At 62.0% G+C, this 226905-nt stretch carries 211 protein-coding genes, 2 tRNA genes and 3 pseudogenes (2 of these 216 cut by a window edge); 116 read left to right on the top strand and 100 right to left on the bottom strand.

What is annotated here, in order from left to right; all coding sequences use genetic code 11:
- The 5 genes from truB to AC1DXN_RS16000 form a co-directional block, all read left to right on the top strand.
- Positions 1 to 892, top strand: partial view of a tRNA pseudouridine(55) synthase TruB gene (gene truB, locus AC1DXN_RS15980; protein WP_477241618.1) — the 3' portion only. 86 nt of this gene lie to the left of the window's left edge; only the last 892 of its 978 coding nucleotides appear in the window; its start codon lies beyond the left edge, outside the window; the stop codon is at positions 890 to 892.
- Between the two features lie 43 nt (positions 893 to 935).
- Entirely contained in the window at positions 936 to 2030 is a 1095-nt protein-coding gene (gene corA, locus AC1DXN_RS15985) for a magnesium/cobalt transporter CorA (RefSeq protein ID WP_477241620.1), read from the top strand.
- Positions 2031 to 2182: 152 nt separating this feature from the next.
- A complete protein-coding gene (gene rpsO, locus AC1DXN_RS15990; protein ID WP_269470859.1) occupies positions 2183 to 2494 on the top strand; it encodes a 30S ribosomal protein S15 in 312 nt (103 codons plus the stop codon).
- Between the two features lie 279 nt (positions 2495 to 2773).
- Entirely contained in the window at positions 2774 to 4921 is a 2148-nt protein-coding gene (gene pnp, locus AC1DXN_RS15995) for a polyribonucleotide nucleotidyltransferase (RefSeq protein WP_477274875.1), read from the top strand.
- Positions 4922 to 4997: 76 nt separating this feature from the next.
- Positions 4998 to 6011, top strand: coding sequence for a class I SAM-dependent methyltransferase (locus AC1DXN_RS16000; protein WP_477274873.1), 1014 nt, complete (start codon positions 4998 to 5000; stop codon positions 6009 to 6011).
- 21 nt (positions 6012 to 6032) lie between these two features.
- On the opposite strand, the gene AC1DXN_RS16005 is transcribed toward AC1DXN_RS16000, so the two are convergent.
- The 4 genes from AC1DXN_RS16005 to fabA form a co-directional block, all read right to left on the bottom strand.
- The gene (locus tag AC1DXN_RS16005; protein ID WP_477274871.1) at positions 6033 to 7583 is read right to left on the bottom strand and encodes a putative bifunctional diguanylate cyclase/phosphodiesterase; all 1551 of its coding nucleotides are present in this window, start codon (positions 7581 to 7583) and stop codon (positions 6033 to 6035) included.
- A 91-nt stretch (positions 7584 to 7674) separates the two neighbouring features.
- Positions 7675 to 8487, bottom strand: a complete 813-nt coding sequence (fabI, locus tag AC1DXN_RS16010; RefSeq protein ID WP_477274869.1) for an enoyl-ACP reductase FabI — start codon at positions 8485 to 8487, stop codon at positions 7675 to 7677.
- 31 nt (positions 8488 to 8518) lie between these two features.
- Entirely contained in the window at positions 8519 to 9739 is a 1221-nt protein-coding gene (fabB, locus tag AC1DXN_RS16015; RefSeq protein ID WP_477274867.1) for a beta-ketoacyl-ACP synthase I, read from the bottom strand.
- A gap of 31 nt (positions 9740 to 9770) precedes the next feature.
- The gene (gene fabA / locus AC1DXN_RS16020) at positions 9771 to 10289 is read right to left on the bottom strand and encodes a 3-hydroxyacyl-[acyl-carrier-protein] dehydratase FabA (RefSeq protein ID WP_477241632.1); all 519 of its coding nucleotides are present in this window, start codon (positions 10287 to 10289) and stop codon (positions 9771 to 9773) included.
- Positions 10290 to 10532: 243 nt separating this feature from the next.
- Between fabA and irrA the strand changes: the two genes are divergently transcribed.
- Positions 10533 to 10964, top strand: a complete 432-nt coding sequence (gene irrA / locus AC1DXN_RS16025) for an iron response transcriptional regulator IrrA (protein WP_006337949.1) — start codon at positions 10533 to 10535, stop codon at positions 10962 to 10964.
- A gap of 10 nt (positions 10965 to 10974) precedes the next feature.
- Positions 10975 to 11346 carry a DUF4260 domain-containing protein gene (locus AC1DXN_RS16030; protein WP_477274865.1) on the top strand — a complete coding sequence of 124 codons (372 nt, stop codon included), beginning with the start codon at positions 10975 to 10977 and terminating at the stop codon, positions 11344 to 11346.
- Here AC1DXN_RS16030 and AC1DXN_RS16035 read toward each other — a convergent pair whose 3' ends face one another.
- Complete coding sequence (locus tag AC1DXN_RS16035; protein ID WP_477274863.1) at positions 11347 to 11904, bottom strand: SH3 domain-containing protein; 558 nt, start codon at positions 11902 to 11904, stop codon at positions 11347 to 11349. It abuts the gene before it with no gap.
- Positions 11905 to 12061: 157 nt separating this feature from the next.
- On the opposite strand from AC1DXN_RS16035, the gene AC1DXN_RS16040 reads away from it, so the two are divergent.
- A complete protein-coding gene (locus AC1DXN_RS16040) occupies positions 12062 to 13063 on the top strand; it encodes a 2-hydroxyacid dehydrogenase (RefSeq protein ID WP_477241639.1) in 1002 nt (333 codons plus the stop codon).
- 4 nt (positions 13064 to 13067) lie between these two features.
- On the opposite strand, the gene AC1DXN_RS16045 is transcribed toward AC1DXN_RS16040, so the two are convergent.
- From AC1DXN_RS16045 to AC1DXN_RS16095, 11 genes are all read right to left on the bottom strand, one after another.
- Entirely contained in the window at positions 13068 to 13481 is a 414-nt protein-coding gene (locus AC1DXN_RS16045) for an aconitase X swivel domain-containing protein (RefSeq protein ID WP_477241641.1), read from the bottom strand.
- Complete coding sequence (locus AC1DXN_RS16050; protein WP_477274861.1) at positions 13478 to 14731, bottom strand: aconitase X; 1254 nt, start codon at positions 14729 to 14731, stop codon at positions 13478 to 13480. The genes AC1DXN_RS16045 and AC1DXN_RS16050 overlap by 4 nt, the downstream gene beginning before the upstream one ends.
- Positions 14728 to 15216, bottom strand: a complete 489-nt coding sequence (locus AC1DXN_RS16055; RefSeq protein ID WP_477274859.1) for a GNAT family N-acetyltransferase — start codon at positions 15214 to 15216, stop codon at positions 14728 to 14730. The genes AC1DXN_RS16050 and AC1DXN_RS16055 overlap by 4 nt, the downstream gene beginning before the upstream one ends.
- A 4-nt stretch (positions 15217 to 15220) precedes the next feature.
- Positions 15221 to 15976 (bottom strand): molybdopterin-synthase adenylyltransferase MoeB, encoded by a 756-nt coding sequence (locus AC1DXN_RS16060; protein ID WP_477241647.1) that lies wholly within the window; start codon positions 15974 to 15976, stop codon positions 15221 to 15223.
- 31 nt (positions 15977 to 16007) lie between these two features.
- On the bottom strand, positions 16008 to 17153 hold the full coding sequence (gene recF / locus AC1DXN_RS16065; protein ID WP_477274857.1) for a DNA replication/repair protein RecF: 1146 nt from the start codon (positions 17151 to 17153) through the stop codon (positions 16008 to 16010).
- Positions 17154 to 17236: 83 nt separating this feature from the next.
- Positions 17237 to 18355, bottom strand: a complete 1119-nt coding sequence (dnaN, locus tag AC1DXN_RS16070; protein ID WP_477241651.1) for a DNA polymerase III subunit beta — start codon at positions 18353 to 18355, stop codon at positions 17237 to 17239.
- Between the two features lie 190 nt (positions 18356 to 18545).
- Complete coding sequence (gene dnaA / locus AC1DXN_RS16075; RefSeq protein ID WP_477274855.1) at positions 18546 to 20090, bottom strand: chromosomal replication initiator protein DnaA; 1545 nt, start codon at positions 20088 to 20090, stop codon at positions 18546 to 18548.
- A gap of 850 nt (positions 20091 to 20940) precedes the next feature.
- The gene (gene rpsT / locus AC1DXN_RS16080; protein ID WP_477241655.1) at positions 20941 to 21207 is read right to left on the bottom strand and encodes a 30S ribosomal protein S20; all 267 of its coding nucleotides are present in this window, start codon (positions 21205 to 21207) and stop codon (positions 20941 to 20943) included.
- A gap of 250 nt (positions 21208 to 21457) precedes the next feature.
- A complete protein-coding gene (locus AC1DXN_RS16085) occupies positions 21458 to 22231 on the bottom strand; it encodes an enoyl-CoA hydratase (protein ID WP_477274853.1) in 774 nt (257 codons plus the stop codon).
- A gap of 20 nt (positions 22232 to 22251) precedes the next feature.
- Positions 22252 to 23142: a bifunctional DNA-formamidopyrimidine glycosylase/DNA-(apurinic or apyrimidinic site) lyase gene (mutM, locus tag AC1DXN_RS16090; protein WP_477274851.1), complete on the bottom strand. Its 891-nt coding sequence runs from the start codon at positions 23140 to 23142 to the stop codon at positions 22252 to 22254.
- Positions 23135 to 24376, bottom strand: coding sequence for a phosphopentomutase (locus AC1DXN_RS16095; RefSeq protein WP_477274849.1), 1242 nt, complete (start codon positions 24374 to 24376; stop codon positions 23135 to 23137). Before AC1DXN_RS16095 ends, mutM begins: the two co-directional genes overlap by 8 nt.
- Positions 24377 to 24510: 134 nt before the next feature.
- Here AC1DXN_RS16095 and AC1DXN_RS16100 point away from each other — a divergent pair, with 134 nt between their 5' ends.
- Complete coding sequence (locus tag AC1DXN_RS16100; RefSeq protein WP_477274847.1) at positions 24511 to 25473, top strand: phosphate/phosphite/phosphonate ABC transporter substrate-binding protein; 963 nt, start codon at positions 24511 to 24513, stop codon at positions 25471 to 25473.
- A 225-nt stretch (positions 25474 to 25698) separates the two neighbouring features.
- Here AC1DXN_RS16100 and AC1DXN_RS16105 read toward each other — a convergent pair whose 3' ends face one another.
- From AC1DXN_RS16105 to AC1DXN_RS16115, 3 genes are all read right to left on the bottom strand, one after another.
- Positions 25699 to 26319 (bottom strand): TadE/TadG family type IV pilus assembly protein, encoded by a 621-nt coding sequence (locus AC1DXN_RS16105; protein ID WP_477274845.1) that lies wholly within the window; start codon positions 26317 to 26319, stop codon positions 25699 to 25701.
- A gap of 36 nt (positions 26320 to 26355) precedes the next feature.
- Positions 26356 to 26943 (bottom strand): TadE/TadG family type IV pilus assembly protein, encoded by a 588-nt coding sequence (locus AC1DXN_RS16110; RefSeq protein WP_477274843.1) that lies wholly within the window; start codon positions 26941 to 26943, stop codon positions 26356 to 26358.
- A 173-nt stretch (positions 26944 to 27116) separates the two neighbouring features.
- The gene (locus AC1DXN_RS16115) at positions 27117 to 27539 is read right to left on the bottom strand and encodes a pilus assembly protein N-terminal domain-containing protein (RefSeq protein ID WP_477274841.1); all 423 of its coding nucleotides are present in this window, start codon (positions 27537 to 27539) and stop codon (positions 27117 to 27119) included.
- Between the two features lie 356 nt (positions 27540 to 27895).
- On the opposite strand from AC1DXN_RS16115, the gene AC1DXN_RS16120 reads away from it, so the two are divergent.
- The 9 genes from AC1DXN_RS16120 (at position 27896) to AC1DXN_RS16160 (ending at position 36969) form a co-directional block, all read left to right on the top strand.
- Positions 27896 to 28075 carry a Flp family type IVb pilin gene (locus tag AC1DXN_RS16120; protein ID WP_477274839.1) on the top strand — a complete coding sequence of 60 codons (180 nt, stop codon included), beginning with the start codon at positions 27896 to 27898 and terminating at the stop codon, positions 28073 to 28075.
- Between the two features lie 155 nt (positions 28076 to 28230).
- Entirely contained in the window at positions 28231 to 28749 is a 519-nt protein-coding gene (locus tag AC1DXN_RS16125; protein ID WP_477274837.1) for an A24 family peptidase, read from the top strand.
- Positions 28750 to 28956: 207 nt separating this feature from the next.
- Complete coding sequence (cpaB, locus tag AC1DXN_RS16130) at positions 28957 to 29766, top strand: Flp pilus assembly protein CpaB (RefSeq protein WP_477274835.1); 810 nt, start codon at positions 28957 to 28959, stop codon at positions 29764 to 29766.
- On the top strand, positions 29763 to 31283 hold the full coding sequence (locus AC1DXN_RS16135; RefSeq protein WP_477274833.1) for a type II and III secretion system protein family protein: 1521 nt from the start codon (positions 29763 to 29765) through the stop codon (positions 31281 to 31283). Before cpaB ends, AC1DXN_RS16135 begins: the two co-directional genes overlap by 4 nt.
- Before the next feature lie 14 nt (positions 31284 to 31297).
- Positions 31298 to 32038 (top strand): CpaD family pilus assembly protein, encoded by a 741-nt coding sequence (locus tag AC1DXN_RS16140; protein ID WP_477274831.1) that lies wholly within the window; start codon positions 31298 to 31300, stop codon positions 32036 to 32038.
- A 26-nt stretch (positions 32039 to 32064) separates the two neighbouring features.
- Entirely contained in the window at positions 32065 to 33348 is a 1284-nt protein-coding gene (locus tag AC1DXN_RS16145; RefSeq protein WP_477274829.1) for a CpaE/TadZ family protein, read from the top strand.
- Positions 33349 to 33377: 29 nt separating this feature from the next.
- Positions 33378 to 34880, top strand: coding sequence for a CpaF family protein (locus tag AC1DXN_RS16150; protein ID WP_477274827.1), 1503 nt, complete (start codon positions 33378 to 33380; stop codon positions 34878 to 34880).
- 29 nt (positions 34881 to 34909) lie between these two features.
- On the top strand, positions 34910 to 35923 hold the full coding sequence (locus AC1DXN_RS16155) for a type II secretion system F family protein (RefSeq protein ID WP_477274825.1): 1014 nt from the start codon (positions 34910 to 34912) through the stop codon (positions 35921 to 35923).
- A gap of 32 nt (positions 35924 to 35955) precedes the next feature.
- Positions 35956 to 36969, top strand: coding sequence for a type II secretion system F family protein (locus AC1DXN_RS16160; RefSeq protein ID WP_477241687.1), 1014 nt, complete (start codon positions 35956 to 35958; stop codon positions 36967 to 36969).
- A gap of 124 nt (positions 36970 to 37093) precedes the next feature.
- Here the strand turns inward: AC1DXN_RS16160 and AC1DXN_RS16165 are convergent, their stop codons facing one another.
- Entirely contained in the window at positions 37094 to 37915 is an 822-nt protein-coding gene (locus tag AC1DXN_RS16165; RefSeq protein WP_477241892.1) for a tetratricopeptide repeat protein, read from the bottom strand.
- A 129-nt stretch (positions 37916 to 38044) separates the two neighbouring features.
- On the opposite strand from AC1DXN_RS16165, the gene AC1DXN_RS16170 reads away from it, so the two are divergent.
- From AC1DXN_RS16170 to AC1DXN_RS16180, 3 genes are all read left to right on the top strand, one after another.
- Positions 38045 to 39409, top strand: coding sequence for a leucyl aminopeptidase family protein (locus tag AC1DXN_RS16170; protein WP_477274823.1), 1365 nt, complete (start codon positions 38045 to 38047; stop codon positions 39407 to 39409).
- A gap of 73 nt (positions 39410 to 39482) precedes the next feature.
- Positions 39483 to 39833, top strand: coding sequence for a MarR family winged helix-turn-helix transcriptional regulator (locus AC1DXN_RS16175; protein ID WP_477241691.1), 351 nt, complete (start codon positions 39483 to 39485; stop codon positions 39831 to 39833).
- A 76-nt stretch (positions 39834 to 39909) separates the two neighbouring features.
- The gene (locus AC1DXN_RS16180; protein ID WP_477274821.1) at positions 39910 to 40770 is read left to right on the top strand and encodes a C40 family peptidase; all 861 of its coding nucleotides are present in this window, start codon (positions 39910 to 39912) and stop codon (positions 40768 to 40770) included.
- A 203-nt stretch (positions 40771 to 40973) separates the two neighbouring features.
- On the opposite strand, the gene murA is transcribed toward AC1DXN_RS16180, so the two are convergent.
- On the bottom strand, positions 40974 to 42266 hold the full coding sequence (murA, locus tag AC1DXN_RS16185; RefSeq protein WP_477274819.1) for a UDP-N-acetylglucosamine 1-carboxyvinyltransferase: 1293 nt from the start codon (positions 42264 to 42266) through the stop codon (positions 40974 to 40976).
- A 140-nt stretch (positions 42267 to 42406) separates the two neighbouring features.
- Positions 42407 to 42583 carry a hypothetical protein gene (locus AC1DXN_RS16190; RefSeq protein ID WP_477274818.1) on the bottom strand — a complete coding sequence of 59 codons (177 nt, stop codon included), beginning with the start codon at positions 42581 to 42583 and terminating at the stop codon, positions 42407 to 42409.
- 160 nt (positions 42584 to 42743) lie between these two features.
- Between AC1DXN_RS16190 and AC1DXN_RS16195 the strand changes: the two genes are divergently transcribed.
- From AC1DXN_RS16195 to AC1DXN_RS16205, 3 genes are all read left to right on the top strand, one after another.
- Positions 42744 to 42818 (top strand) — tRNA-Thr (locus tag AC1DXN_RS16195).
- Between the two features lie 175 nt (positions 42819 to 42993).
- On the top strand, positions 42994 to 44484 hold the full coding sequence (locus AC1DXN_RS16200; protein WP_477274816.1) for a hypothetical protein: 1491 nt from the start codon (positions 42994 to 42996) through the stop codon (positions 44482 to 44484).
- Between the two features lie 152 nt (positions 44485 to 44636).
- Entirely contained in the window at positions 44637 to 45143 is a 507-nt protein-coding gene (locus tag AC1DXN_RS16205; protein WP_477274814.1) for a hypothetical protein, read from the top strand.
- Between the two features lie 30 nt (positions 45144 to 45173).
- Here the strand turns inward: AC1DXN_RS16205 and AC1DXN_RS16210 are convergent, their stop codons facing one another.
- Positions 45174 to 45950, bottom strand: coding sequence for a type IV toxin-antitoxin system AbiEi family antitoxin domain-containing protein (locus AC1DXN_RS16210; protein WP_477274812.1), 777 nt, complete (start codon positions 45948 to 45950; stop codon positions 45174 to 45176).
- Positions 45951 to 46142: 192 nt separating this feature from the next.
- Between AC1DXN_RS16210 and AC1DXN_RS16215 the strand changes: the two genes are divergently transcribed.
- From AC1DXN_RS16215 to AC1DXN_RS16230, 4 genes are all read left to right on the top strand, one after another.
- Positions 46143 to 46556 (top strand): XRE family transcriptional regulator, encoded by a 414-nt coding sequence (locus AC1DXN_RS16215; RefSeq protein ID WP_477274810.1) that lies wholly within the window; start codon positions 46143 to 46145, stop codon positions 46554 to 46556.
- Positions 46557 to 46725: 169 nt separating this feature from the next.
- Positions 46726 to 47064 carry a hypothetical protein gene (locus AC1DXN_RS16220; protein ID WP_477274808.1) on the top strand — a complete coding sequence of 113 codons (339 nt, stop codon included), beginning with the start codon at positions 46726 to 46728 and terminating at the stop codon, positions 47062 to 47064.
- 238 nt (positions 47065 to 47302) lie between these two features.
- On the top strand, positions 47303 to 49477 hold the full coding sequence (locus tag AC1DXN_RS16225) for an McrB family protein (protein WP_477274806.1): 2175 nt from the start codon (positions 47303 to 47305) through the stop codon (positions 49475 to 49477).
- Complete coding sequence (locus AC1DXN_RS16230; protein WP_477274804.1) at positions 49477 to 52146, top strand: hypothetical protein; 2670 nt, start codon at positions 49477 to 49479, stop codon at positions 52144 to 52146. Before AC1DXN_RS16225 ends, AC1DXN_RS16230 begins: the two co-directional genes overlap by 1 nt.
- A gap of 255 nt (positions 52147 to 52401) precedes the next feature.
- Here AC1DXN_RS16230 and AC1DXN_RS16235 read toward each other — a convergent pair whose 3' ends face one another.
- Positions 52402 to 53826: an exonuclease domain-containing protein gene (locus AC1DXN_RS16235; protein WP_477274802.1), complete on the bottom strand. Its 1425-nt coding sequence runs from the start codon at positions 53824 to 53826 to the stop codon at positions 52402 to 52404.
- Between the two features lie 1588 nt (positions 53827 to 55414).
- Between AC1DXN_RS16235 and AC1DXN_RS16240 the strand changes: the two genes are divergently transcribed.
- Positions 55415 to 56428 carry a hypothetical protein gene (locus AC1DXN_RS16240; RefSeq protein WP_477421596.1) on the top strand — a complete coding sequence of 338 codons (1014 nt, stop codon included), beginning with the start codon at positions 55415 to 55417 and terminating at the stop codon, positions 56426 to 56428.
- 377 nt (positions 56429 to 56805) lie between these two features.
- On the opposite strand, the gene AC1DXN_RS16245 is transcribed toward AC1DXN_RS16240, so the two are convergent.
- The 8 genes from AC1DXN_RS16245 to AC1DXN_RS16280 form a co-directional block, all read right to left on the bottom strand.
- Positions 56806 to 60234, bottom strand: a complete 3429-nt coding sequence (locus AC1DXN_RS16245; protein ID WP_477274798.1) for a DEAD/DEAH box helicase family protein — start codon at positions 60232 to 60234, stop codon at positions 56806 to 56808.
- Positions 60234 to 60764 carry a hypothetical protein gene (locus AC1DXN_RS16250; protein WP_477274796.1) on the bottom strand — a complete coding sequence of 177 codons (531 nt, stop codon included), beginning with the start codon at positions 60762 to 60764 and terminating at the stop codon, positions 60234 to 60236. The genes AC1DXN_RS16245 and AC1DXN_RS16250 overlap by 1 nt, the downstream gene beginning before the upstream one ends.
- A gap of 79 nt (positions 60765 to 60843) precedes the next feature.
- Positions 60844 to 61605 (bottom strand): protein NO VEIN domain-containing protein, encoded by a 762-nt coding sequence (locus tag AC1DXN_RS16255; protein WP_477421598.1) that lies wholly within the window; start codon positions 61603 to 61605, stop codon positions 60844 to 60846.
- Between the two features lie 74 nt (positions 61606 to 61679).
- Positions 61680 to 62870 carry a restriction endonuclease subunit S gene (locus AC1DXN_RS16260; RefSeq protein ID WP_477274792.1) on the bottom strand — a complete coding sequence of 397 codons (1191 nt, stop codon included), beginning with the start codon at positions 62868 to 62870 and terminating at the stop codon, positions 61680 to 61682.
- Positions 62867 to 64441 carry a type I restriction-modification system subunit M gene (locus AC1DXN_RS16265; RefSeq protein ID WP_477274790.1) on the bottom strand — a complete coding sequence of 525 codons (1575 nt, stop codon included), beginning with the start codon at positions 64439 to 64441 and terminating at the stop codon, positions 62867 to 62869. Before AC1DXN_RS16265 ends, AC1DXN_RS16260 begins: the two co-directional genes overlap by 4 nt.
- Positions 64442 to 64470: 29 nt before the next feature.
- Positions 64471 to 65199, bottom strand: coding sequence for a hypothetical protein (locus AC1DXN_RS16270; RefSeq protein ID WP_477274788.1), 729 nt, complete (start codon positions 65197 to 65199; stop codon positions 64471 to 64473).
- Between the two features lie 205 nt (positions 65200 to 65404).
- A complete protein-coding gene (locus AC1DXN_RS16275) occupies positions 65405 to 66586 on the bottom strand; it encodes a hypothetical protein (protein WP_477274786.1) in 1182 nt (393 codons plus the stop codon).
- A gap of 191 nt (positions 66587 to 66777) precedes the next feature.
- On the bottom strand, positions 66778 to 67317 hold the full coding sequence (locus AC1DXN_RS16280) for a hypothetical protein (RefSeq protein ID WP_477274784.1): 540 nt from the start codon (positions 67315 to 67317) through the stop codon (positions 66778 to 66780).
- A 439-nt stretch (positions 67318 to 67756) separates the two neighbouring features.
- Between AC1DXN_RS16280 and AC1DXN_RS16285 the strand changes: the two genes are divergently transcribed.
- The gene (locus AC1DXN_RS16285; RefSeq protein WP_477274782.1) at positions 67757 to 68050 is read left to right on the top strand and encodes a hypothetical protein; all 294 of its coding nucleotides are present in this window, start codon (positions 67757 to 67759) and stop codon (positions 68048 to 68050) included.
- A complete protein-coding gene (locus tag AC1DXN_RS16290; RefSeq protein ID WP_477274780.1) occupies positions 68047 to 68292 on the top strand; it encodes a hypothetical protein in 246 nt (81 codons plus the stop codon). Before AC1DXN_RS16285 ends, AC1DXN_RS16290 begins: the two co-directional genes overlap by 4 nt.
- On the opposite strand, the gene AC1DXN_RS16295 is transcribed toward AC1DXN_RS16290, so the two are convergent.
- Positions 68289 to 69149 (bottom strand): ATP-dependent DNA ligase, encoded by an 861-nt coding sequence (locus tag AC1DXN_RS16295; protein WP_477274778.1) that lies wholly within the window; start codon positions 69147 to 69149, stop codon positions 68289 to 68291. The genes AC1DXN_RS16290 and AC1DXN_RS16295 overlap by 4 nt on opposite strands.
- A gap of 407 nt (positions 69150 to 69556) precedes the next feature.
- Here AC1DXN_RS16295 and AC1DXN_RS16300 point away from each other — a divergent pair, with 407 nt between their 5' ends.
- Positions 69557 to 69742, top strand: a complete 186-nt coding sequence (locus AC1DXN_RS16300; protein WP_192177337.1) for a hypothetical protein — start codon at positions 69557 to 69559, stop codon at positions 69740 to 69742.
- A 410-nt stretch (positions 69743 to 70152) separates the two neighbouring features.
- Here AC1DXN_RS16300 and AC1DXN_RS16305 read toward each other — a convergent pair whose 3' ends face one another.
- Complete coding sequence (locus AC1DXN_RS16305) at positions 70153 to 70317, bottom strand: hypothetical protein (RefSeq protein ID WP_477274776.1); 165 nt, start codon at positions 70315 to 70317, stop codon at positions 70153 to 70155.
- A gap of 591 nt (positions 70318 to 70908) precedes the next feature.
- Between AC1DXN_RS16305 and AC1DXN_RS16310 the strand changes: the two genes are divergently transcribed.
- Entirely contained in the window at positions 70909 to 71181 is a 273-nt protein-coding gene (locus AC1DXN_RS16310) for a hypothetical protein (protein WP_477274774.1), read from the top strand.
- Positions 71182 to 71228: 47 nt separating this feature from the next.
- On the opposite strand, the gene AC1DXN_RS16315 is transcribed toward AC1DXN_RS16310, so the two are convergent.
- The 4 genes from AC1DXN_RS16315 to AC1DXN_RS16330 all read right to left on the bottom strand — a co-directional run bounded on the left by AC1DXN_RS16315 (position 71229) and on the right by AC1DXN_RS16330 (position 74303).
- On the bottom strand, positions 71229 to 72092 hold the full coding sequence (locus tag AC1DXN_RS16315) for a DUF2182 domain-containing protein (RefSeq protein ID WP_477274772.1): 864 nt from the start codon (positions 72090 to 72092) through the stop codon (positions 71229 to 71231).
- A gap of 9 nt (positions 72093 to 72101) precedes the next feature.
- The gene (locus tag AC1DXN_RS16320) at positions 72102 to 72740 is read right to left on the bottom strand and encodes a DUF1326 domain-containing protein (protein WP_477274770.1); all 639 of its coding nucleotides are present in this window, start codon (positions 72738 to 72740) and stop codon (positions 72102 to 72104) included.
- A 142-nt stretch (positions 72741 to 72882) separates the two neighbouring features.
- Entirely contained in the window at positions 72883 to 73182 is a 300-nt protein-coding gene (locus tag AC1DXN_RS16325) for a putative quinol monooxygenase (protein WP_477274768.1), read from the bottom strand.
- Positions 73183 to 73226: 44 nt separating this feature from the next.
- Positions 73227 to 74303 (bottom strand): class I SAM-dependent methyltransferase, encoded by a 1077-nt coding sequence (locus AC1DXN_RS16330; RefSeq protein WP_477274766.1) that lies wholly within the window; start codon positions 74301 to 74303, stop codon positions 73227 to 73229.
- Between the two features lie 172 nt (positions 74304 to 74475).
- Here AC1DXN_RS16330 and AC1DXN_RS16335 point away from each other — a divergent pair, with 172 nt between their 5' ends.
- From AC1DXN_RS16335 to AC1DXN_RS16345, 3 genes are all read left to right on the top strand, one after another.
- Positions 74476 to 75384 (top strand): LysR family transcriptional regulator, encoded by a 909-nt coding sequence (locus AC1DXN_RS16335; protein ID WP_477274764.1) that lies wholly within the window; start codon positions 74476 to 74478, stop codon positions 75382 to 75384.
- A gap of 44 nt (positions 75385 to 75428) precedes the next feature.
- The gene (locus AC1DXN_RS16340; protein WP_477274762.1) at positions 75429 to 75788 is read left to right on the top strand and encodes a hypothetical protein; all 360 of its coding nucleotides are present in this window, start codon (positions 75429 to 75431) and stop codon (positions 75786 to 75788) included.
- A gap of 188 nt (positions 75789 to 75976) precedes the next feature.
- Positions 75977 to 77347, top strand: a complete 1371-nt coding sequence (locus tag AC1DXN_RS16345; RefSeq protein ID WP_477274760.1) for a chloride channel protein — start codon at positions 75977 to 75979, stop codon at positions 77345 to 77347.
- Positions 77348 to 77359: 12 nt separating this feature from the next.
- Here AC1DXN_RS16345 and AC1DXN_RS16350 read toward each other — a convergent pair whose 3' ends face one another.
- The 11 genes from AC1DXN_RS16350 to AC1DXN_RS16400 form a co-directional block, all read right to left on the bottom strand.
- On the bottom strand, positions 77360 to 77881 hold the full coding sequence (locus AC1DXN_RS16350; RefSeq protein WP_477274758.1) for a GNAT family N-acetyltransferase: 522 nt from the start codon (positions 77879 to 77881) through the stop codon (positions 77360 to 77362).
- Complete coding sequence (locus tag AC1DXN_RS16355) at positions 77878 to 78318, bottom strand: GNAT family N-acetyltransferase (RefSeq protein WP_477274756.1); 441 nt, start codon at positions 78316 to 78318, stop codon at positions 77878 to 77880. The genes AC1DXN_RS16350 and AC1DXN_RS16355 overlap by 4 nt, the downstream gene beginning before the upstream one ends.
- Positions 78315 to 78809, bottom strand: a complete 495-nt coding sequence (locus AC1DXN_RS16360) for a DoxX family protein (RefSeq protein ID WP_477274754.1) — start codon at positions 78807 to 78809, stop codon at positions 78315 to 78317. Before AC1DXN_RS16360 ends, AC1DXN_RS16355 begins: the two co-directional genes overlap by 4 nt.
- Positions 78810 to 79042: 233 nt before the next feature.
- The gene (locus AC1DXN_RS16365) at positions 79043 to 79588 is read right to left on the bottom strand and encodes a carboxymuconolactone decarboxylase family protein (protein WP_477274752.1); all 546 of its coding nucleotides are present in this window, start codon (positions 79586 to 79588) and stop codon (positions 79043 to 79045) included.
- Positions 79589 to 79741: 153 nt separating this feature from the next.
- On the bottom strand, positions 79742 to 80065 hold the full coding sequence (locus AC1DXN_RS16370; protein WP_477274750.1) for a hypothetical protein: 324 nt from the start codon (positions 80063 to 80065) through the stop codon (positions 79742 to 79744).
- A gap of 421 nt (positions 80066 to 80486) precedes the next feature.
- Positions 80487 to 80672 (bottom strand): hypothetical protein, encoded by a 186-nt coding sequence (locus AC1DXN_RS16375; protein ID WP_477274748.1) that lies wholly within the window; start codon positions 80670 to 80672, stop codon positions 80487 to 80489.
- A 190-nt stretch (positions 80673 to 80862) separates the two neighbouring features.
- Positions 80863 to 81336 (bottom strand): DoxX family protein, encoded by a 474-nt coding sequence (locus AC1DXN_RS16380; RefSeq protein WP_477274746.1) that lies wholly within the window; start codon positions 81334 to 81336, stop codon positions 80863 to 80865.
- 11 nt (positions 81337 to 81347) lie between these two features.
- Positions 81348 to 82127: an HvfC/BufC family peptide modification chaperone gene (locus AC1DXN_RS16385; RefSeq protein WP_477274744.1), complete on the bottom strand. Its 780-nt coding sequence runs from the start codon at positions 82125 to 82127 to the stop codon at positions 81348 to 81350.
- Complete coding sequence (bufB, locus tag AC1DXN_RS16390; RefSeq protein ID WP_477274742.1) at positions 82114 to 83136, bottom strand: MNIO family bufferin maturase; 1023 nt, start codon at positions 83134 to 83136, stop codon at positions 82114 to 82116. The genes AC1DXN_RS16385 and bufB overlap by 14 nt, the downstream gene beginning before the upstream one ends.
- 42 nt (positions 83137 to 83178) lie before the next feature.
- Positions 83179 to 83448 (bottom strand): BufA1 family periplasmic bufferin-type metallophore, encoded by a 270-nt coding sequence (locus tag AC1DXN_RS16395; RefSeq protein ID WP_378916685.1) that lies wholly within the window; start codon positions 83446 to 83448, stop codon positions 83179 to 83181.
- A 229-nt stretch (positions 83449 to 83677) separates the two neighbouring features.
- Complete coding sequence (locus tag AC1DXN_RS16400; protein ID WP_477274740.1) at positions 83678 to 84562, bottom strand: patatin-like phospholipase family protein; 885 nt, start codon at positions 84560 to 84562, stop codon at positions 83678 to 83680.
- Positions 84563 to 84782: 220 nt separating this feature from the next.
- Here AC1DXN_RS16400 and AC1DXN_RS16405 point away from each other — a divergent pair, with 220 nt between their 5' ends.
- The 6 genes from AC1DXN_RS16405 (at position 84783) to AC1DXN_RS16430 (ending at position 89206) form a co-directional block, all read left to right on the top strand.
- On the top strand, positions 84783 to 85073 hold the full coding sequence (locus AC1DXN_RS16405) for a hypothetical protein (protein ID WP_477274738.1): 291 nt from the start codon (positions 84783 to 84785) through the stop codon (positions 85071 to 85073).
- A gap of 194 nt (positions 85074 to 85267) precedes the next feature.
- Positions 85268 to 85543 (top strand): hypothetical protein, encoded by a 276-nt coding sequence (locus AC1DXN_RS16410; RefSeq protein ID WP_477274736.1) that lies wholly within the window; start codon positions 85268 to 85270, stop codon positions 85541 to 85543.
- A gap of 215 nt (positions 85544 to 85758) precedes the next feature.
- Positions 85759 to 86673 carry a LysR family transcriptional regulator gene (locus tag AC1DXN_RS16415; RefSeq protein WP_477274734.1) on the top strand — a complete coding sequence of 305 codons (915 nt, stop codon included), beginning with the start codon at positions 85759 to 85761 and terminating at the stop codon, positions 86671 to 86673.
- Between the two features lie 191 nt (positions 86674 to 86864).
- Positions 86865 to 87347 carry a cupin domain-containing protein gene (locus AC1DXN_RS16420; RefSeq protein WP_477274732.1) on the top strand — a complete coding sequence of 161 codons (483 nt, stop codon included), beginning with the start codon at positions 86865 to 86867 and terminating at the stop codon, positions 87345 to 87347.
- 92 nt (positions 87348 to 87439) lie between these two features.
- Positions 87440 to 88642, top strand: a complete 1203-nt coding sequence (locus tag AC1DXN_RS16425) for an MFS transporter (RefSeq protein ID WP_477274730.1) — start codon at positions 87440 to 87442, stop codon at positions 88640 to 88642.
- A 99-nt stretch (positions 88643 to 88741) separates the two neighbouring features.
- The gene (locus AC1DXN_RS16430; protein ID WP_477274728.1) at positions 88742 to 89206 is read left to right on the top strand and encodes a DUF302 domain-containing protein; all 465 of its coding nucleotides are present in this window, start codon (positions 88742 to 88744) and stop codon (positions 89204 to 89206) included.
- A gap of 34 nt (positions 89207 to 89240) precedes the next feature.
- On the opposite strand, the gene AC1DXN_RS16435 is transcribed toward AC1DXN_RS16430, so the two are convergent.
- The gene (locus AC1DXN_RS16435; RefSeq protein WP_477274726.1) at positions 89241 to 90158 is read right to left on the bottom strand and encodes a LysR family transcriptional regulator; all 918 of its coding nucleotides are present in this window, start codon (positions 90156 to 90158) and stop codon (positions 89241 to 89243) included.
- Between the two features lie 247 nt (positions 90159 to 90405).
- Between AC1DXN_RS16435 and AC1DXN_RS16440 the strand changes: the two genes are divergently transcribed.
- The 5 genes from AC1DXN_RS16440 to AC1DXN_RS16460 all read left to right on the top strand — a co-directional run bounded on the left by AC1DXN_RS16440 (position 90406) and on the right by AC1DXN_RS16460 (position 96025).
- Complete coding sequence (locus tag AC1DXN_RS16440) at positions 90406 to 91188, top strand: 3-hydroxybutyrate dehydrogenase (protein ID WP_477274724.1); 783 nt, start codon at positions 90406 to 90408, stop codon at positions 91186 to 91188.
- 27 nt (positions 91189 to 91215) lie between these two features.
- The gene (locus AC1DXN_RS16445; RefSeq protein WP_477274722.1) at positions 91216 to 92373 is read left to right on the top strand and encodes a patatin-like phospholipase family protein; all 1158 of its coding nucleotides are present in this window, start codon (positions 91216 to 91218) and stop codon (positions 92371 to 92373) included.
- A gap of 142 nt (positions 92374 to 92515) precedes the next feature.
- Positions 92516 to 93814: an NAD(P)/FAD-dependent oxidoreductase gene (locus AC1DXN_RS16450; protein WP_477274956.1), complete on the top strand. Its 1299-nt coding sequence runs from the start codon at positions 92516 to 92518 to the stop codon at positions 93812 to 93814.
- Positions 93815 to 93833: 19 nt separating this feature from the next.
- Complete coding sequence (locus AC1DXN_RS16455; protein WP_477274720.1) at positions 93834 to 95180, top strand: dihydrolipoyl dehydrogenase family protein; 1347 nt, start codon at positions 93834 to 93836, stop codon at positions 95178 to 95180.
- Between the two features lie 161 nt (positions 95181 to 95341).
- The gene (locus AC1DXN_RS16460; protein WP_477274718.1) at positions 95342 to 96025 is read left to right on the top strand and encodes a peroxiredoxin-like family protein; all 684 of its coding nucleotides are present in this window, start codon (positions 95342 to 95344) and stop codon (positions 96023 to 96025) included.
- Here AC1DXN_RS16460 and AC1DXN_RS16465 read toward each other — a convergent pair.
- Positions 96009 to 96914, bottom strand: coding sequence for a LysR family transcriptional regulator (locus tag AC1DXN_RS16465; protein WP_477274716.1), 906 nt, complete (start codon positions 96912 to 96914; stop codon positions 96009 to 96011). The genes AC1DXN_RS16460 and AC1DXN_RS16465 overlap by 17 nt on opposite strands.
- Positions 96915 to 97063: 149 nt before the next feature.
- Positions 97064 to 97954 (bottom strand): LysR family transcriptional regulator, encoded by an 891-nt coding sequence (locus AC1DXN_RS16470; protein WP_477274714.1) that lies wholly within the window; start codon positions 97952 to 97954, stop codon positions 97064 to 97066.
- A 107-nt stretch (positions 97955 to 98061) separates the two neighbouring features.
- Between AC1DXN_RS16470 and AC1DXN_RS16475 the strand changes: the two genes are divergently transcribed.
- Together AC1DXN_RS16475 and AC1DXN_RS16480 are read left to right on the top strand one after the other, a co-directional pair.
- A complete protein-coding gene (locus AC1DXN_RS16475; RefSeq protein WP_477274954.1) occupies positions 98062 to 98724 on the top strand; it encodes a peroxiredoxin-like family protein in 663 nt (220 codons plus the stop codon).
- Positions 98725 to 98728: 4 nt separating this feature from the next.
- The gene (locus AC1DXN_RS16480; protein WP_477274712.1) at positions 98729 to 99976 is read left to right on the top strand and encodes an MFS transporter; all 1248 of its coding nucleotides are present in this window, start codon (positions 98729 to 98731) and stop codon (positions 99974 to 99976) included.
- A gap of 204 nt (positions 99977 to 100180) precedes the next feature.
- Here the strand turns inward: AC1DXN_RS16480 and AC1DXN_RS16485 are convergent, their stop codons facing one another.
- Both AC1DXN_RS16485 and AC1DXN_RS16490 read right to left on the bottom strand, forming a co-directional pair.
- On the bottom strand, positions 100181 to 100390 hold the full coding sequence (locus AC1DXN_RS16485; RefSeq protein WP_477274711.1) for a hypothetical protein: 210 nt from the start codon (positions 100388 to 100390) through the stop codon (positions 100181 to 100183).
- A gap of 119 nt (positions 100391 to 100509) precedes the next feature.
- Entirely contained in the window at positions 100510 to 101283 is a 774-nt protein-coding gene (locus AC1DXN_RS16490) for an SDR family NAD(P)-dependent oxidoreductase (protein WP_477274709.1), read from the bottom strand.
- A gap of 127 nt (positions 101284 to 101410) precedes the next feature.
- Here AC1DXN_RS16490 and AC1DXN_RS16495 point away from each other — a divergent pair, with 127 nt between their 5' ends.
- Together AC1DXN_RS16495 and AC1DXN_RS16500 are read left to right on the top strand one after the other, a co-directional pair.
- Complete coding sequence (locus AC1DXN_RS16495) at positions 101411 to 101656, top strand: hypothetical protein (protein WP_477274707.1); 246 nt, start codon at positions 101411 to 101413, stop codon at positions 101654 to 101656.
- A complete protein-coding gene (locus AC1DXN_RS16500) occupies positions 101653 to 102969 on the top strand; it encodes an NAD(P)H-dependent oxidoreductase (RefSeq protein WP_477274705.1) in 1317 nt (438 codons plus the stop codon). The genes AC1DXN_RS16495 and AC1DXN_RS16500 overlap by 4 nt, the downstream gene beginning before the upstream one ends.
- Before the next feature lie 4 nt (positions 102970 to 102973).
- On the opposite strand, the gene proC is transcribed toward AC1DXN_RS16500, so the two are convergent.
- From proC to AC1DXN_RS16515, 3 genes are read right to left on the bottom strand one after another with little or no spacing between them, the layout of a single operon-like run.
- Positions 102974 to 103789: a pyrroline-5-carboxylate reductase gene (gene proC, locus AC1DXN_RS16505; protein WP_477274703.1), complete on the bottom strand. Its 816-nt coding sequence runs from the start codon at positions 103787 to 103789 to the stop codon at positions 102974 to 102976.
- 59 nt (positions 103790 to 103848) lie between these two features.
- On the bottom strand, positions 103849 to 105174 hold the full coding sequence (locus AC1DXN_RS16510) for an O-antigen ligase family protein (RefSeq protein ID WP_477274701.1): 1326 nt from the start codon (positions 105172 to 105174) through the stop codon (positions 103849 to 103851).
- Positions 105143 to 106141 carry a glycosyltransferase family 2 protein gene (locus tag AC1DXN_RS16515; protein ID WP_477274699.1) on the bottom strand — a complete coding sequence of 333 codons (999 nt, stop codon included), beginning with the start codon at positions 106139 to 106141 and terminating at the stop codon, positions 105143 to 105145. Before AC1DXN_RS16515 ends, AC1DXN_RS16510 begins: the two co-directional genes overlap by 32 nt.
- 174 nt (positions 106142 to 106315) lie before the next feature.
- On the opposite strand from AC1DXN_RS16515, the gene AC1DXN_RS16520 reads away from it, so the two are divergent.
- From AC1DXN_RS16520 to AC1DXN_RS16530, 3 genes are read left to right on the top strand one after another with little or no spacing between them, the layout of a single operon-like run.
- Complete coding sequence (locus AC1DXN_RS16520) at positions 106316 to 107488, top strand: glycosyltransferase (RefSeq protein WP_477274697.1); 1173 nt, start codon at positions 106316 to 106318, stop codon at positions 107486 to 107488.
- Positions 107485 to 108279 carry a WecB/TagA/CpsF family glycosyltransferase gene (locus tag AC1DXN_RS16525; protein ID WP_477274695.1) on the top strand — a complete coding sequence of 265 codons (795 nt, stop codon included), beginning with the start codon at positions 107485 to 107487 and terminating at the stop codon, positions 108277 to 108279. The genes AC1DXN_RS16520 and AC1DXN_RS16525 overlap by 4 nt, the downstream gene beginning before the upstream one ends.
- Positions 108276 to 109202 (top strand): DUF6492 family protein, encoded by a 927-nt coding sequence (locus AC1DXN_RS16530; protein ID WP_477274693.1) that lies wholly within the window; start codon positions 108276 to 108278, stop codon positions 109200 to 109202. The genes AC1DXN_RS16525 and AC1DXN_RS16530 overlap by 4 nt, the downstream gene beginning before the upstream one ends.
- Before the next feature lie 4 nt (positions 109203 to 109206).
- On the opposite strand, the gene AC1DXN_RS16535 is transcribed toward AC1DXN_RS16530, so the two are convergent.
- A complete protein-coding gene (locus tag AC1DXN_RS16535; RefSeq protein WP_477274691.1) occupies positions 109207 to 110502 on the bottom strand; it encodes a lipopolysaccharide biosynthesis protein in 1296 nt (431 codons plus the stop codon).
- A 199-nt stretch (positions 110503 to 110701) separates the two neighbouring features.
- Between AC1DXN_RS16535 and AC1DXN_RS16540 the strand changes: the two genes are divergently transcribed.
- The 4 genes from AC1DXN_RS16540 (at position 110702) to AC1DXN_RS16555 (ending at position 116985) form a co-directional block, all read left to right on the top strand.
- Complete coding sequence (locus AC1DXN_RS16540; protein WP_477274689.1) at positions 110702 to 113122, top strand: GumC family protein; 2421 nt, start codon at positions 110702 to 110704, stop codon at positions 113120 to 113122.
- Positions 113123 to 113279: 157 nt separating this feature from the next.
- The gene (folD, locus tag AC1DXN_RS16545) at positions 113280 to 114179 is read left to right on the top strand and encodes a bifunctional methylenetetrahydrofolate dehydrogenase/methenyltetrahydrofolate cyclohydrolase FolD (protein WP_477248886.1); all 900 of its coding nucleotides are present in this window, start codon (positions 113280 to 113282) and stop codon (positions 114177 to 114179) included.
- Between the two features lie 53 nt (positions 114180 to 114232).
- Positions 114233 to 115198: a GlxA family transcriptional regulator gene (locus AC1DXN_RS16550; RefSeq protein ID WP_477248885.1), complete on the top strand. Its 966-nt coding sequence runs from the start codon at positions 114233 to 114235 to the stop codon at positions 115196 to 115198.
- 122 nt (positions 115199 to 115320) lie between these two features.
- On the top strand, positions 115321 to 116985 hold the full coding sequence (locus AC1DXN_RS16555) for a vWA domain-containing protein (protein WP_477274687.1): 1665 nt from the start codon (positions 115321 to 115323) through the stop codon (positions 116983 to 116985).
- A gap of 68 nt (positions 116986 to 117053) precedes the next feature.
- Here AC1DXN_RS16555 and edd read toward each other — a convergent pair whose 3' ends face one another.
- From edd to zwf, 3 genes are all read right to left on the bottom strand, one after another.
- Entirely contained in the window at positions 117054 to 118877 is a 1824-nt protein-coding gene (edd, locus tag AC1DXN_RS16560) for a phosphogluconate dehydratase (RefSeq protein WP_477274686.1), read from the bottom strand.
- A 72-nt stretch (positions 118878 to 118949) separates the two neighbouring features.
- Positions 118950 to 119666, bottom strand: coding sequence for a 6-phosphogluconolactonase (pgl, locus tag AC1DXN_RS16565; RefSeq protein ID WP_477274684.1), 717 nt, complete (start codon positions 119664 to 119666; stop codon positions 118950 to 118952).
- Positions 119648 to 121117 carry a glucose-6-phosphate dehydrogenase gene (gene zwf / locus AC1DXN_RS16570; RefSeq protein ID WP_477248881.1) on the bottom strand — a complete coding sequence of 490 codons (1470 nt, stop codon included), beginning with the start codon at positions 121115 to 121117 and terminating at the stop codon, positions 119648 to 119650. The genes pgl and zwf overlap by 19 nt, the downstream gene beginning before the upstream one ends.
- A 297-nt stretch (positions 121118 to 121414) precedes the next feature.
- Here zwf and AC1DXN_RS16575 point away from each other — a divergent pair, with 297 nt between their 5' ends.
- On the top strand, positions 121415 to 122161 hold the full coding sequence (locus AC1DXN_RS16575; protein WP_477248930.1) for an SDR family oxidoreductase: 747 nt from the start codon (positions 121415 to 121417) through the stop codon (positions 122159 to 122161).
- A gap of 89 nt (positions 122162 to 122250) precedes the next feature.
- Here AC1DXN_RS16575 and AC1DXN_RS16580 read toward each other — a convergent pair whose 3' ends face one another.
- The 3 genes from AC1DXN_RS16580 to AC1DXN_RS16590 all read right to left on the bottom strand — a co-directional run bounded on the left by AC1DXN_RS16580 (position 122251) and on the right by AC1DXN_RS16590 (position 126187).
- A complete protein-coding gene (locus AC1DXN_RS16580) occupies positions 122251 to 123090 on the bottom strand; it encodes an SH3 domain-containing protein (protein ID WP_477274682.1) in 840 nt (279 codons plus the stop codon).
- A gap of 248 nt (positions 123091 to 123338) precedes the next feature.
- Positions 123339 to 124625, bottom strand: a complete 1287-nt coding sequence (locus AC1DXN_RS16585) for an NAD(P)/FAD-dependent oxidoreductase (protein ID WP_477274680.1) — start codon at positions 124623 to 124625, stop codon at positions 123339 to 123341.
- A gap of 125 nt (positions 124626 to 124750) precedes the next feature.
- Positions 124751 to 126187 (bottom strand): glutamine synthetase family protein, encoded by a 1437-nt coding sequence (locus tag AC1DXN_RS16590; protein ID WP_477274678.1) that lies wholly within the window; start codon positions 126185 to 126187, stop codon positions 124751 to 124753.
- A 153-nt stretch (positions 126188 to 126340) separates the two neighbouring features.
- Between AC1DXN_RS16590 and AC1DXN_RS16595 the strand changes: the two genes are divergently transcribed.
- A complete protein-coding gene (locus tag AC1DXN_RS16595; RefSeq protein ID WP_477248877.1) occupies positions 126341 to 127057 on the top strand; it encodes an HAD family hydrolase in 717 nt (238 codons plus the stop codon).
- Between the two features lie 50 nt (positions 127058 to 127107).
- Here the strand turns inward: AC1DXN_RS16595 and AC1DXN_RS16600 are convergent, their stop codons facing one another.
- The 3 genes from AC1DXN_RS16600 to aceA form a co-directional block, all read right to left on the bottom strand.
- Positions 127108 to 127497 carry a response regulator gene (locus AC1DXN_RS16600; protein ID WP_477274676.1) on the bottom strand — a complete coding sequence of 130 codons (390 nt, stop codon included), beginning with the start codon at positions 127495 to 127497 and terminating at the stop codon, positions 127108 to 127110.
- A gap of 340 nt (positions 127498 to 127837) precedes the next feature.
- Positions 127838 to 128080: an SMc00767 family acetate metabolism repressor gene (locus AC1DXN_RS16605; protein WP_006202762.1), complete on the bottom strand. Its 243-nt coding sequence runs from the start codon at positions 128078 to 128080 to the stop codon at positions 127838 to 127840.
- A 63-nt stretch (positions 128081 to 128143) separates the two neighbouring features.
- Positions 128144 to 129433: an isocitrate lyase gene (gene aceA, locus AC1DXN_RS16610; protein WP_477274674.1), complete on the bottom strand. Its 1290-nt coding sequence runs from the start codon at positions 129431 to 129433 to the stop codon at positions 128144 to 128146.
- 247 nt (positions 129434 to 129680) lie between these two features.
- On the opposite strand from aceA, the gene AC1DXN_RS16615 reads away from it, so the two are divergent.
- The 10 genes from AC1DXN_RS16615 (at position 129681) to AC1DXN_RS16660 (ending at position 140793) form a co-directional block, all read left to right on the top strand.
- Positions 129681 to 131120, top strand: coding sequence for a helix-turn-helix domain-containing protein (locus tag AC1DXN_RS16615; RefSeq protein ID WP_477274672.1), 1440 nt, complete (start codon positions 129681 to 129683; stop codon positions 131118 to 131120).
- Positions 131121 to 131272: 152 nt separating this feature from the next.
- Positions 131273 to 132172 carry a DUF2167 domain-containing protein gene (locus AC1DXN_RS16620; RefSeq protein WP_477274670.1) on the top strand — a complete coding sequence of 300 codons (900 nt, stop codon included), beginning with the start codon at positions 131273 to 131275 and terminating at the stop codon, positions 132170 to 132172.
- A 374-nt stretch (positions 132173 to 132546) separates the two neighbouring features.
- Positions 132547 to 134586, top strand: coding sequence for a hypothetical protein (locus AC1DXN_RS16625; RefSeq protein ID WP_477274668.1), 2040 nt, complete (start codon positions 132547 to 132549; stop codon positions 134584 to 134586).
- A gap of 60 nt (positions 134587 to 134646) precedes the next feature.
- Complete coding sequence (locus AC1DXN_RS16630) at positions 134647 to 134934, top strand: DUF1360 domain-containing protein (protein WP_477248872.1); 288 nt, start codon at positions 134647 to 134649, stop codon at positions 134932 to 134934.
- Between the two features lie 72 nt (positions 134935 to 135006).
- Entirely contained in the window at positions 135007 to 135204 is a 198-nt protein-coding gene (locus tag AC1DXN_RS16635) for a hypothetical protein (protein WP_477274666.1), read from the top strand.
- Positions 135205 to 135387: 183 nt separating this feature from the next.
- Entirely contained in the window at positions 135388 to 136326 is a 939-nt protein-coding gene (locus AC1DXN_RS16640; RefSeq protein ID WP_477274664.1) for a DMT family transporter, read from the top strand.
- 349 nt (positions 136327 to 136675) lie between these two features.
- The gene (locus tag AC1DXN_RS16645; protein ID WP_477248869.1) at positions 136676 to 137773 is read left to right on the top strand and encodes a polyamine ABC transporter substrate-binding protein; all 1098 of its coding nucleotides are present in this window, start codon (positions 136676 to 136678) and stop codon (positions 137771 to 137773) included.
- 76 nt (positions 137774 to 137849) lie between these two features.
- The gene (locus AC1DXN_RS16650; protein WP_477274662.1) at positions 137850 to 138989 is read left to right on the top strand and encodes an ABC transporter ATP-binding protein; all 1140 of its coding nucleotides are present in this window, start codon (positions 137850 to 137852) and stop codon (positions 138987 to 138989) included.
- A gap of 9 nt (positions 138990 to 138998) precedes the next feature.
- A complete protein-coding gene (locus AC1DXN_RS16655) occupies positions 138999 to 139970 on the top strand; it encodes an ABC transporter permease subunit (protein WP_477274660.1) in 972 nt (323 codons plus the stop codon).
- Between the two features lie 4 nt (positions 139971 to 139974).
- Positions 139975 to 140793, top strand: a complete 819-nt coding sequence (locus AC1DXN_RS16660) for an ABC transporter permease (RefSeq protein WP_477248928.1) — start codon at positions 139975 to 139977, stop codon at positions 140791 to 140793.
- A gap of 19 nt (positions 140794 to 140812) precedes the next feature.
- Here AC1DXN_RS16660 and AC1DXN_RS16665 read toward each other — a convergent pair whose 3' ends face one another.
- Positions 140813 to 142663 carry an AsmA family protein gene (locus AC1DXN_RS16665; RefSeq protein ID WP_477274658.1) on the bottom strand — a complete coding sequence of 617 codons (1851 nt, stop codon included), beginning with the start codon at positions 142661 to 142663 and terminating at the stop codon, positions 140813 to 140815.
- Positions 142664 to 142971: 308 nt separating this feature from the next.
- Between AC1DXN_RS16665 and AC1DXN_RS16670 the strand changes: the two genes are divergently transcribed.
- A complete protein-coding gene (locus AC1DXN_RS16670) occupies positions 142972 to 144930 on the top strand; it encodes an acetoacetate--CoA ligase (protein WP_477274656.1) in 1959 nt (652 codons plus the stop codon).
- 21 nt (positions 144931 to 144951) lie between these two features.
- Here AC1DXN_RS16670 and AC1DXN_RS16675 read toward each other — a convergent pair whose 3' ends face one another.
- Both AC1DXN_RS16675 and AC1DXN_RS16680 read right to left on the bottom strand, forming a co-directional pair.
- Positions 144952 to 145767 carry an SDR family NAD(P)-dependent oxidoreductase gene (locus AC1DXN_RS16675; protein ID WP_477274654.1) on the bottom strand — a complete coding sequence of 272 codons (816 nt, stop codon included), beginning with the start codon at positions 145765 to 145767 and terminating at the stop codon, positions 144952 to 144954.
- A gap of 367 nt (positions 145768 to 146134) precedes the next feature.
- Positions 146135 to 149932 (bottom strand): PAS domain S-box protein, encoded by a 3798-nt coding sequence (locus AC1DXN_RS16680; protein WP_477274652.1) that lies wholly within the window; start codon positions 149930 to 149932, stop codon positions 146135 to 146137.
- A 243-nt stretch (positions 149933 to 150175) separates the two neighbouring features.
- On the opposite strand from AC1DXN_RS16680, the gene AC1DXN_RS16685 reads away from it, so the two are divergent.
- From AC1DXN_RS16685 to AC1DXN_RS16695, 3 genes are all read left to right on the top strand, one after another.
- Complete coding sequence (locus tag AC1DXN_RS16685; protein ID WP_477248862.1) at positions 150176 to 150631, top strand: phasin; 456 nt, start codon at positions 150176 to 150178, stop codon at positions 150629 to 150631.
- Between the two features lie 362 nt (positions 150632 to 150993).
- Positions 150994 to 151070, top strand: a tRNA-His gene (locus AC1DXN_RS16690).
- 176 nt (positions 151071 to 151246) lie between these two features.
- Positions 151247 to 151501, top strand: coding sequence for a hypothetical protein (locus tag AC1DXN_RS16695; protein WP_477248861.1), 255 nt, complete (start codon positions 151247 to 151249; stop codon positions 151499 to 151501).
- 75 nt (positions 151502 to 151576) lie between these two features.
- Here AC1DXN_RS16695 and AC1DXN_RS16700 read toward each other — a convergent pair whose 3' ends face one another.
- The gene (locus tag AC1DXN_RS16700) at positions 151577 to 152695 is read right to left on the bottom strand and encodes a DmpA family aminopeptidase (protein WP_477274650.1); all 1119 of its coding nucleotides are present in this window, start codon (positions 152693 to 152695) and stop codon (positions 151577 to 151579) included.
- A gap of 93 nt (positions 152696 to 152788) precedes the next feature.
- Positions 152789 to 154354, bottom strand: coding sequence for an exodeoxyribonuclease VII large subunit (gene xseA / locus AC1DXN_RS16705; protein ID WP_477274648.1), 1566 nt, complete (start codon positions 154352 to 154354; stop codon positions 152789 to 152791).
- Between the two features lie 121 nt (positions 154355 to 154475).
- Here xseA and AC1DXN_RS16710 point away from each other — a divergent pair, with 121 nt between their 5' ends.
- Positions 154476 to 156692: a bifunctional diguanylate cyclase/phosphodiesterase gene (locus AC1DXN_RS16710; protein WP_477274646.1), complete on the top strand. Its 2217-nt coding sequence runs from the start codon at positions 154476 to 154478 to the stop codon at positions 156690 to 156692.
- A 52-nt stretch (positions 156693 to 156744) separates the two neighbouring features.
- Here the strand turns inward: AC1DXN_RS16710 and AC1DXN_RS16715 are convergent, their stop codons facing one another.
- Positions 156745 to 157701 carry a LysR substrate-binding domain-containing protein gene (locus AC1DXN_RS16715; RefSeq protein WP_477248857.1) on the bottom strand — a complete coding sequence of 319 codons (957 nt, stop codon included), beginning with the start codon at positions 157699 to 157701 and terminating at the stop codon, positions 156745 to 156747.
- Positions 157702 to 157878: 177 nt separating this feature from the next.
- Here AC1DXN_RS16715 and AC1DXN_RS16720 point away from each other — a divergent pair, with 177 nt between their 5' ends.
- The gene (locus tag AC1DXN_RS16720) at positions 157879 to 158169 is read left to right on the top strand and encodes a DUF1127 domain-containing protein (RefSeq protein WP_477248856.1); all 291 of its coding nucleotides are present in this window, start codon (positions 157879 to 157881) and stop codon (positions 158167 to 158169) included.
- A 164-nt stretch (positions 158170 to 158333) separates the two neighbouring features.
- Here AC1DXN_RS16720 and AC1DXN_RS16725 read toward each other — a convergent pair whose 3' ends face one another.
- The 4 genes from AC1DXN_RS16725 to AC1DXN_RS16740 all read right to left on the bottom strand — a co-directional run bounded on the left by AC1DXN_RS16725 (position 158334) and on the right by AC1DXN_RS16740 (position 162218).
- On the bottom strand, positions 158334 to 159224 hold the full coding sequence (locus tag AC1DXN_RS16725) for a DUF937 domain-containing protein (protein ID WP_477274644.1): 891 nt from the start codon (positions 159222 to 159224) through the stop codon (positions 158334 to 158336).
- A 101-nt stretch (positions 159225 to 159325) separates the two neighbouring features.
- The gene (locus AC1DXN_RS16730; RefSeq protein ID WP_477274642.1) at positions 159326 to 160699 is read right to left on the bottom strand and encodes a glutamate--cysteine ligase; all 1374 of its coding nucleotides are present in this window, start codon (positions 160697 to 160699) and stop codon (positions 159326 to 159328) included.
- A 105-nt stretch (positions 160700 to 160804) separates the two neighbouring features.
- Positions 160805 to 161539: a 16S rRNA (uracil(1498)-N(3))-methyltransferase gene (locus AC1DXN_RS16735; RefSeq protein ID WP_477274640.1), complete on the bottom strand. Its 735-nt coding sequence runs from the start codon at positions 161537 to 161539 to the stop codon at positions 160805 to 160807.
- A 31-nt stretch (positions 161540 to 161570) separates the two neighbouring features.
- Positions 161571 to 162218, bottom strand: coding sequence for a hypothetical protein (locus AC1DXN_RS16740; protein ID WP_477274638.1), 648 nt, complete (start codon positions 162216 to 162218; stop codon positions 161571 to 161573).
- A gap of 86 nt (positions 162219 to 162304) precedes the next feature.
- Between AC1DXN_RS16740 and AC1DXN_RS16745 the strand changes: the two genes are divergently transcribed.
- Together AC1DXN_RS16745 and AC1DXN_RS16750 are read left to right on the top strand one after the other, a co-directional pair.
- Positions 162305 to 163003 (top strand): type 1 glutamine amidotransferase, encoded by a 699-nt coding sequence (locus AC1DXN_RS16745; protein ID WP_477274636.1) that lies wholly within the window; start codon positions 162305 to 162307, stop codon positions 163001 to 163003.
- A gap of 306 nt (positions 163004 to 163309) precedes the next feature.
- Entirely contained in the window at positions 163310 to 163441 is a 132-nt protein-coding gene (locus AC1DXN_RS16750) for a hypothetical protein (RefSeq protein ID WP_477248934.1), read from the top strand.
- Here AC1DXN_RS16750 and AC1DXN_RS16755 read toward each other — a convergent pair.
- From AC1DXN_RS16755 to AC1DXN_RS16765, 3 genes are read right to left on the bottom strand one after another with little or no spacing between them, the layout of a single operon-like run.
- Entirely contained in the window at positions 163422 to 164207 is a 786-nt protein-coding gene (locus AC1DXN_RS16755) for a metallophosphoesterase (protein WP_477274634.1), read from the bottom strand. The two genes, AC1DXN_RS16750 and AC1DXN_RS16755, sit on opposite strands and share 20 nt — an antisense overlap.
- 37 nt (positions 164208 to 164244) lie before the next feature.
- The gene (locus AC1DXN_RS16760; RefSeq protein WP_477248849.1) at positions 164245 to 165381 is read right to left on the bottom strand and encodes an alpha-hydroxy acid oxidase; all 1137 of its coding nucleotides are present in this window, start codon (positions 165379 to 165381) and stop codon (positions 164245 to 164247) included.
- Positions 165382 to 165437: 56 nt separating this feature from the next.
- Entirely contained in the window at positions 165438 to 166241 is an 804-nt protein-coding gene (locus AC1DXN_RS16765; protein WP_477274632.1) for an FCD domain-containing protein, read from the bottom strand.
- Between the two features lie 207 nt (positions 166242 to 166448).
- Between AC1DXN_RS16765 and AC1DXN_RS16770 the strand changes: the two genes are divergently transcribed.
- The 5 genes from AC1DXN_RS16770 to glcF all read left to right on the top strand — a co-directional run bounded on the left by AC1DXN_RS16770 (position 166449) and on the right by glcF (position 172792).
- Positions 166449 to 167771, top strand: coding sequence for a DUF3422 family protein (locus AC1DXN_RS16770; protein WP_477274630.1), 1323 nt, complete (start codon positions 166449 to 166451; stop codon positions 167769 to 167771).
- Positions 167772 to 168066: 295 nt separating this feature from the next.
- On the top strand, positions 168067 to 169563 hold the full coding sequence (locus AC1DXN_RS16775) for an FAD-linked oxidase C-terminal domain-containing protein (RefSeq protein WP_477274628.1): 1497 nt from the start codon (positions 168067 to 168069) through the stop codon (positions 169561 to 169563).
- A 238-nt stretch (positions 169564 to 169801) separates the two neighbouring features.
- A complete protein-coding gene (locus tag AC1DXN_RS16780; RefSeq protein WP_477274626.1) occupies positions 169802 to 171058 on the top strand; it encodes an FAD-binding protein in 1257 nt (418 codons plus the stop codon).
- A complete protein-coding gene (locus AC1DXN_RS16785) occupies positions 171055 to 171441 on the top strand; it encodes a DUF4870 family protein (RefSeq protein ID WP_477274624.1) in 387 nt (128 codons plus the stop codon). The genes AC1DXN_RS16780 and AC1DXN_RS16785 overlap by 4 nt, the downstream gene beginning before the upstream one ends.
- A gap of 25 nt (positions 171442 to 171466) precedes the next feature.
- Positions 171467 to 172792 carry a glycolate oxidase subunit GlcF gene (glcF, locus tag AC1DXN_RS16790; protein WP_477274622.1) on the top strand — a complete coding sequence of 442 codons (1326 nt, stop codon included), beginning with the start codon at positions 171467 to 171469 and terminating at the stop codon, positions 172790 to 172792.
- Between the two features lie 213 nt (positions 172793 to 173005).
- Here the strand turns inward: glcF and AC1DXN_RS16795 are convergent, their stop codons facing one another.
- Positions 173006 to 173752, bottom strand: a complete 747-nt coding sequence (locus AC1DXN_RS16795; RefSeq protein WP_477274620.1) for a L,D-transpeptidase — start codon at positions 173750 to 173752, stop codon at positions 173006 to 173008.
- A 214-nt stretch (positions 173753 to 173966) separates the two neighbouring features.
- Between AC1DXN_RS16795 and AC1DXN_RS16800 the strand changes: the two genes are divergently transcribed.
- Positions 173967 to 174605, top strand: a complete 639-nt coding sequence (locus tag AC1DXN_RS16800; protein ID WP_477274618.1) for a DNA-3-methyladenine glycosylase I — start codon at positions 173967 to 173969, stop codon at positions 174603 to 174605.
- Position 174606: 1 nt separating this feature from the next.
- Here the strand turns inward: AC1DXN_RS16800 and AC1DXN_RS16805 are convergent, their stop codons facing one another.
- A complete protein-coding gene (locus tag AC1DXN_RS16805; protein WP_477274616.1) occupies positions 174607 to 174861 on the bottom strand; it encodes a hypothetical protein in 255 nt (84 codons plus the stop codon).
- A gap of 214 nt (positions 174862 to 175075) precedes the next feature.
- Between AC1DXN_RS16805 and hisS the strand changes: the two genes are divergently transcribed.
- From hisS to AC1DXN_RS16825, 4 genes are all read left to right on the top strand, one after another.
- On the top strand, positions 175076 to 176692 hold the full coding sequence (gene hisS / locus AC1DXN_RS16810; RefSeq protein ID WP_477274614.1) for a histidine--tRNA ligase: 1617 nt from the start codon (positions 175076 to 175078) through the stop codon (positions 176690 to 176692).
- A gap of 174 nt (positions 176693 to 176866) precedes the next feature.
- Positions 176867 to 177988 carry an ATP phosphoribosyltransferase regulatory subunit gene (locus AC1DXN_RS16815; protein ID WP_477274612.1) on the top strand — a complete coding sequence of 374 codons (1122 nt, stop codon included), beginning with the start codon at positions 176867 to 176869 and terminating at the stop codon, positions 177986 to 177988.
- Positions 177985 to 178686 (top strand): ATP phosphoribosyltransferase, encoded by a 702-nt coding sequence (gene hisG / locus AC1DXN_RS16820; RefSeq protein WP_477274610.1) that lies wholly within the window; start codon positions 177985 to 177987, stop codon positions 178684 to 178686. The genes AC1DXN_RS16815 and hisG overlap by 4 nt, the downstream gene beginning before the upstream one ends.
- A 214-nt stretch (positions 178687 to 178900) precedes the next feature.
- Entirely contained in the window at positions 178901 to 180673 is a 1773-nt protein-coding gene (locus AC1DXN_RS16825) for an AMP-binding protein (protein ID WP_477274608.1), read from the top strand.
- Between the two features lie 72 nt (positions 180674 to 180745).
- Here the strand turns inward: AC1DXN_RS16825 and AC1DXN_RS16830 are convergent, their stop codons facing one another.
- Positions 180746 to 180871, bottom strand: a complete 126-nt coding sequence (locus AC1DXN_RS16830; protein ID WP_477274606.1) for a hypothetical protein — start codon at positions 180869 to 180871, stop codon at positions 180746 to 180748.
- Between AC1DXN_RS16830 and AC1DXN_RS16835 the strand changes: the two genes are divergently transcribed.
- The 4 genes from AC1DXN_RS16835 (at position 180864) to AC1DXN_RS16850 (ending at position 183977) form a co-directional block, all read left to right on the top strand.
- On the top strand, positions 180864 to 181820 hold the full coding sequence (locus AC1DXN_RS16835) for a calcium:cation antiporter (protein ID WP_477274604.1): 957 nt from the start codon (positions 180864 to 180866) through the stop codon (positions 181818 to 181820). The two genes, AC1DXN_RS16830 and AC1DXN_RS16835, sit on opposite strands and share 8 nt — an antisense overlap.
- Before the next feature lie 149 nt (positions 181821 to 181969).
- The gene (locus tag AC1DXN_RS16840) at positions 181970 to 182473 is read left to right on the top strand and encodes a carboxymuconolactone decarboxylase family protein (RefSeq protein WP_477274602.1); all 504 of its coding nucleotides are present in this window, start codon (positions 181970 to 181972) and stop codon (positions 182471 to 182473) included.
- Positions 182470 to 183330 (top strand): sigma-70 family RNA polymerase sigma factor, encoded by an 861-nt coding sequence (locus AC1DXN_RS16845; protein ID WP_477274600.1) that lies wholly within the window; start codon positions 182470 to 182472, stop codon positions 183328 to 183330. Before AC1DXN_RS16840 ends, AC1DXN_RS16845 begins: the two co-directional genes overlap by 4 nt.
- Before the next feature lie 365 nt (positions 183331 to 183695).
- On the top strand, positions 183696 to 183977 hold the full coding sequence (locus AC1DXN_RS16850; protein WP_477274598.1) for a hypothetical protein: 282 nt from the start codon (positions 183696 to 183698) through the stop codon (positions 183975 to 183977).
- Positions 183978 to 184126: 149 nt separating this feature from the next.
- Here AC1DXN_RS16850 and AC1DXN_RS16855 read toward each other — a convergent pair whose 3' ends face one another.
- Entirely contained in the window at positions 184127 to 185035 is a 909-nt protein-coding gene (locus AC1DXN_RS16855) for a hydrogen peroxide-inducible genes activator (RefSeq protein ID WP_477274596.1), read from the bottom strand.
- 127 nt (positions 185036 to 185162) lie between these two features.
- Here AC1DXN_RS16855 and katG point away from each other — a divergent pair, with 127 nt between their 5' ends.
- Positions 185163 to 187352, top strand: coding sequence for a catalase/peroxidase HPI (gene katG, locus AC1DXN_RS16860; RefSeq protein WP_477274594.1), 2190 nt, complete (start codon positions 185163 to 185165; stop codon positions 187350 to 187352).
- A gap of 75 nt (positions 187353 to 187427) precedes the next feature.
- Here the strand turns inward: katG and AC1DXN_RS16865 are convergent, their stop codons facing one another.
- Positions 187428 to 188105 carry an MIP family channel protein gene (locus tag AC1DXN_RS16865; protein ID WP_477274592.1) on the bottom strand — a complete coding sequence of 226 codons (678 nt, stop codon included), beginning with the start codon at positions 188103 to 188105 and terminating at the stop codon, positions 187428 to 187430.
- Positions 188106 to 188290: 185 nt separating this feature from the next.
- Here AC1DXN_RS16865 and AC1DXN_RS16870 point away from each other — a divergent pair, with 185 nt between their 5' ends.
- The 4 genes from AC1DXN_RS16870 to AC1DXN_RS16885 all read left to right on the top strand — a co-directional run bounded on the left by AC1DXN_RS16870 (position 188291) and on the right by AC1DXN_RS16885 (position 191286).
- Entirely contained in the window at positions 188291 to 189580 is a 1290-nt protein-coding gene (locus AC1DXN_RS16870; RefSeq protein ID WP_477274590.1) for an RsmB/NOP family class I SAM-dependent RNA methyltransferase, read from the top strand.
- Between the two features lie 74 nt (positions 189581 to 189654).
- Positions 189655 to 190101 carry a TspO/MBR family protein gene (locus tag AC1DXN_RS16875; RefSeq protein ID WP_477274588.1) on the top strand — a complete coding sequence of 149 codons (447 nt, stop codon included), beginning with the start codon at positions 189655 to 189657 and terminating at the stop codon, positions 190099 to 190101.
- 86 nt (positions 190102 to 190187) lie between these two features.
- Entirely contained in the window at positions 190188 to 190646 is a 459-nt protein-coding gene (locus AC1DXN_RS16880) for a PaaI family thioesterase (protein ID WP_477243140.1), read from the top strand.
- Between the two features lie 4 nt (positions 190647 to 190650).
- On the top strand, positions 190651 to 191286 hold the full coding sequence (locus tag AC1DXN_RS16885; RefSeq protein ID WP_477274586.1) for a 5'-methylthioadenosine/S-adenosylhomocysteine nucleosidase: 636 nt from the start codon (positions 190651 to 190653) through the stop codon (positions 191284 to 191286).
- Positions 191287 to 191296: 10 nt separating this feature from the next.
- Here AC1DXN_RS16885 and AC1DXN_RS16890 read toward each other — a convergent pair whose 3' ends face one another.
- Positions 191297 to 191614, bottom strand: a complete 318-nt coding sequence (locus tag AC1DXN_RS16890; RefSeq protein ID WP_477243142.1) for a hypothetical protein — start codon at positions 191612 to 191614, stop codon at positions 191297 to 191299.
- Positions 191615 to 191698: 84 nt separating this feature from the next.
- On the opposite strand from AC1DXN_RS16890, the gene AC1DXN_RS16895 reads away from it, so the two are divergent.
- From AC1DXN_RS16895 to AC1DXN_RS16905, 3 genes and pseudogenes are all read left to right on the top strand, one after another.
- Positions 191699 to 192202: a MarR family winged helix-turn-helix transcriptional regulator gene (locus AC1DXN_RS16895; protein WP_477274584.1), complete on the top strand. Its 504-nt coding sequence runs from the start codon at positions 191699 to 191701 to the stop codon at positions 192200 to 192202.
- A gap of 56 nt (positions 192203 to 192258) precedes the next feature.
- Positions 192259 to 193821 (top strand): glutamine-hydrolyzing GMP synthase, encoded by a 1563-nt coding sequence (gene guaA, locus AC1DXN_RS16900; RefSeq protein ID WP_477274582.1) that lies wholly within the window; start codon positions 192259 to 192261, stop codon positions 193819 to 193821.
- 293 nt (positions 193822 to 194114) lie between these two features.
- Positions 194115 to 194612 (top strand): annotated as a pseudogene (locus AC1DXN_RS16905) (tyrosine-type recombinase/integrase); the annotation flags it as partial.
- Here the strand turns inward: AC1DXN_RS16905 and AC1DXN_RS16910 are convergent.
- Positions 194610 to 194726: pseudogene (locus AC1DXN_RS16910) on the bottom strand (helix-turn-helix transcriptional regulator); the annotation flags it as partial. The pseudogenes AC1DXN_RS16905 and AC1DXN_RS16910 sit on opposite strands and share 3 nt — an antisense overlap.
- 518 nt (positions 194727 to 195244) lie before the next feature.
- On the opposite strand from AC1DXN_RS16910, the gene AC1DXN_RS16915 reads away from it, so the two are divergent.
- The 5 genes from AC1DXN_RS16915 (at position 195245) to AC1DXN_RS16935 (ending at position 204127) form a co-directional block, all read left to right on the top strand.
- Positions 195245 to 196081: a universal stress protein gene (locus tag AC1DXN_RS16915; RefSeq protein ID WP_477274580.1), complete on the top strand. Its 837-nt coding sequence runs from the start codon at positions 195245 to 195247 to the stop codon at positions 196079 to 196081.
- A gap of 11 nt (positions 196082 to 196092) precedes the next feature.
- A complete protein-coding gene (locus AC1DXN_RS16920; RefSeq protein ID WP_477274578.1) occupies positions 196093 to 197700 on the top strand; it encodes an MBL fold metallo-hydrolase in 1608 nt (535 codons plus the stop codon).
- Positions 197701 to 197757: 57 nt separating this feature from the next.
- On the top strand, positions 197758 to 200319 hold the full coding sequence (locus AC1DXN_RS16925) for a cation-translocating P-type ATPase (RefSeq protein ID WP_477274576.1): 2562 nt from the start codon (positions 197758 to 197760) through the stop codon (positions 200317 to 200319).
- 174 nt (positions 200320 to 200493) lie between these two features.
- Positions 200494 to 202893 (top strand): phosphoketolase family protein, encoded by a 2400-nt coding sequence (locus AC1DXN_RS16930; RefSeq protein WP_477274574.1) that lies wholly within the window; start codon positions 200494 to 200496, stop codon positions 202891 to 202893.
- Positions 202894 to 202960: 67 nt separating this feature from the next.
- Positions 202961 to 204127, top strand: coding sequence for an acetate/propionate family kinase (locus tag AC1DXN_RS16935; RefSeq protein ID WP_477274573.1), 1167 nt, complete (start codon positions 202961 to 202963; stop codon positions 204125 to 204127).
- Positions 204128 to 204678: 551 nt separating this feature from the next.
- Here the strand turns inward: AC1DXN_RS16935 and AC1DXN_RS16940 are convergent.
- Entirely contained in the window at positions 204679 to 205194 is a 516-nt protein-coding gene (locus AC1DXN_RS16940) for an N-acetyltransferase family protein (RefSeq protein WP_477249699.1), read from the bottom strand.
- Between the two features lie 71 nt (positions 205195 to 205265).
- Positions 205266 to 205913 (bottom strand): helix-turn-helix domain-containing protein, encoded by a 648-nt coding sequence (locus AC1DXN_RS16945; RefSeq protein ID WP_477274571.1) that lies wholly within the window; start codon positions 205911 to 205913, stop codon positions 205266 to 205268.
- Between the two features lie 214 nt (positions 205914 to 206127).
- Between AC1DXN_RS16945 and AC1DXN_RS16950 the strand changes: the two genes are divergently transcribed.
- The 4 genes from AC1DXN_RS16950 (at position 206128) to AC1DXN_RS16965 (ending at position 209235) form a co-directional block, all read left to right on the top strand.
- A complete protein-coding gene (locus tag AC1DXN_RS16950; RefSeq protein WP_477274569.1) occupies positions 206128 to 206376 on the top strand; it encodes an exopolysaccharide production repressor protein in 249 nt (82 codons plus the stop codon).
- An 87-nt stretch (positions 206377 to 206463) separates the two neighbouring features.
- A complete protein-coding gene (locus tag AC1DXN_RS16955) occupies positions 206464 to 207207 on the top strand; it encodes a metallophosphoesterase family protein (protein ID WP_477274567.1) in 744 nt (247 codons plus the stop codon).
- A 20-nt stretch (positions 207208 to 207227) separates the two neighbouring features.
- Complete coding sequence (locus AC1DXN_RS16960) at positions 207228 to 208634, top strand: protein kinase domain-containing protein (protein ID WP_477274565.1); 1407 nt, start codon at positions 207228 to 207230, stop codon at positions 208632 to 208634.
- A 94-nt stretch (positions 208635 to 208728) separates the two neighbouring features.
- On the top strand, positions 208729 to 209235 hold the full coding sequence (locus AC1DXN_RS16965) for a hydrolase (protein WP_477274563.1): 507 nt from the start codon (positions 208729 to 208731) through the stop codon (positions 209233 to 209235).
- An 86-nt stretch (positions 209236 to 209321) separates the two neighbouring features.
- On the opposite strand, the gene AC1DXN_RS16970 is transcribed toward AC1DXN_RS16965, so the two are convergent.
- On the bottom strand, positions 209322 to 209624 hold the full coding sequence (locus AC1DXN_RS16970; RefSeq protein ID WP_477421601.1) for an ArsR/SmtB family transcription factor: 303 nt from the start codon (positions 209622 to 209624) through the stop codon (positions 209322 to 209324).
- 260 nt (positions 209625 to 209884) lie between these two features.
- Here AC1DXN_RS16970 and AC1DXN_RS16975 point away from each other — a divergent pair, with 260 nt between their 5' ends.
- The 6 genes and pseudogenes from AC1DXN_RS16975 to AC1DXN_RS17000 all read left to right on the top strand — a co-directional run.
- Positions 209885 to 211192: an NAD(P)/FAD-dependent oxidoreductase gene (locus AC1DXN_RS16975; RefSeq protein WP_477274559.1), complete on the top strand. Its 1308-nt coding sequence runs from the start codon at positions 209885 to 209887 to the stop codon at positions 211190 to 211192.
- A gap of 154 nt (positions 211193 to 211346) precedes the next feature.
- Positions 211347 to 211547 (top strand): YgaP family membrane protein, encoded by a 201-nt coding sequence (locus tag AC1DXN_RS16980; RefSeq protein WP_477249634.1) that lies wholly within the window; start codon positions 211347 to 211349, stop codon positions 211545 to 211547.
- Between the two features lie 9 nt (positions 211548 to 211556).
- Complete coding sequence (locus AC1DXN_RS16985) at positions 211557 to 212519, top strand: efflux RND transporter periplasmic adaptor subunit (protein ID WP_477274557.1); 963 nt, start codon at positions 211557 to 211559, stop codon at positions 212517 to 212519.
- Positions 212516 to 215713 carry an efflux RND transporter permease subunit gene (locus AC1DXN_RS16990; RefSeq protein ID WP_477274555.1) on the top strand — a complete coding sequence of 1066 codons (3198 nt, stop codon included), beginning with the start codon at positions 212516 to 212518 and terminating at the stop codon, positions 215711 to 215713. Before AC1DXN_RS16985 ends, AC1DXN_RS16990 begins: the two co-directional genes overlap by 4 nt.
- 199 nt (positions 215714 to 215912) lie before the next feature.
- Positions 215913 to 216665: a DUF6064 family protein gene (locus tag AC1DXN_RS16995; RefSeq protein WP_477274553.1), complete on the top strand. Its 753-nt coding sequence runs from the start codon at positions 215913 to 215915 to the stop codon at positions 216663 to 216665.
- Positions 216611 to 217022 (top strand): annotated as a pseudogene (locus AC1DXN_RS17000) (efflux RND transporter permease subunit); the annotation flags it as partial. The gene AC1DXN_RS16995 and the pseudogene AC1DXN_RS17000, both read left to right, overlap by 55 nt.
- 194 nt (positions 217023 to 217216) lie before the next feature.
- Here AC1DXN_RS17000 and AC1DXN_RS17005 read toward each other — a convergent pair.
- From AC1DXN_RS17005 to AC1DXN_RS17040, 8 genes are all read right to left on the bottom strand, one after another.
- Positions 217217 to 219667: a heavy metal translocating P-type ATPase gene (locus tag AC1DXN_RS17005; RefSeq protein ID WP_477274551.1), complete on the bottom strand. Its 2451-nt coding sequence runs from the start codon at positions 219665 to 219667 to the stop codon at positions 217217 to 217219.
- Positions 219668 to 219718: 51 nt separating this feature from the next.
- Entirely contained in the window at positions 219719 to 221149 is a 1431-nt protein-coding gene (locus tag AC1DXN_RS17010) for a multicopper oxidase family protein (protein WP_477274549.1), read from the bottom strand.
- 49 nt (positions 221150 to 221198) lie between these two features.
- Complete coding sequence (locus tag AC1DXN_RS17015) at positions 221199 to 221867, bottom strand: methyltransferase family protein (protein ID WP_477274952.1); 669 nt, start codon at positions 221865 to 221867, stop codon at positions 221199 to 221201.
- 2 nt (positions 221868 to 221869) lie between these two features.
- Positions 221870 to 222193, bottom strand: coding sequence for a DUF2933 domain-containing protein (locus AC1DXN_RS17020; RefSeq protein WP_477274547.1), 324 nt, complete (start codon positions 222191 to 222193; stop codon positions 221870 to 221872).
- A 19-nt stretch (positions 222194 to 222212) separates the two neighbouring features.
- Positions 222213 to 222683, bottom strand: a complete 471-nt coding sequence (locus tag AC1DXN_RS17025) for a hypothetical protein (protein WP_477274545.1) — start codon at positions 222681 to 222683, stop codon at positions 222213 to 222215.
- Positions 222683 to 222961, bottom strand: a complete 279-nt coding sequence (locus tag AC1DXN_RS17030; protein ID WP_477274543.1) for a DUF5676 family membrane protein — start codon at positions 222959 to 222961, stop codon at positions 222683 to 222685. The genes AC1DXN_RS17025 and AC1DXN_RS17030 overlap by 1 nt, the downstream gene beginning before the upstream one ends.
- Positions 222962 to 222973: 12 nt before the next feature.
- Entirely contained in the window at positions 222974 to 223573 is a 600-nt protein-coding gene (gene copM / locus AC1DXN_RS17035; protein ID WP_477274541.1) for a CopM family metallochaperone, read from the bottom strand.
- 169 nt (positions 223574 to 223742) lie between these two features.
- A complete protein-coding gene (locus AC1DXN_RS17040) occupies positions 223743 to 224135 on the bottom strand; it encodes a hypothetical protein (protein WP_477274539.1) in 393 nt (130 codons plus the stop codon).
- Between the two features lie 212 nt (positions 224136 to 224347).
- On the opposite strand from AC1DXN_RS17040, the gene AC1DXN_RS17045 reads away from it, so the two are divergent.
- Positions 224348 to 224809 carry an SRPBCC family protein gene (locus tag AC1DXN_RS17045; RefSeq protein ID WP_477274537.1) on the top strand — a complete coding sequence of 154 codons (462 nt, stop codon included), beginning with the start codon at positions 224348 to 224350 and terminating at the stop codon, positions 224807 to 224809.
- 132 nt (positions 224810 to 224941) lie between these two features.
- Here the strand turns inward: AC1DXN_RS17045 and AC1DXN_RS17050 are convergent, their stop codons facing one another.
- Positions 224942 to 226138, bottom strand: coding sequence for an efflux RND transporter periplasmic adaptor subunit (locus tag AC1DXN_RS17050; protein ID WP_477249654.1), 1197 nt, complete (start codon positions 226136 to 226138; stop codon positions 224942 to 224944).
- Between the two features lie 4 nt (positions 226139 to 226142).
- On the bottom strand, positions 226143 to 226905 hold the 3' end of the coding sequence (locus tag AC1DXN_RS17055) for an ABC transporter permease (RefSeq protein ID WP_477274535.1). 1601 nt of this gene lie beyond the right edge of the window; only the last 763 of its 2364 coding nucleotides appear in the window; its start codon lies beyond the right edge, outside the window; it ends in the stop codon at positions 226143 to 226145.

Raw genomic sequence — 226905 nt, forward strand, 5'->3', positions numbered from 1 at the left:
CGTCTCCAAGATCAAGTGGCTGTTCCAGGCGGAAAAGGCCGGCCATGCCGGCACGCTCGATCCGCTGGCGTCCGGCATGCTGCCGATAGCGCTTGGCGAGGCCACCAAGACCGTGCCCTACGTCCAGGACGGCGCCAAGATCTACCGCTTTACGGTCGCCTGGGGCGATGAGCGCTCGACTGACGATCTCGAAGGCCCGGTGACCCAGAGTTCCGACCGGCGTCCGGCGGAAGCCGATGTGCTGGCGGTGATGCCGAAATACACCGGCGTCATCATGCAGACGCCGCCGCAATTCTCGGCCATCAAGATCGCAGGCGAACGCGCCTATGACCTCGCCCGCGAGGGCCAGACGGTCGACATTCCCGAGCGTGAGGTCGAGATCGGCCGCCTCGACCTTGTCGAGCACAGTGCCGACCACAGTATTTTCGAGGTCGAATGCGGCAAGGGCACCTATGTGCGCTCGCTGGCGCGTGACATGGGCCGCGACCTCGGCTGTTTCGGCCACATTTCGGAACTGCGCCGGATCGAAGTCGAGCCGTTCACGCAGGAAGACTTCGTCACCATCGCCGAACTGGAAGCCGCCCGTTTCGGCGAGCAGCGTGACGAGAAGCCGGAAGAAGCGGACGCTGCCGACGCCGTGGATGTGCCGGTCGACTTCAGCGCCATCGACGCGCTGCTGGTCGATACATCGGCGGCACTCGACTGCCTACCGCAGATCGCCATCAGCGACGACGCCGCGACAAAAATCCGCCTCGGCAATCCGGTCATCATCCGTGGCCGCGACGCGCCGGTGGAAGCCGAGGAAGCATGCGCCACCGCGCGCGGCAAGCTGGTCGCCATCGGCGCCATCGAACAGGGCATGTTCAAGCCGAAGCGGGTCTTTGCCGGGTGAGGGTTCTCATCTAGTTTCGGTTCGATTTGCGCTTGAGGGGCATATGGCAAAGACTGGGACGATGAAGAAGCGGGCGCCGGTGACAACGCGGCGACCGCCGGTCGGCGCCTCGCCGGGCACGCTGATCGCCGATCCCGCGGCACGGCGCTCCGAACTGCGGCTGACGCTGATCTCGCCCGACAAGTTCAAGACGATCGAAGATGCCAGCATCGACGACGTCACCGCCAATTGCGACCAATGGCCGGTCATCTGGCTCGACTGCACCGGTCTCGCCAACATCCAGCTGATCGAAGAGATCGGCCGCATTTTCAGCCTGCATCCGCTGGCGCTGGAAGACGTCGTCAACACCGGCCAGCGGCCGAAGGTGGATTTTTTCGAGGACCATGCCTTCGTCGTCGTCAGGATGATCGACGATGTCACCGCGCACCGCTACGAACAGATCGCCGTCTTCTTCGGCAAGAATTTCGTCGTCACCTTCCAGGAGCGCGAAGGCGACCCGTTCGACCCGGTGCGCAAGCGCATCGAAAGCTCGATGCCCAACCGGCTGCGGGCACGCGGCGCCGACTATCTCGCTTATGCGCTGATCGATGCCATCGTCGACAGCTATTTCCCGCCGATCGAGACGGCCGGCGAACTGGTCGACAGCATCGAGGACCAGATGCTGCACACGCCGCACAAGCACCAGATGCGGCAGCTGCACGAGTTGCGGCGCGATGCCAACGTGCTGAAGGGCGTCCTTTGGCCGATGCGCGATGCGCTGGCGACGATGATCCGCAACGACGTGCCCTTTGTGAAGGCCGAGACCAAGATCTTCCTCAACGACACGCTCGATCATTCGCTCCGGCTGATCGAACTGGTGGAAAACCAGCGCGACATGCTGACCGGGCTGATCGAGATGCATCTGTCGCTGAGCCAGGCACGCACCAACGACGTCATCTCCTATCTGACCATCGTCTCGGTGATTTTCATGCCGCTGACCTTCCTCGTCGGCGTTTGGGGCATGAACTTCGACCCGGATACCTCGCCATGGAACATGCCCGAGTTGAAGGCCTACTATGGGTATCCGACAGCTCTCGTCTTCATGCTGGTGGTCGCGATAGGCCTCATCGCCTTCTTCAGATGGAAGAAGTGGCTTTAGCCAAAGGGAAAATCTCTGTTTTTGCTGCAAAAGGCTGCGACAAGCCGGCTTCGTGAATTGGGCTGGTGTTTTCCGGGGAATTGCCCTATATGCGCCGCAGCTTAGCGCACTGACGCTTTGCTTGCACCGGCCCCTGCTGGACGACATCCCGGCTGAGGGCGACCCGTTTCCTCAAACAGATAAGGAAAAACACGATGTCGATTACTGCCGAGCGCAAACAGGAATTGATGGGTGAATTCGCAACCGCCAAGGGTGATACCGGGTCTCCGGAAGTCCAGGTGGCCATCCTTTCCGAGCGCATCAAGAACCTGACCGACCACTTCAAGGACCACAAGAAGGATAACCATTCCCGCCGTGGTCTGCTCGCTCTCGTCTCCCAGCGCCGCAGCCTGCTTGATTATCTCAAGCGCAAGGATGACGCGCGCTATCAGACGCTGATCGAGAAGCTCGGTCTGCGCCGTTGACGAATTGACCGGCGGGCTTTCCTTAAGGAGAGCCCGCCGGTCGCGCATTCGGCCAGTCGCATCGATTGGCCAGACCCGGTTTCGAGCGTGCAGAGGGCCACTCGAAACCGCCCATGGACGGTCATGGGGCAGGATTGCAGGACGCTCGCGCGCTCGACCAGCGCTGAAATTCCCGAGCCTCCCGTTGTCTTGCCCGTGGCTGCCCGAGAAAGGAAGCCAGGAAAGGGCATCCGCGCACCGTGAAACGGCGCGGCCCTTTCCGCATATTAAGGACAAGACATGTTCAATCACCACAAAGTGGAAATCGAATGGGGCGGCCGTCCGCTCATTCTCGAAACCGGCAAGATCGCGCGCCAGGCTGACGGCGCCGTGCTCGCCACCTACGGCGAAACCAAGGTTCTCGCCACTGTCGTCTCGATGAAGGAGCCGAAGCCAGGCCTCGATTTCTTCCCGCTGACCGTCAACTACCAGGAAAAGACCTACGCCGCCGGCAAGATCCCGGGTGGCTATTTCAAGCGCGAGGGCCGCCCGAGCGAGAAGGAAACGCTGGTTTCCCGCCTGATCGACCGCCCGATCCGCCCGCTCTTCGCCGCCGGCTACAAGAACGACACGCAGATCGTCGTCACCGTCGTCCAGCATGACCTCGAGAACGATCCGGACATCCTGTCGATCGTCGCCACTTCGGCCGCCCTGACGCTCTCGGGCGTTCCCTTCATGGGGCCGGTCGGCGGCGCCCGCGTCGGTTACATCAACGGCGAATATGTGCTCAACCCGCATGTCGACGAGATGCAGGAATCCAAGCTCGACCTGGTCGTCGCCGGCACCGCCGACGCCGTGCTGATGGTCGAGTCCGAAGCCAAGGAACTTGGCGAAGAGCTGATGCTCGGCGCCGTCATGTTCGGCCACAAGGGCTTCCAGCCGGTTATCGACGCCATCATCAAGCTGGCAGAAGTTGCCGCCAAGGAGCCGCGCGATTTCACTGCGCCGGATTATTCCGCGCTTGAAGCCGAGATGCTGAAGGTCGTCGGCGACGAGCTCAGCAATGCCTACAAGAACGTCGACAAGCAGAAGCGCTACGCCGCCGTCGACGCCGTCAAGGCCAAGGTCAAGGCAGCATTCGCCCCGGCCGAAGGCGAAGACGCCAAGTACACGTCCGAGCAGATCGGTTCGGTGTTCAAGGAACTGCAGGCCAAGGTCGTGCGCTGGAACATCCTCGACACCGGTTCGCGCATCGACGGCCGTGACCTCAAGACGGTCCGCAAGATTGTCTCCGAAGTCGGCGTCCTGCCGCGCACCCACGGTTCGGCGCTGTTTACCCGCGGCGAAACCCAGGCGCTGGTGGTTGCCACGCTCGGCACCGGCGAGGACGAGCAGTATGTCGACTCGCTGACCGGCATGTACAAGGAGAAGTTCCTCCTTCACTACAACTTCCCTCCCTACTCCGTCGGTGAGACCGGCCGCATGGGTTCGCCGGGCCGCCGCGAAATCGGCCACGGCAAGCTTGCCTGGCGCGCCATCCGCCCGATGCTGCCCTCCGCTGACCAGTTCCCCTACACGCTGCGCGTCGTCTCGGAGATCACCGAGTCCAACGGCTCGTCGTCGATGGCCACTGTCTGCGGCACCTCGCTGGCGCTGATGGATGCCGGCGTGCCGCTGGCCAAGCCCGTCGCCGGTATCGCCATGGGCCTGATCAAGGAAGGCGAGCGCTTCGCGGTTCTCTCCGACATCCTGGGTGACGAAGATCACCTCGGCGACATGGACTTCAAGGTCGCCGGCACCGCCAACGGCATCACCTCGCTGCAGATGGACATCAAGATCGAGGGCATCACCGAGGAGATCATGAAGATCGCGCTGGATCAGGCCAAGGATGGCCGCCAGCATATCCTCGGCGAGATGGCGCATGCTCTGACCGGCGCCCGCCCCGAACTCGGCGAGTTCGCACCGCGCATCGAGGTCATGCACATCCCGACCGACAAGATCCGCGACGTGATCGGTTCGGGCGGCAAGGTCATCCGCGAGATCGTCGAAAAGACCGGCGCCAAGATCAACATCGAGGACGACGGCACGGTCAAGATCGCTTCGTCGAATGCCAAGGAGATCGAGGCGGCGAAGAAGTGGATCCATACCATCGTCGCCGAGCCCGAAGTCGGCGAAATCTACGAAGGCACGGTCGTCAAGACCGCCGACTTCGGCGCTTTCGTCAATTTCTTCGGTCCGCGTGACGGCCTCGTCCACATCTCGCAGCTTGCCAACGACCGGGTCGCCAAGACCTCGGACGTGGTCAAGGAAGGCGACAAGGTCTGGGTCAAGCTGATGGGCTTCGACGAGCGCGGCAAGGTCCGCCTGTCGATGAAGGTCGTCGACCAGGCCACCGGCAAGGAACTCGCGCGCGACAAGAAGACCGAAGGCGAAGAACACGCCGCCTGAACGGTCTGACAAAGTTATCGAAACGGGCGCGACGGATGTCGCGCCCGTTTCATTTTCACGGTAAGAGCGAGATCGAATGTCCACCGAGCCGCTGAAGACCTTGTTCCACCCCTTCGAGGCCGAGGTCCTTCCTCTGCCGCGCAAGGGCGAGCGTGTGCTGTTTCTGGGCGCGGAACCGGGTTTTCGCCTGCCCGTGGGCTTCGAGGCAGCGCTCCATCTGGTGCAGGGCTTCCGGCCGTATTTACGTGCGCTGCAGGCGTCGGCTTTTTCCGTGACCCCGCAAGCGCATGACAACGGCTTTGATGCAGCGCTTGTGCTTGCCGGTCGCCATCGCGGTCGCAACGAACTGCGCATCGCCGAAGCGCTGCAGCGTGTGGCGCCAGGCGGATTGATCGTCGTCGCCGGCGGCAAGGATGAGGGCATTGCCAGCCTGCGCAAGCGCATCGGCGAGCTTGTGCCGCTTGAGGACCATCTGCCGAAATATCACGGCATTGCTTTCTGGTTTCGCAGTCCGGCGGATATCGACGCTGCTGAGAAACTACGCGCCGCCAATCCCGCCTTGCTGGTTGACGGCAGCTTCCACACCGCGCCGGGCATGTTCTCCTTCGATCGCGTCGATCTCGGCTCGAAGCTGCTGGTGGAACATCTGCCCAAGGACCTGCGCGGCACCGTTGCCGATTTCTGCGCCGGCTGGGGCTATGTCGCGGCCGAGGTCTCAGCACGCTCGCCCGGCGTAACCGGGCTCGACCTCTACGAGGCGGACTTCGACTCGCTCGAAGCGGCGAAAGGCAATGTTGGCAAAGGCGCCGTCGAGCCGCGCTTCATCTGGATCGATCTGCTCAGCGAAGCCGTCGAGCAGCGCTACGATGCGATCGTCATGAACCCGCCCTTCCACCGCAGCCGCGCGACCGAGCCGGAGATCGGCGCCGGCATGATCCGCGCAGCAAGCAAGGCGCTGAAGCCGGGTGGGCGGCTGTTCATGGTGGCGAACCGCCAGCTTCCCTACGAGCCGGTGCTGGCCGCGGCCTTTTCCAGCCATGCCGAGATCGCCCGCGACGGCATGTTCAAGGTTTTCGTGGCCCGTCGCTGAAACAAGCGCGGTGCTGCCCGCTCAGTGCAGGCTGGCGACACGCGGTGCGCGAACGCTGACGACCGTGCGGATTTCGCCGGGCCTCATCTTGAGCGGTGCGGGCCGGCCGAACAGATAGCCTTGCACCACTTCGCAGCCGGCGGCCCTGAGCAGCGCCGCCTGGTTTTCCGTCTCGACGCCTTCGGCGATGATGCTGACGCCCAGGGCGCGTGACAGCCCGACGATGGTCGAGACCACAGCACCCGAGCTGGAATCGGTGTCGATGCGGCTGACGAAGGAGCGGTCGATCTTCAGCTTGCCGAACGCGAAATCGATGAGATAGCTCAGATTGGAATAGCCGGTGCCGAAATCGTCGACGGCCACCGAGATGCCCATGTCGGCAAGCTGCTTCAGGATGATGGCGGCGCGGTCGCGATCCTGCATCATCGCCGTCTCGGTGACTTCCAGCTCCAGCCGTGACGGCTTGATGCCGGTGCTCGCCATTGTCTCGCGAATGATGCCGACGAAGTCCTTGGTCATGAACTGGACCGGCGAAATGTTGACGGCGACGAAACAGTCCTCAGGCAGGTGGCGGGCATCGCTGCAGGCTTTGCGCAGCACCCATTCGCCGATGGGACCGATCATGCCGGTCTCCTCGGCGATCGGAATGAATTCCATCGGCGGGATCATGCCGCGTTCCGGATGCTTCCAGCGGATGAGTGCCTCATAGCCGATGATGCGGCCGCTCGGCAGGTCGAGCTGCGGCTGGTAGTGGAGGTCGAAATCGCCGCGCTCGAACGCGGTGTGCAGTTCGGATTCGATCCACTGACGATAATCGGCGACACGACCCATGTCGGCATGGAAGATCGACCAGTTGCCCACCCCGCCGGCGCGTGCATTCTGCAGCGCCAGATTGGAACGGCGCAGAATGAGGACGGGATCGACGCCGTCCTTGGGCATCGCCACGATGCCCACCGACAGGGCCACCGATTGCAGGTGGGAATTGAGATCGTAGGGCTGCATCATCTCGTCGATAAGCTTCTCGGCGAGGCTTTCCATCGACCCTTGGATCTCCCGCTCCGTCAGGAGTATGGCAAATTCGCCGGCGCCAATGCGCCCCATCAACGTGCCCTCGGGCATGCAAGCCTTCAGCCGCCTGGTGAAGGCCCTGATCAACTCGTCGCCGTGGCTGTAGCCGATGGCGTCGTTGATCTGCTTGAAGCGGTCGATGTCGATGTCGATGAGAAACACCGGCTCGCCGGTCCTGATCGTCGCCGATGCCGCTTCGGCAATCTTGCTGACCATTGCCGGACGAGCCAGAAGCCCGGTCAGCTTGTCGAAATGGGTTTCCTTGAAGACGTACTCCGCCGATTCATCGACGCCGGCAAAGAAGGACAAGGCAGCTCCCGCCGCGGCGAGTGCGCAAAGCGCGGCGGTGATGCCGGCCATCGTTCCAGCCTGCATGCCGATAAGGTCGTCGCCGAAACCGAGTTTCAGGCCCCAGAGACCGAGAACGAAACTGCCCAAGCCCGCGCTGGCCACGGTGAGCAGCCGGAATACCGGTGTTCGCTTCGGGTTGCTGACGGAAGGCATTACAGGGTCCCCAGGTTGCGGGACCCTAGCGGACATCTCCTTAAAATGAGTTTCCGCCGATGCATTTAATTTTACCGGACGTATCAGAGGGTTAGTCCTTGCCGCCATCCGTCTGCTTCAGCTCGTCCAGCGTCGGCATGGAAACGATGTGGTAGCCGGAATCGACGTAGTGGATTTCGCCGGTGACACCCGACGACAGGTCGGACAGGAGATAGAGCGCGGAACCACCGACCTCGTCGATGGTCACCGTACGGCGCAGCGGCGAATTGCGCTGCTGGTAGGAAAACATGTGGCGTGCGTCGGAAATCCCGGCGCCGGCAAGCGTGCGCACCGGTCCCGCCGATATGCCGTTCACCCTGATGCCGCGCGGACCATAGTCGTTGGCGAGATAGCGCACGCTGGCCTCGAGCCCGGCCTTGGCGACGCCCATGACATTGTAGTTCGGCATGACGCGGACGGAGCCGGCATAGGTCAACGTGATCATCGAACCACCATCCTTCATCAACGCGGCGGCATGGCGGGCGACTTCGGTGAAGGAGTAGCAGGAGATGACCATGGTGCGGACGAAATTGTCACGGCTGGTGTCGGCGTAGAGGCCCTTCAGCTCGTTCTTGTCGGAAAAGCCGATGGCATGGACGACGAAGTCGAGCCCGCCCCATTCCTTGCCCAGGGTCTCGAAGGTGGCAGCGACCGACGCACTGTCCTCGACATCGCAAGGCACGACAAGTGCCGCGCCAATCTTCTCGGCGAGTGGCTTGACCCGGCGCCCGAAGGCATCGCCCTGATAGGTAAAGGCGAGTTCCGCCCCATGTTCGGACAGTTTCTTGGCGATGCCCCAGGCGATCGAATGATCGTTGGCGACACCCATGACAAGCCCGCGCTTGCCCTTCATCAGTCCGTCCATGGCCGGCAATCCTTATATAAAAGCGCTGGCCTTATGCGGAATAGCGCTGGAAAACGAGCGTTGCGTTGGTGCCACCGAAACCGAACGAATTGGACAAAACAGTGTCGATCTTGGCGTTATCGATGCGCTTGCGCACGATCGGCATGCCCTCGAATTCCGGATCGAGGTTTTCGATATGAGCGCTTTCGCCGATGAAGCCGCCTTGCATCATCAGGATCGAATAGATCGATTCCTGCACGCCAGCCGCACCCAGGGAATGGCCGGTCAGCGATTTCGTCGAGGTGATATGGGGCATCTTGTCGCCGAACACTTCGCGGATGGCGCCCATTTCCTTGGAATCGCCGACCGGTGTCGAGGTGCCGTGGGTGTTGATGTAATCGACCGGCGACGAGACGGTCGCCAGGGCCTGCCGCATGCAGCGGATCGCACCTTCGCCCGATGGCGCCACCATGTCGTAGCCGTCCGAGGTCGCGCCGTAGCCGACGATCTCGGCATAGATCTTGGCGCCGCGCGCCTTGGCATGCTCGAGCTCTTCCAGAACCAGCACGCCGGCGCCACCGGCAATAACGAAACCGTCGCGATTGACGTCATACGCGCGCGAGGCGCTCGACGCCCTGTCGTTGAACTTGGACGACATGGCACCCATGGCGTCGAACAGGTCCGACATCGTCCAGTCGAGATCCTCGTGGCCGCCGGCAAAGACCATGTCCTGCTTGCCCCACTGGATCAGTTCGTAGCCATTGCCGATGCAATGAGCCGAGGTCGAGCAGGCCGAGGAGATCGAATAATTGACGCCGTGGATCTTGAACCAGGTGGCGAGCGTCGCCGAAGCCGTCGACGACATTGCCTTCGGCACCGCGAACGGACCGATGCGCTTCGGGCTGCCGTTCTTGAGCGTCGTCTCGGCAGCCTCGACGATGGTGCGCGTGGACGGACCGCCCGAGCCCATGACGATGCCGGTGCGCTCATTGGTGATGTCGGCCTCACCGAGGCCGGCATCGGCGATCGCCTGGTCCATGGCGACATGGTTCCAGGCCGCACCTTGGCTCAGGAAGCGCATGGCGCGGCGGTCGATCATGGCCGACGGGTCGAGCGTCGGCGCTCCCCAGACCTGGCAGCGGAAACCGTGTTCGGCGAAGGAATCGGAGAAGCTGATGCCAGATTTGGCATCATGCAGCGAGGCCTGCACCTCGTTGGCGTTGTTGCCGATCGACGACACGATGCCGAGGCCTGTGACTACGACCCGTCTCATGGGCTGCTCCTTCCAGAGTGTCCGGTGACGATCAGGCGACCGCCGATTGCTTTGACAGACCCACTTTGAGATCCGTTGCCGCGTATATGGGCTCGCCATCGGCTTTCAGCCAGCCATCGGCAATGCCAAGCACCAGCCGCCCGCGCATCACGCGCTTGAAGTCGATGCCGTATTCCACCTTCTTGACCGAAGGGGTGACCATGCCCCTGAACTTGACCTCGCCGGTCGACAGCGCCATGCCCTTGCCCTGCTCGCCGAGCCAGCCGAGATAGAATCCCGTCAACTGCCACATCGCATCAAGGCCCAGGCACCCCGGCATGATCGGATTGCCGATGAAATGGCAGGCGAAGAACCAGAGGTCAGGCTTGATGTCGAATTCAGCGCGGATGAAGCCCTTGTCGAAGGCGCCGCCGGTCTCGCTGATCTCGGTGATGCGGTCGAACATCAGCATTGGCGGGTAGGGCAGCTGGGCATTGCCAGCCCCGAACAGCTCGCCGCGGGCGCAGGCCAGCAATTCTTCATAACCGTAGCTGGATTTCGTACCCGCCATCAATCTCGTCCCCGTAATCGTCCCGGGCGGTAGGGCGCCCTTGTCGTTGGTTTCCTAACACAATCTGTTTCAGGCCGGAAACCGGCGTTTGCGCTTAACCCGCCCGTCTGTCCGGGTCAATGCGCGCTATTGATCGTATTCAGCCGACAGAATATATGTCGGGAGGCATCCAGTTTCGGTCGATAACGTTTTTTTGCCACTCTGGGCGTGTGTTGGGGCAGAACTGTGAGCTTGGACGGACGGATGGATCTGGGCTGCCGGAAGGAAAATGTCGCTGTGGACAAGCGGGTTCGCGAAGCCGGGTTGAGGCCGACACGCCAGCGCATTGCGCTGGCCGATCTGCTTTTTGCCAAGGGCGACCGCCATCTTTCGGCCGAGGAATTGCATGAGGAGGCGATCGCCGCCGGCGTGCCGGTGTCGCTGGCCACCGTCTACAATGCCCTGCACCAGTTCACCCAGGCCGGTCTTCTGCGCATCCTGGCCGTCGAAGGCTCGAAGACGTATTTCGACACCAACACCTCCGATCACCATCATTTCTATATCGAGGGTGAAAACAGGATCTTCGACATAGCCAGCGGTCCTGTCACGGTTTCCAACCTGCCGGAGCCCCCGGAAGGCATGGAGATCGCCAATGTCGATATCGTGGTGAGGCTGCGCCCCAAGCGCTGCGATTGATCGGCACTTTATGAAATTCGTGGATTTGGCAGTCCGGCTGGAATGGGCCGCTATCGCGGTGGCTGCTCTGGCCTCTTATGCCATGGCAGGTGTTTCCTGGTGGCTGTTTGCCGTACTCATTCTGGCGCCGGACCTGTCGATGCTGGGCTATCTCGCCGGACCACGGATCGGCGCCATCGCCTACAACACCCTGCACATCTTGATTGTGCCGATGTTGTTGGCGCTTGCCGGAAGCCTATCCGGCAACGCGATGGCGACGGCGATCGCGTTGATCTGGATCATCCACATCGCCATCGATCGCGCGTTGGGCTACGGCCTCAAGCTACCGAGCGGCTTCCAGGATACCCATCTCGGTCGCATTGGACGCCAAGAAGGCTCTTGATCAGTTCTTGACGTGCTCGCCCGGATAAGCACCCCAGACCACCGATTGCGGCAGCCAGCCGGTGTGACCGTCGAAGGTCATTTCACACCATTGGCCATCACAGGTCTTGATCGTGCCCATGACACCCGGCTCGATGATGGCGATGACGCCGGCATCCTTGTCCTTCTCGTCGAGAAGGTTGATTCGGCCACCCTTGTTGCGCTGCCAGGGCGCGACGATGGCCGTGCGGCGGCCTGAAAGCAGCGACTGGTTGATCCAGCCTTCCGAGCCGTCGGCATCGCGCACGCGCCGCCACGTATCGAATTCCTGGATGATTTCCATTGGCAGGCCGGCCTTCATGTACATCCAGTCGACGGAATAGTTGGCGCCGGGGCCGACGCGCGAGTTGACGCGTCCCGATTTCAGGCTGACGAACCGTGGCAGCGGCAGGCCGCTCGGCCCCAATGTGATGGTCTGCGCGGGGGCAGCCGCGCTCTGCGCCGCCACCACGGGGGAATAAAGGACAGCGCCGAGAATTGCTGCGCTGAGAGCCAGGCGAAGCGACGCGAAACCAGACACTTTCATTCCTTTCGGCGCCTGCCTATCGGTAACGGCGCCCCTTTTTCTTTGTCTTCGGCGGCACCGCTTGTTACATGAGTCACTGGCACCGCGACCGGCTTCCAGTTTCGCCTGTCTTGGTTAAAGAGGTCTCAACGAGATCGGGTTCGAGGAAACAATGGCAGGCAAAAAACGGCCTCTCGTCGTCATCACGCGCAAGCTGCCCGATCCGGTCGAGACCCGCATGCGCGAATTGTTCGACGCAAGGCTGAATGTCGAGGACAGGCCGATGACGCAGCCGGAGCTGGTTGCGGCGGTCAAGGAAGCCGACGTTCTGGTGCCGACGATTACCGATCATATCGACGCGGCGCTGATCGCGCAGGCCGGCGAGAACCTCAAGCTGATCGCCAATTTCGGCAATGGCGTCGACAAGATCGACGTCGAGGCTGCGGCGAAAAGGGGCATCACCGTCACCAACACGCCGAACGTGCTGACCGAAGATACCGCCGACATGACCATGGCGCTGATGCTGGCGCTGCCGCGGCGGCTGGCGGAAGGCGCCAATGTCTTGACCGGCGACAAGAAATGGGCCGGCTGGTCGCCGACCTGGATGCTCGGCCGGCGGATCTGGGGTAAACGGCTCGGCATCGTCGGCATGGGCCGCATCGGCACCGCCGTCGCCCGGCGGGCCAAGGCCTTCGGTCTTTCAATCCACTATCACAACCGCCATCGCGTGCTGCCGGCGGTCGAAGAGGGGCTCGAAGCGACCTATTGGGAAAGTCTCGATCAGATGTTGGCCCGCATGGACATCATCTCGGTCAACTGCCCGTCGACGCCGGCGACGTTTCACCTGCTTTCGGCGCGGCGGCTGGCGCTCATGCAACCCACGGCTTACATCGTCAACACAGCGCGCGGCGACATCATCGACGAGGAATCGCTGGTCAAGCTGATCCAGGACGGCAAGATCGCCGGCGCCGGCCTCGACGTCTACGAGCACGAGCCAGCGCTGAACGGCAAATTGCTGAAGCTCGCCGCCAAGAACAAGGTGGTGCTGCTGCCGCATATGGGCTCGGCAACGCTCGAAGGCCGCATCGACATGGGTGAAAAGGTCATCATCAACATCCGCGCCTTCTTCGACGGTCACCGCCCGCCCGACCGCGTGCTGCCACTGCGGACCTGATCGGTTAGGCCGCGATGGTGAGGGCGCCGTCGTCTGCGACTTTCACATTGCTGCCGCGGTAGCTCTCGAAGACATCGCGCCTCAGCTGCAGCGCCATTGGCGTCTGCCAACCCATTTCCCTGGCGACGATCAGCCCCAGCAGCAGGATCGCGTCCGGCTCGTGCAGCACCAGTGCCGCCGGCGCGTGACCATTGTGGACGAGTTCCAAGAGGACGGCGGATGCCGACGACGAGCCGATCGTGCCCGGCAGGAACAGCACGCGCCCGGAAAGGTTTTCGCCATGCTGCGGGTGGCGGACATCGGCGATGCGGCCGGACTTCGGGTCGACGCCGCCCCAGAAACTGATCGGCGCGGTCAGCACCAGCGCCGCGCCTTCGCCAGCTTTGCCCGGCACCAGGATTTCGGCAGCGGCGCTCATGCGGCAATATCCGTAAACCTTGGCTTACCGGTTACGGCGCTTTCCACACAGTCGACCAATGATCCGTAGAGCACGGAATAGCCGGTATTGCCCGGCGCGTAGTGTGCGAATTTTCCCGAGTTGGTCATCAGGACGCCGCCGGCAAGGTCGGGCAGGATCGGCGTCACCACAACGCAGGTGTCGGCAACAATGATCACCCCGCTTGCTTCGAGCGCTTTTCGCCGTCCGCTCTGTTCGAGCTCCGAAAGCACATGGCGTCCGGTGCAGGCGTAGATCGGCACGCTGAGCCGCCGCCCGGCGATCAGCCGCTCCAGCGCATCGAACTCGGCGGGCGACAGATGCGGGCTGCCGATCGCCACCGCATCGATGGTTGTTGGTTTCGCTGCCGTCGAAAGACCTGCGCGGGCCTTCGCAATCATGTCAGGCGTGACGCGGATCACCGTTTCCGGCGCGGCGCCGCCCAGAACGGTCTCGGCGTCGGGTGCTTCCGGCGTCACGCCGGCGATGTGAAAAAGACCGACCGCGCCCGACGAAGCCGCCGCCGCGCCAAATGCTTTCAGCGCATCCTCGCCGGGATGGCGCGGCACGCCGATGACGACGCCGACGGCATTGCCGACCTCGCGGCCATAGAGGCTACCCAGCACCGGCCACGCCACTTCCGAACCGAGGAATGAAGCGGCAAGCCTAGAGACGTCGAACACCAGCCGCGCCCGCCGGTTCTCGGCGCGGTGTAAGCCGTAGTCGGGCGCGCGACCGGTGATGGCGCAGGCGATGTCGAGGAAATCGCCATAACGGTTGGTGCGCGCGCCCAGCACCGAATTGCAGAACACCACGGCGTTGGATTCGCCCCAGGCGACGTCGCTTCCCAGCGCCGGTCGATGCCCGGCCTGATACGGCGCGCAGGTCCAGCTCTGCTCGCAGCCAAGCTTGCGGTAGGCGTCCATCATTCGCCGCGCCATGCCGCGCGCCGGCTCTTCGAGGCGGATGCGCGAGCAACCCATCAGGTCGAGCGCCCCGACATTGAGCGTCGACCGAACAGCGACACGGGCTTTGCCTTCGACCAGTTTCTCGGCGAACAGCGTGCCGGAGTCGCCGTGATAGAGCGCGCCATCGATATGTGCTGAGGCGATCGGGATCAGCCGCGGCGCGCCGAGCAGGCGGGCGCTATCGGCGACGATGCGCATCGCCATCGCGGCACCGTCCTGGCCGGAGGCGATTGCCTGTTCTTCAGGGCTGAGGGCGAGGCTCATGCAAGCACCTTGCGCATGGTGATCGAGGTCGGCCTGTCATAGCCCTTATGCGCGGTGCGCTCGGTTTCGCGAAAGCCGAGACGGGCAAAGGCTGCATGATTTGCGGTAAGCTCGATCCGCGTCTGCAGTTCGATGGCAGCCTTGCTGCGGCTACGGGCAAGAGCTTCGACAGCTTGCATCAACTGCTTGCCAATGCCTTGTCCCTGAAAGCCGGGCTCGACGGCGAGCTTTCCGACATAGAAGTCCTCGGTCCTCTCCAGCACGAAAACGCAGCCGACGATCCCGCCGTCTTTCAGCGCCAGGAACACTGTCTCCTGGCCGGCCTTCTGTTTCAGATTTTCGACATTCAGCAAATGCGCCGAGGATGGCGGGTCGATGACGCCGTCCATGGAGGCGAAGGCGCGCATGATCAGCACCAGCACCTCGTCCCAACGTTCGAAATCGGCGGGAAGCTGCATGATGAAAACGCCCGTGGACTGGTCCATGCGGTCAATTCTTCTTGTAGCGGATTGTGTCGAAGCGCGCCGTCAGCGCATCGTAAAGCAGCAATCTGCCAACCAGCGGTTCACCGATGCCGGTGATCAGCTTGATCGCCTCCATCGCCTGCAGCGTGCCGACGACGCCGGTCAGCGCGCCGACAACACCGGCGACGGCGCAGGACGGCACCAGTCCGGGCGGCGGCGCTTCGGGAAACAGATCGCGATATCCAGGGTTCTGCCTCCCGTCCGTCCCGGTCTCGAATGGCTTCAGCACTGTCAGCGAGCCATCGAAGCGTCCAACGGCACCGTGCACAAGCGGCCGTTTTTCCGCCGCACAGGCATCGGCCACCACATAGCGTGTTTCGAAATTGTCGGAGCCGTCGACGACGATGTCGTAGCCGGCAACAAGGGCAGGGGCGTTGTCCGCCGTCAGCCTGAAATCGTGCAGTTCGACGACGACATTGGGATTGATGCGTGAGATCGCCGCTTTGGCGCTGTCGGTCTTGGCCATGCCGACCGCGTCGGTATCGTGGATCACCTGTCTCTGCAGGTTTGACAGCGAGACGCTGTCGTCATCGACGATGCCGAGCGTGCCGACGCCGGCGGCGGCGAGATATTCGAGTACCGGCGCGCCTAGCCCGCCGGCACCAATGACCAGCACCCGCGCGCGTTTCAGCTTCTGCTGGCCGGCACCGCCGATTTCCGGCAGCACAATGTGGCGGGCATAGCGCTCGAGCTCTTCGTCGGTGAGGGCAGCAAGGATCATTGCCGGACCATATAGTGGCGCAAAAATCTTGTCAGTGGTCTTCGGTTGGCCCAACCGTACCGTGGTCGACCGTCAGGAATTGTGCACGTCCCTTGAGACTGGAAAACAGCGCCGCGTCGGTTCCGGTCATGAACGCCTGGCAGTTCAGCTCTTCGAGGATCGAGAACAAGGCTGCGCGCCGGCCGCTGTCGAGGTGGGCGGCGATCTCGTCGAGCAGCAGGATCGGCGTCATGCCCGACATCTCGCCGGTCAGCCTTGCATGCGACAGCACGATGCCGACCAGCAGCGCCTTCTGCTCACCGGTCGAGCAGAGTTCGGCCGGCGTCGCCTTCGGCCTATGCCGCACCAGCAGATCCGAACGGTGTGGGCCGTCGAGCGTGCGACCGGCGGCGCGGTCGCGGTCGCGGCCATAGGCCAACGCTGCGCGGAACCGCTCCTCGACATCGACGGCGGGCGAAGTGCTGACCTCGCTTTCCAGTTCGCCGGACAGGCTGATGTCGGCCTGCGGAAACGGTCCCGTGCTGGGCAGTCTGTCGATCATGGCGGTGAGCAGGCGCACCAGTTCGGCGCGCGCCGCGGCAATCGCCACGCCGGTCTCGGCCATCTGCGTCTCGATCGCATCGAACCAGGCGCCGTCGCGCGATCCCTCCGTAAGCAATCGGTTACGGCCACGCATCGCCTTTTCATAGTCGAGCGCGCGCTGGCCATGCTGGGGGTCGATCGCCAGCACCAGCCGGTCGAGAAAGCGCCGGCGGTCGGCGGCCGGTCCAGGGAATAGCCCGTCCATGGCCGGCGTCAGCCAGACGACGCGCAGCCATTCCAGCATATCTTCGGCCGATCGCGCCGCCGCGCCATTGATGCGCACCCGCCGGCCGCCTTCGCCGGCGGTGTCGCCACCTGCAATGCCGGTGCCGATCTCGACCTGGCCGTCCGGCCCGTCGATCCGGGCATGCAAGGCAAAGCCGCCATCACCGCCTTCGCGCGCCACATCCACGTAAGGCGCGCGGCGTAGGCCGCGCCCCGGTGTCAGCAGGGAAATCGCTTCCAGAAGGTTGGTCTTGCCGGCGCCGTTGTCACCGGAAAACACCACCGCGCCGGGACCAAGGTCGATCGACAGCGCCGCATAGTTGCGGAAATTGGTAAGTGTAAGCTTACTTATATGGGTTTGCCCGGGCAACCGCTATCCGCCTGTCGAAGTCGCCGCAATCATTCTCGCAGTCGCACATTGTCGCGGAGCCGGACTAGAGCGCCGCAGTGCGGCTACACGCGCATGGGCATCAGCACGTAAAGCGCTGTCTCGTCGGCCATGTCGTGGATCAGCGTCGGCGAGCCGGCATCCGCCAGCATGAATTTTGCTTCGGTGCCGGTCAATTGCGCGGCGACGTCGAGCAGGTACTTGGCATTAAAGCCGATTTCGATCGGATCCGACGAATAGTCTGCGGCCAGTTCCTCGGTGGCGCTGCCCGAATCCGGATTGTTGACGGCGAGCGTGACCTGTCCCTCGGTGATCGAAAGCTTTACCGCCCGGCCGCGTTCGGAGGAAATGGTCGAGACACGGTCGACGGCGGCGGCAAAGCTCTGCCGGTCGATGATCAGCTTCTTGTCGTTGCCGGTCGGGATGACCCGCTGATAGTCGGGGAAGGTGCCGTCGATCAGCTTAGAGGTCAAAACCACGCTGCCGATGGTGAAGCGGATCTTGGTGTCGGACAATTCGGTGGTCACCGCGACATCAGGGTCGTCGACCAGCTTCTGCAACTCGCTGACCGTCTTGCGTGGAATGATGATGCCGGGCATGCCCTCGGACCCTGCCGGCGCGTCGATCTCGGCACGCGCCAGCCGATGGCCGTCGGTCGCCACCGAGCGCAGCTTCAGCTTGCCGCCGGTCTCGTGGGTGTGCAGGTAGATGCCGTTCAGATAGTAGCGCGTCTCTTCGGTGGAGATGGCGAACTGGGTCTTCTCGATCAGGCCTTTCAGCGCCACCGAATCGAGCCGGAAGATGTGCGAGAAGGATCCGGCCGAGAGCTCCGGGAAATCGGACTGCGGCAGGCACTGGAGACGAAAGCTCGAACGGCCCGACGTCACCGTCATGGCGTTGCCGTCCTCGTCGGTCTTCAGCATGACCTCCGCCCCTTCGGCCAGCTTGCGCACGATGTCGTAGAGCAGATGCGCCGGAACCGTGGTCGCGCCACCGCGCTCGACCTTGGCGGGCGTGGCTTCGGTCACCTCCAGATCGAGGTCGGTTGCCTTCATTTCAAGGCTGGCGCCCTCGGCGCTGAGCAGCACGTTCGACAGGATCGGTATGGTGTTGCGTCGCTCGACCACGCGATGAACGTGGTTGAGAGACTTCAGGAGATTTGACCGTTCCAGGATAACACGCATGACGAAACAGGCTCGCTTGAATGAATGAACGGGTCACCAGTGAGCGGCGCCCCGCGAAAGGTCTGAACAGGCTCAGAATCTGCACAAACTGACAGGAAAAAGCCACCAAACGCAAGCCCGCGCCACCGGATCACCCCGGTTACGCGGGCTTTCTGGGGATAAAGCCGGCGGAGTTCGCAGGCAGGCGTTTTCAGGCCTGGTCGTTGATCAGCCTTCTCAGCAGTTCGAGTTCCTGCGCCAGCGTGTTGTCGACGCCGGACAGATCCTCGATCTTGCGCACGGCGTGCAGCACCGTCGTGTGGTCGCGGCCGCCGAAACGCCTTCCGATCTCCGGCAGCGAGCGCGGCGTCATCACCTTCGACAGATACATGGCGACCTGGCGCGGCTTGACGATGGTGCGCGTGCGCCGGTTGGACAGAAGCTCGGTCTTCGACACATTGTAGTGGCGCGCGACGATGCGCTGGATGTCCTCGATGCGCACCCGCTTCGGCTCGCCCGAACGGTAGATATGGCCGAGAATCTCGTCGATGCGATCGATGGTGATCTGCGGCTCGAACGATTGACGGAACAGAAGCTGGTTGAATGCACCTTCGAGTTCGCGGCCGCTGCCGGTCACCGTGCGGGCGACATGGTTGAGGATCTCCTCCGAAATATCGAGCGATGCATCGTCAACCTTGGCGGTGGCGAGACGCAGCTTCAGCATGCCGATGCGCATGGCGAAATCCGGCGCCGACATCTCCAGCGCGACACCGCCATTGAGGCGCGAGCGCACGCGTGGTTCCAGGGATTCCAGCTCCGACGGCGGCCGGTCGGCGGCAACCACCACTTGCTTGGCGCTGTCGAGCAGCATGTTGATGAGATGGCAGAATTCATGCTGGATCGACTTGCCTTGCAGGAACTGCATGTCGTCGATGATCAGCAGGTCGATGTCGCGCAGCTGTTCCTTAAGCGTCAGCGCGTTGTTGTCGCGGATCGCGGTGGCGAAGCGCCACATGAAATATTCGGCCGTCAGATAGACGACGCGCGATTTCGGGTTCTGCTTCAGGGATTCTGCCGCGATCGCCTGCAACAGGTGGGTCTTGCCGAGCCCGACCGTCGCATGAAGGAAGAGCGGATTGAAGCGCACCGCGCTCGACTGCGATTCCGCCACCGCCTTGGCCGCGGCGAAAGCCACTCGGTTCGACGGACCTTCGATGAAGGAGCCGAACGTATAGCGTGGGTCGAGCGGCGAACCGAGCACATTGTGCCGGAACTCGCTTTCGATCGGCGTGCCCGGGCGCGGTGCCGGGGCCCGCTCCACCCGGCCGGGACCGGCAGTGCCGGCGGCGAGCGCCGTTTGCGTCTGCCGGGTCATCTTGCGTGCCGGGACCACTTCGGGCTCCACACCATTGCGTGCCGGACGGGTCGCGGTGCGCACGACGATCTCGATCTTGAGCACTTCCGGGTCTTCGTGCTTCCACAACTCGGCGATGAGGTCGAGATAGTGGCCGTTGATCCACGAGCGCAGGAAGGCCGTGGGCACGGAGATGCGAACAATGCCCCGGGATGCCTCGGCAACTTTCATCCGACCGAACCAGCTCGAATAGACCTCGGTTCCCAGGCGCGCCTTCAACTGGGTCTTGACCCGATCGAACTTTTGTTCCGCGTCGCTGGAAGCCGCCACGTCGTGCCCTCCGACTAGAGTTCCAGGAAATGGGAGGTCGCCCGTAAGCTCCCGCTCGATGCCGCTCTGCATGATCCGCGTTCCTTGTTCTTTTTGTACCTGTTTCAGCCGGGGATGCGCCTCCTGCATCCGTATGTCCGGCCACCGTTCATTCGCTACAACGCCATCGCCGCCGCCGGCTGATGAATATTGCCTCGTCACCAAGGGACCGGCACCGGCGCCTGAGCCAGTCCGTCTTGACCGCGTCCGGGCAATGCATCGCCGTCCGGCGAAAACGCCGGCGCCGCTGACCTGCCATGTAACAATTACGCCAGTCCCCTAACCCACATCGAAAAAGACAAACCAAACCCGTGCGCGGAATTGCTCCACGTCATGAATTCTGCCATTTTGTGCTGGCCGATTCAGGCTGGGTTGAGGGCCAATGACCCGTCCCCTTCGATGGATGGACATTACCGAAATCGCTGTGGATAGGGCAAGGCCATGACTAACGGATTTTTAAGGAATCTGGTTAGTGGAGACGGGTTGAGCCCTGATGCTGCAACTGCACATTTTGACAAAGCCATTGTGATTCAAACCCTTTTCCGGCGAATGTGAAAAAGGCCACACGGCGCGAAATTTTCTGAAATATTTCGCTTGACAGCTACTTGTCCCCGATCGCCCGCGGTCGATGTGAACAAGCTGTGGATGACCATCAGCAAGTATTTGAAAAATAAAGGTAATTTGTGACAGCCAAATTTATTGGCAACGCCAGTTTCGGCGGATCAGAGCGCTCGCGGACATGTATGTGCCGGCAAAGCATTCCGAGCTTTGAAATCCAAGTCGAGTTCGTTTTGCGGGCGTTCTTTTTTAAGTACTTGCCGGCAAACGAAAAAACCCGGCGTGATCCGCCGGGTTCGAAGAACGCAAGTTCAGGAAAGCTATATCAGGCCGACAGGACTTTGAGCCGGTGAGCCAGGCGCGACACCTTGCGGGACGCCGTATTCTTGTGGATCACGCCCTTGGTCGCGGCGCGCATCAATTCCGGCTCGGCGGTCTTGAAGGCGGCCAGCGCGGCAACCTTGTCACCAGCGGCGAGCGCCTCTTCGACCTGACGGACGTAGGTGCGCACGCGCGAGCGGCGGTTCTTGTTGATCGCCGCGCGACGGACGATCTTGCGCGTTGCCTTTTTGGCCGAGGAGGTATTGGCCATGATGCCTCTCTTCTGATCTGGTGGGCGCATGCGGGATGCCGCAGGGCGCAAAAAACAAACGGGCAGCCACAGGGCCGCCTCGGTTGGAGCGGCTTATAGTTCAGCTTTTCCGGCGCGTCAACGCTGCCTGGCCTTCTTTTTGGTGATCCTAAAGCGCGTCGCGTTTGAACGGATTTATGCGACGCGCTTTAGGTCTTTGTTCTATGCATGTCGTTCTCCCAAAACCGGAGCCACTTTTGGGCGACATGCATCAGCGGTTGGTGAAATTCGGCTTCCGCTTCTCGGCAAAGGCCGCCATGCCTTCTTTCTGGTCGTCCAGCGCAAACAGCGAGTGAAACAGGCGGCGCTCGAACCGCAACCCCTCGGCAAGGGTCGTTTCAAAGGCGCGGTTGACGGCTTCTTTTGTCATCATCACCGACGGCAGCGAAAAATCGGCGATCTTGGCGGCCGCCTTCATCGCCTCCTCGACTAGGTCGCCGGCCGGCACGACCCGCGACACCAGGCCACAACGCTCGGCCTCCGCGGCATCCATCATCCGTCCGGTCAGGCACATGTCCATGGCCTTCGACTTGCCGACGAAGCGGGTGAGCCGTTGCGATCCGCCCATGCCGGGCATGACGCCGAGCGTGATCTCGGGCTGGCCGAACCTGGCGGTATCGGCGGCGATGATGAAATCGCACATCATCGCCAGTTCGCAGCCGCCACCGAGCGCATAACCGGCGACCGCCGCGATAACGGGCTTTCGCGCCCGCGTGAACTCTTCCCAGCCGACAAAAAAGTCCTGCACATAGGCATCGACATAGGAAATGGCCTGCATTTCCTTGATGTCGGCGCCCGCGGCAAAGGCTTTTTCGGAACCGGTGATGACCATGGCGCCGATAGCGGTGTCCGTGCCGAAGGCGTTCACGGCCGCAACCAATTCCGCCAGAACCTGCGAATTCAGCGCGTTGAGCGCCTTCGGCCGGTTCAGCGTGATCAGCCCGACCTTGCCGCGTGTTTCCACGATGATCGTTTCATAGGCCATGACTGGGTCTCCTCCATGGTTCACACCTGACAGGTCCGGCAAAAGAAAGTCGAGCGACCGCTCTGCACGATGCGCTCTATGTGGCCACCGCAGCCGGGCGTGGGGCAGGGCTCGTCTTCACGGTCGTAGACGGCGAAGGAATGCTGGAAATAGCCCAGAGACCCGTCCGCGTGCACATAGTCGCGCAATGACGACCCGCCGGCGGCGATCGCATCGGCGATGACCGAGCGAATGGCGTCGGCCAGACGCTCGCTCTGCGCTTTGGTCTTCTTGCCGGGCTTTGCCATCGTTCCCGCCTCACGCAATGGCGACAGGCCGGCGCGCCACAGCGCCTCCGACACATAGATATTGCCGAGCCCGGCGATCAGCCGCTGGTCGAGGAGGGCGGCCTTCAACGGCGATCTTCGGCCCTTCAGCAGCGAGGCGAGCAGGGCGCCGTCCAGTGTGTTGCCGGTCGGCTCGACGCCCAGTCCATTCAGCATGGGATGGCTATCGGGCTCGCCTTCCGCGAACAGCATGAAACCGAAGCGGCGCGGGTCGTTGAAGATCACGCGGGATTGGGCACCTTCGGGAGAGGCGACATGGAACACGACATGATCATGCGCCGCGCTCTTCGAGCGCTCGTGATGGAACTCGCCTGGTATCTCGCTGCCATCGGATGTTTCGATGCGGAACGAACCCGACATGCCGAGGTGGCAGATCAGCACCGGGCCGTCTTCCACATGCACGACAAGATATTTGGCCCGGCGGCTGAGCGCCGCAATGGTCTTGCCGGTCAGCCGCTCGGAAAATTTTGCGGGAAACGGAAAGCGCAGGTCGGGGCGCCGTGCCTCGACGCTAATAATGCGGGCACCTTCCAGAACCGGTTGCAGGCCGCGCCGGACCGTTTCGACCTCAGGCAACTCAGGCATGGCCGCCGATCGTCGCGTGGAAGGAAGCGCCGTGCCGGCCGCGTGCCAGCCCGAGATGTTCGGCCACGGTTTCACCGATATCGGCGAAGGTGGTCCTGAGGCCAATGTCACCGCCTTTGAGGCCTGGCCCGGTTCCGATCACCGGAATGCGCTCGCGCGTGTGGTCGGTGCCGCGCCAGGTCGGATCGTTGCCATGGTCCGCGGTCAGGATAAGAATGTCGCCATGCCGCAGTTTTGCCAGCGCTTCAGGCAGGCGCCGGTCGAAGGCTTCGAGCGCCGCCGCGTAACCGGCAACGTCGCGCCGATGGCCGAACTCGGTGTCGAAATCGACGAAATTGGCAAACACCAGATCGCCGTCGCCGGCGTCGTCCATTGCGCCCAGCGCCTCATCGAACATCGCCATGTTGCCCGGAGCCTTGCGCACTTCCGAGATTCCGCGGTGGGCAAAGATGTCGCCGATCTTGCCGACCGCGATGACCCGGCTGCCGCGCGCGGTCAGCCGGTCGAGCAGCGTCGGTTCCGGCGGCGGCACGGCGTAGTCGTGGCGGTTATACGTCCGCTCGAAGGTGGCGACGGTTTCGCCCAGGAAAGGTCTGGCAATCACCCGGCCGATTTTCAGCGGGTCGACAAGCCTGCGCACCACCTGGCAGAATTCATAGAGCCGCTCGAGGCCGAAATGCACCTCATGCGCGGCGATCTGCAGGACGGAGTCGACCGAGGTGTAGCAGATCGGCTTGCCGGTGCGGATATGCTCCTCACCGAACCGCTCGATGACCTCGGTGCCCGCCGCATGGCAATTGCCGAGAATGCCCGGCACCTTGCCTTCCCTGATCATCGCCGCTGTCAGCTCGGCTGGAAAGGCCGGCACGGTGTCCGGGAAGTAGCCCCAGTCGAAGCGCATCGGCAGGGCAGCGATCTCCCAGTGACCCGATGGCGTGTCCTTGCCGCTCGAAATCTCTTGCGCCGCGCCGTGGAAGGCGGAGGCAAGACGAGCCTGGCCTTTGCTGTCGAACTTGAAGCCCGTCGCGGTTTCGGCCGCATGGCCGAGACCGAGGGAGAGCATGTTGGGCACAAAAAGCGGTCCGCTGCGAAGGCCATCGCGGTCGCCACGGCCTTGCGCGCAGGCTTCGGCGATATGTCCGAACGTGTTGGAGCCGGCGTCGCCATAGGCATCGGCATCGGCGGCGCCGCCGATGCCGAAAGAATCGAGAACGAAAAGGAAAGCGCGCGCCATCGGAGGATTCATCGTTGCCTGTCTGCCGGCCCAGACATAGGGTTCCGCACCGCCATTGGCAATTCGGAAACCAAACGGCAACGGCTTGGCGCGATAGTCGGGACGTGGCCAAACGGCGGCATGGGCAGGGGTCGATGAGACTGGCGGCAAATTTCGGCAAGAAGCCTGCCCGGAAGGCGTTCGCGGCCGTCCTCACGCTGCTTGGCGCCTCCTGGCCGAACGCCGCACGCGCCGACTGGCGCGATGACATCGGCACGTTCCGCATCGGCATCGTCGCCGAACCCGGCGCCGGCAACACCGTTCCGGGTCTGGCACTGCTGACGGACGCCTATACCAAGGCGCTTGGCATGAAGGTCGAATTTGTCGTTGCCCGTGACTATGCCGCGCTGATCGAGGCCCAGGCCAATGCCCGCATCGAATACGCCGTCTATTCGGCGACCGCCTACGCCACCGCCTCGCAGCGCTGTGGCTGCGTCGAACCGCTCGTGGCGCCGGTCGATGCAGACGGCGCCGTCGGTATCCGCTCCGTCCTGCTGACGCGGGACGGCAAGGTTGCCGATCTGGCCGCGATGAAGGATCACCGGATCGCCATGGCGCCGGCGGACAGCGTTGGCGGTTCCCTTTTGCCGCTTGCCGGGCTTACGGCCGAAGGTGTCGGGATCACCGAAGATGCGCCGTTTCTGACCCATGCCGATTCGGCTGCTGCTGCCGAAGCGATGCTGGTCGACGGCCAGGCCGACGCCTTGTTTGGCTGGGAGACGGCCACGGCGGACGGCCAGCCGACCATACCCGGCATCCAGCCGGCTGACCCGGATGGCACCATGGCGAGACTGGAGGCGGCGGGAATATCACAGGCAGCGCTTCAGGTCATATGGACGTCCGGCCTGCTGCGATATGGCCCCCATGCCGTCCGCAGCGACCTTGACCCCGAGGCCAAGCGTCGGCTCACCGTCTTCCTCACCAATCTCAGATCGCTGTCGCCTGATATCTACGATCTCCTGGAAACGAAACATTCCGGAGGGTTCACCGTCGCCGGTCCGCAGGATTATGCGATGGCCGCAGCCATCGTGCACCTGGTGTCAGGCGACGGCCACTAGAGCATGATCCCGAAAAGTGGAATCCGGTTTTCGGAAAAGATCATGCTCAAACAATAGCATGATCCCGAAAAGTGGAATCCGGTTTTCGGAGAAGATCATGCTCAAACAAGGGCATAGAGCCCCATCCCGGTCACATCGGGATGGAACAGGCACTAGGCCATTGATCTCGAGCCGAAGGTCCGCGTGCGATCTTCTTTGGGGGCAGGCTGTGCGGCCGAAATTGTTTCAGCAGTCGCTGCAAGGGATCGTCAGGCCTCGGCGAGGGCTGAAATACAAGGTTTCGTCCATCTTTATGGAGTCGAAAGCCGAGGTCAGTCCAAGCTGCTTTTCATCGCCAGAAGACCAAGTGATCATCGGTTTGTATGCGAGAATGGTTTCAACGCGAATGAGGAAAGTTCCGGCGATCTTGATCGTTGCCGGAACGGTGGTGGTGGCATCCTTGACGGCGTCCACCATATAGGTGCCGTTGACCACCTTCCACGACCACGCCACCTGTACCTTCGGCGTGGGATCGGTGGAAATCTTTATTGCTGTGACGATGATATCGGGAACTGAGCGGTTGTAGGGCTGAAGCGTGGAATTGCCGATCTTCATGATGGCCGTGACGTCGGCCTGGGCGACCGACGTTTGCTGCGCGACAAGGTCACCCACCATGGAGCTGATGCGACCTACCTTCTTGCTGGTCTCGAAACCCTGCGAGGCCTCCATGGTCATGAAATACATGACCAGCAGGAGGGGCACGATCAAGGCAAACTCGACGGCCGCGACACCGCGGCGATCGGAAAAAAATCGGATCGCTCTCGTCCACACGAGTGAAATCCGCGAATGTGCCCCCGCACGATACATGCTTCTACCCTCTTTTGCCGACGTGGCAGCGCGGTTTCAGTTGTTGAACGGTTCGTTTTGCCAGGTCACAGATGCGAAATGCAGCGTTTTTCCGCCGTCGATGTTGGCCATCGAGCTGGCCATGAAATCTGTCATGACCGGCCATTTGTAAAAGACCCGCAGCATGTTTTTTGTTTCCGCCAAGCCTGTCTGGACCTGAAAAGTGGTGTCCGTCGTGCCGGTCAGCACAATGTCCGCGCCTGAAATCTTGAAGCCAGCCTTGGCCGCGTCGTCAAAGGTCGGGAACGCCCGCAGATCCACCAGCAAACCGGGGCAATTCGCGGCGACAATAATCTCCAGTTTGCTGCAGATCATGTCCCTCAGCTTGGTTCCGGCCACGTCGGTCTGCCTCAGCTGGCCAGTACGCAGCTGACGGGCGATATCGTCGGTGATGTTGGTCATCACTTCTTGCCCGGCAAATGAGATGCAGCTCTCGAGGATGGCGAAGACGAGAAGTGCGAACGGCAGAGCAAGCATCGAAAATTCGATCGCCGTGCTGCCGCGCCGATCGCCAAGGAAGCGCCAGGGGAAGCTCGTGCGCCCTGCCTTGCCCTTGCCGATTTCGGGTTTTGGGTCCCTGTTCATTCCCGTCCCTGCCGATCCTGATGCGGTATCGGCTGGAACATTAGCGAAAACCCATTGAGGTCCGGTTTGGATGACCGCTAAATTCTGCGAGACGGCGTTAACTTCCCGCTAACTACAGCTGCGTTTCCAGCAAGGGAGCCGGTGTTCCTAAGAAGAGCAACGGCCCCAATCGCCTACTGGCCGGCGCTCATCTCAACTTCGGAGGCTCTCTCGGCGTCAGTCTTGAAGGAGCTCTCGCAGTAGGGTGTGCAGGACATGGTCTGTATCTGGGCACGTCTGTAGATGCGTACAGATGACGCGGCCTGTCGCACCACGGTGACCTGCTCGTCGATGATCGGGCTGCCGTCCCGGTCGAGGACGACGAGATTGGTGACGCCGAACCCTTTGCCCGTCAACACGATCGTCGAGGCATCCTGCACGGCAGCGTCGGCGATCGCCGGATTGCCGACAACGATGGTGTCGGCGGCGCGCGTCAATTTGATGATCTTGGCCTGGTTCATGGTTACTTCGATGCCGGTTCCAGCCCTGGCGGGCATGATCAAAGCCGGGGCAACGAGCAGCGCGGCAATCAGAAATGATGATCTCGACCCGGTCATTGAGGCGCTCCCACGGCAGCAAACTGTTCAACGGAACATGAACGAGATTGGTGAACCAACGGTTAAGTTAATGACCGGCACAGTGGCGCCCGCATCGACTTGCTCGCGTTTGATGAAGCAGACATCCTTTGCCAGCAACCGCGCAGTTGCGGCTTTCCAGGCCTTTTTCGGGCGGTCGAACCCTCATTCGATATTTAGCTCACGGTTAACCACGCAAGCTGTTGGGCATCGGAAAGGAATCGGTAAGCCTGTTTCTTAAGCCGATCGAAAGAGCTTCTCCCTAGATTGGCAGCATCCGATCAACCACCAACAGAAGTTGACGGAAGTGCTGTAACACGTGGAGTAGGAGCTCTCAAATGTCTAATCTCATTGCACGTTTCGTGAAGGACGAATCCGGCGCGACCGCCATCGAATATGGTCTGATCGCCGCTCTCATCGCGCTCGCCATCATGGTCGGCGCCGGCTCGCTGGGCAACGCCTTGAACAACAAGTTCACCGCGATCGCCACGGCCGTCAACACTGGTACCGCTCCGTAATAAACTGCGGTACGTTCGTTTTACACAACAAGGGCCGCCTCATTGGCGGCCCTTGCCTTGTCGCATCATGCGATTTTGAATCCTCGGCCTCATCAATCGTTAATCGAACCTGCCTAGACTGAGGCCAGGTACAGTTGACCATAGGCGCCGCGCCCATGCTTGAAGCCCTGATCTTCGTTGTCTTTCCCTTCTGTATGCTTTTTGCCGCGATCTCCGACACATTGTCGATGACGATCGCCAATCGCGTGCCGGTCCTGCTTCTGGCAGTCTTTGCCCTGGTCGCGCCGCTGACGGGCATGGACTGGGCAAGCTATGGCTGGCACTTCGCCGCCGGCGGTCTGGTGTTGGCGGTGACATTCGGTCTGTTTGCGCTCGGCGGCATGGGTGGTGGCGACGCCAAGCTGCTGGCAGCCACTGCCGTTTGGATGGGCCTCAACATCCACCTTGTCGAATACCTCGTCGCCTCGACATTCATCGGCGGCCTGCTGACGCTCGCCATCCTCGTCTATCGGAAATCGCCGCTGGCGACCTATACCAGCCACAACCCGTTCCTTCGCCACTTCGCCGACGACGCAGGCGGCGTCCCCTACGGCATCGCGCTCGGCATAGGCGGGCTGTTTGCCTATCCCGACTCGCCCTTGATGGTGTGGGCGCTTGCAAGGTTGGCCGCCTAGTTTCCTGACCTCATCCGACTGAAATATTGGCTTGGAGAAGGGCGGCTTGGCCGCCTTTCCTGTTTGTCGGGACCGGGTCCGTCTAATTTATGTAAACCTTAAATTAATCACGATCGTAAGCGTTGCATTAACCTTGTTTTGACGATTGCCGCTGCAAAGTCCGGCCTGGCTAGGTGGTTTGCCAAAAAAAGGCGAGGGTTCGGACAAATGCCAGCATCCCGACTGATCATTCTGGGCGTGGCGGTGGCCGCGGCGGGTGGCGCAGGATATGTTGCCAAAAACATGGTGGCCGCGCCGCCGCCTCAGGTCATTGTCGATTCCCCGCAGGCACCGGCGATCGCGTTGCAGGATGTGCTCGTCCTTTCCGGCGACGTTGCCATGGGCAGCCAGCTCGAGAACAACATCTCCTGGGAGTCCTGGCCGGCCAACGGCATCAATGCAAACTTCATCACCCGCGCTGCCGAGCCCGAGGCGCTGGAGAAGCTGAAAGGCTCCGTTGCCCGCGTGGCGATGTACACTGGCGAACCGCTGCGGCGTTCCAAGCTGATCGGCGAAGGGCAGAGCTTCATGTCGTCGATCCTGCCCAGCGGCATGCGTGCCGTAGCCACGGCGATCTCGGCCGATACTTCGGCAGGCGGGTTCATTCTTCCCAACGATTTTGTCGACGTCATCATGACCCGCAGGTCCGACGTCGGCGGCGGCAGTGGTTTCACGACCGAGACCATCCTCAAGAACATCCGCGTCCTGGCAATCGATCAGACCATCCAGGAGGACGAGGAAGGCAAGAAAACCAGGGTCGGCCAGACCGCCACGCTGGAGCTGACGCCGCAGCAGGCGGAGATCATCACCGTCGCCCAGCAGATGGCGGATCGCCTGACCCTGGCGCTGCGGTCGATCACGGACAACCAGGAAAAGAGCTCGGATGAGGCCGATTACCTCGTTTCCGGCGCTGGACGCCGCGGAACAGTGCGGTTGATCAAGTCGGGCGAAGTTTCCGAAGTGGGGGCAAGGAAATGAAGCTAAACGGCAAACTGCCTGTCACGATGGTTGCGGCAATCGGCGTGCTTCTGTTCGGAATGAATGGGCATGGCCTCGTCGAGGCCAAGGCCGCCGGTAAGAATGCCCAGGTGTCGGCGTCGGCCGCTACCCAGCGCGTCAAGCTCGGCCTCAACAAATCGGTGGTCATCGACCTGCCGAGCGACGCCTATGACATCCTGGTCGCCAACCCGGCGGTCGCCGATGCGGTGACCCGCACAGCAAGGCGCATCTATCTGTTCGGCAAGTCCGTGGGCGAGACCAACATCTTCGTCTTTGGCCCCAATGGCGAACAGATCGTCAGCCTGGATCTCGCCGTCGAACGCGACGTCGCCGGATTGGAAGACTATCTCAGGCGTTTCCTTCCAACCTCGGAGATCAAGGTCGAGTTGCTGAACGACAACGTCGTTCTGACCGGAACCGTGGACACACCGCTTGACGCCAAGCGCGCCGTAGATCTCGCGACCATCTTCGTGTCCGGCGGTGAGGCGACCACGGGACAGTATTCACAGACGGCGGCCGGCGGTTCGGCCAATGGTGGCGTCGACATCAACAATCCGGATTCCGAGCGTCGCGTCAGCAAGATCGTCAACCTGCTGCAGATCATCGGCGACGACCAGGTGACGCTGAAGGTTACGGTCGCGGAAGTCAGCCGCTCGGTCATGAAGCAGCTCGGCGTCAATCTGATCGGCAACGGCAGCATCAACGGCATCAGCGCCGGCGCGATAAGTTCGCCGCCTTTCGGGTTGGGCAAGCCGATTTCGCAGCTTTCCAACATGGCGTTGGGCAGTGCCGGCGGCAACGGGCTGCAAGCCTACATCAATGCAATGGAACAAAGCGGCGTCATGAAGACACTGGCGGAACCGACGCTTACGGCGGTTTCGGGCGAGAAGGCGACGTTCAAGGCAGGCGGCGAGTATAACCTCGTCACCCAGCGTACAGGGTCCAATCCTGTCACCTACACGAACACGAAAATCGAATATGGCATTGGCCTCGAGTTTCAGCCCGTGGTGTTGTCGGCTGGCCGCATCAGTCTCAAGGTCAGGACATCGGTTTCGGAGCCTACCACTGATGGCGCCACCACGCTTGAAGCCAGCGGGGGCTTGCCCGGAACCACCCTGCTTTCGATCCGCAAGAGACTTGCTGACACGACGGTCGAGTTACCCTCCGGCGGTTCGATGATGATTGCGGGATTGGTCCGTGACGACGTTCGTCAGGCTGTGTCGGCACTACCGGGCCTCGGCAAGATACCGGTGCTTGGCACACTCTTCCGCAGCAAGGATTTCATACGCAACGAAAGCGAACTCGTCGTCATCATCACGCCCTACCTGGCGCGGCCGGTGGCCCGCAATGATCTGGCCAAGCCGGACGACAATTTCAATGCGCCGAGTGATGGCGCCGGCATGTTCCTCGGCCGCGTCAATCGCGTCTACGGCACAATGCAGACCGACAAGCCCAACGGCCGTTATCACGGCGTTGTCGGCTTCATCTACAAGTAAGCGGGGAAGCGGACATGTCTCAGTCAGCATCAAAGGCAATGACGATCGCCGCCACGGGACGATCCAACCGCGAGCGCATCTTCCGATCGGCCGTTCCGATCCTGGCGATCGCGGTCGCGGCGTCGCTCGCCGGTTGCGCCAATCTCAGGCGCGACAGCATCACGGTTGGTGCAATTCCGGACGACTATCGCACCACGCACCCGATCGTCATCGCGGAGAAGAACGAGAAGATCGACCTTCCGGTCGGCGCCGGCGATCGCGGCATGACCGGCTTCCAGCGCGACACGCTTCTGGGTTTCCTGGACGGCTACGACAAGAGCGCCGCCCCATCGCTGACGATCGCAGTTCCGGTTGGCTCTGCCAATGAGCTCGCGGCGACGGCGGCTGGACGTGACTTCGCCAGGCTGGCGGTCGCCAGCGGCATCAGCCGCAACCGGATCGTGATGACCACTTATCAGTCCGCTTCCGTCGAAGCCTCGGCCCCGGTCCGTGTTGCCTATATCTCGACGAAAGCCCAGACCGACAAATGCGGGCGCTGGCCCGAGGACATGCTGCAGTCGTCGGAAAACAAGCACTATGCCGACTACGGCTGCTCGTATCAGAACAACCTTGCCGCCCAGATGGCCAATCCGGCCGACCTGCTTGGGCCGCGCAAGCAGACGCCCATCGACGCCGAGAGGCGTGGGGTCGTCATTGACGGATACCGAAAGGCTCCATTCTTCTCGCCGGTCCCCAAAACAGAAGTCGACTATTGATCGATCGCAGTCTGGAGCACGCAGACATGAACAATCTGGCCTACGAGACCCCATCCGACAGCGGCGACACGTCGCAACAGGACATCGCCGCGATGCAGGCGCTGCGGCCGATTCCGCGCATCTCGATCCAGGCATTTTGCGAGACCGAAGGTGTCGCCAATCCCATCGAGCGCGCTGGCGAGGATCGCCGCATGGCGAAGGCGCATCTTAAGGTCCATATGGGCGGCGTCGCCACCGCGGTCGAGTTCTACCAGTCGGCGCCGACGCCGAACCTGATCCTGCTGGAATCGCGCAGCGAGCCCAAACAATTGCTGGAGCAGCTCGCCCAGCTCTCCGAATATTGCGATCCGACATCGAAGGTCGTGGTGATCGGCCACTATAATGATGTCGGCCTTTATCGCGAACTTATCCGCTCCGGCATTTCCGAATATGTCATCGCACCCGTGTCGATGGCCGACATCGTCAGCGTGGTCTCATCGATCTTCGTCGATCCGGAAGCCGAGCCGATCGGCCGCTCGATCGCCTTCATCGGCGCCAAGGGTGGCGTCGGCTCATCGACCATTGCCCACAATGTGGCGTGGGCGATGTCGTCGCTGTTCAAGTCCGAAGTGGTCGTCGCCGATCTCGACCTGGCTTTCGGCACGGCCAACATCAATTTCGACCAGGATCCGGCACAAGGCATCGCCGAGGCGGTGTTTTCACCCGAACGCGTCGACGAGGTCTATCTCGACCGGCTGCTTGCACAGTGCTCGGAGCACCTGTCGCTGCTCGCTGCACCCTCCACGCTCGAACGGGTCTACGATTTCGATCCCGACGCTTTCGCCCAGCTTATCGACGTGGCCCAGCGCAGCGTGCCGCTGCTGGTGCTCGATGTCCCGCATGTCTGGACAGGCTGGACCAAGAACACCCTGATCAAGGCCGACGAGATCGTCATCACGGCAACCCCGGAACTGGCCAATCTGCGCAACACCAAGAACCTTGTCGACATGCTGAAACGGCTTCGCCCCAACGACCCGCCGCCCAAGCTGATCATCAACCAGGCAGGCATGCCAAAGCGGCCCGAGATTGCATCGTCGGACTTCGCCGAACCGCTTGGCATCTCGCCGATGTCGGTCATCGCTTTTGATCCGCTGCTGTTCGGCAACGCGGCCAACAACGGGCGCATGCTGGGCGAGATGGACGCCAAGAGCCCGGTCGTCGGCATGATCAACGAAATCGCGCATGTGCTGACCGGGCGCAGCGAAATCAAGGCGAAGAAGAAAGCCGGCCTCGGCAATCTCCTCGGCAAACTCTCGCGCAACAAGAAATGACGCTCCTTAAGCGGAATTGGTAGTCGATCATGTTTGGTAAAAGAGGCTCTGACGACGGCAACCGGTTCACCCCGGAGTTCCGCCAGCCAGCACCGGCACCTGCCCCTGCAGCTCCGGCGGCTGCAACTGCGGAAACGGCGGTTCTGGCCCGGCCTGCGGCAACGCCTCAGGCTGCTGCGCCGCCGGCGCGCCGCGCGGTCGAGGCGCCGCCGTTGGCGGCGGAGCCGAAAAGAGTCCAGCGCGAAAAGAGCGAAACCTACTACGACACCAAGAGCCAGGTTTTCTCCGCGCTCATCGACACCATCGACCTGTCGCAGCTAGCCAAGCTCGACCCCGAGAGCGCGCGCGAGGAAATCCGCGACATCGTCAACGACATCATTGCGATCAAGAATTTCGCGATGTCGATCGCCGAGCAGGAAGAACTGCTCGAGGACATCTGCAACGACGTGCTTGGCTACGGGCCGCTGGAGCCATTGCTTGCCCGCGACGACATCGCCGACATCATGGTCAACGGCTCCAAGAACGTCTACATCGAAGTCAACGGCAAGGTCGAACAGACCGGCATCCGCTTTCGCGACAATCAGCAGCTGCTCAACATCTGTCAGCGCATCGTCAGCCAGGTTGGCCGCCGCGTCGATGAATCGAGCCCGATCTGCGATGCGCGCCTTCCCGACGGTTCGCGCGTCAACGTCATCGCGCCGCCGCTCTCCATCGACGGCACCGCGCTCACCATCCGCAAGTTCAAGAAGGACAAGCTGACGCTCGACCAGCTGGTCAAGTTCGGCGCCATCTCGCCGTCGGGCGCCGAGATTCTCAAGATCATCGGCCGCGTCCGCTGCAACATCGTCATCTCGGGCGGTACCGGCTCGGGCAAGACGACACTGCTCAACTGCCTGACCAACTATATCGACCGCGAGGAACGCGTCATCACCTGTGAAGACTCGGCCGAGTTGCAATTGCAGCAGCCGCATGTCGTCCGTCTCGAAACCCGCCCGCCCAACCTCGAGGGCGAGGGCGAGGTGACCATGCGGGACCTGGTCAAGAACTGCCTGCGCATGCGGCCCGAGCGCATCATCGTCGGCGAAGTGCGCGGACCGGAAGTCTTCGACCTTCTGCAGGCGATGAACACCGGTCACGACGGTTCGATGGGAACGATCCATTCGAACAGCCCGCGCGAATGCCTGAACCGTATCGAATCGATGATCGCCATGGGCGGCTTCTCGCTGCCGCAAAAGACCGTGCGCGAGATCGTCGTCGGTTCCATCGACGTCATCATCCAGGCGGCACGCCTTCGCGACGGATCGCGGCGCATCACCCACATCACCGAAGTGATCGGCATGGAAGGCGACGTCATCATCACGCAGGATGTCGTGCTCTACAACATCAAGGGCGAGGACGCGAATGGCAGGCTGCTGGGCGAGCATGTGTCGACCGGCATCGGCCGTCCGCATTTCTGGGATCGCGCGCGCTACTACGGCGAGGAACAGCGTCTCGCCGCTGCGCTCGAGTCCATGGAGAAGCGCGCTGACTGACGCATCTGGAGGCGTAGGGGCTCTGATCAATGTTCGGAATTGACGGCACCATACTGGCATTCATCGTGCTCGCCGGCTTCAGCGCTGGCGCGGTCGCCTATGCTTTCCTGTTCACCCGCATCACCAATGAGAAGCAGGTCGGCAAGCGGCTTGAGACGATCAAGACCGCGGAGACCGATCGTTCTGTCGTCAAGGCTTCGCGCGATCGCGCCGCCGAAGCAGTCAAGCGGAAGAAGTCGGTTCAGGATTCGCTGAAGAACCTCGACGAAAAGCAGAAATCCAAGGACCGCGTCGTCAAGAAACCGCCACTGAAGGCCCAGATCCGTCAGGCTGGCATGCAGGTTTCCCTGGAGCGTTTCTACATTTACTCCGTGGTCTGCGGCATCGTGCTCACGGCTCTCGCCTATTTCGGCGGCGCGCCGTTGGTGGCCCTGCCAGGTGCGTTGCTCGCCGGAGCGCTGGGCCTGCCGCGCTGGTTTGTTTCGTTTCGCCGCGCGCGCCGCGTCAAGGCTTTCCTCAACGAGTTTCCGAACGCGCTCGACATCATCGTGCGCGCGGTCAAATCCGGCCTGCCGCTGAACGACGCTGTTCGCCTGATCGCCAACGAATCTCCCGAACCGGTCAGGACCGAGTTCCGTCGCATCGTCGATTCCCAGCAGATGGGCCTGTCGATCCCCGATGCCACCATGCGCATGGCCGAAACGATGCCGTGCACCGAGGCAAGCTTCTTCGGCATCGTCATCCAGATCCAGTCTCAGGCCGGCGGCAATCTCTCCGAGGCGCTGGGCAATCTTTCGCGCGTGCTCCGCGACCGCAAGAAGATGAAGGCCAAGGTTCAGGCGTTGTCGATGGAAGCAAAGGCCTCCGCCGTCATCATCGGCGCGCTGCCCTTCGTCGTCGCCCTTCTCGTCTACCTGTCGAGCCCGAACTACATCATGCCGCTGTTCGTCACCAGCACCGGCAATCTGATCCTTGGCTGTTCCGGTGTCTGGATGTCGATCGGCATTCTGGTGATGCGCAAGATGATGAACTTCGATGTCTAGAATCCGGGCATGACCCCGAGGGATAGAAACCAATGACCGACCAAGTCGTCAAATCCCTTACCGACCCCGCCTTCCTGATCGCCTTGCTGGTCGGCATCGCGGTGTTTGCGACCGTCTTCACGCTGCTGCCTGCCCTTAGCGGCAATCAGCTCAAGGCGCGCATGAAATCGGTGGCGCTCGAGCGCGATGAATTGCGTGCAAAACAGCGCGCGCGGCTTGCCACCGAAGCCGATCGCCGCCGCAAGGGTCTGCGCGAGGAACAATCGATCGGCATGCGCAACATCGTCGACCGGCTGGATCTGCGGCGCGCTTTGGCTGACGAAGGGACACTGCAGAAGCTCAAGGTGGCGGGCTTTCGCGGGCAAAACCCGCTGACGCGCTTCCTTTTCTTCCGGCTGGTCCTGCCCTTCGTCGGTTTCGCGCTGGCCGCCATCTACCTGTTCGTGCTTGGCGGGCTGCCGGAACGGCCGCCTTTCGTGAAAGTGTTCGTCTGCATTCTCGTCGCCTATGGCGGCTTCTATGCGCCGATCCTGTACGTCAACAATCGCGCTTCCAAGCGCAAGCAGTCGATCCAGATGGCGTGGCCGGATGCGCTCGACCTGATGCTGATCTGCGTTGAATCAGGCATGTCGGTGGAGGCAGCGCTTCACAAGGTTGCCGACGAGATCGGCGCACAATCGGTGGCGCTGGCCGAAGAATTCATCCTCACCAATGCCGAGCTCTCCTATCTGCAGGAACGCAAGCAGGCCTACGAAAACCTGGCGAACCGCACCGGTCTGGAATCGGTGAAATCGGTGACCCAGGCGCTGGTCCAGGCCGAGCGCTACGGCACGCCGGTGGCGCATGCGTTGCGCGTGCTTGCTGCCGAAAGCCGCGACATGCGTATGAACGCGGCCGAGAAGAAGGCCGCGGCCTTGCCGCCGAAGCTGACCGTGCCGATGATCCTGTTCTTCCTGCCGGTGCTTTTCGCCATCATTCTGGGACCCGCCGGCATGCAGGTAAGCCAGCGTGGCATCTTCGGCGACCAGCACAAGGCCAGCCAGTAGGCGTCATCGAAATCTGCGAAGCCACGAATCAACACGAAAGCCGCGCTGCTCACGCTGCGCGGCTTTTGCATTTTAAGGCACATGCTTGAGAGTTGGGGCCGGTTTGACGCAGAGGCGTTTGCGCTCAGTTGGTCGCCGGCTTCGTCTTGTCCTGATCCTTCAACTGGCTCCAGGCATTCTGCTGGGCAAGCATCTGGCGAAGGTAGGCGACGTTGGCTTGCGCCTGATCGGGCGACAACTCCTGCGAAGCAATCTTCTCAGCCTCGTCGAAGCGCCCCTGCAGGCCAACGACCAGCGCCAGGTTCTGGCGCACGCGGCTGTCGGCGTTCGGCTGCTGGGCGGCCGAACGCATATAGGTCTCGGCCGTGCGGAGGTCGCCCTCCAGCACATAGGACATGCCGAGATTGGAAAGGATCGAGGGTTCGTTCGGCTTGAGGTCGAGCGCCTTGCGGTAATCCTGGCGGGCTTCGTCTTTCTGGCCGAGCTGGTCGAGAATGGCGGCCTCCGCCGAAACCAGCCGCCAGTCCGGATATTCCGGCGTCTGCGCGCGGCGCACGGCGTCGAGCGCTTGCTCGAACTGGCCGTTGGCGGCGAGCGCCTTGCCGTAGGCGGCGAGCACGCTGCGATCCTTCGGCAGAGCGATCGCCAGCTTGCGCATCACGGCGAGTGACTGGTCGGCGTCGCCGTCCATCTGCAATGCCGCCGCATAATTTGTCGCTATGCGCTTGTCGTCGGGGTTTCGGGCATAGGATTCGCCGAGCGCGGTCGTGGCGGTATGCAGTTCGCCCGCCGACATGGTTTCCAGCGGTTTGCCGCTGGTGCGCCCGATGGAGCCGGTGGTGAACTTGCTGGTGCCGCAACCGGCAATGCCGGCCGCAAGTGCCATCATCAATGCCGTGGTGATCAACCGTTTTCCCGTGGCGTTCGTTGTGCGGTTGGTCGGCATGGGCACCTGGGTCTCCATTCATATGCGTGGCCATTGCCTGGCCATCTTCCCTCCCGCAGAAATATTCTGTTAACCCTAACGGACGGTTAAGAAACGCCGACTCGAAAAGCCGCGCGCGGAGAACATCGAATGCCTGTCGAACTCGTCGAAACGAAACCGAAGGCCGCATTGCCGGTCCATCTGGTCGCCAAAGGCGGTCTGGAAGCAGCGGGCCTTGCGCCGTCCTCGATCGCCTGGGCCAGCGCCAACGGCTTTTCCGGCGAGGCCGGCAGGACGCTTGTCATGCCTGGTGAGAACGGCGCTGTTGCCGGCGCGCTGTTCGGTACCGGCGATGACGAGGGCGCGCTTGCCGTCGGCGCGCTGGCGCGCGCCCTGCCGGAAGGCGACTGGTATTTTGCCACCACCCCGGACGAGCCGGAACTTGCAGCCGTCGCGCTGATGCTCGGCGGCTATGTCTTTACCCGCTATGGCAAGAAGCCAGGCAAGGCGCTGCGCTTCGGGCTGCCCGCCGGGGTCGATGCGGCGCGTGTTCGCCGCACCGCTGAGGGTGTTTTCCTGAGCCGCGATCTGGTCAACACGCCGACCAGCGACATGGGGCCGGACGAGCTGGAGAAGGCGGTGCGGACCCTGGCTGCGGCGCACAAGGCCGAGGTATCGGTGATCAAGGGCGATGACTTGCTCAAGCAGAATTTTCCGATGATCCACGCGGTCGGCCGCGCCTCAGTGGGTGCGCCACGCCTGATCGACATGGCATGGGGACCGAAGAACGCGCCGAAGCTGACATTGGTCGGCAAGGGCGTCTGCTTCGACACTGGCGGCCTCGACATCAAGCCGTCTTCGGGCATGCTGTTGATGAAGAAGGATATGGGCGGCGCCGCCAACGTGCTGGGCCTCGCCTCGATGATCATGGCCGCCGGGCTGAAGGTCCGGCTGCGCGTGCTCATCCCCGCGGTCGAGAATTCGATTGCCGGCAACGCTTTTCGGCCCGGCGACGTCTTGACCAGCCGCAAGGGCATCACCATCGAGATCGGCAACACGGACGCTGAAGGGAGACTGGTGCTGGCGGATGCCCTGGCGCTGGCCGACGATGAGGAGCCGCAGCTGCTCATTGACATGGCGACGCTGACCGGGGCCGCGCGTGTCGCGCTCGGACCCGATCTGCCGCCCTTCTACACCGATGACGACAAGCTGGCGTCGGACCTGGCGGCGGCTTCGGTCGCGGTCGAGGATCCGCTGTGGCGCATGCCGCTGTGGCGGCCCTATGACGCAAAACTGTCGTCGAAGATCGCCGACATCAACAACGTCACCACGGACGGTTTCGCCGGCTCGATAACGGCGGCACTTTTCCTGAAGCGTTTCGTCGAAAAGACCACGGCCTGGGCGCATTTCGACATCTTCGCCTGGAACCCGTCCGATCGCCCGTATGGTCCGGCAGGCGGCGAGGCGCAAGCCATCCGCGCGCTGGAACGGATCATCTCGAATCGCTTTGGCTAACCTTGCGAGCAGAGCGAGCAAAGTTACCCAAGACTGAAACGGAACCGAAACAATTTGCCGTCATGCTGGCGCGATGTCGATTTCCATGCGCCCGAGCCAGGCTTTGCGACTGTGGCAGCAGGTGATGCTGTCGCAGGTGCGTGAAGACGCGCCCGATCTGACGATGCGCCAGACCGCGATCCTGTTCACCATCTATCTTGACCCGCCGCCGCATACGGTGCGCGGGCTCGCCGCCCGGCTCGCCGTAACCAAGCCGGTCATCACCCGGGCGCTCGACACGATGGGCGCGCTGAAACTGGTGTCGCGCCACCGCGACGAACTCGACAAACGCAACGTGCTGGTCAAGCGCACCGTCGAAGGCGCGCTCTTTGTCGAGCGCTTTGGCGATGGTATCATCGCCCGAGCCCACGAATTGCCCATCTAAGCATGATCCCGAAAAGTGGGAACCGGTTTTCGGAAAAGATCATGCTCAAACAAGTCAATCTGACAGAGTTGCCGATTTGACCGCCAGGGATGCCCGCCTTCACGCCTTCCGCTCCGATCTCGCCGATGCAAGGCTGAAGGGCGAGGTCACCGCGGACCATTTTGTCGCCGGCCGGCCGGCGCGCATTGCCGCCTCCGTCGCCGATGTGCGCAAGGCGCCACGCCCCGATGCCGGCGTTAACACGCAACTTCTGTTGGGCGACGACGTCCTTGTCTTCGAGGTCGCCGAGGGCTGGGCCTGGATCCAGGCCGAGCGCGACGGCTATGTCGGCTATGTCGCCGACACCATGCTGGGCGGGCGCGACCATGCGCCCACCCACATCGTCTCGGTACCGCGCACCTTTCTCTATCCGGGGCCGGATCTCAGGTTTCCCCTGAGCGGACAGCTGTCGATGGGATCGACGGTCATGGTGACAGGTGGCGCCGAAACGCGCGGCACGCACTATGCGCTGCTGCCGTCGGGCGAAGCCCTCATCGCTGGCCATCTGCGGCCTGTCGCTGAAGCTGCCGCCGACTATGTAGCGGTGGCGGAGACCTTCCTCGGCACACCCTATCTCTGGGGCGGCACCTCCGGCTTCGGCATCGATTGCTCCGGCCTGGTGCAATTGGCCATGCGCATGGCCGGCAGGAACGTGCTGCGCGATTCCGACATGCAGGCGGCTAACCTCGGCGAGCCGCTCGATCCAGGCGCGGATTTCGCCGGGCTGCGGCGCGGCGACCTTGTGTTCTGGAAAGGCCATGTCGCGGTCATGACCGACCCTGAAACAATGATCCACGCCAATGGCCATACGATGCTGGTGTCGCGCGAAGGGCTGAAAGAGGCGATCGCCCGCATCGGCTATCTCTACGGTGCCCCGACCGGGTTTCGGCGGCCTTAGCGCAAACCTTCCCTTGTCGCCCTTGTTTGGACCGGAGACATCGCGATTCTGTCCTCGAATGGCATCCCGAACCCCCTCGCGCAAAAAGCGCAAAACTGTTCGCGATGTCCTCGCACACCTGTTCGCGACGTCTCCGGTCCAAACAAAGGGGAGAAGGAAGAACGGCGGCGCCGACTTGGAGGCCGACGACTGCCGTGCGACCGTTAAGCCGAAATCCGCTCGATCACCGCGCCGCAATTGGACAGCTTTTCTTCCAGCCGCTCAAAGCCGCGATCGAGATGGTAAACGCGGTTGACCGTAGTCTCGCCTTCGGCCGCCAGACCGGCAATGACCAGCGACACCGAGGCGCGCAGGTCGGTGGCCATCACGGGCGCGCCCTTCAGCTTCGACACGCCGTCGACGATCGCGGTCTGGCCGGACAGCGTGATGTGGGCGCCGAGCCGCGCCAGTTCCTGCACATGCATGAAGCGGTTCTCGAAAATCGTCTCGGTGATGCGCGACTTGCCCTTGGCCATGGTCATCAGGCCCATGAACTGCGCCTGCAGATCGGTCGGGAAGGCCGGGAACGGCGCCGTCGTCACGTCGACCGGCGCAATGCCGGCGCCGTTGCGCTTGACGCGGATGCCGGAATTGGTCGGCGTGATCTCGGCGCCTGTCTGGGCAATGACGTCGAGCGCGGTCTGCAGCAGCTCCGGCCGAGCCCCTTCAAGCACGACATCGCCGCCGGTCATGGCAACCGCCATTGCGTAGGTGCCGGTCTCGATGCGATCGGGGATGACCCGGACGCGGGCGCCCGATAGCGACTCGACGCCGTCGACGGTGATAACAGGCGTGCCGGCGCCGGAAATCTTTGCGCCCATGGCGTTGAGGCATTCGGCCAGGTTGACGATCTCAGGCTCGCAAGCGGCGTTTTCCAGCACCGTCTCGCCCTTGGCCAGCGCCGCCGCCATCATCAGCACATGGGTGGCGCCGACCGACACTTTCGGGAAGATGTAGCGGTTGCCGACGAGGCGACCATTTTTGGTCTTGGCGATGACATAGCCGGTGTCGACGTCGATATCGGCGCCCAGCGCCTGCAGGCCTTCGAGGAACAGATCGACCGGGCGCGTGCCGATGGCGCAACCGCCCGGCAGCGACACCTTGGCCTCGCCCATGCGGGCCAGCAGCGGGCCGATCACCCAGAACGACGCGCGCATCTTCGACACCAGCTCGTAAGGCGCTGTCGTGTCGACGATGTTGCGGGCCGAGAAATTGATGGTGCGCGAATAGCCCTCATTCTGCTTTTCGCGGCGGCCATTGACCGAATAGTCGACGCCATGATTGCCGAGGATGCGGATCAGCTGCTCGACATCGGCCAGATGCGGCACGTTTTCCAGCGTTAGCGTGTCGTCGGTCAGCAGCGAGGCGATCATCAGCGGCAGCGCCGCATTTTTGGCGCCCGAAATCGGGATGCTTCCGACAAGCTGGTTGCCGCCGACAATTCTGATGCGATCCATGGAAAACGTCCCCTCGGCCCGAAAGGCCGGTTTCGTCAGTTTGAGTATCGGTCCGTCTAGACCATTGGCCGGCTTCGTTCAAGAAATAGGATTTTGTGGCATTTGGGCCAAGGGTGGCCAGCCAGTGTGGCGACTTTCAGTTAGTCCTTGTGCATTTTTTCAGCAGCGGGCAGTCCTTCCGGTCGTTGGTCGGCATCACCAGTGCGCCGCGAGCGCGACTGCGCCTTGCGTTTCTGCAGGTTGGCGCGCAATTGCTCGGCAAGCCGGTCCTTGCGGGTTGTGCTGGTGTTTTTCGCTGGAAGTCTCTTGTCGTTCATCGTTCCGTCCCGGCTGGCGACCGGCCAGCCCGCCATTCAGGGATAGCCAACATTGTGGCGCCGCCATGTCATCAAAACCTGTCCGGTGCGGCCTTTCGTACATCCGCGCACTTGGCCTTGCGCTTGCCGGTTCGATATGGCAGAAGCCCCGCCATCAGCGGCTGCGGTAGCTCAGTGGTAGAGCACTCCCTTGGTAAGGGAGAGGTCGAGAGTTCAATCCTCTCTCGCAGCACCATCCTATCCCATTGAAATCGCTCAAACCCTTGACACAGAAGGCTTTCTGTCCATTCTGACGTTACAAATTGTGTAACAAACGGACAAGATTGATGGCTGGGCGTGTTCGAAATCTCCTAAATCGAGACGGTCGCTACTTTGCTCGGCTTGTAGTTCCTAAGGACCTTCGGCCTTTCATGGACGGCAAGACAGAGCTCCGAACAGCGCTTGGGCCTGATTACAGGACGGCACTGAAGGCTCTACCAGGCGCGGTCGCCGCCCTTCAGCATAAGATCGCCCTCGGCGAGCGCCGTGCTGCGGAAGCGGGCGATCGACCCGTCGCGATCGGCCGCTACCCGTTGTCGTTCGACCAGATCGCCCTCCGCAATTACCACGATCGGCTTGCTCAAGATGAGCGGCTCAGAAATGCCGATCCGCAGTGGGCCTCCGCCTCTATTGACGATGGCAACGTAGCCCAGTTGCGACGGGGCACGGCCGGTCAATTGAACGATCGGGATCTTGCCGAATTGGTCAAAAATCGGATTGACCGTTTCCGGGCGATCGGAAACACGACTGCCGAGTTTGGAACCGAAGAGTGGCGCACACTGGCGCGAGCGATCTGCATTTCCGAATACGAGGCCCTATCCCGTGTCGCCGAAAGGGATGAGGGCGATTTCACAGGCAAGCCGACCCATCCCCTCATCGCCGAGACGAAGCCAATTGAGGATGAACTGCCACCTGTTCCGCTGAAGGGATTGCTGGTGGATTATATCACGTCACGCAAGGCAGTTGGAAAGGGCAGGGAAGCCGAAAGGCGCTGGACGCCGGTGTTTGCCAACCTGGCCAAATTCATCGGCCATGATGATGCCAGACGCCTTACAAAGCAAAACCTCTTGGAATGGCGTGATGAGCGATTGAAGACGCTGTCTGCAAAGACGGTTGCTGACGTTGACCTGGCGTCGGTGCGCACCGTCTTGTCGTGGGCCGTTAATAACGACCGCCTGGAATCCAACGTCGCCGAGAGGGTTCGGCAGGACGCGCCGAAAAAGCACCTCAGCCGTGAGAAGGGTTTTACGCTGCCTGAAGCGATTGCGATTCTCCGGAAGGCCCGCGACTACGTTCCAGCCAAAACTGACAACCCCCGGACCACCGAAGCGCCACAGACAACGGCTGCAAAGAGATGGTCTCCGCTGCTATGTGCTTTCACAGGCGCGCGCATTGCCGAAATCACCCAGCTCCGAAAGCAAGACTTCCGCATGGAAGGTGAGACCTATGTCATGCGGATCACCCCGGATGCTGGCACGGTGAAGGCAGGTGGCTACAGGGACGTGCCATTGCATCTGCAACTGGTCGAAATGGGGTTGATGAGTTTCGTCGAAGCCGCTCCGGAAGGGCCACTGTTTCATACAAACCGTAAGGATGGGATCTCAGCGGCGCGCACCGTCGCTGGCCGCGTGAGCCAGTGGCTCCAGTCCCTGGATGTAATCCCCGAAGGCGTGAGCCCGAACCATGGCTGGCGGCATCGTTTCAAAACGGTTGGGCTAGAGCTGGGGATTTCGGGTCGAATTCTGGACGCAATCCAAGGCCACGCGGGCAAGACCGCCGGAGACAACTATGGCGACGTGACGATTGCGGCAAAAAAAGCTGCGTTGGACCGATTCCCCTTTTTTGATCTTCCACCAGCATAGGTCGGAGTCCGCAGCCGGCCCGATCGAAGTGGTGCTCGACCGGCATTGGCTAGAATAGTGACAAGCGCGTCTGCTAGTCTCTAGTGGGAGACGGTGTGGGTCGAAGCCAACCATGGACGCCGAGTGGCAAGTGCAACCCCGGGGAGAGAGTCTTGAACAACAATGCCGTTGTGACATCGAGCATAATTGAAGATGCGTTCTTGATCTCCTGTCTGGTGATCGCGCTCCAGAATGTCGAGCCGGCAATCACCAGGAATCCGGAATCCGACATCTTTCTGGACGACTGCCAGGATAGCATTGAGACCATGCTCCTCAAGCGGCTTCTCGCCACCGCGGGGATGATCCGCAACATCGTATTTGAAAGATATACTCCGGAGATGAGGGACGACGAATGGAGGATGCTAGCGGAAAGAAAAGTCGGTCTGCTTCTAAGGGATGGGCGCGATGATGAGGAGCTCACGTTCCGAGAGGCCTGCAACAAGATTTTGCATCATCGGAGCTACGCCTTCCCGGCCTCGGTTCAGATCGTGGGGCTCGCATTGCAGGACTGCGCCCAATTCTCTGGAACGCAGCAGGAGCGCGAATGGCATGCAATCCTGAACTTACACCAGTTTGCGTCTGCTGCTTATTTTTGCGCTGACATCGAGAGCAGAGTCTAGTGAGGCGGAAATGAGTGTGGCGTTGTCGGGCTACGTTGCCTTGCGATGGTAAGAAGCCGAGCGCGAACCGAAGCGCCCATATTGGTGATTGTCGTAGCCATTGGCAGCCAGAGTTTCGAGGTATGGTTGCATGACGCTCCAGATGCCTGCACTGAGGGCGTAGGAAGCAATTTCAGACGGCTTTGCCTTGCCGCTGCGCAGGGCCTCGCGTAGGCCCTCGATGGCAAGGTTGATCCCGGGGCTTTGACTAAAACGCCTCCCTTCCTGCCGACGATAACGAAAGAGATCCACTACCGTCTTTGCGGGGTCGTAGATGCGCACGTTGACGCCTTCGACGGAGTGTTCCTCGATACCGGTGTTCCGCGACTTGGCTCCAAAGCGAACGAACTGTAGAGGTGGGCTATCCACTTTCGGAAGCCGATCTTTTGACCCTATCGCCATCCAGATCCGCGACGGAATGGTGTCAGTGAGTTGATGAAAGGCGAGTGCAGATCCGAGACAAATGACCCCCTTGGGGACGCGCTTGGCGGCCTCGGCAAGCGAGTGGTTGACGTCAAGTTCTGCGTCGGGAAGTTGATAGAGGCCACGGCCTAGCTGAAGCAGCTCACCTCGCTTCTGCATACGAGCTATTGTGGCTGAGGTGATCCCTTCGGCTATGAATTCGGAGAGGCGAGCTATGCCCCGCTGGCGTAGTAGGGAGATCGCTTGTTGCGAATAGCTTGGGCTCTTTTCCGACATACCCTTCTTATGATATAAAAAGTCGTATGTATCAAGGTCATATATGACGTTTTGGATCATTCCTGGCATATGAATAATCCGGCCCGCGAACTCGGGGTCCACGGTGCTCGCAGTTCTCGCGCGACAGTGCACAAGGGGATAACGAGAAGGCAAACGAAAAGCCCGAGCATTTCGCCATGCATGCAACAAAATAACCCATCAGTCGCTCGCTATAACTCACGTCATTCAGCGCTCTGCGTTGTGAGTTTGAAGGAAAGATCGATGGCAAAGCAGTCAACAAGCAGACCCTATTCTGAAACAAGGCTGGCTAAATTCGTCGAGAAACGAATTCTAGAGCTGAAGTCACGCAAGACTCAGTCGCTGATCTCAAGCGAGGCCGGCTTCGCTCAACATAACATGCTCACCAATATCAAGGCCGGCAACAGCAAGCTACCGCTCGATCGCGTCCCGGCCCTGGCAAAAGCACTTGAGTGTGATCCCGCCTTGCTTTTCATGATGGCAGTCGAGCAGCTTGGTGGCGACACGACGGAGTTGGCGATCCGGAAGATATTCGGAACGCTCGTGACCGAAAACGAGACGGCTTGGTTAGAGGAGCTTCGCAAGGCCTCCAACTACTCGGACCCGAGCCTGACGTCGAGGGCAAGGGCGGTGCTGCGCGGGATCTTCGGCAAATGACGGGCGCCGAAGATGAAATCTCGGTTGTAATCCACCGAAGGCTCACTTCAGAGGCGGCGATCACGCCGAATGAAGTCGGGTGGATCGAATTCATCAGGCTCGCTAGCAGCGACACGGATCCGGCCCCGACATTGGATCGAGTGCAGCTGCTTCGGCAAGTGTTCCAGAAATGGAGCAGCTGCCGATGAGCAAGAAGCCTTACTTCGATCCACGTTGGCTTGGCGCCTCGATCCCGGAGAAGCACTGGCATTTTCATCGTCAGCTGCTGATCCGCTACGGGATCGTTCTTGGACCCGGCGAGTTCTCGGACTTGGCTCACGACATCAAGACCGGATACGCCAAGCTGATCGAAAGGCGATCGAAAAAGACGTCCATCTACTCCGTCAGGATCGATCGGATAGGTGAACGAGTCTATGTTCTTTCGGACGGCAAGCACATCATCACGGCATGGCCGCCCGAGAAGCGGCTGAATGAGAAGCGGCGCCGAATGCGCGAGCGAGATGGCTGATGAACCGATCGACTACGGCATCTGATCATAAATGGCGATGATCAGCGGTCGGGTTTGCGTGCAGCCTCGGACATCGATCTGCCTGCAGCCGGCTCACCCCGAGTGGAAACTGGGCACCGCCATATTGTTGCGGGACCTTTGTTGTGAGACGAGTGCACACCGCGTAGACGCTACCGCAGTTTCTGGAAATGCGGCTAAGACGAACATTCTGTGATGATATCACGCCTTGGACCAGCCGTTGACCGAAAAGACAGTAACGACCGCGCCCGGAGGGAAGACCTCTCCATCTGCCGATCACGAACGCATGACAGAGCTGCGCACCGCTTGGGGTGTGGCTCTCGACGCGCCCCTTGTCGTTGTGGGCAAGCTGCGCCCGAAAGGCGAAAGGGAGGTCCTGTTTCTCGAAACGTTGGAACATCCCGCCAGCGGCAGCGGCCTCGCCTATCCCACGCAAACCGTCCCCGCCTCTGCATTTGTCCCCTTTCGGGAAATGCAGCGCGTCGGCGACCACCTGTCGCGCGAGCCGAGGTGGGCGATCGCCGAACTTGTTCTATCGCCCGACCACGAGCGGCTCAGACGCGACAATCCTCACTCTTGCATGGTGCGTCCTGGCACCTTGCGCTTTCTCGAGGAACTGCCGCCCGAATGGAACGCAACCGTGATAGGGGGCGGGGCGGCGCCGTTGCTGGCAGAGTCAGCCCGGGTTGCACTGGAGAATCGTGCCCGAACTGACAGTGGGGCCACCATCCAGCGCATTGCCAAGGAGATAGCCGAGGCCCGTGAGCATCAGGCTCGGCAACACGCCACGTTGGCCGAGGAACGCGCAACGTTAACCGAGCAATGCACTCGGATGGAGGCCGAACTCGCGCAGGGTAATGACACGCTCGCCAGCCTGCGGGCGGAAGCGCGTGACAAGACCGAGCTTCTGGACAATCTCAGCGACATCCTTCTGCAGAGGAATCAACTTATGAAAGAGCGCTTCCGTCACCTTTCGGACCTGCTAGCGCAAAAAGGCGAGCGTCTGTGCGCGCTCGGGCTGGTGGACGAGGCCGATCTCGAGGCGCTGCTGCCGACGGCGTCCAAAGCCAGCGGCCCCGAGGGACAGAGTTTTGAGGAGCTGCTCGAGGGCGACTTTACTCGCATTGCGCCTTTCCTGCAGGCCCGTATGTGGCGCGATGGAATGCTGTTCTCGCAAGCGCAACTCCGCGATTTCCTCGCGTTGGTGCGCACCCACGATCTTGTCGTGCTTGCCGGCGATTCGGGCGCGGGTAAGACCAGCCTAGTGCGCGCGGTCGCTTCGGCCATTGGCGCGCGCTGCACGGTGATCCCTGTCAAGCCGAACTGGACCGGCCCCGAGGATCTGCTGGGATATTACAACCCGATCGAGCGCCGCTATCATCCCACGCCCTTCCTGCAGGCGCTGCAGGCGGCAGAGCGCGAACCCGACGTCTTACATTTCATCTGCCTTGATGAAATGAACCTCGCGCGGGTCGAACATTACTTTGCCGATTTCCTCAGCCTGCTCGAAGCGCGCGCCGAGCCGCCCTTGATCCCGCTCTACACCTCTGATGAAGAGCGCCACACGGTGATGGAGAACGGACTTTTCCTCGCGCTCGAGGCCGAAGCGCGACAGCGCTCCGGCCTTCCCGAAGATGCGACACTGGAAGACCTGCTCAAGGACGAGACCGCGAACCGCATCCTGCACCAACTTGGCGGGTTCAAGGACGCGGAATCGGTGCTTATGCACCACGGCCGGCTGCGCCGTGCGTTGGCGGCTAGCATGCGCACCCCGACCGAGCTGCGCTTCCCAGTCAACTTGCGCATTTTCGGCGCAATCAACGTCGACGAGACTACCCATTACCTTTCGCCCAAGGTGCTCGACCGCGTCCATGTTCTGCGCTTTCGCAACCCGGTTCTGACCGATTGGGAAGCACTCGAAGCCGAGATCGAGATCTTCGATCCTGACCAGCTCTCGAAGCCGCTGCGCGTCGCTAACGAAGAGTTCGGGCTGCGCGCCGACTATCCTGTCTTCGATCGCAGGAATCCGGCTGCAGGCTTCCTGATCATACTTGCGCGTAACCATCTCGACCCGCTCGGGGTCGAGTTCGGCCTGCGCGCGATCCGCCAGTCGCTCGCATATCTGCAGGCCGCCGAAATCGCTGGGATTGACGAAGCTACTGCGCTTAACAACGTCATCCTGCACAAGGTCCTCCCCAAGCTTACACTCGACACCACGCGCACCGGCGACGGGCGCAATCGGCGCGATATCTTGATCGGCATGCGCGACCATCTGGACGCAAATCTCGACCGCAAAGCGCTTCCGCCAAATGTGGAGGATTGCGTGGCCATCCTCGACCGGTTGATCGCCGCCGCCGAGGGTAACAACGGGATTGCCAATTACTGGCTCCGCTGATGTCGATTAAAATTGCGGCGCAGTATCTTACTATCGAATGGCAAGAACCTGGACAGGCGCGTCGGGTCGAGGTTGGACCCGAGCCGGTCGAGATTGAGCGCACCGAGGACGGCACCCTACGGCTTGAGGTCGAGATCTTTCCTGAAGACCATGCTTGGCTTGGGTTGAAACTCAGCGGCGTGCTAGCGAATGCCACGCCCGCCTGGAACGCCCCTGACGGACGGCATCATCCGCTGATTGCAGTGACAGATACCGAGGGTGCACGGTGGTGGGTTCCTGCGCTGGAATGGGACGGGGACGCTAAGCGCCACCAGAATGCCTTCTACCGTAGCTTTGGAACTTTCACGGTTGCCGTCGGTGAACAATGGTTGGAAGTTGTCGCAATCACCCATGGCTGCAGCCGGGTGGTGCTTGAAGATTATCTGCGCGATTTCCAGAATGATTTGATCTGGCTCGTGCTTGGCTTTGACGGCACCGGCGCTGCCAGTGGCGCTGGGCAGCGGGCCGACCAGCCCCTTGTCGCTGCGCTTGGTGACTTCACGACCGCGCTCTCCCGCATTGCCACACGCCCGGCAAGCGAGATGCACGAGATCAGCGGTGCAGCAAGCATCGCCAAGCTTCGACCCAATGCTGCCACCTTTCGCCAGCACGCCCGCACCCCGACAGCGCCACGCCTGCCCAGCCGTCTGGCCGAGGAAAGTGCCGACATTCCGGACAACCGATTCCTGCGCCACATGACAACCATATGCACAGGCCTTGCCCGCTCGCTCGGCCAAGCCGCCGAACGTCAGACCGACTTATTAGAAGGCCGTGCTCGCGTCGAGGCGAAGCGGGGCGAAGATTACCGTCAGACTGAATTTCAGTCGGTCGACCCCGACGTATTCGATCGCCAGCTTGCCGAGACGGAAGAGCGCCTGGGCGAGGTCAAACGGTGGAGCAGCGATCAGCCGATACCGGCCGATGTGCGCCAGCAAGAATTTCCGGTTCGGCTGACCAAGGTCTATAGCAAAACCAAGGACGAATTCTTCTACGAGCGCTTGAGCCCCGGACAGCCGACCGACTACGTCAAATACAGCGTCGTGCGCCTACCGGAAGCGCTGGCTAGCTTGATCTTCGGTGTCCTGCACTTCGGCAGGGGTTATACCTTCCGCGGCACGGCGAAATCCAACATCGAAGTAAACAGCAAAGGGGAGCCATTCCGTCGGCTCGAGCTGCAGCGGGTCAGCAGCGTCGAGCCTCACAGTCAGGCCGTCGAGAACAAGCGGCGTAAACGCGCCGAGCTTGAGCAAAACGGCTGGCGCACGCGCCTGAAACCCGAGGAACGCGCGGAATACCAGAAGGCCGCCCGCACCGCCGAGATGCGGAGCGCGAAATTTCGCGAAATGGCGGAGCATGCCGAACGCGCGGGAACCACCTTGTGCGAAAGTCTGTCCGCGCTTCGTAGGATCGACCTTGGCCTGCAGGCGCTCGGCATAGGGACAAGCCCGCAAATGCCCACGGGCATGCGCTTTAGCATGCATCCCGATTACGCTGCCTGCCTCTCGGCCTATCATCGCGTGCAGGCACTGGCGAGTCGCTCGGGCTTGGGCGAGAGTGCGCTCGGGGCAGTCGAGCGTATCGGCACCATGCATGCGAGCGCACTTTATGAGCGCTGGTGCCTGGTCAAGATCCTGATCATCCTGACCACGGAATTTGGCTTCCGTCAGCCGCCGGGCTGGCAAGAGCAGTTGATCGCTGCTGTGACCGGTCCGCCGCAACCCTTCTCGCTGGTGCTCTGCCGACCTGAAATCAACTTCGGCGCACTATTCGAAGTGCAGCCCCGGCTCGGAAACGGGCGGCGGCCAGATTTTCGGGTGCGGTTTGCCCCTCTGCTCGTCAACCTCGCCCGCACGGCGACCGGCGGGCTTGCCCCCTCCGATCTCACGTCGCTTGGCGGCAGTCCAGGGCTAATCATGGACGCCAAGTTTCGCACCCGCTGGAAGCTAGGTGAAATGGAGCGCGTGCTTGAAACCCTGATCGCCCAGAAGAGGTATGACAGTGAAGGGGACAGAGTCTTTTTGCTGCACCCTGTTGCCGGAACGATGCGAGCGCCCACCTCGCCGCTCGAGTGGGGGGCGCATTGCGACTATGGCCACGATCCCAAATGCAATCACCGCCGTGGCACGATCTGGCTTGCCCCTGACGCAGGTCAGAGCGATGCGCAACGCCACCTGCGCCGGCTGATCGGTCTCGAGTTGCAGGCCAGCTTCCCAAAGCCCACCGAGATCGAGCTCATCAAGGGCCGGGAGACGATATTGAATGTTGGAGTTCCCGTTTCCCTGCACAATGGGGACGGGATATTCGACGATTTCCAGCACGAAGAGAAGAAGATTTGGATCAGCCGGAGCTTCTGCCTGTCCTGCGGCAAGGCTCACGGGCCTGAGGACATCGTGGCGAGGCGCGCCCGAAGTAATCACATCTACTGGGACCTGGGTTGCAGCGCGTGCGAGATGGCCACGACGCGCACCCACTGCTTTGGTCCGTCCTGCAACACTATCCTTTTCAAGAACCTCATCGGCGCCACTTATCACCGCACAATCGCTAACCAGCCGACGAACGTCGTCTGCCCCAGTTGCGGTGCCTATTTCGACAAGGATTGGAGCGGCGAATCCGAGCGGGACAAGGATTGATTGTTCGCACCTGCATTGCGCGCGTTTCCGTCTGCACATCGGCCGGGCCCGATTTTGCTTGCCTACGGCATGCTCAGTTGTTCTCGAGTGGCGGAGAGTCCGCGCCTGGCGAGATTCGAACTACCCGAAAGGCCGCTGTTGCCGAGAGTAGACCACCCACTCGGTGTCCGGAACGGGTCAATTTGCATCGCCCTAGCCTCCGGCGTCAAATGTCCAAGAGGGTCCGAAGTCGCTAGTCCAGGGGTGATTGGGTTCTCACCTCAGTGTTTGGTCCGCCAAAATCAGACTGGCTTCCTCTCGCCAAGCAGCCAATCTGGCAAGGTGTTCTCGCAGGATCGCCTCACGGTCCGGGGAAACATCGGTGAGCATTTCCTGGGCGTCCGCTATCGCTTCTTCAAGCGTCGTCCAACGGCCGGTCGTCTCCGTCCTCGAATGAATTCTGGCGGCAATGGCACGGGCATAGTCGGCACGCATATTTGCGGGCATGACATGAGGCGCGTCAAAGTAGATCAGTCGCCGCGACAACCCTCTAAGGCGCCGGTCTTCAAATTGCCCCGAGAGTTCAAGCCGACGCGGCCACCCCACCTCGCGGAACTCGTCAACCAGCGATTGGTCCGACCGGGAGTAGAAGCTGCCATAGATCTGCTCCTCGAGATGGGGACTCTGTGGGAAAGGAGAGCGAGCCTGCAAAACAGCTGAGATCAGCCGCTGTCGCAGACCTTCCTCACTGCGCACGAGTTCCGCTCGGCGTGCGATCTCGTCGAGCCCCAAATCGTATCCCGGAGCCTTTTCGCCGACCGTTTCGATCGGCAAGAACAAAGGCGACGCGTTGAGCTTCAGTGACGATACCGGCCTCGGCTTCGTTGCGATATGTGCCGCTAGTTCCTCGTCGGTCATCGCCGCGAGAGCTGCGGGATCTTGTCTGAGATCCAGCAGGAAGACTTCACCCGAATTGTCCGGATTGGTTCCGATGGCGGTAACCAGGATTGAGGAGCACATGCCAAAGCGCAGGCGCGTCGCGGCGAAGGCAGGGTTGAGCTCAACAAATTGGGTTGCCGATGCCTTCGAACGGTATGCCATGGCGGATTCCCAAACCACCGGCGCACGGTCCTTTATCAGGCGGGCGATATGGATGGTGGCATAAACGTCAGCCAGGGCGTCGTGGGCGTTGCCGTGGTCAAAGCCATTGGCAGGAGCCAGACGATCAAGCTTGAAGCTTGTCCGTCCCTTTTCATTGATGGGCCAATGAAAACTTTCCGGTGCGAACGTGTGTGCAGCAATCGCAAGTGGCAAGATGTCCAATCGCGAATTGCCGCCGGTGTTTGTCAGATAGATCGGCAGGAGGCTCGAATAGAAGGCCCGTCGAAGCAGCTCCTCATCAAAACTGATCGAGTTATAGCCGACCACGGTCGCGGGAGACCAAGCCGTTAAGACCTCATGAATTCGCCTGCACATCTCGTAGTGCGAAGGGATCTGCAAATCGAACAGCTGGTCGACGCTCACGCCAGTGACGACCATGGCGCCTGGCGAAGGAACTATGTGTGGGAGCAGCCGACAGCGTATCTCAAAGATGTCGATGACATTCAGATCATCATCGGTCAGAGCCGCCGCGAACTGCAGAATCTGATCGAAGGTCCGATCAGCTCCCGTTGTCTCGGTGTCGTAGAAGATAAAAGGCATCTGCCACCTGCTCGCGTTTCGACTCATGCACGATGTCCCAGCCGGGAGGCAAGGTTGCTGGGACTTGCGTTCTGACGAGATGACTTGCGACGAATCTTGAACAGGGACAGGAGCACGGAAATTGTCCTTGCCACATCGTGGGGATCACGACCGTCAGGATGGCACCATCGGCAGTCGACGCATCCCCAGAGACCTGTCCGGGCGTCCGTCTCCCATGGTTTCTATGCTAAAAGCCCAGGGAGCTTGGTCGAGACCAAACATTATCTGTGAGGGGAAGCGATCGATCTTTCGCATAGTCAGCAGGTTGGCCAAACTTAACGAGCCACGCGTCTAGCGCCCCAGGAACCAATCGACATTAATCAATGCACGATTCCAGCCGATCGAAGTCCTAGGGGCACCGCGATCCATTCATCCGGATGCCTTCTGGCGCCACCAGATCCGAAAATTCCGGAAGCGCCCATCTGAGTGGGACGTTTCAGGTCGCGACGCAGAAGCTCCTTCATTCGAATATGACTGCCAAGACTGCCACGAAAGCCAAGTCCATATCCCCTCAACCGGCCCATGTTTACCTATGGAAACATATTCCATAAAGTCAGCTTCCATCCAAAGCTAATATGTTTCCCCTAAGTTTACCCGATGTTTCCCAAAACCAGAGCTCAACAAAAAATCAGTCCGAGGGAAACATCAGCGACATACTATAACGGCTCAGACAAGCTCACCAGACGCAGCCATCGCACCCGCACGTCGCCTGTGCAGAGCAATCAACGGCACAGACCCTCAGAGCTCCCATGACAATAAGCACACCAAGAGCCAAGGCACGATCAGAAACCCAGGCACCCCAAGGCCGAATACATATTCGGCTGTCAGATGTGTTATCCTTTAAGACCGGTTCAGAGACGCTTCGCCGTGTTAAAGGCGGTCACAACCGGGAGACCGGACGGGCCAGTTGACCCGTGGTGAGATTGTCTTTGTCGCCAGAGGCGCGCTTCGCGACATTGAGAGGCTAGTCACAGATTCATCGATACGTTGGCTGTGGTGGTGAAATCCACGACCCGATTGTGAAGGCTCCACTCCCAAATGCTGGGGGCCGCCCATACCCCAAAATGTATTGGTGTGCCGGATCGGCTTCAGTTGCTGGGTGCTGCCAGATACAGGCAAGTGAATTTCGCCAAGAGAAAATCACCAAGCGAGCCGCAAGAACCAGGTATCCGCTTCGACGTGGCTCCCTCCAGCCCGCCTCCGGCAACACACCCGGCAGACGGCTATCGGGGGCCTGACCAAAGCCTCAGTCTGCGCTATACGGATACCAGAGCCGGCGGTCTACGTTACCGGTTTCGATGCGACCATATGACGGTTTACGCAACGGAAGTCCTTCGGCCCCCTCCCTGTAGACGGATCCATCACCCTCAACTAGCGTGATGTGACAGAACGACACACCTACGATCATTTATCCTGCACCGCCAAGCTCCCCAGCAAGTTTTCGCTATACGCAATTTGGCATCCCGTRCCTCGTCGGCAGCGTCAATAGACTGTGACCAAGCGCAAACATCATCCACCTTGAACGGGCACGCCGCGCGAAGGAGAACCTATGTCATCAGATCCAATCAAATCGAGAAAGCGGCTGGATGACCTCATCACAATGCGGTCTCTTGTCCACCCGAAATATCTGAGCAAGGAAGCCGAGCTCATGACCGTGAAGTGGTTTAACTATCGCTTCATGTCACCACTTGAGGCCACCATGCTGTTTGCCAAGAAATACACGACCGCCGTGCGTCGCTACGTCCGCACAAACTTCGACGTGGCGCTGGCGAATTCCGTGAATGGAGTTAGGCCATGGGTTCCTTCCAAGCGTGAAGGCTGGTTTACTCAGCTGTGGGAGGCACGACAGCGCGCTGATGAACTTTTTGTCCCTTATGAGGTGTTTTTCGCCTTCGCCTTTGAATTTGCCGGGAACCGGCAGCGCAAGTGGACGCCGCTGCCGATTCAGCTCCACGCGTCAACCAATACCGCAGAGGCCTGGTGGTCGTTGTTCCGTCCCTTTGCTATACATCACCTGGCGGTCAAACGGCACGAGCTATCCGCCCTATCTCAATATCGACTTGAGCACGACCGTGGCCTCCACGCCCAACATGAACTCCGGGAGGTCATGGCGGAGCAAATCAAGTTCGGATCAGGATCACCAGTCGACGATGTCTGCAAGGTGTCGGTAGTTAATCGACATCTGCGAGCCAGTGAGTGCATAGCGCTGTTGCCGGAGGATATTCGTGCAGACATCCGGAACCGGGTAAGACAGGAAGTCGTCAGCCGGCGATGCATCCCGACGCCCAAGGTGCAACTTGACGACGAGGATCTCCACATCAGCTGCTTTGGAGTCCACGAGAGCATCAACCCTGGGTCGACGCCTTGCAACACATGTCCGCTGTATGACGAATGTGTAGCGGCAGCAAACTTGGCGATGGTCGAGACGACTCGCAGGACGGGTTCTGGCTCTCCAATAGACGAGGCAGACAAAGAGCGTAACCGGAAGAATGTAGYGGCGTGTCGTGCAAGGCAGAGAACCAAGGCCGCTGGGTCTTTGTCCTCAACCGCAAGCTCTCCTTAACCGGGAGCTTCTCTTATTAACCGAGGCCCGTCCTCTTAACCGGAGGTTTGCGTTGTAAGCGCTCCCTATATTGTTATATACTTCTATAGTATATAACATGCGAAATGATAGGGAGCGCTTACACCTTCAACCCAACTCTGTGCTGATCTCGTCCCCGGTGGAGAGGCCGCCTGCGGCGGGGATGGCTTCGTTCGATATTGGTATTCGAAGGGGGAGCTCGCCAGCGCGCACCCGTAACGGGTCGCACTTTCCCGCACGCAGCATGACGGAACTCACCTTGAGCTTTCACCGGCGAACCAGAGGCTACCTGGTAGGCGATGTCGGGCTCTTGCACTGCTACGATCCATTTTCCGATCGCAAGCACCGACCGCTGCCAATTAGGCGACCGCACTGTCGCTAATCTCGCGGATGCGGCTGACGAGCCGGGTCACCCGGTCCTCATCGAACACCTGCTCTGGCCCTGTTGGCGCGATGTCGGTGAAAGGGGGCTCGTAGAGCAGGGACGGATCCATCATTCCCTGGTCGGTCAGGTGCTCGATGATCATGTCGATGAACTCGATTTGAGGCGCGGTCGCCTTGCCAGAGGAGAGGAACTCGCCGAAGGCCTCGCTCACCGCCGCCCGCTCTAATCCGACTAGGGAGCGCACAAAGCGACCAAAGCCGTTGCTCGCTTCACGGGCTCGCTCAATATCGCCGGCTTCGCCAATACCGGCGTCGAGGAGCATCTTCTCCAACTCCGTCAGGTCGATCGCGGTCAGGGGCCTGCCCTGACGTAGCTTGTGCAGAACGATATGATCCTCGTGCTTCCGCAGGAAGTGTCGCGCCTTCTGCTTGAAGCGCGCGAAGTCGGCCTCGCCGACTTGTGGCAGATCATGTTCGACGCCTTCACCAATCTCATCGGCGAAGTTCGAATAGACCACGGCCTTGCGGCCCTTCTCGATGTGCTGGACAAGATCCCGCAGCCGCAAACGCACCAGTTCCAGGAGGGGAACGATGACACCCTCCCACCAGGTGTCGGTCTGGATTTCCTCGATCAAGACAGCCTGATGCGCGATCGCCGGGATGCCCGCCTGGTCTTCAAGTGCCGATGCGATCTCAAGCAGTTGCTTCTTCAGCGTGTCGAAGCGTCTGGAGCCTTTCTGCAGAGTAAGCTCAAGCTGGAACATCAGCAGGTCGAAGCGCTTCGCTTCCTCGGTCCCGAGTTCACGCGACGACGGAAGCGGCGCAATGTCGCCCACCAGTTCGTCGCGCGCATCATCGTCGATGTCATTCCAAGCCTGGTCGGCCTGGTATTTCTCGACCGTCCGGCGCTTCTGGCGCACGATGAAGTTCTCGAGGTTCAAGCCCGCGACGGTCTCGCGCAGAACGGCCAGCGCGCTCGCGCGCACCTCTTCCTCGCTGGGCGGATCTTCCCGATTGTCGGGCGCCTCGTAAGGTTGCTGCTCGGGTGCGGAGAAGCCGCCAGCCTTGCCATGTTTGTCGTCCAGTGCGCGGACAAGATCGAGCCGGGCTGCGAACAGACGTGCCGAAAGAGACTTGGCAGCGCTCGCTTCCTTGATCTCGGGATTGGCGCCGAAAAATTCGAGGTTCTGGCAATAGTCGAAGACGCGGAAGAACTCTTTATCCTGGCCGGGACCGAACAGGTCGGGGCAGAGCCGCGTGCCGCGCCCCATCATCTGCCAGAACTTCGTCTTCGACCGAACCTGCTTGAAGAAGACGAGGTTCACTACCTCCGGAACGTCGATGCCGGTGTCCAGCATATCGACCGAGATGGCGATGTGCGGGGCCTTGTCCTTCTTGGAGAAGTCGTCGATCAGCGTCTGCGCATATGGGCCGCTCTCATAGGTGATGACGCGGGCGAAATGTCCAGCAAGCGAAGGATAGGCCGCGTTGAAGCGAGCTTCGATATAAACAGCATGCGCCTGGTTCTTGGCGAAGATGATGGTCTTGCCGAGTCGATCGCCGCCCTCGAGCTTCAACCCGTTCTGCATCAGGTGAGCGATAACCTGGTCGACGGTGTCCTGGTTGAAAAGACGTTTGTTCACCTCGGCCGCCTCGACCGTATCGGGGATCTCGTCCTCGCCCCATTCCAGCATGTCCCACTGGTCCTTCTCCTCTTCGGAGAGATCGTCGTAGCGCAAACCGGAGCGCACGATCTTCAGCGGCACGGAGATCGCCACGGGCGGCACGAGATGGCCGTCGGCGACAGCTTCTTCAAGGCTATAGGCGTCGGTGGGCACGCCGTCTTCCAGGTCGAACAGCGAATAGGTGTTCTTGTCGATTTCATCCTTGGGCGTCGCCGTCAGGCCGACGAGGAAGCTGTCGAAATACTCGAAGATCGCGCGGTAGCGTTGGTAGACCGAGCGGTGAGCCTCATCGATGACGATGAGGTCGAAGTGGCCGGGCCCGAACTTCGCCTTCCCCTCCTGTCTGCCATCGATGAGGTTCATCATCGTCGGATAGGTGGAGAGGAACACTCGGCCCTCGCTGGTGCGTTCCGTGACCAGATTGACCGGCGCCGAATCCGGGAGGTGCGCCTTGAACGCGCCGGCCGCCTGGTTGACCAGCGCAACGCGGTCGGCGAGGAACAGCACGCGCTTTACCCAGCCGGCGCGCATCAACAGGTCGACCAGTGCGATCACCGTGCGCGTTTTGCCTGAGCCGGTGGCCATCACCAGCAGCGCCTTGCGCTCGCCCTCATCCTCGAAGGCCTTGGCGATAGCGCGGATGGCGTGCTGCTGGTAGGGGCGCTTGTCGCCGGCGATCTTCGTATTGAGCTTTGTCTCGGCAAGCTTCCTGCGGCTCGTGCGGCGCTGGATCAGCAGCTCCAACTCGTCACGCTTGTAGAAGCCGCCGATCTGGCGCGGCGGATAGCGCACATCGTCCCAGATCCAATGCTCGTAGCCGTTCGAGTAGAAGATCACCGGTCGCTGCCCGTAGCGCGCCTCCAGCCGGTCAGCATAGAGCTTCGCCTGCTGCTGGCCCTGGCGGGCATCCTTGCGGGTGCGCTTTGCCTCGACCAGGCCCAGGGGCTTGCCGTCCGCGCCCCACAACACACAGTCGACGAAGCCGACGCCCTGCTCGTTCGGCATGCCCTCGACGCGGAACTCGGTGTCTTCCGACCTATCCAGCGCCCAGCCCGCCTCCAGCAGCAGAAGGTCGATGAAGCGGTCGCGGGTTTCAGCCTCATTGTAGTCATGCGTGGATGGAGCTGCCTCGGCGTCATGCCGGGCGGCTGCAACTTCGGCACGCAGGCGCTGCAATTCGGCGTCGAGGTTCTGCCGGTCGGAAAGCAGCTTGGTCAGTTCGCCGTTCCTGGCATCCAACTCGGCTTGCTGCGCCTTCAGATGCGCGAAGGCTTTCTTCAGCGTCTCGTCACGGCGCGCCAGCACCGAGGGGTCGAAGGCTAGGCCGTCCGCTGGCTTTGCCTTGCGCGCGTAAGTGCGCGCCAGCCAGAAGCAGACATGGAACAGTTCCTTGACCGCCCCGGCAGCATCGCCTGGCCGGATGATCTTTTCCTCATGCACGGCGCGATTGCGCAGCGTGTTGATGAATTTCGCTTTGGCGAACACCGCTTCGCCCGCAGCGCGGCGAAAGCTCGGTTCATGCAGCAGGGCGGCGATATTGTCCTGATAGGGCAGCTTCAGGCCAGGATCGTTGCGGAAAGCCCATTTGACCGCGAGCTCAACCGTCTTGCCTGCGAAGAACGCCGCAGCTGTCGGCGACACGCCCGCCTGCCGCTCGGCCTCCACCGCCGCCTCGTGGACGCTTGGAAACTCCGCAGCGAGGAAGGTGAAGTTGGACATCACACCACTTGTGCCAGTCGTGAAAAATGCTTCGCAAAGGCTTCTCTGACCGGCGGCCAATCGGTATCGATAAGCTGCGCATTGGAATTGACTGTGTTCATCACGTCGTAGCCGGCAGCGTGTAGTTCTTGGGCAAGCTTGCGTTCTAACGCTGCCGCTCGATCACGATAGGGATTGTGAAGCTCGAGCGCTGCCTGCCAATGCGGTTGAACTCTGTAGGCAAACTCTGGGTGCCGCTCGACTTCCGGAAAAATAGGACCGTAGGAGATCATGCGAAATTTTTCGTATGAGTGAATTTCGCGATTCTTGAACCTATCCTGCAAGTGGCGAAGCAGAGCATTAGTGTTGTCAGCATCGCCAAGATGCTGCCCCATCCGACGATACACAGACGCCGCATAAGGACTGGAGTTGTCTCCGGTGCGGCCGACATATAGAACGTCGTCAGCTACGGCTTTCACTTGCCACACGTAGAGCCAAAAGCCCCTCTCCGTCATTCCGCCTGGTAGATCCAGCTCGTAGATCGACGGCATCTTGTCCCCTGCCTTTGGCTCTTCCAGAAACAAATCCAAATAGTATCTATAGTTTCATATCTTCAGAGGGCAATCGCGTTCAGAACTGAGCCCGCCAAGTCGCGGCTCTCAGCAGCACCGATCTGTCCAGCGGTGGCGTGAGTTCGAAGGCGCGCGGTTGGCGGGCGAAGTCGAACAGTCGCGCAAGCCGGAAAGCATCCGGCCGCTCGTCGGAAAAGGCCCGCTCGTTCTCTGAGAGCAGAAACGGGGTCTGCTTGTGACCGGTGGTGGTCTTCACCTCGATCAACCGCTCGCGGCCGGCCGGATCGAACGAGCGGATGTCATAGCCGGCGCCATCGCCGTCCTCCACTGATACCCAGCGCACCTTGCGGGCAAGGTCGTCGCGCCCTGCCGCACGCAAGCCCGATTGCTCGGCAAAGAAGACGCGCTCCTCGCCGTTCTTGCCCAGTTGTCGGTTGCGAGCGTCCCGGAGTGCCGGATCAAACTTCCGCACGATCCGCTCCAGCGCGGGCGGCACAGCCTCGAAAGCCACGACAGGCGGCGCTTCGAAGAAAAGGGGCTGAGGCTCTTGCAAGCCGAGCGCAGACGGGGCCGAGATCTGGTTATCGAAGAGCGAAGGATTGCTGACGATATGGCGCTCGACACCGTCGACCAGCGCGCGCTGGAAGTTCGCCATTGGCTTGTAGCCGGCGATCCACCGCATGCCGAGCCGATAGAGCACCGCGCTGATGTTCTGGTGCTTGAATTCGATCGAGCCGCGGCTGCGGCCAGTCAATTCCTGAAGCTGCGCGTTGCGCTGCGCCTTCACGAATGGAAGGCTCGCCAGTTCCAGCGACAGCATGTCGAAATAATCTGCAACAATCAGGTCGATCTCACGGTCGGTCCAATCACTGCCGGCCAGTGCGTCGGACATGGCTAAAGCTTGCCCGAAAAGGCGCGGTGCTGGAGTGAGGCGAAGAAGGCTTCCAGGTATTCAAATTGCTTGGTGCTAGGCATCAGAACATCTCGCGCTGCCCCAACCCGTCTCGCAAATTCGTCTTGAGTTTCCCGGTTTGGCAAGATCAATGGAAAGTATCGGAGATCTCCAAGGTTGATCCCCTTCACCGCGGCACCTTTGGTTCTTCTGTCCATCCAGTTCTTTGCCGAACTTGTTTCGAGTTGGGCCTTCACAAAGTGAGTGTTGGCTGAAGCGATCGCAAGACGCGCAGTATCCTGAGTGATATTCGCTCCATCACAAGCGCGAGGAGCAATTGCCATCCGGCCGACATGCCCACGAATCGAAATTAGCAAATCTCCCTCATTTAGGGTTGAGCGCCTATATTCTTGGGCGATTTTGGCTGTTGTCTTCTTCAATCCGGCCACATCAATTAAACTGTTTTTAATATCAACTACCCGAATGTATGGAACACCGTCGCGCTGATCTGGCCCAGGTTTCAGAATACCGTAGGTGATCTTTCTCGATGGTGAAATCACACCTTCGAGCGGGCCTTTCGGATAGCGGTTTGGATTTTCGATTGGGTCTCCAAACATCTCCAGAAAGATCGATTGCGAGAGACTGTCGAGCAGTTCGATGGCGCGCATGCGCTTGCGGCGTAGCGCATCCGCCTGGTCAAGGATCGCTGCAATCCTTCGCTGCTCGTTCACCGGAGGCAACCGAACTTCGATACTTGCGACAATCTCGGAATTTAGGTTCTTGACCGTTGATCCGCCTGCCCGCGCCGCGAACTGGCTATAAACCGCATCGGAACCGAGGAGATGGTAGAAATAGTCCGGATGAACGGCATCTTTGACCCTAGGCTTGAGGACAAGCCAGCCGTCATGAATGCAACCTTCTGTTGCCATGATATAAGGCCGCCCAAAGCTCATCGAATTTGTTAGAAGAAAGTCACCTGGATTGACCAAACGGGTTTTGGAAAGACCCTCTCTCTTTATTTTTTCCTTCGTTCGCTCAATAAATTTGCCGCCGCTGGCCGATGCATCGCCAATTTTTATCCAGTTCAGACCGTCAGACCGATCGGTGATGAACTGTTCGATGGGACGCGGTGACCCGCCCCGCGCGACTTCAAAGATGTCGCCTAGACGTTTGAGTTGCCAATGGGCGGTCAAAGCATTGCCTCCAGTTCCTCCAGCCCCTCAGCGATCTCCTTCTCCAGCGCTCTTAGCTCCGTGATGATCTCCTTCGGCGGGCGGTGCTCCTGTGCCGCATGCACCACCTCCTTATAGCGATTAATGGAAAGATCGTAGCCGGCGGCCGCAATGTCCGCTTTCGGCACGCAGAAGCTCTGCGCTGTGCGCGAACGCTCGCGCTCGGTGCCATTGCGCTCGGCCCAGTGCGCGGTGATGTCTGGCAGGTTGTTCTTCGCCAGTTCCTCGTCAGTGAGCGTTAGATTGACGAAATGACCAGCTTCGCGGTGTCCCGGCGTCGGCCCGATTTGTTGGGGAGGCAAGAGCGGCGTGCGCTTGTCATCCAGCGAAAAGCCGTCGGCCTGGCAGTCGTAGAACCAGACATGATCTGTGCCGCCGGAATTGGTCTTGGTGAACAGCACGATGGCGGTTGAGACGCCAGCATACGGCCGGAACACACCGGACGGCAGTTTGACGATGCCGTCGAGGCGGTGGTCCTCAACCAGCATCCTGCGGATTTCCTTGTGCGCAGTGGAGGAACCGAACAGCACGCCGTCCGGCACGATCACCGCAGCGCGCCCGCCGGGCTTCAACAGCTTCAAGAACAGCGCCATGAACAGAAGCTCGGTCTTCTTTGTCTTGACGATCGAGAGCAGATCCTTGGCTGTCGTCTCATAGTCGAGCGAGCCGGCAAAGGGCGGATTGGCCAGCACCAGCGAATAGTGGTCCTCGTCGCCGGCATGCTCCTGACTAAGCGAATCCTTGTAGCGGATGTCAGGATCCTCGACGCCATGCAGCGTCATGTTCATCGAACCGATACGCAGCATGGTGTTGTCGAAGTCGAAGCCGTGGAACATCCCCTCGTTGAAATGGTCGCGGCTTTCCTGGTCGTGGAACAGCTTCGGATGGTTGTCGCGCAGATATTCGCCGGCCGCAACCAGGAAGCCGCAGGTGCCGCAGGCCGGGTCGACGATGATGTCCTTGGGCGTCGGCGCCGTCATCTCCACCATCAGCCCGATGATGTGGCGCGGCGTGCGGAACTGGCCGTTCTGGCCGGCGCTGGCGATCTTGCCCAGCATATATTCGTAGAGGTCGCCCTTGGTGTCGCGGTCCTGCATCGGCAGCTTGTCAATAAGGTCAACAACCTTGACCAACAGCGCTGGCGACGGAATGGTGAAGCGCGCACCCTTCATGTGAGTGGCATGCGCGGTGCCGTCTTCCGCCATGGTGCGCAGGAAGGGGAAGACGTGTTCGGAAACGAGTTCGAACATCGTGCCAGCGTCGTTGTTCTTCAGCCGCGACCAGCGCATGTCCACATAGGCGATGCCGCCGTTCGCGCCGATGCCATCCTTGCCATCCTTGAAGATACGCCGGCGCATCGGCTGGCCGGTCCGCGTCGAGCGGTTCTCCTCCAGTTGCTCGGCATCGTCCAGCCCGCGCATGAACAGCAGGTAGGTGATCTGCTCGATCACCTCGAGCGGATTGGCGATGCCGCCCGCCCAGAAGGCGTTCCAGACGGCATCGATTTTCGAACGCAATTCACCTGTGATCATTATTCTGCTTCTCAATTGCCGTCAGCCGCTCACTCAGCGGCTATTACTGTTTCACTTAGGCCTCTAGCAGCGCCCGAGTTTTCAAGCCAGGTTGCCCATCTCAAAAGGAACTCGCGAAACCCGTTCTCCGAAATTCGCAGAACGTTGAGACTTTCAATCGGCGGTCCGGCGTAGGCGCAATCCGAAACCCCATCTCGGCAGAGAAGTTGTTTCTTGCCGCGCTTGCCGCTGACAAATGCAAGCATATCCGCTTCGCCCTCGGAAGATTCGCCTTTGCTGTCCAGATACATGATCCCACCATGGGAAAGTCCGTTCCGAAGACAACTGAAGAATGTGCGCAACGCTAGGTTGCCAGCCGCGTTTTGGGCGCCAGCGCCACGCAACTCTTCGGCTAATTCAGATGGAAGCCGCCTAGCGAGGTCGAACATTGCCCAGCCGCTAACAAAGGCCCAGCCAAGGCCCTCAAAGAACGAGGTCTCCTTTAGGCGTTTGTCACATTCGCTGCGAACCGCTTCGGTTAGGACAGGGTCTATGCCCGCCTCGCTGGAGTAGCCCGGATTGCCGTTCAAGGCTTGCAGTATGCGTTCAGCCGGTAAAACGATCATCGGCGTCGCCAAAGCCAATAACAAAGTCGTGCCCAAAGGACCGCCATGCCTGTCGGCTTGTCGCTGATCCGCCTTGACCACTGGGTAAAGGGTTTTGACCAGCTCGCAACAGCGCACCGGCAACATGTGGCTGTAGTGCTGCGGAATGCCCACGGCTCGATCCTCCTAAACGTTGCCGTTGGATCACTACGGCTGTTTGCCTGTTTGATCTACCTGTCATGCGGCACATAACCGACCCGCCTGACAAGATTCGAATCTTTGACCTCTGCAGGCGAAGTTCCATTTCGCCGTTGGAGCCCGCGCTTGCTTAGCGGGTTGACGCCCCAGCCGCGTAGCGTCGAAGCAACAGCGCAATGTGCTATCCACCGAGACCGCACGAGTGTGGGATATTGACCGGGATCGATCCTATGCGCTTGCCATCATAGCCTTCCGCGACCGTCGCAATCACCGCCGGATTCCAGCCGTAACCGCAGTGGGCGGTGTCCGGGCGCTCCAACAAGCCGAGATAAGTCTGATCGTTTGAGACAATGACGTTGGTGATCTTCATGTCCTCCGGCAGATACGCTTTGGGGAAGAGCCGATAGCTCAATAGGTCATTCGGGTCAGTGAAAGCGACAAAGCGGATGGGGCTGGAGGGCTCGGTGATAAGGGTCCTGATCTTCGGAGCTCGCGCGCTGGCGAAGACGTCAAGGAGTGACCCGCTAGCCACCTCTGCAGATTTGTCAGCTGCAATCCTGGCTGTGCCTTGAGAGTAGGTTGCGGCATTCAAGAGAGGTATCTGGTTTGCCAGCAGGAAAACCATCTGAACATCGCCAAGGCGCTGGGCAATCCGCGGCTGTTGCGATGCAGTCGCGGTTTGCCATATCGAGACGATCGCATCTGAAAGCATCTTACTGCCCAAGCTTTCGGCGACTAGGACGGTCTTCCGACGCGGCTTGCTATCATCGATCAGGCAGCGACCCGCGCCTGAGATATCGCCGCCCAGAGCGTCACAGACTTCTGAACGTATCCAGGACCTGGTTGGGTTACCAGCCGTGCCCGTGTAGATCACGGCGTCGGAAAAGCAGTCGTCAATCAGCCCTTTCTTGAAGTCCCTGTTCAGGCTGGCACGCTTCAGGTCATCATTGTGGTCAAGCCCAATCGCGATCTTTGCGCCGGCCGCAAGCGGCGACCAGACGAGAAAACGGAGTTCGAGGGAATGTCCGCTCACACTGTGGTTGAACGTGACGCGCGCGGCGCGCTCCGGGCCATATACGACGTTTCGAGTAGACGACCCAATTGCGATCGCCTGTTGGAGAAGGGCATGACGATTATCTGCCCACTCTTCCTTGTGAGTGCACATGCCGTGCACCCAGACGACCCGTAGGTCTTCTTGGGTGGCAAAGCTCATGATGCCACCAAAGCTGGAAGCGTTGTCCTGGCCTGGCTCTTGGATCTTCGGAGGGATGTAAGGGGTAGTGCACCCCACAATCAACAATGCAGCGCCGAAGATTATTGCAGAAAATAGCTTGCACAAAGTGCGCTCTATTACTCTTGCCATTTCTCTTCTCCCGCTTCCTCTTCAGTGAAGCTGAGAAAGGGGGAAAAAGCGAGTCGTTTCAACCGTTCGAGAACTATCGGATGGAAGACACGCGGAGACCGCGCTCATAGCGGCAGAATGGGCAGGATCGATCATGGCGCCAAGCCTGGCGTCACATCAGTGCGTCGCCATCGGTGTGTTCCTCCTGGCCTTCAATTACGAGACAGCTTGTGAATCTCCAGCCTTACCGGCCCACCTCTGTCACAACTCGTGCAGAACAACGCCCTCTCGACCGAGTTGAACAGAGCGCCCTTTCCATAACGCCGGATGAGAGTTGCCGGCTTCACCTCCGCATGATGGGAGCAGTTCTTGCACCATGCGCGCAGCGTATGCCATTCGCGGAGGTCGCCGAGCGAGACGTCGAGGCCCGCATGAACGCTGCCTTCAACGATTGTCTGCGGTTCTACTGTCGGCTCTCCCGGCGTCAGGATCTTCTCCATGACATGGCGACTGTTGTAGTGAATCAGAAGCATGCCCGGCCGTCGCCGAATGGCGACTTGCCAAGCCGCCTGACTGACGCTGGAATCCGGTGATCGAGAAATTGTCTCGATGAGGGCCTTTTCCTCTCGATCCCAAACCTCAATCCGAAAATTGTCCTCCGCCGTTTTCACCATAGCTTCGCCGGCCGACGCCTTTGGCGCGTCGCCATTTTCCTTTTCCCCGCTTCTGAAGAGCCCACAAATAAGGAACATATTCCTCGCCAGTCAAGACGTTCTTGACTCTGGCGTTCTTATTTTGTTCACTGTCAACCAGAGAGCAATAGGAGGCGAACATGGAGCCCGCTTGGTCATCAAGGGCGCATCCGCCGAGGAGATCACGCGGGACAGCTGCGGCAGTGGCGCTCTGTCAGGTAGGTCGGGAGGTAAAACGCTTCCGTGAAACACGGAAAGCCGAACGATAGCCCGAGCATGATTGAGCCGATAGCACTGCCGTGAATGACGAACTTGCCCGCCTGCCTCAAAGCCGAGAGCCACCGCAATCGCGCGGCTTGATTGAGAACCATGGTTGCGAGCATTCGGGCTGCGGAACGCTTGGTGGGTTCGGCTTCGCTAGGCCCCGGCAGCAGTCGCATTGGTTCTGTCTCGCCCATCGTGAGAACGGCGAACGATATCTTTCAAGAGGAAAGCATCCATGACCCGCTCGACCTTCGCAGGGGAACTGCAGGCCCAATCCGACCGCATTGCGGACGCATCCCGCGCCGATCTTCAGGTCATGCTGCGACGGGCCGCTTTGATGATCAGAAACACTGACGGCATCGACCTCGATCCCCGGATGGAAGAAGCTCTATCGGGCGTCGCAGCTGAGATGGAGATTTCGAAATCCGAGCTAGTCATGACCATCATCGGAGATTGGCTTGTCGCCAACGCCTATTTGCCGGTGCCTTACGCGCTCGATGAAGAGACCAGCGTGGATGGAAATCCATGATCCCTGCACCAAGGCACCAACAGGATTATCCCGACCGCACTATCGACTGTCAGGAGGCAATGGAGCCAGGCTTTCAAGTGATCGTCGATTGCATGCAGGAGGCAGGCTGGACGCGCGGTGAAGTCATCCGGTCCCTTCGCCGTCTCATCGCCGCCGACAACATGACGCAGAAAGAGAACGCCAAGGTCGAAGCGGACCTAGCTATCGCTCGTGCCATGATGCGCGCTGGCCGGCCACTCTAGCCTTCTTCCCGAAAGTCCTGCAGCGAGGCATGGCGTAGGTCTTCCTCGCCGCGCAAGTGCTTTACCGTGGCAACGAGCCCCGGCTTAACCCAAATCGTCGCCGGCCGCTTCATTCCCTTCGGCGCCGTGCCTGCGTGGTCCTGGACGCGTTGCCAGAGCCGTTCGCGCATATCGCGGTTCAAGGTGATGAATGCCGAGCCGACATAGCGCCCCGTGCCGCGCTCTGCCATTAGAGCGAAGGCGGGTTTGCCGGCCTCGCGCTCGACGCCGAGAAGATCGAACTCGCCGATCGCATAGCATTTAGCCTTTAGCCAGTTGGTCGACGGGCCGCTGCGATACCTACTGTCTTTGCGCTTTGAAACCATGCCTTCGAGGCCGGCCTGGTCGACGAGGTGAAAGACCGAGGCGCCGGTGCCCGGCAGCGCTTCGCTGAATTGAATGCGACCGCCTTTCGGGATCATCTCGGCCAGGATCTCGCGGCGATCCTCCAATGGCATGGCGCGCAGTTCGTGGCCGTTGAGGTGTAGCAAATCGAAAGCGACGAAATAGAGGTCGTGCTGCCGCCTGGTGATCGCCTTGCGCAGCTCGCCGAAGTCGGAAAGGCCGGCGTCGTTGAGAACGACGATCTCGCCGTCAATAATGGCGCTTTCCACCTCAAGCTCGCCGGCTGCCTTGGCGAGGTCACGATACTTCGACGTCCAGTCGAGCCCGCGCCTAGTGAAGATGCGCACGCCGTCTGCATCCCTGACGATCTGGGAGCGGTAGCCATCGAACTTGACTTCGTGGATCCATCCCTCGCCCTCGGGAGGCTTCTCCACCAAGGTAGGCATCAATGGCGGGACAAACTTCAAACGCATGCATCGACTCGCAAACCCGCGAGTCAATTAGCATACGCTTAATTAGTTCCGGAACATTTTAACGAATCGTTGACCGCGCTGTCCCAGAATAGGACGGCGCGGTCAAACCCCAACCCGACCTGCGCAGGCGGCTCCGGCAACTTAGGCCCACCCACACTGTCGGAGCCGCTCCCACACTCGTTCATGATACCAGCAATGGTTGAACCAACTGTTACCGCACGTGCTTTCCAGTCCACTTTCCCAGTGGTTAGACTTTGATGCAACCGACACAAGGAAGCCCGCCAGCGCGCGTTCCGCTTCCTCGCGCGTTCCTGTGGGCGCAAGCTGCCCGCCTGGCGGCGGCTGGTGCTAAAGTGGCGTGACAAGCCGGACGCCTTAATGCTTCGGCGGAATGTAGGGGAGCCACAATGGCCTACACTGTCATCTGGTATGGAAGACAGGGCATCGTCGACAAGATGACATTCGACGCCGAGAAGGTCGCGAAAGACTATGCAATCTCCATGTTCCAGACCCGAAAGGGCGACGATGGGATTGTGTCCGTTGAAGTTCGCAAGGACGACGGCGCAGTCGTCTTCAGCCACGCGGAGAATTAGGAAGGCCCGCGTCTCGCGCGGCCTGGCGCACAAGCCATTTGGCGGCTCTTCGCGGAGGGCCTTACCCAGTTTCTGCTGGTCGCGTGTTCGCTTGTTGCAAACCCCGAAAACATAAGCCGTTTGAAAATGCGAAGGGAAAAAGCCCGCTGCCTGGGCGGGTGGGCTGTTGGGGCGGCAGCGGGCTTCGTTGCTAGGCAACATCGAGACCATGAGCCGGCGCTAATGCGGAAGACCTTAACGGAACCCGGACAATTTTACCGATCGGCCCGTCGCCTGTGGATACTGGGCAAACGCTGTGTGGCGACCGTCTATTGCCGCTCGGTGCACCGGTCGGGCTGGAGTCAGGGGTATAGATCGACCCTACTCTCTTGCCGCCACACTTGGCACATTTCAGCTTCGGAATAAGGTCATTATTGCCGGTGCGTCGGGCCCGAACCGACCAGCCGCTCGACATAGCGCGGGCTGATGACCCTAAAATCCTTCTTGTCGTCGCAGCATTCATAGCCGGTGACCGGATCACGGTAGCCGGAATACCAGTTATGAGCGACGGCAAGCATGATCAAAAAGAGGTTCATGTGACCCTAGTCTTAACATTGCGGCTGGGTGGCAGGCCATCAACCCCGGCTACCCGCTCGCTTGCCGGGCCGCCTCAAGGCAGTTAACTGAATGAAAAACCTCGCCGCTCCATTCGCGAAGCGGCGAGGCCCCCAACCGCCCCAATTGCCAGGCCCCAACACCCGGCACTTCTGACACCGCAAATCTGGTGCCAGCGGCAAATGATCCATTGTGGGGCAGGGTCACCGCGCGTTATTCGTTGTCGTTCCGTGCCGAGCGCTCACCAGCGCGCGCTTCGGCCTGCCGCCAGGGAACTTCAGCAATTTCTAACATGGAGCGGCGGCACAGCACCACGCGGCGGAACAGCGGCCCTTCTCGCGAGTTATTTCCATTAGGAGTGACTAATATGAGATTCAGGCTCGTTCAGGAGCCAACCGACACTTGGGCCGCAATTGAGACCATCGTGGACGTGCCGGCGGATTTCGCTAACCAATGCCTCATCGGTTTGACCCGCGATGGCGCCGAATGGTTCGCCGCAAGATGCAATCAAAAAATGTCGCGAAGCGTTCTGCGCAAGTGGATATTCCTGAAACGGTTCGTCGACAGGCCACATGATGACCGAGGAAGCGCTTGCGGCAGTTTTGGCAGTGAGGAACAAGGAAGCCCAGATCCTGGGTGTATTCGATAGAACCAATAAAACCGATGCCATTCTTGACGTGCGCCGTCTGGGCGAGGCCGTTCAGTTTGTCGCCAATGCTCCGATCCTGGGCTACGATGTCCGTGCCGCAACGGTCGTATATGGCGACCTGGGGACTCCAACTCTTCGAGCCAGAGATTGCGAGCAGCTGTGGGCCAAATACGGAAAGGCCCTGCTCGCGTGTTAATGAGATCAGATCCTAGACGGGTTACCCGAGCCGGGAAGCGAAGGCGGCTAGCCGCCCATCCACGGCATATCGATCGCTCCGAGCGACACAACGATCCCGAGGGCCACCAGCGCAACGCCCAAACTACCTTCGAAGCGGCGGCCACCGGGCAGCAGCTTCTCGACGAAGACGACCAGCGTCAAAAGCAGCATCCAGGCGACACTCATGACGCCGGTCGCGACCAGCACGGCAAACAGCGCCCAGCAGCAGCCAAAGCAATAGAGGCCGTGGCGCAGCCCCATCTTGAGCGCGCCAAAACGCCCGTCGCGCCAGTGCTGTGCAACGAAAGCAAGCGGCGAACGGCAATGGCTGAGGCAAATGTGCTTGAAGGTCGTGAATTGGTAGAGCCCGGCGACGCCAAGCGTGGCACCGAGCGCGAGCGGTGCCCATTTCGAACGCTGGGGTGGATCGAGGCTCGTTGCAAACTCACTGCCGACCTGGACCAGGACATACACGACGAGGCCCGCCCCCGCCCAGACGAGCAGGTAGCCCGCGACGAAGGTCCACGTCGGGATGGCCACGTGTTGTTCACGCCTCGCCTGCGCCGCCGCGAACATATAGATCATGGGCGCCGCAGCTGGCAGCATCATGGCCGCCATCATCACGGTCCAGACAGCGAGAAAAGCTGCGGCGCCGGCAACTGACCAGCCGTCGGCGGCAATTCCGGCCATCGCCATGCCGGGCATGCCTTCCATACCCTCCATACCGCCGCGCACGGCAATGCCCATGGGCATATCCATGCTGAAGATCTGGTAGAGGGTGAGCGCCCACGCCGCTGCTGTCAGCCCGACGAGCGATGCGAGTAGACCGAGCGGGATGCCGCGGAGATTCCGGGTGAACCGCCGCGATCTCCTGAGGAACGCGTCAGCCATTGTCATTCCCTAGTTCGGGCCGGTCCAGTCGAACGGAATGTGCTTGCTCGAGCGGGCCGTGCCAGTCCAGTCGAGCCCGAAGCCTTTGGTGCTCACCTCGACAGAACGCCCCCATGTGGCAACCTGGCCCGGGCCGACCTCAGAGCCGGGCGGGTTGATCGTCTGCACCCGCTTGCCGGGTGGTGTGGTGGGACCCGAAAGCGCTTCCACGCGCCCAACGACGAGGCCAGGAATATCGACCCGCCAGGTGGCCAGGTCGCCCGCCACCTCGAAAGTGATCGGAACGAACTCCATGCCACGCATCTCGCCGATATTGGCAGCAAAGCCCGCCGGCCAGCCGCCGGCGTGGCCGCCGAAGATCACCTGCAGGGCTTCGCGCTGGGGCTCATTCGCCTTCTCGTCGAGATACATGCCCATCACGGCCTTTGCCTCACCGGCCCATAGATTGCCTTCGAACTCGCCGAGCGCCACCAGCGTCAGGCCGTCGAGCTTCACGTCGCCATATTGACCCTCGCGCACATGCCAGGCGAGCACGCCCTGGCAGTGATTGCCGGTTGGCCGCTGGGCGAACTCGCAAGGGCAAGGGATCTCGCAGCTGCAGATGTCGAACCAGTCGCCTGCGAGCCGCCATTGAGGCACTGCATTCATGGCTTTCCTCCTCGAAATCTAGGCCATTTATACGTCGAAGGCTGAGCGCACTCCAGTAGTCCGTGCATCGCTCACTGATTTTGGTGGACGGCCCCCACATTAGTGGTCGAGCGGTGCACACCAAGCCCGGAGATGAGCCACTTCAGGTCCCGATGTCGGCGACGACCGTTCCGGAGACAGGATCGGTGACGCCGAGGTCGCCGCCGAGATCCTCAAGCATGTCGCGCATCGTATCCAAAAGGCCAATCATCTGCGGCCGTGCCGCTGCAAGGTCATCCATGTCGTTCCATTCACCAACGACACAGAAGGTCCGGTCGCCGGTCTTGATCAGTGCGGCCTTTCGGAAGCCCTTGACGTCGAGGCTCGCCTTCTTGTGTGCATCGATGAATGTCTGTTCCCTGCCCGGCTTGGTGCGGAACCGAACGACATTGTAAGCAGTCATGCCTTCCTCCAATCGATTGCGAGGATTCTCTTGTCTGTCGAACCTTAGGGACGTGCCTCAAGAACCATGTTGAACGGCGTCTCAGTGGCGCGGCGGAAGCGTTTGAAGCCACCGCCGGTCACCACTTTGCGCAGCCTAGCTTCGCCCGCCTGGGCGCCGAGCCCGAGCCCGACTTCTTGAGAGAGCGACGCAGGCGTGCAGATGAACGTCGAGGCGGCGTAGTAGATACGACCGACCGGGTTGAGGTTTGCCGAAAGCTGATCGTTGGCGAAGGGCTCGACGATCATCCAGGTGCCGTTCGGCTTCAGCGCCTTGTGCACATGTTTAGCAGCGCCTTCAGGATCGCCCATGTCGTGCAGGCAGTCGAAGAAAGCGACGAGATCGTAGGTGCCGGGGAAATCCTTGGCCGCCGCTAGCTCGAAGCGCGTGTTGCCGACGACCCCGGCCTCATTGGCCGCGGCGCGAGCCCGTTCGATGGACGGGGCATGATAATCGAAGCCGGTGAAGCGCGAATTCGGGAAGGCCTTGGCCATCAGCACGGTTGAGGCGCCGTGGCCGCAGCCGACATCGGCGACGTCTATGCCCCGCTCCAGCTTGTCTACGACGCCGTCGAGCGCCGGCAGCCAGGAGCCTATCAGATTGGCGTTGTAGCCGGGCCGGAAGAAGCGTTCCGTGCCACGGAAAAGGCAGGCGCTGTGATCGTGCCAGCCCAAGCCCTTGCCTGATCGGAATGCCTGCCGCACCTTCTCCTCGTCGAGCCATAGCGTCGAGACGACCTCGAAGGCGCCGGCCATGAAGGCGGGGCTGTCCTCGTTGACGAAGACCTGCTCCTGTTCGGGGCTGAGATAGAAGCTGTCGCCGGCCTCGTCATATTCGACATAGCCGGCGGCCGCCTGTGCCGACAACCATTCGCGGACCAGGCGCTCCTGAGTGCCGGTCTTCTTGGCAAGCTGTCCGGCGGTCATCTTGCCGCCTTCGCTCATGGCCGCGAAAAGGCCAAGCCTGTCGCCCAGCAACACCGCAGCCCCGGTGGTGATGGCGCCGAGATCGCCAACCATCTTTCCAAGCAGCGCCTCCAGCTTCTCCTGGTCGGGCTGGTTCTCCTTGTTGCGCTTCAGCATCGGCTTTCTCCTCCGGCTCGATCCCAAACATTCGCCAAGGCGGCACGCCTGATCCCGCCGTCGGGATGGCCTCGCCATGGACAGCAGGTAAACTTTACCTAAGGATGGTAGCCGCCGATAATGCCGAATTCTGATTGCGGCGATGCATGCCGGGCATCAATGGGGATATGTCATGGAAATGCACGAAATTCGCTATTTCCTGGCAGCCTGCCAGACGCTCAACTTCCGTCGCGCGGCCGAGTTCGTGCACGTCACCCAGCCGGCGCTCACACGCGCCATACAGAAGCTTGAAGCGGAACTCGGTGGCCTCCTCTTTCATCGCGACAAAGGCCATGTCCAGCTCAGCGATTTCGGCCGGCTAATGCGGAGTCACCTCGACGAGATCGCCCAGCGCTCTGAACACGCCAAACGCACCGCCAGGAGCTTCCTGTCGCTCGAGACAGCGCCGGTGACGCTGGGCGTCATGTGCACTATCGGGCCGCTGCGCTTTATCGGCTTCCTCAATGCATTTCGCGAAAGGTTTCCGGGAATCGAGGTGACGGTGATCGAAGGCGCCGCTGACCACCTCACCGACCTTTTGCTGCAAGGCAAGTTGGACATCGCGCTTCTGGCACGGCCGGAGCCGTTCGACCATCGGCTGAGGGCGGAGCAGGTCTATACGGAGCGCTTCGGGCTCGCCTTCTCGACCGGGCATCCGTTCGAGACACGGAACACGCTGCAACTGACAGATGTGCGCAGCGAGCCCTATCTTGAGCGCATCAATTGTGAATACGGCAACCACATCGACGAACTCTGCCAAAACCTCGGCTTCGAGATCAAGAGCGCCTATCGCAGCGAGCGCGAAGACTGGATCCTCGCCATGGTCGCGGCTGGGATGGGCGTCTGTTTCATCGCTGAATTCTCTGCCAGCCAGCCGGGCGTCTGCCACAGGCTGGTCGTTGATCCCGAGATCGTGCGCGAAGTCTCGCTGGTTTCTGTCGCGGACCGCGCACCGTCACCCGCCATCTCCGCATTCGCCAAGGCGGTTATGGAGTATGACTGGCAAATGCCATTGGACGTTGCAGACCCGACCAACCTTTAAGGCAGCACGGCGATCACATCTTCGTGTCGATGTAACGGACGGCAATGCCCGGCGAACTCCCGAATGGGGCAACTGTGCCCCTGCAAAAAATGGGAGTGTTCCAAATGCATTCGATCAAGCTTGTTGTCGCCGCCAGCGTCGTCGCCCTTTACGCTTCTCAGGCATTTGCGGAGGACACGATGGGCACGATGTCCATGATGAAGGGCGGGCAGGTGACGGCAATCATGCCCGATGGGCACATGGGCACCATGATGCCTGATGCCAAGATGAGCGCCGAAATGATGAAAATGGCCAAGCCGGTGAAGCATTGCATGATGATGATGACCGACGCCAAGGGCAAAACCTACATGATCGACACGTCGACCAAGAAGGCCCAGGCCGAATGTGAAAAAATGGCGATGTAGAAGTTCCGGGCTTCGCCAGCGCCTTCTCCGCGCTGGCACGCCTGCTGGCGGGATGTCCCGTCTATCGACACCCTCAGACTTCATGTCGGCTAGCTCGTCACCGATCTCGCCTGCCAAGGCCTGAACGTTGGTAGGCTTGATCGGCTCGGAGGGTATGGTAGGCCCGGTCGATCATCAAGGAATCCGACATGGCAGGCATTTCGCGAAAACACCCGATGCTGCGGCGCTCGCAGGCGATGTGGGTTTCGCGGCGCGTTTGGCAACCCCGCATTGTCTTCTGGGCGGGCGCCATATCGATCGGGCTGATCAGCGTGCTGTTTGCGATGATGGCCGACAAAGCGCAGGCGCTGTTCCACGTCGTCACAGGCGACGATGGCGGCTGGCGTTTCTATCTGCCGCTGGTGATGACGCCGCTTGGCTTCGTGCTGTGCGCCTGGCTCGCGCATTCCTTCTTTCCGGGCTCGCAAGGCAGCGGCATTCCGCAGGCGATCGCCGCGCGTCATCTGCGCGACGACGAGGATCGCAGCCACATCCTGTCGCTGCGGCTGGTGATAGGCAAGATCGCGCTCACCGTCATTGGCCTGTTCTGCGGCGCCTCCATCGGCCGTGAAGGGCCGACCGTGCAGGTCGGCGCCTCACTGATGTTGCAGGCGGCGCGCTGGGGTGGCATGGCCCAGGCACGCGGCCTGATCCTGGCGGGTTCAGCCGCAGGCATCGCCGCTGCCTTCAACACGCCGCTCGCGGGCATCGTCTTTGCCATCGAGGAGATGGGCCGCACCTATGAGGCGCGCACCAACGGGCTGGTGCTGACGGCTGTCATCCTTGCGGGCCTCGCGTCTTTGGGCTTGCTTGGCAACTACACCTATTTCGGCGTCGCCACAGACACCGTGGCCTTTGCCGCCGACTGGCCGCTGGTGCTCGCCTGCGGCATCATCGGTGGCGGTGTCGGCGCGCTGTTCTCCCTGCTGGCGCTGAAAGCGACGAGGCGCATCCGGCGCTGGAACGCGTTGCAGCCGTTGTCGCGCGCCTTGGTCGTGGCGGCGGTCTGCGGTCTGGCTGTCGCGGTGATCGGCATCGCCTCCGGTGGCCTCACCTTCGGCACCGGCTACACGCAGGCGCGCGGCGCCATCGAGGGCGCGCCGCTGCCGGCGCTCTTCTTCGTGGAAAAATTCGCGGCCGGACTGCTGTCGATGGTGTCGGGCATTCCGGGCGGCATCTTCGCGCCGTCGCTGGCGGTGGGCGCGGGCCTCGGCAGCACACTCGGCCTATTGTTCGGCACCGCCACCGGCACCGCCGCGCTGCTCGGCATGGCCGGCTATTTCGCCGGCGTCGTGCAGGCGCCGATGACAGCCTTCGTCATCATCCTTGAAATGACCGGCAACCATGACAATGTCATCGCGCTGATGTGCGCGGCAGTGCTAGGCTACGGCACGGCACGACTGATTTCGCACGAGCCGCTCTACCATGCACTGTCGCGGGTCTTCATCGCCGAAGCAATCCGGCGGCGAAGATCCAGAGATATTGACGCGTCTGGCTCTATCGCTTCAAGTGGAATTTGAGTGCCGGGGCGCTCAAGTTTCAGAAAGAACAAGGCGCATCGCACAACGTCGGCTTGCTGGCATCCCGTGTTCGACTTCTCGACGCAGCACCTGACGAAGCCACTCTCCCGCTTGCGTATCGTCCAGCATCTGGAAGCCCAGCTTTTGGTAAAATGGGGCGTTCCAGATCACGTCGCGGAACGTGGTTAAGCTGAGGGCGACAAGGCCGCGGCCCCTCGCGTCCGCGATTGCCTTCTCAAGCAAGGCACGTCCGATACCCAAGCGCTGTCGATCAAGGCGCACGTCTAGTTCCCAGATGTGTAGTGTGTCGTCCTGGATCTCCGCGCCCAGGAAGGCGACCGGACGGTCGTCGTGCTCCACTGCGACCCAACATGTGCCCTTGGCGATCAGCTCGCGATAGCGCTCGACGGTCTGGTTGTCGTCATCGGCAATCCAGGCCAGCTCCGCAATCCGGCGGTAGGCCTCACCCGCCGACTGTTCGATGTCGGGTAATGCCTCAGCGTCAACCTCTCGCGCAATTCGATGGGTGGTCATGGGGTCACAGCCGCGGTTTTCAGTATTTTGCAGAGAATGACATTGGAATGTCCCTCGGGCCATTCGGCGAACTCGGCCACGCGCACGAAGCCCGCCTTTTCATACATTCCCGGCGCCTGAAAGTCGTGGCTCTGCACCCAGATCCGCCGAACGCCTCGAACGGCAGCCTCGGCGGCAAAAGCGTTCAACAGCTCTCGCGCATAGCCGCGTCCACGATAGGCCTCGTCGACCCACATCTGCTTGAGTTCGCAAGTGCCTGCCCAGGAATATCCAGTGGCAACGCCGACGATGCGTCCCGCCTCGTCCCGGATCACAAAGCCAAGGCCTTGGGCGTCATCGTGCCCTACTGCATGCCGGTTGTAGGCGTAGATACTCTCTTCAATGGCATCGATTTCAATCGCCGAAAGATCGTGCTGGGGTTGGGCGAGGATGGTCATCTTGAGCGTTCGATTCCCTTGGGCCCAACCAAGACCGTCTCAAGCGACAAACGGCCGGGACCGCCGACTGCAAGCGTTACAAGCCCGGCTAGGTAGAGCAGAATGATTTCGTAGCCGACTGGCCCGAACCTGACCCCGGCAGCTGTGACTTCGGCAAACTTCACCGAGAAGAATCCATATTGGGAATGGACGGTGAACAATGCGGTCAGCAGCACGATCGCCATCGGCACGCTGACGAGCGGAATAAACGCGCCCGCCAACACGGCAGCGCCCCCGACAAGTTCAACCAGCGTCGTCAGCCATGCCAGCAATTGCGGCATGGGAACACCCAGCGTCTGAAGCACGAGGCCAAAACTTTCCGGTCCCCTGCTGAGTTTGGCGTAGCCGTGGGCCAGAAAGCCGAAGCCCACGATCAACCTTATCGGCAATGGCGCCCAACCGGCAGCAGCATGGGAGGAAGAGAGCCTGGTTTTCGAGATGACTTCACGCAAATGCATAGCCGACATACTTTCGCTGTGTGGGGTGCGCCTAAGCGCGACCCCATCCGAGAAAGCCCAAGATGATGGGCTGGAATGACAGTCTGTTATTCGCCCCGCGACGGCTGACCGTTACGGCCTCACAGCAACGTGAGCGCCCCTGGGGATGGCTCTGCGAGAGCAGACCCGAAAATCGCCCGGCCAACCTTGAGTGGCGTGCCGGGCGCATAAGTGGAAAGCGTGGTCCGTCAGGCAGCTTCGGCGGCGCGAACGACAGGAAAGTCGATATCGGTCTCGGCCACATTGTTGATGAGGTTGGTCAGGAAGTTTTCGGCCACGACGGCGACAATCTCGATGATCTGCGCCTCGGAAAAGCCCGCCAGTTTCACGGCGGCAATGTCGGCGTCTTTTACCTTGCCGCGGGTCTCGGCCACCCTTGCCGCGAAATGTACCGCCGCGTTGGCCTTCGGATCGCTCGACGCGCCCTTGCGGTTGAGCGCGATCTCCTCGACGCCAATCTTTGCCAGGTTAAGGCCGAGATAAGTGTGGGCCGACAGGCAGTAGTCGCAGCCGTTTACCTGGGCAACCGCCAGCGCAATGCGTTCGCGGGTCTTTACGTCCAAGGCTCTGGTGAGCGCGCCGGACAAGCTGGTCATGCCCGCCAGAGCAGCAGGGCTTATGGAAACGAGGCGGAAAAGGCCGGGAACGACGCCAAGCTGCTTGTTCACGGCGTCGAGAATGGACTGCGAGGCGACCGGGGCTGCTTCGCGGGTTGGGATGGCAATGCGGGACATTACATATCTCTCCTGTTCGATGATGTCGGTGTGACAGGGAGCTACGTATGATCTTCCAGAATGTGAGAGTATTGGATACCTAAGAGATATAACCTCTCAATATCTGGAAGGGCTGCATCGTCTTTGGCCCTAATAGCCTTTGCCGCTGCGAAATCAGGGAATTTGATCGGGGAACGACAATTGGATGGTCAAGCCGGCGGGGTATCCTATCGTAAGCCCCGAAACGCGAACGTAAGGATTGGAAGCAAGTCGATCGCGAAGCTCCATCGCCCTCGTAACGGCCTTTTGAAGGTTCTCTCGTAGAACCTCCGGAGCGACTTCGCCGTTGGAAATCTTATATGACGGCAGCGTCTCCTCGATAAACGCAATATCGGCTGCAACTTGCGCGATGGTCTCTTCCCGGTTCATTTGATGTTGGGCTAACGCGGGACACGCCGACAACCCTATCACGCAGGTTGCAATGAGGCGCTTCAACATCGACTTCCTTCCGACCATCCCTGTTAGCATTGCGCACCCCAGGGGCTCATGCAAGGCGGGATGAATCGCGCAGAGCGCGATCTTGTGCAAGCCCGCAGGATGGCGCACGCCAGGACGCGCAAGGGCTTCGTTCCCCGACAGCAACGACATCGTCTTGCAACGCGTGGGTAGCGGGCTATTGCAAAGGGAAAAAAGCGACTTCCACTCGCTTGGCTAAGGCTTATCAGAATCGCTCAGCAGTCGCCACATCAAGGACCCCCACGGTAGTGGGTCAGTTTGAAATTGGTGGGGGCGATGATAGCGGCAAGCAATTCAGGCGGTGCAGCCAAACCTGCCACAACCTTATATATGGCGACGGTCGCAGCTACGAAGTGGTCTTCCGGGGTGCCGTTGTCGTTTTCCGGCAGTGGTCGGGGACGCTTCACTTGCGGATGATCCAATCAATGATGCCCGCATCAACGTGCGCGTTGTCTGTGAGTTCCCTCACCATGGCCCTGGCGTGTTCTGGCCACTTCGCTTCCGGTATATGAAGTTCCGCAACGGATGCCCAAAATGCGTTCCGAAGCACATGAAAATCGAATGCTGATACGGGCTGGTCGTCGTCCATTGCGGCGACATCATGCGCTTTAGCCAGTCATTCCGCCAGCCGGTTAAATCCGAGCCAACTTGTGACTTGTCTGGTCTCGCCATCCGGCGATTATAACGCATCGCCGGCCAAAGGGCAGGCTGAAAAAGCCTAGATTTCAAACTGACCCACTACCGACCCCGCGCTCGCGTTGTAACTGATTGCGGTTTCCTCATTTGCTCTGGCGGATGATCCGGTCGGCAACGTGGTCAAACGAGAACACACCAGCGCCACGCGTCAGCACGAGAAGCAGCAGCGAGGCCCACAGCAAATGCTCGGCCCAGTTCTCCGGGAACACGAAGATCTGGATAACTGAAACAACGCCGAGCAGCATCAGCGCGCCGAGACGTGAGAACAGCCCGAAGAACAGCAGCACCGAGCCGGTGATTTCGGCCGCCGTGGCCAGCGGCGCAGCGATTGCCGGATCGACGAAAGGCAGACTGTATTCGCTGGCGAACAGCTGCAGCGTCACCGGCCATGACGCAAGCTTCGACTGAGCAGATTGCCAGAATACGTGCGCGACCGCGATGCGGGCGGCGAGCTGGACAAGCGAAAATGGAATGCGTTCGGGCAACTTGATGGCCCGCCTGTAGAGGCCGACAAGGCCGTGCTGTGTGGACGCGGAATATTCAGGGATCGCGGTCATGATTATCTCCATCAGATTGGCAAAGGATGTGCGGGAGCCCGCACTTTGGTAACGAGGCCGTCGCCGAACAGGCGCACGAGTGCGGACACAAGATCGAACACGGGATCGAGCGCCAGAGCGCGGGCGATGGCCTGTTCCAGGCCAAGGCCATGCTTCAGTGCATGTCGGAACGCGAAATTCGCGCGATCGAGAAGCACCAGCCGCACGCTCTCGCCGGATCGCCAAAGCGCGACCCGTTCGGGCCGCCGCGTCCAATCCCCTGATCCGACAGCCGCTCCTTGATGCGCCGTCCAAACGGACAGGATCGACCAGTGCGAAACGATCAGCCGCAGGGATGGCTGCAGCACGATCTCGGGCGAGGGCCCCAGATCGGTGTTGTCATAGTCCGCGAGAGTGCAGGGCGGCAGCGAGGACGCGTCGAGCGCTTCGGCAATGGCCCATTCGAGCCGCGCAGTTTCGGCCACGACCGGCATGTCGGAAAGAGTGTCGATCGTTTTCAGGAAGCGTGGAAAGCCGGCACCATATCGCGCCAGTCGCGACTCTACGGGCGGATGGCGCCGAATGAACTCGCTCGCCACGAAACGGAAGAAGCGCTCATCGACGAGGCGAACCGTGACCGGAAAGACGGCCATCAACACTGCTGTCAGTGAGCTGCGCGTGTTGTTTTGATAGATGCGCAGCCTGGCAAGCGGATCGGCCTTGCCAGCGGTCAGCAGCTTTGCGGCATCGAACGGCTCTGTTGCGAGCACCGAACGCGCCAAGGTAGTCTGAAGGTGTTCAAGCGGCAGCATGGTATCCTCCCTGTTGTTCGAGCAACGATGGTATGACCGGCCCGGGCTTGGCGGCGGCAAACGCAGCGAGCACCGGCATGCCGCTTATCGCCTTGAAGGGGAGAACGGTCGGCGCGGCGCGCGGATTGGAGGCGGCTATGTGCCTTGCTGTCTGCTTGCGGTTGAACATGATCGACGCGGACAGCATGTCGGCCCACATTGCTTCACCGAGCAGGACGTCGAGAACGGGAACATCCGTATCCCACTCAATCAGCGTGGGTCGGGGTCCGAACCTGCTTATGGAGTGGTGATAAAGCGACCACACGACAGGCGGCACGCGCGAGCCGTGGTCGTCGATCAGCACGGTGTCGGTGCCGACCTGGGTCGTCGCGTGTCCGGCGAGGTGGATCTCGCCAATAGCTTCGGCGGGCAGCGCATCGATGAAGGCGATCGCGTCGTATTGAAGGTTATGTGCCGAGACCTGCACATTGTTCACATCGAGCAACAGGCCGCAGCCGGTCCGCGCCACGAGCGCGCTCAGGAATTGTGCCTCGTCCATCGAGGAATCCGTGAAGGCCAGATAGGCCGAGAGGTTCTCGATCAGCACTTGCCGCTTCAACGTGCTCTGCAAGGTGTCGACATTGCGCGCCACGATCGCCAGCGCCTCTTCGTCGTAGCGAAGCGGCAGCAGGTCGTTCAGATAGGCGCCGTCGGCGACGCTCCAGGCAAGATGTTCGGAAACAAGGTCCGGCTGGAACCGCTCGCAGACCATGCGCAATCTCTTGAGATGGTCCTGATCTAGTCCTTGGGCGCTGCCCAAGGACAGGCCGACGCCGTGAACCGATAGCGGGTAGATTTCGCGCAGTCTCTCCAGCGCATGGACGGCGGCGCCGTCGCCCATGTAGTTTTCGGCATGAACTTCGAGCCAGCCTGCAGAGGGCCGCCGGGTCAGCATCTCGCCGATGTGGGGCGAGCGCAGACCGATGCCCGCAGTGACGGGGATCGCGAGAGGCTGAAATGCACGGGACATCGGTCGGCTCCTTCCAGGGGTTGGCTCGAAGTTCTGGATCGCTCAGGCTTTCGGCTTGTCGCTGCCGCCGGTGATCTTGGCGCAACTGCCGGCAGGCACGTAAAGCCAAGAATCCGGCTGGTTGTCGGCAGTGGAAGTGCCGGCGCAGGAATGAGTCGCGGTCTGGCAATCGTTCTGGCCAGCCTTGACGACGCCGTAGCACTTCTCGAACGAGAAGTTAGGCTGGGCGGCGGGACCGCTATAGGCGGCTGTAGCGGCGAGCGACGTGGCGGCTGCGAGAGCCGATCCGATGAGGGTTTTGGTGTTGATCACAGACGTGTCTCCTGGTTGCGTTTCGAGGGAAAGACTGGCCTTGCGGCCTGTCTGTAAGCAGTGTCCCCGATCGGCCGCCCAAGCTGAAATGCTGTCTCGGCATGGATTTGATACGCCGCCACTATGTTGAAGCGGCACCAAGCAAAAAGGCCCTCCGGCGGGGAGCCGGAGGGCCTTGCGCCTGCGTTGGAGAAGGGACAGGCAGGCGCGGCTAGGCGGGGGGAGGCGCCTAGGCGTATTGGCTTTTGCTGTCGAGGGCAGTGCGGTTACCCACGAGGGCTTGATCGGCGAGAAGCCAGTCCTCGGCTCGTTGCCGTCCTCTGTCACGGATTTCGGTCAGCTCACCCCAGTCGATCCAGGGTCTTGTGAACAGGGCGGCGCTGGGCCGATACTGACTGTCGAAGATATACTGGACCAGCGTGGACTTCAGCGCACCATGACTGGCAGCGGTGCGGCTATCCGGGGACGCTGCCAGAAATCCTGAGGGCCGACCGGCGATAATCAGCAGACGGTCTGCCTCAACCGACTGAACCGATGACAAAGCCGAACGGTCGCTGTCGCCCCAATAGGTTTCGCCGTCGATCTCCACGGCCGGGAAGAGGAATGGGATTGTGGCCGCCGCCAGGATCGCGTCGATCGACAATTGATCGCTCGTGAACACCTTTGCGGCATCGGTAAGAGCATTCGAAGCCAGGATACTGAGTTTCACAGGGCAGCCTTTCTTGCGCATCTCCGCAATGTCGATTGACTGTTCCAGTATCGATCTCAGGGGATTGGCCATACTGGCCGCCAATATCGATGAGTGACTGACGCGTCGCCAGAAATTGGTGAGCGCCGTCCGTGCGCCACGCTGTCCGCCAAGGGCCAGGCCATAGGCCAGCACCGCCGCCTCCATTGCGCCGAAGCCCGACGCGGTGATGTTGCCGAAGGAAAGGCCGGGCTCGTCTAGAAAGCGGTCGAGGACACCCCAGACAAAGGCGCCGTGTGTTTCATTCGTCAGGACAAGGTCGATGGACTGTGTGCCGCGCGCACTTGCTGAGCCGTTCAGCAAGGGTCCTGCATCAGCCATCATGGCAATGGTGGACCCGATTTCGGGTGTGGCTCTGGCACGCATCTCTGGTCTCCATCCCATAACGCCAAGCGACGGCGATTGATGAAGAGACTGCCCGACCTTTCTTTTGTTGCGAAATGCCAAGGTGGCATGAACTCCATAGGCAGATTGCATTGGCTGCAATTGCGCGCGGGCGGCAAGGTTCGTTCAGGCAAACAAAACAACACGATTTTGATTGCTTTGAACCAGCGCCTTAGCGGTCGCCTGGGCAGCTCTTCAGCGCATGGAGGAACGTATCATGAGAATTAGCACTGTCTGTCTGGCGGTTGTTGCTCTCGGTCTTTTTGCCGGGGCCGCTGCTGCCGACCCGCTCAGTGATTTCGCGTCATTCCCGACTTTTTACACAGATGCCGGGATGAAAACGATGAAGCCAATGGCTGGGTTCAAGAAGGCGTGGCTCGCCATACCAAAAGGCGACCGGGCCGCGATGAAGAAGGCCTGCAACGAGCCGGCGATGAGCAAGGCGCACGCCCCGTTCTGCGCAAACGTGCGGGCGCTCGGCGGCGCCAACTGAGCTGCAACGCGCCGGATAGCATCCGCGGGATGCAGAACCGGCATAAACTCCATACGCAGATTGCATTGGCTTCAAAGCCGCCCTGGCAGCAAAGTTCGTCTCGGCAAGGAGGAACCGCAGAGTTTTCAATTCCTGCCGATAATTACCGCAGTCGTCGATGGGACGATTGCTCAACTCCAGAGAAGGATCTTACCATGAATATCAAAGCTATTTGCCTCGGTGCATTTGCACTTTCCGTTCTGGGTGGCGTTGCATTCGCCGGCGCACTCGATGAACCTTCGAACATGCAGCCCTTCTTCACCGACGCCAGCATGAAGACGATGAAGTCGGATGATGAGTTCAAGGCGGCCTGGAGTGCAATGGCGCAGGACAAGCGGGATGCCATGAAGAAGGAATGCAACGACGCAGCGATGAGCAAGCCTCATGCTGTGTTTTGCGAGAAGGTTCATAAAATCGGCGGCAACAGCTGAGCGTCGTCTGCCTTCCAAAACATGATGGCGAGCAAGTGCTCGCCATCATCAATTTTGGAGGGTTCGTTGGTTCGTTGCCCCCGATGAAGCGGCGCAAACAATGCGCCATGACGGGCCGCTATCGACTTTATAGCCGCCGTGCATTGGCCCGACGAAACGGTTTGCGACAGGGTTCATAGCCAGCAAAAGCATCTGCAGTCGAGGGACGAGTCGGCATGGACATTCATCATATCCGCTACTTCCTTGCCGTGTGCGAGACCCGGAACTTCACGCGCGCTGGTGAAAAGTGCAATGTCACGCAACCGGCACTGTCGCGTGCAATTCAGCAGCTGGAGGACGAGGTCGGCGGCCTGCTGTTTCGCCGCGAACGAAATCTGACCCACCTGACCGATCTGGGTGTTCTGCTGCGGCCCCGCTTCCAGCAAATCCTCGACGAGCTGACCGGCGTGCGGCAGGAGGCATCCCGCTTCCTCTGCCTGGAAAATGCCAACCTCAAGGTCGGCGTCATGTGCACCATCGGGCCTCGCCGGTTTACCGGCCTGCTGGCCGACTTCAACAGGCGTCAGCAAGGCATCCAGCTCCAGCTGGTGGAGGGCGTTCCGGCGTCGCTTTCTCAACTTCTCGAATCCGGTGAGATCGACGTCGCCATCATGGCGTCGAGTGACAATTTTCCGGACCGGTTCGACGTCACGCCGCTCTATCGCGAGCGCTTCGTCCTTGCGTTTCCAAACGGCCATCGGCTGGCCCGCAACGCCAATGTCGCCATTTCCGAACTCGACGGGGAAAACTACCTCAGGCGCCTGAATTGCGAGTATCGCGATCATCTTGCCGGCTTGTGCAACGATCGTGGCGTCAAGCTCAGGATCTCCTATGCCAGCGAGCGTGAGGACTGGATCCAGAATATGGTTTCCGGGGGCCTCGGAATCTGCTTCATTCCCGAGTTCAGCGCGGTGATCCCCGGCCTGCAAGTGAGACCGGTCATCGATCCCGAGGTCTGGCGGGAGGTATCGCTGGTGGTCGTCGCTGGGCGCAGGTTCTCGCCGGCTGCTTCGGCCTTCGTCAGCAGCGTCAAGGCGCATGGCTGGACGACTAGCGCCATACCTGTGGCAATCCGCAAAACCGCTGCGTAAATATATCCCAAGCTTCGTTATATTTGAGATCCGGGTTCTCGCGGTCCCTGCATGTCTTTGGAAATGGCCACGATAGTTTTCAGGTATCGAATTGAGAGCCAGGCAGCATTTCTCTTTCGTCGATGAGCCGGTCACTCTCCTTGTCATGCCCCGCCTCCCGCGTTTGGGCACCGACAAAGGAGAAATACGAAATGGCTACCAAGAAACTCAATCTGGTATTTGCGTTGGGCCTGCTCTCGGCGACCGCAGCATTTTCCGCGGTGCCGGCCTTCGCCGGAGACTGCCCGGCCGGCCAGGCCGCGACCACGGACATTCAGGAGCATCCCAGCAAGCCGGTTGGCGTGACCGACGATGTGCTTTCGGCAATCGATCTCAGCCCCAAGGGCGATGCCTGGAAAGGCAACATGCTGCGTCTTCGCAAGCTCGTCGTTCAGCCCGGCGGTGTCGTGCCGTGGCATGAGCACAACGTCCGCCCAGCCAACATCCTGGTCGTCGAGGGCTCGATCACCGAATATCGCAGCACCTGCAAGGTGGGGATCGAGCACCCGGCCGGCGACGTGACCGCCGAGTTCGGTCAGCTCGCCCATTGGTGGAAGAACAACGGCAAGGTTCCCGCGGTGCTCTATTCGGCCGACGTCCTGCCACCGGCGATGCACGAAGATCACATGATGTAGGCCGCGTCTTTTGACGACGTCTTCCCTTAACCGGCCATTGAAAGCGCGTCCTCGGGCAGCCGCCTGGGGACGTGTGGCCACGGAGTCCTGTCATGACGACCGGTGAATTGACTGAACCAACGCGGCTCCGAATGGTTGCCGCGGACAGCCGACGCTTCGGCCTGATTGCCCTGATCGCGTTCCTGACGCTTGTCGATCTTTTCGCCACTCAGGCCATATTGCCGTCGCTGGTCATCAAGTTTGGCGTCAGCCGCGCCACGATGGGTTTCGCGGTCAATGCCAGCACCTTCGGCATGGCCGTCGCCGGCATCGCGGTTGCGCTTTTCGGGCGCGGTATCGATCGTCGCAATGGCATCTGGATCAGCCTGGCCGTCCTGGCGATACCGACGACACTGCTTTCGCAGACCGACAACATAATCACGTTTGCCTTGCTGCGGGTCGCGCAGGGTCTGTGCATGTCGACCGCTTTTACGTTGACGATGGCATACCTGGCCGAACACTTTTCAGCGCGGCAGACGACCAGCGCGCTTGCGGCCTATGTGACCGGCAACGTCGCCAGCAATTTCTTCGGACGGCTGATGTCGGCCGCCGTCGCCGACACGTTCGGCATCTCGACCAATTTCCTCACCTTCGCGGCTCTCAACCTGATTGGCGCTGCGCTTGTCTGGTTCACGCTGCAGAAGACATCGGCAATGATGCAAGCCGACCCGGCGGGCGGAGCCCCGCGCTCGGCCTGGAAAGGCCCGTTGATGCATGCCGAATTGCGCGCCTGTTTTGCCATAGGCTTTCTCATTCTGTTCGTTTTCATAGGCACGTTCACCTATGTCAATTTCCAGCTGGTCGCCCCGCCGCTCGCCTTGTCGCCAATGGTGCTGGGCCTGGTCTATTTCGTCTTCCTGCCCTCCATGCTGACCACGCCGCTCGCCGGGCGCGTTGCTGCCGGCCTGGGTCCCAGGGTGGGGATTGGCGCCACGCTTGCGATGGCGATCGCCGGCCTGCTTCTGCTGCTCACCACCAGCCTGCCGATTGTCCTTCTTGGCATGGCGTTGATCGCCGTCGGCACCTTCCTGGCGCAAGCGATAGCCACCGGCCATGTCAGCCGGACGGCATCGCGTGATCGCACTGCGGCAAGCGGCATTTACCTCGCATCGTATTACGCGGGCGGGTTAGCCGGCAGTTTCGTGCTCGGCCAGATCTATGACCGGGTTGGCTGGACCGCATGTGTGGCGGTGCTCGTCGCGGTGCTTGCCTGCGCGGTTGCTGTCGCGCAGGTGCTGAAGACGCCAACAGTCTGACCGGCATGACCGGCGGACCGAAGAAATGCGCGCCAGCGAGCAAGGCGCCGTGAATTCCAACGCTCAACTGAACGTCACAACAAACAGAAGGAGACTGATATGACCATCTATCTGAAAACCCTGATCGCCGGCGCTGCCATGCTGATGGCGATCGTAGTCCCCGCCGCCGCCTCGGATGGCGTCGTCACGGTGAAGAGCGTTTACTCCGTTGCTGAAACTGTTGCCCGCATCAAGAAGGATGTCCTCAAGAAAGGCATCATGTTCTTCGGCGTCATCGATCAGGCGAAGCTTGGCAAGAACGCCGGCAACGATGTCAGGCCGTCGCGTCTGGTGATGTTTGGCAACCCGGCGCTTGGAACCACTTTCATTACGTCCAATCCGGAAGCCGGTCTCGATTGGCCGGTGCGCGTGCTGGTCTATCAGACGGCTGACGGCGGGGTTTATGCCGCCTATACCGATTTCGACTGGATCGCCAAGCGCCACGGCATTACGGATCGCGTCGCTCAGTTCAAGATGGCCACGGAGGTCATCCAATCGGTGACATCGACGATCAAGAAGAACTGAGTGGCCAAGACGCCGGCCGTTTTCAGCGAAGGGGTTATTCGGCGGCAGCGGCGGGCAAGGTGCTCGCCGGTTCCCCGAACCATTTCTTCTGCACTGCCTCTCGAACGAGTGCGCCGACCGCCTGCGAGTGCCTGCGGCCGCGCACAGTGACGAGATTGACCTCGCGCCAGAATTCCGGCTCGGTGATGGGCAGGCCTACGACACCTGGATGGTTGACGGAATGCTGTGGCATGAAACCGAAGCCCAGTCCGGCCGCAATCATCGACAGCGTCCAGTCATCCCGGTCGCTCCAATAGACCGGACTCACCGTCACACCCTGTTCCGACAGTATGGCATCGGCGTAGCCGGCGAATTCGCAATTGTTGCGGTGAATGTAGCTTTCGCTGTTCATGTCCCTGACGCGAACGCAAGGCTGGTTGGCCAGCCGATGCGCCGGATGGATGGCCATCACCATCTGTTCGCGGAAAAGTGGCAAGGTATGCACTTCGTCGTCGGGCGTGTTCGAAGGCAAGGCGTAGATAGCCACTTCGAGATCTCCCGCCAGGAGCCTTCGCCGCAAGCTGTTGGCGTCGGCATCGCAAAGGTGCAGCTCCACGCCAGGATGGCGGGCGCGCACGGACGAGATCAGTTCGACAATTTCGTCCGGTGCGATCGTGCTCATGATGCCCACCCTGAGGGGCGCCTTCTTCATGTGCACGTATTGGTCGGCGATCTGCTTGGCGAGTTGTGAATTCTCGAACACGCCCTCGAGGTAGGTTTCGACCATGCGACCGAGCTCGGTGAGGTGGGTGTTGCGCCGCTCGCGATGGAACAGCTCACCACCGAACTCGTCTTCAAGCAGCTTGATGGCGCGCGAAAGCGCCGGCTGGGTGACGTTGCATACTTCGGCGGCCCGGGTGAAATTCAGCTCCCGGGCAACGGCCAGAAAATACCTGACTTGGCTGATCTCCACTGCACGATCCCACAAACGCGCATCGCAGCACCCCCACCGCAATGGCGCAGCATACCGGTTGCCCTTGCGTCAAACAAGGCGACCTTGCTCCGCCAAGGAAATGAGGCCGGCTCTGATTGGTGGCTATCGAATCCATGTTCCAACGGCATTTCCGATGCTTGGGACGAGCGGTCATACTTTCATCAACAGAAAGCACTCGGCGGCAGGCGGTCATGGCCTGCTATCGCCCGGTTCGAAGGACACCATCATGCTCAAAGGAAAAACCGCGCTCATCACAGGGTCCACCAGCGGCATCGGCCAGGGTATCGCCGAAGCCTTTGCCGCCAAAGGCTGCAACATCATCCTCAACGGTTTCGGCGACGCCAAGGAGGTCGAGAAGCTGCGGGCAAGGATTGCCGCCGAGCATGGCGTGACCGTTCGTTATGACGGCGCCGACATGAGCAAGGGTGATGCCATCACCGCGATGATGGACAAGGCGATCGCCGAGTTCGGTGCGGTCGACATCCTGGTCAACAATGCCGGTATCCAGCATGTCGCGCCGATCGACGAGTTTCCGATCGAGAAATGGGAAGCGGTGGTCGCCATCGACCTGATGTCGTCCTTCTATACGATCCGCCGCGCGCTCCACGCAATGAAAGAGCGAAAATGGGGGCGCATCATCAATGTCGCGTCGGCGCATGCGCTGGTCGCGTCGCCCTACAAATCCGCCTACGTCGCCGCCAAGCACGGCGTCGCCGGCTTGACCAAGACGGTTGCGCTGGAAGTCGCCGAGCAAGGCATCACCGTCAACGCGGTCTGCCCTGGATACGTGCTGACTCCGCTGGTCGAAAAGCAGATACCGGACACCGCCAAGGCGCGGGGGATCACCGAGGAACAGGTGATCAAGGACGTGCTTCTGGCGGCGCAGCCGACCAAGCAGTTCGTGACTGTTGCCCAGGTTGCAGCACTCTGCCTGTTCCTGGCTTCCGACGATGCAGCCTCGATCACCGGCGCCATCATGCCGATCGAGGGTGGCTGGACGGCGCACTGAACCCCGAAAATGAGGAGCGAAAAGCTCATGAACAAGATCTCGCGAAATCCGTCCATGTCCGAAGCAGCGCCAGATGTAAGCCACCAGCCGGACAATCCCGCCAAGCGCCAGACAGTTCTGGTCCTTCAGGGCGGCGGCGCGCTAGGCGCCTATCAGGCCGGCGTCTACCAGGCGCTCGTCGAGGGCGGCATCGAACCGGATTGGGTTATCGGCACGTCGATCGGCGCCATCAACGCCGCGCTGATCGCGGGCAACGAGCCGAAGGATCGGTTGCCGAAGCTCCGGGAATTCTGGGACGGCGTCAGCCGCAGCAGCCCGCTCGACGAGTTTTTCGCGATGATGGTTCCAAGCAACATCTTTGCCAATATGGGCACGGTGATGCGTGGCATACCGGGTTTCTTCGAACCGAACCCAAGCGCCATGTTCGGGGTCAACCGCGAAGTAGGTGTGGAGAACGCCTCCTACTACACCACCGATCCGCTCAAGCGGACGCTGAATGACCTGATTGACTTCGACTACCTCAATCGGCGTCATACGCGGCTCACCGTTGGCGCTGTCAACGTCAACACCAGCGAACTCAAATACTTCGATACCCGTGAGATGAGCCTTTCAGCGGCGCACATCATGGCGTCTGGCGCTCTACCTCCAGCCTTTCCGGCAGTCTGCATTGATGGCGAGCCTTATTGGGACGGCGGCATCTATTCGAACACGCCAATCGAGGTGGTGCTTGACGCACGCCCACGGCAGGACGCGCTGATCTTCGCGGTCAACATGTGGCAACCCAGCGGCACCGAGCCGAAATCGATCTGGCAGGTGATGGGGCGGCAGAAGGACCTTCAGTTCGCCAGCCGCGGCAAAAGCCATGTGGCCCGGCAGGAGCAATTGCATCGTCTGCGACACGTCGTGCGCGAATTGGGGAAGCTCGTCCCCGAAGAACGGCGCGAAGACCCGATGTTCAGGGAATTGGCCTCCTATGGCTGCCCGTCCGTCATGCACCTGGTCAGGCTGCTTTCGCCGCGTCTCGATGGCGAAGACCACACCAAGGACATCGACTTCACCCGGGCAGGTATCCGCACGCGCTGGCAGGCTGGATACGAGCACGGGCAGCGCGTCCTCTCGGAAAAGCCGTGGGAATGCGACGTCGACATGCTGCAGGGCATCGTGATCCACGAGTCGCAAGAGTGAATTGTTCCAGCGCTCGGTCGCGCTGGACAAACTTACGGAGACTCCGATGCAAATCATCACGCCCGGCATGCGGCTTGTTCCAGAAGCGGTGCTCGCCAACGACGCTGCGCTTTTCCGAAAGATCGCGGAAACGCCATCGCATATGGATCGGTCGCTGCATCGCGTGGTGATCGTCGGCGGCGGCGCCGGCGGGCTGGAGCTAGCGACACGTCTCGGCCGCAAGTTCGGCAAGCGACAGCTCTCGGTCACCCTGGTCGATCGCAACCGCACGCATGTGTGGAAGCCGCTGCTACACGAGGTTGCCTCGGGCACCCTGAACGCATCGACGGATGCGATAGAATACATCGCGCATGCCAGCCGCCACCACTATCGATACCGGATTGGCGAGGTCGTCGGCATCGACCGCGTCAAGCGCCAGGTCTTCGTTGCCCCCAGCTTCGACGACGATGGCCGACAGATCATCCCGCCGCGGGTGCTTGGCTACGATACGCTTGTCATGGCCGTCGGCAGCGTCTGCAACGATTTCGGAACGCCGGGCGCACTGCGCAACGCAATTGCGCTCGATACAGCGAGCCAGGCGGCCCGCTTCAACCGGCGCATGATTGACGCCTGCCTGCGGGCCAACGCGCAATACGAGCAGCTGTCGCCAGGGCAGCTCCATTGCGTGATCGTTGGCGCCGGAGCTACCGGCGTTGAACTGGCGGCCGAATTGCACAAGTCGATGCGCGAGATCGCATCCCACAACCTCGACAACATCGATTTCGACAAGTTGATCCGCATCACGATCATCGAGGCGGGGCCGCGCATCTTGCCAGCTTTGCCGGAACACATTGCGCGCGCTTCCGCGCATCTGCTTCGCGACCTCGGCGTCCAGATACGCTGTGGGATCAAGGTCACCGAAGTGACGGCGGACGGTGTCAGGCTCGGCGACAAGATGTTTGTCGCGGCCGAGCTTGTCGTCTGGTCCGCCGGAATCAAGGCACCGGATTTCCTTGGACATCTGGACGGTCTTGAGACCGATCGCATCAATCGTCTGATGGTCGATGACACGTTGCGGGCCAAGGGCGACGAGAACGTATTTGCCATTGGCGACTGCGCCAATTGCGTTCTTCCCGGAGGCGATAGCCCGCTGCCACCACGCGCGCAGACCGCTCATCAGCAGGCCGACCACCTCGTCAAGGTCATCGCCGCGCGCGTCAAGGGACAACCGGCGCCGGCGTTCCGCTACCGCGACTACGGTTCACTGGTTTCGCTCGCCGACTATGGCGCATTCGGCAGCCTGATCGGCGGATTGAAGATCGAAGGACTGCTTGCCCGACTGATGTATCGCTCGCTCCACAAGATGCATCTGACGGCTGTGAACGGGACCTTCAAGACCGCGCTGGACGCGATCGCCGCGACCCTGGCGCGCCGCACCAAGCCTCGGGTCAAGCTGCATTGAATCTCGGGAGGGCAAGACGGTGGAAAACTACGATGTCGTGATCCTCGGCGGCGGCAATGCCGGCATGGGCGTGACGGTCGCGACACGCGCGGCCGGCCTGTCGGTGGCGATGGTCGAGGCGCGCGATCTCGGCGGCACTTGCCCCAATCGTGGATGCACGCCGAAGAAGGTTCTGGTTGCAGCCGCGCATGCACTGCACGATATCGAGCGCGCCGGCCAGCATCGCATCGCTGTCGGCAAGCCGGAGCTTGACTGGGCGGGGTTGATTGCCCGCGAGAAGGACATCATCCGCAATATTCCGGATCGCCTCTCCGGCGTGATGGCCAGGCGTGGCGTCGATGTCATTTTCGGCAAGGCCGCGTTCATCGGCAGCCATACCATCAGCGTCGATGGCCGTAGGCTCGAAGCGAAGAACATCGTGATCGCAACCGGCTCGAAACCCCGATCGTTGCCTATCTCCGGGGCCGAACATATGACCACCTCGGACGATGTCCTGAACGATCCTGTGCTGCCTCGCGATGTCGTGTTTGTTGGCGGTGGCGTCATCGCCTTCGAACTCGGCCACGTCTATGCGCGTGCCGGAGTGACGGTGACAATTCTCGAAGCGCTGCCGCATCTGCTCGGCAATCTCGACGCGGACGCTGTCGCGCAGATCCGCAGCGAGAGCGAGCGCATCGGCATTCGGCTGCTCACGCTAGCCTGGGTCAAGCGGATCGACAGTTCCAAAGGGCGCTTGCGCGTGACCTTCGCGATCGATGGCAGCGAGTCCACGATAGACGCCGATCGGGTCGTGAACGGCGCAGGACGGGTCGCCAATGTCGATGGACTCGATCTTGGCGGGGGCGTTGTCGTGCAGCAGGAAGGGCGCATTGAAATCGACGAGCACCTGCGCTCTCGATCCAATCCGGATGTCTATGTCTGCGGCGACGCAGTCTGGAACTCACCGCAATTGTCACCCGTAGCGACCTATGAGGGAACACTCGTCGGTCGCAATATCGTCGACGGACCTATCCACCGGCCCGACTATTCCCACATACCGGCGTCTGTCTACACGGTCCCGGCTGTCGCCAGCATCGGGTTGACCGAGGCCAAGGCGAGGGAGCAGGGGCTCGCCATCGAGGTGTATGTGAATGACATGCACGACTGGCTGTCGGCCAGGACCCATGCCGAAACCGCGGCGTGGTCGAAGATTATTGTCGAGCAATCCACGGACAAGATCGTTGGCGCACATATTGTGGGCCATGGCGGCGAAGAGCTGATCCATCTATTTGCGCTTGCCATGAAGCACGGCATCACGGCATCGCAAGTCCGCGACATGGTCTACGCCTTCCCGACCTTCTCCGCCGACATAAGGAACATGATGTAACGATCGGAACGCAGGCGGCGAACAGAATACGAACCCCGCGTGCCCTGATGCATCCTGGGCATCGAAACGATGCAAGGAAAGCATGACCCCGCCCGACGAGCTCCGATGATAGGGTGTTCGCAGTCCATGAAAGTGCAGAAATGGCCGCCGACGATCAGGCAATGACATTTGAACAGTCCGTCCAGGCTGCCATAGAACTTGATGCGCCCCTCAATGAGCGACTGGCGGTGGTTGCCGCGGCGGTCCGCCGCCTGAACCCTGATTTCGCCGACGCGGTAGACCGCCTGGTGGCGCGCCTGGAGCAGCAAGGGGCAGGTGCCATGGCGCCGAAGCCCGGCGATGTCATGCCAGGGTTCCTGCTGCCTGACGACGAGGGCAGACTGGTTGGCCTGGCTGAGATCCTTCTACAAGGCCCCGCCGTCATCACCTTCCAGCGCGGGCACTGGTGTCCCTATTGCCGGTTGAATGCGGTTGGCATCGTCGAGGCTCAGCAGGAGATCGCGGCCCTTGGCGGCCAGGTCGTGGCAATCATGCCCGAGCGGCGCAGGTTCGCGAAGGCGATGAAGGCAGCCGTAGGCGCCAAATTTCCATTCCTGACCGACATGGACAATGGCTACGCCCTGTCCCTCAACCTTGCGATCTGGATCGGGGCCGAGATGGAGCGGTTGATGGGCGTTGCCTATGATCTCCCGAACTACCAGGGCAATGCCAGCTGGTTCCTGCCGATCCCCGCGACTTTCATCGTCGGAACGAACGGCATCATCACGGATCGCTTCGTCGACCCCGACTACCGTCGGCGCATGGACATCGACGACCTGATCGCGGCGCTCAGGCGGGCTCGCTGACGCCAAAGGTCGACCAGTCGGTCGACCGCAACAGGTTGAGCAGCGTCGTGGCCACGGGCGAACGATGGCGGCCGGCGACGGCATAGACGGCGACAATCCTGGATATCTCGACGTCCCGCAACTTAAGTCTGCGGATATTCGGCGACCGCGGTGCGGTCACGGAAACGAAGCCAACGCCGGCATTGGCTTCCAGCAGCGCCAGCAGATCGTGGTCGGTCTCGACCTCATGCGCTATCCGTGGCGTCAGCCCATTCGCCGAAAGGCAGCGCGACAGCTCCTCGCTCGTTTCCCAATCGATCCTGCGGAGCACAGGCTCCGCGGCTAGCTGGCTCAGCGCGACGTCGGCCTCGTTGCGGCGGGCAAGCGGATGATCGGAATTCACGACAAGCTCTATGCCCTCCTGGAACAGCGGCCATGTGTCGAGCCGGTCCCATACCGCCCCCAGCGGGCCTGCAACGGCCAACTCGACCTCGCCGTTCTTCAGCGCATTGACGACAGCGGTCGGTGAACCACGGTTGATCTTGAGGTGGACTCCAGGATAGGCCCGGAAAAGCTCCGTAAACGGCGAAACCAGAAGTGCGATGTTGACGCTGTTGGAAATGGTGACGTTAAGGGGAGCCACGTCGCTGCTTTGCACCGCCTTGGCGAGCGATTTAGCGGACGTAGCAGCATCGTAACACTGCTGCAGCAAGGGCAGCATGCGTCGTCCAAGTTCGGTCAGATGGGAATGCTGGCGCTCGCGCCGAAGGAGCTCTCCACCCAACTCGTCTTCAAGTGTCTTGATCGCGCGCGTCAGCGCAGGCTGCGTGACGTTGCACTCTTCAGCTGCCCTGGTGAAGTTCAAGGTGCTGGACAGGGCCAGGAAATAGCGGACCTGTTGCATCTCCATGAAATTTCGACCCCTCAGCGAAATGGTCTATCAGCGATGGTGCATACTTGAAGTTAACGCAATGGGTCTTTTTCAGCAAAAGTGGCCTGCACCATAGGTGCGAATGGCAGCGGCGCCAAGGCGCACCCATAACTCTGACAAACCCAGAGTCATGATGAACTGAGCGATTTGTTCAGCCAATCGGCGAAGCCCCTAGCCCGTTTGCTCGGCTGGTGCCCCGCCGGGAACAGGGCATGGATGGGTATGGTCGGTAGTGGGAAATCCGGCAGCAGCCGACGCAGGCGACCATCCTGCAGTTCGGCGTTGAACATCCAGCCCGAACCGAATGCCACGCCAAGCCCTGCCACAACGCATGCGGTGACACCGGCCGAGCTCGAGACCCTGATACGCGGGCTTTCGGGCAGGACGAAATTGACTTGTGGATCGACTAGCTCCTGAAACGTTGCGCCGGAGCTGTCGGAAGGCCCGAAGATCACCTGGTGTTGCGCCAGATCGGCAGGGCTGCTCGGTAGGCCATGCCGGGCAATATAGTCCGGCGCGGCAACCAGCAGCCTAGGCGTCTGCCCGACCTTGCGCGCCATCATGCTGGAATTGTCGAGCAGGCCAAGACGGATCGCGACATCGGCGCCCTCCTCGACAAGGCTGCGCCGGCGATCGTCCATCATCAGCTCGACAGAGAGATTCGGATGCTCGGCAAGAAGGCTTGGCAGACGAGGAATGAGCGCGCGCACGGCAAAGGTGACCGACAACTCGACGCGTAGAACTCCGCGCAATTCCTCGTTGCCGGCGGCGGTGTCGGCCGCCGCTCCCAGGTCCGCAAGCAGCGGCCGGATCTGGTCGAGGTAGACCTGCCCCGCCTCGGTCAACCCGACCCCGCGGCTGGTGCGGACGAGAAGACGGGCGCCGATGCGCGCCTCCAAATCGTTCAGAATCCGCGACACCGATGGTTGCGAAAGGCCGATTTCGCGGGCGACCTGCGAAAGGTTGCCGCGTTCCGCCACCCGCACGAACACTTCGAGCTCCTGCAACCTGTCAGCCATTCGCTTTCCGGATGATTGGTATGCTTTTCGGCAAGCTACCCCTCCCTTTGGAAATAGGCGAGGACATTTCCGCCGCAAGCAGTGCGGTCACGATTTTGGAGTGTCCGATGTCTCTTCAGGAAAAACTCGATGCCTTCAAAGCCGATTTTGAAGGCAAGGCCCCCAAGCAAGCGGTCGAGATCATGCATCGCGCGACCGCTGAGCTCATAGCGTCCAGGCAAGCCGATCAAGCTCTGAAGGCAGGTGCCGTTGCCCCGGTCTTCACATTGTCGGAGGCCGATGGCGGTTCTGTCGCATCGGGCGATCTGCTTGCACGCGGGCCGCTGGTGCTCAGTTTCTATCGCGGTGTCTGGTGCCCCTATTGCAACATCGAGCTCGGCGGCTTGCAGGAAGCCTGGCCGGCAATCCAGGCCACGGGCGCGCAACTAGTTTCCATCTCTCCGCAGTCGCTGGCGAACGGCCGCAAGGCCAAGCGCGACAAGCAGATAGATTTCCCGATGCTGAGCGACCCCGGCGGTAAGGTTGCCGACGAGTTCGGCTTGCGGTTTCGCCTGCCGGACGACCTGGTCGCGCTTTACCGGAGCTTCGGCGTCGATCTGCCGCTGATCAACGAGGACCCTACCTGGACATTGCCGATGCCGGCTCGCTTCGTGGTCGGACAGGATGGCGTCATCGCCTATGCCGAAGTCAGTCCGGACTACACACGCAGACCAGACCCGGCCGACATTCTGCCCATCCTCAAGCAACTGCAGGGCTCCATCGCGGCTTGAACCGATGGATATCAACCACATTGCAGTCGCGAACGTCGCAGCGGCCAGCGCCGCCCGGCGCTGGTCGATGCTGATATTGATCTCCATCGGCGCCTTCCTGCCGATGACCACATGGTTTTCCGCAACGGCGATCGCGCCGCAACTGACACGGCTCATGGACCTTTCCCCGGCGCAGGGCGCCTGGGTCACCGGTGCCGTGCAGATCGGCTTTGCGATCGGTGCATTGGCCTCCAGCATGGCCGGCCTGCTGGATATAGTCTCGCTTCGCAAGGTGATCGCCGTCAGTGCCTTGACGGCGGCTGCAGCCAACCTCTGTGTGTTTTTCGCGCCCTCGGTCGGCTTGCTGATGGCGGCTCGTTTTGTCACCGGCATGGCGCTGGCGGGCGTCTATCCACCGGCACTGAAACTGGTGTCGACCTGGTTCAGTCGCGGGCGGGGAACGGCGCTCGGCGTTCTCCTCGCGGCGCTAACGCTTGGTTCTGCCTTTCCTCATCTGGTATCCGCGCAAGCCACCGAACTGGCCTGGCAAGACGTCATCTTGGCGACCTCCCTCGCGGCAATGGCGGGTGCGTTGTTAATCTTATGGTTCGGCGGGGAAGGGCCCTATCCCTTTGCCAGGTCGGCATTCGACCCTAGCCACCTCAAAACGCTGCTGCGCAATCGCGCGCTGATGTTCGCCAATCTCGGCTATCTCGGACACATGTGGGAGCTCTATGCCATGTGGGGCTGGATCCTGGCCTACATCAGGGCGGGCAGCTATGGTCTCGGCATTGGTGACCCGAGAACAGCCTCCTTGCTGGCATTCTTGGTCGTTGCATCGGGCGGGATCGGCTCGATCGTCGGCGGCATGGTGGCCGATCGCATCGGCCGCACCGCGACGGCGGCTGCGATGATGGCGGTCTCCGGCTTCTGCGCAGTTAGCATCGGACTGACCTTTGCCGGTCCGCTCTGGCTGTTCGCTGCCGTCGCCATTCTCTGGGGAGCGACCGTCATCGGCGATTCCGCGCAATTCTCGGCGATAGCAACCGAATTGAGCGATCCACGCTATGTCGGCACGGCACTTTCCCTGCAGTTGAGCATAGGCATCGCCCTTACCTTCGTTTCCATCCACATGACCTCATTCGTGGCGGAAGCGGTCGGCTGGCGCTGGAGCTTCCTCGTCCTGGCACCTGGCCCGCTACTTGGCATCGTCGCCATGCTGGCGCTGCGGCGCATGCCCGCGGCACGGCAAATCGCGCATGGGCTGAGGTAATGGCTTTCAAATGGGTGTTAAATGGATGAGCTAAGAGCGCTTTCAGGGACTGGCGTTATGATCACGAACCGTTTGCTTCAGGCCATTTCGCGGGTCGTTACAATGTTACAAAACAGTCTGTAAGTAATTGAAATCGTTGGCATGATCTAGAGTTCAATCCTCTCTCGCAGCACCAGCCCATCCCATTGAAACAACGATTCTGCTTCACCGACCAAGCGGCTGTCGTGACAAGGCGAGAAGTTCAGCCTCGTCGGTGATTCCGGCCATGTAGTTGGCGATGATACGAGAGGCCAGCGCTTCTCGGCTGGCATCAGAGTCGCCTTCGCGCTTTGCCTGCTCGAAGACGCGTCCAAGAAGGCCCACCTCGGACGGCGTGAAGTTGCTCGCCTCTTTGATCTTGCGACTGGTGGGCATGCCCGCCTCCCTTCCCAAGAAGTATACGCCTATTTCGTGTAAAAGTGATGGGCAACTGAACGAGCTATATTCTCGATTCCGCCCAACTAAAGTTGCGAAAAAGCGTATCCTCGTCCGCCCTAAGCCACCGACCACCCGCCATCCACCAAAATATTCGCCCCGGTAATCATCGATGCCGCCGGCGAGGCCAGGAACACCACGGTGCCCGCGACATCGATCGGGTCGCCGATGCGGCCGAGCGGGATGTGGCCCAGTACATGCGCATGAAACTCCGGATCGGCGAGCGAGGGTCGCGTGCCGTCGGTCCAGATGAAGGTCGGCGCCACGCTGTTGACGGTGATCTTGTGCTGCGCCCATTCGGCGGCAAGGCAGCGCGTCAAATGGTTGATCGCCGCCTTCGACATGCAGTAGATCGCCTCGCCCTTCAGCGTCACCGTGCCGGCCTGCGAGCTGATGTTGATGATGCGCCCGGATTTCTGCGCGATCATCAGCTTTGCAACTGCCTGGGTGGTGAAGAACGTGCCCTTGAGATTGACGTTCACGGTGAGGTCGAAATCTTCCTCGGTCACGTTCTCCGCCAGGTTTTCCGGCCCAAGCCCGACATTGTTGACCAGAATGTCGATGCGGCCGAAGGCGGCGTGCGCCTCGGCGACAGCCCTTCGCACCGTCGCCAGATCGGTCAGATCCATCTGCACCGCCAGCGCCCGCCGGCCGATGCGCTCGATCTCGGAGGTCAGTTCGGCCCCGTCTGCCTTGCTGCGCACGCCGACGATCATGTCGGCGCCGGAGCCGGCGCAGGCGAGTGCGCAGGCACGGCCGATGCCGCGCGTGGCGCCGGTGATCAGCACCACCTTGCCGGCCAGATCGAATTTCGGCGTGAAGTCCGCTGTCATTGAAACCTCCCTCAAAAGCCCCGTCGGACCGCAACCGGTTCGACGAGGACGAGCCGAACACTAACCGGTCTCGGCGTGAAAGCCAGCCGCGCATAGGCTCCAGGCGGCTCCATCATAGGAACACCGCGTGTACGAAGACTTGCCACGCGCCGGCCATCATGATGCCATGTCCCTGCTCGTCATCTTCCGGGCCCTCAAGATGGACGATCTCACCGCCGGCTCCGAAAAGAATCCGTGGCGAGGCGCAGGCCTTGCTGGCCGCGTTGCAGTAAGCCGCGAGAAATTGCCGCCGTTGGCCGGTTTCGTTGGCAAACGGGGGCGGTTCCCTGCTATTCCCGCTTCAAACCAAAAAGCAGTGGACGTTTCTGCATGACCAATGTCGCCCTGACCGGGCTTGCCCGCGATCTCGCCAAGCGCGCCAGCGAAGGCCGCCCGGTGCGCATCGGCGTCATTGGCTCGGGCGAGATGGGCACCGATCTGGTGACGCAAGGCATGCTGATGCCGGGCATTGCGGTGTGCGCCGTCTCGACGCGGCGTCCGCACACCGCGCGCGACGCCATCCGCATCGCCTATGGCGACGAGGCGATGGCGGTGGAGGCGGACAGCGCTTCGAAAGTCACCGGCGCGATCGAGAGCGGCAAGATCGCCATCACCTCGAACGAGATGCTGGTCACCAACCCGCTGATCGACGTCGTCATCGACGCCACCGGCAAGCCGGGTGTCGCCGCCGATTTCGACCTCAAGGCTATGGAGCATGGCAAGCATCTGGTGATGATGAATGTCGAGGCCGACGTCACCATCGGCTGTTATCTGAAGCAGCAGGCCGACCGGCTCGGCGTCGTCTATTCGGTCGGCGCCGGCGACGAGCCGTCGAGCTGCATGGAGCTGATCGAATTCGCCTCAGCACTCGGCTACACCATCGTCTCGGCCGGCAAGGGCAAGAACAACCCGCTCAACCATGATGCCGTGCCCGACGACTATCGCGAGGAAGCGCTGCGCCGCAACATGAACCCGCGCATGCTGGTCGAGTTCGTCGACGGCTCCAAAACCATGGTCGAGATGTGCGCCATCGCCAACGCCACCGGGCTGGTGCCGGACGTTCCCGGCATGCACGGTCCCAAGGCCGACCGCGATGAATTGGCAAAAGTGCTCATTCCACGCGCTGATGGCGGTATCCTGTCGAAGAAGGGCGTCGTCGACTACACGATAGGCAAGGGCGTGGCACCCGGCGTCTTCGTCATCGTCGAGGCGACGCATCCACGCATCATCGAGCGCATGGACGATCTGCATATCGGCCACGGCCCCTACTACAGCTTCTTCAGGCCCTACCATTTGACGTCGCTGGAAGTGCCGCTGACCGCCGCCCGCATCGTGCTCTACGGCCGGCCCGACATGGTGCCGCTGCCGCGGCCGGTGGCCGAGGTCTGCGCCGTCGCCAAGCGCGATCTCGCCGCCGGCGAAACATTCGATGCCATTGGCGAAACCTGCTACCGCTCCTGGACGATGACCATCGAAGAGGCCCGCTCCAACCATGCCGTGCCCGTCGGCCTGCTCGAAGGCGGCAAGGTGCTGGAACCGGTCAGGAGGGGTGAGTTGCTGACCACCAGCAACGCCGCACCCGACCAGACGACCAGGCTTTTTGCTCTGCGTCGGCTGCAGGACGAGATGCTGTACGGAGCAGGTTGAGCGCCTACTTCCCCAGCTCGACCGACCGCAGCCGTGCTGCTTCCACCGCCTCGGTGAGCAGATGCGTCAGCCGGTCCTCGCCCATCAGCACGGCCAGCGCGGCGGCGGTGGTGCCGTTGGGGCTGGTCACTTGCTGGCGCAACACGCCCGGCTCCTCGCCGCTTTCGGCGGCGAGCGAGGCCGCGCCATAGACCGTCTGCATGGCCAGCAGCTTGGCGGTCTTGGTCGGCAGGCCGGCCTTCTCGGCGGCCACGGTCAGCGCTTCGATGAAATGGAAGATATAGGCCGGTCCCGATCCGGACACCGCCGTCACCGCGTCCATCAGGCCTTCGTCGTCGATGGTTGCCACTTCGCCGCTCGCGGAAAGCAGGTCGGCAACGAAACGCTTGCTGTCGTCGGACACCAGCCGATTGGAAAACACCACCATCATGCCCTTGCCGATCGCCGCCGGCGTGTTGGGCATGCAGCGCGCGATCGGCGCGCGGTCGCCCAGGATCGCCTCGAAGGTGGCGACCGGTGTCCCCGCTGCAATGCTGACGAAGGTGGTGCGGCCATCGCCGAAGCGCTTGTAGGCTGAAGTCACCTCGCTGATCACTTGCGGCTTGACTGCAATGACGACGAGCGCCGGGACAGTGTCCGCCGGAATGCCGCCGGCATCCGCCGCCGCGCCGCAGCCCAGCGCTTCGGCGCGCTGGCGCAAATCGGCATTGGGTTCGACCACGAAAACCGCCGCCGGGGCAAGCTTGCCCGATTTCAGCCAGCCCGAAAGCATGGCGTAACCCATATTGCCGCAGCCGGCGAGAACAAGCCTGATCGTCATTGAAAGCCCTCCGAAGGATGCTCTCCTGTAGACGCTAGCGGCGCAACGGGAAAGCCCTGTCAGGAGCGATGGGGATCGCGCACCAGGATTGGCCGCAGCGACACTTCCCGCAGGCCAAGCACGCCCAGTACGAAAAACATCCACACCGGATCGGCGCGGTGGAAGAAGAAGCTTTCGAGGAAGGCGTTCAACCCGGTGAACAGCACCACCATCATGAAGAAATCGCCGAGATAGATGTTTTCCTTGCGGGCCGGGATGCGCATGTAGTCGCGCAATGGCGCAATAAGGAAGGTGTAGACCGCCACGCAGAGCGCCGGAATGCCCATCAGCACGGCAATGTCGAGATAACCGTCATGGCCGTGCACGATGGTTCGGATGTCCCAGGCCCGGTCGAAGGGTTGATCCTGGTTGAGCAGCAGCGGCGTGCCCCAGAAGCTCTCATAGCCGTAGCCGGTCCATGGTCGCTGCGCCAGCATGCTGCCGGAGAACTCCCATAGTGTGGTGCGCCCGGTATAGGTCATATCGGGGAAATAGATCGCCGCCAGGTGCTTTACCGGCGGCAGGAAGACGATGCCCAACGTGCCGACCGCGGTCGCGATGATTGCCAGCGCAAACAGGATCGGGGTGCCAAGCCGCATGCCGATCAGGCTTGGCAGCACGACGATCAGGATGGAAAACGGCACCAGTCCGGCGGTTGTTTTTGAGCCGGTGTGGAACATGAAGATCATCGCCGCACAGAAGATGCCGGCGCCCCACAGCCGCTGTCCGCGCCGATAGAGATAAAGGCCGGCGAAGCTGAAGCAGGCCATGATCGGGCCGGCGATGTTCTTGTGGGTGAAGACGCCGCGCCACAGGCCGGCATGCTCCGGCTCCTGCGAGTCGGCGGTGTGCAGGGCCTCATGCGGAAAGACGATCAGTCCGATATAGGACAGGCCCATGACGACAACGATGGTGAAGATGATGACCTTCGAGAACGCATCCGCGTCGCGTGGCAGTGCCAGGATCGTCGCCATCGTCAAAATGCCGATCAGCGTGAACGAGGCGGCGCGCGCCGCCGACGGCGGGTCGCTGGCCATCAGCACAGACAGCATGAAGAAACCCAGCATCAGCAGCCAGGATGGGCTGAGCAGCGAGCGCACCACCTTGGGATTGGCGAAAGCCATCAGCGAGAAGATCGAGATGGCGCCAAGCGAGCCGAAGCCGAGCTGGTTGACGATGTCGCCGCCATCGCCGATCACTTCGGCGCCGGCCGGCTGGAACGGCCGGAAGGATATCAGAATGGCGGTGAACAGCAGCGCCGCGATCGCGGTCGCAACGCCGTCGCGCGTGAACGCCGCGCTGAGCGGCGCCTGCTCAGTTCTTCTCAGGCTGTCGATACTGCTCATTGGCATATCCGAATTCGGCAAGCACGCGGCCGAGCGCGACGTGGACGGGGTACAAGGCGGTTGCCGGTGATCCTGTTTGCGCCAGCCTGACGATCCCGCGAAACGGCGAGACGGCAAGCAGCGCCAGGCTTTTCAGGAAGACCTTGGTGCCGGCAAAGGGTGTACCGGCACGTTTTTTCTTTTCGACCAGCGTCGAGATGACGCCGTTGCGCAGGCTGCGGGCGCGGATCCAGTCGGCCTCGACGCGCCGGGCCGGAACCGTTTCATGGACTTGACCCTCGGTGCACCAGCCGAGCACAAAGCCTCGTTGCGCCGATCGGCTGAGAAAGTCGGAATCGCCGCCGCCCATGAAGTTGAATTTCAGGTCGAGGAAGGGTGGCCCCATGGCGGTGAGCACGTTTCGGCCCACCAAAAGGTTGCCGGACGAGTAGAGCGCCGGCACGCGCCCGGTTTCGCGGTAAGGCGGTGCAAAGACCGGGTGTTGCGCCCACTTCGCATGCGTCGGGTCGGCAAAGACCGGCACTTGTGGGCCGCCGACAATGTCGACGCCGAGGGTCTCGGCGGCCTTGCACATGCGCTCGAGCCAATCCGGGTCGGCGATCTCGTCATCGTCGATGACCAGCAGGTGTTTGAAATTGGGGAAATGCACGATCGCCGTTTGCCAGCCGGCATTGTAGGCGCTGCAATTGCCACGCTCATGGGCGACGATGACCATGCCTGATAGGTCGCCGCGCTCGAACAGCGGCAGTGCCGCTTTGGCGCCGGCGCGCGCCTCGGCCTCGTTCTCCATGACGATGATGGCGAAGCGTCTGCCGGTCTTCTGCGCCTTGAGCGATGCCAGCGTTTCCAGCACCTGCTCGGGCCGTTTGAAGGTCGGCAGTGTGACGACCGCTTCGACGGTCTCGGCGGCAAGCCCCGCGGACCGTCCCACGATCGATACCGAACCGTCCGATGGCAAAGGGATCATCCGTGTCCAGCCGCAGGTGAGTTTGGCTTCTCGATAGCATCGCGATGATAACGTTTCGTTAATCACCTTTCGCGGCGACCCCGCCAAACGCGTGGCTTTCAACCGCCGATTGCCGCCATTTAATCAAGGCTTCACCCCGCTTTGTTATCCGGTTGGCCACAGGATTAGGGTGAGATGCATCTGCTGTTCGCCACATCGATCGTGCCCGACGGCGCTCTCGCTTCGGGCTACGAGATTGCCAACGCGGCCATCATCGACGCCTTGCGGCGCGCTGGCGCGCGCGTCACCGTGGCTGGCTTCATCTGGCCCGGCAAGGCGGCCAGCGACCCTGAAAACACAATCGTGCTTGGCGCCATCGATGTGCGCACGGAAAATGCCTCGCCGCTGCGCAAACTCGTCTGGGTCGCCAAGGCGATGCTGTCCGGTCTCACCTTCGCCTCGGTCAAACTGCGTGTGCTTTCCGACACCGACATCCGCGCCGCCATCGAGCACGCCGGCCCCTTCGACGGTTATGTCCTGAACTCGGTGCAGTTCGCGGGCGCCTTCGAAAACCTCTTCGACGATCGGCCATCGATCTTCGTCGCTCACAATGTCGAACATCGCTCGGCGCAGGAGAACGCCGCTGCCGCCGGCGGCCTCTTCCAGCGTCTGCTGTTTCGCCGCGAGGCGAGGCTGCTCAAGACCATGGAAGAGCGGCTCTGCCGCCGGGCACGCTTCGTCTTCACTTTGGCCGAGGAAGACCGCGCCGCGCTCGGCGTTGCCTCCGACGACCGCTCGGCGGTGCTGCCGCTGGTGACCCGCTCGTCAGCCCCGACGCAGAAGGACCCGCGCCGCATCGATTGCGACGCAGCGTTGATCGGCACCTGGACCTGGCAGCCGAACCGCATCGGCCTCGACTGGTTCCTGGAAAAAGTCGTGCCGCATCTCAGGCGGAACTTTCGTATCAGGATCGCCGGCAACATGCCGTCGGGTGTCACCTCGACGCATCCGGGGGTCGAGTTCGTCGGCCGCGTGCCGGACGCGCAGGCCTTTGTGCGCGGCGGCGCCGTCATCCCGCTGATCAGCACCGCCGGCAGCGGCGTGCAGCTGAAAACCATCGAAACCTTCGAGCTCGGCCTGCCCTCGGTCGCCACCAGCCGCTCGCTGCGCGGCATCGACCATCGCCCGGTCAATTGCGTCGTGACCGACGACGCGGCCGAATTCGCCGGCGCGCTCGAGGCGGCGGCTGCCGATGTCAGGGACGTCGATGGCAGCGCCTTCCACCGCCGGCAGGTCAAGGCGCTCGATGCCGCGATCAGGCTTGGCCTGGAAAGGCTCGGCCCGGTCAGGCAGGAGGTGGCTGCATGAACATGCATTCCGCCCGCGCCGCATTCGGTCTCGACACGTTGAAGATGATCCTCGGCATTTCGGTGCTGGCCATCGGCTGGGACGATGCGATCGCCCTTTTGGTCCGGCTGGTGGCCGAGCGCCGCTTCACCAAGGTCAGCTTTCTCAACGCCCATAATGCCAACATCGCGTATTCGGATCCGGTCTTTGCCGAAGCGCTCGACGATTTTCTCGTGCTGCCTGACGGCGTCGGTGTCGATGTCGCGGCGAAACTGCTCTATGGCGCACCGTTCCCCGACAATCTCAACGGCACCGATTTCGTCCCTGCCTTCCTGCAGGCATCGACCCGGCCGCTGACCGTGGGGCTGCTCGGGGCGACGCGCGTCAACGCCGAGGCAGCGTCGGTGAAGCTGGCGGCATTGGCCGTCCAGCACAATTTCGTGGTCATCCATGACGGCTATTTCTCGGCTGCCGAGGAACAGGGCATCGTCGACCGGATCGAAAAGCTGCGACCCGACGTGCTGCTTGTCGCCATGGGCGTGCCGCGTCAGGAATTATGGATTGCGCGCCATATCGATGCGCGCCATTGCACGCTGCCGATCGCGGTCGGCGCGCTGCTTGATTTCCTCAGCGGCACGGTGCCGCGGGCGCCTTTGTGGATGCGCCAGTTGCGCCTCGAATGGCTGTTTCGCCTATGGGTCGAACCCGGCCGCCTCTGGCGCCGCTATGTCGTCGGCAACCCGCTGTTCCTGTTGCGCGTCATCAGGCAGAAACTGTCGCGCAAGCCCGAACCTGCCGGAGAGATCCGGTGAACAACCGGTTCGTACCGAGCCCTGCTAGCGAAATCGACACCCTTCGGCAGACGCCGACTGCGGCGGTGGTGACAGCCAGCTACGCACCGGATTTCGAGCGCTGCCGCCTGTTGTGCGAAACCCTCGACCGCCACGTTTCCGGTGTGGCGCATCACTATATCCTCGTCGAACATCGCGATATCGGACTGTTTCGCCAGCTGGAAAACAGCCGCCGCAGCGTCGTCGACGAACGCGATCTGCTGCCGCGATGGCTGCATGTGTTTGACGACCCGCTCAGTCTGTTTCGCCGCCGCATCTGGCTCAGCCTGAAGACCATGCCGTTGCGCGGCTGGCATGTGCAGCAGCTGCGCCGCATCGCCATATCAGCGCAGGCACAAGAGGACGTGCTGATCTTTTGCGATTCCGACGTCGCCTTCCTCAAGCCGTTCGACACGAGCACTTTTTGGAGCGACGGCAAGGTGCGGCTGTTCCGGCGCGACGGCGTGCTCGCCAATGACGGTCATGACGAGCATCGCATCTGGTCGCGCAATGCGGGCTCGGCGCTCGGCATCGATGCATCCAGGGTCTCGACCCACGACTATATTTCGACGCTGATTGCGTGGCGCCGCCAGACCGTGACGGCGATGTGCGCCGAGATCGAGAAGGTGCATGGCCGCAACTGGGTTCAGGTCATCGGCTCGGCACGCAAATTCTCCGAGTGCATGATCTACGGCCGCTATGTCGACGACGTGCTGGAGGGCGCCGGCCATTTCCACGGTTCGGAGGAATTCTGCCGCGTCCACTGGACCGGCGAAGCGCTGTCGGATGACGAGTTCCGCAGTTTCGTCGCCGCCATGGCGCCCGAGCAGGTGGCGATCGGCATGCAGTCGTTCATCGGCACCGATATCGGCCGCATTCGCCGGCTGATTGGCCTGGACGCTTAGAGGCTTAGACCGGCTTTGCCGGTTTGCGCATCGCCGAATAGGTGAGCAGCGCCGAGGCGAGATAGAGCAGCAGGAAGACGACGTTGAGCGACAGCACCAGATTGGGCGTGTCGGCGATCGTCGTCAGCACATAGGTCAGCAGCACCGCCTTCAGCCCGGCGAGCAGGCCGAGATTGAGCGCCCGCACCAGCGTCTGGCCGCGTGCGAACAGAAGCTCGGCCTGGTATTCGACCAGATTGCGCAGTCCCGGCACGCAGATCGCCAGCGCCACCAGCGGTGCGGCCTCGGCGACATTCTTGCCCAGCGCGTTGGGGAAGAAATGCAGCACGACGCCAAGCGTCGCCAGTGCCAGTGTCGAGACCAGGAAGACGCCGCCCTCGATGCCGCTCTTGACCACCAGGCGCGACAGCAGTTCCGGCGCCCGCATCATGCGCTGCACCAGCATCATCGAGAAGGTGCGGATCGGGATTGCCGTCAGGTCGACCAGCCGCATGATGATGGCATAGATACCGGCCAGGTGCGGCCCTCCGATCGCCAGCACCAAGAGCTTGTCGAATTCCGACTGCAGGTAGAACAGCACTTCGGCGCCGGCGACATAGATCGAATCGGCGAGGCGCCTGAGATAGAGTTCGGTACGCAGCCTGAGCCGCTGGCGTGGGTAATAGAAGCCGAAGGCGAGCAGCAGCGAGGCGGCATTGGCGCCGATGTAGAACCACGACCAGACCCAGACGCTGTGCTGTCCCGAAAGCATGAACAGCACCGCGCCGAGTGCGCGCAAGGCCGTGGTCACGATTGCCAGCACGGCGGCGCGGCCGAATCTGCCGAGCCCATTGTTGACGATCAGCACCACCTCGACCGGCCGCCACAGAAGCCCCTCGGCAAAGACGATTGCTGCAAAGACCGCCAGCGGCACATTGCTGGCGAAGAAGACCAGGTAGACGCCGTAGGAGGCCGCCGCCAGCAGCGGCAGTGAGATGACGCCAAGCAGCAGGAAGCCGGCGGTGAAAGTGCCGATCAGGTTGGGGCGGATGGTGGCGGTGCGGTAAAGCGCCGAGATGAAGCCGAAGGCGAGGATACGCGACAGCATGACACCGGCCGCCGATGCGGTGGCGAACATGCCGAACTCGGCGATGGACAGCGTGTTGGCCAGCGCGATGAAATAGGCGAGCGAAAACACCAGTCGTCCGCCGGCGCCGCTGATGGCTGAAAGATAGTCGCGAACCAGCCCCCGTCGTTCGGCCAGAAAGGTGCCGATCCGGGCGAGGGGCCGCCTTTGCGGTATGTCATTGGCCTGCGTCATATCTTGCGCAAGGCATAGCGCGGAAAGCTTAACGTGCGGTTCTGGGCCTTCGGATTGGCCTCCGGAAACATACAACCGAAGAGAGAAACTGCGTCGTCAATTCGCCAAAATTAACCTTTTGTTTCCTATGCCTGTTTAGCGTGGCTTAACGATTGGCCGACTGCCGTTTCCAAGCCGCCAGAGAGTAAGCTCCAAGACAATGGTCGACAGGCAAAACCGTGAAGACTGGAAGCGTGAGCGCTCCTTGCTCGCGCTTGGCCAGGCTGTGCGCGGCGAGGAAGAGACCGACGCTTCGCTGGTTTCGCTCGGCGACCGCACAGGCGCGTCATGGCGCGAGGATGCCGCCACGCGCCATCGCGTCGCCCGCTCGCAACGTGAGGCGCGCGCGACCCCGTCGCCTGCAGTGGCCCCAGAGACATCCCAATTTCATGCTGGTTCGGCGGCTGAGGCACGGCTGGAGGCAGACAAGGCCATTCGAGGAGGCTACCCGCAAGCCAGGCTGCGCGACGAGCCTGCCGGCGTCTCCGAGGCCTACCGTCCTCGTGCTGCCGCATATGAGCCCCGCTACGCTGGTGGCGAGCATTGGTCTTCCCGCGACGATGCCGACAACCAGGAATGGAAGCCGCTGATCGATCCGATGAAGGTGATCGGCGGCATTGCCAGGTCGAAGATGCTGATCGTCACGACGACGATACTGGGCGCAGCACTCGGCATTGCGATCGCTTTGTCGACGCCAAAGAAGTACGAATCTTCCACCGAAATTGTCGTCGATCCGCGCGACCTCAAGCTCACCGAGCGCGATCTCACCCAGTCGGTCGTTGCCTCCGATGCCACGCTGGCACTGATCGAAAACAAGGCGCGTCTGCTGACCTCCGGCAACGTTCTGAGCAAGGTCGTCGACGACCCCAAACTCGATCTCGTCAACGATCCCGAATTCAATGGCCAGGGCTCGGGTGGGCTCTCGATCCGCTCGCTGATCCACTCCTTGTTCTCGAACAGCAAGGGCGGCGCGGTCGACCTGGCGCGCCGCAAGTCGCTCGCCATCAGCAATCTGGCCGAAAGCCTGTCTGTCGAGCGCGGCGGCAAGACCTTCGTCATCACCGTTGGCGCGACGACGCAGGATCCCCAGAAGTCGGCTGATATCGTAACCACGGTGACGAGGGTCTTCATCGAGGCTTCCCGCGACATGCAGTCCGACACTGCCGGCCGCGCCACCGACGAACTGACGGCCAGGCTCGATGAATTGCGCAAGGGCGTCGAGACGGCCGAGCGCAAGGTCGAGGATTTCAGGGCAACGCATGACCTTGTCGACGCGCAGGGCCATTTGATCAGCGACGACGAGATGCTGAAGCTCAACGAGCAACTCGCCATCGCCCGCGCCCGCACGCTGGAACTCAACGCCCGGGCTGCGTCGGCGCGCTCGCTCGATGTCAATTCGGTTCTCAACGGCACTTTGCCGGAAGAGATCAACTCCAACACCATGAGCGAATTGCGTTCGCAATATGCGGCGCTGAAGCAGGAAGCCGACCGCGCCGCGGTGCGGCTCGGGCCGCGTCATCCCGAACTCCAGGCACTCGGTGCCCAGCTTGCCGGCTCGCGCCAACGCATCGCCGGCGAGCTCACCCGCATTGCCTCGTCGCTGCAGGTTGACCTGAAGCGAGCGGTCCAGCTCGAACAGAGCCTTGCGTCCCGGCTGGCGCAGCTGAAGGTGCGCAGCGGCGATGTCAACGACGACCTCGTCACCTTGCGCGAACTGGAGCGCGAAGCCACCGCCAAGCGTTCCGTCTACGAACAATATCTGCTGCGCGCCAAGGAGACCGCCGAGCAGAAGGACATCGACACCGCCAACATCAGTGTCATGTCGCCGGCATACATACCGCTCGAGGCGAAAGGCCCGTCGCGTGCCGTCACCGCGCTTGCCGGACTGTTGCTGGGCATGGCCGCGGGCATCGGCCTCGGCGCCATGCGCGGCGCCTATCAGAGCCTGCGCGAGACCGCCAATTCCCGCTCGCGCCGCAGGCCGGACGAGCGGCGCACACCTGTCGAAGACAAGGCATATCAGGCACCGCCGCCGCCTGCGCCTCCAGTCGAGAGCGTTCGCACCGAGCGTTCTGGTCTGTTCGGTGGGCTGTTCTCGGCCGTGGGCAAGATCATGCCTGGCAAGGCGTCGGCGCAAAAGTCCGCGGATACCCGCCCCACGGAACCCGTCTCACCGGCGATGGTCGAGGGCGCCTATCCCCGGCAAGGGACTGTCGGCTATCCGCCGCCCGATTTCCGGCAAGACGCTTATGCTGCCCACCCGCAACAGCCGCCATTGCCCGCTCACATGATGCCACAGCAGCCGATGTACCCGGCCCCGCATGGCCAGGCCTATGGGACGCAGCCGGGCTACCCGCCGGTGCAAGCCGGGCAGATGCAGCCGCCGACTGGCTACCCGCAGCCGATGGCGCCCTATGCGGGACAGACGCAATATCGGCAGCCTCCGGTGGTGGCGGCACCGCCCGTCGCCAATCCCGCCGAGCAGCAAACCCAGGTCGAGGAAATCCGCAACAGCCTGCGCGAATTCCGCGAAGCGGTCCGCGAACTCACCGAAAACCGCTCGCGCCGTCGCTATTTCTAAAACGCCCAGCAGCGAATAAAACATGCCGGTTTCGAGTTTACGGCATATGACGGCGCTCTGACGGGATTGCCCGGTCGAATTTTCGTGAAAATGCCGCTCAAACTAGAACCAAGGCGCAGTGCCGTGCTTTGGGTGGAACGGTGTCGAAGGATAGTTCATGGCCGAGTTGATTGACGGAAAAAGCGTCGCCGAAGACGTGGTGCGCACGGTCAAGGGGTTGACCGCCGAACTGACGGCCAAGGGCGCCAGGCAGCCTGGTCTTGCGGTGGTCATCGTCGGCGAGGATCCGGCGAGCCAGGTCTACGTCGCCTCCAAGTCGCGCACCGCCAAGGAATGCGGTTTCCATTCGGTCCAGCATACATTGTCGGCGCAGACCTCCGAACAGGAACTGCTCGACATCATCGGCGCCCTCAACGCCGATCCGGCCATCAACGGCATCCTGGTGCAACTTCCGCTTCCCAGCCACATCGACGCCGGCAAGGTCATCCAGACCATCGCACCGGAAAAGGATGTCGACGGCTTTCATTTCATCAATGTCGGCAAGCTCGGCACCGGCGAACTCGAAACCGCCTTCGTTCCCTGTACGCCGGCCGGCTCGATGCTTTTGATCGAACGCGTGCGCGGCAAGGACCTGTCCGGTCTCAATGCGGTTGTCGTCGGCCGCTCCAACATTGTCGGCAAGCCGATGGCGAACCTTTTGCTCGCTGCCAACTGCACGGTCACCATCGCCCACAGCCGCACCAAGGATCTGCCGGCGCTGGCCCGCACCGCCGACATTCTGGTCGCCGCCGTCGGCCGGCCCGAAATGGTCAAGGGCGACTGGGTAAAACCCGGCGCCACCGTCATCGATGTCGGCATCAACCGTATTGCCGCGCCGGAGAAGGGCGAGGGCAAGACCCGCCTCGTCGGCGACGTCGCCTATGCCGAGGCAGCGAAGGCGGCCGGCGCCATCACCCCGGTACCGGGCGGCGTCGGGCCGATGACCATTGCCATGCTGATGGCCAACACAGTAGCCTCCGCCTATCTTGCGGCCGGATTGAAACGGCCCTCCTTCTGACCAGAAAGCCGCCAGCTTTGCCGAACCTCACTATTCCCTCGGAACGGCCGGTCATGACTGACCCCGTTCAAGGTGGCGGCAGGCAGTTCGCGTTCCTGCTGGTCGACAAGTTTTCGATGTTTTCGCTGGCGGCGGCAATCGATACGTTCCGCTCGGCGAACCGGCTGCTCGGTCGCGATTTCTATGGCTGGACGACGGTCTCGGCCGACGGCGATTCCGTCATGGCCTCCAACGGCCTGCCGCTCAAGATCGACTACGCCGTTGCCGACCTGCCGCCGGTCGACATCCTGTTCGTCTCGGTCGGCTTGACCACCGAATTCCCCGGCAAGAGCAAGGTGCTGGCGGCGCTGCGCAGCTGGGGCCGGCGCGGCAACGCGCTCGGCGCTCTGTCGGTCGGCTCCTATCTGCTCGCCGAGGCCGGCCAGCTCGAAGGCTATCGCTGCACCATCCATTGGGAAAACCGCGCCGGCTTCGTCGAGCGCTTTCCCGACATCAACTGCACCGGCAACGTCTTCGAGATCGACCGCAAGCGCTACACCTGCGCCGGCGGCACCACCTCGATCGACCTGATGCTGGAGATCGTGCGCGGCGATTTCGGCTCCAACCTCGCCAACGGCGTCGCCAACCAGTTCCAGCACGAGCGCATCCGCTCCGCCGGCGACCGCCAGCGCGTCGGACCGGAACGCGACCTGACCGGCAAGTCGGAAAAACTGCGGCGCATCGTCGAACTGATGGCCGACCATCTCGACGAGCCGCTGTCGGCGGTACAGCTGGCCAAGTCGGCGGGCTTGTCGGTGCGCCAGGTCGAGCGCCTTTTCCTGCGCCACCTCACTGTCACCCCCGGCCGCTACTACATGCGGCTGCGGCTCGAGCGGGCGCGTGAATTGCTGCGCCAGACCAACATGCCGATCCTCGACGTGGCCATCGCAACCGGCTTCACCTCGCACTCGTATTTCGCTCAGAGCTACCGGCTGCAGTTCGGCCGGCCGCCTTCCGAGGAGCGGCGCACGACCTACTGAGCGGATTCGCTTCCCTCAAAAGTTCGGTATTCGCCCGCCTCACACCTGCGTTCGGGCTTGTGTCCTGACGCCGCGTCAAATAGCTTTCCGGCCCGGAGCACGGCGGACTTGAGGAGATTTTCATGGCGGGACTGGCACGGAGCGTCGCTGCGGCGATTCTCCTTTTGTCGATGACGACGTTCGGCTTTGCGGCAAACAAGGTCATCATCATTCTCGACGCATCCGGCTCCATGTGGGCGCAGATCGACGGCAAGCCCAAGCTCGAAATCGCCCGTGAATCGCTCAGGACCGTGCTGCAGTCGGTCCCCGCCGACGACGAGATCGGCTTCATGGCCTATGGTCATCGCGAGAAGGGCAGTTGCGACGACATCGAGCTGATCGTGCCGCCGCAGGCCGGTTCGGCCAGCGCGATCTCCGCAGCCGCCGACAGTTTGAAATTCCTCGGCAAGACGCCGCTGACGGCTGCCGTCAAGCAGGCGGCCGAGGCATTGAAATACACCGAGGACAAGGCCACAGTCGTGCTCATCACCGACGGGCTGGAAACCTGCGGCGGCGACCCATGCGCGCTCGGCAAGGAACTGGAGGCGTCCGGCATCGACTTTACCGCCGATGTCGTCGGCTTTGGCCTGACCGCCGACGAAGGCAAGCAGATCGCCTGTCTCGCCGACAACACCGGCGGCAAATACATCCAGGCGTCTGACGAGAAAGCACTGCAGGAAGCTTTGGTCGAAACCGTCGCGGCACCTGCGCCTGCGCCCGAACCAGCGCCGGCACCGGCTCCAGCTCCGGCGCCTGAGCCGGAAAAGCCCGAATTCAATCTGCTGCCGACCTTGGTGCTTGCCGAGGGCGGCGATCCCGTCACCGACGGCAATGCCTGGGAAATCTACAAGGCAACGTCCGACGGCACGCGTGGTGACAACGTCACCACCGAATACGGCGCCTACAAGGGCAATCTGGAGCCGGGCGACTACGTCATCGTCGCGCGCGACGGTGAGGCCAAGACCGAACAAAAGCTGAAGATCGAGGCAGGCCAGGTCTACAAGCCGCTGTTCACCTTGAATGCCGGCACCCTCATCATTCATCCGCGGCCAAGCGCGGGGGCGGATGTCGTCGATGGCGCGGCTGTCGTGATCGACTACCCGGGTGCCGACAACCCCGCGACCTACTATGGCACCACCAAGACCGTGTTGCCGGCCGGCGACGAGAAAGTGACTGTCACGATCGGTCAGGGCGTGGCTACCGAGACGATTGCGCTGGCTGCTGGTCAGACAGTCGAAAAGGACATCATCGTCGGGGTCGGCCATATCGTTGCCAACGCCTACTATACCGCCGGCGGCGACAAGGCCGACGGTTCGGGCGTCGGCTTCAAGGTGTTCAAGGCGAAAAGGAAGATCGACGGCACCAGGGAGGAGGTGACCTACGCCTATGGTCCCGACAGCAAGTTCGATCTGCCGCCGGACGATTATGTGTTGATCGCGACGGTCGAGCTGGCAGAGGTAGAGCAGCCGTTCACGGTGAAGGCCGGCGAGTCTCAGGATGTGAAAGTCGCCATGAATGCCGGTGTACTGGCAATCACGGCGCCCGGCGCCTCGAAGATCGAGATTTTCGAAGCGAAGAAGGACATCAACGGCAATCGCAAGTCGCTTGGCTACGCCTACGACCAGAAGTATCAGGCCGCGATAGTGGCCGGTGACTATGTGGTCGTCTCGGAGAAGTCGGACAACAGCTCGAAGGAAGGCACCGTGACAGTCAAGGCCGGCGAGCGGGTCGAGCTAACGGTGCAATAGCGCCGTATGGACCAACGCAAAAAGGGCGGCCACGGGCCGCCCTTTTTCATGAACGAGACAACAATCGCTCAGGCCGTTCCGAAGGCGCTGGCGCCATGATCGGCGCGGCCGACCAATTGCCGGAAACCGGCGAAAAGCTCGCGGCCGAAACCGAATTCATTGCCGATCAAATCGGCTTCCGCCGTCCGGCGCAAGGCAAAATCCCCAGCCGGCACCAGCACTTCCAGCGTGCCGGCGTCGGCGTCGAGCCTGATGATGTCGCCCTCGTGAATCCGGGCGATCGGCCCATCCTCGACCGCTTCCGGCGTCACATGGATCGCCGCCGGCACCTTGCCGGATGCGCCCGACATACGCCCGTCTGTGACCAGCGCCACATGCTGGCCGCGATCCTGCAGGATGCCGAGCACGGTGGTCAGCTTGTGCAGTTCCGGCATGCCGTTGGCCTTCGGCCCCTGGAAGCGGATGACGGCGATAAAGTCGCCGGTCAGCGTTCCCGCCTTGAACGCCTCGTTCAACCCTTGCTGGCTGTCGAAAACCTTGGCCGGCGCTTCGACGATGCGCCGCTCCGGCTTCACCGCCGAGGTCTTGATGACGGCGTGGCCAAGATTGCCCGACAGCACTTTCAACCCGCCTGTCGGCTGGAACGCCTTGCTGAACGGTGCCAGCACTTTTTCGTCGCCGCTCACGCGGGGCGAAGCCTCGCGTATCACGCTGCCGTCGGCGCCGAGCTTGGCCTCGACCGCATAGGGCCGCAGGCCTTCGCCCCACACCGTCTGCACGTCCTCATGCAGGATGCCCTCGTCGAGCAGTTCGCGGATCAGGAAACCGAGCCCGCCGGCGGCGTTGAAATGGTTCACGTCGGCGAGGCCGTTCGGATAGACCCGCGCCAGCAGCGGCACGGCTTCCGACAGGTCCGAAATGTCCTGCCAGGTGATGGCGATGCCGGCCGCGGCCGCCATGGCGATCAAGTGGATGGTGTGGTTGGTCGAGCCGCCGGTAGCGTGCAGGCCGACGATGCCGTTGACGATCGAGCGCTCGTCGATCATCCGGCCGGCCGGCGTATAGGCGTTGCCGAGCGCGGTGATCGCCAGCGCCCGCTTCGTCGCTTCCCGGGTCAGCGCTTCGCGCAGCGGCGTGCCGGGATTGACGAAGGAGCCACCCGGCGTGTGCAGGCCCATGATCTCCATCAGCATCTGGTTGGAGTTCGCCGTGCCGTAGAAGGTGCAGGTTCCCGGCCCGTGATAGGATTTGGACTCGGCCTCGAGCAGTTCGGCCCGTCCCGCCTTGCCCTCGGCATAGAGCTGGCGGACCTTGGCCTTCTCGTCATTGGGCAGGCCGGTCGTCATCGGCCCGGCCGGGATGAACACCGCCGGCAAGTGGCCAAAGGTGAGTGCTGCGATCACCAGCCCCGGCACGATCTTGTCGCAGACGCCGAGATAGACGGCGGCGTCGAACATGTTGTGCGACAGGCCGATCGCAGCAGCCATGGCGATCACGTCGCGCGAAAACAGCGACAGTTCCATGCCTGGTTGGCCTTGCGTGACGCCGTCGCACATTGCCGGCACGCCGCCGGCCACCTGGGCGATGCCGCCGGCCTCGCGCGCCGCGTCCTTGATCAGCGCCGGATAAGTCTCGAACGGCTGATGCGCCGACAGCATGTCGTTGTAGGAGGTGATGATGCCGAGATTCGGTACCCTGTCGCCGCCGAGCGCCACCTTCTCCGACGGGCTGCAGACCGCAAAACCATGGGCAAGGTTGCCGCAGGACAGCACGGCTCGGTTGGCGGTTCGGTTCGACGCCTCGGCGATGCGGCTCAGATAGCGCTCGCGGCCTGGTTTGGAGCGCTGGCGGATGCGCTCGGTGATGGCTTCGATGTCGCGTCTGGCGGTCATGGTACAGGTCCTTTCACGCGAGGTCCCGGAAACACCCTCCGGCTGTCAGCCGGGACCCTCAGCAAGTTGAAATCAGGGTGCCCAGAAGACCTCTACGGGTCTCTCTGCTGCGTCGAGCACGGCGCGAATGGGCTTTGGCGTTCCCGGCCCCATCGCGGCCTCGAATGCGGTGCGCTTGTCCTCGCTTTCGATGTGCAGTGCGATGAAGCCGGCACTGACGATCCGCGCCAGCGACAATGTCAGGCGCGGCTCGCCGGCGCTTGGCGCGTGAACTGGCAGGACGATCCGTTGCGAAGATGGGTCGAGCAGCTTTTCAAGCTCATCGGCGTCGGGAAAGAACGAGGCGGTGTGGCCATCGGCTCCCATGCCAAGCACGACCACATCGAGCGGCCAGTGTAGCGAGCGCAACATCCTGCTGTCCGACACAGCCACATCCTCGGAGCTGGCGCCCTCCTGATAGAGCGGCACGAAACGCGCGGCCGCGGCCGCGTTCTGCAACAGATTGGCTGCAACCAGTCCGGCATTCGAGCGCGGCGAGGTGGCCGGAACACAACGCTCATCGATCAGCGTCACTGTGACCTTGCTCCAGGCGATCGGGATGTTCGAAAGTGCTGCGAAAAACTTCGCCGGCGTCGTGCCGCCGGAAACGGCAAGCAGCGCCGTGCCGCGCTCTTCGATCGCCTCGGTCAGGCGGCCGGCAACGCGGCCGGCAAGGGCTGCCGCGAGGTCCGGGCGTGCGGAAAAGGCGTGCCAGTTGTAGGCGACGCCGTTTAGTTGCTCTCGTGCCATGTCCGCCCGTCGCGTTCGATCAGCGCTATGGAAGCCGAGGGGCCCCATGTGCCGGCGGTGTAACCCTGCGCTTCCTGCCTTGCGCTTTCCCAGGCGTGCTGGATCGGATCGATCCATTTCCACGCCGCCTCGACTTCGTCGCGGCGCATGAACAGCGTCTGGTTGCCACGGATGACATCCATGATCAGCCGCTCATACGCGTCGGGCGCGCGGCCGTCGAAGGATTGCGCGAAGCTCATGTCGAGCGGAATCTGGCGCAGCCGCATGCCGCCCGGACCCGGATCCTTGATCATGATGAACTGCTTGACGCCCTCGTCGGGCTGCAGCCGGATGACCAGCTGATTGGCAAAAATCGGCCCGGCACTGTCGCCGAAGATCGAATGCGGGATCGGCCTGAACTCGATGACGATTTCCGAAACACGGGTCGCCAGCCGCTTGCCCGTCCTGAGATAGAACGGCACACCCGACCAGCGCCAGTTGCCGATCTCGGCCTTGATGGCAACGAAAGTCTCGGTGTTGCTCTCCTTGCCGAGTTCCTCGACATAGCCTTTCACCGGCCCGCCGGCCGAGGCGCCGGCGCGATACTGGCCTCGCACCGTGTGCTTGGGTGCCTCGTTGCCGTTAATGCGCTTCAGCGCCCTGAGCACCTTCAGCTTTTCGTCGCGCACGGCATCGGCGTCCATCGACGACGGCGCCTCCATGGCGACGAGGCACAGGAGCTGCAGCATGTGGTTCTGCACCATGTCGCGCAGTGCACCGGCCTTGTCATAGTAGGTGACGCGGTCTTCCAGGCCGACTGTCTCGGCGACCGTGATCTGCACATGGTCGACATTGGCGGAGTTCCATAGCGGCTCGTAGAGCGCATTGGCAAAGCGCAGCGCCATCAGGTTCTGCACCGTTTCCTTGCCGAGATAGTGGTCGATGCGGAAAATCTGGCTTTCATGGAAATCATCGCCGACCAGATCGTTGAGCGCACGCGCCGAGGCAAGGTCGCGCCCGATCGGCTTCTCCAGCACGATGCGGGAGTTCGGCGTGATCAGCTTGTGCTCTTTGAGCTTGTGCGAGATGTCGCCGAACAGCGCCGGCGCCACCGCCAGATAGAAGGCGCGAATGCGATCGCTGTCGCCAATCGCCTTTTTCAGTTTGTCGAAACCGGCGCCAGTGGTGGCGTCGGCCGAGACATAGGAAAGCCGGGCCAGGAACGTCTTTAATTCCTTTGGGTCGATATCGGCCGGTTTGACATGGTCGGAAATCGCCTGCTTGGCGAAAGCCTGGAACTCCTCGTCGGTCATCTTCGAACGCGACGTGCCGATGATCCGCGTCGGCTCGGAAAACTGATGGTCGCGCTGGCGATGATAGAGCGACGGCAGGAGCTTGCGTTCCGACAGATCGCCGGTGCCGCCGAAAATGATGAAGTCGAAAGGATCGACGGGAATGATCTGGCTGGTCATGGTCTGTCCGCTTTGACGCCGCTCACGAGTACGCGGCTGATATAATCTAATCGATTTAAATTTTCCAGTGCCACGGTGTCACATCTAAGTGTCGGAACCTGACCCTTGACACTGGCACAACCCGGAGGCTTGTCGGCGGGCGATGGTTCCGGGAAGCCTTCGCAGATGCAGCATAGAGCGGGATTGAAGCGAAAGCCAAAGGAGAAATCGAGGATGGATGCACATCTTTCGACGGCCGTGGCCGCTTTGATATGCCGGCTTGCGGGACAATGATCTTCAATCATGGGTGAGAAAAGCATGCGCCTGGAAAACAAGGTGGCTATCATCACCGGTGCCGCGTCGGGCTTCGGCGAGGGCATGGCCAGACGTTTTGCCGAGGAGGGCGCCAGGGTCGTGGTCGCCGACCTCAACGCCAAGGGCGCCGAACGTGTCGCCAACGAGATCGGCGAGGCGGCGATCTGGACCCAGACGGACGTCTCGTTACGCTCCGAATTCGACGAGATGGTCTATGCCGCCAAGAGCGCCTTCGGCCGCATCGACATCATGGTCAACAATGCCGGCTACACCCATCGCAACGGCGATATGCTCGATGTCAGCGAGGAGACCTTCGACCTGATCACATCAGTCAACATGAAGGCGATCTACCACGCCGCACGCGCCGTGGTGCCGATCATGGAGCGGCAAGGCGGCGGCGTCATCCTGACCACGGCCTCCACGGCCGGCTTGAGGCCGCGGCCCGGTCTCACCTGGTACAATGCCTCGAAGGGCTGGGCGATCACTGCGACCAAGTCGATGGCGGTGGAACTGGCGCCGAAGAACATCCGCGTCAATTGCCTCTGCCCGGTCGCCGGCGAGACCGGCATGCTGGAGAAATTCATGGGCGCCGATACGCCCGAAATCCGCGACAAGTTCCGCGCCTCGATCCCGCTCGGCCGGCTGTCGACGCCGCTCGACATCGCCAATGCAGCGCTCTGGCTTGCTTCCGACGAGGCCGCCTTCATCACAGGCGTGGCGCTAGAGGTGGACGGCGGGCGCTGCATCTGAGCCGTCGGCCTTGCCGGGCATGAGCCGCGGAAAAATCATACTCGAAACCGAGATGGAGCCAATCCCTGGTTCGAAGGGATGAGCAGACTCTAAGCGCCCGTCTTGATGTAGCTCTTGTAGATCCAGCCGCGCTTGCCGTTGTAGACGATCTGGCACCATTGCTTGCAGCTCATCACTTGCACCGATGTCTTGGCGGGCACGGTGGCGATAGCGGTTGCATTTTTCTTCGGGCCACTTCGCATGGTCACGGCCCTCAAGGTGCGTCCGTTGCCGGCGGCAGCAACCTTCTGGGGCTTGGCGTTGGCCTGGGCGGGCTGCGGCAGTTCCGGTTTCGGGGTGGGAATGGCCGCGGTTTGCGCGCCGTCGGGATTGGCGTTCGCTGCCGGATCGCCGGGAGCGGCGACCTTGGCAAGCTCTGTCGTGGCGTCGGTTTGCGCCGCCCCTTCGGCGAATGCCGAAGATGGTTTCTGGTCTTGCGCCGGCTGGCTCGCCGCCTGATCGGGCGACGTCGCTTCAGGGCCGGACGCGGTCTTCGAGTCGGGCGCTGTCCACCGCGGATCGTTGGGCGCCAGCGCTGATACAGCCGCCGCGTTGGCAGCCGCCGTCCGTGAAACCGCGTCGCCCTTGCGCGCCGCTGGTGGCGGCACGACTGCGGCGACCTTCGCGGCGGGGGGAGCAACTTTCGTCGTTTTCACCGGAATGGTCGGAACGGTCTGCTGCGGGTTCGCGCTCGCCTGCCTGTCATTCGCCGGCAAAGCCAGCCACAACGCCACGGCCGCCACGCCGAGCAGCGCTGCTGTACCGATCGCGGCAATCACCAGATGCGAGTTCGACCGGACTCCCTGCCAGAAAGTGGGCCGCATATCGTACCCGAACTGCATGGCAAAGCGCCGTCGTTCCGGCGCGCCGAAACTGAAGGGCTCGTTCACGTTTGCCACCTCCAATATGCGGGCCGATGTTCTTTCGATCAGTGCCGGAAGGCCGGCATTCGATCGGCATCGGTCCCAAAACAAAGCGGGCAAGCCCGCAAAAGTCACCGTTCAATCGCCCAGAACCGGCACCTTTTACCCGCGATTGTGGCATCAGTGCGCCCTAACCCAGGATTCTGCACCCTCGTTAAGGATTCTGCAATGTGTGGCTTAAGCACCGAATATTTCAGTCGGAATCGCTTTGTGCTCTAGATTCTGTCGCGAAGCGCAAACCAGTTGAGCGCCAGGAACAGCAGCGGCGTGCGAAAACGTCGGCCGCCAGGGAAGGCCGGGATGTTCAAATCCTCGATCAGCTTGAGCCGATCGCGGTTGCCGGCGACGGTCTCGGCATAGAGCTTGCCGAAGAAGTTCGACAGCATGACGCCGTGACCGGAATAGCCGCCGGCCGAGATCACATTGGGCATCACCTCGCGCACGAATGGTTTTCGCGGCACGGTGATGCCGACGTAGCCGCCCCAGCCATGGGTGATCTCGACATCCTTCAAGTCGGGATAAAGCTCGGAGATCTGCCGGCGGATATGGATGTGGATGTCCTTGGGATCGTTGACACCATAGATCTCACGCCCGCCGAACAGCAGGCGGCCGTCTTTCGATTTGCGGAAATAGCGCACTACAAAGCGGGAATCGTCGACCGCCTCGCCGCCCGGCAGCACTTTGGACTCGGCGCCCAGCGGCACTGTCGCGCCGATGAAGGAGCCGATCGGCATGATGTGCGCGGCACTCACCGGCTCGAGCGTGCCGCCATAGGCGTTGACGCCGATCAGGCATTTTTCGGCTGTAATGACGCCTTTCGGCGTGGTCACCCTGACCTTGCCGGCGCCGGAGGTGATGCCGGTCGACAGCGTTTGCTCGAACAGCTGCGCGCCCGCAAGCGCTGCCACTTTTGCCGTGCCGATCACCAGCTTCAGCGGCTGGATGTGGCCGGTGCCGGTGTCGCGGGTGCCGCCGAAATAATGCGTCGAGCCCAACCGCTCCGCCGTTTCCCTGGCGTCCATGAAAGAGATGTGCGGATAGCCGAAACGGCTCGCCATGATCTCGGCATGCGCCTTGTAGTCGTCGACATAGCGCTGCTTGTGCGCCACCGACATCTGCCCTGGCATATAGTCGATCTCGATGTTGTTGATGGCGGCGAATTCAAGCAAATGCGCCTTGGCCTCTTCGGCCAGGTCAAACAGCGCCTTGGCGCGCGAGAATCCGTATTCCGCTTCCAGCTCTTCAGCCCAGGCGCGCTGGCCGGTGCCGAGTTGGCCGCCATTGCGGCCCGATGCGCCATCGCCAAAGCGATGCGCTTCGATCAGCACGACGTTTGCGCCGGCCTTGGCCAGATGCGCCGCCGCCGACAGGCCGGTGAATCCGCCGCCGACGATGACGACGTCGCATTTTCGGTCGCCGTCGAGGACAGGGTATTCGGGCCGAGGTCCAGCCGTGTCCTCATACCACGAGCGGCCAGGGGAAATAGGAGATTGGTAGGGCATGGGAACGCCTTTGAATGCTGAATAGTGCAAATGGTGAATGGCTGCAGCGCGTCGTCCGCGCTCATCCATCCAGTATGAAGCGACTCACCATTCTCTATTCACCATTCACGCCACGAAGCCGCCGCTCAAACATTCAGCAGCAGATACTCCCGCTCCCACGGGCTGATCACTTCCATGAAGGTCTCGAATTCGGCCCGCTTGATTGCCGCGTAGGTCGCGGCGAAGGATTTGCCGAGCAGCGCGCACAGCTCCTCGTCGCCCTCGAACAGGTCGACGGCTTCGAGCAGGCCGCGCGGCAGGTCGATCTCGTCGGCGTTGGCTGTGGTCAGCACAGGAGGCTCGGCCTTGATCTTGTTGGTCATGCCGATCAGCCCGCAAGCGAGCGACGCGGCCAGTGCCAGATAGGGATTGGCATCGGAGGACGGGATGCGGTTTTCGACGCGCCTGGCCGCCGGATCCGAGCGCGGCACCCGAAACGCCGTGGTGCGGTTGTCATAGCCCCATTTGTTGTTGACCGGCGCCGAGGCCGCCTGTGTCAACCGGCGGTAGGAATTGACATAGGGTGCAAACATCACCAGCGCGTTCGGCACATGCGTCTGCATGCCGCCGATGAAGTGGAAGAATTCGTCGGTTTCCGAGCCGTCCTCGGCCGAAAAGATATTCCGCCCGGTCTTCTTGTCGATGATCGACTGATGGATGTGCATCGCCGAGCCCGGCTGGCCCTGGATCGGCTTGGCCATGAAGGTGGCGTAGATCTCGTGCTTGAGCGCCGCCTCGCGAATGGTGCGCTTGAACATGAACACCTGATCGGCGAGTTCGATCGGGTCGCCATGGCGCAGGTTGATCTCAAGCTGGCCGGCGCCCTCCTCGTGGATCAGCGTGTCGATCTCCAGGCCCTGACTCTCGGAGAAGTGGTAGATGTCGTCGATCAGTTCATCGAACTCGTTGACGCCGGCGATCGAATAACCGGCGCCGCCGCCGATGGCGCGCCCCGAACGCCCGACCGGCGGCGTCAGTGGATAGTCCGGATCGGGATTCTTGCGCACGAGGTAGAACTCGATTTCGGGCGCCACCACCGGCTTCAGCCCGCGCTTGTCGTAAGCCGCAACCACGCGCTTGAGCACATTGCGCGGCGTGAATTCGACCGAGCGGCCGTCCTGGTGGACGAGATCGCAGATGACGGCTGCCGTCGGATCCTCCTCCCACGGCACCACGGTCAGTGTCGAAAGGTCCGGCATCAGCTTGAGATCGCCGTCGTCCTCAGGGTAGTGGAAGCCGTTGCCGTCTTCCGGATAGCCGCCCGAGATCGTCGTCATGAACACCGCCGAAGGCAGCGCCAGCGAGGTGTTGGAGGTGAATTTCTTCGACGGCATCATCTTGCCGCGCGCAACGCCCGCCTGATCCGGCGTGATGCATTCGATATCCTCGATGCCGCGCCATTCCAGCCAGGCGCTGACTTCCTTCCAGTTCTTCACGCCGCGTTGATTTTTCACGAAAGCAGGCGTGCGGACACGTCCTCCGCGGGTCGACGGACGGACTTCCTTTTTTGCAGGCGGCATCATTCACCAGATTGGGTTGCGGATTTTGGAGTATAGCCGTGCGCGGTGATGGAAGGGAAGGGCAAGCCGGCTGGCTTCACCGCCACGGTTGAAATTTGCTGTAGCCAGCTTAGGTTCAAATTTCCGCAAACGCAGTCACCGGAATGAAGACGTCGCATGCAAGACAGTCGCAAATTGACGACGATCGGCTTCGACGCCGATGACACGCTCTGGCAGAACGAGCAGTTCTTCCGCATGACTGAGAAGCGCTTTACCGCGCTGCTCACCGATCATGCCGACGAGGAACATATTTCGGCACGACTGCTCGAGGCCGAGAAGCGCAACCTGGCAATCTATGGTTTCGGCATCAAGGGGTTCACCCTGTCAATGATCGAGACAGCGATCGAGGTCACCGAGGGCCGGGTGCCGGCCTCGGCCATCGCTGAAATCCTTGCCGCCGGTCGCGACATGCTTGCCCATCCGATCGAGGCGCTGCCGCATGCACGGCAAACCGTCGAAAAGCTCGCCGGGGACTATCGCCTGCTGCTGATCACCAAGGGCGACCTCTTCGACCAGGAGCGCAAGCTGGCCGGGTCCGGTCTGGGCGACCTGTTCGATGCCGTCGAGATCGTCAGCGACAAGAGTGCCGCCACCTATGACAGGATCTTCAGCCGCCACGGCGACGGGCCGGAGAAAAGCATGATGGTCGGCAATTCGCTCAAGTCCGACGTGGTGCCGGCCATCGAGGCCGGCAGCTGGGGCGTCCACGTGCCGCATGAGCTTACCTGGGTGCTGGAACATGTCGAGCCGCCGGTGGCAGCGCCGCGTTTCCGCCAGATTGCCGACCTTGGCGAACTGCCCGGGCTGATCGAAAGCATAGGCAAAATCGGCTGATCGCGTCCCGGTGTTAGGCGCGTCCTGGCGTTGCACCGGCTGGAGCCGGACTAGGAACAGTCGCGCCCGAGTCCGATCAGCCGATCGATGACCGGTTGCAGCCTTTCAGTGGTGATCGGCTTGGTCACCACCACATCGACGACGCTCGACAGGCCCAAGCTCTCCGGTGTGCCAATCTTGGTTGAAAGCAGGATCACCGAGGGCAGCGATCTGCCCGACGCCCGCCGCATCGCATCGATGCCGGACATCAGCGCATCGCAGTCCTTGTTGTCGGCTCCGCCATCAAGAACAACCGCGCCGGGAACAAGGGTTCTCAGCGTCTTCGCCGCCATTTCAGGCGTCTCCGATATCGGCTTCAGTCCGGATCGTTCGACGATCTTCGACACCACAACCCGATTGATCGGCGACTTCCCGACAACGAGCACTTGGGAGAGATCCATGATTATCTCGGCGTTCGCCTTCCGGCCCATCAAATTCGGGACGGTTGCGGTCCCTGTCTCGCGATCTACTGGACACATGGGCAGGGGCTGGCCGCTCGTCTCTGTTTCAATGCAGGGTTGAAATCCGAGAGCCAATTGGCGTGAGATCGTCACTCATGTCAAGCTGAAATGGCAGTCATCAGAAATATAGCCGGAAGCATTACAATTTAAGGCAAGTTTTGTTCTTGGCAGTAGTGAATTGGTGGCGCAAAACAAAGTCACCCGCGCGAAACCCGCGCGGGTGAACCCAGATTTTGCCATGCGCAAAACACGCAGCAAAAGCGTGGCGCTGCAGGCGCGGTCAGCCGTGGCTCTGTTGGGTGACGATCACCGGGATCAAAAGGTCGCCCCAATTGCCGTCGCCGCCATGGTGCCGTGCCGAGCGCACGAGCTCCACCGAGACGCCCGCCTCGACCGCCTTCATCACCGACTGGTTGAGCCTGTGCAGATCGTTGGCCAGCATGCGGATGGTCGCCTGCTGGTCGACGCTCATCGTGGTGGATTGCTCTTCGGCTCGTTCCTTGACGCGGCTTATCGAAGCCATTGGTCTTCTCCCTTTTGTGCCCTTTGGGCGTTTCCTCTGTTTGGTTGCGTATTCTCGTTCCGGCTATTCGGCCGCCGGCTTGAACTGGGCGTGCTCGGTCGATTCATGCATGGCGGTGGTCGAAGACCGGCCGCCGGTGATCGCCATCGACACGGCGTCGAAATAGCCGGTGCCGACCTCGCGCTGGTGTTTGGTCGCGGTGTAGCCGTGGGCTTCCGCCGCGAATTCGGCTTCCTGCAATTCGGAATAGGCCGTCATCTGGCGCGCCTTGTAGCCGCGCGCGAGTTCGAACATGCCGAAATTGAGCTGGTGGAAACCGGCCAGCGTGATGAACTGGAACTTGTAGCCCATGGCGCCAAGTTCCCTCTGGAATTTCGCGATCGTCGCGTCGTCGAGGTTCTTCTTCCAGTTGAACGACGGCGAGCAATTGTAGGCGAGCAGCTTGCCCGGGTGATGCTTGCGCACGCCCTCGGCGAATTTCTTGGCCTGCGCCAGATCGGGCTTCGAGGTCTCGCACCAGATCAGGTCGGCGTATGGCGCGTAGGCGATGGCGCGCGCGATGCAGGGCTCGATGCCGTTGCGGACCTGGTAGAAGCCTTCCACCGTGCGGCCGGCGTCATAGTCGACGAAGGGCTGGTCGCGCTCGTCGATGTCGGAGGTCAACAGCTTTGCCGCTTCCGCGTCGGTGCGCGCCACGACCAAGGTCGGCGTGCCCATCACGTCAGCCGCCAGGCGCGCGGCGTTGAGGTTGCGGATATGCGCCGCGGTCGGGATCAGCACCTTGCCGCCGAGATGGCCGCACTTCTTCTCCGATGCCAGCTGGTCTTCATAATGGACGCCGGCGGCCCCCGCCTCGATGAACGCCTTCATGATCTCGAAGGCGTTGAGCGGGCCGCCGAAGCCGGCTTCCGCGTCGGCGACGATCGGCGCGAACCAGGTGTCGACCGAAAGGCCGTTGCCCTCGGAGGTCTCGATCTGGTCGGCGCGCTGCAAGGTGCGGTTGATACGCTTGACCAGTTCGGGCGCCGCATTGGCGGGATAAAGCGACTGGTCCGGATACATTGATGACGCTGTGTTGGCGTCCGCCGCGACCTGCCATCCCGACAGATAGATCGCCTTCAGCCCGGCGCGGACCTGCTGCATGGCCTGGTTGCCCGACATGGCGCCGAGCGCGTTGACGAAATCCTCCTCGTGGATGAGCTTCCACAGCCGGTTCGCGCCCATTTCGGCGAGGCTCTGCCGGATCTGGACCGACCCGCGCAGCCGCTTCACGTCCGCCGGCGAATAGGGCCGTTCGATGCCGTCGAAGCGGCCTTCCGGCGCCGAGGGAACGAGGTTGTAAAAATCGGTCATGGGTCACTCCAGAAAATTCGATGCCGGGTTCAAAGCGCTGCTGCCAGGAGGGTTTAGCGCCACTTGTGTGTGACATCATTTACATTGCAGCGCGAAGAGAGCGAGAAAAACCGTGAGATTCAGCCGAAAATAAGAGAAAACCTGTGTTGTGTTTGACTGATAAGCGCTGTAAATTTGTCACGATTGTAAAAGACCGATGGCGCGCAGCCGCACCGAGGTCGTGTAAATTTCTGTCAAGGATAGTCGATTGGCTGATCAGAAGATCTTCGCCGGACCGCGCATCCGCCGCATCCGCAACGCCAAGGGCCTGACCCAGACGGCGATGGCCGAGGGGCTCGGCATCTCGCCGTCCTATCTCAACCTGATCGAGCGCAACCAGCGGCCGCTGACGGTGCAGCTGATCCTGAAACTGGCATCCGTCTACAAGGTCGATCCGCACGAGCTGCAGGGCGAGGCGAGGGGGTCGATATCAGCCTTGAAGGAAGTGTTTGCCGATCCGCTGCTTGTCGGCGAATTGCCGGGCGACCAGGAGCTGATCGAGCTCGCCGAGGCTGCCCCCAATGCGTCGGCCGCGATGATAAAACTGTTTCGTGCCTATCGCGAGCAGGCCGAACGGCTTTCCGATCTCAACGAACTTCTGGCGCGCGAAGGCAAGGGCACGGCACTTGCCGGCGCGCGGCTGCCGATCGATGAGGTGCACGAGATTTTCGAGCGCCGGCCGAACCATCTTACCGCGCTTGAGGAAGAGGCCGAGGCGTTCACCTCGGTGCTCGATCCTGGCGATGATCTGTTCGCCGCGCTGAAGGCCTGGCTGAAGCGCGAATACGGCATTGTGGTCAAGGTGTTGCCGGTCGCCACCATGCCGAACTGGCGCCGCCGCTATGACCGCCACTCGCAGCGTCTGTTCTTATCCGAACGCCTGTCGCCATTCGACCAGTTGCGCGAAGTGGCGATGGAAGCCTGCCTGATCCGCATGACGGTTGCGGTGGCCGGCGAGATACAAGGCCTGAAGCTGACCACTGACGAAGCCCGCCGTCTGGCCCGCTTCGAACTCGGCCGCTATGCGGCACACGCGCTGACGATGCCCTACCAGGCCTTTCACGCGGCCGCCATTCGCGCCCGTTACGACATCGACGTGCTGCGTTCGCGCTTCAACGTCTCCTTCGAGCAAGTGGCGAACCGGCTGACCACGTTGCAGCGGCCCGGCATGTTGGGCGTGCCGTTCTTCATGCTCGAGGTCGACAATGCCGGCAACCGTTTCCGCAGGGCGGGCAGCCTGGGCTTTCCGCACAGCCGCTTCGGCGGCGGCTGTCCGAAGCTGCCGGTTCATGCCGCCTTCACGCAGCCCGGCCAGATTTTTGTCGAGGCGGTGGAGATGCCCGATGGCGCCGAGTTCCTCTGCGTCGCCCGCACGCTCGAAGGGCCGCAAGGTTCGTTCTCGGAGCGTCCGCGCCGCACGGCGCTGCTTTTGGGCTGCGATATCGGCTTTCGCGACGAGATCGTCTATGGCGCGGCACTGCCGGCGGCTGCAAAGACTGGGCACGGCGGCGCTCCAGCCACGCCGGTCGGTCCTGCCTGCCGGCTGTGCGAACGCGTCGGCTGCCTGGCGCGCGCCGAACCGCCGGTGACGCGCCCGCTCGGCCTCGACGAGATGGTCACCGGCTTGAGTGCGTTCGACTTTCAGTGAGGTTGCCGGCGAAGTCGGTTTCCCCAAAAAGGCCACCCACGTCTTGCGGGTGATAACAAGTAGTCGCCTGGATCATTGCCGATGGAAATATTGATTAAGCATCGGCGGTGCGATATCGAAAGACGAGCAGCGCAACGGTCGGGGGATCAGCGATGGGCAGGACGGCTTTCTGGCTTGGTTTGGCGCTTGCCCTTTCGGCCAGCCCCGCATTGGCAGAAAAATCCTCGGAATTCTTCAAGGGCTATCGACAGTATAGCGACGACGGCAAGGCATTCCTGGATAAGATCGATCCGAAGACCGGCGCGGTCGACCTTCCCGAAGGCATCCATCTCAACCTCAAGGACAAGTTCTATTTTCTCGACAGGAAGGACGCCACGTCCGTCCTGACTGAGGCCTGGGGAAACCCGCCTGATACCGCCTCCGAAGCGATCGGCATGATCTTTCCGATCAAGTATGAACCGATCGCCGGCAACGGTTGGGGCATCGAGCTACGCTATGAAAAGATCGGCGATGTCGATGACGGCGACGCCGCGTCCATCGATTACACCGAACTGCTGAGCAGCATGCAGGCGGACACTTTGTCGGGCAATGATCAGCGAGTGAAGGACGGTTATCAGCCGATCAAGCTGATCGGCTGGGCCTCACCGCCGGTCTATGATTTCGTTCACAAGCGGTTGCACTGGGCCAAGGAACTGCAGTTCGGAGAGGATACCATCCACACGCTCAATTACGATGTCCGTTTCCTCGGCAGGGAAGGCGTCTTCGTGATGAGCTACATCGCCACGGTGGAACAATTGCCGGAGATCAAGCAGAGCCTGGACGAAGTGCTCGGCGTGGCGGACTTCAACACCGGCAGCAAATACACCGACTTCCTGCCTGGCACCGACACAGTTGCCGCGGTTGGCATTGGTGGCCTCATTGCCGGAAAATTGGCGGCAAAGGCGGGTTTCCTGGTCGTGGCGCTCATCGCGTTGAAAAAATTCGGCCTGATCCTGCTGGTCCCCCTGGCGGGCCTCTGGCGCTTCATTCGCGGCAACAAGGCCAGTTCATAGAGTAGCCGACATCCTCCGATGCTATCAGGCGTACCGCTGCTGGCGGCGCGCCTGACAGCTATTGGCCGAACTGCAGAACTCTGTATATCGGCCTGATAGTCCCGCCAGAGAGGGGTGGGTCGATTTTTGAAAATAATCGAAATGCCGACATGTCTATGAAGCATATCACATAAAATTATTGATATATAGAACGTAGATAATAAAATATTTACAGTAGTAATGCAAATTACTTTAATTATCGATAAGTTAAATTTCGAGTTGTATTTGGAAATATGTGATGCTTCTTACATAACGCCTCGGTGGTTGCTGGTATCGATGCTGGCCTGCGGATGAATTTTGCAATCCCGCAGCCAAGTCCAGAGGAGGCCACAGCCATGAAGTCGCCTGAAAAGCCGGCCGCACATGCGGCCGAACACGCCCCTGACAAGCGCATCATCACCACGATCCAGGCCGAACGCCTTGCGTCGCTGGCCAAGATCGACGCCAAGGAACTGATCGGCCACAGCATTGCCGACCTTGCCGAAAGGCTGAAGTGGCGTATCGATCCCGAACTGTTCTTCTTCCGGCGCATTTGCGGACGCGTCGTCAAGAAGGATCCGGTCACCGGCGTCGAATATCCCGTTCCGTTCGCCACCGTCGAGGTCCAGGACACCGATTGCAGTCTGGTCAGCTATTTCCCTGCCAACTGGCGCTGGGGATGGTTCTATCCCTTCCATTGCCGGCGCGAAGTCATTGCCACCGTCAAGACCGACGAATGCGGCCGCTTCTGCGTCTACGTCCCGCGCTTCGATATCGACTGGATCCTGCGCTGGCGCCATCGCCGGATCTGTTTTCCCTACATTTTCATCAGGCCTTCGATCAAGGATCTGGTGGCTTTACCGGAACTGGATCTGCCGGTGCCGCCGCGTCCAGGCCCGGTCGAGAAACTGCCCGGGTTGAAGCGCCATCTCGAGGCCGCGCTCGGCGCCGTGTCTCAGGCGGCAAGCCTGAGCCTCGAAGCGAACTCGCAAAGCGGGCGGGAAACATTGTCCGCCGAGCTTGAGGGAGCACGCGCTTTCCCGATGGAGATGCAGGCGCCTATTCCCCCGGAATTCCAGAAGCTGCTGAGCGGCGATGACGACATCGTCGGCAAGAAGCCGGCCGACCCAAGCGAGGCCATCCGCGCCGCGGTCGCCAGGCAACTGGGCGTGCATCACGCGGAAATCGATGGCTTCGACCTCAACCGCTACATCGGCCCGTTCCACCGCTGCTTCGATATTTACCTGCCGCAGTGGCAGCGCATTGTGGATGTGCCCGACATCACCTTCCGGGTCACCCAGGACACCAATGGCGACGGCATCGAGGAAGTCATCTATTCCGAAGGCTATTTCGACGTGCGCTGGAACGCCGGCGTCATTCCTCCGGTCACGCTCGTCGCTTCCAGCCAGGCGCGTGAATCGCGTGTCTGCGAAACGCCCGTCGTGCCCTGCAAGGACGTGCCGGAAATCCTGTTCGCCGGCCTGATGCCGCTCAACAATGCGTCCTACTTCAATGCCGTCACCGGCTATGCAGTGCGCCCGAACCGTCCGATACCGCCCATAGGGCCTCGCCCGCTGGCGCGGACACCGTTCCACGGCACGCTGCAGCTCTACGGCTGCGTCAACGTGCCGAAGGCGCAATTCTACCGGGTGCTCGCCAGCACCGACAATGGCGTGACCTTCAACGCCATCACCGGGCTGTCCTGGAACATCTATCCGATACCGTCGGGATCGCCGCACCTTGTCACGCCCGACGCCGATGGCTGGTATCCGGTGCTGCCCAATCCGACGGCGTTCCACCCGGACAATCTCGTGCTCGAATGGCCAACGCCGACGCTGCAGAGAACGCTGCTCAAGATCGAGGTCGGAGGGGCGGCGAAGAACCACCTGCAATATTCCGGCGTCGTCGCCATCCAGACGGACAACACTGCGCCAACGGTGCATTTCGACACGCTGGCCTGGAAGTTCGCGTCGGAATCCGACAGCGCGTTCGCTCTGCCCGGTCGCAACCTGCTGGTGCCATGCCCGACCATCCGGCGTGGCGTCGTGCCGCAAGACATCGACGTGCGCATCGTCGTCTCCGTCACCGCGCATCATCTGCGCAATGCCGTGCTGACGTCGCATGGCTGCGGCAGCGGATCCTTCTCGCTGCAGACATCACTGGCCGATACGTCTCACTGGCATGAAACAACCAGCGACAACTCATGCCTTCTATCAGGCACCTATCGTCTGGTGGCAGCGACTTCGCTCGAGGGCTCCTATGGCCTCGGCTGCAGCGCGTTCAGCCGTGCAATGAACCCTGCCGGCGCCGACAATGGGCATCTGTTCGACTGGAACTATGACCCGGTCGACATCCGGGTGGATCCCGACGTGGATATCGCCGTCATCAACGGATGAACCCTGTCTTCCGCGCGGCGGCATCTTTTCCGCCGCGCGGGAATTTCTGATGGATGTCAGATGTCGAGCGAACTTGTTTTCATCCTCATCAGCCTCGCCACCTGGCGGATCGCACATTTCGTCGCCGCCGAGGACGGACCCTTCAACATCGTCGTCAAGGTCAGGGCCAGGGCCGGCGATCATATGCTGGGGCATCTGATGGACTGTTTCTATTGCCTGAGCCTGTGGCCATCGGCCGTGTTCGCGCCGCTCGTCAGCCACGGCTGGATTGAGTTCGTGCTGGTCTGGCTCGGCGCCTCCGGTGCTGCCTGCCTGTTCGAGCAGGCGACCGGGTCGAAGACAACATAACAACAGGAGACGATGATGGGATGCTGTGGTCAAAATCGCCAGGTATGGCAGTCGCCACCACGCCGAACCCAGATGTCCGGAACACCGCAGCCGCCGGCGCTGACCGGCGCTGTCGCGATCGAGTATCGCGGCGACACCTCGATCGTCGTCGCCGCGCCGGCATCGGGCTTTACCTACGTCTTCCCGAAAGCCGGGGAACATCTCGAGGTCGATGGCCGCGACGTCGCCTGGCTTCTTTCCCTGGGCGACTTTGCCGTTGCCGGCGGCTAGAGCATGATCCCGAAAAGTGGAATCCGGTTTTCGGAAAAGATCATGCTCAACAGGTTCAAGGTGCCCTAAGCGGAACATTGTGCTGGACCACGCCCAGCCACCAACTTTGCGTTACGCGAATGAAGCACGTTTCTGTCGTCCACTGCGCATCGTGCCGCCCGGAAATCGCCGACAGTCGCACTCATGACCGATATCGCATCACCAAGTGTCGTCTCGCCGCGCGAGGAGCGCGTCGGCTATCTCCTGATATTCCTGTCGGCGCTGGTTTGGAGCTTTGGCGGTACCATCGCCCGTTTCATCGATACCGGTGACAACTGGGCGGTGATCTTCTGGCGCTCGCTCTGGGCCGTCGCCTTTCTGCTTGGCTTCATGGTCTGGCGCGACGGCTGGCGCGGCACGCCGAAATTGTTTCGCGACATGGGCCTGCCCGGCCTTGCCGTGGCCATTTGCTTTGCCACCGCTTCGACCTCGTTCGTCGTCGCGCTCTCCTACACCACCGTCGCCAACATCCTGTTGATGCAGGCCGGCGTGCCATTGCTGGCGGCGCTGCTTGCCTGGGCGTTGTTTCGCGAACGGGTGACTGTCGCGACTTGGATGGCTATCGCTGCGGTCATCGTCGGCGTTGCCATCATGGTCTCGGAATCGCTCGACGGCGCCGTCTCTCCGATCGGCGACGGCCTGGCGCTGCTGATTGCCGTCATGTTCTCGATCGCAACTGTCGTCACCCGGCGTTTCGCTCATGTACGCATGACGCCGGCCACTTGCCTTGGCGCGATGCTCGCTGCCACATTCGCGGCGTCCCAGGCATCGGAGCTTGCCGTTTCCGGCCACGATATGGGTTTTCTCTTCGCCTTCGGCGTCGTCAATCTAGGCCTCGGCCTGGCCTTCTTCACCACCGGCGCCCGACTTGTTCCGGCGGCGGTCGCGGCGTTGATTGGCACTTTTGAACCGATCCTAGGGCCCATCTGGGTCTGGCTTGTTCATTCCGAAGTGCCCTCGGTGCGCACCATCGTCGGCGGCGCGGTCGTGGTCACGGCGCTGCTTGTCCATATCGGGCTCGAATTCAAACGCCAGGCCCGGCCGGCGCGACCGGGGGTCGCCGGCGTGCCATCCCCTAATTAATGCAGTGCACGGGTTTGCCATTGACAACGTCGCTACCGGGCGGGYAGGCTGGGGCTACGGCAACAACAAGACAGGCGTATCTTGCCAAGTCTCCCCGCCGGTCCAATCGAGACCGGACCAAATCGTCGTATCCCTGCCCGCGCCATGGCGAGAGCCGCTGACGGCGCAGCAGTGCCATCCAGGCCACGACAAGCGCACAACGCTCGCGACATCAGCACATCGAACCACTCCCATGGTGTCGCCAGTTCGTGCTTGTCGCGTCCTGGAAAGCTCAATAGTCTGAAGCAAATGCCCGGCCGCGCTACGCCGCGACGAGCCGGCGACGGAACACTCACCAAAGGAGAATAGCATGATCCGCAAAGCGCTCTGGCTTTCGGCGACCTCGGCATTTCTGACGCTTTTCGCCGTCGGCGGTCACGCCGAGGATCGCGTCGTCAACGTCTTCAACTGGTCGGATTATATCGACGCCTCGATCATCGACGACTTCACCAAGGAAACCGGCATCAAGGTCGTCTACGACACCTTTGATTCCAACGAAATCCTGGAAACCAAACTGCTTGCCGGCGGCAGCGGCTACGACGTCGTCGTGCCCAGCGGCAACTTCCTTGCACGCCAGATCCAGGCCGGCGTGTTCCAGAAGCTCGACAAGTCCAAGCTGCCCAACATTTCTAACATGTGGGACACCGTTTCGGAGCGAACCGCCAAATACGACCCCGGCAACGAATATTCGATCAACTACATGTGGGGCACGGTCGGTATCGGCTACAACCTCAAGAAGGTGCAGGCAGCACTTGGCACCGACAAGATCGACAGCTGGGACGTGTTCTTCAATCCCGACAGCCTGGCCAAGCTGAAGGATTGCGGTGTCTATGTGCTGGACTCGCCGGCCGATATCATACCGGCGGCGCTGAAATATCTCGGTCTCGATCCGAACAGCACCTCTGCCGACGATATCGCCAAGGCCCAGGACACGTTGCTGAAGATCCGGCCCTTTATCCGCAAGTTCCACTCTTCCGAATACATCAACGCGCTCGCCAATGGCGATATCTGCCTGGCGGTCGGCTGGTCGGGTGACGTGTTCCAGGCCCGCAACCGCGCGGTCGAGGCCAAGCAGGGGGTCGAAATCGGCTATTCGGTGCCCAAGGAAGGCGCCCAGATGTGGTTCGATCAGATGGCGATCCCTGCCGACGCAACGCATGTCGCCGAGGCGCATGAATTCCTCAACTACATGATGAAGCCGGAAGTCATCGCCAAGTCCTCCAATTATGTGCTGTACGCCAACGGCAACAAGGCTTCGCAGCAGTTCGTAGACAAGGCGATCCTGGACGATCCGGCGATCTATCCGGATGCCGCGACCTTGGAGAAGCTCTACACCGTCCAGCCTTACGATCCCAAGACCCAGCGTGTCATCACGCGCACCTGGACCAAGATCGTCACCGGCCAATAAGCAATCTGACACGACCCCGGCAATCCTCTGCCGGGGTCGGTTTCCTTTCGGGGCAAAAAGCAGGACGGAGTGGGACATGAAATCGCTTGGCAGCATCCGCAGGGATTTCGCGCCATGGAATGATCCGAACGCCAAGCCGTATATTCAATTCGACAATGTCACCAAGAAGTTCGGCGACTTTACCGCCGTCAACAATCTGTCGCTGACCATCTTCGAGCGCGAGTTCTTCGCGCTGCTCGGCGCCTCCGGTTGCGGCAAGTCGACTCTGCTCAGAATGCTCGCCGGCTTCGAGGAGCCGACCGCCGGTCGTATCCTGCTCGATGGCCAGGATCTGCGTGGCATCCCGCCCTACCGGCGGCCCGTCAACATGATGTTCCAGTCCTATGCGTTGTTTCCGCATATGACCGTGGAGAAAAACATCGCCTTCGGCCTCAAGCAGGAAGGCATGCCCGCTGCCGATATCGAAAAGCGCGTCGCCGAGATGCTGAAGCTGGTCAAGCTCGAGCAGTTCGCCAAGCGCAAGCCGCACCAATTGTCCGGCGGCCAGCGCCAGCGCGTCGCCCTTGCCCGCTCGGTCGCCAAGCGGCCGAAGGTGCTGCTGCTCGACGAGCCGCTTGGCGCGCTCGACAAGAAGCTGCGCGAGGAAACCCAGTTCGAACTGATGGACCTGCAGCAAAATCTCGGCCTCACCTTCGTCGTCGTCACCCACGACCAGGAAGAGGCGATGACTATGGCTGACCGCATCGCCATCATCGACAAGGGCGAGGTGATGCAGGTGGCGACGCCGGCCGAAGTCTATGAAGCCCCGAGCTCGCGCTTTGTCGCCCACTTCGTCGGCAACGTGAATATGTTCGAAGGCAAGGTTGCCGAGCACACGGCCAAGACAACCCGCATCGCCGGTGCGACTGGAGCCCAGATCGTCGTAGACAATTCCGTCGACACCGCCGCAGGCGCCGACATCGTCTTCGCCATCAGGCCTGAGAAGATCAGGATTTCGTCGAGAAAGCCCGCCGATGCGGTCAATGCGCTCGAAGGCGAAGTCTACGACATCGCCTATCTCGGCGACATGACCGTTTATCATGTCAGGCTGGATGACGGGCAGATGGTACGGGCCAGCACGATGAACGCGGCACGCATCGCCGAGGACCCGCTGAGCTGGAACGATCGGGCCTGGGTGTCTTTCCGGCCCGATGCCGGCGTTGTGCTGACGCGGTAGGGGGCGGTCATGTCGAATGCCGCTATTACCGTCGCACCACCCTCTTCAGACACCACCAGCAAGTCTTTCCCGGCCCGGTTGGGAGCCGCCTTCGTCGGCCGCCTGGTCATCATCATTCCTTATGTCTGGCTCCTGTTCTTCTTCCTCATTCCGTTCGTCATCGTCTTCAAGATCTCGCTGTCACAGACGGCGATCGCCATTCCGCCCTATACGCCGGCACTCGATTTCAGCGCTGGCATTTCCGGGTTTTTTGCGCAGCTGAAACAGCTCAGTGTGGATAACTACACATGGCTGACGCAGGACGCGCTCTACTTCAACGCCTATGTGACCAGCGTCATCATCGCCGCAATCTCGACGGTGCTGACATTGATCGTCGGATACCCGATCGCCTACGGCATGGCGCGGGCGCCGGCAACGATCCGCCCCACCTTGCTGATGCTGGTGATCCTGCCATTCTGGACCTCGTTCCTGATCCGCGTCTACGCCTGGATCGGCATCCTCAAGCCAGAGGGATTGCTCAACCAGTTGCTGCTCGCCACCGGCGTCATCCACGAGCCGCTGATTATCCTCAACACCTACACGGCGATCTTCATCGGCATCGTCTATTCCTACCTGCCGTTCATGGTGCTGCCGCTCTATTCCGCCCTCGAGAAGATGGATTATTCGCTGATCGAGGCGGCAAAGGATCTCGGCTGCCCACCGACATCAGCCTTCTGGAAAATCACCTTCCCGCTGTCGCTACCTGGCGTCATCGCCGGCTGTCTGCTGGTGTTCATCCCGGCGGTCGGCGAGTTCGTCATTCCCGACCTGCTCGGCGGCTCGCAGACGCTGATGATCGGCAAGACGCTGTGGAACGAGTTCTTCGCCAATCGCGACTGGCCGGTGTCGTCCGCCGTCGCCGTCATCCTGCTCTTGCTGCTGATCGTGCCGATCATGCTCTTCCAGCGAGCGCAGGCGCGCTCTCAGGAAATGGATCGGTGACATCATGAACACCACCTGGAGCCGCTTCAACATCACCTCGATCGTGCTCGGTTTTGCCTTTCTTTACCTGCCGATCGTCCTGCTCATCGTCTTCTCTTTCAACGAGTCGAAACTGGTTACCGTCTGGGGCGGCTTCTCGACCAAATGGTACGTCTCGCTGTTTCACAACCAGGGCCTCATGGATGCGACCTGGGTTACGGCGCGCGTTGGCCTGATTTCGGCCACCGTGGCAACCGTGCTCGGCACGCTGGCGGCACTTACCTTGACCCGCTACACGCGCTTCAGGGGCAGGGTGCTGTTTTCCGGCATGGTGTTTGCGCCGCTGGTCATGCCGGAAGTCATCACCGGCCTGTCGCTGCTGCTGCTTTTCGTTGCCGTCGGTCTCGATCGCGGCTTCCTCACCGTGACGCTTGCCCACATCACGCTGACCATGTGCTTCGTCGCCGTCGTCGTGCAGTCGCGCCTCATCACCTTCGACCGTTCGCTGGAAGAAGCCGCGATGGATCTGGGCGCAACGCCGGTGAAGACCTTCTTCCAGATCACGCTGCCGGTCATCATGCCGGCGATCGTGTCAGGCTGGATGCTGGCCTTCACTCTGTCCCTCGACGATCTGGTCATTGCCAGTTTCACCTCCGGGCCGGGCGCCACCACCTTGCCGATGAAGATCTATAGCCAGGTTCGCCTCGGCGTGACGCCGGAGATCAACGCCGCCTGCACCATTCTGATCGCCGTTGTTGCTGTCGGCGTCATCATCGCCTCGCTCGCCAACAAGCGTCGTGAGGTTCAGCGTCAGCTCGACGAACAGGCCGCTCAGCGTGGCTGACGGGTTGAGAGCCGGCGGCCTACTCGCCTGAAACGCCACGGCTGATCGGCGAGATGAACGGCGTGCTCCAGGTGCCCCCGACGAAGAACGAGGACTGGTTAGGGCCTTGTGCATTTGTCGGCGTAGCGGCCTTGTCCGGCTGGATGATGCCGCCGGAGAGCGCCAGTCCGCGACCGGCATAGGAGGCGATGCCGGAAAGCCAGATCTTGTACTTCGCCGAGTTGGCTTCGGCCTTGTCGAGCCTGGCGACGCCCTTGGAGATGCTGGCCTTGAGCTCGGCGCCGTCGATCGGCAGCGTTCCGTCGGCGACATCGTCGAGCGCGAAGAACCCGCCCTGCTCCGAGTGCTTGAGAAACGCCTGAAGGTTGAGGCCGCTGAGGGCGCCCGGACCGAACGTCGCCGAGACCGAGCCGTCGGCGTTTTCGAAGATGGAGCTCCAGGATTTACCGGGCCCCTTGAGGATGACCGAGACGGTTCCGGTGCTGGCTGGCACCAGCCGCGTCATCCCCGCCGCGGTGCCGAAAGCGCCGCCATCGATATCGGAAGCCAAAAGCCGGATCTCGACCTGCGTGCCCTCAGGCTTGCGGTCGAAACGGAGGCTGCTCTGGATGTTGCCGCCAAAAGCCGACGCATCGGAAATGTCGAACACCGCGAGGCCGTTCTTGACCTGGGCGGTGGCGGCGACGTCGGCAAGCTGGATCGCACCCGCCGTGGCGTGCGCTGCCGACAGTCTGAGATCGAGATTGATCCGGTCGGCGAAGCTGCTGTCGATTTCGCCTGGGCCGGTTTCGCCGGCGGGGGCCAGCGGCGTGAAGGCGGAGAGAAACGACCTGAGGTCGAGCGTATCGAAGGCGAGCGTGCCGGAGATCACCGGCAGCGCTTCACCGAAGGAGAAATCAAGCGCGCCCATGCCCGGATTGTTGTCCAGGGCCACTGCGGTGTTTTCGAATTTTATGCGGCCGGCTGTAGCCGTTACCTTGCTCGAGATCGAGACGGAACCGATGGCGGCACCCGGCGCGATGCCGGCCTGCGACCATTCCAGCACACGCCTGAGCGACGGGGCTGAAAATTTGGCCTGGCCATCGAAATAGGCATTTTCGGACATGCCGGCGACGCCATCGAATGAAAAGCTGGCAGGTGCTGCCTTGAAGGAAAGCGTGATCGGCGCGGCGCCCCCGGCAAACAACACCAGCGGCTTGGGCGAGGCGACATCGACGGCGACGCTTTCGCCGCGCCAGATTCCGGTTGCCGTCAGCGTCGCATTGCTGTTCATCGCCGCCCAGCTTGCCTGGCCGGTCAGGCTGCTCAGGATTTCATCGTCCTTGCCGCCAACGGAGGCGACCATGCGGCCGTCCCTGAATTCCACGGTGCCGAATGGATCGGTCGGCAGCTTGCTCAGATCCGGCGTCGCCGGATTGGCGTTGACCACGCCGCGGGCGGTGTCGATCGAGCGCGTGATGCGTCCGCCGGACGGTATGGCAGGCAGGAAGAACCCGTTTGCCATGCGCTGAACCCTGATCGTCGGCCGCACCAGCCGCGCCGTCGAAAACACCACGTCGCCGCGCAGCGCCGCCATGGCGGAAAGGTCGACCTCGACCCGCTCGGCCTCGATCACCGGTGGCGCATCGGTCTCCGTCCATTGCGAAAGCGTCACGTCGGTCAGGATGGCCCGGAATTTCGGCCACACCTCAATGCGCGGCGCGCCATCGATGGTAACCCTGAAACCGCTCCACGCGCTCATCTCCCAGGCGATGCGGTCGCGCACGATACGGGTGGAGGCAATCAGCGGCAGCGCGGCGACGACCAGCGCGATGACGAGCACGGCAACGCCGATCGCCCATACTCCGCGCCGGATCAAAGGTGATGGCATATCGCCCCGTATGCTTCCATTCCAACAAAAATCGCCCAACGGGTGTAACCCAAGACTTAGGCATTTCAAGTCTTTATGGCCCGGCGATGGCATTTGCGCACACCCAGCGCGGTCGACCCGAACAAAATCTTGCTCTGCTGCGCTGCGATATGCATAAGCGAGGTAGCCCAATGCATGTCAAAAAGTCTTCATCTCGGACCTGATACGAGGGTGCGCGACGGTTTTGGGACAGCGATTTGCATGAAGCAGAGTTTAAAGCGCGTGGCATAAATCCCTTCAAACGCGACGTGCTTTAAGGAGGAACGATCATGGCTGCCGACGCCCCCCTCTGGACCCCGACACAAGACCGGATTGATGCGGCGCCATTGACCGCCTTCATGAAGGCCGCTGCGGCAAAAGCCGGCACATCCTTCGCCTCCTATGCCGAACTCCACAGCTGGTCGGTCGAGGACCGCGAGGGTTTCTGGAGCCTGGTCTGGGACTTCTGTGGCATTGTCGGCGACAAGGGCGAGACCGTGCTCGTCGATGGCGACAAGATGCCCGGCGCCTCGTTCTTCCCCCAAGCGACGCTGAACTTCGCCGAGAACCTGCTGAAGAAGACTGGCTCGGGCGACGCAATCGTCTTTCATGGCGAGGACAAGGTCGAGCGCCGGCTGTCCTGGAACGAACTGCATGCGCTGACGTCGCGCCTGCAGCAGCTTTTCCTGTCGCTCGGCGTCAAAAAGGGCGACCGCGTCGCCGCCATGATACCCAACATGCCGGAAGCCGTCGCCGCTATGCTGGCGGCTGCCTCGATCGGCGCGGTCTGGTCATCCTGCTCTCCCGATTTCGGCGAGCAGGGCGTGCTCGACCGTTTTGGTCAGATCGAGCCGGTCGTCTTCATTGCGCCGGACGGCTACTGGTACAATGGCAAGGCGATCGAGGTGGCTGACAAGATTGCTGCCGTGGCGGCGAAGCTCACCACCGTCCGCAAGATCCTGATCGTCGACTATCTCGGCACCTCGGCCGATGTGGCAGTGACCGTCGACAAGGCTGCGGCGCTCGAAGACGCGTTGGCACCTTTTGCAGCCAAGCCCGTCGCCTTCGAGCGATTGCCGTTCGCGCAGCCGCTCTACATCCTGTTTTCGTCAGGCACGACCGGCATTCCCAAATGCATCGTCCACTCAGCCGGCGGCACGCTGATCCAGCATGTCAAGGAACACCGGCTGCATGCCGGTCTCACCGACGGCGACCGCTTCTTCTACTTCACCACTTGCGGCTGGATGATGTGGAACTGGCTGGTGTCGGGGCTCGTCTCCGGAGCGACGCTGCTGCTCTATGACGGCTCGCCCTTCTACCCCGACGGCAATGTGCTGTTCGACTTCGCCGATGCCGAGAAGATGAGCTTTTTCGGCACCTCGGCCAAATTCATCGATTCCGTGCGCAAAGCCGGCCTCAAGCCGATCAGGACGCATGATCTGTCGAGCGTGCGGGCGATTTCCTCCACTGGCTCGCCGCTGTCGCCGGAGGATTTCCGATTCGTCTACGACGGCATCAAACAGGACGTCCACCTGGCCTCGGTCTCCGGCGGCACCGATATCGTCTCCTGCTTCGTGCTCGGCGTGCCGATTGAGCCGGTGTGGACCGGCGAGATCCAGGGGCCGGGCCTTGGCCTTGCCGTCGATGTCTGGGACGATGACGGCAAGCCGGTCAGGCAAGAGAAGGGCGAACTGGTCTGCGCCAAGGCGTTCCCGGCGATGCCGATCGGCTTCTGGAACGACCCCGAAGGCAAGAAGTACAGCGCGGCCTATTTCGAGCGTTTCGACAATGTCTGGTGTCACGGCGACTTCGCCGAATGGACGGCGCATGGTGGCATGATCATCCATGGCCGCTCCGACGCGACGCTCAATCCGGGCGGCGTGCGCATCGGCACGGCGGAGATCTACAACCAGGTCGAACAGATGCCCGAGATTCTGGAGGCGCTGTGCATCGGCCAGGATTTCGACAATGACGTGCGCGTCGTGCTGTTCGTGCGGCTGGCCGCTGGCGTGCAGCTGGACGCTGACCTGGAAAAACGCATCCGCGCGAAAATCCGTACCGGGGCGAGCCCCCGTCACGTGCCGGCAAAGATCGTCGCCGTGTCCGACATTCCACGCACCAAATCGGGCAAGATCACCGAGCTTGCGGTGCGCGATGTCGTGCATGGCCGCGCCATCAAGAACAAGGAAGCGCTCGCCAATCCCGAAGCGCTGGAGCTGTTCAGGAACCTGCCGCAGCTTGCCGACTGAGCAGGCATCCCGACCCGAACGTCAGCGCAGCCAGGACCGGATACCACGCTTTGCCGCACCGGTCTTCGGTTCTGGATCTCTGCCAAATCCCAAACGCCCCGACATCCCTTGGTCAGCGACCAGTTCGGCTCCACTGAACGCCGCACTTTGATCCGAAAGCAGGAAAACAGCAGTCGCTGCGACCTGCGGCACGGTGTTGTATGTCCCGGTCGCGTGCCCAGTGTTGAAATAGCGTTCCGCCGCGGCATCCTTCGCCGACATCTCGGCGATGGCTTCAGTCCGGGTCAGGCCGGGACAGAGCGCATTGACGCGGATCTGGTGCTTGCCAAGGCTCCACGCCATGGCTCTCGTCATCGAAACGACAGCGCCTTTGGTCGCCGCATACATCTCATAGCCGGCAAGCGTGGCGCCTGCGTGGTTCGAGGCAATGTTGACGTTCGATCCGCCGCGCCGTGCGTTGATCATCAGCCGGGCGATGTGCTGCGAGACAAGGAAGACCGAACGCTGGTTGACCTGCCAGAGCCGGTCCAGATCGCCAAGCGCCACATCGAGAAACGGCGTCTGCAAGGTGACGCCGGCATTGTTCACCAGCCCGTCCGGGGAGCCGTATCGCTGCGCGATTGCCTCCGCCATAGCCGCGATGCTCTCCGGCGATGCGACATCGACTTGCAGGAACTCGGCGCCGGCGCGTTCGACAGCGTCGCGGTGCTCGGCGAGCAGGGTCGCGCCGACCACCGTGGCGCCGGCTTCGACACAGGCCCGCGCGATGCCGAGACCGATACCGGCACCAGAGCCGGTAACGACGATGATCTTGCTGGAAAGTGATTGCGTGGACACTTCACAGCTCCTGCGGTGATGCCATCTTTCGCTGAAACAGCAGGACCAGCACGAGCAGCGGCAGCAGGCCGAATACAGCACGGGTATGGTTAACAAAATATGTCGGTGGAATTTACCTAGATTTCACGAGTGGTACACTTTCGTAAATTTTCAATCACGCTGGTAAGGACTTGTTAAGGGCCGGCGTCGATAGTCTCACGTAACTTGACGGAGAAATCCCGTTCCTCGAAGTCCCCTGAGGATCTGAATTCGCTCAAGCCCCCGTTGTGACAGCAATCCAATTACTTAAGGCGTCCTCTTGGACGCCTTTTCTTTGTCTGGACCATGATCCCGCGGAAACGGGATCTGGTTTCGCAAGCGCAGGGCTCTAGTCCGCGAGCACGCGGGTCGAAGGAAAGCCGACTTCGACCAGGGTTCCTTCGCCGGGCGTCGAGGTGATGGTGAAGCGGGCCCGGTTCGCCTCGACCATCGCCTTGGTCAGCGGCAGCCCGAGACCGGTGCCATCACCGCGTCCGCGCTTCAGCGCATTGATCTGCTTGAACGGCTTCAGCGCCTGCTCGATCTCGGCCTGGCTCATGCCGATGCCGGTGTCGCGCACGCGCATGACGACATCGCCGGAGGTTTCATAGGCAGTCGAGACGATCACCTGGCCGCCGGCTTGCGTGTAGCGGATGGCGTTGGACAGGATGTTGAGGGCGATCTGGCGCACGCTGCGCAGGTCGGCCACCACTTCCGGCAACCGCGACGCGAAGCTGGAGCGGATGATGACACGTTCGCGGTTGGCCTGCGGCTGCATCATCGCCACCGTTTCGCCCAGCGTGTCGTTGAGCGACACCGCTTCGTAGTCCATCTCCTGCTGGCCGGCCTCGATCTTCGAGATGTCGAGCAGGTCGTTGACGAGGTCGAGTACATGGTTGCCCGAGCGGTTGATGTCGCGCAGATAGTCGCGGTAGCGGTCATTGGCCACCGGTCCGAATTTCTCGTCCACCATCAGTTCGGAAAAGCCGATGATGGCGTTGAGCGGCGTGCGGATCTCGTGGCTGATGCGCGCCAGAAAATCGGTCTTCTGCGACGAGGCGCGTTCGGCCACCGCGCGCGCCTGGGTTAGATCCTCTTCGGCTCGCTTCCACTGCGTGATGTCGCGCACCACGGCGCAGAAGCCGCTGTCGTTGGGCAGCCTGCCGATGGTCATGAACAGCGGAATGAAACGCCCCTGCGCCTCGCGTCCGATCACTTCGCGGCCGTCATTCATCACACTCGCCACGCCGGGTTCGGAAAGCCCGCTGAGATAGTCGCGCGCCGCGCGCTGGCTTTCGATGGCAAACAGCGAGGCGAAGGGCTTGCCGGTCACCTCGTCGCTGTCGAAGCCGAACAGCGCTTCCGCGGGGCGGCTGATCGAGCGGATCGCTCCGTCGCGGCCGATCAGCACGACGCCGTCAGTGGCGGTGTCGATGATGGTGCGCATTTCGGCAATGCGGCTCTTGAGTTCGGAAATGTCCGGCTGTGTCTGTTCGTTGGGCGCGCTATGCAGAGCTGCCGGAGCCTCGTCGTCGCCGGTGCGGCGCACCACCAGCATCAGCGCCTTGCCGTCGCGCCACGGAACCGAGCGCAGAATAGCCTCGATCGGGAACTCCTGCCCGTCGCGTGTCTTCAGCCGCAGCGCGCGATCGGCTCCGTCGGAAGCGCTTTCGTCGGTGTAGGGATCGGCAAACAGCGCGCCGAGGCCGCCGGCATCACTCAGATCCTCCAGCGTGTCGTACTCGGTCAGGCTGAGAAACTCCTCATTCGCATAATGCAGCTCGTCGCCGGAATGGATGAGCAAGGGGACGGGCAATTTGCCGAGGATCGACGTATCCGGGGCCTTGGTTTCGTCTCCGGCCGAAAACGCCGAGGGCACGAACCCTTCAAGCCTGAGCGGCGGCACTTTGAGGCGCGGTCGCTCGACCGGAGCAGTTTCCATAGCCCCAGCCGTAGCGCCTGAAGCGGCTTCGTCGTCGGGCTGCGCCCAATCCTCGTCATCTTCGGCGTCGCGGAAGTCGGCAGCCGTCATGCTGTCGTCGTCTGCGGCAGCGCGGGCTGTTTGCCCCGCATCGGCTGTCGCGGATGTCTCCGCTGTGGGCTGCGCGGCAGCCTTGGTGGGGTCGGCACTCGCTTGCGTCGCCGCCTCTTCATCCGGTTCGGAAACCGGCGCCTGGTCGTCATCTTTGGCGGCTTCGTCTGTCCTATCGGCGTAGTTGAGCAGGGAACCCGAGACTGCAGGCACAATGGGTTGCTCGACTGGACTCTCTGGAACGACCTCGTCCGGCCGCTCGCCGTCGAGCCGCGCCAGATCCTTCTCGTCTTCGGCATCGGTTTCAGGCGGCTCGGCCGCGGCGACCAAATCTTCGACGGCCGCTTCCACCGGCCTTTCGGCATCCGGCTTCTCGGCGTCTGGCTGTTCAGCCATTGGCTGCTCGGCCGCCGCTGAACTGTCTTTCCTAAGCCGCTCGCCGATCTCACGGAACGCGCTGCGTTCCAGCGTTGACAGGCCCCTCTCACTTGCCGGCTGCTTGTCGTTGGCCGGTTGCCGATGCTCGGCCAACCGGATCACCTTGTCAGCGAAGCGGCGTTCCTGTTTCGGCACGATGGTCAGCGCCGGCACCTCGCCCTTGAACGGGTCGGCCGGCTTAGGCGCCTCGGCCACGGTCTCTTCGACCGCAGGCTCTGTCGCCGCTTTTGTCTCGCTATTGGGGACCAGCGTCATGCCGATGGCTTCCGGATCGACCACCGCGTCACTGGCGCGGGCAACGCCGAAACCGCGAAAACCTTCGAAGGCGCGGCTGCGGCCGTAGACGGGCAGCGCCGCCAGATCGACAGGTATCTTCAGATCGGTGCCGGCAACCGGCCACAGCACCGAGCGCCCGGACCAGGTGTCGCGCCGTTCGAGCAGGCCGGCGATCTCGCCGGAGGCATCGAGGCCGAAGGTGGCCGCCACATCCTTGAAGCGGCGGCCGATCACGTCGGCGGCCGGCTTGCCGACGATGTCGGCGAATTCGGGCGACAGGGTGCTGAACTTGCCTTCGGCATCGGTGCGCCAGACGAAGCGCAGCGGCGGCGCCGAACGGTCAATCGGCCGAGCGGAACGCTCTACCGGGGTGGTGGCCTGAGGGGCGTCCTGTTTCGCGCTTTCCGGCGCAACATCCGACGCAGCCGCAGTTTCAACAGGTTCGGATTGGTCCGGCTGCTTCGCGTCGTCCTCGCCGGTATTGAAATACCAATGATCATGCTGCGCCGGGCTGGCCACCGGGTCACTTGCCGCCGCTTGCGGTCCGGTCGATTCGGCGTGTTCCGACGATGCCGGGATCAGTTCGGCGACTTCAGGGACAGGCTCTGTTGTCACCTCCGCCGTCGCGGCCGTCGGCTCGTTGTTCTGAGCTGCTTCCGGCTGGCCAACGACATCGTCCGCCACCTCACCGGTGATGGCTTCCGCCTCGCTGATGGGCTCGGCAGGGCTTTCGTCATCAAGCTGGTCTTCGTCGATCACCACCAGAAGGTGCCGCGTATCGGTCAGCTTGGCGAAGCCGGCTGGATAGGAGGCGGCGCCGCCTGGAACCAGGCGCTTGACGATGCGGTCGTTCTCAGCGGTCACGTCCGCGACAAGCGCGGCCAGCGTCTGCGGCAGGATCCCGAGTGCCGAAAACCCATCCGAAGCGGCCTCGACGGCGCCCGAAGCATCGACAAAAGCGATGAAGTGTCCGTGTTCGGTAAAGCCGCTGATGGCGCGCGCGGCAGTCTCGGCCGCGCTGCGTGAGCCGGTCTGCGCCGCCGGCACCACCAGCATGATCGCGCTTTCGCCATCCGGCATCGTCACCGCACTGGCCAGGAACCCGACGGCGTTGCTGGTCATGCCGGTCGCCAGCCGGACCGTGATCGAACGATCGTGGCCGATCTCCGGAAAACCGCTGGTCGCCATGATCTGGCGCCGGGCAATCAGCGGCAGGCGCGCCGAGGCGCCGATGATCGCTTCGATGTCGGGATAGCCGAACACCGCAGCGCCCGGTCCATTGGCCCAGATCACCTGTTCGAGGTCGGCCGACAATATGGCGATCGCGTCGCCGGCGGCAAAGCGCTGGCGCACCGCGTCGAGCACCGCGACGTCGAGGAAAGAGTAGTTTTCGGACGGCATGTGCTTGGCGGACCCTTACAGAGCGGGCAATTTGCAGTTAACGCTTTATTAATAAAAGCCGGCGGCGCGAAGGTCCACAAGCCATAACGTGCAGCGACCGGAATCTGGACGTTTGGTTAACGCCCTGAAGAATTTTATGGTGCACTGCAACAAAGATATTGCAATGCACAAAAAAACCTATATATTGCCATCATACATGAACGAGACGGCTTTCTGTCAAAGCCGCCGGAAAAGGATGGAAAAATGTCCAGGACCAAAACTGACACGATCGAAAACGTTGAATTCCCGAGCTTTGACGCTTCCAAGGCCACCGACCAGATGCGCGCTTTCGCCGAAAAGGGCGTCGAGCAGTCGAAGGAAGCCTACGCCAAGCTGAAGACCGGCGCCGAGGAGACCCAGAAGGCTCTGGAGTCGACCTTCGAAACCGCCAAGACCGTTTCCAGCGACCTGTCGCTCAAGACCATCGCTGCTTTCCGCGCCAACGCCGAAGCCGGCTTCTCGCATCTCGAAGCCCTGATCGGCGCCAAGTCGCTGTCGGAAGTCGTCGAGCTGCAGACCGCGTTCCTGCGCAAGCGCGTCGAGGCCACCGTCGAGCAGGCCAAGGACTTGCAGGCTGTTGCCTCCAAGGCGGCCGAAGACGTGTCCAAGCCGATCAAGACCGCCTTCGAGAAGGCGCTGAAGGAAATCAAGGCCGCCTAATAATTGCGCATGGTCTGACGATGCAACAAAAGGTCGCATTTCGTCAGACAAATAGATGTGCAATTAATTTGGTCAAGTGAATACCCGGCGAGTGGAACCTCCTCCCTCTGCTCCCCGGGGTGACCAGCCAGCACCTCCTCCCGCTGGCTCGTAACAGGAAAAGGCCGGCACCTCCTCCCGCCGGCCTTTTTCTTTGCCTGTTGAAAAGCGGCTGATGAAAATCACCGCCTGTCCGCAGAACCAGCTTTGCCTTATCAAAGGCCTTGAATTAGACTCTGATAGACCGTATTGGACGCTTCGCCGAACGACAGAGCGGATCTCGGAGAATGAATTTTTCACCACGATCTGGCTCAGGCAAATGTGCCGTTGTAGCTCAGATGGTTAGAGCGCCGGATTGTGGATCCGGAGGTCGCTGGTTCGATCCCAGCCAACGGTACCACCATATCAAACAAACAGAATGTGCTCCTTGAACCCTTCCTTTCCTTCGGCTCTGCGGACCTTGGACAAGATCAGCTTGCCGGGCGAAGCCGACTCGGTTGGAATGGGAGCATGCATCCTTTACCGGGTGCGGACGTTTACGATTACCAACCGGCATAGCCGCCAGGGAAATGCAGTATGAGTGAACATGCGATCGAGTTCTTGCGTGGGTGGATCGGTGAAAAGGTCCAGTGCCAGCACTCGCCGGTAAAGATCGAGAAGCAGGCCGAGACCCTTGCCCGCGAATGCGCCGCCAAGGCGGCCGAGGTCGGCATTCCGCTGGAGGACATCCAGGAGGAGGTCGGCGATATTCAGGAACTGATCGCATCGCGGCTCGAGGAGGCGGCCGAGGCCGACCAGAGCCAAACGAATTCTGGCAGGCCTGCCGAGTGACGAGCCTGTCTCGGCGAAAGCGCCGGGCAAAGGCTGTCGAGAGTTACGCTATCCCGCCTCTCACTCCACGCCAGACTATCCGAATCTTTCCTTAAGCCATGCCTTCGGCAGCGCCGGCACAAAATTGCCGTCGCGCCCGGTCATGTCGTCAGTGGCGACCAGCGCATTGAGGATGGCTTCCTCTGTGGCCTGCACCACGGCATCGAAGAACGGGTTGATGTCGGCATCCGGAATGTAGCTGGCATTGACCATCTTGCCCGGCGCCCCCCTCGCGGCGTCGGGATTGGCGGTGCTGAAGGCCAGGAAGATATCGCCCGAGGTCGTGTAGCCATAGCCGCCCGTCAGCGCCACGCCGAGCGGCACGCGCTTGGCCAGCCGCTTCATCTGATGCGCCATGAACGGTGCATCGGTGGCAATGACCGCGATGATCGAGCTCTTTTCGGCGCGCGGCGTGTTGTCTCGGATCGCCGGTTCGACAAGCTCGGCTCCGGCCCTGATGCCACGCACGACAAGGTTTCGCCGTGCGCCGAAATTCGACTGGACGAAGCAACCGACCGTGAAACGCTCACCGTTCCATTCGACACTGCGCGAAGACGAGCCGGACCCTGCCTTGAAGCCGAAGGTGATCATGCCGGTGCCGCCGCCGACGCTGCCTTCTTCGATCGGCCCGCCTTGAGCCGCGTCGAGCGCGCAAAAGACATGCTCGAAGTCCAGATGATGGCCGTTGATGTCGTTGAGGAAGCCGTCATAGGTCTCGCCTGCCACCGGCAGCGCCCAGGCGCTGTCGAGCGATTGCGGCAGCGTTCTCTGCATCCAGCGCAACGTCGCGTCGCGACTGACGCCGCAGGAATGCGTGTTGGTGATGGTGACCGGAAAATTGAACGCGCCGAGTTCATCGATCAGATGCGAGCCGGTCAGTTCGCCATCGCCATTGCCACTGAACATGCCCGCGAACACCGGGATTGCCAATTCGCTTCTCGGCCGCGGCAGGATCGTCGTCACGCCGGTGCGCACTGGACCCTTGCCGACGATCAGCGGCCCGTCGCCGGAGATCAGCGTCGTATAGCCGACGGCCACGCCTGATACATCGGTGATGGCATTGAAGGCGCCCGGCGTGCCATCGAACGGGATCGCGAAAGCACGGGCGCGCGGCTTGCCCGATGGGGTCTGCAGATGCGGGTCGTATCTGGTCATACCGTCTCTATCTCTTTGTTTGATGCAATTCCCTAGGGAAAGTGCTACGCGCTTTTCCCGGGAAAACCGCTTCGCACTTTTTCTGGAATTGCTCTAGAAAAGCGAACCCTGACCGCCCGGCGCCTTGGCTTTGGCCGCTGGCTTGGCAGCGGGCTTCGGCCGTTCCGTGCCGCTCGTGGCAACCGCATCCGCTGTGCCGTCGGCGAACTCCAGCAAGAGGGCTGCTCCGGACACCACGTCCTCCGCTCGCTTGATCACGGCGCCGTCGGCGTCCTTGACCAGCGCAAAGCCGCGCGCCAGCACCGCCTTGTGCGATAGTGTCGCCAACAGGCGGTCGGCCTGGGTCAGGCTTCCGCGCAAGCGGTCCAGCCGCCTCGATATCGCCTGGTCCTGCCGCCACGACAGGCCCGCCACGGCGTCTGCCTGCAATCTCTGCCGCCTCGCGATCGGCGCCGGCGATAGGCGTGCCGCGGTGCGTGAAAATCGCGCCCGCCGTTCGCGCACGATGCCGAAGAAGGCTGCTTGCGCCCGGGCGAGGTCGCGGCCGGTCAACGTGCGGGCCTCGTTGATGCGCCGCGACAAAGTGGCCGGTGTCAGCCGCTGCCCGGCAAGCCTGGCCCGCTTGCGATCGATGCTGACGCTCAACGCCCGGCCCAACCGGCTCGTCGCTTCGTCCAGGCGCCGACGCGGCAGCGCCAGCAACTGGTCGGGCGAGGGCAGCGCACGGGCGGCCGCGCGCACCGCCTGCCGCTTGCGTTCGAAACCGCGCGAAACGGCGGCCTTCAGCCTTGCGGCGAGACTGGCAAGCGTCGCTTCGAGGTCCGCTTTCACCGGCACGGCAATTTCGGCGGCACCGGTCGGCGTCGGCGCCCTGACATCCGCCACCAGGTCGATCAGCGTCCAGTCGGTCTCATGGCCGACGGCAGAAATCACCGGAATGCGCGAGGCGGCAACGGCCCGCGCCAGCGCCTCGTCGTTGAAGCCCCACAGATCCTCGAGGCTGCCGCCGCCGCGCGCCACGATCAACAAATCGGGGCGCGGGATGGCGCCGTCCCAGGCCAGCGCGTTGAAACCGTTGACGGCGGCAGTGACTTCGGCGCCGGCCGTTTCGCCTTGCACCCGCACCGGCCAGACCAGCACGTGCAGCGGAAAGCGGTCCTTGATGCGGTGGATGATGTCGCGAATGACCGACCCTGTCGGCGAGGTGACGACGCCGATGACGCGCGGCATGTACGGCAACAGCCGCTTGCGGCCGGCATCGAACAGGCCTTCGGTCTGCAGCCGCCGCTTGCGTTCTTCCAAAAGCGCCATCAGCGCTCCGGCGCCGGCGGGCTCGAGATTGTCGATGACGATCTGGTAGTTGGATTTTCCGGGATAGGTGGTGAGCTTGCCAGTGGCGATCACCTCCATCCCCTCTTCGGGGCGGAATTTCAGCCGGCTCATCGTGCCCTTCCAGACCACGGCGTCGAGCCGCGCCCGGTCATCCTTCAGCGCGAAATAGGCATGACCGGAGGAATGCGGCCCACGATAGCCTGAAATCTCGCCGCGCACCCGCACATTGCCGAAGACGTCCTCGACCGTGCGCTTCAGCGCGCCGGAAATCTCGCTCACCGTGTATTCGGCGGCATTGGTGCGTGATTCGGATGCTGCATCGCTCATGGGCCGATTGGGGGACTGTTGTCCGCCCGCGTCAAGACGGCCGCGCTTTTCGGTTCGGTTCATAACGTGATCTTAAGCCCGATTTGATTGACTCTACGGCAAGGGAGCTAGCCCAAGACGCATGAGTGAACGCACGCACCGCAGTCCGTTGACGTCCCAGGTCACCCTGACGGTGCTGGCGCTTGCCGTTTTTGCGCTGGCCATGGTCTTCGGCTTTGGCTTGTACGCCACCATCCAGGCTGACCACGTCTCCCTCGAACGGCAGAAGGTCTTTTTCGCCAATGGCCTTAACGATCAGATCGCGGCCGTGGAGCGCGAGCAGGAAAGTATCGCCGTCTGGGACGATGCCGTCATCAACGCCAAGGCCGGCAACCAGCAGTGGATGGTCGAGAACATCAGCGTCTGGATGTATTCCTACTATGGCCACAACCGGGTCTATGTGCTGGATGCCGCCAACCGCCCGATCCATGCGATGCATGAAGGACAGGTGGTGGCGCTGAGCGCCTATGGCGAGGACGAACCCGCTCTGCTGCCCAGCGTCGAAAGGCTGCGCCGGCTGATCAGCCAGGCGTCGAACGAAAATGAGGGCGACGATCCGGTCAAACTGGTTGCCGAAGATCTGGTGTCGCTTGGCGGCAAGCCCGCCATCCTCAGCATCATGCCGCTAGTGCCGAGTTCGGACCGCGTCACGCAAGCGCCGGGCACGGAGTATCTCCATGTCTCGGTGCAGTTCATCAACGACGTGGTGATCGGCAAGATCGCCGAAAAGTATCTGTTGGCCGGCGCGCACCTGCTGCCTTTGTCGCAGCCGACCGGCTCGGCCGCCATTCCGCTGGTCGATTCGCGCGGCATTATCCTGGGCTATATCGGCTGGGATCAGGAGCGTCCCGGCCTGACGCTGGTGCGCAAGGCCGGCCCGGCACTGATCGGCGGTCTGCTGCTTGCCGCCAGCGTCCTGGCATTCCTGTTGCGGCGTCTGCGCCGGGCCTCATCCGCGCTGCAGACCAGCCAGGACCAGGCGCAGTATCTCGCTTTCCACGACACGCTTACGGGTCTTCCCAACCGGGCCCTGTTCGAAGACCGGCTGCGGCGCGCTTTGCTCACCGCCAGTCATGATACGGCCAGGGTGGCGCTGCTCTACCTCGACATCGATCGCTTCAAGCACGTCAACGATACGCTCGGTCATCCGGCCGGCGACGAACTTGTGCGCCAGACCGCGACCCGGCTGCAGCAGACGATACGCGAAGTCGACACGGTGGCGCGGCTTGGCGGTGATGAATTCGCCCTGATCCTGATCGATATCCGCGATATCAGAGCCACGGAAGATATTGCTGACAGGATCCTGCAAATACTGCAGGAGCCCTTCAAGCTGATCGACGATCAGGTCTTCGTCAGCGCCAGCATCGGCATTGCCTTGTCGGCGGGTCCCGATGCCAGCGCCGACGATCTGCTGCGCAAGTCCGATATCGCGCTCTACGAAGCCAAGAAGACCGGCCGCGGCCGCTATCAGGTCTTCGCCGGCGATATGGATGACCTCCTGCTGCGCAAGCGCAAGGTCGAGAGCGAGCTTCGCAAGGCCTTGAACGGCGGAACCGGCATCAAGCTGGCCTATCAGCCGATCTTCGCGGCGGACGGCAAGACGATGCTCGGCGCGGAAGCACTGATCCGCTGGGCGCACGAGGTCCACGGGGCATTGCCGGCGGCACAATTCATCGCCATCGCCGAAGAACGTGGCATGATCGGCCAACTTGGCGAGTGGGTGCTGCTTGAAGCTTGTCGCTTTGCCATTGGCACGGAATTGCCTTGGGTGGCCGTCAATGTATCGCCGCTGCAATTGCGCGACGCCGGTTTCGCTGACCTGGTTGCGTCGATCCTTGCCGAGACCGGGCTGGCGCCGGGCCGACTGCAGCTTGAGATTACCGAAAACGTGCTCTTGGAAAATAACGATACAACCAGAATGGCTCTGGCTGCCTTGCGCCAGTCGGGCGTCGGCATTGTGCTTGATGACTTCGGCACCGGCTATTCGTCGCTGAGCTATTTGCGCCGCTACGCCATCGACAAGCTCAAGATCGATCGCTCCTTCGTCCGCCTTCTCGACGGTGACGGCAATTCGGCGGCGATCGTCAAGGCGCTGATCGATCTCGCCAGCGCCCTCGATGTCGCAGTCACCGCCGAAGGTGTCGAGACCGAGGGGCAGATGGCGCTGCTCGTCGGCATGGGCTGTCAGCAGCTACAGGGTTATCTTCTGTCGCCACCGCTGGAGCCGGCCCAATTGCTGGGTCTTCCGGGCCTGTCGTCCGGCGCCGACGCCAGCGAGCAGGCAGCCGCTCGCGCCTAGAGCATGATCCCGAAAAGTGGAATCCGGTTTCGGAACCAAGATACGAACTGTTCTACCAGCCCGGCAGAATCTGGTTCGGCTTGGTCCGTTTCACCTTCGTGAAGGCGAGCGCGGAAAAGTCGAATGTTCCGGTCTCTTCGCCGAGCGGCACGGAAATGTTGTCGAGGCTTTCCGAAATATGGCGGGCGAGCGCGTCGACGATCTCCGGTCGTGAGGTCTGGCCGCGCATGATGCCGATGCGGCAATCGGGCAGGGCGCCGAAGCCGTCGGCTTCGCCCAGCACCCGCATGCCGGGCCGCAGCGCACATTCCGGCAGCACCGAAATTGCCAGGCCGGCCAACACGGCGGCGGTGATGACGGTTGCCGAGAAGCTGGTGAACAGGATGCGGTAGTCGCGGTTCTGCCGGTCGAGGACATCGACGGCGGCACGCCGCCAGATGCAGTTCGGCCGGCCAAAGGCCATTGGCAGGGTTTCCTGCTCATGCGTCGCGTGGTTGGCCGAAGTGACCCACAGCAGCGGCTCGCGCCGCACCACTTCCGACTGGCCGCGCGCATCATTGTGCGTCACCAGCGCCAGATCGAGATTGCCGCGCTTGATGTGCTCGACCAGCCCCGGGGTCGGTTCGCAGATGACGGTCAGTTCGACACGCGGATTGGAGCGTGCGAACCGCGCCATGATCTCGGGCAGGAAGCGGTCGGCATAGTCGTCCGGCGTGCCGATGCGGATGGTGCCTTCGAGCCGCCGGTCGTCAAAGGCGGCCAGCGTCTCCCGGTTGAGGTAGAGCAACCGTCTTGCATAGGAAAGCAGCTTGTCGCCTTCCTCGGTCAGCCTGTTGGTGCGCCCGTCCTTCTCGAACAGCGGCTTGCCGATCCGCTCCTCCAGCCGGCGCATCTGCATGGACACCGCCGACTGGGTCCGGTGCACCTCTTCGGCGGCGCGGGTGAAGCTGCCGGTGTCGGCAATCGAGATGAAGGTCTGCAACTGATCGAGATCGAGCGGTGCTTTCATCGACATGATCCATCACTAGCGTTGATGCTAAAGATTAGAAACATTCGTTGGATTAATCAATCGGGTGATGGCAAATAGGCATTGTCCACATGAAGGCATGTGAATCGAAGCCGGAACGGCCGCTGTCGCCAGCGCCGATCGTCGGGTTTTGTCCGTTCGAGTCTGAAGGAGACCGACATGACCACGTTTGATTTCGCCACCGAGACCTCGCGCATCACCTCGCGTCCGGCCGTTGCGACGCGCGTGGCCAATACGATCGCCAACGTCTATCGCGCCTGGAAAAATCGCCGCGCCTTCTATCGCCTTGGCGAGATGTCGGACGCCGAACTCGCCGACATTGGCCTGACGCGTGCCGACCTGCACGTCGCCATCGCCGTGCCGTTCGGCCGCGATCCGACGGCGAAGTTGCGCTCGATCGCGAGCGATCGCGCCGAGACGATCGAGGATTTCGCCCGCAAGGTTGCCTGATCGCGTTGGTCGGGTGCTGTTTCGGTTTGCGTTGAACCTTTTTGAGGCGTGACGCGACCAAGTGATATCGCAGGCTCCCCACTCCCTGCCGGTTCCCCGCCGGCTCGCCTGCACACTGCCCGGTCCTCTCAAGGACCGGGCTTTTCTTTTTGGGGCACCAGCCGCTACCGCCGGTCCATGCCCTTCCTGAACTGATCGAAGATCGTTTCCATGCCCTTCTGGTACTCGTCGCGCTGCTGGGCGCCGGTCTCGAACATCTTGCCGAACAGATCGTCGAACGGGTTCTTGGGCCTGCCGCTCGGATTGGTTTGTGGCTGCGGCGCCTGATTTTGCTGGCGCGCCTGAGGTTGCTGCGGCGCCGGCTGTCCGCCGGGCAGGGCGCCGCCAAACATGTCCTGCAGCACCTTGCCGAGCGGATTGTCGCCATAGGGATTGGGTGCCGGCTGCGGCTGGCTTTGCGGCTGCTGCGTGCCGCCGCCGAACATATCCTGCAGCACTTTGCCGAGCGGATTGTCCATCGGGCTCTGGGGCTGCTGCGGTGCCGGCGCGCCACCGCCCGCCTGCCGCATCATCTGCTCGATGATCTCGCCGAGCGGGTTGCCACCGCCGCCGAAGCCGCCTGCCGCCTGCATCTGGTTGGTGGTCTGCTTGAACAGTCCACCCATCATCATCGAGGCCATGGCCGGCAGCATCTGCTGCAGGATCTGCTGGCTGACGCCGCTCGCTTGCGCAGCCTGGCTGGCAACGGCACGCGACAGATCCTTCGAACCGAACAAATGCCCCAGAATGCCGTTGCCTTCGTCGACGCCTTGCGGCGAGAAGGCTCGGGTTGCATCCTCGAAATATTTGGCGTGCTGGCCGCTCGCCATGGCCGTCATGAAGGCGCCGAGTCCGTAAGGGTCGGCAGTGTTGCGCTGCAGCCCTTGCGAAAAGGCCGGCAGCAGCGCGGCGACCGCAGCTTGCGTCTGCTGCATCGAAAGCCCGAACTGCTGGGCAAGCGCCTGCATGCCATTGCCGTTCTGGGCCTGCGCCAGCATGTCGAACAAGGAAGGCATTGGTCTCTCCTCCGGAAAATCCTCTTGGGAGAAACCTAGTTTGTTTCCATCACCGATTGAAGCGACTTTTGCCAAACTGCCGATCGGACGATCGCGACCGGTTAGTAGGCATACTCCATGAACACCGGCTCGATCGAGCCGCCCCAGCGCGTATGGTAGGCCGAGAGCATCTCTTCGGCGCTGGTCGTGCCGCGGGCGATGACCTCGTCCAGCGTGTTGAGGAACGAGGTCTCGTCGTAGCCGTCGCGGTTCTTGCGGCCGCGGTTCTTCAGCCCCATGCGCGAGATTGTGAGCACGTCGCGGGCGATATCGCGCAGCGTCGTGTTGCGGAACGGCGCCGAAATGCCCTGTTCCGGAACAGTGTTGCGCATCGCCAGAACTTCCTTGTAGGTCCAGCTCGCGGTCAATGCCTCGGCGGCGTCGAGCGCGGCCTCGTCATAGAGCAGCCCGACCCAGAAAGCCGGCAGCGCGCAGATGCGCCGCCACGGCCCGCCATCGGCGCCGCGCATTTCGAGGAAGCGCTTCAGCCGCACGTCGGGGAACAATGTCGACAGATGGTTCGCCCAGTCGCCCATCGTCGGCAATCCGTCCGGCACGTCATTGCGGGCGGCACCCGCCATGAACTGGCGGAAGGTGACATGCGTCATGTCGTGATAGCGGCCGTCGCGAATGACGAAATACATCGGCACGTCGAGCGCCCATTCGACATAGTCGGCGAAACCGAACTCGGGCGAGAAGCAGAATTCGAGCAGGCCCGAGCGCTGGTTGTCGGTGTCGCGCCAGATGTCGCCGCGCCAGCTCTGCAAGCCGTTCGGCAGGCCCTCGGTGAAGGGCGAATTGGCAAACAGCGCCGTCGACAGCGGCTGCAGCTTCAGCGACACCTGCATCTTGCGGCGCATGTCGGCTTCGCTCTCAAAATCGAGATTCACCTGGATGGTGCAGGTGCGATACATCATGTCGAGGCCCTTGCTGCCGACCTTGGGCATGTAGCGCGTCATGATCTCGTAGCGCGACTTCGGCATTTTGGGTGTCTCGGCCAGCGACCATTTCGGGCTGCCGCCAAGGCCGAGGAAACGGATGCCCATCGGTTCGGCGATTTCGCGCACCTGCGAAAGATGCGCATTGCCCTCGCGGCAGGTCTGATGGATCGTTTCCAGCGGCGCGCCGGAGAGTTCGAACTGGCCGCCCGGCTCAAGCGAGATCGCACCCTGGCCGGTCGGCTCGACCAGGCCGATGATGCGGCCGTCATCGATGATCGGATCCCAGCCGAGCTTTTGCTGCATGCCTTCGAGAATGGCGCGAATGCCGCGCTCGCCGCCATAGGGCACCGGCGCGTTGCCGTCGACGTAGAACGGGAATTTTTCGTGCTCGGTGCCGATACGCCATTTGTCGCGCGGCTTGTTGCCTTCGGCCAGATGCTCGACGAGCTCGTCGATGCCTTCGATGGGCCGGAAATCGGTTGTATCGCGCGCCATGAAAGGCCCCTCCGGAAACGGCGGAACAACCGCCGGCGCTAAATGGACGAAATGCCGGCAGCCGATCAAGCGAAAAATCCTGAGCCAGAGCTCAAGTGGAATTGATCACCAATCTCCAACCGTCGCCTGCATCACCGCAAGTGCCGCCACCGCGGCCGTGTCGGCGCGCAGGATGCGCGGCCCGAGCGGAATGGCGGTGACGAAGGGCAGCGCCCGCAGGGTCTTGCGCTCGTCGTCGGAAAAGCCGCCCTCCGGCCCGACCAGCAGTCCGAATTTCCGTTCCCTTAGCCCTTGCAGAGCGGGCAGGGGATTGTTGGTCGAGGCGTCCTCGTCGCAGAAGATCAGCCGCCGCTCTTTGTCCCAGTTACCGAGCAGGCGTTCGAATTTCTCCGCTTCGCGAACCTCTGGCACCGCCAGTATGCCGCATTGTTCAGCCGCCTCCACGACATTGGCGCGCAGGCGATCGATGCCGGGTTTTGCCACTTGCGTGTGCTGTGTGATGACCGGCTGCAGGATTCCGGCGCCCATTTCGACCGCCTTCTGCATCAGATAGTCGAGCCGCCCCTGCTTCAGCGGCGCAAAGCAATAGACCAGATCCGGCAGCGGCGGCTGCGGCCGTTGCATCGTCAGCAGCTTCAGCCGCACCGCCTTCTTGGTCTTCGCGGCGATGACCGCCGACCACTCGCCGTCGCGGCCGTTGAACACCAGGATTTCGGCACCTTCGCCGAGCCGCAGCACATGCATAAGATAGTGGCTCTGCTGCTGGCCCGCATCGAACTCGATGTCTGGCCCGAGAGCGTCCGGCACGAACAGTCGCTGCATCTTGTAATTGGCGCGCATCGCCGACGAATGGGCGAGCCGGGCTCTGGCGTCAAGCCTTGGCTGTCGGGGACCATACGGGTCGGTATCCTTGCCGCAGCACGGCGACTGTGGTCGCTGGCGTGAGCAGGTGGAGCGCAGGGCCGTCAAGGCCACCGAACCCTGCCGGATCGCCATAGCCCGCAAACGACCAGCGCAGCGCTTTACCGTCGCGCAAGGCATAGGCGCTGCCGCCATCGGCAACCATCGTCCCATCCGGCAGTCCGACAAGCTCTTTCGCGGCCACGATCGGCGGTTGCCCGCCCGACGCCATCCGCTCCTTGTGCAGCCGCTTGTCGACCTGCGGCGCGCGCGGTTCGGCGATGCCGAAAGCGTCGCCGAAGCGGCCGACGAAATCCTTGGCCCGCTCGCGCTGGCAAAAGAAGCAGGGCCGATGCCCGGCGGCGAGCGCTGTCACCTCGTCGAGGAAAAACAGCTCGGTCCAGCCTGGTTTGCCGCCCGGCCTGTTACGGCCCATCGGCTCGCGCCGCACGTTGCGGAATTCACACACGCAGATGATCCAGGCCGGCAATGCCCAGCGTTTTTTCAACAGCGTCTTGGTTTCAGGATCATGGATGATGCCGCGATTGCCTGTGAACAGGCCGCGCTCAGGCACCGCATGGATGGCGCCGAACGGGTCGACCCGGTTCTGCAGTGGCATAGCTTTCTCCTGGAATGCGCATCTTGGCTGCAAGGCTGGCGTCATGATATCGCTCGCTGCATCATTTTCATGTCAGCAGGTTTTCGATGCGGGTCTTGGTCGTCCAGAACTTCGACAATGAGGGCCTTGGCCAGATTGGTGCGGCACTGGTCGAGGCGGGCGCCGACATCGACCTGCGCCGTCCCTATAAGGGCGATACGCTACCGCAGGACAGCGACGCGCATGACGCCATGGTGGTGCTCGGCGGCGCCCAGAACGCGCTGGACGATGAGTTGTGTCCGTATTTTCCCGATCTGCTCGACCTGACGCGCGATTTCGCCGGCAAGGATCGCTCGGTGCTGGGCATCTGCCTCGGCAGCCAGCTGGTGGCCCGCGCCTTTGGCGGCGAGAACCAGATCGGCGGCGCCACCGAATTCGGCTGGCACCAGGTTTCGTTGACGCCGGCGGCCAAGACCGATCCGGTACTTGCCACGCTGCCTGAAAACTTCCCGATTTTCGAATGGCACGACGACACTTTCGTGCTGCCTGAAAATGCGGTGCGGCTGGCCGGCAGTGCCATCGCCGAGAACCAGGCGTTCCGCATCGGCCGCGCCATCTACGGCTTCCAGTTTCATTTCGAGGCAGACAGCCCGATGGTGCAGGACTGGAGCACGTCCTTTGCACCGCTCATTGCCGAGCGCCATCCCGACTGGAACGACCGGCTCGATGGCGAAATCGCCCGCAATGGACCGGATGCCGATGCCGCCGGCCTCGCCATCGCTCGCGCCTGGGTAGCAACGATCTGACGGCTCACAGCCCGGACAAATCCCGACTTTCGGGGTTGCGTGGCATTTTTGGCACGCGGCGGTAAATCCGCCGGGGAAAACGCATTTCATCCTTGGATTGTGCTCGCCCGCTGCCCTAGAAGGCACGCGCTCTGAATCGGCAATGCAACCGCGATGAACCTTTTATGTGACCCGCGCGACACACCGCCGATACAGAATCTGCCTACAAGCCTGAAATCTTCGAAACTTTGAGACGAATTCTCCGTTTCAACCCATTGGTAACCGCCTCGTGCACAGATGCAGAAAGCTCAACAAGAGATGACCTCCGTGAAAGCAGCGCTTCTGTCCTTTGTCATGCTGTCTGCCATCGTGCTGTGCGGCCTCGGCATCTATACCGCCGACGCAGCCAACAACCATCAGGCGGTCGACGGCTACGGCGTCACCGCCTCTCTCCGCTAGACCCTTCGCCCGTCACCGTCAGGATACGTTTCTCCGCGCCGTCAACGACGAGCGCGGTGAGGTTCCCCGACTGCCAGGCGAGCGTGTCGACATTGACGCGGTTGGCCATCACTTCGGCCTCCGGCACTGGCGTATGACCATGCACCACGATCTTCGGATAGAGGTCGGCATGGTTGTGGAAGACATCACGGATCCAGATCAGGTCCTGCGGGTTCTGCTGATCCAACGGGATGCCCGGCCTGATGCCGGCATGGCAGAAGAAGAAATCTGCGAAAACCAGGGAAAATGGCAGCGAGCGCAGGAAGTCGACATGGCTCTGCGGCACCGCCTCGACCAGCGCGGCATGCCCTTGTCGCAGCGCCGCCTCGGCCTTGCCAAACCAGGCGCTGCCGCCGCCGATCGTCACCCCATAGGATTGCGCCGTCTGGAGGCCGCCATAGCGTATGAAAAGTCCATCCGCATCGGGCGCTTTGAGGAAGTCGAGAAAACCGAGGTCGTGGTTGCCGGCCAGCATCAGATGGCGCGGGTCGCGCTTTTGCGCTTCGATCAGGAAGTCGAGAACGCCCTTGGAATCAGGCCCGCGGTCGCCATAATCGCCGAGATGGATAACGCGCCAGTCCGCCGGCTGATCCCGTTCGATCTCCGCCTCGATCCTGCGGTGCATGGCGGCCAGCAGGTCGAGCCGGCCGTGCACATCGCCGATTGCGTAAAGCCGCACGCCTTCCGGTCCGCGCGCGTCGAGAAAATGGATGCCGGGCTCCGTCAAGGCCTGCGTCTTCTCCGTGGCCGGACCGCAACCGGACCTAGCGGCGAAGCTGATCCTTGCCCATGTCGGTCACCAGACGTTTTCCGCATAGTGCCAGCGTGATGTCCATCTCCTTGCGGATGATTTCCAGCGCTTTGGTAACTCCTTCCTTGCCGAGCGCGCCAAGGCCGTAGAGGAAAGGCCGGCCGATATAGGTGCCCTTGGCGCCGAGGCACAGCGCCTTCAGCACATCCTGGCCCGAGCGGATGCCGCCATCCATATGCACTTCGATTGTGTCGCCCACCGCATCGGCGATCTCCTCCAGCGCCATGATCGAAGATGATGCGCCGTCGAGCTGGCGCCCGCCATGGTTGGAAACGATGATTGCGTCGGCGCCGGTCTTGGCCGCCATCAGCGCGTCTTCCTTGTCGAGAATGCCCTTCAGGATCAGCTTGCCGCCCCAGCGTTCCTTGATCCAGGCAACGTCTTTCCACGACAGTTGCGGATCGAACTGCTCCGTCGTCCAGGACGCCAGCGAAGAGACATCGCCGACACCCTTGGCGTGGCCGACGATGTTGCGGAAGGTGCGGCGCTTGGTGCCGGCTAGACCCAGGCACCAGCGCGGCTTGCTGGCCAGGTCGATGATGTTGGCCAGCGTCATCTTGGGGGGCGCCGAAAGCCCGTTGCGGACATCCTTATGCCGTTGGCCGAGGATCTGCAGGTCGAGCGTCAGCACCAGCGCCGAGCACTTTGCTGCCTTCGCCCTGTCGATCAAATTGAGCACGAAATCCTTGTCGCGCAGTACATAGAGCTGGAACCAGAATGGCTTCTTCGTCACCGAGGCGACATCCTCGATCGAACAGATGCTCATCGTCGACAAGGTGAACGGCACGCCGAATTCCTCGGCCGCCTGCGCCGCCAGCATCTCGCCGTCGGCATGCTGCATGCCGGTCAGGCCCGTCGGCGCCAGCGCCACCGGCATCGACACCTTTTGGCCGATCATGGTCGATTCCAGCGAGCGGTTGCTCATATCGACCAGCACGCGCTGGCGGAACTTGATCTTCTGGAAGTCTTCCTCGTTGGCCCGGTAGGTGCTCTCGGTCCAAGCGCCGGAATCGGCATAGTCGAAGAACATCTTCGGCACCCGGCGGCGCGCCAGATCCTTGAGGTCGGCAATGGTGAGGATGTCGCTCATGGTCTTTCTCGCTGGTTCTTCGCTAATAGGTCGTTGTTGACTGTTGTGTCCGATACTCACGAGCGTTTCCTCGCCGGTTCGCTGTCGCCGGCATCCGAGCGCTGCCTGAGCCGCAGCCGCGACACGCGCTGCCAGTCGCCACTGCGCTCGGCCTCGGCCATTGACCGTTCGACATAAGAGATGTGGTCCATTGCGGCTTGCCGTGCGGCAGCGGGATCGCCGGCCTTCACCGCAGAATAGATCGCCCGGTGCTGTGCCAGCAGCGCCTCGCGCGCGCCGGGCACGGTGAACGCCAGCAGCCGGTTCCGGAACACGCCCTCCGACAACAGCCGGTAGCAGGAGCGCAGCGTGTGCAGGAGAATGATGTTGTGCGCGCATTCGCAGACGGCGTGATGGAACTCGACGTCGATCTCTGCCTCGTCGTCGAAGTCGCCGGTGCGGTGCGCCTCGTCCATGCGCGCCATGATGCGGTCGAGCAGCGCCAGATCGTCCGGTGTGGCGCGCCGCGCCGCATATTCGGACGCTATCGCCTCGATCTCGCGGCGGTATTCCAGATAGTCGGTTACCGCCTTGCTGTGCATCGAGATCAGGTCCGTCACCGGCTTGGTGAACAGCTGGCCGATGACGTCGGCGACATGGGTGCCGCCGCCGGGCCGCGTCGTCAAAAGGCCGCGCCCTTCCAGCGCCTTCAGCGCGTCGCGCAGGATCGGCCGCGACACCTCGAACTGGCGCGCCAGCTCGCGCTCGCCGGGCAACCAGTCGCCGGTGCGCAAGACGCCTTCGAGGATCAGGCTCTCGATCTGCTGCACCACCTCGTCGGCGGTGCGGGAATGCTCGATCCTGGAGAAAATGTCGCTCAAAGGGGGCGCCTGGGATTTGAACCGGTGTCGCGCAGGATAAAGCCAGTGTCGCCAACTGGTCAAATTATTTATCCAATTCATCCGATGTGGTCGGCTTCGCCGCCGCCCTATATCGTGTTCGGCTAAACTTGCAGTTTGCGTCCTCCGGCGATTGCCTCTAGAGGGACGCCATTGCACGAAGGGTTCAAAGAGCCCGGGGGACCAGCCGTGTCAGACGACCCGTCCAATCTCGAATTCCAGCCGCGCACCAAGGGCAGCGTGATGGGTTTTCCGGCGCATGAGGGGCGACCCGGTGCGCTTGGCGAAGTCCACGCCCGGCCCCACCCGCTGATTGAGAAGCCGCGCGTTCTGGTGCAACTCGCCTTCATGACCGAAGGCGGCTCCGGCGTTGACCAGGCCGTGCTTTCCGAACTGTCGCGGCGTCTCGGCATTGCCGCGCCCGACCGTCAGGCTCGCCACCACGCCATGAAATGGGGCAAGGGCTCGCTGCGCTGGGAGCGGCACACCGAATTCTCGACCTATCTGTGGGAAGGCCCGCTATCGGAAAGCGGCAGGGCGCAGGAGGACTCGCCCTTCGGCAACGGGTTCTCGCCGCCGGGAACGGTGATCTCCGGCATCCGGCTCGAAATCCGCCGATGGACGCAGGCGAGCGAAAAGCTCATCGCCGGCTTCGACCCGACCAGCCTGTGCTATTCGCTGGTCGAGCGCGGCAACGCGGCCATCGTCACCGATTTCCGCCAGGATGGCGACGGCCTGACCCGCATGCTGGTGCTCGATCGCGGCCTGACGCCGGCACGTACCGGCGCGCTGTCGCAGCGGCTGATCGATATCGAAACCTACCGCACGCTGGCCATGCTTGGCCTGCCGCTGGCGCTGACCCTGTCCGGCCGTGCCCGCCGCATCGAGGACAGGCTGGCCCAGACCACGATGGAAATGAAGGTCGCGGAGACCCGCGACAGTCAGACATTGCTGGCCGACCTGACCGAGTTGGCCGCCGAACTGGAGGCCGACGCCGCCTCCAGCCTCTACCGCTTCGGCGCCAGCCGCGCCTATGACGGCATCGTCGTTGAACGGCTGGAAGCGCTCGAGGAGGAGGCGGTGCCCGGCTACGACACCTGGGAAGGCTTCCTGCAGCGGCGTGTCGCGCCGGCCATGCGCACCTGCCGTTCGGTCGAGGAGCGCCAGGCCAATCTTTCGCGCAAGCTCACCCGCGCCACCACGCTGCTGCGCACCTGGGTCGATGTCGAGGTCGAGAAGCAGAACCGCGACCTGCTGGCGTCGATGAACAACCGCGCCCGCCTGCAGTTGCGCCTGCAGCAGACCGTCGAAGGCCTTTCGGTGGCTGCCGTCTCCTACTATGTCGTCGGCCTGATCAGCTATGTCGCCAAGGGCGCCTCGATCTTCGGCCACACCTTTGCGCCGGAAGTCGTCACCGCCGCCTCGGTGCCGCTCGCCCTCCTGCTCGTCTGGTGGGCCGTGCGCCGTGTCCGCCGCATGCACTCCGAGCCCGGCAAGCAGCCGGGCGAGTAGCGCCAATCTCCCCCCTCGAGGGGGAGATGTCGCCGAAGGCGACAGAGGTGGTCGTCTCGCGTGAAGCGCTAGCCTCGTTTCGCGACGGAGACGACGTCGGCGATTTACGCGCAAGGACCCCCCCTCTGACCGCTTCGCGGCCATCTCCCCCTCAAGGAGGGAGAACGCCAGCGGCAGATTGCCGCTGCGGAAGGGCGCCAGGGCGTCGGATCGCGATTTTCGCCCAAAGCAGGGTTTGCAACAATCGCCTCTCGCTGGTAAAAGATTTTTACCAGTCGAGCCAAGGAGGCTGTTGATGTCCGGCCTTGCCATGCCGAAGCCAGACGATGCAACGATGCGGCGGCGCGACGAGATCGTCGCCGATATGCGCATCATCGTGCCGGGCGAAGGCGTCGTCGATGCGACCAATGAAATGCGCGCCTTCGAGAGCGATGGCCTCACCGCCTACCGGCAATTGCCGCTGGTGGTGGTGCTGCCGCAAACCGTGGCGCAGGTCTCACGCGTGCTGAAATACTGCAACGACCGCAACATCCGTGTCGTGCCGCGCGGCTCCGGTACCTCGCTCTCCGGCGGTGCACTCCCGCTCGAAGATGCGGTGCTGCTGGTCATGAGCCGCTTTAACCGCATCCTCGAAATAGACTTCCCTAACCGCATCGTTGTTGCCCAGCCGGGCGTCACCAATCTCGGCATCACCACCGCCGTCGAACAGGAGGGCTTCTACTACGCCCCCGATCCATCCTCCCAGATCGCCTGCTCGATCGGCGGCAACGTCGCGGAAAATTCCGGCGGCGTGCACTGCCTGAAATACGGCCTGACCGCCAACAATGTGCTCGGCATCGAAATGGTGCTGATGAATGGCGAGGTGATCCGCCTCGGCGGCAGTCATCTTGATACGGAAGGCTACGACCTGCTCGGCGTCATGACCGGCTCCGAAGGCCTGCTCGGCGTCGTCACCGAGGTCACCGTGCGCATTTTGAAGAAGCCGGAGACGGCCCGCGCACTGCTGATCGGCTTTCCGACCAGTGAGCAGGGCGGCCAATGCGTCGCCGACATCATCGGCGCCGGCATCATTCCCGGTGGCATGGAGATGATGGACCGGCCGGCGATCCACGCCGCCGAGGACTTTGTCCATGCCGGCTATCCCCTCGATGTCGAGGCGCTGCTGATCGTCGAGCTCGACGGGCCGGGCGTCGAGGTCGATCATTTGATCGGCCTTGTCGAGGCCATCGCCTACAGGAACGGCTCCACCACCTGCCGCATTTCGCAATCGGAACAGGAGCGGCTGAGCTTCTGGGCCGGACGCAAGGCGGCCTTCCCAGCGGTCGGCCGCATCTCGCCCGACTACTACTGCATGGACGGCACCATCCCGCGCAAGGAACTGCCGCGCGTGCTCGCCGGCATGCGCGAACTTTCCGAAAAATATGGGCTCGGCGTCGCCAATGTGTTCCACGCCGGCGATGGCAATCTGCACCCGCTCATCCTCTACGATGCCAATGTGCCCGGCGAACTCGACAAGGCCGAAAGTTTCGGCGCCGACATTTTGCGGCTCTGCGTCAAGGTTGGCGGCGTGCTGACCGGCGAGCACGGCGTGGGCGTCGAGAAGCGCGACCTGATGCCGGAGATGTTCAACCAGATCGACCTCGACCAGCAGATGCGGGTCAAATGCGCTTTCGATCCCAACCATCTGCTCAACCCGGGCAAGGTCTTCCCACAGCTGCGCCGCTGCGCCGAGCTGGGGCGCATGCATGTGCACCAGGGGCAGGTGGCGTTTCCGGACATTCCGAGGTTTTGATGGAGCCTCCATTTCATACCTTGGCGATCCTTCGCGCCCCCCTCTGTCCTGCCGGACATCTCCCCCACAAGGAGGGAGATCGGCTGTCATCGCGGCCGTCGCCAATTTCCGGCGTTGCAAGAGTGGGGCGGTTGCAGAAGCTGCCGATCTCCCCCCAAGTGGGGGAGATGTCCGGCAGGACAGAGGGGGGCACGAAGGATCACGACGTCTCCATGCTCGCACACGGCACACCCGCCCCATGACCACCTTCACCCCCGCCACCTCGGCCGAAACCCTCTCCACCGTCCAATGGGCGGCGGCGGAGGAATCGCCGCTCGAAATCGTCGGCCACGGCTCCAAGCGCGGCATCGGCCGGCCGCAGCAGAGCGAACACACGCTCGACCTGTCGAAGCTGTCCGGCGTCACGCTCTATGAGCCGGCGGAACTGGTGCTGTCGGCCAAGGCCGGCACGCCGCTGGCCGAGATTGGAAGCCTGCTAGCCGAAAACGGCCAACAGCTCGCCTTCGAACCGATGGATTACGGTCCGCTGCGCGGCGGCGCGCCCGGTAAGGGCACGATCGGCGGGGTGCTGGCCACCAACCTGTCCGGTCCGCGCCGGCTGAAGGCGGGCGCGGCGCGCGACCATATCCTTGGCATCAATGCCGTCTCCGGTCGCGGCGAGGCCTTCAAGTCCGGCGGCCGCGTGGTCAAGAACGTCACCGGCTACGATTTGTCGAAGCTGATGGCCAACAGTTGGGGCACGCTGGCTGTGTTCACCGACGTCACCTTCAAGGTGCTGCCGGCGGCGGAAACCGAAGTCACGCTGGCCATCCGTGGCCTGCTCGACGATGCCGCTACCGCCGCCATGGCCCTGGCGCTCGGCTCCAGCGCCGAAGTGTCGAGCGCTGCCCATTTGCCCGAACGGGTCGCCGCGCGGGTCGCTCGCGGCAGCCTCGGCAGCGATGCCGCGACGTTGCTGCGCGTCGAGGGGTTTGGTCCGTCGGTCGCCTACCGTATCGCCGCGCTGAAAACCCTGCTGAAAAACGCCGGCCCGCTGCAAGAGATTTCGGGCGACGCTTCGCAGGCCGCCTGGCGCGACATACGCGATTGCGTGCCGTTCGCCGACGGCAGCGAAAAGCCGGTCTGGCGCGTCTCCATGGCGCCGTCCCAAGCTCATCAGATGGTGCTGACGCTGCGCATGCAGATTGGCGTCAGCGCCTTCTACGACTGGCAGGGTGGGCTGGTCTGGCTGCGCATGGAGGAAGGCGATCCCGAGGCGGGCTTGCTGCGCGGGCTGATCAGAAAGCATGGCGGCGGCCACGCAACGCTGGTGCGCGCCGCCCCTGCGCATCGCGCCGCCGTGCCGGTGTTCGAGCCGCAGGCGCCGCACCTGGCCGCATTGTCGGCGCGGCTCAAGGCCGAGTTCGATCCCAAACACATCCTCAACCCCGGCCGCATGGCGTCGGGCTCAGGCTCTGCTACTCTCAGTCCATCAACGGAGGGAGCAGCACCATGAGCGACATCAATCCAGGTCCGGACGCACCGCGCCAGACCGACCGCTGGCTGGAACCGGGACCGACCAACGCGCTGGTCATCTACATTCTCTACCTTGCCGGCCTCGTCATTGGCGTCACCGGCATCGTCGGTATCGTGCTGGCCTACATCAACCGTGGCAAGGCCGGTGGCTTCGTCGAGAGCCACTACACCTTCCTGATCCGCACCTTCTGGATCGGTCTGCTCTATGCGCTGATCTCGGTGGTGCTGATGTTCGTGATCATCGGCTTCCTGCTGATGTTCGCCGTCGCCGTCTGGTTCATCGCCCGCTGCATTCTTGGCCTGCAGGCACTGCAGCGCGGCGAGGCGGTCAAAAATCCCGAAAGCTGGTTCCTCGGATTGTAGCTAGCAGGCAGCAAGGAAGCTTTACGTGCAGACCAATTTCTCCCTTGCCCAGCTTGCCGATCCGCATGTGGCGGAATCGGAAAAGATCCTGCGCAAATGCGTGCATTGCGGTTTCTGCACCGCCACTTGCCCGACCTATGTGACGCTCGGCAACGAACTGGATTCGCCGCGCGGGCGCATCTATCTGATCAAGGACATGCTGGAGAACGGCCGCCCGGCCGACAAGCAGATCGTCACCCATATCGATCGCTGCCTGTCGTGCCTCGCCTGCATGACCACTTGCCCGTCGGGCGTCAACTACATGCATCTGGTCGACCACGCCCGCGCCCATATCGAGGAGACCTACAGGCGCCCACTGCTCGACCGGCTGACGCGCACCATGCTGGCCTTTGTCCTGCCATATCCCGCGCGCTTTCGTGCGGCGCTCAGGCTGGCGAAGCTGGGCAAGCCCTTCGCCGGCCTGTTCGAGAAGATCCCGGCACTGAAGCCGCTGGGCGCGATGCTCAAGCTCGCGCCGGCATCGATACCGGCGGCTTCGCCGATGGCATCTCCCGGCGTGCATGCCGGGCAGGGCACGAAAAACGGCCGCGTCGCCATCCTCACCGGCTGCGCGCAATCCGTGCTCGATCCCGCCATCAACGAGACGACAATTGCATTGCTGACCCGGCTTGGCGTCGAGGTCGTGGTGCCCCAGGGCGAAGGCTGCTGCGGCGCGCTGGTGCATCACATGGGGCGCGAGGAGGCAGCGCTTGCTTCGGCCAGACAGAATGTCGACGCCTGGACGCGCGCCATCGACCAGGGCGGGCTGGATGCAATCGTCATCACCGCGTCTGGCTGTGGCACCACCATCAAGGACTATGGCTTCATGCTGCGCCTCGATCCGGCCTATGCCGACAAGGCGGCGCGGGTTTCGGCGCTGGCCAAGGACATCACCGAATATCTGGCAAGCCTCGACTTGCCGGAACCGGTGCGCAAGCCCGGCACCATCGTCGCCTATCACTCCGCCTGTTCGATGCAGCACGGCCAGAAGATCACCCGCCAGCCGAAGGAGCTTTTGCAGAAAGCCGGCTTCGTCGTGCGCGAGCCACGCGAAGGGCATCTGTGCTGCGGTTCGGCCGGCACCTACAACATCCTGCAGTCCGAGATTTCAGCTCAGCTGCGCGACCGCAAGGTGAAAAACATCGAGGCGACGGGTGCCGAAATCGTCGCCACCGGCAACATCGGCTGCATCACCCAGATCGCCTCGGCGGCGAAGCTGCCGGTCGTGCACACGATAAAACTGCTCGACTGGGCCTATGGCGGGCCGAAGCCGGAAGGCGTTTCAGAAAAAGAGCTCGTCGCGGCGGAGTGATGCTCCGACGTTGCGGGAACCTTCACCCGGAAACAGAAAGGGCAGCGCGGTTTCCCGTGCTGCCCTTTCGTGACTGGCCGCATCCCCACACGGCCCGTCCCCCGTAAACCCGTAGCCAGTTCTAAGCACGTCTCCCAAAAGCGCGCTATGACTTGAGTGCAACAGCACGCGCTAAAACTACCCAGCGTTACCTAACCGGCCGATTCGCAGTAATTATATCACCACCACGGTGGTTCCGACATTGACTCTTTCGTAAAGGTCAACCACGTCCTCGTTGCGCATGCGGATGCAGCCTGAAGACACCGCGCCGCCGATCGTCCAGGGCTGGTTGGTACCATGGATGCGATACTCCGTCGTGCCGAGATAGAGCGCGCGCGCGCCGAGCGGGTTTTCTTCGCCGCCGGCGAGATAGGTCGGGAGGTAGCGCCCCTTGGCCGCCTCGCGCTTGATCATCACTGCCGGCGGACGCCAGTCCGGCCAGACGCGCTTGTTGGTGATCTTGTGTGTGCCCGACCACTCGAAGCCCGGCTTGCCGGTGCCGACGCCATAGCGCCGCGCTTTGCCGTTCTTCTCGACCAGATAGAGGAAATTCTGCGTCGTATCGATGACGATCGTGCCCGGCTTCTGCGGGCCGTCATAGGCGACTTCCTGCGGCAAATAGATCGGGTTGATCTGCGGGCGCATGACCATGCGCTTGGCCGGCGCCTGAACGGCCGCCGTGCGCACCTGGTCGGTTCGCGCTGGTTGCGCATAGCGCAGGCGAGGCTGCTGCTGCACCACTTGCCGGTTCTGCCGCACGATGCCCGGTGCCCGGCCGAGCTGCAGCACCCACGGCGCCGAAAGATCCGGGCTCACCATCACTGGCGGCCTCTCGGCATAGCGGTCGCCGGCACTGGAGGACGTGACGCCAGCGGTAAGCACGGCCGCGGCACCGAGCAGGGAAATCAGCACTGTCTTCATCGGAACGCACCTTGATCGTCGAACATTTCGGGGCGCAAAGCCTTCCCCGGTTCGCCGAACATTGGCGGCAAGCAGCAACCGAAACATGAATCGGAATGCGTAAAATGCCGTTCTGTCAGTAAACCTTTTGGTGTGGTTACCGGCGGGTTCAGGAATCTGGTAAAGCCGGAGTAAACCTATGCAAAAAGCCAATTAACGAATGGAATTCCTGGCGATGGAAAATGAAAAACCCGGCCTGATCGTTGGCGCCGATGGTGTCGCGCGCTGCTTCTGGCACGGCAATCTGCCGGACTATCTGCACTACCACGATCATGAATGGGGCCGGCCGGTCGCCGACGACCGCAGGCTGTTCGAAAAGATCTGCCTCGAGGGCTTTCAGTCCGGCCTGTCGTGGCTGACCATCCTGCGCAAGCGAGAGAACTTTCGCGAGGCCTTCGCCAATTTCGAGTTCGACAAGGTTGCCGCCTTCACCGACAAGGATGTCGAGCGCCTGCTCGGCAATGCCGGCATCATCCGTCATCGCGGCAAGATCGTCTCGACCATCAACAATGCCAAGCGCGCGCGTAAGATGGTGGATGAGTTCGGCTCACTGGCCGCCTGGTTCTGGAAGTTCGAACCCGGGCGGGACGAACGGCCGGAGATCGTCGACCTCGCCCATCTGCGCGCCAACCCGACGACGGCGGTGTCGGTCAGGATTTCGAAGGAGCTGAAGAAGCGCGGCTGGAGCTTTGTCGGCCCGACGACGGTCTACGCCTTCATGCAGGCCATGGGGCTGGTCAACGACCATCTCGAAGGCTGTGTCTGCCGAGAGCAGGTGGAGAAGGAACGCAAGGCGTTCAAGCGGCCGAAGTAAGCTAGGTGCCGCTGGCGCCGGTGAGGAAAAGCCCGGCGACGATCGCCGCCAGTGCGGCGAAGGCCGGATAGATCACCAGCAGGCCGGTCATCAGGGCATCGCGCAGCGTCGAGCTTGCGCGCTCCTCCGCGGCAATCTCGAACGGACCCGCCATCTGGCTTGCGGTCCTTGGTGCATGGTTATCGGCCGGCCGCAGCCGAACGGACAGCTCGCGGGCACCGCTGTCGATGCTCTCTGGATATCTTGCCGTGGCCATGGCCCCGAACCCCTTGTTTCCGCGTGCCTTATCGTCCTCGATTGTGTCGGCACGATGCCGCACCGATGGCGGAATTGTTTCCTTTTCGGCATGGTTTGTTTCATGGGAGGCGCTAACCCTTGCCGCTCTCGGCTGCATCGGTTAGGACACGCGCGCCGCGGAAATCGGTAATTTTGCCGATCCAGGACGCCACGAAACACCGAGTACCCATCCCATGGCCGACAAATCGGAAAAGACGAAAGCGCGGCTGCCGCGCGGTTTTGCCGACCGCAGCGCCGAAGACATCCGCGCCGTCGAGAAGATGATGGCGACGATCCGCTCGGTCTATGAGCTCTACGGTTTCGAACCGGCCGACCAGCCACTGATCGAATACACCGACGCGCTGGGCAAGTTCCTGCCTGACCAGGACCGGCCAAACGAAGGCGTGTTCTCCTTCCAGGACGATGACGAGCAGTGGCTGTCGCTGCGCTACGACCTGACCGCGCCGACGGCGCGTTATGTCGCCGAGAACTATGAGCGGCTGCCAAAACCCTATCGCAGCTACCGCTCCGGCTGGGTGTTCCGCAACGAAAAGCCCGGCCCTGGCCGTTTCCGCCAGTTCATGCAGTTCGACGCCGACACGATCGGCACGCCGGGCGTCGCGGCCGACGCCGAAATGGCGATGATGATGGCCGACGTGATGGAAGCGCTCGGCATCAAGCGCGGTGACTACGTCATCCGCGTCAACAACCGCAAGGTCCTCGACGGCGTGCTGGAAGCAATCGGCCTGGGCGGTGATGATAATGGAGGGCGCCGGCTGACCGTGCTTCGAGCGATCGACAAGCTCGACAAGTTCGGACCAGACGGTGTCAAGCTCTTGCTGGGTAAAGGCCGGTGGGATGGTGGAAAGGAAGGCGAAGGAGACTTCACAAAGGGTGCTGGGCTTCCGCCCAACGCCATTGAAGAAATAGTCGATCTGTTCAGCGCTCCAAAATTGGATGATATGATCGAGGAAACCATCGAGCCAGACGCATATGTGGAAGAATTGTTTGGAAAGATTGGTGGGCCTTCTCTTGAGGCGTTTGATCCAGGCAATTCCGTAGCTCTGACTACTGCTTTGCAGTCGCGATTTGTCATTAATGAGAAGTATCAGCAAGGTGTCGGAGAACTAAACGACATTGCACGGCTTGTATGGGCCGCAGGATATAAGCCTGACCGTATTCGAATCGACCCTTCCGTCGTGCGCGGCCTCGAATATTACACCGGCCCCGTCTTCGAAGCCGAGCTGCTCGCCGAAATCCCCAACGACGAAGGCCAGATCGTGCGCTTCGGCTCGGTCGGCGGTGGTGGCCGCTATGACGGGCTGGTCTCGCGCTTCCGTGGCGAGCCGGTGCCGGCGACCGGCTTTTCCATCGGCGTATCTCGTCTGATGACGGCGCTGAAGAACCTCGGCAAGCTCGATACGTCCGATGTGATCGCGCCGGTCGTCGTGCTGGTGATGGACAAGGACACCGAAAGCCTCGGCCGCTACCAGAAGATGGTCTCCGAACTGCGCGCCGCCGGCATCCGCTCCGAAATGTATCTCGGCGGTGCCGGCATGAAGGCGCAGCTGAAATACGCCGACCGCCGCGGCAGCCCGGTCGCCATCATCCAGGGCGGCGACGAGCGCGCCAAGGGCGAACTGCAGATCAAGGATTTGATCGAAGGCGCCCGCATGTCGGCCGAGATTGTGGACAACGCCGAATGGCGCGCGGCGCGGCCGGCACAGGTCACGGTGGCGGAAGGTGAACTGGTCGGCGAGGTGAAGAAGATATTGGCGGCGCAGGCTGAGGAGAGGGCGCGTGGCAAGTAGAGCGCCAGCCTTACCTTCTCCCCTTGTGGGAGAAGGTGGATCGGCGCGAAGCGCCGAGACGGATGAGGGGTGTTCCAGGGAACGCCAAGGCCTCATTTCTTCCAACACCCATCATCCGACCGAGCTGCGCTCGGCCACCTTCTCCCACAAGGGGAGAAGGGAAGGGCGGCTGCGATGACCTCCCGCTACCCCGCAATATCAACCGAAATCACCACCCTCTTCGCCACCCGCAACACGCATGCGGTCGAGGTCGCCGTGCTGCAGCCGGCCGATCCGTTCCTCGACATGGCTGGCGAGGATCTGCGCCGCCGCATATTTCTCACCGAAAGCGAGACTGGCCAGACACTTTGCCTGCGGCCCGAATTCACCATTCCGGTCTGCCTCGATCACATCAGCTCGCAGGCCGGCACGCCGCGCCGTTATTCCTATCTCGGTGAAGTGTTTCGCCAGCGTCGCGAGGGCGGCAATGAGTTCTTCCAGGCCGGCATCGAGGACCTTGGCGACCGCGACACCGCGCAGGCCGATGCCCGTTCGCTGGCCGACGCGCATGCGCTGCTGTCGCTGGTGCTGCCGGATCAGTCCCTGAAAATCACACTCGGCGATCAGACCATCTTCGAGGCGGTGCTGGCCGCCCTCGGCCTGCCGCGTGGCTGGCGCATGCGTCTTGCCCGTGCCTTCGGCTCGGCGCCGATGCTGGAGGCAGCCCTTGCCGATCTCGCCAACCCGCAGCGCAACGGCCAGCTCTCCGGCCCTGTCGCAGCCCTTGTGCTCGATGGCGATCTGGATGGCCTCTCGGCACACATCGCCGGCGGCATGGAAGAGGCGGGGCTGTCGGCATCCGCCGGGCGCTCGCCATCCGACATTGCGCGACGGCTGATCGAAAATGCCGAACTGCGCAGCGTACGATTGTCGAACGAGGCGTTTTCGGCGCTCAAGACTTTTCTGGCCATCGACGTTGCGCTCGATGGCGCCGCACGAGCGCTTGAAACTTTTGCAGCGGGTGCCGGTCTTTCGCTGGGCGCCGCGCTCGAGAATTTCGCCGCCCGCGCCAAAGCCATCGAAGCTCTGGGCCTGCCGATCAAGACTATCCGCTACGACGCCGCCTTTGGCCGACCGCTCGATTACTACACCGGCATCGTCTTCGAGATCGCGGCAGAGAACGGCGAGCGGCCGCTGGCCGGCGGTGGCCGCTATGACCGGCTGCTGACGCTGCTCGGCGCCAAAACTCCGATCCCCGGCGTCGGCTTTTCCGTCTGGCTCGACCGCATCGAAGCGCTGCGGGAGAAGACGGCATGATCACGCTGGCGATCCCATCGAAAGGCCGGCTGAAGGAGCAGGCGCTCGAGGTGCTGGCCAGGGCCGGACTTGCCGTCAGCCTGCCCGGCGACGAGCGCAAATATCGCGCCCGCATCGAAGGCGCTGAAAGCATCGAGGTGGCGTTCCTGTCGGCGTCCGAAATCGCCGGTGAGATCGGCCAGGGGACGGTCGATCTCGGCATCACCGGTGAAGATCTGCTGCGCGAAAACCTTGCCGATTGGGAGACGCGCGCCGAAATCGTCGCGCGCCTCGGTTTCGGCCATGCCGACGTCGTGGTCGCGGTGCCCGACATCTGGCTCGATGTCGACACGATGGCCGATCTCGACGATGTCGCCGCCGATTTCCGCCAGCGCCACGGCAGGCGGCTGCGCATCGCCACCAAATACTGGCGGCTGACCCAGCAATTCTTTTCGCTGAAGCACGGCATCCAGGTCTATCGCATCGTCGAAAGCCTGGGCGCCACCGAAGGCGCGCCGGCGGCAGGCCTCGCCGATGTCATCGTCGACATCACCACGTCAGGCTCGACGCTGCGCGCCAATCATCTGAAGGTGCTGGCCGACGGCGTTGTCTTGCGGTCGCAGGCTTGCCTCGTGGCGTCGAGGAAGCCGCGTGCAGCCACAGATGAGGCGCTGTTACGTGACATCGCCGCCAAGATGAGCGCCCTCCCTCCCCCTTGAGGGGAGGGTGGACAGCCGCCGTAGGCGGATGGACGGGTGGGGTCCGCGGTGACGCGCTCCATCTTTTCAGTCAGAGCCAGAGGTCGCGGCGGTTGAGACGATCCCACCCGCCTCGCTTCGCGAGGCACCCTCCCCTCAAGGGGGAGGGGAGCCACTCTACTTTCCACCGCCCCGGCAGGCTGATAGGCTCGGCTCGTCTGCGGAGGAGACGGCGATGGCGATTCATCTCGACGAGTTGAAAAATGCCACCAATCTGCGCGGTCGCGGCCTGCGCAACGGCAGCACCTTCGTCGCACCGCTCGACGGCAGGGCGCATGTCTCGGGTGAGCGCACTGTGCCGTTGCTGCACCAGACCATACCCGCACTGTTTTCCGACACCGTCAGCAAATACGCCACGCAAGATGCGGCCGTCTTCGTCGATCAGGACAAGCGCTTCACCTGGAGCGAACTGTCGGACACGGTCGACACGCTGGCCGCCGGCTTCCTGGCGCTCGGCCTCGAAAAGGGCGAGCGCGTCGGCATCTGGTCGCCCAACCGCTGGGAATGGCTGGTGACGCAGTTCGCCACCGCCCGCATCGGCCTGATCCTGGTCAACATCAACCCGGCCTACCGGCTGACCGAGCTGGAATATGCGCTGAACAAGGTCGGCTGCAAGGCGCTGGTCACCGCCGCCAAATTCAAGACCTCCGACTATCTCGGCATGATCGAAACGCTGGCGCCTGAGATCGCCAAAGCCGCCCCCGGCAAGCTCAAGGCGCAGAAACTACCGGCACTCAAGATCGTCATCCGCATGGGCGACGAGAACTCGCCCGGTATGTTCAATTTCGCCGATGTGCTGTCGATGGCCGGGCGCGACGAGCATGACAGCCTCGATCGCATCTCCGAGGGATTGAAACCCGGCGACGCCATCAACATCCAGTTCACCTCCGGCACCACCGGCGCGCCCAAGGGCGCGACACTGACCCACAACAACATCGTCAACAACGGCAATTTCGTCACCTCGGCAATCAAGCTCACCGTCGACGACCGGCTGTGCATCCCGGTGCCGCTCTATCACTGCTTCGGCATGTCGATGGGCACGATGGGCTGCGTCACCAAGGGCGCGACCATGGTTTTCCCGGGCGAGGGCTTTGATGCCGGCGCCACGCTGAAGGCGGTGGCGCAGGAACGCTGCACCGCTCTCTACGGCGTGCCGACCATGTTCGTCGCCTTGCTCGATCATGCGGATTTCCAATCCTTCGATCTCTCCAGCCTGCGCACCGGCATCATGGCCGGCTCGCCATGCCCGATCGAGGTGATGAAGAAGGTCGTGTCGCTGATGCACATGGCCGAGGTGACCATCGCCTATGGCATGACCGAGACCAGCCCGGTGTCGTTCCAGAGCAGCGTCGACGACCCGCTGGAAAAGCGCGTCTCGACCGTCGGGCGCATCCACCCTTACGTCGAGGTCAAGGCCATCGATGCCGACGGCGCCACCGTGGCGGTCGGCGCGCCGGGCGAACTGTGCACGCGCGGCTATTCGGTGATGAAGGGCTATTGGGACGACGAGGAAAAGACCCACGAAGCGATCGACTCAGATGGCTGGATGCACACTGGCGACCTCGCCACCATCGACGCCGAGGGCTATTGCAACATCGTCGGCCGGGTCAAGGACATGGTCATCCGCGGCGGCGAGAACGTCTATCCCAGAGAGGTCGAGGAGTTTCTCTATCGCCACCCGAAGATCAAGGAAGTGCAGGTGTTCGGCATTCCCGACGCCAAATATGGTGAGGAGCTTTGCGCCTGGATCGTGCTGAGGCCCGGCCAGATCGCCACCGAGCAGGAGATCAAAAACTTCTGCGCCGGCCAGATCGCCCACTACAAGATCCCGCGCTACATCCGCTTCCGCAGCGAGTTGCCGATGACGGTGACCGGCAAGCCGCAGAAATTCCTGATGCGCGAGGCGATGGTGGAGGAGCTGGGGCTGGTGACGCAGAAGACGGCGTGAGCATAGCCTTTCCCTAGGGCTCGCAGAAACGCACAAGGCTTGAATGAGCGGTTTCGCACGATCGGTGACGTCCTATACGATGCCCTTGGCCGCGCTGGCGATGGCCGTTGCGGTCAGAGCCAGCGGGCTGTCGGTAGACGTGGGTTCGCCGAGCGTCAGGATCCTTGTCGGAGCGCTTTCGAGCGCGATCATGTTCATCACCATTTTCGTCGTGCTCGACCATGCCGAAGCGGTGGCCCACCGTGTCGGGGAGCCCTACGGCACGTTGGTATTGACCTTTGCGGTGACGGCAATCGAAGTGTCGATAATCGTTTCCATGATGCTGCATGGAGAGAACAATCCGACACTTGCGCGTGAGTCTGTCTTCTCGACGGTGATGATTACATCCACCGGCGTTGTCGGCCTGTGTCTCACGCTTGGCGGTTGGCGTCATCGCAAGCAGGTGATTGTCCGGCAAGGGACGAGCGCCTATCTGGCGGTCCTGGTCGCGCTGACCGTGATGACGCTCATTCTGCCGACCTACACGCGAACGACGGATCCTGGCACCTTTTCGGCGGCTCAACTCGGATTTGTGAGCGTACTTTCAGTCCTCCTTTATGCAGCTTTTGTGTTCGCGCAGACTGTCCGGCACCGGGACGACTTCGTCGAAGGACAAGCAGACGACGTCTCGATCCAAACTGCCTCTCGCCAAAGCATTTCTGCCAGCGTTCTGCTCCTGTTGATCGGGCTGGTCGGAATTGTCATGCTTGCCGAGCAGGTCGCCGCAAGTGTCGAAGATGCGCTCGTCACCTACCAGGTGACCCAGGCTGACAGCATTGTCGGAGCGATGATCGCCGGGTTGGTTTTGATGCCGGAGGCCATTTCGGCGGTTCGTGCTTCACTCAGCAATGAGCTGCAGCGCGGCTTGAACGTTGCGATGGGTTCGGCTTGCGCCACCATCGGTCTGACAATACCGGCGGTCGCAGCCGCCAGCCTGCTGACGGGAAGAGGGCTGACCCTGGGGCTCCCGGAAACTGACACAGTGCTTTTGATCTTGGCGCTGTTCATATGCAACGTAAGCTTCAGCACGGAACGAACGACATTCCTGACCGGCATGGTCCATCTTGTCGTGTTTCTTACTTATGTGTTTCTGATATTTGTGCCGTGAAGGTTGCGGAAGCGGCGCCGCAGCGAGACTGGCGCCGACGCAGTGGGGCCTCTCAGAATCGGCGGCGCCCATGGAATCTCTTCGCCTCCATGTCACACTGGCAGCTCCTGGCTCGTCATGGTCTCGCAACCATCAGAAGGAAGCCAATCATGACTGTCAGACTTGAACCCTTTGCCGCCGCCCCTTCGCTGATGAAGGAATGGCAGCGCACATCGATCGCCATTGCCGCCAGCCTCGACCCGGGCCTCGCCGAACTGGTGGAGATCCGTGCCTCCCAGATCAATGGCTGCGCCAACTGCATCAACATGCACACGACCTATGCCCGCGAGAGGGGAGAAACCGAGCAGCGCATCTTCTTGCTGCCGGCCTGGCGCGAAGCGCCCTGCTACACCGATCGCGAACGGGCGGCCCTTGGCTGGACCGAGGCGCTGACGCGGATCTGCGAAGGCCATACTCATGTCGCTGCCTACGAGGCGCTGAAGGCCCATTTCAGCGAGGAAGAACAGGTGCAGCTCACCTTGATGATCAACATCATCAATGGCTGGAACCGCATTGCGGTCGGCTTCGGCGGCTTCGCCGATCCGGCAGCGGTGAAGGCCGCTTCCAGAGCGCTTACTGCGCAAGCGGCTGCTGCCAAGGCGGTCGCCGCTTGACGGCGAAGCCAACGCTTGAGGACGCAGCGGCGGAATTTGATCCGCTGCGTCCAAAACTCATGCGCGTTGCCTACCGCATGCTCGGCTCCGTCGCCGATGCCGAGGACATGGTGCAGGAGGCCTTCATCCGCTGGATGCGGGCCGACCGCGCAGCGGTGCGCGAGCCGGAGGCGTTCCTGCGCCGCACGTTGACCCGCCTCTGTCTCGACCAGCTCAAATCCGCGCGCCGCCAGCGCGAGACCTATATCGGCCCCTGGCTTCCCGATCCCGTCGTCGAAGAGGACGAGGTGGAAGACGTCACCTTGCCGCTGATGCTGGTTCTGGAGCGTCTGTCTCCGCTCGAACGCGCGGCCTTCCTGCTGCACGATGTGTTCGGCCTCGGCTTCGAGGAGGTTGCCGAGACCATTGAGCGCGACGCTGCCGCCTGTCGCCAGCTCGCCGCCCGGGCGCGCAGCCATGTGCGGGACGCCCGACCTCGTTTCCAGATGGAACGGCAACGCAGCCTGGCGCTTGCCGAGGCCTTTTTCGCGGCGTCGCGCAGCGGCGACATGCAGGCGCTTGGCAACATGCTGGCGGCCGATGTCAGTGCCCATGCCGACGGCGGCGGCAAGCGCCCGGCGGCGATAGAGGCGATCCTCGGCTTCGATGCCGTCCTCAAGCAATACGCCTACATAGCGAGCCGGATTCCGAAGAACGGTTCAAAGCTTGTTCGCGTCGGTTTCGTCAACGGACTGCCGGGTTTTGTCACGCTTGAAGCCGATGGCGAACTGCAGACCACCGCGCTCGAAATCGAGGACGGAAAGATCGCGGCGATCTATGTGGTGCGCAACCCGGATAAGCTCAGGCATCTGCACTAGTCTGGATTGCAGGCGCTCCGTTTTTCGAGGCCGAGCCTCACATCGCCGAACGCGGCCTCGCCCTAAGCCCCCAGCTTCGGCTCCGGATTCACGTCCAGCGCCTCTTTCGCCTCATCGTCGTCCGGAAGGATCTCGCCGTTCACTAGCGCTTAAGATGCGACGATCCCTGTTAACCATCGATTAACTATGCGGTCGCCTTTATCTCGATGTTGGAGCATACTGATTTTGGTAGCGAACAAGAGAACGATTGTCGGACACGGCGCCTGTCACTTCGACCGTGTGCGACAGGCGAAATCAGAAAAAGGCGACGGAAAACCGTCGTCTCCCAGGGAGGCGCCATCATCAGGTTTGATGAGGAGCGCCAAATGCAGATCGAAGAAGCAGTCACCGCAGCGACGGCAGAAGCCAGCCCGCTTCTGTCATGCCTCGGCCAGCCCGTCATCGCCTACCATGTCGCGGCAATCATGAGAGAGACGGACGCCGAACACGCCCGGGCGATGCAGCTCGCATTGATGCGGCGAAGCATCGAGGCTCTCGTCGATGATGGTTTGGAAAGCGTCGAAGCCGAACTCTTTGCATCACAGTTCCAAGGTCGCGTTGGCTTGACCTGGGAACTCCTGCATTTGTCCGACAGCACACCGCACTGACCTCTGCCAAACCGGCCTCGATGACCGCTTGCGGCCGGCCTAACACCAGCTCCGAGAGACGCCGCCATACCTTGGCGCGGGACAAGCTCGATGTCGCCGACCGGCTATTCCACGGCTGCTTCGGGTCAACAGCAGGCTTAAGCCACCCCTCAAGCCGCCAGCACAGCCGCGTCCAGCCCGCGAATGATCTTGGCCAGCTCGACACACTCGTCATGCCGGACCTTGTTGCGCCGCCAGGCGAGGCAGATCGTGCGTTGCGGCATCGGCTCCTGGAACGGCACGATCTTCAGGTCGCGCATGCTGCTCGCCGGCCCTGCTGCCATTTCCGGGATGAGCGTGACGCCGAGCCCGTGCGCCACCATCTGCAGCAGCGTCGTCAGGCTGGTGGCGCCATAGCTTGCCATCGCCACCGGGCGCACGCTGCCGCAGACGGCGAGCGCCTGTTCGCGCAGGCAATGGCCTTCCTCCAGCAGCATCAGCCTTTCCAGCGCCGGGCTTTCCGGCGGCACCGGCGGCGAGGCGAAAGCGGGATCGCCTGATGGCACGGCGAGAAAGAAGCGGTCGGCGAACAGCGCCTCGGTGATCAGGCCGGGATGGTCGAGGGGAAGGGCGGCGATGAAGGCATCGAGTCTGCCCGAATTGGTGTCGTCGAGCAGTGCCGCGGTCACGGCTTCGCGCAGTTCGAGCTGCAGTGCCGGGAAATGCCGTTTCAGCTCCGGCAGTACATGCGGCAACAGATAGGGTGCCACCGTCGGGATGATGCCAAGCCGGAAGCGGCCTTCCATGGCCGGGCGGCCGCGCCGCGCCGTGGTCTCGATCTCGCGAATGTCGGCAAGAATGCGCTCGATGCGCGGCAGCATGACCAGCGCCTCGTCGGTCATCCGCACCGATTTGCCGCCGCGCTCGAACAGCCGGCAGTTGAGCCGCTGCTCCATCTCGGCGATCTGCGACGACAGCGCCGGCTGGCTGACACCGGCCAGTTTCGCCGCGCGGCCGAAATGCAGCGTCTGCGCCAGCGCTTCGAAATAATGCATCTGCCGGACGGTGAGGCCAATCATAAGAAAAACCTATCGCAACAAACAGGAAAGGCAATTTGTTTTTATCGGCAAGGCAGCCTAGTCTGGAACCATTCCAGAGTGGCGCGGCTCAAGGCCCGCCCGGGAAATCAGCGAATCGGAGAGCAAGATGGACGCGAACACTGACGATCCCAGCGCGGGCAAATGCCCGGTCGTGCACACGACAATTGCCAGGGCCAACCGCGACTGGTGGCCGAACCAGCTCAACGTCCAGGTTCTCCACCAGCAGTCGCCGCTGTCCGATCCGATGGGCGAGGCGTTCGACTATGCCGAGGAATTCAAAAGCCTCGACCTCGACGCCCTGATCAAGGACCTGCATGCGCTGATGACCGACTCGCAGGAGTGGTGGCCGGCCGATTTTGGCCATTACGGCCCGTTGTTCATCCGCATGGCATGGCACAGCGCCGGCACCTACCGCATCGGCGACGGCCGTGGCGGCGCCGGAGCCGGCCAGCAGCGTTTCGCGCCGCTCAACAGCTGGCCGGACAACGTCAACCTCGACAAGGCCCGCCGCCTGCTGTGGCCGATCAAGCAGAAATATAGCCGCAAGATCTCCTGGGCCGACCTGATGATCCTCACCGGCAACGTCGCGCTGGAATCGATGGGCTTCAAGACCTTCGGCTTCGCCGGCGGCCGCGCCGACGTCTGGGAGCCGGAGCAGGACATTTATTGGGGTCCCGAAGGCAAGTGGCTGGCCGACGAGCGTTACAGCGGCGACCGCGACCTGCAGAACCCGCTCGGCGCCGTGCAGATGGGCCTGATCTACGTCAACCCGGAAGGGCCGAACGGCAATCCGGATCCGCTGGCCTCCGCCCGCGATATCAGGGACACCTTCGCCCGCATGGCGATGAACGACGAGGAGACCGTTGCGCTGATCGCCGGCGGCCACACATTCGGCAAGACCCATGGTGCGGGCGATGCAGCCCTGGTGGGCGTCGAGCCGGAAGGCGCCGAGATCGAGCAGCAAGGCCTCGGCTGGGCCAACAAGTTCGGCACCGGCAAGGGCGGTGACGCGATCGGGAGCGGTCTCGAAGTGACCTGGACCACGACGCCGACCAAGTGGAGCAACGACTTCTTCGACAATCTGTTCGGCTTCGACTGGGAACTGACCAAGAGCCCGGCCGGCGCGCACCAGTGGACACCGAAGGGCGGCGCCGGCGCCGGTACTGTCCCGGATGCGCACAATTCGGGCAAGCGTCACGCGCCCGCCATGCTGACCTCGGATCTCGCGCTGCGTTTCGATCCGTCCTACGCAACGATCTCAAAACGCTTCCATGAGAATCCGGACCAGTTCGCCGACGCCTTTGCCCGCGCCTGGTACAAGCTGACCCATCGCGACATGGGCCCGCTGGTGCGCTATCTCGGCCCGCTCGTTCCCAAGGAAGAGCTGCCCTGGCAGGACGTCATTCCGGCGGTCGATCATGTCTTGATCGACGAGCAGGACGCTGAAGCGCTCAAGGCCAAGGTCCTGGCGTCCGGCCTTTCGGTATCGCAACTGGTCTCGGTGGCCTGGGCGTCAGCCTCGACCTTCCGTGGTTCCGACAAGCGCGGCGGCGCCAATGGCGCGCGCATTCGCCTCAGCCCGCAGAAGGACTGGGCCGTCAACCAGCCGGCGGAATTGGCCAAGGTTCTCGACAAGCTCGAAGCGATCCAGAAGGACTTCAACGCTTCGCAGACCGGGGGCAAAAAAGTCTCGCTTGCCGACCTGATCGTTCTCGGCGGCAATGCCGCTATCGAGAAGGCGGCCGGCCGCAGCGTGGATGTTCCGTTTTGGCCAGGACGCATGGACGCGTCGCAGGAGCAGACGGACATCCACTCCTTCGCACCGCTGGAACCGACCGTTGATGGCTTCCGCAACTATGTCAGCGGCAAGCAGCGCCTGTCGCCCGAGGAGGCGCTGGTCGACCGCGCGCAATTGCTGACGCTGACGGCGCCCGAACTGACGGTCCTTGTCGGCGGCCTGCGCGTCCTCGGCGCCAATGCCGGGCAGTCCAAGCACGGCGTCTTCACCAGCCGGCCGGAAACGCTGAGCAACGACTTTTTCGTCAATTTGCTCGACATGGGCACCGAGTGGAAGGCGACGACGGACGCCAAGGACGTGTTCGAGGGCCGCGACCGCAAGACCGGCGAGGTCAAGTGGACCGGCACCCGTGCCGACCTCATCTTCGGTTCGCACTCGCAGCTGCGCGCCATCGCCGAAGTCTACGCGACAGCCGACGCCAAGACGAAGTTCGCGAGAGACTTCGTTGTGGCCTGGACCAAGGTGATGAACGCCGACCGCTTCGATATCGCCGGCTGATCCAGCCAAAGCTCTGACCAACAAAAAAAGGCGCGGGCTTCGGCCCGCGCCTTTTTCACACTCGGGCTTCGAAGATCAGTCCTTTTCGAAGATGCGCGCCTTGGCAACCACGCCGGCAATCGCCCCGCCGATCAGCGGCGCGACGATGAACAGCCACAGCTGGCCGATCGCCGCAGCGCCCGAAAACAGCGCCGGTCCTATGGAGCGAGCCGGATTGAGCGACGTGCCGGTGACCGGAATGATGGCGAAGTGCAGCCCTGCCAGGGTCAGGCCGATGACCAGCCCGGCAAACGCCGTCGAGTGCTTTTCCGCGGTTACGCCGAGGATCACCGTGACGAAGGTGAAGGTGCCGATCAATTCCCACAGGAAGGCCGAGCTGACACCCCATTTCGTCACGTCCCAGCCATTGGCACCGAAGTTGGTGATGGGTTCGCCGGCTTTGCCGGAGACGATGATCCACAGCGCCAGCGAAGCCAGGATGGCGCCGATGATCTGCGCGATCCAATAGGGGATGACATCCTTGGCAGGCAGCCGGCCGGCAACGAAGACGCCGAGCGTAACCGCCGGATTGAGATGCGCGCCCGAGATCGGGCCGATCGCATAGGCCGCCGCAATCAGTCCGATGCCGAACGCCAGACCGATGCCTTCCTGGCCAAGCGGCAGCGCGCCGCCGAAGCCACCCGTCACCACCGAAGCCGTGCCGATGAACACCAATAGAAATGTGCCTAGAACTTCCGCCAGATAAGTCTTCATTACCCTCTCCTCGTATCGATCCGCGGCTCCGCCTTTTTCTGCGACGCGAATCATGACTGAGAGAGTATTCTCACACGGAAAAGTTGCAAAGCAGAGCGGTTGCCCCAAGCCGCATGCTTGTGCGCGCCAGTCGCGCGCTTTAGAGCAGGGCCGGAATGAATTTGCTTGAGTGACGGAAGACGAAAATGAGACTGGGCGGACGGCTGGCGGCAGCCATCGAAGTGCTGGAAGACATTGGCCGGCGCCACCGGCCGGTGGCCGACGCGCTGAAGGACTGGGGCCTGTCGCATCGCTTCGCCGGTGGCGGCGACCGCGCGGCGATCGGCAACATCGTCTACGACGCGCTGCGCCACAAGCGTTCTGCCGGCTGGCTGCTCGGCGAGGACACGCCGCGCGCCGTCGGTTTCGGGGCGCTTCTGCTCGAATGGAACCAGACGGCGCAGTCGCTGAACCAGGCGCTCGACGGCGACAAGTTCGCACCGCCGCTGTTGAGCGAAGAGGAATTGAAGACTCTCACTGACCGCCGGCTTGCCGATGCGCCGCCGGCGGTGCGGGCCGACATTCCCGACTGGTGCGCGCCGCTGTTCGAAGAAACCTTCGGCGAGACATGGGTGGACGAGGGGGCAGCCCTCGCGACACGCCCGCCGCTCGACCTCCGGGTCAACACGCTGCAGGCCGATCGCACCAAGGTGCTGGCCGAACTGACGGAGACCGGCGCCAAGTCGGCACAGATCGCGCCATACGGCATTCGCATCCCGCCGATCGACGGCGACGGCAGGCACCCGAACGTGCAGGCCGAACCCGCCTTCCAGAAAGGCTGGTTCGAGGTCCAGGACGAGGGTTCGCAGATTGTCGCAGCCCTGGCCGGCGCCGAGGCCGGCATGCAGGTGCTCGACTTTTGCGCCGGTGCTGGCGGCAAGACGTTGGCGCTGTCGGCAGCGATGGGCAATAAAGGCCAGGTGTTTGCCCACGATTCCGAGAAGGCGCGGCTGGCGCCGATCTTCGACCGCATGCGCCGCTCGGAAAACCGCAACGTGCAGATCGTCACCAAGCCTGCGGAACTCGCCCCGCTCACCGGTCACATGGACATCGTCCTGGTCGACGCGCCTTGCACCGGCAGCGGCACCTGGCGGCGGCGCCCCGACGCCAAATGGCGGCTGACGCAAAGACAGCTCGATGCGCGCAAGGGTGAGCAGTCGGCGATCCTCGATGCCGCCAAAGCCTACGTCAAGCCGGGCGGCCTCCTGGTCTACATCACCTGCTCGGTCTTCGATGAAGAGAATGGCGAGCAGGTCTCCGCCTTCCGGGAACGCAACAGCGGCTTTGTCCCGGTCGATCATCGCGCGCTTTGGGACGGCCGCTTTCCAGACCACGCGGCGGCTGCACGGGTCGGAGAAACCGGCGATATTTCCTTGTCGCCGGCGCTAAGCGGCACCGACGGGTTTTACTTCTGCGCGCTGCGCCGGGCGAACTGACACCACGGTTGACATCTCGCCCCGGCGCTCCAATTCCGGTCTGCGGTGCTGAAGCCGCCAAACGGGGGACCTCCTTGCAGAAATACCTGTCGCTTCTGTTTTTCCTCGTTCTGGTGCTGGGTGCCGGCCTGCTGATCGGCTACGCGACCTTGCCGGGTGAATGGTATGCATCGCTCGCCAAGCCGCCCTTCAATCCGCCGAACTGGATCTTTGGCCCGGTCTGGTCGCTGCTCTATGTGATGATCGCCGTCGCCGGCTGGCGAACCTGGTGGCACGATCCGGACGGCACGGCGATGAAGGCCTGGGTCGCGCAGTTGTTCCTGAACTTCCTGTGGTCGCCGACCTTCTTCGGCGCCAAACTGATGGGGCCGGCTCTGGTGGTCATTGTGCTGCTGCTTGCCAGCATCCTTGTCTTCATCGCCCGCAGCCGCGACCGGGCTTCCCGCTGGCTGTTCGTGCCCTATGCGGCGTGGGTGGCTTTCGCCACTCTGCTCAACGCATCGCTTCTCTGGTTGAACTGACCTCTTTGCTGCAGTGCAGCAAATGAGATTGCCTGCCGCTTCTGCCTCTGCAATAAGCTTTGGGTAGAGAAGTGAAGGCAACGGCCATGGCAGCAAAGATCGTACCCGCCCCGGACTATGAGGATCGCGTCAGGACCTCTTTTGCCCGCCAGAAGGCGATGGCGACGATCGGCGCCGAACTAACGCTGGTGACGCCCGGCATCATCGAGATCGAGATGCCCTATTCGGCAGCACTCACCCAGCAGCATGGCTTCCTGCACGCCGGCGTCATTTCGACGGCGCTGGATTCTGCCTGCGGCTATGCCGCGTTTTCGCTGTTGCCGGAAAGTTCCAGCGTGCTGACCATCGAGTTCAAGGTCAATCTGCTGGCGCCGGGCAGGGGCGAACGCTTCCTGTTTCGCGGCTCGGTGACCAAACCCGGCCGCACCATCATCGTCGCCGACGGCCAGGCCTATGCCTTTACCGCCGACGGCGAGGCCAAACTCATCGCCACCATGACCGGCACCATGATGACGGTGGTCGGCCGTGATGGCATAGCGGGCTGAGCCGATGGGTGACGTCGTGCGCATCGGCGGCAAGTCCGTCCTCTTCGTCATGGCGGCGCAGGCGGAGTACGGCCCGCATTTGCAGCGTCTGTTCACGCCGCTGATGACCGGCGTCGGGCCGGTCGAGGCCGGCGTCAGGCTGGGCGCTGAACTCGCCCGCCTGAAGTTTGAAAAGGCGCTGCCGGACCTCATCGTCTCGCTTGGCTCGGCCGGCAGCCGGACACTGGAGCAGGCGGAAATCTACCAGGCCGTTTCGGTCAGCTATCGCGATATCGACGCCTCGCCTTTGGGTTTCGAGAAGGGCGCCACACCGTTTCTCGATCTGCCGGTGACCGTGCCGCTGCCGCTCCGGATTCCTGATATCAGGCAAGCGACGCTGTCGACCGGCGGCGGCATCATTTCCGGCGCCGCCTACGATGCCATCGCCGCCGACATGGTCGACATGGAGACCTTCGCCTGCCTGCGCGCCTGCCAATTGTTCGGCGTGCCGCTCATCGGCTTGCGCGGCATTTCCGATGGCGCCGCCGATCTCAGGCATGTCGGCGACTGGACCGAATATCTGCACGTCATCGACGAGAAGCTGGCGGGCGCCGTTGGGCGGCTCGAACAGGCGATCGGTGACGGCCTGCTCGGCGCTTGACCGCAACCGATCAGGCCGCAAGGCGTTCCGGATCGCCGAAATCGATGCGTGAAATGCGCCCGCGCACGGTGCCGGTCGCGTCGACATAGTCGATGGCGCCCGGCGTGTGGTCGAGTTTCCAGGCGCCGGTGGGGCCGTCCTGCCATTCGACCTTGTAGCCGTCGTCCTGCAGCGTCCAAAGCCCATGGAAACGGGTGCCGTCCGGCAGCAGCATGTGCGCACGGGTCCCCGTTTCGTAGTGGATGAAGGCGCTCTTGCCGCCCATATCGATGACATGCGTGGTGCCGATCATGATAATGGCCAGCGTATCCTTGTTCAGAATTGTCATTGTCCCTGTCCGAAGGTTTGAGTTCGAAAACGCTCGACGCAATGGAAATCGTCAAGTACCTTGACTATATGGAGTCCTGAGAAAATGGTCAAGGAGCTTGACGAAAAAACCGATGCACTGCCCGATCACGTCGGCTGGCGGCTGTGGCAGGTAAGCCGTGCCTGGCAGGCGGAGTTCGCCGCCGCGATGCGCGCCGCCGGCCATGGCTGGTTCACTGAAGCGCGCGCCGGACTGCTTGGGCACATCCCCCGCGGCGGCACGCGCCAGTCGGCACTGATCGATCGCTCGGCGATCTCCAAGCAGGCGGTTCAGCAATTGCTCGACGGCCTGGAAGCGGACGGCGTGCTGGAGCGTCTGCCCGATCCCATGGATGGTCGCGGCAAGCTTGTGCGCTATACCCGCAAGGGGCTGGACGCCTTGCGCGACGGCGACCGCATCAAGCTGCAGATCGAACAGGGCTACATCGCCCGTCTCGGCCAGCAGCGCTTCGCGGCGTTGATGGACGCCTTGCGCTCCCTCGATGCGGGGCAGGCGGACGCATTGGAAAAACCCGCCGGCCCTCGAGACGGAGCACCGGAATCGAAGTAGGAGGCGCGGCTTTCTAACCCATTGCGCCGACTCATTTCTTTCTCTAAACGCTCGCCATGAAGACAGCCAATCACCCCGACACCGTCCTGATTGTCGATTTCGGCAGCCAGTTTACGCAGCTCATCGCCCGCCGCATCCGCGAGGCCGGCGTCTTTTCCGAGATCGTGCCGTTCCAGTCGGCCGAGGCAGCGTTCAAGCGCATCAATCCGAAAGCCGTCATCCTCTCCGGCGGCCCGGCCTCGACCTCCGATATCGGCAGCCCGCGCGCGCCGCAGATCGTCTTTGACGCCGGCGTGCCGGTGCTCGGCATCTGCTACGGCCAGATGGCGCTTTGCGTGCAGATGGGTGGCGTCGCCGAGAGCTCCGATCACCGCGAATTCGGCCGTGCCTTCGTCGAGATCGAAAAGGACAGCCCGCTGTTCGAGGGCCTGTGGGCGCCCGGCCAGCGCCATCAGGTGTGGATGAGTCATGGCGACCGCGTCATCTCGCTGCCCAAGGGCTTCGAGGTCCTGGGAAAGTCGGAGGGCTCGCCCTTCGCCATCTTCGGCAACGTCGCGCGCAAGATGTACGGCATCATGTTCCACCCCGAAGTGGTGCACACGCCGGATGGCGCAAGGCTGCTGCGCAACTTCGTCCACAACATCGCCGGCATCGAGGGCGACTGGACGATGCGCGCCTACCGCGAGCACGCGGTCGAGACCATTCGCAAGCAGGTCGGCAAGGGCAAGGTCATCTGCGCGCTGTCGGGCGGTGTGGACTCCTCAGTTGCGGCCTTGCTCATCCACGAAGCGGTCGGCGACCAGCTGACCTGCATCCTTGTCGACCATGGCCTGATGCGCAAGGACGAGGCGGTAGGCGTGGTGGCGATGTTCCGCCAGCACTACAATCTGCCGCTGACCCTGGTCGATGCGTCGGAAAAATTCATCTCGGCGCTGGAAGGCGAGTCGGACCCCGAGAAGAAGCGCAAGACCATTGGCCGGCTGTTCATCGAGGTGTTCGAGGAAGAGGCCAAGAAACTCGGCGGCGCCGATTTCCTGGCGCAGGGCACGCTCTACCCCGACGTCATCGAAAGCGTCTCCTTCTCCGGCGGCCCGTCGGTGACCATCAAGTCGCACCATAATGTCGGCGGCCTGCCCGAGCGCATGAACATGCGGCTGGTCGAGCCGCTGCGCGAACTGTTCAAGGACGAGGTGCGGGCGCTGGGCAAGGAACTCGGCCTGCCCGACAGCTTCATCGGCCGCCATCCGTTCCCGGGTCCGGGCCTTGCCATACGCTGCCCCGGCGGCATTTCCCGCGAGAAGCTGGAGATTCTGCGCGAAGCCGACGCCATCTATCTCGACGAGATCCGCAAGGCCGGCCTCTACGACGCCATCTGGCAGGCTTTTGCCGTGCTGCTGCCGGTACAGACCGTCGGCGTCATGGGCGACGGCCGCACATATGAATTCGTCTGCGCGCTGCGCGCCGTCACCTCGGTCGACGGCATGACGGCGGATTTCTACCACTACGACATGACGTTCCTGGGTGCCGCCGCCACGCGCATCATCAACGAGGTCCGCGGCATCAACCGCGTGGTCTACGACGTGACCTCGAAGCCGCCCGGCACGATTGAGTGGGAATGATTCAGACCCACCCAAACGCCGCCGAAAATACGCCGATCTGCGACGTAACATACTGAAAACAAATATAAATCCTATCAGGGACGATCAGCGACAATCGGTACGCAGAGATTGGCTCTGACGGACCGCCTGACGGGCCTTCGGCATATTGCCCACTCGTATTTTTCTAAGTACCGTCGGAGCCAATGAGGCTCGTGACGGTACTTCTTTGTACCTTAAGGCATTGAAGGAAAAAGGAATTTCCTGTCGCGCAGCCTCGAAATTGCACTGACGGTACTTTTCAGGAGGCAATGGCTATGTTGACGGACGCCGCCGTTAAAGCGCTGAAACCAAAAGATAAAATCTACAAGATCGCTGACCGTGACGGCATGTATGTCCGCGTCATGCCCAGTGGCGCGATCTCGTTTCGGCTGGACTACAGGCTGAATGGACGCCGTGAGACGGTCTACCTAGGCAGATATGGCAGAGACGGCATCTCGCTCGCGTTGGCCCGAGAGAAGTGCCTCGATGCGAAGCGCGCCATTGGCGAAGGGCGATCGCCGGCGATCGAGAAGCAGCGCGACAAGCGCCGCCTGAAAGAGGCGAAGAGCTTTGGCGAGTTCGGCGAGAAATGGCTCACTGCCGCGCCGATGGCCGACCGCACGCGCGCCATGCGGCGCGCCATCTTCGAACGAGAGCTCCTTCCGGTCTGGCGCAATCGCCTGCTGACGGAAATCACCCCGGACGACCTAAGGGCCTTATGCGGCAGCATCGTCGAACGTGGTGCTCCGGCGACAGCTATTCACGTACGAGACCACGCATCTCGGGGTCAAAGCGAAGCGTCGCGGGAATTCGCCCCGCTGCTCCATTTCGTAGATCGTGCTGTCTGCCAGTGGCACCATCTCGCGCAGCTGAAGCAAATACCCCATAAGTCGCGTTAGGTTAGTCCTTCGCCTATCGCATCGCTGCATCGCGATCGCCTGGTGAGATCGTCACTCCGTCGGGCCGACTTAGTATCCTGCCCGTTTGCAGGGTACCCGGTTTCTGTTCGGGCCAGGTGCCGCTTCTCGCACCGACAAGCTGGCCGTCACGAAGTGCCCGCGCGTAGAGTCCGTCCTTGCGTGTGCTGCCACGCAGGTCACCCACGACAACGCAATATCCGGATTCGGACAGGAGATCGGTCGCGGCATCCAGGAAAACAGGCTGCCGAGCCGTGATATGGCCACACCCGAACGCTCGACTGCCGAGGCGCGGTGTAACCGAGATGACGACCTCGGCGACCCGGTCGCGGGTTCGCGCAGCCACCAGTTTCGGGTTTGTCAGCGCGGCTGGTGCAGCTGGAGCGCTGCCGTATTTGCGTTGGATCAAAGTTCGCCTTGTCCACTGCGACTACAAAAATGCTGCGAACGATGGACGATCGGCAGTTGTCGCAATGGAGGTGAATCTGATGAAAGTGATCGCATCCTTGTCTTTGGCGACCTATCCAGACGCGAACTCCTCGAAAATCGCGGCGAACGCGGTCGCTCTCGTCAAGCAGATCGACGCATCGCTTCATGCTGTTGCCATCGATGTCGACATCCCCGATGTCTCGAACGCGCTCTCAAATTACTTGCTGGATCTTCCCTACAAGATCCAAGAGGTCGAGGCGACCAGTCGCAAGCGTGGCAGGGATTTACTTGAGGCAATTGTCCAGGAGGCCGCGCATGCGGATGTGACCCTCAGTACGCAGGAGTTGACAGCACCACCGGCCCTGATGGGCGACGTGGCCGCGGAGCACTCCCGCTATTTCGATGTCTGCCTGGTCGGCTGGGCGCCGGCCAACCAGACGGCGCGGATGTTAGCCGAGGCGATTCTGTTCGGCTCTGGTCGACCGACCCTGCTTCTTTCCGACTCCACGGACGTTGGGACCCTTGGACATGTCGTTGTCGCCTGGGACGGCAGCCGTGTGGCCGCACGGGCTGTTGCCGACGCACGGGCCTTTCTCGAACGAGCCTCGATGATCACCGTTGTGACCGTGACCGACGAAAAGCCGTTTCCGGGACAAGGAATCGGCGAACGCCTTGCCCTGGGCTTGAGGACGCGTGGTCTGGCGGCCGAGGCTGTCTCTATCCAGGCAGGGGACAGTTCAATCGGGACAGCGCTTCAGGAGCATGCTCTCAAGATCGGCGGCAACCTGCTTGTCATGGGCGGATACGGCCACTCCCGCGTCAGGGACTTCGTGCTTGGCGGTGCCACCGAAGGCATTCTCGCGGATCTGCGCCTGCCAGTCCTCCTGTCGCATTAGGTCGCGGCGAGATGAGAGGCGACACGGATCCTATCCTGCGTTTCCACGGCGCAGCCGGTGGCGTCACCGGCTCATGTTATGAGATCGAGACGCCGCATGCGCGCATCCTCATCGATTGCGGCCTGTTTCAGGGGTCGAAGTCCGAACGGGAATTGAACTACGGGGCCTTCCCGTTTCCACCTGAAGCGATCGACGCTGCCATCCTGACGCACGCGCATATTGATCACAGCGGCCTTTTGCCGAAACTGGTCAAACAGGGCTTTTCTGGTCCCATCCATACGACCCGCGCCTCCATCGATCTTTGCTCGGTCATGCTGCCGGATTCGGCGCATATCCAGGAAATGGAGGTCGAGCACCTCAATCGTCGAAACGCGCAGCGCGGTCGCCCGCCCGTTGAGCCGATCTACAGTCAGCAGGATGCCGCCGCGTGCATGACTTTGTTCCGGGCTGTGGAATATGGCGAATGGACCATCGTCGCCGATGGCCTTCGCGCCCGCTTCTGGAACGCGGGCCATCTGCTTGGTTCGGCATCGGTGGAGCTCGAGATCGACCGACATGATGCGCCGCTGCGCATCATGTTTTCGGGCGACATCGGCCCAGGCCATAAGCTGCTTCAAACCGATCCCGAGGGGCCAGCCGGCGTTGACTATCTGATCTGCGAATCGACCTATGGCGACCGCGACCGGCCGGACGTTTCGCCCGAACAGCGGCGATCCCAGCTCGGTGACATCGTGCGTGGCGCCGCCGAGGCCGGCGGCCCCCTCATCATCCCGTCCTTCGCCGTCGAGAGGACGCAAGAACTGCTGGTCGACCTGTATTTGCTCATGCAAGCGGGGGAGGTGCCGTCAGCCCCGGTCTTTGTCGACTCGCCGCTGGCGACACGCGCCAGTGCGATTTTTGAGCGCCATGCCAACGAGATCGAACAGGGTGACGTGCTGCGCCTGGCCCTCAACTCGAAGGAGCTGCGCTTCACCGAGACGGTGGAACAGAGCAAGGCCATCAACCGCCTCACCGGGTTCTTCGTGGTGATCGCCGCCAGCGGCATGTGCGACGCGGGGCGTATCCGCCATCATCTCAAGACCAATCTCTGGCGCCGGAACGCCACCGTGATGATGGCCGGATATCAGGCCCAAGGCTCGCTCGGCAGGATCCTGCTCGACGGCGCGCAGCGCGTGCGCATCCAGGGTGAGGAAGTCGAGGTCAAGGCACGCATCAGCCTGTTCGACCTTTATTCCGGCCACGCCGACGCCAGCGAACTGGTCTCCTGGCTCAAGGCCCGAACTCCGGTGAGGCAGCAGGTATTCCTGACGCATGGAGAGGAGACTGGGCTAGGTGGCTTGCGTGGAAGGCTTGCAGGACTGATATCCGACGACAAGATCATCATCCCGAGGCTGGACGATGCTTTCCAATTGACCCCCGGTCGTAGTGTGCCGGTCGAGGTTAACGAGCCCCACCGTTTGAGGCCGGAAAAGATTGCTCGCCTTGACTGGCACAATGACCTTTCAAAACTTCTCCTGGACGTGAACGAGGCGGTCAGCGCCGCGGCCGACGAGAGGAGCCGCGCAGCGGTGATCCGGCGCATGCGCAGGGCGCTCGACACCGATGGCAGTAGCACCTGAGCAAAGTGACCTGACGGCGCACCGGAACATGCGCGCTGGCGATGGAAGAAAGCCTAAATGTCTCAAGCCACCTCATCGACCGTACCCTTGACCGGCCTCAGCGAGGCCGAAGCGCGGGCCAGGATTGTCACCGAAGGGTTCAACGAATTGCCTAGGTCAAACAGTCGGACGCCCTTTCGCATTGCTATGGAGGTCATGCGCGAGCCGATGCTTGCCCTGCTATTGGGCGGAGGCTGCGTTTACCTGCTTCTTGGCGATCTTCAGGAGGCGTTGATCCTGATCGCATTTGCCACTTTGTCGGTGGGGATTACCATCGTGCAGGAGGCGCGGACGGAGCGTGTTCTCGAGGCATTGCGCGACCTGACAAGTCCGCGCGCCCTGGTGATTCGGGATGGCGAGCGCAAGCGGATTGCGGGTCGCGAGGTGGTGCGCGGCGATACCGTCGTGCTGGGCGAGGGGGATCGGGTTCCGGCCGATATCTTGCTCATACAGTGCCGGGATATCCAGACCGATGAGTCCTTGCTGACAGGCGAATCAGTGCCGGTGCGCAAGATTGCGGCCAGGGAAGGCGATCTGCCAGCCGAACGCCGGCCGGGGGGTGACGACCTGCCTTTCGCATTTTCCGGATCACTCGTGGTTCGCGGTTCAGGCATCGGTGAGGTTCTGGCAACCGGGCCGCTCAGCCAAATCGGTGCAATCGGGCAATCGCTTAGTACCATGGAGACCGAAGCACCCCGCTTGCAGCGCCAGACAAAACGCCTTGTCGCCATCTTCGCACTGGTCGGCGGCGCGGTCAGTGTTCTCGCGGTCATGCTTTATGGCCTGCTGCGCGGCGGATGGCTCGATGCGGTGTTGGCGGGTATTGCGCTCGGCATGTCGATGCTGCCCGAGGAGTTTCCCATGGTGCTGACAATCTTCATGGCCATGGGCGCATGGCGCATCTCGCAGGCACGCGTGCTCACCCGTCGTGCGGCAGCGATCGAGACGCTTGGCTCGGCAACGGTCCTTTGCACCGACAAGACCGGAACGCTGACCGAGAACCGCATGACAATTGCAGAACTGAGAACGCCCGATGGCGAACTGTTTCGCCTGCCGAACAACTCAAACACAGAGATGCCGGCGGCATTTGGGGCGTTGGTCGAGGTCGGCGTGCTTGCCAGTGCCGAGGTTCCCTTTGATCCGATGGAAAGGGCATTTCACAAACTCGCGCAGGAGCACTTGCCCAAGCGCGCAGACAGCGCTGATCGGAAACTGACCCGCGCCTATGGGTTGCGCCCTGAACTGTTGGCAATGTCGAATGCCTGGCAATCGTCAGTTGGAGGCGGCGACTGCATGATTGCCGCCAAAGGGTCGCCGGAGGCCATCGCGGCACTCTGCCGTCTACCTGCGGATCGTGTCGCTTCGGTCAAGGATGTTGTGGACGCCATGGCAACGGAAGGACTGCGCGTCTTAGGCGTGGCGCGTTCCAGCCATCCTGGCGATCAACTGCCGGACAAGCAGACTGGTTTCGATTTCGAGTTCATGGGCCTCGTCGGACTTGCCGATCCCCTCCGTTCAGGGGTTCCGGAAGCGGTAAGCAATTGCCGCTCCGCCGGAATCAGAGTGATCATGATTACAGGGGACTATCCCGCGACCGCGAGAGCAATAGCCAGTCAGGCCGGGCTCGATTTTGACGATGTCGTTACCGGCGACGAGCTCAAGACACTGGATGACGCGGCCCTGGCGGCGCGCGTGAAAACCGCAGCGGTGTTCGCGCGGATCATGCCCGAGCAGAAATTGGCAATCGTCAGAGCCTTGAAGGCCAACGGCGAGATTGTCGCCATGACGGGAGACGGCGTCAACGATGCTCCGTCGCTGAAAGCCGCAAACATTGGCATTGCCATGGGCGGTCGCGGCACGGATGTCGCGCGGGAGGCGTCCTCCATCGTCCTCCTCGACGACGACTTCGGGTCGATAGTCAAAGCCATCCGGCTGGGTCGCCGCATCTACGACAACTTGCGCAAGGCAATGGGCTTCATTCTTGCCGTTCACGTGCCGATCGCCGGGCTGGCCCTGCTTCCACTGGTGTTTGGGCTTCCTATCCTGTTCGGGCCAATTCACATTGCCTTTTTGGAGATGGTGATCGATCCGGTCTGCTCATTGGTCTTTGAAGCTGAAACCGAGGAGGACGACACGATGAAGCGTCCGCCGCGGGATCCGGAAGCGGCGCTCTTTTCGCGCTCGCTGATCGCGTGGAGCGTTGTGCAGGGCCTGCTGGCATTCGCGCTTGTCGCGGGCATCTTCCTCTTCGCCTTGCACTGGGGAATGCCGGAAGACGAGATTCGAGCCCTGACGTTCTTCTCGCTGGTGCTGACGATCGTTGGGCTGATTTTCGTCAACCGTACGTTCAGCGAGTTGCTGCTGACTGCGTTATTCCGACCAAATCCATCGCTCGCTTTGGTCGTCGTGATGGTTGCTCTAGCGCTGGGCGGGACGCTTCTATGGCCGCTCGCGAGTGGTCTCTTCCAGTTCGGACCGCTGCACCTGGACGACCTCGCTGTGACTTTTGCGGCCGGGTTGGCAGTGCTGGTCTGCCTTGAGTTCCTGAAACATTTCTGGCGCGAGCGGCTGAAATCCTGATCACCAACGCAAGTCTGACCGTGGTTCTGACCAGCGCGAACGCCCAGCTTGCGGAGTGCGCGCAGCGACGGTCGGGCCGAGCAGTGATGAACCGAAAGGCGAACGACGCGTTGGTGCCAATGGCTGAGGCGCAATCCGCGGCTTTCGCAAAATGAGCAATGGAGTCAAATGAAGATGACCGAACATTCGGCACCAACGATCGACACCAAACGTTTGTCCGAACAGGAGTTGCGCGACATCGATGCCTATTGGCGCGCTGCCAACTATCTGACGATTGGCCAGATCTACCTTCTCGACAATCCGCTGCTGCGCGAACCGCTGCGGCTGGAGCACGTCAAGCCGCGTCTCCTCGGCCACTGGGGAACGTCACCCGGCCTAAGCTTCATCTATGCGCACCTCAATCGCGCGATCCGGCTCAGGGACGCAAATGTGATCTATGTCTGCGGCCCCGGCCATGGTGGTCCGGCAATGGTGGCGAATACCTACCTGGAGGGCACCTACAGCGAGCTCAATCCCGACATTGCGATGGACGAGCAGGGAATGCGCAAACTATTCCGGCAGTTTTCGTTTCCCGGCGGTATACCGAGCCATGCAGCACCGGATGTGCCCGGCTCGATCCATGAGGGCGGCGAGTTGGGCTACTCGCTTTCGCACGCCTATGGCGCGGCCTTCGACAATCCGGATCTTGTGGTCGCCTGTGTCGTGGGTGACGGCGAGGCTGAAACGGGACCACTGGCGGCTGCGTGGCATTCCAACAAATTCCTCAACCCGGCGCGTGACGGGGCAGTGCTGCCGATCCTGCATCTCAACGGCTACAAGATCGCCAATCCAACCATTCTGGCCCGCATTCCCGAAGACGAATTGCGCGCGCTGTTTTCCGGCTACGGCTATGAGCCGCTGTTCGTGGAAGGCCACGAGCCGGCGCTGATGCATGAACGAATGGCGAGCGTGCTCGACGATGCGTTTGATCGGATCCGGGCTATCCAGCATGCCGCACGCAGTGCACCTGCAGCGACTGCGTCACGACCGAAATGGCCAATGATCGTGCTGCGCAGCCCCAAGGGCTGGACGGGACCGAAAGAGGTCGACGGTCTGAAGACCGAGGGCTTCTGGCGCTCGCATCAGGTTCCCTTGTCTGGCCTCGCGGAAAACCCCGCGCATCTCAAGCTGCTCGAGGAGTGGCTGAAAAGCTACCGGCCCGAGGAGCTGTTCGACGCCACCGGCGCTCCGGTCGCCGCGATCCGCGCCACAGCACCCCAGGCGACGCGGCGCATGAGCGCCAACCCGTACGCCAATGGCGGTCTGCTGCGCAGGTCTCTCGATCTGCCCGGGCTGCATGACCACGCCATTGCGCTCGAGCGCCCTGGCGCCCTCAAGGCGGAGTCGACGCGGGTCATGGGCAGTTTCCTGCGCGACGTCATGAAGTTGAACGAGACCTCGAAGAACTTCCGCATCGTCGGCCCGGACGAGACTGCCTCGAACCGGCTTCAGGACGTGTTTGAAGTGACCGAGCGTGGCTGGATGGAAAGGATACTGCCCGAAGACGTTCATCTCGGGCGCGACGGCCGGGTTCTCGAAATCCTCTCCGAGCACACCTGCCAGGGTTGGCTGGAAGGCTACCTGCTCACCGGGCGCCATGGCCTGTTTTCCTGCTACGAGGCGTTCATCCACATCGTCGATTCCATGTTCAATCAGCACGCGAAATGGCTGGATGCCTGCCGCGATATCCCGTGGCGGCGGCCGATCGCATCGCTGAATTATCTGTTGTCCAGCCATGTCTGGCATCAGGAGCACAACGGCTTCAGCCATCAGGACCCTGGCTTCATCGACGTCGCCCTCAACAAGAAGGCCGACGTCGTGCGCGTTTACCTACCACCGGACGCCAACACCTTGCTATGCGTGACCGACCATGTGCTGCAGACCTGGAACCGCATCAACGTCGTCGTCGCCGGCAAGCCGCCGTCATGGCAGTGGCTGTCGATGGACCAGGCGATCGTTCACTGCCGGGCAGGGATCGGCATATGGGACTGGGCGTCAACGGACGATGGGGCTGAGCCCGACGTCGTGATGGCTTGCGCCGGCGACGTCCCGACCCTCGAAACGTTGGCCGCAGTGCAGATCCTCAGGCAACAGGTTCCAGATCTCAGGATCAGGGTGGTCAATGTCGTCGACCTGATGACTCTTCAGCCAAAGGAATATCATCCGCACGGTCTGTCGGATCGCGAGTTCGATGCGTTGTTCACCGCCGACAAGCCGGTCATCTTTGCCTATCACGGCTATCCCTGGACCATCCATCGCCTGACCTATCGTCGTACCAACCACGACAACATCCATGTGCGCGGCTATAATGAGGAGGGCACGACTACGACGCCCTTCGACATGACGGTGCTGAACGGCCTCGACCGCTTTCATCTCGTCCAGAGCGTCCTCGACTGGGTTCCGCAACTCAGGACCGTCCGGGTCGCGCTGAAGCAGGCCATGGACGGCAAGCTGCTTGAACATCGAGCCTATATTCGCGCCCATGGGCAGGATATGCCGGAGATCCTTGACTGGAAGTGGGGGGCAGGATCCTGATGCGGCGCAGAAGCGTCCAGACTGAGCGATTGCCGGTCCTTGGGGTTGCTATATTTCGGATGGCTTCATGATCGATGCGATCCTTGTCCTGAACGGCGGTTCTTCGAGCCTGAAGTTCGCCGTCTTCGAAGGGCGTGACCAACTTTCATTACTGCTGCGCGGCAATGTCTCCTCTCTCGGCCATCAACCACGGCTGCGCGTCGAGGCTGCGGCCGGCAGGTCCAGGATCGACAGGAGCCTGGGCGAAGCACCGATCGATATGGACAAGGCGTTCGCGGCGGTTAGCTGCGTGCTCGCCGAAAACGATCTCCTGCGTCGCATCGACAGAGTGGGACACAGGATCGTTCACGGCGGCCGTGACTTCACGGAAGCGACGCTGCTCGATGAACGCACGATCAACGCACTCCGCCTGCTCGAGCCGATGGCGCCCATCCACCAACGGATCAATCTCGAGATTGTCGCGATGGCCGCGGACCTCCTGCCGCAGGCTCTCCAGATAGGGTGCTTCGATACGGCGTTTCATTCAGCCCGGCCGGAGTTAGCCAAAATCTACGCGCTGCCCCGCGCGATGACTGACGCGGGCATCGTGTCCTATGGCTTTCATGGGCTGTCCTACAGCCATATCGCTGCAAAGCTGCACGATCGTTACGGCGCTCGCGCCGGCGGACGCACGATCGTCGCCCATCTCGGCAGCGGCGCCAGCCTGTGCGCCTTGGATGCCGGACGAAGTGTTGCGACGACGATGGGGTTTTCGACCCTGGACGGCCTGATGATGAGCACGCGTTGCGGCGCGCTCGACCCGGGGGTCATCCTCCACTTGCTGCAGGAACGGCGGATGTCTGCGGAAGAACTGGTCACGCTTCTCTACGAGCAATCCGGTCTGCTCGGTGTGTCTGGAATATCTGGTGACATGCGAACGCTGATCGGCTCAGACGATCCCGCCGCCGCCGAGGCTGTCGACCTCTTCGTTTATCGCATCGGACGCGAGATAGGATCGCTGGCCGCTGCCATGGGAGGACTGGAAACGCTGGTGTTCACTGCCGGCATTGGCGAAAACGCGCCGTTGATCCGGGAGAGGATCAGCGTCGGCGCCGCCTGGCTCGGAGTCGGTCTCGACGAGGAGCGGAACCGAGGAGGCGAGGAGGTGGTCAGCGCTGCGAATTCCCGCGTCGATGTCCTTGTCATTCCAGCGGATGAAGAAAGAGCCGTAGCCACGGAAATGCTCACCTTCTGAAGCAGGTGCGGGTTGATCTAGCTCTTCGACCACTCCTTCATCTGGCGGCCAATCCAGCGATGAACGCCCGCGCGCGGGCGCCAGTTCGAAGCAATGCTCCGATAATCCATCACAATACCAGCGCTTCGGCCTGTTGACTTGGATCAAGGCAACGAAACGCGGCTCGGCTTAGCTTTCTCGTAAATGGAGAAGCTCGCAATGCCTATCGAATCGACCGTAATCATAACCTCTGTAGTCCTCGCCTTCGTGTTCTTTTCGGCCATATTGGCATTTGGACAGATCACTTATAACCGCCCCGCTACGCCAGGCGCTCGCTGGCGAAACTAAGTTCTGGGGAGGTGATGAAGAAGAGTTGGTCGGGCTGCTTGTACCGTACAACGGGCCGTCGCCCTTACGTGAGGCGCGGATACTCTAGAAGGCCCTAGAACTGCGTGAGGCGGCGTGCCGCCTCCGCAGGTTCCCGAGATGGCGCCTTGGGGCAACTAGCGATTGATCGCATGTTTTGCACGATGACTTGTCATCTTGCCTGTGACCGAAAGGGACCGCGGTAGCTAGGCGGCTGACCGCGCCCCCAGCTCCCGCCGAACCAGGACAAGCGTTGCATCGTCGGGATCCGTCGTGACGGTGAAACCCATGTCGCGCTCGACCTCGATCGCAGCACGGTTTTCACGGCTCTCGATCGACTCGATCGCTTTGAGGCCGAGTTCCTCGGCATATTTCGCAATATAGGTGAGCAGCTCCCAGCCAACGCCCAAATGCTTGCGATCCTGGCGAATGCAGATCGCAACCTCGCCGTTTCGATCGGCTCGATCGCTTGCCAGCGTCGCAACCGCGATCAGCATCCCGTCCGTCGAGAACGCCAGAAAATTGTGGATATGGGCGTCGTCTGAACGCGTCATCGCCACCAGCCGATCATGCGAGACTTCCTTCACAGCGCCGAGAAAGCGGAAGCGCAGGTCGTCCGGGGTCACATGAGTGAAGAACTCGGCCAGCGTCGGCTCATCTTCAAGGCGCGCGCCGCGCACTTCGAAGCGAAAGCCGGTATGGGTGGTAAGTGTGTTGTCCATCGTCATCTGGTCCTTGAGCTGGGGGCGGTTCTGCGGCGTCATTGTCGTCTCTCTTGCGCAGGCAGGCGCCCTCATTCGCCCATGATCTGCAACACCTCCTGCTCGACGATTTCGATGCTGCGCAGGTTGAGCAGGCGGATGACGCCCTTGTCCTTCAGCCGGGTGAAGACCCGCGACACGGTCTCGATGGTGAGGCCGAGATAGTCGCCGATGTCCATACGCGACATTGGCAGTTCGACCTGCTGCAATCCACCCTGACGCTCCGCCATGTCAACCAGGAAAGCGGCGACGCGTTCGATGGCGTTCTGGCGGCCGAGAACCAGCAGATGCTCCTGCGCGCGGGTCAAACCCTTCAGCGCCAAGGGCAATAGTTGGCGGGACATGTCCGCCCCGGCAGTGAGCCGCAAAACGCGAACAGCTGTGGCGTTGATTGCCTCTGCGAAGAAATGATGTGTTGCGTCTGCCTCGAACCCGAATGTCTCACCGGCGAGGTGAAAGGCGCTGATCTGCCGGCGACCGTCGGCAAGCAGACGGTAGATGCGCACGGCGCCGAACTCGACCTGATAGAGGGCCCCAGCCTTCTCGCCCTGGGCATAGATTTCCGCGCCGGCAGGAAAAAAGCTCACTGGCTGCAGCGGCGTCGGGTCGAACGCGTCCGGCAGGCTTGGCTGCACAGAATGCGAGGGCAGTGAAATTCTGGAGCTCGTGTAGGCGTGCATGGCTGTTTTCCCGGTTGATCCGTGGCACAGCAATCGCGCGAATCCGCATGTCGCGAAATTCGGTTATATCCCTACGGGAAACTACCTAGTCGTGCGGATTGTTGATCTACATCAAGTGTCCAGGCGCGCCGGTCGCGTAAGTCCTCCTTCGCTTTGGGCGACAGCAATAGGGAGTCGTTTCGAATTCTTGCATCGGAACGGCTGGTGGGTAGCGATGTATCTTCCGCAGTTTCTGGTGGGAATGTTTGTCACCTCGACCATCGTCGCGGTGTGGACCTACGCGGCAACGGGCTCGGTCTGGACAGCGCTGGGCTGGGCGATTATCGACTTGGTCGTTCTGCAGGTCGGATACTTCGTCTTTGTCATACGCCTGGTTTCCAAAGGCGCGACGGCAGACGCTGAAGCAGACTCGGCGTCACTCAGCCATGTTGCGCCACCCCAAAGAGACGGCACGTTGCCTTAGCCGTCCCCAATGATCGCGATGCCGCCGTATCAAATCACTCGCGGCACGCGCCTTGCCATGTTTTGCCAATCTCTGGGACAAGGTTGAATGCGCATTGCGATCCTGTCTGACATCCATGCCAATCGCGAGGCGCTCGACGCGGTCCTGGAAGCTGTTCACGAACGCGGTAGTCCAGACGAGTTGGTATTGCTCGGTGATCTCGTCGGCTACGGCCCCGATCCTATCTATGTGATCGAGAAGGCCGCCCATCTGATGGCCGACGGCGCGCTTTGCATCATGGGCAACCACGACGAAGCAGTGGCGCTGAACCTAAGCAATATGACCGAGAATGCGCGGTTCGCCGTCCAGTGGACTCACAAACGCATCGCTTCGGCGCATCTCGATTTCCTGGCGCGATTGCCGCTGTCGCTGCAATCCGAAGACCGCCTGTATGTGCACGCAAGTGCGGAGCGACCGGGAAAGTGGCCGTATATACGCGACGTGGACGCAGCGGAACGCTGCCTTTCGGCAACCGACGCCCGCTTCGTTTTCTGCGGCCACACCCACATTCCCGCCATCTACTACGCGCTGCCCGGTCGCCGGCCGATGCATTTTCAGCCGCATGACAATGTCGCCGCACCCTTGTCGGAGATGAGACGGCACCTCGTGATCGCCGGCGCGGTCGGCCAACCGCGCGACGGCAACCCGGCGGCGTGCTTTGTTCTTGTCGACACGCAGCGGCAAGAGGTCACGATGGTTCGCGTTCCCTATGATCACGAAGAAACAGCCCGCAAGATCCACGCCGCCGGCCTGCCTGGATGGCTTGGCATGCGGCTGAAGATCGGCCGCTAGGCTTCAAGGAGATCTATTTGATGCGACGGTTTGAGGCAGGCGCGGTCATCGATGGTTTCGAACTGGTCGAAAAGCTTCCCTCCGGCGGCATGGCCTCGCTTTGGCGGGCGACCAACACGCGGTACGACTTTCCGCTTGTGCTGAAGATCCCTTTTCTCGACCCGGGCGCGGATGTTTCCGTGATCCTCGGTTTTGAGGTGGAGGAGCTGATCCTGAAACGCCTGTCGGGACCACATGTGCCGCGTTTCGCGGCATCCGGCAACCTGGCGCAGGTTCCCTACATAGCCATGGAGTTCGTGGCCGGGAAGGGCCTTGCAGATATCGTCGCTAGCGCACCCCTGCCTGTGGGCGAGGTGGCAAGGATCGGCATCGAGATAGCGACGGCGCTCGCCGCCCTGCACCGGCAGAAGGTCGCACATCTCGATCTCAAGCCAGAGAACGTCATTCTCACCAAACGCGGCGCGGTGCTCCTCGACTTCGGGCTCGCTCGGCATGCGGAGCTTCCCGATCTTCTCGGCGCGGAAAGCTCCGTGCCGATGGGCACCGCCGCCTATATTTCGCCGGAACAGGTGCTAGGCGAGAGATCCGATCCTGCAAGTGACCTGTTCGCACTGGGCTGCATCCTCTATCAGCTGGCTACGGGCGAGGAGCCGTTCGGGCGGCCGGCCACTTTCGCGGGGATGAAGCGCAGGCTCTATCATGCACCTAGGTTGCCGCGGGATATCAACGAGACCATTCCTCGGTGGCTGGAAGCCATTATTCTGCGCTGCATGGAAGTGGACAGGTCTCGACGATATGTCGAGGCGGCGCATGTTCTTTCGGATCTCAGCAACCCCGATCAGGTCGTGGTTGCCAGGCGCAAGCCACGGGACGAAGGGGTTTGGGCTTCGATAACGAGGCTGTTTCGCAAAACGGATGACAGAACCCGTGTCGGCAGGCCGACCTCGTCGAGGACACAGGCCGGACCGTCGATTGTTCTTGCCGCTGTCGATCTGGCCAATGGCAGCGATGCGCTGGCAGGCGAGGTGCTCAACGAGACCGCCCGCGTGCTTGCCTCGCGCGAGGACTCCTGGCTGGCCTGCGTGACGGTCCTGAAGACCGAAATCATCGGCGAGACGCCGTCCACCGACGAGACAGGGCGCTCGGTGTATTTGAAGCGGCTCGTGGCGCTGAAGGATTGGGCCCATCCACTGCATCTGCCGGAAGACCGCATCAGCTATCATGTGCTTGAGGCGGTCAGCCCCGCCGATGCGATCCTCAACTACGCCGAGCACAACGACGTCGGACATATCGTCGTTGGAGCCCGGGCATCCTCGGCAATCCGCCGGCACCTCGGCAGCGTCTCGACCAAGGTCGTGGCACAGGCCCTTTGCTCGGTTTCAGTGGTCCGATTGAAGGCAGTCGAGGAGCAAGGGCGGCCGCTTTGATGCGCTTCGATCAGGATTCAGGGGCGTCTTGACAAGGATCAATGATTGCTGGGCTCATTGCCCGTCAGATGGCTGTTCAAACCAGGGAATAGCCATGAAGACGAATGAGACTCCTCGATACGATGCGAGTGTCAACACAACCGGTTGCTGCCCCAAATTCAATCCCGAGGGTTGGGACAGCCAGGAACTGCACTTCAAGGACAAGCGGTTCGTCAAAGCTGCAGCCCACAGCGTCATGCATATCCCGATGAACATGGGCAGCGTGTTCGCGCGCGTTAGCAAGCACATGGAAGACGCTGGCGCTTCCGACGAAGATCAGTTCATCGTGCTGAGCAGGGACATCTCACCCTGGAGCAGCGAGCATCTGTTTGCGGTTTCGAGGCCTGTCCCCGACGAGAAGATGACCACGCTGAGTGGAGACTTCATAACGAAGGTGTTCGAGGGGCCGTTTAGCCAGGCGAGGACCTGGGATAAGGAAATGCGGCAGATTGCGCGCGATCGAAACGCAGAGCCGGGCGACGTTTATTTCTTCTACACGACGTGCCCGAAATGCGCCAAAGCCTACGGGAAGAACTATGTTGTTGGCATTGCGGCCGTTTGAGTCGCGACGCGGGGACACCGTCTCAGGATGTGTTCGCCAGGGTCGGTGAGCGGGTGCTTCTCATTCGGCATGGCGGAGGTGCGAAGTCACCTGGACCTGATCTTCGACGTCTTTGTCCCCGGATCGCAATAGATGCCGTAGAGCGTCTGCAGGATGAGCTCGACCTCGGTCGACGCCAGCCGGTAATAGACCTGCTGGGCGTCGCGGCGCGTGTCCACGAGTTTGAGCGCACGCAGTTTTGAAAGTTGCTGCGAAAGCGCTGACTGATTCATATCGACCAGTTCGGCCAGTTCGTTGACGCTCGTCTCGCCGTCCAGCAGATGACAAAGAATCATCAGGCGCTTCTCGTTGGCCATCGCCGCGAGCAGCTCGGACGCGTCCCGCGCCATCTTGCCTAGCTCTGTGATTTTTATGTTGCGCATATGAACACATTATCATATTAAGATTTACAAATAATAATAGTTCGATGCCGGCGCCTGTCAAGCTGAAGGATTGATGCCTCACGGCAAATCCAGGCGGGCAGCTGCTTGACCCACATCAAGTCGCGGTCGGCTGCGATGGCGCAGGATCGGTCAATCCCGCTCCGTGGGCCTAGGAAACAGGAGCATCGGTGTCGCGCCGCAAGCGCCGCCGCAAAGGAGGAAAGAGCATGGCGCATGTTGTCGTCTTGGGTGCCGGACTGGGAGGCACCATCATGGCCTACGAGCTTCGCGACGAACTGGCCAAAGCACACAAGGTCTCCGTCATCAACAACGGCAGCCACTATTCCTTCGTGCCGTCCAATCCCTGGGTCGCCGTTGGCTGGCGCGACAGGCAAGCCGTCGAAATCGACCTCGCTCCTGTGCTGGCACGGCGCAACATTGGTTTTCATTCGCAGGGAGCCAGGCGCGTCCATCCGGTCGAACGCACAGTGGAACTCAACGACGGCTCATCCGTCGCCTATGACTATCTGGTGATCGCCACCGGCCCCGAGCTTGCTTTCGACGAGATCGACGGCCTCGGGCCGGAGCACAACACCCAGTCGGTCTGCCACATCGATCACGCGCTCAAGGCCAAAACGGCCTTCGACGCGCTCGTCGCCAAACCGGGTCCGGTCGTCATCGGTGCGGTCCAGGGCGCGTCCTGTTTCGGGCCGGCCTACGAATTCACCTTCATCCTCGACAAGGCGTTGCGCGACGCCAAGGTGCGCGATCGCGTCCCCATGACCTTCGTCACCTCGGAACCCTATATCGGCCATCTCGGCCTCGACGGCGTCGGCGATACCAAAGGGCTGCTCGAGAGCGAGATGCGCCAGCATCACATCAAGTGGATCTGCAACGCCAAGGTCGACAAGGTCGAGCCGGGCAAGATGTTCGTCCAGGAGATCGCCGACGACGGCTCGGTCAGGCAGGCGCATGAGCTGCCGCTTACCTACGCCATGATGCTGCCAGCCTTCCGTGGCGTGGCGGCGGTGCGCGACATCGAGGGCCTCACCAACCCGCGCGGCTTCATCCTTGTCGACAAGCACCAGCGCAACCCGGCCTTCCCCGATATATTCGCGGTCGGCGTCTGCGTTGCCATCCCGCCGATCGGCAAGACGCCGGTGCCGGTGGGCGTCCCCAAGACCGGCTTCATGATCGAATCCATGGTCACGGCGACGGCGCGCAACATCGGTCGGCTGGTAAAGGGAGCGGAGCCCGACGCTCAGGGCACGTGGAATGCGGTCTGCCTCGCCGATTTCGGCGATTCCGGCGTCGCCTTCGTGGCGCAGCCACAGATCCCGCCGCGCAACGTCAATTGGTCGTCCTCCGGCAAATGGGTGCACGCCGCAAAGGTCGGCTTCGAGAAGTATTTCCTGCACAAGATCAGGACCGGCAAGTCCGAGCCCTTCTACGAGCGCCTCGCGCTGCAGGTACTGGGCATCGACAAGCTCAAGCAGATCAAGGTCGAGGTATCAGCGGATGTCCCGGGAGCCTGACCGGGGCAAGCCGCTGCGGCTGGGCTTTTTGCGAACGGCGGTTGGCGAGCGCGGCGAAGGCCCGAAATCGCCGGCGGAAAATCTGGCACCGCCTCTTGCGGTCAACGATAACATTCATATATCTAAATATGATCATATACAAATGGAGATGACGATGTCCCTCGACCGTTCCGTTCTCGCTTTCGCCGGCATCATGGTGCTTCTATCCGTCGTGCTCACTGCTTTTGTCTCGCCGCTGTTTGTCTGGCTGACCGTCTTCGTCGGGCTCAATCTGCTGCAGTCGGCGTTCACCGGCTTCTGCCCGGCGGCCATTATCTTCCGCAAGCTCGGCGTCAAGCCGGGATCCGCGTTCTAGGAGCGCGGAATGCGTAGGCTCTTCTTCCTCGGCGCGCTGCTGGCGTGCTCGCCGGCGGATGCCGGCACGCTAACGCTCGCCCCGACCATGGTGACCGAATGGAAGGCGGTCTATGGCCGTGTCGAGGCGCGTGACACCGTTCCGGCGCGCGCCCGCATCGGCGGCGTCATCGTCGATTTGGCGGTCACCGAGGGCGAGCTGGTCAAGGCGGGGCAGAAGATCGCCACCGTCCAGGACGATAAGATCGCCTTTCAGATCGCGGCGCTGGACGCGCAACTTCGCGCTCTAAAGGCACAGATGGAAACGGCGCAGTCGGAATTAACCCGCGGCCAGGCGCTGGTCGACAAGGGCGTCGTGACCGCGCAGCGCCTCGATCAGCTCCGTACCGAAGTCGACGTCGCGCGCAACCAGCTTGCCGCGACCGAGGCCCAGCGTTCGGTGATCGTGCAACAGGGCGCTGAAGGCGATGTCATTGCCCCAGGCGACGGCCGTGTACTAGCCGTGCCGGTCACTCGCGGCGCGGTTATCATGGCCGGTGAAGTGGTGGTGACAATCGGCGGTGGCGGCGTGTTCCTGCGGCTGGCCGTTCCGGAGCGTTATGCGGCGTCCCTGAAACAGGGAGCCGCCATCCGCATCAATGCCGGCGGCAAGGAGTCCGCCGGTCGCCTCGCCAAGATCTATCCGCAGATCGACAATGGCCGCGTCATCGCCGACGTCGAGGTCGACAATCTGAACACCGAATTCATCGATGCCCGTGTCCTGGTCGAACTGCCGGTCGCTGAGCGCTCCGCGCTGCTGGTGCCGGCCTCTGCGGTCGAGACCCGTTCCGGGATCGATTTCGTGCGCGTCGCCGCCAGCGGCGCACAGGCCGAGCGCGCGGTGGTAACCGGCGAGCGGACAAAACGCGCCGACGGCGACTATGTCGAGATCCTGACAGGCCTCGCGGCCGGCGATGTCGTAGTCACGCCATGAAAGGTCCTGCCTCGTTCGGTATCGCCGGCGCGCTGACGCGGGCCTTCATCGCCTCGCCGCTGACGCCGCTGTTCCTGGTAGCCGCCTTCGCCTTCGGGCTGGTGGCGCTGCTCACGCTGCCGCGCGAGGAAGAACCGCAGATTTCGGTGCCGATGGTCGATATCTTCGTACGCGCCGACGGGCTGAAGGCCGACGATGCCGTCAAGCTGATCACCGAACCGCTGGAGACGATCGTCAAGGGCATCAACGGCGTCGAGCATGTCTATTCGCAGACGCGCGACGACGAGGTGATGGTCACCGCCCGCTTTGTCGTCGGCACCTCGTCGGATGCTGCTGTGCTGCGCGTCCACGACAAGGTGCGCGCCAACATGGACCGCATTCCCGTCGGCGTGCCCGAGCCGCTGATCGTTGGCCGCGGCATCGACGATGTCGCCATCGTCACGCTGACGCTGTCGCCGAAACCGGAAGCGGCGGCGCGCATGACCGCCAATGATCTCACCCGCATCGCGCGCGAACTGCGCACCGAGATCGCCAAGATCGACAATGTCGGCCTGACCTATCTGGTCGGCGAAACCGGAGAGATCATCCGCGTCAACCCGAACCCGGAAAAGCTCGCCCTCTACGGCGTGACATTGCAGCAGCTCGCGGCCAAGGTGTCAGGCGCGAACAAGGCCTTTCCGGCAGGACGCGTGCGCAACCAGGGCGAGCAGATCGATATCGTCGCCGGCGAGACACTGGGCTCGCCGGACCAGATCGGCAACCTGCTGCTGACCTCGCGCGACAACCGCCCCGTCTATGTCCGCGACGTGGCCGATGTCGCCTTCGCCACCGACACCGGCGAAGCGCTGGTGTCCACGGTCGCCGCGGTCGGCGCCGGCGTCGAGCGCGTGCCGTCTGTCACGCTCGCCATTGCCAAGCGCGCCGGATCAAACGCGGTCACCGTAGCCGACGCCATCCTGCACCGGGTCATCCTGCTCCAGGGCGCGCTGATCCCCGCCGATTTCTCGATCGACGTGACGCGCAACTACGGCGAAACCGCCAACGACAAAGCCAACGAGCTCCTCTATCATCTCGGGCTGGCGACGATCTCGATCATCGTGCTGGTCTGGGTCGCCATCGGCCGCCGCGAAGCCATGGTTGTGGCCGTCGTGATCCCGGTCACCATCCTGCTCACGCTGTTTGCCTCGCGCGTCATGGGCTACACGCTGAACCGCGTCTCGCTGTTCGCGCTGATCTTTTCCATCGGCATCCTCGTCGACGACGCCATCGTGGTGATCGAGAACATCTCCCGCCACTGGGCGATGGGCGGCGGCCGCGACCGCCGCCAGGCGGCGATCGAGGCGGTGGCGGAAGTCGGCAACCCGACCATCGTAGCCACCTTGACAGTGGTCGCCGCACTGCTGCCGATGCTGTTCGTCTCGGGAATGATGGGTCCCTATATGAGCCCGATCCCGGCCAATGCCTCGGCGGCGATGATCTTCTCCTTCTTCGTCGCGGTGATGGTGACGCCGTGGCTGATGCTGAAATTTGCCGGACGGGCGCCGGTGCATGCCGATCAGGATCATGGTGGCGGCGGTCTGCTTGGGCGCGTCTACACGACCGTCGCCCGGCCGATCCTGGCCTCGAAGAAGGCCAGTTGGGCCTTTCTGCTCGCCGTCGGCGTGCTCACACTTGGCTCGCTCGCGCTGTTCTACACCGAGCATGTCACCGTCAAGCTGCTGCCATTCGACAACAAATCCGAACTCTCGGTGACCATCGACCTGCCGGAAGGGTCCTCCGTCGAAGCGACGGACGCGGTGGCGCAGGCGGTCGCCGGCACGGTTCTCGAACTCGACGAAGTCCGCTCCACCCAGACCCATGCCGGAACCGCGGCCCCCTTCAACTTCAACGGCCTCGTCCGCCACTCCTTCTTGCGCAGCGAGCCGCAGCAGGGCGATGTCGCGATCAATTTGCTGCCGAAAGCCAACCGTACCCGCTCCAGCCATGAGATCGCGCTCGACGTCCGCCAGCGGATCGCCACGATCCCCGTACCGGCAGGCACCAGCCTGAAGGTCATCGAGCCGCCGCCCGGCCCGCCGGTGATGGCAACCTTGCTGGCCGAGATCTACGGACCTGACGGCGAGACACGCCGCAAGGTCGCCGCAAAGATCGAAGCGGCGTTCCGCTCCGTGCCCTTCATCGTCGACGTCGACAATTCCTGGGGACAGCCGGCACGCCGGCTGCGCGCCACGATTTCCACCGACGATGCAGAGTTCTTCCATGTCGAGGAAAGCGACGTCTTCGACACGCTCGCCATCCTCAATGGCGGCGAGACTGTCGGCTATTCGCATCGCGGCGGCGGCCGTCAGCCGATCCCGATCCGCATCGAGCGGCCGAAGGGCGAAAGGACGCTCGACGAGCACTTCCTGACCACGCCCATTCCGGCGAATGTACTGCCTGGCGACCGCGGCGTGGTCGAGTTGGGCGACGTCGTGCGCGTGGCGCCGGAACGCGCCTCCTTCCCGGTGTTCCGGCACAATGGCCGCGCCGCCGAAATGGTGACGGCCGAACTTGCGGGCAGCTTCGAGGCGCCGCTTTACGGCATGCTCGCCGTCAGCAAGGCCATCGACGCGCAGGACTGGACCGGCCTGCAGAAACCCGCAATCTCGCTGCACGGCCAGCCGGAGGATGAGAGCCGGCCGACGCTTCTGTGGGACGGCGAATGGGAAGTCACCTGGGTGACCTTCCGCGACATGGGGGCGGCCTTCGGCGTCGCGCTGCTCGGCATCTACATCCTCGTCGTCGCCCAGTTCGGCTCGTTCAAGGTGCCCCTGGTGATCCTGACGCCGATCCCGCTGACCTTCATCGGCATACTCGGCGGGCACTGGCTGTTCGGCGCGCCGTTCACAGCCACCTCGATGATCGGCTTCATCGCGCTGGCCGGCATCATCGTGCGCAATTCGATCCTGCTGGTCGACTTCATCCGCCATGCGGCATCGCCCGACAGGCCGTTGAGCGAGGTGCTGATCGAGGCCGGCGCGATCAGGTTCAAGCCGATCCTGCTCACCGCACTTGCCGCCATGATCGGTGCGGCGGTGATCCTGACCGATCCGATCTTCCAGGGTCTGGCGATCTCGCTGCTGTTCGGCCTGGCCTCCTCGACGCTGCTGACTGTGCTGGTCATACCGGCGATCTACCGCGTGCTGCGCACGTGATCGCGAGCGCAGCCGCCGTTGCCGGTGCTGCCAAGACGAGGCGTCGGCTTGCCTCGGGAAAAGCGGGTGGGCGTTGGTGTGCACATAACGATTAGTCAGGTCTGCTGGGAGACAGGCCGCTTGAGGAGGGGCGAATTGCGTTTCCGCATTTGCGCCAGATCAATCGAGTGTCCTGCGACCGCGGCTATGGTGAAACGGCATGGAGATCCACTCGATGTTGCCATTCACGCGTGATCAGTTTCTCGCCAACCTGGCCGCATACAATGAAGACATCTGGCCGGCGCAACTGGCTGCATTTGGCCTTGGCTTGCTTGCCGTGGCCATGTTGTTTTGGCGACCGCGAATGGCGGATCGGCTTATCGCTGGTATCCTGGCGACCATGTGGGTTTGGACGGGCATCGCATATCACTGGCTCCATTTCACCGAAATAAACAGGGCCGCGCTCATCTTTGGAGCCCTCTTCGTCGCACAGGGTGCGCTCCTGGCTTACTTTGGCGTTGTCAGGAACCATCTGCGTTTCGGCCTTGGTTCAGGACTTGCCGCAACCGTGGGGATCGGCTTCCTCGCCTACGCGATCATCCTTTATCCACTGGTCGGTATATTGACGGGTCACGCCTACCCAGAAATGCCGGTTTTCGGTGTCACGCCATGTCCAGTGACGATTTTCACCTTTGGGCTTTTCCTGCTCGCTGGGCCGACCCTGCCACGATGGCTGCTGGCGATCCCTTTTATCTGGTCTTTGATCGGAGGGAGCGCGGCGTTCCTCCTCGATGTACCGCAGGACTGGTTGCTTCTCGTCAGCAGTGTCATTGCCGTTCCCTTGGTTGTGGCCAATTGCAGCAACGCAATTTGGAAGGCCACAAATCCTGGCCAACTGATGCCCAATGAAACCAGTTTGGCATCTACATCCTTGTCGTCGCCCAGTTCGGCTCGTTCAAGATGCCGCTGGTGATCCTGACGCCGATCCCGCTGACCTTCATCGGCATCCTCGGCGCCGTTTACCGCCACCTCGATGATAGGTTTCATCGCGCTGGCCGGCATCATCGTGCACAATTCGATCCTGCTGGTCGACTTCATTAGGCACGCGGCATCACCGGACAGGCCGTTGGGCGAGGTCCTGATCGAGGCCGGCGCGATCAGGTTCAAGCCAATCCTGCTGACAGCGCTTGCCGCCATGATCGGCGCGGCGGTGATCCTCACCGATCCGATCTTCCAGGGTCTCGCGATCTCGCTGTTGTTCGGCCTGGCCTCCTCGACGCTGCTGACCGTGCTGGTGATACCGGCGATCTACCGGGTGCTGCGGACGTGATCGTGGCGGCGAGCGCATTGCCGAAGAATGCTGGCAGGTAAGACAATGCCTCCGACTGTGTTGGAACTTTCTACTGCCGCCGTCGATGCTGTAGCGCTGGGCGGTGCACTCCTTTGGCCGTCCGTGAGTGGCTTCTTCCAGTTCGAAGCAAGCTCAGCATCGCTAACACGGGGAGGGAGCTTTCGTGGGCACGCTCATGCCCGGACTTCACCCGGGCGCTCATGGCCGATGCCTTCGAGTATTGACGGGGCCGCAGGTCGAATGCCTTCGAGCCTGGTTCGCTTGAGCAGCAAGGCGTTGACGGCCACGAGAGCCGAGCTGCCTGACATTGCCAGCGCCGCAAGCTCGGGGCTCAGCAGGAACGGGTAAAATACGCCGGCCGCGATCGGGAAGGCGATGAGATTGTATCCGACCGCCCACCACAGGTTCTGGTGCATCTTGCGCAGCGTGGCGCGCGAGAGCGTCATCGCACTGACCACATCGTATGGATCGCTCTTCATCAGCACGATGTCGGCGCTCTCAATGGCGACGTCGGTGCCTGCACCGATCGCAAATCCGACGTCGGCTTGCGTCAGGGCTGGCGCGTCGTTGACGCCATCGCCGACCATGCCGACCTTGAGGCCTTGCCCTTGCAGTTCCTTGATCTTCTCGGCCTTCTGCCCTGGCAAGACATCGGCCAGGACGATGTCGATGCCGAGTTCGTCAGCGATGCGCTTGGCGGTGCCAGCGTTGTCACCCGTAAGCATCGCCACACGAACACCCTGGTCGTGCAATTTGGCAATTGTTGCGATGGCCGTCGGGCGCGGCGTATCGGCGATCGCGATCAATCCGAGCAGCTTGCCGGACCGCGCGACATGAATAACGGTGCGGCCTTCGCCCTTGAGCGTCTCGGCTTTTTCGCCCAGCGCCAGAAGATCAATCTTCTGCTCGTCCATGAGGCGCCGGTTGCCGAGGAAAACCGGACTCCCTCCGATGGCGGCACCGGCGCCCTTGCCTTCGATATTCAGAAAGCCCGAAACCTTAGGAAGCTTCAAGTCTCTGGCCCGCTCGACAATGGCGAGGGCCAGCGGGTGATCCGAGCCCTGGTCCACGGCAGCTGCGACTTGCAGAACCTCGTCGGACGAAACGCCGGCAGCCGGGACGACTTCGACGACCTTGGGCTGGCCCATGGTGAGTGTGCCGGTCTTGTCGAAGACGATTACGTTGAGCTTGGTCGCCTCCTCGAGAGCGGCGGCATTCTTGAACAGAATGCCGTTTGAAGCGCCAAGGCCGGTGCCGACCATGACAGCCATCGGCGTGGCGAGGCCGAGCGCATCGGGACAAGCGATGACGAAGACGGTTATGGTCAAGGTCATCGCGAACAACAGAGGCTGGCCGAGCCACAAGAACCAGATGGCGAAGGTGGCAAGCCCGATGAGGATCGCAGCGAGCACCAGCCATTGCGAAGCGCGATCGGCGAGTAGTTGTGCCGGCGCCTTCGAGTTCTGAGCCTCCTGGACCAGCTTGACGATCTGGGCAAGCGCAGTGTCGGCACCCACCTTGGTAGAGCGGTAGCGCAGCGTGCCGCTCTTGTTGATGGTCGCCCCGATGACCTTGTCGCCGACCTTCTTGGTCACCGGCATCGACTCACCCGTCAGCATCGATTCGTCGATCGTCGACGTGCCCTGGACCACCTCGCCGTCGACCGGAAGCTTGTTGCCGGGCCGCAGGACCACGATGTCGCCGAGCACGACGTCGGCGGTCGCAACCTCGACCTCCTTGCCATCGCGGAAGACTGAGGCCCTGGGCGGGGCGAGGTCAAGCAAGGCCCTAATCGCGGCCGAGGCTCCGGCGCGAGCGCGCATCTCCAGCCAATGGCCGAGCAGGATGAACACGAGCAGCACGCTCGCCGCCTCGTAGAATTGCTGCGCCTCGAAGAAGAAGGTCGCGCCGACGCTGAATAGATAGCCAGTGCCCACACTCAGCACCACCAGCACCGCCATGTTGAGGACGCCGTTGCGAAGGGCTCGCCAGGCGGCGACCAGGAAAGGCCAGACCGGATAGAGGATCGCGGCGCTGGCGAGGAAAAACATCGCAAGGTCTTCGCTGAGACCGAAGGGCGGACGCAGCCAAGGCTCGCCCAGACCCATCGGCTCCATGGCGAAAATCGGCATCGCAAAGACCAGGCTGATGAAGAAGCGGTTGCGCATGTCCTTGACCATGCCCTGCATGTCCATGCCGGGGCCGTGGCCCATCTCATGAGCCATGGCGTCGTGCGGCGCCTTGTCTGCAATCGTCCTCTCGCCCGCTGGAGCCGGCCCGATCATGGCGGCGTGCCCCCCATGATCGGGCTCGGCGTGATCGTGCCTGGCGTGCCCGGCGTGCCTGGCGGTCGCGCGCGGATGCCCCGGCGGAATCGCCATGCTGTCAGGAATGCACAGATGCCGCGGCGCGACCTCGCCGCGGCAATGGAAACCGCAGGCCTTGATTTCCCGAGCAAGGGCTCCCGGGCTCGTCTGCCCCTCGTCAAACTCGACGCTCGCGGTCGTCGACCCCGCGTTCATCGCGACACTGGCGACTCCGGGCAGAACCGCGAGACGTTTTTCGACCGCTGCGAAATCCATTATCCCGACAAGGTCGCGCACTTCCAGATTGATCTTCTTCATCACGTTCTCCGTGCTGCGGTTCGTGGCGGCAATCGCTCCGCCCGCGGTGTCTCAGCTTCGGTAGGCGAAGGTCGACATCATGCCGCTCGCCATGTGGTAGAGATGGTGACAGTGGAACGCCCATTTGCCGGGATTGACCGCATCGACGGCGATGGTGATCGAGCGCATCGGCGGCACCAGCACGGTATCGCGAACAGCGCCCTGAAAGCGCTGCCCGTCAATCGCGACTACCTGGAAATGGTGGCCGTGAAGGTGCATTGGGTGAGCCATCATGGTGTCGTTGCGCAGCGTGACCTCGACCCGATCGCCCTTGTCGACAAGGATGGGCGCACTGGTTTCGAGTCCCCAGCGATAGGCAGACATATCGCCGGTCAGCGCCATTTCGAATGTCTTTTCCGCAGGGCGTGATGCTAGCGGCGCCATTGCCCGAAGTTGCGCCTCGAGCGCCAGGTCAAGAACCGGAGCGTCGACATCAACGGCCGGCCCGATCTTGGCCACCGCCGCCCCTGCCGGACGCAGGACAATCCCAGTGCGTTCCTTGCTTCCCTCGCGCAGCGCAAAGATTGGAAAGGAGGAGCCAAGGTCGCGCGGCACCTGCACGCGCACGTCGATGCGCTGGCCCATCGTCATTGGAAACTGCCGGCCCCTGACCGGCTCGACAGGCTGACCGTCGACCGCGATCAGTTCGGCGTCAAGCTCGCCGAAATCGATTGTAAACGCCGTCGCGGTGGCGCCGTTGATGATCCGCACGCGCACGCGTCCGCCCCGTTCGACCGGCACGATCTCGGGGTCGTTCAGGGACCGGTCATTGGCCAGATAGGCGTCATACTCGATGTCATTGATATCCATCGCCATGCCGCCATCCTTCATCCCTGCCATGGCGTCGGTCTTCGCTCCCGACATATCCATGCCGTCCATCGGCATGGAGCCGCCGGTGTTCTTGCTCTGCAGCCCGGCCAGCAGTTCCTGAGGCGATGAGAACGAGAAATCGTGGAGCAGGACAACAACCTCCTGCTCATCCTTTGCGTCATCGGCGGGATCGGCGACAATGAGCGGAGCCGCGAGCAGCAATTGTTCCTGCAAGGTATGGGCGTGCATCCAGAAAGTGCCTGGCCCGCCGACCGGAAATTCGAAGCTCCGATCGACCTTGGCGCCGATGAGCGGCAGTGGCGCGTCGGCGACGCCGTCGCTGGGCCACGGCGGCGTCAACCCGTGCCAATGTATGATCGTCGGCTCGGCAGTCTCGTTTCGAAGCAGCACGTTGAAGGCTTCGCCCGCCTGCAAGCGCAGGCCAGGCGTGCCGTCGGCCCTTTGCAGGCCGAAGACGCTTGCGGCCTTGCCGTTCACCTCGATCGTGCGGCGTGAGATCCCGAGCGTCTGGCCGCCTGACTGACTGGCGGAGGCTGCCGCGAGCAAGGGCGATGGGATCGCAAAAACTGCGGCGCCTGCAACTGCGCCCTTCAGGATATCCCGGCGTTTCATATCGTTTCCTTCTCTTCGATTTGGAATTTCGTTGTGTCGTTCAGCACACTCAGGGCGCGCGGCGCTCGCGGCGGGAACCGAACAGCCTTGCCAAATGCGGGAAGAAGGCCGGCACGCGGGCTGCATAACGGTCGTATGCGTCCCCGAATTCCTTTCTTGCTTCACGCTCTTCGATGAAGGAAAGCCGCACATACATGCCGACCAGAATGGGGAACATCGCCAGCGTCAGCAGCGTCGGCCATTGCGCGAGAAATCCCGCCATAACGAGGACGAAGCCGACATATTGCGGATGCCGGATAGAGGCGTATGGACCGGCTGTTGCGAGGCGATTGTGATGTTGCGCTTGGTAAAGCACCCGCCACGCGCTCGAGATCAGCATGAATCCGCCGCCGATCAGGAAGGAGCTGAGAACGTGGAAGGGGCCGAAATGCGGATTGAGACGCCAGCCGAACATCATCTCCGAGAGGTGACCGGCATCATGCGAGAACCAGTCTATGCCGGGGTATCGTGACTGCAGCCACCCCGAGAACAGGTAAATCGTCAGGGGAAAGCCATACATCTCGGCAAACAGTGCCACCAGGAAGGCACTGAATGCGCCGAAGGACCGCCAGTCGCGGCCGGTTCGCGGCTTGAAGAAGCTGAATGCGAACAGGATGAAAACCGCCGAATTGATTATGACCAGGCCCCAGAGGCCGTAGGCAGGAGATTGCTCGACCATCGTCATGCTCCTTTATGGTGGGTGGTGCCGTCATGCGCGCCCGGCTCGGGTTCCTTGTGCCTGCCATGGCCGCGGTGACCGCCATGCCCGCGGTGGCCACCATGCATGAACATGTGAAGCAGAGGACAGGCGAGCAGCAGCAGAAAGGGAAGGACACCAAGGGTATGGGCCCAGTGCTCCGTGAGCAGGAAAAATGCGGCGATCAGCAGGAAAGCCATCGTAACCAGGCCGGTCTTCGAAGTCCAAAATCCGCCTGCCTCGGCCTCCGGTTCTGGTTGGGACGCGGTCGGCGGATCGGACATGCGGTAAACGTTGTCGGTATTCATGGGATGGGTTCCTTATTTGTCAGCGATTGTCATTGCTGGAGCTTTCGAGCCCATAGGCGATGAGGCTCACGGCCCAAACCAGCGCGCAGGCGAACAGTGGCCACCTGAAGTCAGAGCCGATCGTGAAATTGACCACCGACATCAAGCCGATGGATGACGCTCCTCCGACCAGAGCGCCGGCCACCGCGACCGGATGGCGCGCGCGGAACGCGGTGATTGCCAGCGTAATCAGGAGAACACCGGTGGCCAAGGCGTAGCCGCCGAGCACCCGGAAAACCTGGGTGAGCCACATGGCAAGACGCGTACCGATGGCTTCGAGCTCGGCAACCGAGAGGTTCATATAGCGGACATCCTCGGGCAATAATGGTGGCCTGAGGGCGATGAAATACAGTCCGATGCCGGCGATGATCATCCCCGCCAGAGCAAGAGTGACGGACGACGTCGTCCATGGTTTGACTGTGGCTTTCATGGGCTGAACCTTGACTTGCATTACCGGCGCCCCGTGGCGACGACATTGTAGATCGAGGCATAAACGACACCCGCCAGCAGCCCGACGATGCCAAGCCCGAGAACGCCGTAGAGAACACGGACGGGGCTTATCGGCGCCGTATACCTGACCGCGCTGAGGTCTAGCCCGTGCATGATGGCGCCGAAGAAATCGAATGTTGCCTCTGGCCAGATGGCGACAGCCAAAGCGCAGAGCATGCTCATCAGGGCCGACGTCACGCCCAGAGCAATGCCGACGGACAGGACGCTGAGTTTGTCCATGTCTTCCTCCTGTCACTTCGCCTGTTGCTTGAGCCATTCCTGCATGGCGGCGATCTCGGCCTGCTGAGCCGTGATGATCTGATTGGCCCAAACCTTGACCTGATCATCCTTGCCGAATTGCAGAACCGCACGGGCCATGTCGATCGCCCCCTGGTGGTACGGAATCATCGCCTGGACGAAGGCGACATCGGGATCGCGGGCCTGGATGCCCTGCATCATGGGTGCATCCATTCGCTTCATGGCATCCATGTATGCCCTTGAGGACTCGGGCATGTCGGCAGAGTCCATCGGCATGTTCATCATGCCGCCTTGACCCTGCATCATTCCCCCCTGCATGCCGCCTTGCCCACCCTGCATCATCTGCTGCATCATCGGCATCATTTGCTGCATCATGGGAGCCATCTTCTCCATCATGGGCATCATCTTCTGCATCGTGGACATCATCGCCGTGCACTGCTCGGGCAACCCGCCCGGCATCGCCTTTGCGGCTGGAGCAGCTATAGTGGCTTGCGGCGCATCGGCCGCCGGATGGTGCGGATCGGTCTGGGCAAATACCGCGCTTGAAAGAGTTGTGAATGCTGCAAACGTGATCAATCGAAGGTGAGTTTTCATGACAGTTTCCTTGTCGTTGATGTGAGACCGGCGAGCGAACTCCGAAGATAGGTGCGCAAAGCAGCCCGAGCGCTTCTGCCGGGTTGTGGTTTTGCTGATCGTTCTCGCGCTATGCGCCTAGACGGAGACCGCTGGATTCAACAGCCCCCGTGGCCGCGAGCACGCGATATCAGTCGAAGATCTGGGGAGGTTGCAGGAGGGCCTCGGGGTCGATACCCGTTTCCAGGTGCGGCTTACCCGCCATGAAGCGGATGGCAACCTGTGCGTCATCGAGAACGTCGCATTCGCTCGCGGAAATGACTGGAGCACAGCAGCCGAAGCCGGTCGAATGCACGCAACCCAGGCACTCATCACATGGGGCGCGATGATGGTCCTGGTCGGTGAGAGCGACGTGACCTGCCACCTTGTGCGGGGCGCGCGCCGAGAGTGTCGCAACGCTAGCTGTGACACCGGTAAGAGAGGCCGTTGCGGAAGCCTGCTCGACAACACCGGCAACGGCCCCGGCCGCGATCAGGAGGATCACGGCCAGCAATAACCGAAGCTGAGCCAACGCGATTTTCATGCATTTAGTCTAGCCCGACTGGGCTCTGCCACTTTGACGCAAATCAAGGCCGTGGCTGCGAGAGGGCGCTTAAATCTGCAGGTCTTCATCCGATACGGATCGGACTGTTTTCTTAGATCTGTCCTGAACCAGGATGAACCCGAGGTGAGACAATGCCAGCAATGTCCCGCTCCACAGAGACTATCGTCGGGATAGAATCCGCAGCCGAGACCGTGTTCGCCTATCTCGACGACCACAGGCATCTGGGTGCCCATATGAGCACCTCGTCATGGATGATGCTCGGTTCGAAAATGGACTACGAATTCGATGCGGGCGAAGCCCGCTTGATCGGCTCCAAGTTCGGATTCCACGGAAAAATACTTGGAATTGCGCTATCTGCCGAACAGGTGGTTACAGTCCGGACGCCGCCCAGACTGAAGGTCTGGGAGACCATCGGAGCGCCAAATCTCTGGGTAATCGGCCGCTATCGCATGGGTTTCGAAATAATCCCCGAAGCGAGAGGGTGCCGGCTTCGAGTCTTCATTGAATACGACCTGCCGGAGGCGGTACCGTCCCGTTGGCTTGGCGTGATCTTTGCGAATGCATACGCGCGCTGGTGTACTGGCCGGATGGCGAAAGACGCCGCCCGCTATTTCGAGACGGCGGGGGCGCAGGCAGTCCCTTCGACGGGCTGAGCGAGGCCAGCGTCGGCTTCGAACCGTGTGCCTTGCTCTCCTGGAAATCAGTGCGCGGTTTGGCGAGAATTCAATCGAGTGCAGGCAACGGAAGCCGTGGTGGGAAGGTCGGACTGCCGATCCGCCACGAATTTAGTTGCGTCTCTCCACGAGGCCACCGTCGACAAGGGTGTCGGAAGGGTGGACGATAACGCTGGCTCCAGGCTTCAAGCCCGACAGCACCTCAGCGACATCGTCATTCATTTGGCCAATTTCCAGGTCCACTTGGTGGGCGCGACCATCCTCAACAACAAAGACGTTCCACCGATTGCCGTTTCTGAACAGTGCTCCGATCGGCAGCTGCACACTTTCAGCGGACTCCCAGACGGTCAGTTCGACGAACACTCGGTAGTTGTGGCCGAGCCGTCCGTCCGTATCATCCAAATCCAGAACGACGGTAACCCTCTGTTCTTCGATCCCGAGCGCCGAAACTTTGGTGAATGCAGCTGGATCGACGCGCCTCACTGTCGCACGCAGCGGACGATCGCCGCCCCAGTCGCTGATCTCAGCTTTTGTCCCTGGGGCGATGCGAACTGCGTCAGTTGACGTCAGGTCGACAGCAACCTCGAGATCATTGACGTTGCCGATCTCGGCAATCTTGGCGCCAGCCGCCACGGCTTGTTCGCTCCTTGCCATGACGGCAAGAACGGTTCCGTCGATGGGAGCGAGAAGATTGACGCAGCACCTTTCACCGGTCGGGTCGGCTGGATCGGGCTGCAGCAGGCGTGCCTCAGCGTTCGCCAGTTCAGCGTTTCTAAGCCCGATGACGGCTTTCGCCGCATCGACCGCGGTCTTCTGCAGGTCGACTTCGTTGGTGAGCTTCTGCAAGGCGCTCTCCGAGACAAAGCCGGAACCGAAGAGTTTGAGTGCCCGCGCCAACTCGTCCTCGGCAAGCTTCAACGCCGATTGCGCGCGCTGCAATTCGATCTTGGCAACACCGACACCAGCGCGCGCCGCGTCGCGGCTGGCAAGCAGCTCGGCTTCCGCACGTCGGTCGATCAGTGGCGGGTCGAGCGGATGGATGGCCGCGACAATCGTATTGCTTGCCTTCACCACATCGCCTTCATTCACCACCGTGCGCGTCAGATGCCCCGCAATCGGCGCCGATACCGTGTAGACGTCGCGCACGCGCGTCATACCATCTTCGCGAATCGTGACGCGCATCGATGCTGCGGTGACTTTGGCCAAATCCACCAACGCCGGCTGCTCGCGCAAAGCCCAGCCGAAGCCTGCAACCAGCGCAACCGCGAGGAGCGCAAGTCCAGCGCGTTTCATCCAGATCGACTTCATAGGACTAATCCCTTGTCTTGAGCACGCGCACGAGGTCCAGGCTGTCGATGCGACGCCGAACGATCAGTGCCGAAAGCATGGCCACGGCCAGCACAACCAGGCTGGCAAGCGCGAAAGTGGAACGATTGATGACGAACGGAATGCGGAAGAGGTCGCTCTCGAAGCCTCTGACGACAGACCACGAAAGGAGATAGCCGAGGATCCAGCCGAGCGGTTGCGCCAGACTGACGATGGTGGCCAACTCGATGAGCAGGACACTCGAAACCTCACCCCTGGTGAAGCCGAGCACGCGCAGGCCGGCGAGTTCGCGCGCGCGCTCGGAAAGCTGGATACGGGCCGAATTGTAGACGACGCCGAAGGCAATGATGACGGCAAGCGCCGTATAGACGCTGGTCATGATGGTGATGTTCTCTCCAATCGTCTCGCGGAAGCGCTGGCGCGATATGCCCTGCAGCGCGATCGAGGCGATGGCGGGCGTCTGTTTGATGGTGGCGTAAAGGTCACCCAGGCGTGCCGGATCGATCGCTATCCTGACGCCGGAAATCCGTGGTCCATCGCCGGCCAGCCGGTCGAGCGCCTCGGCCTGCATATAGACGGAAAGGCCAACATAACTCTGAACGATGCTAGTCACAGGAACGCGAGCAATTTGGTGAGCCCGTTCGAGAAACTCGACCTCAGCCAAGTCTCCGATACGCAGGTCAAGGAGCGAGGCGACCCGTTGAGACAACATGAGGCCGGCCGGAGGCGGTTCAACCGGATCAAGATCT

This window comes from Mesorhizobium sp. P2_H9 (assembly GCF_056403215.1).

Bases quoted from the DNA above. Each gene is read 5' to 3' on its own strand.
- AC1DXN_RS17010 (WP_477274549.1), bottom strand. From the start codon at position 221,149: ATGAAACGCCGGGATATCCTGAAGGGCGCAGTTGCAGGCGCCGCAGTT.
- AC1DXN_RS16925 (WP_477274576.1), top strand. From the start codon at position 197,758: ATGTCTCAAGCCACCTCATCGACCGTACCCTTGACCGGCCTCAGCGAG.
- AC1DXN_RS16420 (WP_477274732.1), top strand. From the start codon at position 86,865: ATGGCTACCAAGAAACTCAATCTGGTATTTGCGTTGGGCCTGCTCTCG.
- AC1DXN_RS16665 (WP_477274658.1), bottom strand. From the start codon at position 142,663: ATGCCATCACCTTTGATCCGGCGCGGAGTATGGGCGATCGGCGTTGCC.
- AC1DXN_RS16595 (WP_477248877.1), top strand. From the start codon at position 126,341: ATGCAAGACAGTCGCAAATTGACGACGATCGGCTTCGACGCCGATGAC.
- AC1DXN_RS16995 (WP_477274553.1), top strand. From the start codon at position 215,913: ATGGAGATCCACTCGATGTTGCCATTCACGCGTGATCAGTTTCTCGCC.
- AC1DXN_RS16305 (WP_477274776.1), bottom strand. From the start codon at position 70,317: ATGAACCTCTTTTTGATCATGCTTGCCGTCGCTCATAACTGGTATTCC.
- AC1DXN_RS16470 (WP_477274714.1), bottom strand. From the start codon at position 97,954: ATGGCTGACAGGTTGCAGGAGCTCGAAGTGTTCGTGCGGGTGGCGGAA.
- AC1DXN_RS16880 (WP_477243140.1), top strand. From the start codon at position 190,188: ATGGCAGCAAAGATCGTACCCGCCCCGGACTATGAGGATCGCGTCAGG.
- AC1DXN_RS16370 (WP_477274750.1), bottom strand. From the start codon at position 80,065: ATGTTGAAGCGCCTCATTGCAACCTGCGTGATAGGGTTGTCGGCGTGT.
- irrA (WP_006337949.1), top strand. From the start codon at position 10,533: ATGGATCTGGGCTGCCGGAAGGAAAATGTCGCTGTGGACAAGCGGGTT.
- AC1DXN_RS16800 (WP_477274618.1), top strand. From the start codon at position 173,967: ATGGAAAATGAAAAACCCGGCCTGATCGTTGGCGCCGATGGTGTCGCG.
- AC1DXN_RS17050 (WP_477249654.1), bottom strand. From the start codon at position 226,138: ATGAAGTCGATCTGGATGAAACGCGCTGGACTTGCGCTCCTCGCGGTT.
- AC1DXN_RS16575 (WP_477248930.1), top strand. From the start codon at position 121,415: ATGCGCCTGGAAAACAAGGTGGCTATCATCACCGGTGCCGCGTCGGGC.
- AC1DXN_RS16085 (WP_477274853.1), bottom strand. From the start codon at position 22,231: ATGGCCTATGAAACGATCATCGTGGAAACACGCGGCAAGGTCGGGCTG.
- AC1DXN_RS16915 (WP_477274580.1), top strand. From the start codon at position 195,245: ATGAAAGTGATCGCATCCTTGTCTTTGGCGACCTATCCAGACGCGAAC.
- AC1DXN_RS16920 (WP_477274578.1), top strand. From the start codon at position 196,093: ATGAGAGGCGACACGGATCCTATCCTGCGTTTCCACGGCGCAGCCGGT.
- AC1DXN_RS16045 (WP_477241641.1), bottom strand. From the start codon at position 13,481: ATGAGCGCCGCTGCCGAAATCCTGGTGCCGGGCAAAGCTGGCGAAGGC.
- AC1DXN_RS16870 (WP_477274590.1), top strand. From the start codon at position 188,291: ATGAGACTGGGCGGACGGCTGGCGGCAGCCATCGAAGTGCTGGAAGAC.
- AC1DXN_RS16745 (WP_477274636.1), top strand. From the start codon at position 162,305: ATGCGGGTCTTGGTCGTCCAGAACTTCGACAATGAGGGCCTTGGCCAG.
- AC1DXN_RS16450 (WP_477274956.1), top strand. From the start codon at position 92,516: ATGGATCGGTCGCTGCATCGCGTGGTGATCGTCGGCGGCGGCGCCGGC.
- AC1DXN_RS16190 (WP_477274818.1), bottom strand. From the start codon at position 42,583: ATGAACGACAAGAGACTTCCAGCGAAAAACACCAGCACAACCCGCAAG.
- AC1DXN_RS16055 (WP_477274859.1), bottom strand. From the start codon at position 15,216: ATGGACCAGTCCACGGGCGTTTTCATCATGCAGCTTCCCGCCGATTTC.
- AC1DXN_RS16310 (WP_477274774.1), top strand. From the start codon at position 70,909: ATGATGACCGAGGAAGCGCTTGCGGCAGTTTTGGCAGTGAGGAACAAG.
- AC1DXN_RS16405 (WP_477274738.1), top strand. From the start codon at position 84,783: ATGGAGGAACGTATCATGAGAATTAGCACTGTCTGTCTGGCGGTTGTT.
- AC1DXN_RS16140 (WP_477274831.1), top strand. From the start codon at position 31,298: ATGTCTCAGTCAGCATCAAAGGCAATGACGATCGCCGCCACGGGACGA.
- AC1DXN_RS16285 (WP_477274782.1), top strand. From the start codon at position 67,757: ATGACCCGCTCGACCTTCGCAGGGGAACTGCAGGCCCAATCCGACCGC.
- AC1DXN_RS16655 (WP_477274660.1), top strand. From the start codon at position 138,999: ATGTCGAATGCCGCTATTACCGTCGCACCACCCTCTTCAGACACCACC.
- AC1DXN_RS16385 (WP_477274744.1), bottom strand. From the start codon at position 82,127: ATGCTGCCGCTTGAACACCTTCAGACTACCTTGGCGCGTTCGGTGCTC.
- AC1DXN_RS16095 (WP_477274849.1), bottom strand. From the start codon at position 24,376: ATGGCGCGCGCTTTCCTTTTCGTTCTCGATTCTTTCGGCATCGGCGGC.
- katG (WP_477274594.1), top strand. From the start codon at position 185,163: ATGGACGCGAACACTGACGATCCCAGCGCGGGCAAATGCCCGGTCGTG.
- AC1DXN_RS16165 (WP_477241892.1), bottom strand. From the start codon at position 37,915: ATGCCGACCAACCGCACAACGAACGCCACGGGAAAACGGTTGATCACC.
- AC1DXN_RS16660 (WP_477248928.1), top strand. From the start codon at position 139,975: ATGAACACCACCTGGAGCCGCTTCAACATCACCTCGATCGTGCTCGGT.
- AC1DXN_RS17025 (WP_477274545.1), bottom strand. From the start codon at position 222,683: ATGCAAGTCAAGGTTCAGCCCATGAAAGCCACAGTCAAACCATGGACG.
- AC1DXN_RS16970 (WP_477421601.1), bottom strand. From the start codon at position 209,624: ATGGCGCGGGACGCGTCCGAGCTGCTCGCGGCGATGGCCAACGAGAAG.
- AC1DXN_RS16735 (WP_477274640.1), bottom strand. From the start codon at position 161,539: ATGCGCGCCAATTACAAGATGCAGCGACTGTTCGTGCCGGACGCTCTC.
- AC1DXN_RS16250 (WP_477274796.1), bottom strand. From the start codon at position 60,764: ATGCCGTCGATCTACGAGCTGGATCTACCAGGCGGAATGACGGAGAGG.
- AC1DXN_RS16350 (WP_477274758.1), bottom strand. From the start codon at position 77,881: ATGACCACCCATCGAATTGCGCGAGAGGTTGACGCTGAGGCATTACCC.
- AC1DXN_RS16245 (WP_477274798.1), bottom strand. From the start codon at position 60,234: ATGTCCAACTTCACCTTCCTCGCTGCGGAGTTTCCAAGCGTCCACGAG.
- AC1DXN_RS16265 (WP_477274790.1), bottom strand. From the start codon at position 64,441: ATGATCACAGGTGAATTGCGTTCGAAAATCGATGCCGTCTGGAACGCC.
- AC1DXN_RS16620 (WP_477274670.1), top strand. From the start codon at position 131,273: ATGGGCAGGACGGCTTTCTGGCTTGGTTTGGCGCTTGCCCTTTCGGCC.
- AC1DXN_RS16635 (WP_477274666.1), top strand. From the start codon at position 135,007: ATGTCCGGAACACCGCAGCCGCCGGCGCTGACCGGCGCTGTCGCGATC.
- AC1DXN_RS16235 (WP_477274802.1), bottom strand. From the start codon at position 53,826: ATGCCTTTTATCTTCTACGACACCGAGACAACGGGAGCTGATCGGACC.
- AC1DXN_RS16335 (WP_477274764.1), top strand. From the start codon at position 74,476: ATGGAAATGCACGAAATTCGCTATTTCCTGGCAGCCTGCCAGACGCTC.
- AC1DXN_RS17005 (WP_477274551.1), bottom strand. From the start codon at position 219,667: ATGAAGAAGATCAATCTGGAAGTGCGCGACCTTGTCGGGATAATGGAT.
- AC1DXN_RS16325 (WP_477274768.1), bottom strand. From the start codon at position 73,182: ATGACTGCTTACAATGTCGTTCGGTTCCGCACCAAGCCGGGCAGGGAA.
- AC1DXN_RS16645 (WP_477248869.1), top strand. From the start codon at position 136,676: ATGATCCGCAAAGCGCTCTGGCTTTCGGCGACCTCGGCATTTCTGACG.
- AC1DXN_RS16290 (WP_477274780.1), top strand. From the start codon at position 68,047: ATGATCCCTGCACCAAGGCACCAACAGGATTATCCCGACCGCACTATC.
- AC1DXN_RS16585 (WP_477274680.1), bottom strand. From the start codon at position 124,625: ATGCCCTACCAATCTCCTATTTCCCCTGGCCGCTCGTGGTATGAGGAC.
- AC1DXN_RS16775 (WP_477274628.1), top strand. From the start codon at position 168,067: ATGTCCGGCCTTGCCATGCCGAAGCCAGACGATGCAACGATGCGGCGG.
- mutM (WP_477274851.1), bottom strand. From the start codon at position 23,142: ATGCCTGAGTTGCCTGAGGTCGAAACGGTCCGGCGCGGCCTGCAACCG.
- AC1DXN_RS16050 (WP_477274861.1), bottom strand. From the start codon at position 14,731: ATGAGCCTCGCCCTCAGCCCTGAAGAACAGGCAATCGCCTCCGGCCAG.
- AC1DXN_RS16840 (WP_477274602.1), top strand. From the start codon at position 181,970: ATGACTGTCAGACTTGAACCCTTTGCCGCCGCCCCTTCGCTGATGAAG.
- AC1DXN_RS17030 (WP_477274543.1), bottom strand. From the start codon at position 222,961: ATGGACAAACTCAGCGTCCTGTCCGTCGGCATTGCTCTGGGCGTGACG.
- AC1DXN_RS16975 (WP_477274559.1), top strand. From the start codon at position 209,885: ATGGCGCATGTTGTCGTCTTGGGTGCCGGACTGGGAGGCACCATCATG.
- dnaA (WP_477274855.1), bottom strand. From the start codon at position 20,090: ATGCAGAGCGGCATCGAGCGGGAGCTTACGGGCGACCTCCCATTTCCT.
- AC1DXN_RS16535 (WP_477274691.1), bottom strand. From the start codon at position 110,502: ATGACGCAGGCCAATGACATACCGCAAAGGCGGCCCCTCGCCCGGATC.
- AC1DXN_RS16100 (WP_477274847.1), top strand. From the start codon at position 24,511: ATGAGACTGGCGGCAAATTTCGGCAAGAAGCCTGCCCGGAAGGCGTTC.
- AC1DXN_RS16120 (WP_477274839.1), top strand. From the start codon at position 27,896: ATGTCTAATCTCATTGCACGTTTCGTGAAGGACGAATCCGGCGCGACC.
- AC1DXN_RS16380 (WP_477274746.1), bottom strand. From the start codon at position 81,336: ATGACCGCGATCCCTGAATATTCCGCGTCCACACAGCACGGCCTTGTC.
- AC1DXN_RS16725 (WP_477274644.1), bottom strand. From the start codon at position 159,224: ATGCCTTCCTTGTTCGACATGCTGGCGCAGGCCCAGAACGGCAATGGC.
- copM (WP_477274541.1), bottom strand. From the start codon at position 223,573: ATGAAAACTCACCTTCGATTGATCACGTTTGCAGCATTCACAACTCTT.
- AC1DXN_RS16105 (WP_477274845.1), bottom strand. From the start codon at position 26,319: ATGTATCGTGCGGGGGCACATTCGCGGATTTCACTCGTGTGGACGAGA.
- AC1DXN_RS16990 (WP_477274555.1), top strand. From the start codon at position 212,516: ATGAAAGGTCCTGCCTCGTTCGGTATCGCCGGCGCGCTGACGCGGGCC.
- AC1DXN_RS16415 (WP_477274734.1), top strand. From the start codon at position 85,759: ATGGACATTCATCATATCCGCTACTTCCTTGCCGTGTGCGAGACCCGG.
- AC1DXN_RS16320 (WP_477274770.1), bottom strand. From the start codon at position 72,740: ATGAATGCAGTGCCTCAATGGCGGCTCGCAGGCGACTGGTTCGACATC.
- AC1DXN_RS16890 (WP_477243142.1), bottom strand. From the start codon at position 191,614: ATGACAATTCTGAACAAGGATACGCTGGCCATTATCATGATCGGCACC.
- AC1DXN_RS16720 (WP_477248856.1), top strand. From the start codon at position 157,879: ATGACCACGTTTGATTTCGCCACCGAGACCTCGCGCATCACCTCGCGT.
- AC1DXN_RS17015 (WP_477274952.1), bottom strand. From the start codon at position 221,867: ATGGTCGAGCAATCTCCTGCCTACGGCCTCTGGGGCCTGGTCATAATC.
- AC1DXN_RS16865 (WP_477274592.1), bottom strand. From the start codon at position 188,105: ATGAAGACTTATCTGGCGGAAGTTCTAGGCACATTTCTATTGGTGTTC.
- AC1DXN_RS16805 (WP_477274616.1), bottom strand. From the start codon at position 174,861: ATGGCCACGGCAAGATATCCAGAGAGCATCGACAGCGGTGCCCGCGAG.
- AC1DXN_RS16935 (WP_477274573.1), top strand. From the start codon at position 202,961: ATGATCGATGCGATCCTTGTCCTGAACGGCGGTTCTTCGAGCCTGAAG.
- AC1DXN_RS16555 (WP_477274687.1), top strand. From the start codon at position 115,321: ATGGCGGGACTGGCACGGAGCGTCGCTGCGGCGATTCTCCTTTTGTCG.
- AC1DXN_RS16040 (WP_477241639.1), top strand. From the start codon at position 12,062: ATGGCAGGCAAAAAACGGCCTCTCGTCGTCATCACGCGCAAGCTGCCC.
- AC1DXN_RS16965 (WP_477274563.1), top strand. From the start codon at position 208,729: ATGAAGACGAATGAGACTCCTCGATACGATGCGAGTGTCAACACAACC.
- cpaB (WP_477274835.1), top strand. From the start codon at position 28,957: ATGCCAGCATCCCGACTGATCATTCTGGGCGTGGCGGTGGCCGCGGCG.
- AC1DXN_RS16510 (WP_477274701.1), bottom strand. From the start codon at position 105,174: ATGAGCAGTATCGACAGCCTGAGAAGAACTGAGCAGGCGCCGCTCAGC.
- AC1DXN_RS16160 (WP_477241687.1), top strand. From the start codon at position 35,956: ATGACCGACCAAGTCGTCAAATCCCTTACCGACCCCGCCTTCCTGATC.
- AC1DXN_RS16220 (WP_477274808.1), top strand. From the start codon at position 46,726: ATGGAGCAGCTGCCGATGAGCAAGAAGCCTTACTTCGATCCACGTTGG.
- AC1DXN_RS16550 (WP_477248885.1), top strand. From the start codon at position 114,233: ATGACTGACCCCGTTCAAGGTGGCGGCAGGCAGTTCGCGTTCCTGCTG.
- pgl (WP_477274684.1), bottom strand. From the start codon at position 119,666: ATGGCACGAGAGCAACTAAACGGCGTCGCCTACAACTGGCACGCCTTT.
- AC1DXN_RS16330 (WP_477274766.1), bottom strand. From the start codon at position 74,303: ATGCTGAAGCGCAACAAGGAGAACCAGCCCGACCAGGAGAAGCTGGAG.
- AC1DXN_RS16520 (WP_477274697.1), top strand. From the start codon at position 106,316: ATGCATCTGCTGTTCGCCACATCGATCGTGCCCGACGGCGCTCTCGCT.
- AC1DXN_RS16680 (WP_477274652.1), bottom strand. From the start codon at position 149,932: ATGCCGTCCGAAAACTACTCTTTCCTCGACGTCGCGGTGCTCGACGCG.
- fabI (WP_477274869.1), bottom strand. From the start codon at position 8,487: ATGGACGGACTGATGAAGGGCAAGCGCGGGCTTGTCATGGGTGTCGCC.
- xseA (WP_477274648.1), bottom strand. From the start codon at position 154,354: ATGAGCGATGCAGCATCCGAATCACGCACCAATGCCGCCGAATACACG.
- AC1DXN_RS16300 (WP_192177337.1), top strand. From the start codon at position 69,557: ATGGCCTACACTGTCATCTGGTATGGAAGACAGGGCATCGTCGACAAG.
- AC1DXN_RS16460 (WP_477274718.1), top strand. From the start codon at position 95,342: ATGACATTTGAACAGTCCGTCCAGGCTGCCATAGAACTTGATGCGCCC.
- AC1DXN_RS16255 (WP_477421598.1), bottom strand. From the start codon at position 61,605: ATGCTGTCGCTGGAACTGGCGAGCCTTCCATTCGTGAAGGCGCAGCGC.
- AC1DXN_RS16540 (WP_477274689.1), top strand. From the start codon at position 110,702: ATGGTCGACAGGCAAAACCGTGAAGACTGGAAGCGTGAGCGCTCCTTG.
- AC1DXN_RS16785 (WP_477274624.1), top strand. From the start codon at position 171,055: ATGAGCGACATCAATCCAGGTCCGGACGCACCGCGCCAGACCGACCGC.
- AC1DXN_RS16695 (WP_477248861.1), top strand. From the start codon at position 151,247: ATGAGTGAACATGCGATCGAGTTCTTGCGTGGGTGGATCGGTGAAAAG.
- AC1DXN_RS16030 (WP_477274865.1), top strand. From the start codon at position 10,975: ATGAAATTCGTGGATTTGGCAGTCCGGCTGGAATGGGCCGCTATCGCG.
- AC1DXN_RS16930 (WP_477274574.1), top strand. From the start codon at position 200,494: ATGACCGAACATTCGGCACCAACGATCGACACCAAACGTTTGTCCGAA.
- AC1DXN_RS16650 (WP_477274662.1), top strand. From the start codon at position 137,850: ATGAAATCGCTTGGCAGCATCCGCAGGGATTTCGCGCCATGGAATGAT.
- AC1DXN_RS16710 (WP_477274646.1), top strand. From the start codon at position 154,476: ATGAGTGAACGCACGCACCGCAGTCCGTTGACGTCCCAGGTCACCCTG.
- AC1DXN_RS16295 (WP_477274778.1), bottom strand. From the start codon at position 69,149: ATGCGTTTGAAGTTTGTCCCGCCATTGATGCCTACCTTGGTGGAGAAG.
- pnp (WP_477274875.1), top strand. From the start codon at position 2,774: ATGTTCAATCACCACAAAGTGGAAATCGAATGGGGCGGCCGTCCGCTC.
- AC1DXN_RS16955 (WP_477274567.1), top strand. From the start codon at position 206,464: ATGCGCATTGCGATCCTGTCTGACATCCATGCCAATCGCGAGGCGCTC.
- edd (WP_477274686.1), bottom strand. From the start codon at position 118,877: ATGACCGCCAGACGCGACATCGAAGCCATCACCGAGCGCATCCGCCAG.
- AC1DXN_RS16430 (WP_477274728.1), top strand. From the start codon at position 88,742: ATGACCATCTATCTGAAAACCCTGATCGCCGGCGCTGCCATGCTGATG.
- AC1DXN_RS16060 (WP_477241647.1), bottom strand. From the start codon at position 15,976: ATGATCCTTGCTGCCCTCACCGACGAAGAGCTCGAGCGCTATGCCCGC.
- AC1DXN_RS16155 (WP_477274825.1), top strand. From the start codon at position 34,910: ATGTTCGGAATTGACGGCACCATACTGGCATTCATCGTGCTCGCCGGC.
- AC1DXN_RS16135 (WP_477274833.1), top strand. From the start codon at position 29,763: ATGAAGCTAAACGGCAAACTGCCTGTCACGATGGTTGCGGCAATCGGC.
- AC1DXN_RS16815 (WP_477274612.1), top strand. From the start codon at position 176,867: ATGACCTCCCGCTACCCCGCAATATCAACCGAAATCACCACCCTCTTC.
- AC1DXN_RS16795 (WP_477274620.1), bottom strand. From the start codon at position 173,752: ATGAAGACAGTGCTGATTTCCCTGCTCGGTGCCGCGGCCGTGCTTACC.
- AC1DXN_RS16740 (WP_477274638.1), bottom strand. From the start codon at position 162,218: ATGCCACTGCAGAACCGGGTCGACCCGTTCGGCGCCATCCATGCGGTG.
- AC1DXN_RS16145 (WP_477274829.1), top strand. From the start codon at position 32,065: ATGAACAATCTGGCCTACGAGACCCCATCCGACAGCGGCGACACGTCG.
- AC1DXN_RS16475 (WP_477274954.1), top strand. From the start codon at position 98,062: ATGTCTCTTCAGGAAAAACTCGATGCCTTCAAAGCCGATTTTGAAGGC.
- AC1DXN_RS16230 (WP_477274804.1), top strand. From the start codon at position 49,477: ATGTCGATTAAAATTGCGGCGCAGTATCTTACTATCGAATGGCAAGAA.
- AC1DXN_RS16440 (WP_477274724.1), top strand. From the start codon at position 90,406: ATGCTCAAAGGAAAAACCGCGCTCATCACAGGGTCCACCAGCGGCATC.
- AC1DXN_RS16425 (WP_477274730.1), top strand. From the start codon at position 87,440: ATGACGACCGGTGAATTGACTGAACCAACGCGGCTCCGAATGGTTGCC.
- AC1DXN_RS16345 (WP_477274760.1), top strand. From the start codon at position 75,977: ATGGCAGGCATTTCGCGAAAACACCCGATGCTGCGGCGCTCGCAGGCG.
- aceA (WP_477274674.1), bottom strand. From the start codon at position 129,433: ATGACCGATTTTTACAACCTCGTTCCCTCGGCGCCGGAAGGCCGCTTC.
- AC1DXN_RS16005 (WP_477274871.1), bottom strand. From the start codon at position 7,583: ATGCCTTCCGTCAGCAACCCGAAGCGAACACCGGTATTCCGGCTGCTC.
- AC1DXN_RS16355 (WP_477274756.1), bottom strand. From the start codon at position 78,318: ATGACCATCCTCGCCCAACCCCAGCACGATCTTTCGGCGATTGAAATC.
- AC1DXN_RS16465 (WP_477274716.1), bottom strand. From the start codon at position 96,914: ATGGAGATGCAACAGGTCCGCTATTTCCTGGCCCTGTCCAGCACCTTG.
- corA (WP_477241620.1), top strand. From the start codon at position 936: ATGGCAAAGACTGGGACGATGAAGAAGCGGGCGCCGGTGACAACGCGG.
- folD (WP_477248886.1), top strand. From the start codon at position 113,280: ATGGCCGAGTTGATTGACGGAAAAAGCGTCGCCGAAGACGTGGTGCGC.
- AC1DXN_RS16110 (WP_477274843.1), bottom strand. From the start codon at position 26,943: ATGAACAGGGACCCAAAACCCGAAATCGGCAAGGGCAAGGCAGGGCGC.
- AC1DXN_RS16980 (WP_477249634.1), top strand. From the start codon at position 211,347: ATGTCCCTCGACCGTTCCGTTCTCGCTTTCGCCGGCATCATGGTGCTT.
- AC1DXN_RS16445 (WP_477274722.1), top strand. From the start codon at position 91,216: ATGAACAAGATCTCGCGAAATCCGTCCATGTCCGAAGCAGCGCCAGAT.
- fabA (WP_477241632.1), bottom strand. From the start codon at position 10,289: ATGGCGGGTACGAAATCCAGCTACGGTTATGAAGAATTGCTGGCCTGC.
- AC1DXN_RS16315 (WP_477274772.1), bottom strand. From the start codon at position 72,092: ATGGCTGACGCGTTCCTCAGGAGATCGCGGCGGTTCACCCGGAATCTC.
- AC1DXN_RS16760 (WP_477248849.1), bottom strand. From the start codon at position 165,381: ATGAGCGACATCCTCACCATTGCCGACCTCAAGGATCTGGCGCGCCGC.
- AC1DXN_RS16945 (WP_477274571.1), bottom strand. From the start codon at position 205,913: ATGCACGCCTACACGAGCTCCAGAATTTCACTGCCCTCGCATTCTGTG.
- AC1DXN_RS16850 (WP_477274598.1), top strand. From the start codon at position 183,696: ATGCAGATCGAAGAAGCAGTCACCGCAGCGACGGCAGAAGCCAGCCCG.
- AC1DXN_RS16835 (WP_477274604.1), top strand. From the start codon at position 180,864: ATGTTCATCACCATTTTCGTCGTGCTCGACCATGCCGAAGCGGTGGCC.
- AC1DXN_RS16950 (WP_477274569.1), top strand. From the start codon at position 206,128: ATGTATCTTCCGCAGTTTCTGGTGGGAATGTTTGTCACCTCGACCATC.
- AC1DXN_RS16670 (WP_477274656.1), top strand. From the start codon at position 142,972: ATGGCTGCCGACGCCCCCCTCTGGACCCCGACACAAGACCGGATTGAT.
- AC1DXN_RS16600 (WP_477274676.1), bottom strand. From the start codon at position 127,497: ATGGATCTCTCCCAAGTGCTCGTTGTCGGGAAGTCGCCGATCAATCGG.
- fabB (WP_477274867.1), bottom strand. From the start codon at position 9,739: ATGAGACGGGTCGTAGTCACAGGCCTCGGCATCGTGTCGTCGATCGGC.
- AC1DXN_RS16715 (WP_477248857.1), bottom strand. From the start codon at position 157,701: ATGAAAGCACCGCTCGATCTCGATCAGTTGCAGACCTTCATCTCGATT.
- AC1DXN_RS16340 (WP_477274762.1), top strand. From the start codon at position 75,429: ATGCCCGGCGAACTCCCGAATGGGGCAACTGTGCCCCTGCAAAAAATG.
- dnaN (WP_477241651.1), bottom strand. From the start codon at position 18,355: ATGCGTGTTATCCTGGAACGGTCAAATCTCCTGAAGTCTCTCAACCAC.
- AC1DXN_RS16630 (WP_477248872.1), top strand. From the start codon at position 134,647: ATGTCGAGCGAACTTGTTTTCATCCTCATCAGCCTCGCCACCTGGCGG.
- AC1DXN_RS16730 (WP_477274642.1), bottom strand. From the start codon at position 160,699: ATGGCGCGCGATACAACCGATTTCCGGCCCATCGAAGGCATCGACGAG.
- AC1DXN_RS16780 (WP_477274626.1), top strand. From the start codon at position 169,802: ATGACCACCTTCACCCCCGCCACCTCGGCCGAAACCCTCTCCACCGTC.
- AC1DXN_RS16525 (WP_477274695.1), top strand. From the start codon at position 107,485: ATGAACATGCATTCCGCCCGCGCCGCATTCGGTCTCGACACGTTGAAG.
- AC1DXN_RS16685 (WP_477248862.1), top strand. From the start codon at position 150,176: ATGTCCAGGACCAAAACTGACACGATCGAAAACGTTGAATTCCCGAGC.
- rpsT (WP_477241655.1), bottom strand. From the start codon at position 21,207: ATGGCCAATACCTCCTCGGCCAAAAAGGCAACGCGCAAGATCGTCCGT.
- AC1DXN_RS16125 (WP_477274837.1), top strand. From the start codon at position 28,231: ATGCTTGAAGCCCTGATCTTCGTTGTCTTTCCCTTCTGTATGCTTTTT.
- AC1DXN_RS16825 (WP_477274608.1), top strand. From the start codon at position 178,901: ATGGCGATTCATCTCGACGAGTTGAAAAATGCCACCAATCTGCGCGGT.
- AC1DXN_RS16640 (WP_477274664.1), top strand. From the start codon at position 135,388: ATGACCGATATCGCATCACCAAGTGTCGTCTCGCCGCGCGAGGAGCGC.
- AC1DXN_RS16365 (WP_477274752.1), bottom strand. From the start codon at position 79,588: ATGTCCCGCATTGCCATCCCAACCCGCGAAGCAGCCCCGGTCGCCTCG.
- AC1DXN_RS16700 (WP_477274650.1), bottom strand. From the start codon at position 152,695: ATGACCAGATACGACCCGCATCTGCAGACCCCATCGGGCAAGCCGCGC.
- AC1DXN_RS16210 (WP_477274812.1), bottom strand. From the start codon at position 45,950: ATGCCAGGAATGATCCAAAACGTCATATATGACCTTGATACATACGAC.
- AC1DXN_RS16200 (WP_477274816.1), top strand. From the start codon at position 42,994: ATGGACGGCAAGACAGAGCTCCGAACAGCGCTTGGGCCTGATTACAGG.
- AC1DXN_RS16000 (WP_477274873.1), top strand. From the start codon at position 4,998: ATGTCCACCGAGCCGCTGAAGACCTTGTTCCACCCCTTCGAGGCCGAG.
- AC1DXN_RS16410 (WP_477274736.1), top strand. From the start codon at position 85,268: ATGAATATCAAAGCTATTTGCCTCGGTGCATTTGCACTTTCCGTTCTG.
- zwf (WP_477248881.1), bottom strand. From the start codon at position 121,117: ATGACCAGCCAGATCATTCCCGTCGATCCTTTCGACTTCATCATTTTC.
- AC1DXN_RS16830 (WP_477274606.1), bottom strand. From the start codon at position 180,871: ATGAACATGATCGCGCTCGAAAGCGCTCCGACAAGGATCCTGACGCTC.
- hisS (WP_477274614.1), top strand. From the start codon at position 175,076: ATGGCCGACAAATCGGAAAAGACGAAAGCGCGGCTGCCGCGCGGTTTT.
- AC1DXN_RS17040 (WP_477274539.1), bottom strand. From the start codon at position 224,135: ATGAAAATCGCGTTGGCTCAGCTTCGGTTATTGCTGGCCGTGATCCTC.
- AC1DXN_RS16605 (WP_006202762.1), bottom strand. From the start codon at position 128,080: ATGGCTTCGATAAGCCGCGTCAAGGAACGAGCCGAAGAGCAATCCACC.
- guaA (WP_477274582.1), top strand. From the start codon at position 192,259: ATGAAGACAGCCAATCACCCCGACACCGTCCTGATTGTCGATTTCGGC.
- AC1DXN_RS16985 (WP_477274557.1), top strand. From the start codon at position 211,557: ATGCGTAGGCTCTTCTTCCTCGGCGCGCTGCTGGCGTGCTCGCCGGCG.
- AC1DXN_RS16150 (WP_477274827.1), top strand. From the start codon at position 33,378: ATGTTTGGTAAAAGAGGCTCTGACGACGGCAACCGGTTCACCCCGGAG.
- hisG (WP_477274610.1), top strand. From the start codon at position 177,985: ATGATCACGCTGGCGATCCCATCGAAAGGCCGGCTGAAGGAGCAGGCG.
- AC1DXN_RS16215 (WP_477274810.1), top strand. From the start codon at position 46,143: ATGGCAAAGCAGTCAACAAGCAGACCCTATTCTGAAACAAGGCTGGCT.
- AC1DXN_RS16940 (WP_477249699.1), bottom strand. From the start codon at position 205,194: ATGGACAACACACTTACCACCCATACCGGCTTTCGCTTCGAAGTGCGC.
- AC1DXN_RS16280 (WP_477274784.1), bottom strand. From the start codon at position 67,317: ATGTTCCTTATTTGTGGGCTCTTCAGAAGCGGGGAAAAGGAAAATGGC.
- proC (WP_477274703.1), bottom strand. From the start codon at position 103,789: ATGACGATCAGGCTTGTTCTCGCCGGCTGCGGCAATATGGGTTACGCC.
- bufB (WP_477274742.1), bottom strand. From the start codon at position 83,136: ATGTCCCGTGCATTTCAGCCTCTCGCGATCCCCGTCACTGCGGGCATC.
- AC1DXN_RS16625 (WP_477274668.1), top strand. From the start codon at position 132,547: ATGAAGTCGCCTGAAAAGCCGGCCGCACATGCGGCCGAACACGCCCCT.
- AC1DXN_RS16275 (WP_477274786.1), bottom strand. From the start codon at position 66,586: ATGGCAAGAGTAATAGAGCGCACTTTGTGCAAGCTATTTTCTGCAATA.
- AC1DXN_RS16895 (WP_477274584.1), top strand. From the start codon at position 191,699: ATGGTCAAGGAGCTTGACGAAAAAACCGATGCACTGCCCGATCACGTC.
- AC1DXN_RS16175 (WP_477241691.1), top strand. From the start codon at position 39,483: ATGTCGATTTCCATGCGCCCGAGCCAGGCTTTGCGACTGTGGCAGCAG.
- AC1DXN_RS16500 (WP_477274705.1), top strand. From the start codon at position 101,653: ATGACCAATGTCGCCCTGACCGGGCTTGCCCGCGATCTCGCCAAGCGC.
- AC1DXN_RS16115 (WP_477274841.1), bottom strand. From the start codon at position 27,539: ATGACCGGGTCGAGATCATCATTTCTGATTGCCGCGCTGCTCGTTGCC.
- AC1DXN_RS16490 (WP_477274709.1), bottom strand. From the start codon at position 101,283: ATGACAGCGGACTTCACGCCGAAATTCGATCTGGCCGGCAAGGTGGTG.
- AC1DXN_RS16885 (WP_477274586.1), top strand. From the start codon at position 190,651: ATGGGTGACGTCGTGCGCATCGGCGGCAAGTCCGTCCTCTTCGTCATG.
- murA (WP_477274819.1), bottom strand. From the start codon at position 42,266: ATGGATCGCATCAGAATTGTCGGCGGCAACCAGCTTGTCGGAAGCATC.
- AC1DXN_RS16400 (WP_477274740.1), bottom strand. From the start codon at position 84,562: ATGCGTGCCAGAGCCACACCCGAAATCGGGTCCACCATTGCCATGATG.
- AC1DXN_RS16480 (WP_477274712.1), top strand. From the start codon at position 98,729: ATGGATATCAACCACATTGCAGTCGCGAACGTCGCAGCGGCCAGCGCC.
- AC1DXN_RS16515 (WP_477274699.1), bottom strand. From the start codon at position 106,141: ATGATCCCTTTGCCATCGGACGGTTCGGTATCGATCGTGGGACGGTCC.
- AC1DXN_RS16170 (WP_477274823.1), top strand. From the start codon at position 38,045: ATGCCTGTCGAACTCGTCGAAACGAAACCGAAGGCCGCATTGCCGGTC.
- AC1DXN_RS17020 (WP_477274547.1), bottom strand. From the start codon at position 222,193: ATGAATACCGACAACGTTTACCGCATGTCCGATCCGCCGACCGCGTCC.
- AC1DXN_RS16375 (WP_477274748.1), bottom strand. From the start codon at position 80,672: ATGGACGACGACCAGCCCGTATCAGCATTCGATTTTCATGTGCTTCGG.
- AC1DXN_RS16960 (WP_477274565.1), top strand. From the start codon at position 207,228: ATGCGACGGTTTGAGGCAGGCGCGGTCATCGATGGTTTCGAACTGGTC.
- AC1DXN_RS16590 (WP_477274678.1), bottom strand. From the start codon at position 126,187: ATGATGCCGCCTGCAAAAAAGGAAGTCCGTCCGTCGACCCGCGGAGGA.
- AC1DXN_RS16485 (WP_477274711.1), bottom strand. From the start codon at position 100,390: ATGCCCACCAGTCGCAAGATCAAAGAGGCGAGCAACTTCACGCCGTCC.
- AC1DXN_RS16855 (WP_477274596.1), bottom strand. From the start codon at position 185,035: ATGATTGGCCTCACCGTCCGGCAGATGCATTATTTCGAAGCGCTGGCG.